The organism is Flavobacterium sp. GCM10022190 (genome assembly GCF_042656445.1).
GTDB lineage: Bacteria > Bacteroidota > Bacteroidia > Flavobacteriales > Flavobacteriaceae > Flavobacterium > Flavobacterium nitratireducens.
On sequence record NZ_JBHSOQ010000003.1, the window covers coordinates 115,344 to 346,029 of the forward strand.

The window sequence follows — 230,686 nt, forward strand, 5'->3', positions numbered from 1 at the left end:
CCTCCCCAATAAGATTGTTCAAAAACACGATAGCCTATTGGTAATTTAGCCTTCAATTCTTCAATATTATCTTCTCTTACTTTTTTTGCTAAAGGTTCTGTTCCTATAAAATTGTATTCAACTGTTAATTGGTATTGCTGGTTTGATTTTGAAATAGCGTTGCCTGTTTTTCTTTTTTCAATAGCTGCCATTTGATCTAACTTGTATTGATTGTTTCCAATATTTATAGGAACATGTTTTAAGTCCCAAACATTCACTTTTTGGTATTGATCAGAGATCAATTTGACTTGTTGTAATTCATTGTTGTTGATAAAAGAAGTTACACCACCTGTATGTGTTTGATTTCTTAAATAGGAATAAAATTCGGTTTGATTCACTGCTGCAAGAGCCATTTTTTCGGCATCAAAATCCAAATAAAATTCATGCGGATTTTTATCCCACCAACCACCACTAGTTATGTCAACCTCTTTAATTCTTGAAGAAGAGTTTGCTATTAATTGTGTTTTCAAAAGTTCAGCATAAGCATATAGTTTATCATAATTATAGCCTTCAAGAATGATTCTGTTGTTTTTATAATCAGATCCTAACGCATTCGAAAAACCTTGTCCTACACCACTTACCGACCAATCCAAACCTCCCAAACTGATGGCTTTAAATTCTAATAGGCTTTTTAGTTTAAAAGGGAAACCGCTAAACTCATTTTCTTTTTTAAAATAAATTGAGATAGTTGAATTCTTATAATTACCTATGCTAGTCTCGAACATTTCAACTTCCTCAAAACTACTGATGTAATTTTCCATCTTCATAATTACCTCATTCAATTGCTCAATCGTACAACCTTCGGGCATACTACCGCTAACTCTTAAGGTAGTTCTTTCTGGATCTGAGTAATGTGAATTCTCATAAACATTTTCGCTAAAAAGCCGCAGTGATCCTCCCAGTATTTTTTCCAATGAAGGTTTTATTTCATCATAAAACCAATCAGTACCAATGGTCTCATTATATGCTTTTTCGAAAAATCCATCTCCTTCCATTTTTTTGGGTAAGAGTTGTATAGGTAAACCAAACCCGAGCAATAAAACCACTATAAACAACCATTTATAACGTGGTCTTTTAAACGCTAAGATTAATTTATAATAGTACTGCGTAAATTTTAAAACCCTTCTTTTTCTTTTTCTGGAAAAAGCTTTCTTTTTATGATTGATGTGTAATCTTTCTAAAAGTGCAGGAACAAATAATAAGGCTATACATAAGGAGACCATTATATTTATAGCAATAACCAAAGTAAAATCTCTTAAATTAGCTTGCAGGGATTCGTCTAATAAAAAAGTGGATAATAGTGCTCCTGCCGTAGTTAAAGTGGTTGCCAGAATGGCTAAAAAAACTTTTTTATCACCTTTGTTTCTTAAATGATCAATCATAATAATACAATTGTCGATCATAATTCCAAAAGAAATAGTGATTCCGGCAAAGGAATACAATTGTAATTCTACTTTGAATAAATAATAAAAGATTATAGCAATGAGAAGGTTGGTAATAATGCTCAAAAACAACACCAATATGTATTTAAGACTTCTGCTTGTCACTAAAATCATAACAAACAAAATCAAGAAGGAAAACAGCATTTTCTCTTTAATTTTTTGTAGTTCTTCAGTAATATATTGAGAAGTATCATTTGTTAATTTTAGATTGTATTCCCCTTTTATTTCTTTTTTAACTTTCTCTATTTCCTCTTTAACCGCCTTAGACACTTCCATGGTATTAGCTCCTTTTTCGCCATAGACCACCATGTTGATGGAATTTTTTCCATTTATCCTAAAATACGATTGCATTGGAGCTTCTTTATATTGAATTTTGGCAATGTCTCTTAGATAAATAATTCTATCTCCTATTTTTTTTATAGGAATGTTCTCCCAATCTATTTCTTTTTCGGATTTATAGCTTAAAACCAAGGCAATTTCCTGACTTTCAGCATTGTTTTTAGACACTAAACTTCCATTCCCTAACTGTTGGGTTTGAAAATACTCACGAATGGCATTCTCAATTTCATTAACTGATATGGAAAGCTGCAAAAGCTGATCTGAATTGTATTTCACAACCCAATCAAAAGGATCAGCACCATATACATATACTTTGTTAACCCCTTTGATTATGGCTAATTTGGGGAGTATCTGGTTTTCGGCATATTTCTTAATCAGATACGGACTTTCGTTGGCATTGATACTATATGTCAGAACTGGAGAGGTATTTTCATTGGCTCCACTAATGGACAATTGGGGATAGCTCACACCTTCAGGAAGTTCCGAATAAGTTTGACGAATCAAGTTAGCCATTTCGAAACGTACCGCATCTAAATCTGTATTTTTTTTAAAATCGATGTTAATTGAACCACCACCTTTACTTGTGGAGGAATTTATCCCTTTAACTCCTTTTACGGTATTGAAAACGCCTTCTAGTCTGGAAGTTACTTCCTGCTCAATTAACTTTGCAGAAGCATTATACCAACTATAACTGATATTTACTGATGGAGTTGATACGGACGGATTCAGTTGTACACTCAACAAAGGTATCATGCTCGCACCAATAATGCATAAGCAAACAAAACAGCTTAATATAGTAAAGGAAGATAATTTTGACTTCATATATTTATCTTAAAGCATTTTGAAAAAGCGATTCCATTGAAATTCATCATCTTTATTAGAATACAAAACACATTGCACTTTGCCAATAATATTGGTTTCCGGAATAAAACCCCAAGTTCGAGAATCCATGGTGCCTTTTCTGTGGTCACCCATCATGAAATAATAATTTTGCTTGAATGTATAGGTTTTTATCTTTTTATTATCTAAATAGTAATCTCCGTCTGAGACTGTGATTTTAGCATTCTCAGAACCATTAATTGTGGCTTGATACAATGAAAAAGTTTCTGAATTTAAAAGTATTTGCATTCCTTTTTTTGGTACTACAAAAGGCCCCATAGTGTCGTAGGTCCATTGTTTATTAGGGACATTACAGAATAATCCATTATTACCATTAAAAGAATCGAGCTGTATGCTAGTAGTGTTAATCAAGTTTGCTTTTTTAAGTTGGTCTAAATCACCTTTCGATAGATTAGCTTCACAAACCTGATTGTCTATTTTTCTTAACGTAACATAATCTAATTCTAAAGAATCCAGAAATTTATAGAAAGCCTCTTTATTTTTGATTCTGAATTTATAATTGTTTCTTTCCGTAATGGTAGGAACAAACAGCTTTCTATTGGTATATACAGCACCCTCTTTAATTCTTAAGGTATCTCCTGCTAACCCCATACATCGCTTGATCAAAATATAGTCTTTACTCCAGGTAGAGTTAAACACAAACACATCTCCTTGCCTTATAACTGCAGTACACGCGAGTCTTTTATAATCCCACCAATCTTCTTTTATTCGCTTCTTAGCCTTTTCATTAAAATAAAAAGCAATGTTCACCCATGGAATTTCAAAAGGAGAACGAGGTAGTCTGGGACCGTATTTCAATTTATTCACTACAACTACATCCTGGGGATATAATAAATTTTCCATAGAAGAACTGGGTATTTTATAAATATCGAAAGCCAAGAGCTTGGTGCAAATTGTTGCAGATAAAAGCAAAAGAAACAAAAAAAATCCCTTCACCATTTTTCTTAAAAAACTATAAAATATTAAAGAAATAAAATGCAATACAATTTTGTAAATCAATACAAACATTATAAGAATAATAGCTAGCCATACAATACCTAGTAATACTAAAATTAGTGCTACGATAATTAGAATGGTATTTCTATATGTTTTTTTCATTATTTATACTACTATTTATCCAATATTTCGTCAAAGTTCTTGCTTATGGTACTTTTAGTTTGAAAATCATAGAGGGTCAATTGTTGCACCTCATAATAAAATCGCCAATAATTATATAAACTCGTGATATAATTTTCAGAGGCTGCTTGCCATGCTTTTCTGGCACTGGTTAGTCTTAACAAATCAATGCTTCCTGATAAAAAACGTTTTTCAGTTATTTCATAAGAAGATCTTGAAATTTCACTGCTTCGTAAAGCCCCTTCTACCAATTGTTTCTGAAGGTTAAAATCAATAATTTTCAAGCTTAATTGCTGGCTAAGTTTGTCACTTTCTTGTTGAACTGCAATTTCACTCACTTCATTATTCATTTTAGCCGTTTTAATATTTCCTTTGCGTTCTCCCCAATCTAAAATGGGGATATTCATTTGAATACTAATCATTTGTTGGTCTAATAATCGGCCATAAGCATCTCTAAATGTATTGGCATTTTGATTCAAACCATAACTTCCTCTCAAAGACAGATCAAAACGGTTTTCCTTAATTACCTTATCCAAATCTCTTTGTGCTTCCACCTTTTTAATTTTCAGATTAAAAATTTCAGGATTATTAGCTTCGGCCAATGCAGTAGCTTCTTTAATATCAATCTGTAAATCCGAAACCAACTCCGGTAATTCCGGTAGTGAATGCAAAGGACTATCATCTCTTAAAAACAGTTTTAATTCTGATTCTGCTTTTTGCAATTCCCGCTCATTTTGAGTCAAATTTGTATTAGCATTGTACGCATCCAATTCTAAATTAAGTACATCATCTTTTTCTATTGAACCCAGATCATACCTCTTTTTTCCTATTGTGAAAAGTTTCCGAGTACTTACTACATTCTCCTGAGCTAATTGTACTCTTTTACTAGCCGATGCCCAATTAAAAAAATAATTAACCGCTTTAAGTTTGATGTCTTGTAGTTCATATAAATATTGTTTTTTAGCACGTTCAAATTGCAGAGGAGAAATAACATGAGCCCATTTAAAACGATTGAAAGCCAAAATTGGTTGTATAATCCCTATTCGGATAGGTGTGGCTGTGAAATCTTTGGAATCAATTAATCCATAGTTAGCCAATCTGTTAAAACTGGAATTAGCATAAATGGTGGCACCTGTAGCTTTAATATTTTGATTGATACTTAGATTTCCATACGAATTCAAATTTTGCTGGAGTCGATACACATCAATATTATTCTCAGAATCATATCGTTTCAAAACCGATTTATTATAAGTTAAGGGTTCCAGTTCTAAATTCATTTTAGGTAACACACTCGCTTTGAAGGATCTAAATTGCCAATAACTCGCTCCATATTGTTGTTTGGCTTTAAAAGCATCTAAGGATTTTTTACTAGCGATGCTAATGATATCCTCCAAGGATATTTTTTGTTTATTATCTTCATTTTTGCTTGTATTTTGTGCTGTAATTTGCAAGGAATACAACCCAAAACTGAAAACTAAAATTAAATGCCTGTTTTTAATAAAATTCATTATTTGTAAAATTGAAAATTCGTAACTCATAACTCAAAACCCTTAACTCATAACTGAGACCTTTTTTCTCTTCGTTCAATTCTTTTAGCAAAATAATAATAACATAAGGGAGTAAAATAAAGGCTAATTATTGTTCCTAATATCATTCCTCCTGTAAGGACTGTTGCTAATGGTGCCTGAAGTTCAGCACCCAAACCTCCTGTAAAAAGAAGCGGTACTACAGCCAGAATAGTTGTCAAACTCGTCATTAAAATAGGTTTTAATCTTCGTTGACCTGCGTACAATAAGGCTTTTAAAATCGAATTTCCATTGCGTTGTAATTGAATGATGGTATCTATTTTTAATATAGAATCATTAATTACAATACCGCTCATCACTACAATTCCAATCATCGACATTAAATTAAGACTCATACCAAAAATCTTTAATAATAAAAATGAACCTGCTAAATCCAATGGAATTTCAATCAAGATAATTAGTGGCAAAACAAGAGATTCAAATTGAGAGGCTAAAATAAAGTAGAGCAATAAGACTGATATTACTAATACAGCTATTAATTCTTTCATCAATTCTTGATTATTGAAAAAACTACCGCTAAAAGTGACTGTGAATAGTTTATTATCTTTAATTACATTTTTGATTGTTGAGATAGTCTCTTTTATATTGACTTCATCTCTATTTAATTCAATAGGATAATATTCTCCTTCAATACCGCCTACAATAGTTTTCATATCTTGCGCGTTAACCACTTTGATAAAATCACTAGCATGGAATACCGCATTGTTCTCAGATTGTACGGTTGTTTCGCTTAAGACTTCTTCTATTGTTTTACTATTGCCTCCCAGAATAACTGGTATCAGATTTTGATTATCTACTATTGACAAAATTTCGCGCTCATTAAAAGCACTTATTAGAGCTTGAAACAAGGCATTAGGAGATACACCATAGGTCATTAATTTTTCCTGATTGGCTATCAGGTTAATATTTTCCTGCCAAGCTATGGGTTTTAACTCTAAATGATCCATACTCTGCTGTACCTGACCCCAAACTTTTTTCAATTGCGTATTTTGAGCGGCTCCTAAATTCTCCACATTACGCAGTCGGGCAACTAAGGGAGCTTCTTTATCCGAAAAAATAACATTAAAAATATTGTCTACATCTCCATAAGAAACGACGGCTCTGTTATACTTTTGTTGAATTGCCATAAGCATCTCTTTCTGAATTTTCCTTAAATTTTCAGGAGTATCACAGCTTATATAAATCGAAGTTTCAGAGCTTAAAGAAGTAGATTCCTTGTCTAAAATAAATTGTTGTGAACCTACTAATGCATTATAATTGAGTATATCGTTTTTTATAGGTTTTAGTAATTCTAATACCCTTTTTTTATTTTCTTCGACATTAATTTGCTGATTCCAATCAATTTTGAATACCATCTCTGTTTTAGTCAAATATGGCATTTGTGTCTTCGGAAGAAATTGAAACAATACAAAACCAACTACTAATAGTAAAATACATATTCCCCAGGATATTTTTTGATTTTTTATTACAAAACGGAATCCCTTTTCATACAACTCAGCATAGTCCAACGTATTTGTTTTTTCAAGAAACCGATCTAAACGCCCCTTTTTGCCTGTATCTTTCTTGTGAAAAAGGTGGTATAATAAAGGAACTAAAGTGACGGAAACCAATAAAGAAACAAACAAACCTATAGTGATTGCCATCGCTTGATCATAAAATAAAGCCCCTGATATTCCACTTAAAAAAGAAAGTGGCAAAAAAACAGAACAGGTTGTAAGTACTGAAGAAAGTAGCGGTTTAATCACTTCATTAGCACCTAAAACACAGGCTTGGATTAAACTGCGTTTTTGTTCTCGATACTGGATGATATTTTCAATTACAATAATTGAGTTATCAATCATCAATCCAATTCCTAAAATCAAACCTGATAATGAAATAATATTGATAGAAATATCAAAAATGTAAAAAAAAGCTAAACTAACGATAAGGGAAACAGGAACCGATACACCAATCAGCAAAGGAGATTTAACATCTTTTAAAAACAAAAACATCACGCCAAAAGCCAATAAAATTCCCCATACTAAATCTTGCTTGATATTACTTATGGCAACATCAAGTAAATTAGTTTGATCTCGTGTTACTGAAAATTCGATGTTTGGATAATCATTTTTAAGTTGCTCTATAAGAGAATTCAAAGAAGTTTTTAAATCTTCCATCTTCGCATCACTTTGTTGAATGATGGCCATAGTTAACGCCTCTTTGTCATCAGCCAAAACTAATCCGGTGCGTTTTTGTGGATGTTCTATTACCTCTGCCAGCTCCTTTAATTGAAAAAGGCGATCGCTTTTTTTAATATAAATATTTTCAATTTCTTTAATGGTCTTTAGGCTAATTCCCAAACGAATATTGTATTGGTATTGATTGTCTTTAATTAACAAACTTCCTACTTCAATATCATAATTCTTAATGTTTGATTCTAATTCATTTAAGCTGATTCCTAATGCATTTAATTTTTCCATATCCGGAATAATGCGGATTTCAGAAAAAACCAATCCACTCACATCCACCATAGCCACTTCCTCAACTTGCTCAATGCGTTTGCGAATCACCTGATTAACAAAACGACTGAAATCAACAAATTGTTGAGAAACAGGATAACGTTCATCATTAAAATGATTAGGTATTTCTTTGGGTTGGTCTTTTAAGGTCAGACTTAAATAAAAAACAGGAACATCCGTAATATTGGCTTTGATTACTTTAGGTCGTTTAACTGTTTTGGGAAGGTTTCCCATGGCTCTGTCAATTTTTTCATTGACTTCAATAAAAGAATAATCGATTTTAGTTCCCTGTTCAAAACTCAAACGAATGATGCCATTGCCATTATTGGATTCCGTTTTAATATCTTTCAAGTGGCTTACTTGCATTAAGTTAGCCCGTAAATTCTTTACGATAACATCTTCGACCTGTCTTGCCGACATATTATCCGCTTCGACCTGTACCGTAATTTCTGGGATATCGATATCCGGCATTAATGCTACAGGAATAAAACCAAACGCATACAGCCCTAAAATAAGCATACAAAGCGTCGTCATTAAAACCGCAATAGGCCTATTGATTAAAAATTTTACCATAAAAGGTGATTAGTATTCAGTGGTTAGTTATTAGTGTTCAGTTGTTAATGGGTAATGTATAAATTGTATTTTTTAGCGAGAATTTGAAAAATTAGTCTAAAATCTGCGTGAAAATTGTAGCACGCTGATTTACGCTGATTTAGCAAATCAGAATATTTTAAAAATTAATCACTAAAAGCGAATTTCCTACTACTGTTTTTTATTTTTGTAACTTAAGTCCACTTCACTATCATGAGCCAGATTCAGGTTTCCAGAAACAATAACCGTATCTCCCGGATTTAAGGTGGCACTGCTTTTATCAGGATGGGCTATAACCGCATAAGAACTACTGTTTTCCAGAGTAGTTTGTACATAGGTCCAATAGGCTTTGCCATTAATTACCTTAAACAATACTTCCTGATTGTCCCGCAACACTACTGCCGATTTGGGAACTACCAATTGCCCTTTTACTTCTTTTTCAATCCGCACTTTTACATTCATGCCTTCAGTAAGTTTTCCATCATTTTTCACCTCTGCTTTTACAAGAATAGTTCCGTTTTTTTCTATTAAAGGATTGATGGAAGAAATATGTCCAGTGTAATTTTTACCCAATGCAAAAGGAATAATCTGTACCTTGCTATTTAGCACTACATCTTTCATTTCGGACTCTATCAAATAAAATTCTACCTCAAATACGCTATCGTCAATTAGGGTCATAAAACTTTTTCCGGCACTTACGTTCTCGTAAACCCTACTTTCTATGTTGGCTACTTTTCCACTAAAAGGAGCTATCAATTTAGTTGATTTCAATTCATATTGAGCTGTTTTTAATTCCAGCAATGCTGCATCATAACCCGTTCTACTGGCTACCATGTCATAGATAGCTTTAGGGATACTATCCTTTTTGGTGGTAAAAATTCCTCTACCTACCAACATGTCTTCAAACTGAAATTTAGCTTTTTTTAGATCGATTTCGGCACGAGCTACTCTTTGTTGGTATTTAAAAGAGGATAAGGAAGCCAGCAGTTGTCCTTTGTGCACATTATCCCCATTTTTTACATACAAATGTTCCAGTTTGTCACTGACTTCAAATTGTACACTATTTTTTTGAGATGCAATGATTTTACCATTACTTACCAACTCTTTTTGGAAAGACTCGTTTTTGAGTACGATAGTTTCCACTTCGTTTTTTTCGGCTACGTAGGTTTTTTTTTTAATAAAAGTTTCATTTGAGGCTTTTGATTTGGCACAGCTATGAAGGAATAAAGAACCTGCTATTAAAAAAGAGACAATGATAATATTGGTGTTTATGATGCGTGGTTTTTTGCTCATTTCTACAGTTATTTTCCTTTTAGTTAATTTTATTAGAGTAAGCGTTTTCTTTTTCTTCAGGATAGGAGACTTCTCCTTTGATAGTTAATACTTGTGGAGAATCTTTACCATTGTAAGATACAGTTATCGTTTTATTAAAAAGGCCAGGATATTTGGCATCATAAACAATTTTAATTTCTCCGTTTTCATTAGGTTCTATAATTTCTTTAGACCATTCTGGCACTGTACAGCCACAGGCTGTTGTTACTTCCTTTATCAGTAAAGGACTTTCTCCTGTATTTGAAAATTTGAATAATGTGCTTACACTTTTTCCCATTGGTGTTTTATTAAAATTATGCAGTAGCTTTTCAAACTTTATGGTGGTATTTTCGCTTTTTGAAGCTTTAGTGTTGCACGAATAAAAGAATGTTGTTAACATAAGCATACATATAATAAAATTAATTTTACTTATTAAATTTGCCTCAAATTTTAAACTCATTGTTTTATTTTTTGATTTTTTAAAGTATTGACTTGTTTTTACCATTTGTTTTTTTTTTTTTGCTAATAATTTCTACCAAACATTCCATATACAATTTTGAAAATACTTTTTTATAGTGAATATTTGCTTTTATTTATTAATCTTGGATATTGTTTCAAAATAAAGTTTCATTATTTTTCTACTATATAATGGATTGCCAACTAAAACTATTTTGTTTTCTTTGTCTACTAAAAAAGTTTGATAATTCTTATCCGATTTAAGCCTATTTACTTCATAAAATTGATTACTTAAATCAGCAATGATTGGATAGGTAAAATCTATTTCGCTTATTAGTTCACTAACTTGTTTTTTTTCATACACTTTGATATAAAACAAAAAACAAACATTCTTTAATTCGGGTGCTTTCATTAACTCTTTCCATTTTTCCAAATTATATAAACAACTCCCACATCCTCCATCAATATATGTAACTATCTTAATTGAATTATCTTGTTGTTTTTTAAAAAAACCTTTTTTTTGAGAGTAATAACTCAAGCTATCTATGAGCTCAATTTTTTTTCCAATAATCTCTGAAAGTTCATTATTTATCTCTTTATTTTCTTTGTTACATGATAATAGGGAGAGAAAAAGAAAAGCTGAAAAAAGCTGTTTGATCATAGTATTTTTATTTTTTTAATTGATACATATTTTTAAATAATTTAAGTTTTTTTATTTTAAAGTAAAAGAATGCACACACTTAAGAATCGTGTTAAGAATTTTCTCGTCTTTAACGCAAGAAGTATACTGGATTTCTATTATGTTTTTACCCTCTTTCCAATGCCAATAAGTGATGTATGATGTGAATTTTTTCCCATTAGGTAATGAATTTTCTCTTTTAAAATTTTTAACAAAAATGGATTTATCTTTAAACTTTTCGATTTTAAATTTGTATTCATCTTCATTTGATAGGTCATGTGATTTTAAAAAAGCGTCAATAGAAATATCTTTTTTTTCAGAATTTGAAATAAGACATACCCAAAAACTTGACCCAAATTTTTCTTTTTCTTCGGGATTAAAGAAAATACTTGTGTTATATAAAAGATTATTAAATTTTGTTAGTTTATTCTTTTCTTTCTCTGGTGTAGAATAACTCCATCCTTTGGGAATATTAATCGTATAAAAATCATTATGTATCTGTTTAAAATTACTTTTTCGGATACTTGTAATATTTGAGCTTTTAGGTAACTTATATTCATAGATTTCATTTGAATTTGAAATAGAAATACCAAAAAGCTTATTGTCTTTTTCTGATACAGTAAAAGAAGTTATAGGTTTGTCTAATTGATATTTTTTTAATAATTTACCTTCCCAATTCCAAATCTCGATTTTAGGTTTGAAAGAGTCGAAGTTTTTTTCTATCTCATTTTTTGGTTGATCAATACGGAGCACGTATATAAAATTTGATGTTGAAATACAACTCCCTCTGAATAATATATTTTTATCCTTATCTTTTGGAGAATATTCGCGATAATTATCTTCAATATTAATCTCCTGCAATAGTTCACCTTTATTACTATAAATTTTCATCTTGTTAAGATATAGATAAAAAATAGCTAACTTATTGTTTATTGGGTTTGAAACAGAATATTTATAATAAGCATTAAACTGTTCAAATTCATTAGTATACTTAATATTGGTATCAGGATATGTACCAAATTCTTTAATTGTTTTTTTACTATTAATATTAACCATTTGGTGTTCATATCCATTCTTTTTTATCCCCATGAGATTATATATGTAAAGAGAATCATTTATCATATTGAGCCCATTAACAGGGGAATTCTCTATGCGTATGGAATTAGAATTACTAACTTTAATTTCTTTATTGTAAATTTTTAATTTTTTAATGGTGTGAAAGTCAAGAAATAAAAGATTGTCATTCATCATCTTCATAGTATTTGCATCAATAAAAGAAAATTCATCAGGTCCTTTTCCTATTTGTCCAAAACTGTATTGATATTCCATTTCAGGTAAATTAAAAACCTTAAACATCCCATTTTTTACTTGATCATAAATTACCAACTTATTATTAGTATTGAATATTCTTGTTGGCATTAGCATATTCGTTGATATTTTAATAGTTTTAGCAACTAATGTTTTGTTAACTGAAATATCTTTTATTGTTTGTTCTTCATTATTATTAGAACCACATCCAAATAGCATAAAAAACAGCATTATGTATGTTATTTTTATCATAATTTAAAAGTATTAATTAGATACTGTTTAAAAGTAATATAGAAACCTTCATAAATTATTCTTAACCCACAACGGTTTATCTTTAATATTGTAAGGTTATAATTTTAATTATTATGTCAATACAATGATTTAGGTTACTTTGTCACTTTTTAAACAGTATCATGTTAGAATTTTATATGTTACAATCTATTGAGCATGACAATTACCTGCAATACCAAAAACATCATCAACACTTACTGTAGTACAAGGATTACCACAAAGATAAGCTGTCCAACAGCCAAAAATATAACAATCATCAACCCTTGAGTAACAAGGCCAATCACTAGTTGAACCACCCTCAGCCTGAGCCTGAGACATTGCAATTACATTTTTCAATAAGAAATCATTTCCTTGATTGTTTGTAACATTTATTGAGTTACCTAGAAACATCGCTCCAGCAATTACTGCAACTCCTAAAATTCCTATTATTTTTTTCATTTTATAAAATTTAATTTGTTAAAATGGGCATATATACCCTTATATACTTATTATTTTTGCAAAGTGGTAAAGGAATGCTACTTTTGCTGAACACTACAACTACCTTTATCTAGGTAGTTCTACGAAATTATAAAGTTTTTTTTTCCATTTATAAATTCTTCCTCTGGGATGGAGGTCTATGTCATAGGCTGTCTTTTTTATAATTAATTAATGTGAGAGTTTATTAGTTTTTAAAACCCAGAGGATTTTTATATTTTATCAGGATCTTTTTCATTTCTCCTCGTATCTCTTTAATGGCCGTAGAGGGAACTTTTATTTCTTTATTCATGAGTTTCTTGGCCATAGCCACTGCTTTATATTCTTGACCGGAATCATCGTATAGTTTTGCCAATAAGTAGTTGGCGTAAAACTTGCTGGGTATCATATTTACCGCCTGCTGGTAGCTGGCTTCTGCTTTGTCATATTGTTTTGCGGCTTTATAACAATCACCTAAGGTAGTGGTAATAATGGTGTTGTTTTGGTAGTATTGCGCTTGTTTTAAAATAGCAATGGCTTTATGAGGTTCTCCTGCCATAGATAATGTTTTTCCATAATTCATCAAAAAATCTCCATGCTTTTTTAAGACAGAATATACTTTTTCATACTCTTGAACAGCTCCGTGATAATCTCCGTATTGATGGCTAGTTAAAGCATTGTTCCAAGTTATAAATCCCCTACTTAAATCTTTTGTGTAGTTACAGGTTTGGGACATACTAACGCAAATGAGCAGAACTAAACTAATTTTATATAGCCACAGTTTTTTTGAACTTTCTGTAATCTTAAATTGAAAACTAGCAACAGTTTTGTTCGATAGCAGGGCAAGTAAAACCACCAATACAAGTTTTATAGGCAGAATTTGCATGGGATACGAAAAACAAGCAAAAACACCAATGCTCAAAAGTGCCGTTTTAGCTACTAAAGAATGGAGTTGATGCCCCTCTTTTACTTTTGTTTGAAACAAAACATGCAGTAGAATTAGTAATACCATCAACCCTAATAGTCCATTTTCAGATATAAACTGCAAACCTTCATTGAAAGCATAGTAGGTATTATCGGCTACCAATGCTTCAGGAGTTTCACCGTTTTTCTCAAAATAATGTGCTTGATAGTTCATATAATATGCATTGAATCGGTCAAAGCCTAATCCAAAAAAAGGATAATCTATAATCATTTCGGTGGTTACTTTCCAGATGAAAGCACGACCTTCTGAGGAGTCTTTTTTAAAGAAATAGACAACAAAAAGTCCTGTACCTAGAATTCCCAGAAAGAAAATACTCAAAATGGTTCTTTTTAATACAGGTGCTTTCTTGAATACATTTTTTAAAACCGAATATCTAATTTCTAATAAAACCATGCTGCTCACTACTGCAGCAATCCAAGATGCCCGAGATTGCAAAGCAGGAAGTATTATGGTAATACTGATAATTCCCAATAAAGGAATGTACTCAAAAATGTATTTTATGGATTCTTTAAGTAATGGAATTTTCCTTTTTATTTGCGATTGTATTTGAGTAGTGATTTTATCTTTAAACAAATACATTCCCGAAGCAACAGCCAAAACACTGACTAAAAAACCTGCGTAGGGACCTGGATTAAAGAAACTACCTGTCATTTTAAATCCGGAATGGTTGGAGGGATAATAGCCCAGTAATTGCAAATTTCCATATACTGCTTGCATAATTCCAGAAATAACAATAGACAATAACAACCAAGAATAATTTTTAAACCCAATAGTTCGTAAAACCACATACAAAAAACACAATCCTAATAATTCGATATAACGAATTGAAAATCCATAATTGGACTGAATCAAATAGCGATTTAAGATAATGTAGAGAACTAATACAAATAGAGCAATATCTATTTTAGAAATGGAAAATGATACATTCTTTGAGCAAATAAGTCTTAAAACATAAACTCCACAAAGTGTGAGAACACCATAGAGAAATAAAACTGTCTTACTTGTGATAGTAGGAAGTACATAATCTTGCATATTGATTTGAGGTATAATCAAAACAATAGTTAAAACCAAGATAAATCCTGTTAATCTAAATAAAAACACTATATTTTCTAAGAAAAATTTCAATACTTCTACTTTTTCTAATATGTAATATTTCACAAAAACACAACAGTCATATTATATCAAAAGTCTTTCTTTAACATTAATTAACATGTAAAAACTATCTTTTTAAAACAACCGTTTGCGCAAATATATATAAAATTTTCTTACACAATAAAATAAATAGTAACTTAAATCAAAAAAAAAGACATAGAATAAAAAAAAAAAAACAAATTACTACCAATTTAATAATTGAAAGTTAAGTTTTATAAATTCATAAAATCCTGATTTAACAAAGGGGCATTAAAGAATTAACAAAAAAATATAGATACTAAAAAAGATCTTCTGTAGCGAATACAATTTAGCACTGAGAGTTTAAATAAGATTGTTCCCAACCCCATTAGACCGAATGAAAAAAAGTATCTTACCAAAAAAACTTTTTAATAACATATGGAGTATCGTGGGTGATAAGGAGTTCGAACCATCATTTTTTATTATTATCTACGCGATTTAAAATTCCTTCATCTAAGTATAAATTCTTCAACTACGTGTATTGTTTGGCTACTTCATTGAACTGAATAATTACATTCCTTACTTTATTTCGAATGTAAAACCTAAAGTATTCATCTGCTTAGTTCTTAGCTAATCTAAATCTAATTTTAGCTGTTTAAATTAAAATTTTCATTCGAAACGGACTAAAAGGGCAGCTAAGATAGTAACGCCCCAATACGCCGTGCGCATAATGAGCGGCGCTACTCTTGCTCACCCTTTGGGACTTATAGCACTCCATATTGGATGCGTCACTGGCATCTTGCTTTCTTTTTTTTCGTTTTTTCTTTTGAAAATTTTTTGTGGAGGTGGAATGGTTTAAGAGAAAGTAAATGTCTAATTCTTAAAATGTATTGTTATGGAAATCACAGGAAGAATCACAGCAGATGCAACTGCTTTTAAAGTAAGCGAAAACAAAGAGGTGGTCAATTTTTCAATTGCTATCAATGACCACTACAAACCCAAAGGGAGTAATGAAGTCAAAGAAATTACTACCTACATTACTTGTGCTTATTGGTTAAATCCCAAAATGGTTAATTGGCTTAAAAAAGGAGCGCTTGTGCAACTCTTTGGGCGTATCGGGCTTAATGTCTATAACAACAGCGAGGGAAAAGTATTGGGAAGTCTCACTTTTCATATCAATAGTTTGAAAATTTTGGTTTTTGCGCCTAAAAAACAACAAAGCACAAATTTTGAAAATACTGCTGCTTCATCAATCGCAAAGGACAAAGAACTCTCTGACGATTTACCTTTTTAATCCTATTTCAATTTTTTCTATACGCCTTAAAACTTAGTATTATGAAAGCCTTTAAAAAATCTGCATATCGTATTTATGAAGTGAGCCACGAATTCAACAAAATAATTCTTAGTCATATCGAGAGTTATGACGGTTCAAAAAAACAACAATTAAAAGCTTTTTTAAAAGACCTCCAACAAGCAGGATGTATCAGCGGAATGATTGGAAAATTTATCTATCACGATGATTGTAAAGCCTTTTACATTGAACACCTAGATGAATTAGAAGCGATAAAAAATGACTTGGAAGCCTCTTTGGGAGAAGCAATCCCAAACCGTTATAATCTTCCTCATTACACTTTTTTGTGTTGGCTTTGCTTCGAAGAATATTGCTATTCTATCTATCTCAACGAATTTGAATAAAAATTCTATCAACTGTAAAATCTAAATTATATCCCTATGAAAACTAATTTCTTCCAAACTATCATCTCCTTACAACTAACAGGAAATTGGTCAATAAACATCGCTAGAGAATCGGCTGAAATTCTCATTGTATCGGTGCTGTTTTTCAATGATGCCATTGGCGATGATGCCCGCAAAAAAGTACCTCCTATCCTACTCAAAGGCACGGCTCAGGAACTTGACAATGGCTTTTTCGAAGCCATAGAAAATCCACTAAAAGAGACTGCTGAACTCTTTAGCAATATGGAACAATTTCTAAAAGCCAAAGAACAGGCAAAAATAAACTCCCAAGTGGAAAAAGACAAGGCTTTACAACAGGATAGAGCCAAATCGGAAAAACAAAAAAAGTACGAAGAGAGTATGAAAAAAGTTGAAGCACTCGAAGCCGAAGGTAAATTTCGAGAGGCTTGGATGAAAGTGCCTCAACCAGATAGCTATCCTGAATACGCAGAAGCCATTCATAAACGGCGAATGGAACTCTCTCAGCAATTTGAACCTGATTTATTTAACGAAACTAAAATCTAATGCTATGTTAGTCACCACCCAACTCAAACGAATCTTTTCTTTTAGAGATAAAGAACAAACTATCGAACTCGCTGACCCATCAGCTCATTTTTCAGCCGAAGCAGTTTTGAATTTTTATGCGCAAAGCTATCCCATTCTCACCACTGCTACCATTGAAGGACCTGCTATTCAAAATGATGCCATTCATTATAAATTCATTACTCAAATCGGAACGAAAGGATAACTCATGAAAACTACTGTAAAAAACACCCCCATAAAACCACCCAAAAATAAAAAGCTATGCCAACTGTATCAACAACTAGCCCTATTCGCCAAAAGTACACAAAGACTTTCGGATGCGCAGGAAGTGCGAAACAACCAACTTCACTCCGCTCCGCTCCCACTACTGCCTATGGTTTTCTAAAACAGCCCTTTCTTCTTCGATATGAAATCGATAAGAAGAAACTTCCCAAGGAAGCGAAAGCAAAAAAGGAATTTTTCACTTCCTTGGCTGTTTTATCTAAAGAATTGTGTTTTGATTTTTCAAATTACAATGACTACTGCTATCCCTTTAACATCCTCTTAGCCAAAAGTGAAATTGAAAAACAGTTGAAAAAAACTGCTAAAAATATAGAATTAACCATCATAAAGGATGATAAGGGAAAAATTTGTCTTGCCACAAATGAGTACTACCCAACAAGCAACACTCTTTATTACATTCCTGTTATTCCATTATACCGACTACTACAAAATAAAAAAGAAAAAAGAACAGCTGAATTACTGCTCTCTGTATTTAGCTATCTCTATCACATCGCCCGAATTCCTTATTACAGGGAAAACCACAGCTATCTCTATTATCATTATGAATGTAATCGGGATATGTTGACAGATGTTTGGGATGACGGAGCACCAGAGGACAATCAAGCAACCATTTCCGAGTTCAACATCGCCTATTATTATGGAGAGGTGATGCTTAGAAAAATGTACAATCCCTGTAATTTGATTTTTTTTCAAAATAGAATTGATTGTTTTAGCCCAAAAACAGCTTTACAGAAGGCTTGTTTACTCCTTGCCCAAAGAACTTTTGAATTAATGATTGCCTTTCCCGACCAACATATATTTCAAAATACAGCTCATTCTACTTTTGAAGAAACTGATGAAATCATCAGCGCAGAACAATACATTTCTTTTGTCGCCGAAACTCACGGGCTGCTCTTTGACGCCATCTCCCAAAGTGTTAATGATGAGTTCAACGAGTGTAGTGATATTGATGAGCCAACAGTATTTAAAATCTATGATAAGAATACTAAAATACTAAAGAATACACTTGACTTCGAAAAACAATTATTTCCGCTCATCATTGATTTATGTACCTTATTAAATGACATCCCATGAAAGATATAACCACTTCATTCGGCGCACTGTATCTGCCTCTAAAAGCCTTTGTCATCTTTGAGAAAGAATCTGATGATAAAGCGATTTACATAGAAAGCTATGATTTTGACAAAAATGGTTTGCCTATCAATGCCCATCCATTAAGTCTGAAAGAAACTACAGCACTTGCTAATGCCTTAGCTACCTCTGAAATGCTAAAACACAGTTTTTTAAAACCAAGAGGATTACTGCCTAAAAATCTGCTTTACCTTAATCCTGAAAAGGATGGCTATGCCATTTGGTACACTGAGGCGCAAAAAGTAGAATTGTATTTTGTGGAAAGTTTAGGGATTCCTAGCGGTCTTGCTAGTATACCTCCACTGATTTGGAAAGCCTCTAAAAAAAAACTATCGGTATATGCCATAAACAGTACAACAAACATCAACGAACAAAGCCAACTCCTCCATGCGCCTTTTTTTAACATCTATAAAAATGGTGAAGTTTGTATGGGAACGGTAGCAGTTAAAATAAAACTTGATTGTTCTTTAGAAGAATTCATCACTCAATGGCAAAACTACTTTTTCAATAGCTATTTTAGTCATTTGATTATGGAAAAAAATCCTGTAAAAGGTAATCTAATTCAACTCTGGCAAAAACTAATAAAAAATCAAAAAGATTTTTCAACAAAATGCCTTATCAAAAACGGTTTAACGCTAAAAGATTTATTATCATGAACACTCCCCAATCCATACATTACGCTGACAATTATTTAATAAATCCCACTAACCCAATAACTGTAAATCTAATCGGAGCAGGAGGTTCGGGAAGTTGTATGCTCACAGCACTTGCCAGAATGAATCATAGTCTTATTACTTTAGGTCATACAGGCATAGAACTTTGTCTCTACGATGATGATGTCATTACCACCGCTAATCTAGGCAGACAACTCTTTGCGGATACTGAATTGGGTTTATACAAATCGGTGGCTCTTATTAACAGATGCAACCGCTTTTTTGGGACGAATTGGAAAGCTATTAGTGAAAAATTCAATTCCAATAATTTAAGTTCTTTTCCGCATAAAGGCAAAGCCAATATATTTATCAGCTGTGTGGATTCCGCCTCAGCTCGATTCGATATAGCTAAAGCTTTAGAAAGTTTTAAGGAGATTAACTATTGGGAGCGCAACCAATGCCTCTATTGGATGGATTTGGGCAATGCACAAAATACGGGACAAGTAATTCTCGCAACAGTTGGAGAGATTCCACAACCTGATTCTAAACGCTATACAACAATTTCCAAATTACCTTTTGTTACCGATGAATTTAAAGAACAACTAGATGCCCAAAAGGACAACAATGAACCAAGTTGCTCCCTTGCCCAGGCTCTTGAAAAACAGGATTTGTATATAAATTCTACCCTTGCCAATATGGGTGCTTCCCTACTCTGGAATTTATTTCGGGACGGTATGACTTCCTATAGAGGCTTCTTTTTGAATCTGGCTGATTTTAAATCACGACCTATTGTGGTTGGCGAATAAAAATCGCCCCGCAATTGCTCTTACGTTATCAGGCAATTGCGGGACGTTCAAAATTCTATATAAAATTTAAAATATAGTCATTTTATCTTTATTAGTATTGATTCCTGTTTTCAAATTTATCTAACACATCTAAAACCAATATGATTAGCTGTTGATTTGATTTCTCCATGCCCTCTTGAACCTACTAAATATCTTGTACAATATTCATCCGTACATAAAAAAGAGCCTCCTCTATGAACTTTAGTCAGGGCATTAGGCTCTGCCGAATAATTACTTCTTTTTGGTCCTTGTGGATTTCTGGCAACTTTTCCACTTGCTGATAATAGTTCATAATAATTCTCACTATACCAATCGTTAATTAACTCCCATACATTTCCAGCCATATCATAAAGTCCATAACCATTCGGCTGGTATTGCGCTACTGGAGCCAATCCTATAAAACCATCTTCAGCATTATCCCCTTTAACCACTGGAAATTCTCCTTGATAAATATTAGCTAGGAATTTACCATCGGGCTTTAATACATTCCCCCAAGTATAGGAAGTACCTGTCTTTCCTCCTCTGGCTGCAAATTCCCATTCTGCTTCCGTAGGCAATCGTTTTCCAGCCCATCTAGCATAAGCTGCTGCATCTTCAAATGCAATTTGCACTACTGGATAGTTGTCTTTTCCTTTTAAATCGCTATCCGGCCCTAAAGGATGTCTCCAATTTGCTCCTCCAACATATTGCCACCATGCTAAAAAATTATTTAAGTCAACTTTACTTTTTGTTGGTGTAAATACTGCAGAGCCTGCAATTAAATCAGACAATGGAACTCCAGGTAATTCTTCAGGAAGTGGTTTTTTCTCTGCAACAGTAACATAGCCTGTAGCTTTTACAAATTCAGCAAATTCCTTATTCGTAACTTCTGTTTTATCCATCCAAAAACCATCAACATATACCCTGTGAATTGGTCGAGCATCATTAGTTACTCCTTTGATACTACAGAGACTTTCATCATCAAAATTACTTCCCATGGAAAACTCCCCTCCAGGTATCCAAACCATTCCTTCATACTCTTTCTTGGGTTTGTTATTTTTATTTTCTATTGTTAATTCAAACTTAGGTTCAATATCTTGGTTTTCACCCTCCTGATTTAATTCTCTTTTTGCAGTAGAATAACTAGTTAATAAATATATTAATCCAATTAATGGTATAACTAAAATAGAACCAATTCTAAATATTTTTCTCCCTTTATCTTTCATCTTATTCATTTAATTAAAATTCTTTTTTTCCAAATTCACTATCGATAAACTTAGACTTATTTTTGGTCTTTGTAAAAGTATACGATAAATTAAGAATCACCATATCTACTTCATAAACATAGTTTGTAGTTGTATAAAAAGCATTAGGACAATAAGTGGTAATTCTTTGTTCATTTGAATTTAATAATCCCATATCAATATTTTTCCATTGTAGAGTAGCAACTAACTGATTATCGAAAAACGTTTTTCTAAGACTCAAATTTGGAGAATAAAAACGGGAATCCTCTCCCTGTGCTGTTATTCGTTCAGACAAATAATTCAGTGTAAATTGCAAAGAAGTTGTTTTAGAAAAATCACAAGTACTGTTAGCATTTATAGAGAATTGAGTGGCTTTTGAATCAACTATACGACCATCAAAAAGACCATCTATTTGCTTATTATAAACGTTCCCTCCTATAAAATTATTCCATTTATCTGTTAATTTTTATTTGCATATCCATAAATTTATTTTATACTTTTTTTGCAAAAACTAAACTGCTTTACCTATAAATCACAAGCGGTTCAATAATTTCACTTTGATAACAAAGCTAAAATCGAACCTAATATATAAATCAATAATTATTTTTTTACAAGTAATTCAATAATTCGTATTAAATAGCTACTCCCCCCTACCTTACTTGATACAAAAGAGATAAATTATACTCAAAAAACTCGCTTTTTACTTGCCAGATAAGTGGTTAAACACATTTTTCTGAACTTAAACCAATAAAAAACCTCGAAACATAAGTCTCGAGGTAACAAACAATTATAACAATCCAAAAACTAATACTTCCATCTTACAAAGGCTTCCATAGCCGCATACGAAGCCATTCCTAATTTTTGATATAACATCGCAGTTTCTCTATTTCGGTCTTCGGCACGTTGCCAAAATTCTCTGGAATCACTTCCTTGAAAGACCACTCCGTCTTTTTGTGATTGGTGTTTAAAAATACCATATCGTTTTGCCAATACTTGCTCCGGACTCATAGGTACCGCCATTTCAATTTCTTCTACTCCCCATTCTTGCCAAGCTCCACGGTATAACCAAACCCAACAATCATTCATATAAGGTTCTGTTTTTAGGTTTTTAACTGCTGCGAAAATGGCGTCCAAACATACTTTATGCGTTCCGTGAGGATCCGCTAAATCACCTGCGGCATAAATTTGATGTGGTTTGATTTTAGCTATCAAATCCATTGTGATTTGAATATCTTCTTGTCCAATTGGTTTTTTCTCAATAGTTCCTGTTTCGTAAAAAGGTAATTCCATAAAATGAATTTGTTCATCTGGCAATCCAACATATCGAGCAGTAGCACGCGCCTCTCCTTTACGAATCAACCCTTTTGTGAAACGAACTTCCGGAATATCAATTTCTGAAGTTTTTTTATTCTTCAAAAACTCCATTGATTTTTTATACAACACATCAGCCTCTTCATTCTTGATTTCAAATTTTTCGTTGTAGTCACAAACAAAGTGAGCAAATCGAAGCGCTTCATCATCAGCTACCGCAATATTTCCAGAGGTTTGATACGCTACATGTACTTCATGACCTTGCTCTTGCAAACGCATAAACGTTCCCCCCATACTGATAATATCGTCATCAGGATGCGGACTAAAAATCAATACACGCTTTTTTGCAGGTTCAGCACGTTCTGGACGATTACTATCATCGGCATTCGGCTTCCCTCCTGGCCAACCAGTAATAGTATGCTGAAGTTTATTAAAAATCTTAATATTAATATCGTAAGCAGGTCCCGAATCAGCTAATAAATCACTCATACCGTTTTCGATATAATCAGCATCAGTCAGTTTTAAAATTGGTTTTTCCAATTGAAGTGCTAATCCTAAAACTGCCTTACGAATTAAATCATCTGTCCAAGTCACTTGCTCCACCAACCAAGGCGTTTGAATTCTCTTTAGTTTAGAAGAAGCTTCTTTATCTAAAACGAAAATCACGTCACGATGTTCTTGCAAAAAAGAAGCAGGAACCAAATTTGTTTCTGGTCCTTCTACGGCTTGTTTTACAATATCCGATTTTCCTTCTCCCCAAGCCAATAAAATCACACGTTTTGCTTCCATGATTTTTTTAACTCCAAGCGTAATTGCCGTACGAGGTGTATTATTTAAACCCGAAAATTCATTGCTAGCCGCCACACGAGTTATATGATCTAAAGCCACCAAACGTGTTTTAGAGTTTTGAAGCGATCCCGATTCGTTAAAACCGATATGACCGTTACCACCAATTCCTAAAACTTGCAAATCGATTCCACCTAAAGCTTCAATTTTTGCTTCGTAATCCAAACAATACTGGAAAATTTCATCTTTACTTAAAGTTCCATCCGGAATAAAAATATTTTCTGAAAGTATATCAACATGATTGAATAATTGTTCTTTCATAAAACGTACGTAACTATGAATAGAATCAGGTTCCATTGGATAATATTCATCCAAATTAAAAGAAACCACATTTTTAAAACTCAATCCTTCTTCTTTGTGTAAACGCACCAATTCTGCATACAAACCCTTAGGCGAAGACCCTGTTGCTAGACCTAATACACAAAGTTCATTTTTTTGTTGTTTTGCCTTAATTACTTGCGCAATTTCCATAGCTACTTCTTTCGAAGCCTCTTTCGAATTTTCAAAAACAATTGTGTTGATGTTTTCAAATCGTTTTTCGAAATCTGTCGCCTTGTCAATATTACTTTTTAACATTACTAGTTATTTTTTATGATTCATATTAAGTAATTCATTTATTTTCTTACCCAGCTCGTATATTTATGTCCTTTATGTGCAAAAAAGAAAATCATTAAATAGGCTGGAAAGAGCATTGAATATGCTAGTTGATTTCCTGTTTTTACCCTTGTCAAAGCAGGAGTAACTCCGTTAGATAAATTGATACTTTCAGCTAAAAATCCATACAATAAAGGAAAAATTGCCCCACCAATAATAGCCATAATCAATATAGCTCCTCCAATTTTTGTATATCCTCCTAAATTTAGCAGTGCCAATGGCCAAATAGCTGGCCAACAAAGTGCATTAACCAAACCGAATAAAGCTACCAAAACTACTACTAAAGGTAAAGCGGGGATAAAAGGGAATTGAACCATAATATTTGGAGGTAGCAATACTATTAGAATAACTAAAAACATACCTAAAACACCTGAAATCTTCAAAGCATTAACCTGTGACAAGTATTTAGGAATTAATGTAATGCCTACAACATAACCAATTAACATGGCTGTCATGGTAAATGAGGTCAACTTAAGATAAAAATCCCCATTTTCTCCATAGACTCCGAGTTGTTTTCCAAAAGTCCCAATTGTATCTCCCGCTATTACCTCAGCAGCAACATATAGCATTAATGTTATTGCTCCTAAAACTAGTTGAGGATATTTAAATGCATTTTTAATTTGCTCAAATATGCTTAAATGTGCGACATGACCTTCTTCATCCAATTCTATTTCAGGCAGGGGAGATAATTTAGCCAAAACTGCTAAAATCAGTATTACAATTCCCATATAGATATAAGGCGTTTGTAATTGAAGAGCCAAAGCGTCTAAGGTCTGTGATTTAGCTACTTCATCAAGCATTGCGATTTTTTCTTTCGTGTACTCTTTCATATTAGACAACACTAAAGCCGTTAATGCTAATGGAGCAATGAAACCTGCCAATTTATTAGCGATTCCTAATACACTAATTCTGGCGGCTGCACTTTCGCGTGGACCAATCACCACAACATAAGGATTTGCAGCTGTTTGCAAAATAGCTAATCCTGTCCCCATCACAAACAAAGCGATTAAAAACAATAGAAAAGTTCTCATTTCTGCTGCCGGATAAAACATAAAAGCTCCAAATGCAATTACAATTAACCCTAAAGATATTCCATTTTTATATCCTACTTTTTCAATAATCCAGGAAGATGGAATAGCCATTACAAAATAAGCAATGTAAAAAGCAAAAGCTACAAAATAAGCTTGAGATCCAGTTAAATCACAGGCAGTTTCAAAAAATGGAATCAAAGGTCCATTTAACCAGGTAACAAACCCCAAAATAAAAAATAACAGGGTCAAAATAGTCATAGGGATTAAAACACTTCCCTGACCTTCATCTAAAACGCTTTTAGTTTGTGCCATTTTGTTTGTATTATAGTAGTTTCTTAATAAAGCTTGAAAACATATACCACTAATTATTCATATTTTGATAATTCCTGATGGTAGAATGCAATTGTTTCTTCTAAAGCTGCATCGATAGAATGACCTGGTTTAAATCCTAAATCATTAAATTTTGTTGGGTTGGCTTTTGAATGCTTGATATCTCCTGAACGTTCTTCTAAAAATTGTATTTGTGATTTAGAATTGGTTATATCGATAATTTTTTCGGCTAATTCTAAAATAGAGGTACTGTGGCCTAATGCTACGTTATATGTTTCAGTACCTACTTGAGATGCTAAAACGTTTGCTTTAACAACATCTTTTACATAGATAAAATCTCTGGTTTGAGAACCATCTCCATAAATGGTTAAAGGTTGATTTTGAAGAGCTTTATTGATAAAAATTGGCACCGCAGCAGCGTAAGCAGATTGAGGATTTTGCCTTGGTCCAAATACATTAAAATAACGTAAAGAAGCTGTAGGAACATTCCATTGATCCTGATACATTTTTAAGTAAAACTCCCCATCTAATTTGGTAATTGCATAAGGAGTCATTGGTTCAGGAATCATCGTTTCTACTTTTGGCAAGACTGGATTATTCCCATAATTTGCTGCAGATGATGACAGCACCACCTTACAACCTTCATTTTTTCTTGCGGCTTCCAAAATATTAATTGTACCAATTGTATTGATATCAATACACTCATCCAAACGCAACAACGATTCGGGAACACTTACCAAAGCTGCCAGGTGAAAAATACCATTAGCTCCCTGAACTAATTCTTCAACAAGTTCCTTATCTCTGATATCTCCTTTTACAAATTCTACCTGTAAGCCCTCTAAGTTTTTCTCAAAACCCGTTCTCAGACTATCCAATACAACTACCTGATGCCCTTCTTCTGATAAATATTCAGCGATATGACTTCCTATAAAACCAGCACCACCTGTAATTACATATTTCTTCATTTGACTTAATTTATCTTAGATTAAAACCGGATTATTCCAATCAAGTACTGGAAAATGTTCTTTCAAATAAGCTTTTACTTCAACAATATCCTCTTTAGCAGTCAAATCAGGAACATGCTCTGAAAAAGGGATACCTAATGCTGTACCCGGAAAATCATGTAATAAATTCAAAAGCACTGTAGGTAATTCTTTTTCATCTCTTTCAGGATGAACTGGACAATTTTTAAGATAGGGGTATAAGGATTCTCCTTTAAATTTAAAGGCATTCATACTTACTCTTATTTTTCCTGAAGCATCTCTAAAAGATTCAACAACTGCTGCTTCTGGTTTTTCAATAATATCAAGAAGACAATTATTGTCATCTAATTTAGCTACTGCAAAACGTGAAATTCGTTCAGCAGGAAACAACATTGCATCTCTGTCATAGCTAATAAAAGCATTAGGACTGTCTGTTTCACGAAGCGCATATAAAGCTTCTGGAGAATACAAATTATCACTATTACAAACGGAGTAGTATTTAGAATTCAATTCTGGGTACTGTTCTACTGCCTGAAACAAGGCATCTGCAGTTCCAAATGGTTTAACTCTTCCTTCCGGGATATACTGAATTGCAAACGAGACATTTAAACCATAAAAATTGTTATCCTTGTCCTTATCCCCATAAAAAGCTTTGAACAATTCTCCTTGTTCACCAATTATGATGTATATATTTTTATAACCTGCTCTTTTAGCGTTCAATAAAAGGTAATCCATTAAAGGTCTTCCATTTGGCCCTACTCCAATCAGTCCTTTGCTTCTTTCATTAGCTTGTGCAATTTCCTCTGCGGTTAAATTCTCCACTACAGCTTCCTTTTTCATTCTTGAGGAAGCTCCTCCAGCTAAAATTATTAAATTGTCATGCATAATCCGTTTTTTTAAATTTTAATTTCTATACAATTCTTGCTCCTGGATCAACATTAACAGCATAAGCCTCAACAGCTCCCGCAGCTAACATCGCCTCTACAACTTCAGATTCTTTACCAGGCTCAGCTATAGCCACTATACTACCTCCTCCGCCAGAACCTACTATTTTTGCACCATAAGCACCTACTTTTAAAGCGGCATCAATCATAGCGTCTATTCTTGGCACGGTAATTTTCAACAAATCTCTTAGAACAGCATGGTGCCCATTCATTAGTTCACCTATTTTCTTTAAATCTAAAACCGGTTTTTGAAATTCAATAAGAGCCATTTTAGTGTAATAGTGATTTTTAACAGCTGCTTCGAAATACGGAACTAAATGATCTGGTAAATAATTAACAAAGTACTGCAGGTCCTCAATTTCCGTCTTACTCAAATCAAAATTTTTGAAATTACTCTTAATCACTTCAATTGCTAATAAAGCATTTTCTTTTAACTCTCCAATTAGTCCAATGGTTTCTTTTGGAACTCCTGACACTCCGGTTACAAGACCATCTAACTCTTTCCCAATGATTTCAACCGAAAAAGGATTTACTGTATTGATATATACCACATTTCCAACACCTATACTGTAATGATCCATCATTCCTCCTGGCTCACCATGTTCTACAACTTCTGATAAATAACCAATTTTAGAAATAAATTCCGGAGTTACTTCTTCATTAACACCAAAAGCAGTCACTAAAAAATTAATCCATGCCAATAACAAAGCCGAAGAGCTTGAAGTCCCCGAATTTATAGGAACATCTCCTGTAATTGTAATATCATACCCCTGATTAGGAATACAACCATACCTTCTAAGCACTCTCAATGCCGAAGCAAAATAATCTCTGGATTCAAGTTTATCAAACTGCTCGTTAACAGCTATAATTCTAAGCTTATCAATATCAACCATATTCAACCTAAATACCTGGTCATTATTTTGTACTGCAGTAAGCTTAATACTTCTGCTAATTGCACAGGCTATAACAGGCAATCCAAGATAATCCTGATGATCTCCAAATAAACATGTTCTCCCTGGCGCTAACGATACTATTTTTTCCATCTATACTTTTATTAAAATACTAACATACAGCAAATTAAAACAACAACCAACAATCAAAACCAACATAAAACTGCGATTTCATAATGCGAAACTATAGATTTAATTTTATTAAAACAAGGAAAAAGAACAAAAATGTGCTCGAACACACATTTTTTTTTGTTATCGAACACAAAAAACTAAAAAATTACTTATTATTGAATTAAATTTGGGCTAATTTTACTTTAAATCTTTGAGCAAACTTTTATTGAAAAAAGATTCTGATTAGAACTGTAAATACTCATCCCAATAATAAATTATTAATTTAAAGTTTTATTTCCTGATTTATTAATTAACAAAAAATATAAAAAATAAACTTTCTTATATTTGTAACCTATGAATAAAAAACTTACAATAAAAGATATCGCTAAATTAGCGGGTGTTTCAAAAGGAACAGTAGACAGAGTTTTGCATAATAGAGGCAAAGTTTCTCAAAAAGCACTTGATAGTATCAATGCCGTTTTAGAGCAAATAGATTATGAACCTAATCTAATAGCCCGAAATCTCAAGAACAATAAAATTTACAATATTTCAGTAGTGCTTCCTAATCCAGTATCCGATTCTTATTGGCTACCATGTATTAAAGGAATTGAAGAAGCAATTAAAGAATTTAAAGCTTTTAGTTTATCCATCAAAACATTCTATTTCGACCCTGAAGACACCGACTCTTTTATTTCAATAAACGAAACTGTATTAAACCAAAAACCAGACGCTGTTTTATTAGCACCAGTTTTCTTAAAAGAAGCGCAGGAAGCAGTTAGAAAATACAACCAACAAAACATTTTAGTAAACATTTTTAATAATCAAGTAGAATCTGATGAAATTAAAAATTTTGTAGGCCAGGATCTTTTTAGAAGCGGAAGAATTGCAGCAAAACTAATGGAAGCTATTTCCCCTAAAGGTCAAATAGCCATTATCCACATAGATGAAAAACTCAAAAATGCCATTTACATGCAGGAAAAAGAGAAGGGTTTTAGAAATTATTTTGAGCAAAAAGAAAGTACGGATTATGAAATCATTACTTTAAAACTAAAAAGAAACAGCTATGAAACAAAATTTGCTGAATTCATCAAGGAGCATCCTGATTTAAAAGGTTTGTTTATTACCACTTCCAAAGCGCACCAAATTGCAGAAGTAATAAATAACTCTAAACAAAATAAAATTGCTATTATTGGTTACGACCTTTTAGACAAGAATATCAGTTACCTCAACAATGGGACTATAGACTTTCTTATCAACCAAAACCCTAAACAACAGGTTTATTTAGGAATTAGCTTTTTAGTTGATCATTTTATCTTTGGAAAACAAATTAGCAGTACAACTCTTTTACCAATTGATATAGTAAACTCAGAAAATGCCAGTTATTATATGGAATAACTTAAAACATTAATTGAAAAATCCCAAAAGAGGATGCTATATGAAAATTAGGCGTTTCTGTTTGAGGGTCCACCCATGAAATCCAAACTGGTTCAAAGTTTATTCCGTCTTTTGATTTGTATTTTGCTCTGTACACTCCTGTTTCAATCTTATTTTCCTTAATAAGACTCAATTTCTTCATAGATTCTATAGTAATTGCACCTTCAACTGTAAAAGACGAATCCTTTTTTGATGATTTTACATCAATATTATTTTCAGGCCATTTCCATTCAAAATTAAAATTTCTTTCAGGGTAAGCTATAAAATCCATTATTCTGGCATCTGTATCCATTTCCAGACAATAATAAGGGTTCAAAGTTGCATCAGGCTTGAAAAACAACTCAACTCTATCAGAATTCCCAATACTATCAACACTATCGTCTTTTTTATCAATATGAATTTCAGTATCATAAACAGTAAAACAGAAAAAGAAATGAATTCCATCCCATAAAGCTCTGAATTCAATTTTAGAAATCGGATTTGAATCCCAGGGCGACACAAACGCTGTTAATACTTCGGATTTATTCCATAAATCACTCTCTCCTTTTCCAGTAATAATTAATTCAGCAGTATCAATCATATTAACTGCAAATATTTTTTTGTCTTTTTCCATACAATTCGTATATCGTTACTGATTTAAATTCATACTCTACTAATAATAAAAGTGTCTTTAAACATTTCTCTTATTTAAAGTAAAGCAAATATAGTGTGCTCGATAACATTTTTCAAATTTTTCCTTGGAAATTTAATCACACATGGGTACTTTTGCATTGTAACAGCACTTAAAACACAACACAACCCCATTATTACCAACATCTTAAGCGTATCAAAATGATTTCATGTATTGAAATTTTCTTTGATAATCAAAAATTCATACAAACTTTTTTTTGAGAAAAGTATCTTAAAAAAAAATCATCCGATTTTAAAAGTAATTTAATCAATTACAATGAATTGATAGTATCAGACTCTATTTCGAATTCGATAAAAAATATTAATTTTTATAAACAATAATTTATGACACTTATAAAGTCAATTTCAGGTATAAGAGGAACTATAGGAGGAAAGGCCGGAAATGCGCTAACGCCAAATGATATTGTATCATTTACAGCCGCCTTTGGTTACTGGTTAAAGTCCAATAACCATACAAATAAAAAAATCGTAATAGGTCGTGATGCCCGAATTTCAGGAGAAATCGTTTCAAAAATAGTTAGCGGCACACTACAATCTATGGGACTAGATGTTGTTGATCTGGGTTTATCAACTACACCTACCGTAGAAATGGCCGTTGTTGCTGAAAAAGCTATAGGAGGAATTATTCTCACTGCAAGTCACAATCCTAAAGAATGGAACGCTTTGAAATTATTAAATGAAAAAGGCGAATTTATTTCTGCACAGGATATTTTGACAATTTTAGAAAGTATTGAAAAAGAAGATTATCAATATACGGAAGTAGACGGCCTTGGAAACTACTCAACTAATAACGATTATTTTAGTTATCACATTGAAGCAATTAAAGCATTGCCTTTAATAAATACAGAAGCAATTAAGAAGAAAAAATTTAAAGTTGCTGTTGATGCCGTAAATTCTACAGGAGGATTTGCTGTACCATTATTACTAAATAGTTTAGGTGTAGACAAGATTGAATTAATCAATTGCGATCCCACTGGACAATTTGCACATAATCCGGAACCACTAACGGAGAATCTAACGGCATTAATAGAAAAAATGAACGAAGGAAAATATGACTTAGGTATTGCCGTAGATCCTGATGTAGACCGATTAGTCGTTATTTGTGAAAACGGATTGCCTTTTAATGAAGAATATACCTTAGTCGCTGTTTCAGATTATATTCTATCCCATCAAAAAGGAAATACTGTTTCCAATTTATCATCCACACGAGCTCTAAAAGATGTGACAGAAGCCAGAGGTGGACAATACTTTTCGGCTGCAGTAGGCGAAGTAAATGTAGTAGAAAAAATGAAAGAAGTAGATGCTATAATTGGTGGTGAAGGAAATGGAGGAATTATCTATCCTGAATTGCATTATGGAAGAGACGCTCTGGTAGGAATCGGATTCTTATTAAGTTACATGGCAGAATCTAATCTTACTTTATCTGCATTAAAAGAAAAATTCCCTCTGTACAGCATGTACAAACATAAAATTGATCTTCCTGACAATTTATCAATGGATAGTATACTTGAAAAAGTAAAGGAAAAATATGCAAACTACCCAATAATTACCATCGATGGAATTAAAATTGAAATGGAAAACAGTTGGGTACATCTTCGAAAATCAAATACTGAAGCTATTTTACGCGTTTATTCAGAAGCTAATTCGTACGAATTGGCAAAAAAAATAGCATTAGAAGTAAGTGGCTTAGTAGTGTAACAATTTAACTAAATCACTCTGCACTGAAAGTGCAGAGGTTTGTTTGACGAGGGACTGAAAGTCCCTCATTTCTTTCATTCGAGAATGAAATTTAAATTATCATCATTATCTTTTTTTCTGTGATGCTCCAAATATTCATTTACCATTTTATCAGTTATATTCCCAGTACTCCAAACTCCATAACCACTTGCCCAAAAATGTTGACCCCAATATCGTTCTTTCAATTCAGGAAATTCCATCTGTAATTTTCGAGACGTTCTTCCTTTAAAACTTTTTAAAATTGAACTGACATTCTGTTTGGGTGCATATTCAATATGCATGTGAACATGATCAGAACTTACAACTCCTTTTAATTTTTCAATCCCTTCTGCTTCACAAATTTGTATCAAAATTTCACGGCAACGCTTTTGAACATCTCCTTTCAATACTTTAAACCTATATTTAGTAACCCAAACAACATGACATGTTAATCTGCTTACTGTATGCGAACCTTTTCTTAAATCTATACCCATAACATAAAGATATAGATTTTTTCGCATTACTAAAGTGCTGCAATAAATTGCAGGGTTTTAGACCCGAAACTGTGACCAATAAAAAAATCCGTTGGGAGTAAAAAAGTAATTACAAACCAACGGATTAGAAAAATAACCAAAAAAGTAAAATTAATAGGTGAAATTTATCCCTAAAAACTAAATTTTTATAAGTATAAAAAATAATACAAACTATAACTTTTTTAAAATAATTTTATTTCTTAGTGAAGATAAATAGATATTGCAGACATGGAAATAAAATTTTATTCTATTTCTACTTTCAAAGGATTCTTTAATTCTTTACAAGAAAGATTCAAATACTCAACCCATTGTGAAGAATTCAAAATTTTTCCAGCTTTATCCCAAGCTGCTCCTGCATAGTAAATTACAGGCTCATTGCTTTTTGTTTCAGAAACAGCTAATAACTGCTCCTTCTCTACTAACATATTTTTGACCGGAGTTGTTAAAATACATCCTACTCCAGTTGTGCCATCATTTCCATGAGTTGGTTCCCAATAAGCCATTATCCCTTCTTGTTCATTTAACGAAATAAAACCGTTTTCAGGACGCTTACTAATACCAACTGCGACCGGTAATAATTTAGTATCTACATAAGTGAAAACATTTTCTATTCGATTAAGTTGGGATCCGGCATCTATCGAAATCGTTTTTACACAAGAAACTTTAATTCCTGCTGCATCCCACTCATCATATTCTAGTTGAAAAGTGGAACGTAAAGGCCCATTATCCAACACTTTCCATTTGTGATAATTACCTGAATAACGTACACTATCTTTGATATAAGGAGCCATACTACCAGCACCTAACGTATAACCAACTTTGTAATAATCTAATCCATCACCGTGATCTGTATGATAATCTCCAACTTTATAACGTTCATTAATAATCATTCTATCGGTACGTTTCACCCATACATCTATACCATATGCATCATCTCTGGTGCCTTCGAGCGCTTTTCCATAAGCTCTAAATGCAATACGGTCATTTTCCCATGCAAAATCATCTAATCTTTCAGGGACATATCGCGCATAGGTTTTAGCTTTAAATTGAACTGGTTTTCCTTTTTGAAGAAAAAGCTGAAGACCTGTATTCGATTTTACATCCACCTGCACCAGTAAATTTTGAATAGTTGGAAGTCCTTTGTGTTCCAACTGATATGGAATCTGTTTTTTAGTCACAGTATTAATCACAACAAAATTAGAAGTATCTATTTTTGGGTATTGTTTTAAAATCTCATCCCATCTAATCGCCACTACAGCTTCCTTTCTTTCTAAATCAGTATTATTTTGAATAACAATAATTCCTTTAGATTGCGATAAAAGTATTAATGGAAATAGAAGAATAATTAAATAAATGTATTTTGCGTGTTTCATAATTAATGGTTAAAGGATGAATAATTTCAAATAAAGAACTTCTACTAATACTATTTTTAAAACAATATTAGTAGAAATTCAAAGTGTTAATTATTCATTTGAAGGTTTTCCAATAGTTGCTAAAATCCCTCCGTCTACATAAAGTATATGTCCGTTGACAAAATCACTTGCTTTAGATGATAAAAAGATGGCTGCTCCTTGTAAATCTTCTGGATCACCCCAACGATTTGCAGGTGTTCTGCTAATAATAAATTCGTTAAACGGATGTCCTCCTACCCTAATTGGAGCTGTCTGACTTGTAGCAAAATATCCCGGTCCAATTCCATTAACCTGAATATTGAACTTTGCCCATTCGGTAGCCATATTTTTAGTCAGCATTTTTAATCCTCCTTTTGCAGCGGCATAAGCACTTACTGAATCCCTTCCTAGTTCACTCATCATGGAACAAATATTGATAATTTTTCCTCCTCCTCGTTCTATCATTCCTTTAGCTATATTTTTAGAAACAATAAAAGGGCTTATTAAATCAACATTAATTACTGCTGCAAAATCTTTAACTTCCATTTCGATAATCGGAGTTCTTTTTATAATACCGGCATTATTAATCAGAATGTCAATTGGAGCAACTTCAGCTTCTATTTTTTTTATACCGGCAATTACAGCTTCTTCATCTGTTACATCAAATACATATCCGTAAGCTTCGATTCCTACTGCTTTATATTCTGCGATTGCTTTATCTATGTTTTCTTGTGAAAGGTCGTTTACTACAATTTTTGCACCTGCAAAACCTAATCCTTTAGCCATAGCCATTCCTAGACCATGAACTCCACCTGTTATAAGAGCTGTTTTTCCTGTTAAATCAAATAAATTCATTTTTCCGTTTTTATTTAGTACTATTTTTTATTACTTATCTATTACAAAACCATCTCCAGTTTCCTTAATCCATTTTTTTAAAGATGCTTGTAATTGCTTAACAATTGGCAAATTTGGATTATAAATATTATTCAATTCGAAAGGATCTGCCTTCAAATCATACAATACATATTCGCTTTTATTTTTTTTCTTTACAAATGCTAATTTGTAATCCGTATTACGGATTCCTCTAAAACCAGTATTCATATTGACATTATTACTGATAATAGCTCCTAAAATATATTGTTCTTTTGGTTGTTTACCTTTACCTTTAAGGTAATATTGCGCATAACTTTTTCCATCTAAATTCTCAGGTGTTTTATCTTTTAAACCCATTAAATCTAACAGAGTAGGATAAATATCTGGTAAACTACCTAAGAAAGTATTATCCATTCTTGGCTTAATGTGTCCTTTCCAATTCACAATAAATGGTATTCTTAAGGACTCTTCGAAAATATTATTTTTAGAAACTTCAGAATGTTTTCCTAAGCAATTTCCGTGATCAGCCATTATCACAACAATGGTATTATCATCTAACTTTTGATTTTTCAGTCCTTGTAATATTCGGCCTATCTGCTCATCAACACCTGTAATATTTGCGTAATAGTAACGTACATCTTTTCTGTACTGATCACCCTGCTCTGTTCCCTCAGCCGGAATATTAGGGTCTTTTACCAAATCTTCAATTGGAACATCTTTATACAAATTGTAATAATTTTGAGGGACTGTCTGATATTCAGAATGAGGCGGATTCATCGAAACTACCAATGAGAAGGGAGCGCCATCTTTACGGATTTTACCATTTTCATTTTTAAAAAAAGCTAAGGCTTTATCTGCTTCATGTATAGGTCCCCATTGGTGAACGTATTTAAAATCATCTCTTTTATCATTCGTATCCCAATACATTGGATTATCATGCTCATCATAGGTACCATAAGCATACCAATAATCAAAACCATGTCTTCTGTCTGGTTCAGTCCATTCGTTCCAGGCTACTTTTCCAATATTATTTGATGTAGGAATATAAGGTTCATAAGGAGAATCCAAATGCCATTTACCAATATAACCGTTAAAATATCCATTTTGTTTCAGAACATCTGACCAACAAACAGCATCTTTTTGCAATTCAATTCCAAAAGGAGCTGAAGAAGAATTTACATTACTGTATACATGATTTTTTATTGGGTATTGTCCTGTCATTAACATAGCTCTCGCTGGCGAACAAACAGGATAATTACTCACCATTTGATTCAATACTAAACTTTCTTTGGCATATTGATCCAAATAGGGCGTCATAACAGGTTCTTTTCCTTCAAAACCTAAGGCCTGTCCTCTCCATTGATCGGCAATAATGATTAATAAATTAGGTTTTTTTTCGGAATTTTTATTTTGAGCAATGACTGTGTTCCAACCAACTAATGCCAGCAAAAAAAGGAACTTTATGTACGAACTGCTTTTAATATTTTCCATAATTATTTTTATCGAATTTTTTTTATCCATTGTGGTAATTTATGTAACCTCAACTTCAACTGTGCTAAATACAAAGAAGCGGGTGCTACCTCTTTCCCTATTGATTCCGAATATCCTAATTGTTCTGTTTTGAACGTTGTTCCTTTACTTACAAAACCAACTACTACTGGATTTGGGATCTTCCAATATTCGAACACTTCAGAAGGAGGCCAAAACTCAAAATCTTTTACAGCTTCATTAGTTTGCTTATAATTCCATAGTACCAACCCCTGCATGTGATTAGGCATATTTTCTAATGCTCCTCCTCCACGACCATTCATCAAACCTCCTTCAACCTCATCTAATAATGTATTTCTAGGCTGACTGGAATGCGACTCAAAACAAGTAGTAGACGGATATTTACATTTCCAGATTACGGTATTCATCGCGCCATGAGAAGAACCAAAAGAATGCCACTGTGAAGCTTCATCAATACAATTTGCAATTAATACATTTGTGGAACCATTAGAATTAATAGCCTGATGACCGGCATTACCATCAATTGTACAATTCAAAACAGTGATATTAGCACTTTGGGCAATTGTTGCAGCTACACTACAATCCGTAAAACGACAATTCTTCATCCATGAATTAGTTGTTCTTCTAATATTTAACATAGTATAACCACTATCGTCTTTCCAGGAACGGTGGTGTACAAACTTTTCTGTCCAATTCCCCACAAAAGCTATATCCTCAATCCCTACTTCCTCACTATTAGCAAATTTGTATACTTCCCAATTATACTCTGGGTCAATACGATAAGAAATTGGTGCAAATAGTGTTAACTGTTTTTTGTCTATTTTTTTTATCTTATAAAAAACTTTTACATCTATACCCTTCTCTACAAGATAGGTCCATGCTGGCTCTACAGCTTTGTTTTTTAACTCCGATGCAATTAAATCTTTATCATTATCTAATAATTTCAAAACAATCCAGTCTCCGGGATTTAAACCTTCAATTGTATTTAGTTCTATTGTAAAATCGCCAACAGCAGCTGCCTGAGTAACTGTTCCAATTTTCTTATCAGCACCATCACTATTAAAAATAAACAAAGGAGGAACAGTCCACATTTTTGTTGGATCGGCTGGAGGCAATGCATTTTTCATAAACAACTCTGTTCCTCCGGGACCGGAACCACTTCCTCTAAAAATGATATTGCTTTTCTTTGACACAATAGAATTAGTCGCATCACCATCTTCATTAACTAAAAATCTTCCTTTAGGGAAGAAAATAATTCCCGAACCATTTTTATTAGCGGCATCTATTGCTTTTTGTATGGCTACTTTATCGGATATCGTATCATCAGGTTTTGCTCCAAAAGAGGTAACATCAAAAATTTTATATTTTGTTATATTCGGTATTTCTTTTTCACCCTGATGGTACCCTACGTATGAAAAATCAGGAAGAACAGTTTTATCCTTTTTATAATCTTCAAATATTCGGGTCTCATTTTGAGCAGAAACAGATAGTATCATCAGCAAATTCAAAACAATAATCCATCGCTCTTTAAGTCCTATTTTATTATAATTAATCATTCACATCCATTTAAATAAGTCGAATACTTTTACTAAAAATTATAAATACCATTTCTTATATCGCAACAGTGCTTCCAGAAAATAATAATCGGCATAAGTTAATGGCACATCAATTTCACTATTATGAGGAATTGAGCCTACACTATGTTTCAAAAGAAATCCTCCATTGGTTCCTAATTGCGCTCTGTACTTAGATCCTGATAACGTCTTTAGAATTATTTTAGCAACATCTACATAATTTTGCTTTTCTTTCCCTGAAGTATATTGCCCTAACTCCAGCAAAGCAGAAGCATATACCGCAGCAGCCGAAGCATCTCTCAATGCATTTGGAATTTCGGGAGCATCAAAATCCCAATAAGGAATTTTGTCTGCAGGTAAATTTGGATTATCCAGAATAAATTTAGCAATCCCCTGCGCTTGTTTTAAATAAGACGGATCTTTTGTAAAACGATACATCATGGTATAACCATACAATGCCCATCCCTGACCACGACTCCACGCACTGGAATCAGAATAACCCTGAGCCGTAACTTTTTTACGAACTTCTCCAGTATTTAAATCATAATCCAAAACATGATAACTACTATAATCCGGTCTGAAATGATTTTTAATAGTACTGTTGGCATGTTCTCTGGCTATATCAGCAAAACTTTTGTCTGAACTATGTTGACTTGCCCATTCTAACATTTCGATATTCATCATGTTGTCAATAATAACAGGCCCTACAAACCCTTTCTGTCTCAAGCCACCATCAGTAATTTCCCAGGATTGAATTACTTTGGCATTAGGACGGTATCGAGTGGCTAACGATTTAGCCGATTGAAGAATTACATCCTTATAGACTTCATCTTTGGTTAACCGATAAGCATTTCCAAAGCTGCAAAACATCATAAAACCTAAATCATGGTTTAAAGTAAAATATTTTACTGTATCTAAAATTGCTAGTCTTTTTTTAGCTTCATCTAGTATTAATTGCTTTTTAGTATACTCATAGATATATAAAAGTGTTCCTGGGTAAAAACCACTACACCACCAATAAACATCCGAATTGATATTACGACTATCTCTATAAGTTCTTGGCATTGAATCCAAGGGTGTAGCTTTCTCTAAATACTGATATTGTTTAGCAGCAAACGCAAAATTATCATGAATCATTTTTTTCATTTCAAGTCGCTCTTTCTTGTTGCTCTTTTGTGCTGAAACTGATAAGCTGTAAAGAAATATCAGTATTAAAAGATGTTTTAAAATTTTCATAAATTAATTAATTTAACCAATTTTCATTTTGGGTTAATGCTTTGTTTGATAATAATTCTAATGAAGGGATAGGAAATAATAGGTGTTTTAAAGTAACATTTTTCCCTCCTCTACCTCCATATTGCTGGTTATTTGCAGTCCCGTTAGGATTTGTGGCTGCAGCCATCTCTGCACCTACAGAATTCATCGTGGTTACAAATTTCCCCCAACGTATTAAATCAGAACGACGTAAACCTTCAAAACACAATTCACGCATACGTTCATCTTCAATATCTTGTTGAGTAAGAGTTACTAAATCAGAAACTGTACTTGGTGTATTAACAGGAAGTCCATAACCTCTTCTACGCACTTGATTAATTGCATTAAGAGCTGCTGGTGTTGGTCCATTTACATTTAACTCAGCTTCTGCAAACATCAATAATACATCAGCATATCTCAAAACAGGAAAATTAAGAGGCGTATAATTTTTATTTTTAGGTTGTAATGTCTCATATTCTCTTCTCCATTTTCCACAGTCTCTACCAAATTTTACCGTATTTACTCCTGTTCCAGTTATATTTGTTTTAGTTACTGTATTAGTACTATTATTTACTGTAAAAGTATAAGTAGTTAATACCCAATCTCGTCGTAAATCTTTACCACTAGTATCATACTTATTAAACAAACGCCCTGTTCCTTTTATGAATCCATAACTATACCCTAAATTTGCTATTAATGGAGAACTACCAGATGATGGAGCCATGGTAATACCATTTGTATTGCCTAAACGCCCAGCCTCACTATAAGAGTCTGTACGATTCCCTTTAAATGATATTTCCCACATACATTCTTTAGAATCTTCAATATCTTCTGATTCGTTAATAAATATTTGACGGTAAGCGTTATTAGTTACTTTACCATTAGTTGGATTAGTAACATTATAATAAGTAGCATTGCCTCCATTTTCTGTTTTAAAAGTTTCATTCAAAGCATAACCGTCACCTGAATTAATGACTTTTGATGACCATAATAATGCATCAGCATATTTTGATGTATCCATTAATGGATAACCAGCCATTTGCAAACAAACTCTTGCAAGAATACCTTGAACTACACCTCTTGATACACGAGTAGAAAATTGTAGTCTTGTTTGGCTTACTTTGCCTTCAGCCTCTTTCATATCTTTCAATATTTGGGCATAGACATCGGCAGTTGTAGATCTAGGTACTTGGACTTCATTAGGAGATGTAGTAGGAGTTAGTTTTAAAGGCACATCACCAAATCTGGTAACTAACATAAAATAATAATATCCTCTTAAAAATAAGGCTTCACCTAAAATTTCCTGCCGCTTAGCTTCATCCATTTTTGGCACATTAATATGTGCAATCAAATCATTGGCTCTGTTAATACCAAGATAGAGTTGTGTCCAAAGATTTGTAACTTCTGCTGAAGTAGGGTCAAAATTATAGACCTGTACCCCTAGAACCTGGGCAGAACGGGCATAATATCCCTCATCTGTACAAGCTTCTAAAGTAGTATACAAATTATTACCGTAAATAGCCTCAGAACCTAATGGGTCATATACTCCTGCCAAAGCTTGAGTAAGTCCTCCTTCATCATTAATATATTGTTCAATAGCAATTTTGTTAATAGGCTCAGTAGTTAAGAAATCCTCACAAGAACTAGTGAAAAGCGCCACCAGTATCAATCCTATATATATATTTTTCATTTTGAAAAGAATTAATATTATTAAAATGTAATGTTTGTTCCAAAAAGGATAGTTCTGGCACGTGGATAAGTTGAAAAATCAAAACCAGGTCTTAAAACGGAATTATAAGCATTTACCTCAGGATCTAAGCCTGAATACTTAGTCCATGTTATTAAATTCTGACCAGAAAGATAAAATCTAAGTGATTTCAGATGCATTTTTTTAACAAATTCCGGATCAAAATTATATCCTAAAGAAACTGTTTTTAATCTTAAGTAAGAACCATCCTCAATAAAATTAGAAGAATAATTATTTCCTGATCCGTTAAATCCTCCTGTACGGAAAATATTTGAATCCGAATTGGTTGGAGACCAACGATCTTCATAGCTTGCAAATTGGTTTAAATAACTTTGACCTTTAGCATTTCCTTCAAACAAAATTCGATTTGCATTTAATATATCATTACCATATGACCATTGGAAAAAGATATTCAAATCCAATTGCTTATATGTAAAATTATTAGAAAATCCTCCAGTATGTTTTGGTAAACCTTGTCCAATTACTGTATAATCAGCTGTATTTACAGTTCCATCACCATTTTGATCTTTATATTTTATATCACCTGGTTTAATAGTTGTATTTGTAAATGTAGAAGTTGTAGGTGCACCATTTCCATTAGAAGGCACACCTTCCTTTAAAGTATAAACACCTGGACTAGGATTATTAAAATCTTCATATTTATAAGTTCCTAACCACTCATATCCATACATTAAACCTAAAGGTTGACCAACCTTAGCAATATAAGCTGGTAAATTTTGCCAAATATTATCCCAAGGAACAGTCGTTTTTAATTCACTTTGTCCTTCTCCTAAAGCCAACAATTTGTTCTTGTTAAAGGAAATATTTGCACTTGAAGTCCAACTAAAATTCTTAGCATTGATATTTTTAGTTGTTAAAGTTAATTCTAATCCCTTATTTTCGACACTTCCAATATTTTTTATTGCTGTATTAAATCCTGAGGAAAGAGGAAGCTGAACATTTAGCAGTAAATCTTTAGTCGTTTTTTGATAAACATCAGCACTTAAAACAATTCTCTGATTCAGAAAACCTAAATCAAGTCCCATATCAAACTGTTCAGTAGATTCCCATTTCAAATCAGAATTTCCAATATTTACAGCCGCAACACCATTAACATACTCATTATTAAAAGAATACGAGCTAAATAAAGGGTTTGAAGAATTAAAATAACTAGTAAGATAATCAAAATCTCCCACCCTATTATTACCTGTTACCCCATAACTCGCACGTAATTTACCTTCAGACAGTACTTTACTGTTTTTAAATATTTTTTCGTTACCAAATACCCAAGATACAGCTGAAGAAGGAAAATACCCCCAATGGTTTTTACTTGGGAATTTTGAAGACCCATCTGCTCTAAAAGAAGCCGTTAACATGTATTTAGAATTATAACTGTAATTTACTCTTCCTAAAAAAGAGGTCATCGTCCAAACAGAAGAAGAGGGATCAAATTGCAACTGAACACCCTGGTCAAACCCATCAAACATTAAATCTTCATTAGGTAATTGAGCTACAGAACGACCATATATCGAAGACTTCTGTTTCTGAATGGTAAATCCTCCTAAAGCATTTAACTTTGACTTTCCTATTTTTTTATCCCAAGTTAGGGTATTTTCATTCAACCAGTTACTATAATTAGAATGAGTTATTCTTCCATTTACTCCATTTGCACTACCCGGACGTCCGGATGACGTTTGAGAATTATTGAATTCTCTTCTTTCAAATCTATTTTCAACAATACCAAAAGTTGTTCTAAATTTCAAATCTTTAGTAAACAAATACTCCAAATAACCATTAGTAGCGAAATTTTTAGTTGTGTTTAAACGGTACGAATTTTCAAGATTTATAATCGGATTAACTCGGTAATCATTAGCAGAATTAATATCTGGATCCTGAAACATATCTATTACATTAAGAGCATCCGAAACTACAGGTCTGGCTCCCCAAACAGAGACCATAACATTAGTAGTAGCACTATTTGTTGACTCAGCAGGATTAACTCCTCCTTGTTTCAATAAACTATAATTACTATTAATTCCTATCTTTAACTTATCGGTAATTTTATAATCAATAACTGCACGTCCTTGATATCTTTTGTAATTTGAGTTTAACAAAACACCATCTTGATCAGTAAGTGATCCTGAAATTGAATATTTAAGTTTTTTAGTTCCGCCACTAACTGATAAATTGTTATTTAACATTAAAGCTGTTCGGGTAACTAAATCTTGCCAATCAATTCCTTTTTGAGTTTTATAATAATCAATTGTTCTTCCATCCGAAAGGTATTCCTGTGTTGGCGTTGCAGGAGAATCTGGAGGAGCGGGATTATTATTAGGATTAGATAATAAATCATACTCTAATTGATATTTTACAAATTCATATGGATTCATTAGATCCATTTTATTGGTAACATCCTGAACCCCAACACTACTAGTAAAACTAAAAACAGGCTTCCCTTCTTTTCCTTTTTTAGTAGTTATTACAACAACCCCATTAGCACCTCTGGCTCCATAAATAGCGGTAGCTGAAGCATCTTTCAAAATATCTATCGATTCAATATCATTTGGATTGACTGCATTATTATTAGGATCTTCAATTAAAAATCCATCAACAACATATAAGGGACTATTAGATTGAGTAACTGAATTATTTCCTCTTATAACAATACTAATACCTGCACCTGGTTGTCCATCCGAAGAAGTCACTTGAACCCCAGCCACACGACCTGCCAAAGCTTCATCAAAAGAACGAACAGGAGCTTTATTTAAATCACTTATTGAAACACTAGAAACTGACCCCGTAAGATCTTTCTTTTTAACGGTTCCATATCCAATCACAACAACTTCATCCAAAGCACTGGTTGTTGATTTCAAAGTAACAACTACACTCGTTTTATTCCCTACACTAACAATTGTGTTCTCGTAACCAATATAGGTAAAAATTAATTGATCTGTAGGTAAAACATTAATTTTAAACTGTCCATTACCATCAGTGGTAGTTGCAACTTTAGCTCCTTTAACTGATATCGTAACACCAGGAAGAGGTTCATTTTGATTATCTATAACTGAACCTGAAATCATCTTACTTTGAGCATGCATGACTACAGAACCAATTATGAAAAAAACACCAACTAATAAATGTTTTAAATTACATTTAAACAATTGATATTCAGACTTTAAATTTCTCATAACACTTGATTTATTTGGTTTAATAAGTTAGTTTACACTACAATATTATGCAAACGTTATGAGATAACCAAGGCAAAACACAAAAAAATGTGCTCGAGCACAAAAATTTAACTAAAATGTAATAAAATAACCCTGATTTTGCGAAATGCAATTTTATTAAAGTTTTAATTTTTAATTTACTAACTATAAAAAATCAATTCAATAGTGTACCTATATACGGACTACAAATATTATTTAGGGAACAAGATAAAAGCATTATATTAAGGCTTAAAAAAGCAAACTTATACTTTAATTGAACAAAAAAAGAATATAAATTATCTAAAAACGTTTTCAGAAATAATAAGGATAAAAAAAAATTGCATTCAGATTCCAATTTTAAACTGGCTCATAAATGCAATTTTATTTTTAAAAATAGTATTATTCAGAAACTATTTCATACGAGTTTGTTCTTCTAATAATTTTGATAGCTCTTTTACTTTTAAAGGAAACTTTTTAGCCAGATTATTAAGCTCGCCTAAGTCTTCATTCAAATCATACAACTGTGGTTCAGCTTCATTTCCTGTTTCTATCCCTACTAATTTATCAAATGATTCACCATTATTTGGAGGAATAAATTTCCAATTATCTTTTACAATAGCCAGAGTTCCTACTTTTCCATCAATATTTGCCCCTGCTCCCTGCTCGATCAATATTGTTCTTCCTTTTTCGGACTTGCCTAAAAAAGCATCTAAAATATTCTCACTGTCAAGCTCATTATGATTGGGAATAAAATGTACTAATAAATTTGAAAATGAATTCAGCAAATCCATTTGACAAACTAAGGCAGTAGAAATCTTTGGATGAACAACTTTTGGCCAGCTTAAAATAAAAGGAATTCTTGTTCCTGCTTCTAAGACACTGTATTTACCTCCTCTTAAAATTCCGTTTGGTGTATGACCATTTAGTTTACTAACTGCTTCATCCTGATAACCGTCATCTAAAACTGGTCCATTATCCGAAGTAAAAACAATCATTGTATTTTGACTTATTCCTAAAACTTCAAGCTCTTTCATAATTTGACCTACTGTCCAATCTAATTGCAAAATAGCGTCTCCACGATAACCAAGACCACTTTTTCCTTTAAACATGGTTGCCGGCATTCTTGGAACATGAGGTTCAGTAAGTGCAAAATAGAGGAAAAACGGATTTTCATAATTTTCATTTATAAACTCCTTCGCTTTTTCTAAAAAAGTAGTCGAAACCTCCTCATCCACCCATCTGGCTTTTTTACCTCCACTCATATAACCTATTCTACCAATACCATTTACAATCGTATTATCATGTCCCTGTCCTAGAGAAGATTTCATTTTCAACAACTCTGGATGGTCTTTACCTGTTGGATCATTGCCTACTTTGTTTTTATAATCAACTTCAATAGGATCATTAGCTTCTAAGGCAACAATCTTATGGTTTTCCATAAATACAGTTGGCACTCTATCGGCAGTTGCAGGGAAAATAAAAGAATAATCAAATCCTACTTCATTAGGACCTGGTTTTATTTCATCATTCCAATTTTTAGCTACTTGCTCACCTAATCCCAAATGCCATTTACCAATATTAGCCGTTTTGTATCCTGCTTGTTTAAACAATTTTGGTAAAGTCATCTTATCCGTTGGAATAATTAAAGCCGCATCGCCTGGCAGAATCCCTGTTCCTGATTTTTTCCAAGGGTATTGGCCTGTCATCAGAGCATATCTGGAAGGTGTACAAGTTGCAGATGCACAATGTGCATTAGTAAAACGAATTCCCTTACTGGCTAATTTGTCAAGATTAGGTGTTTTTAACTTAGTAGCTCCATAACAACTTAAATCTCCGTAACCAAGGTCATCCGCATAAATAAATATTACGTTAGGTCGTACCGAATTATTTTTATTATCTATGTTTTGAGCATAAAACCCAAAAGTAATTAAATATAAACTGGCTGTTAGTATCCTTTTTATCATAGCTTAATTAAATTTATCTGATTTGAAAATCCATGTTGACATTCTAAAGTAATTATTGTATTATTTCCTGAAATCAAAACAGATTTTACATTAGAATCATCTTTAAGATTCCACTTTCCTTCTAAAGTAATACTTAATTCAACAGGCATACTGTAACCACTAATCGATTTATCTTTAACTTCTGAAAAATTAAGATCCGGTTGTACTGCACTTATAGTTATATTTTCGGCCTGATTTTTTATCATTAACAGTGAAGGAACTGAAACACTTTTCAAAATAGAATTATTCAATTCTTTAGTGGAATCAAAAATCACGAATCCGATAGTTGAAGTCTCTTTATCTCTAACAATATGAGCAACTTCATCTGCTCTTAAAATTTCGTAAGAAGTATCATTTTCAGCTTTCACTTTAAAAGAATTAATTGCCTCTTCTTCAAGTCTTGGATAAATAACATATTGATAGGAAGCTGTTTTAGGAGCAACACCATGATCAATCCAGGCTGAAGCAAAATTACCTTCAGTAGCTGAAACTCCTTTATTTTTATCATTTATAACTGCTGTTCTTACTGAATAACTGTTGATGTATGATTTTTGAGCTTGTTTTTGAATCGTGATTTTAACTGGTGACAAGACACAATAACCGTTTTGGTACGCATCAACAAAACACTTTCTACTATTGGTATTTTGTATTTCTGAATGATATGGAAATTCAGCACTATTTTTATTTTCAGGACTATAAACCGACATTTTTACATCTGGTAAAAAATTCTGAAACAAATTCGTTTGAACATGATGTATAGTATCAATACTAGAAATTCCTGTTCCTATACAGATCAATTTATCCCCAAAAGAAAAAACGGATTTATTCGCTTTCAATTTCCCTGGAAATCCAATATTCCTTTCCGGTCCATCAGCGTTTGAGCCTTTAGATTCATTTAGTTTCATTGCAAAAACTCCATTACCATCTAAACTTACTGCACCAGCAAAAGTTTCATCAGATCGAAACATTAATAACGGAGTTTTAGGCTCTAATTCTTCAAAAGGAAGATCAATGACCGTTGTCCCCGGATAACGATTCCAATCCCAGCCTTCCTGTTTAAATCCACTGGCTAAATCTCCTCCAATATTATTTATCTGGATGCTTCCATTGGACGGATATCTACCATATCTGTTCGCATCAACATATATTTCTGAAGCCCAGACATATTTACTATATCCTTTGATAAAAGCCGCCCAATCCTTTCTTCTATGTATAGCTGTTGCCGCATAAGGAAGCACGTGATAACCCGGCAAAACATCTTTAACATCAGAATCTAAACCATTAAACATCGTAGTTTCTCCACCCCATAATCTTAAATAGGCTGCAGCAACTTCTTTATCTATTTCTGAAGTACCCTCGGGATTTCCGGAACGAGCCATCAATAAAAATGCTTTTTTTAATGATTTAATCGAATTTTCTTCCAAAGGATGACGCCCAGCATTTCCAAATCCAAAATCTAGCAACTGACTGTACAATCTTGTAGTCATAAATGCTTTTTTAAAATTTTTATGCCCCGCCTCGTCAATTCTGTAATTAGTCCCTGAAAGTGTAAAAATCACAGGAGGAATACTGGAAAACGCCCCTAAGCCATAAGCGGGATAATGTCCATTATGATGCCATGAAGTACCATCAATTTTAAATACTCCCAATTCGTTTTCCTGCGCTAACGTTTTTGATATATAATTAGAATATGCTGTTAACAATGCAGATTGTTTTTCAATATTATCGGACATAAAAATTAACATTAAATGATAAAAAGACTGCGTATTGAAATAATCAATATTAGCTTCAAATTCATCTTCAGGACCTAAAATTTTTCCCAGATTAAAAATCCATTGCAAACTATCGCCTACTTCATTTAACAATCCCGCCTTTTTAAGAGGTTCTTTCATCATATAAAAAGCATCTGTAAGTTCACGTACATTATACCCTATATGATGTCTTGTTCCCCCTGATGCTCCTTCTTGCCAACCCTGATCTAAAAAATATTTTGAAGCCGTTATAAAAAGTGTTTCAATTTGATTTTTATTTTCATCTGTACTTTGAAGATAATAGGTGGCTATTTTTTTTATCGCTTTACCAAAATCCTGAATTTCATTAAATTCTTTCTGACTTGCATCATCCTTATCAAAGTAAACCTGCTCAATTTTAAACGTTAGCGGAGGTCCTAAAACAGTTTCTTTTTGAACTAAATTCAACTTGTCAAATTCTTTTTGAGCTTTTAGGAGATTATCCCCTTTCTCTGCAGATTTGGTAAAAGTTTCGTCAATTCTTTTTTTTATTACCAAAAGTTCTTCTTTTTGAATTTCTGAAACCGCTCCCATTGGCATATTTTGGATACGTTTCATATCCCTCAATAATGGCATCCAATGATCTTCGCCAACTTGTAAATCTTGCTTAATAAAAGGAACCATTGCATCTGGATACGAATGACGGTCATCCTGAAACTGAGCGAAAACAATATCATCAAAGAATAATTTACCTTTAACTTTGGTAGCTGAACAACTTACTCTAAAAGTGTTATAAGTTACTGCTTCTCCTTTTTTAGGAGCGTTTCCTTTCATTTCATATAAAGGAACCCAAATAGTTCTCCAGCCTTTGAAATTTAAAGGAATAGTAAACCAAATCTCTTCTTTACCGTTATTACCATAAGAAATTTTAATTAGTTCATTCTGAGATTTTTCATTATACAATGACATAATCAAAGTAGGACTTGCCGGAAAATGATCGCCATATTGTAATGGGCTTTCTTTTTTTGTTAAAATTCTAAAATCAGACGTTTCAAAATAACTGTCTCCGGACCACTTCCATTCTAAAGAAGATTGTCCAAATTGATGGTGCTTATTACTTATTGATAAACTACTCGATTTATTCTTTTTAAAATTTACTATTGAGATTTCATTTTCAAACGATTCTTTAGAAGGATTACTATTTTTTGTTTGCGAAAAACACATAAATCCTACCATAACAATAGGAAGAAAAATTTTCTTTTGTATTACTTTAACTATTTTTTTCATCATATTTATTTAGATAAATTTTCAAGAACTAGTGAAACTCATAATTAATACCTAAAAGTTGAAATTAATTATTTAAAAATTTTCAAAATCCAAGTAACACATGAATCTATCCAAAGATCATCAGCTGTTGGATTAAATATACCATATCCGTGTCCTCCTTTAGCATAAAAGAAATGTTCAACAGGAACTCTATTTTTTTGCAATGCAGCAATAAATAAAATTGAATTGTGAATTTTAGCAGTATTATCATCGACAGAATGACTAATAAATGTAGGAGGCGTTTCCAAAGTGACTTGGAGGTCATTTGAAAACACTTTAATCATATCTGAATCTATCGGTACATTTGCTAATTTTTCCCTCGAGGTTGATTTATCCATTAGAATTAAATTTAATTCTTTTTTTGATAATCCCTCTCCAATCAAATTGTACCTTGTAAGAACATCAGTTAAACCATCTTCCATACTTATAACAGGATAATTTAAAATCATAAAATCAGGTCGTAAACTTATTTTTGACGAATTTTCTATATGTTCTTTGTTGAAATTTGTGCCTGCAGTTGAAGCCAAATGACCTCCTGCAGAACTTCCTGCAATTCCTATTTTATTAGGATTAATATTAAATAATTCTGCATTTTTTCTTACTATCTGTATAGCTAGTTGAGCATCTTGCAAAGGAATAAGATGTTTATTTATAAGATAATCTACGGGTAAACGATACTTTAAAACAAAAGCTGCAATACCTTTTTCATTTAATTTTTTTGCAATATCATAACCTTCGTGCTTAATTGCCAAGCCCCAATAAGCGCCACCAGGACATATAATTACTCCTATACCTGTAGCTTTTTTATTATCGGGTAAAAAAACAGTAATACTTGGAACATTAACCCCCGTAATAAATGAAAAGTCATTTTTCCCTGTTGAAAAAATTTCACTGGAATCGAAACCTATAAAATTACTTTCTTTTTGTTCATAAAGAGGAATCTCCTTTTGAACATTACTAATTCTAAATCCAGAGAAGGGGTTCATCAATAACGATTGGTTTTCCATAAAACAAATAATTTTGCCATTGCTAAAAAAGCAACTATTTATGTTTCAACAAATTGCACATCTTGTCTCTAATCTTAACTTATAACCAAAATTGCATCGTATTTTTAAAAATAAAAATCTGAATTTTAAAAAAAATAGCCCCTAATTATTAAATGTTTAATGTCGTTTAAAAATTTAATAATCATAAAAAATTTAAAAATAAATAAATTGATTTCCAACCAAAAAAAAGTAATCGTTTTGATTGAAAATCAATTTTAAGTTATACTATTTTTTAATTATTGTGTATTTGAATACATTAGAACCATTATAAATCACAACGAAATAAGTTCCAATAGCTAAATCACCAACATATAAATTTTGAGTTATATTATTAAATGCTATTTCTCTTACTTTATTTCCGTAAAAATTATACAAACTTATTTTAGAATTTGGTGCTAATTCAGTTGCACTTACATGTAAATAATCCATTACAGGATTCGGATAAATAACAACTGATGCTGATTCATCAACTACACCATTATCAGAACAAGTCCCCAAATGATCACCATGATCCAGATGGGTTTGAACTGCTGATGTTGCTACACAAATGATTTTCCCATTATGACAGATTTGCACTTTATCTGATTTATTACCACATGATACATCCAAAGTAGTAATAGTAATTGAAGCCGTTGTCTGACATGCCCCTGCATAAGTTACCGTTACCGTATAAGTTCCTGGTTCTGTAACTTCTATTGTAGCTGTTTTTGCTCCTGTATTCCAGCTAAATGAATCTGCCTGATAATCTAAAACCAAGGCTGTTAAAGTCAATGATGAAGGACCATAACCTATATAGAGTGTATTTTTCAAATCTACACTCGGATCCATTGCATATACATCCGGAATAAGCAATTGTACCGAAGGGCATGCTACATTTACATAAACAGTTTCTGATGAGCTAACCACATTATCATTATCGGTAGCTTTAGCCGTTATCGAATAATTTCCTGCCAAAACATTATCCCATTCAAAACTGTAGGGAGCTGTTACAGCTTCTCCTAACTTATTTGCTTCATTAAAAAACTCAACTTTCGTAATTGTTCCGTCTGCATCTGATGCATTTGCTGTCAGCGTAATTTTTGCAGGAGCATAAAAATTTTTATTTGACAAAGACGAATCCATCGTTACAGTTGGCGCTACAGGCTGCGTATCAATCACTGTATCAGTTCCCGATGAAATACATCCATCAGCATTTTTTGCATAAACCGTATAATTGCCTGGCGACAGATTCTCAAAAAGACCTGTAGTATTATCAAATGTAATTCCATCCAAACTAAAACTCAAATTTACAATTGTACTTGTCACCTGAATACTTCCTGTTGCTTCAGTATACGTTGGTTGTGTAATATCCAAAGTGGGGGCTTCAGGCGTTCCGTTTAACAGTGCGCATGGATTTTCTAAAGCCAATTTTATTTCTACCGGAAGTCCATCAGAAGTTGTAAATGCAATAGTTGTTGCTGTTTCAGTTGCCGAAACAATATTGACATTAGGATTAGTTTCCAGTAAATTCCATTTATTATTTAATGTTAATGTGATTACTTTTGGAGAAGAAGGCGAAGCACCTAAATCAGGATTGCTTACTGACAAAACAATTTGGGAATAGTTTTGATTTAAGGACTGATACATTACCAAACAAGGGGTATCATTTGCCTTAACAACACCAGCTGTAATGTCTGTATTGGCAGCCGGCAAAGCATAAGCCCATGTTTTAGAAGTTTTGTGCTCAATTATTTGCTGATTGCTATTGTTCTGATAAACCTCATATGGTTTATCCTGAGTAGATTGCATTTGCTGAGCGAAAGTTACCATTTGAGATGAATTTGTCGCTGGTATACAAACAAACTCATAGGAATCATTCTCCGGTGCATTTCCATGATCAAGATAAGCCAGATGGTAATTATTTCCATTATTAGCCTCGATAGTTGCATCCGATGGATTAACTTGATTTTGATAAGGTGTAATTTGGGTAGAATTTCTAATTTTTAATGTCCCTGAATTAGGCAAAATATAATAACCCGTATTATAATTATCAATTATCCAGTTTGGGGAAGTCTCTCCAAATGATTCAGTACTTTGATTGGTTTTTACTTCACCATTTACAAAAACATCGGCTGAATTATTATTGAGTCTTTGGAACAATGTAGTTACAGTAGGATTTACATCGTCGTTATTCTTAATACCATTTGCCAAACAAATAATATAATTATCAATTGCAAAATAGGTTTTGGTAAACTCAAATGTAGCATTATGAGTATTAGAACCATATGAAGTTCCAAATCCTAAATTGTTACGCTCTTTAAATTTCATAGCAAACAAACCTGATTGTCCAATAGTATTAGACAAAACTTCTTTATTTGACTGATTTAGTGCTAATGAACCAGCAAAACCATAGGTATTATATTCGTCTACACGTTCTCTTTCGGCATGTAATTTAGCCCAAGGCAATACAATAGTAGTTGTACCCGGATTGTAATTCCAGTTCCATCCAATGTCACTATATCCATTTCCGGTTGTACTATTCCCCGGATAAATAATTTCTAAAGCTCCATAACTTTGATACCTTCCAAATCTATTTTGACCTGCATAAATTTCAGAACCCCACAATACATCTGACTGTCCTTTCATTGAAGCGACCCAGTTATTTTTTCGATACACACCTAAATTAGCATAGTTAAACTGAATATAACCTTCTTCAAATGGAGTAATCGTACTATTGTTGAACTGACTGTTAACCCCATACTTTCTATTGTAAATTCCTGCCAAAATTGGATCTGCGCCACTTAATCCTAAAATTTTACCTCCAGATATCGCCACATTTGATAATGTTTGTGATGACAAAGTAGTAGTTTTTATTTGCGGATTTCTTCCTGCCATGGCAAAAGGTTTAACTCCTGCATCATTAGAATACATGGTTTGCGCATAAACTGCATCTCTGAATCTCAAATAAGATGGTGTATCGATTTGAAAACTGGTTCCTTCTAAGGATTTCAATGCAACAGAAACTGTATTAAAAGCATACATATAACCGTCATAACCAACCCCATGATGATAAGATAAACCATCTTTTTTCAAACCATCTTCCTGACCATAAGTATATATTAGAAAACGATCTAAAAATCTTTTAACCGTTTTTAAATAACGTATTTTTTCATCATTAGTTTTGAACCAATCGGCATAAGCAAACAAAACATCAATATCCAAGTACATGATATCAGTTGAAATAGCACCATTAGTTTGCGTAGTACTAAAATCATAACTAGTATCAAATAAGTATTTGAACGAATCGGTCTCTATCGAAAGTGCATTTCCAAACAAAGCTTTTACATTATCCGGAAGGTAACTGTTTATGAAAATAGCCGAACGAGCAAATGTAGGAAAATCATAAAAATCAAGAGCGGAATAAGCACTTGTTCCGTTATTACAAAACAAACTCGCTATATACCAAACTGCTTTAACCGCCTTATCACTAATATTAGTATCGTTTGGATTGAACTTTAAGTATCTGGCAAATATTTTCAAGAAAGCAATCTGAGTAGCAGTTGTTACAGCGTTCCCAGTTATAGTACTTCCTGAAACCATAATATTCAACGCATTATAATCACTAATTGCAGTATTTAACTGAGTGGTCGTTGGAGCAGAAGTTCCTAAAATCTGATTAGATAAACTCGCACGGATAGCTGCTAAATCATTTATTTCTGAATTAGTTGCGGTAGTAAGTGGTAAATCGAAATTGAAAACAGGCTTACAAACTGGCAACATATTTACAAATTGCCCATTCACTTTTACATAATCCAAACCTGCCTGACGTACCGGATTCAAGTCATCGGCACGAACAAATCGTATCATAATTTGATCTCCATCACTTGATGCCGTGAAAATATAATTTAATGTAAGCGTTCCCACACTAGTTGACGAAGTGGTAACAGCTGCGGTTTCAGCTAAAATAACATCATCAGTTACATTATAAACTTGCATTTTAAATTTACAGTAGGAAACTGCAGTTTGCCAATATTTAGTCTCAATTGTAATTTGGCCGTTTGCAAAAGGACTTCCTGTTAACAAATATTGAGTTCCCTGTAAAGCAGGGGTATTAGCAGTTCCTTTAATCAGTACAGCGCCATCATTAAGACCATCTCCATTATCTGCATCAGTTTTAACGGTTGAAACAGGTGTTGTGTTTTCAATTTTTGACCAGGCAAAATCACTTACATCAAAGTTAACCTGAGGTGCCTGCATACTAATAAATTGTCCATTTACTTTTAAATAGTCTATACCAGCCTGACGAACAGGATTTAAATCATCTGCACGAACAAATCGAATTATTATTTGGTCACCAACACTTGATGCTGTAAACGCATAAGATAATGGAACTGTTCCAATACCTCCTGTAGTGGTAGTAATTGCTGCTGATTCTGCTAAAACAACACTATCAGTTACATTATAAACCTGTATTTTAAATTTCAAATATGAACTACCTATCTGATAATAATTTACCTCAAGATTAATTTGTTCACCGCCAGCAGGACTCCCACCAAGTTGAAATTGAATCCCTTGTAATGCCGGTGTATTTGCTGAGCTTTTAAGTAGTATTGCCCCATCGTTAAGACCATCGCCATTATCCGCATCTGTATTAACAACAGTTACAGGAGTAGCATCTTCTATTTTAGACCAATTAAAATGAGCAGTGTCAATTGTAATTTGGCTTCGCATAATGCCTGAATATAAAAACAAGCAAATTATTAAAAGAGTAATTCTATTTTTCATTATTTATGCTTTTTAATAAGTTCAATAAAATGTTCATTTATTTTTAAATAATCTAAAGCTAACACACGTACACTATTTAAATCATCAGCTCTTACAAATCGTACAACAATTTTATCACCTAAACTGGAATCCGTAAACTTATAGTCCAGAGTAGTTGTACCTACTGCCCCGGTAGAGGTGGTTATTACATCTGTCTCAGCCAAAACAAGATTCTTCGTTAGATCATAAACCTGCATCTTAAATTTCACATAAGAAGCAGCATTTTGGTAATATTTCGCTTCAAGACTAATCCTTTCCCTATTATGCGGACTTCCCGATAAAGAATATTGTATTCCTTGTAACTCTGGTGTGTTTGCAGTCCCTTTTATAAGAATTGCACCATCATTAAGACCGTCTCCATTATCGGTGTCATTTTTAACAGTAATAACTGGAGTTCCGTTTTCAATTCTCGACCAATTATAGCCGACTTTATCAATAGTAAGTTGTGCTTTAACAAAAGTTGATATCAAAAACAAACAAATTGTGAGATGAGAAATTTTCATTTTTGTGATTTTTGGTTATTTTTTTGTGAATGTTTCAAATCTTTTCAACATCTAAATTCGAGTTCCAAAATGTTGTACAAACCATTTTATCATTTTTATAATCTAATAATTAGAGAACAAAAAAATTTATTCAAATCAAAATGCAGATCAGATTAATTATCAAGGCTTAAGCTATACAATATTATGAAAACCTTTTTATAAGAACAAGAAAAAAACTTAAATGTTCTCGAACACATTTATATGTTCTCGAGCACAAACCAATAAATACAAGGCTTAATGAGCGTTAGAAAAAAATCACTAAAAACAAAAAATAGCTAATTTCTTTCGCTTTTTTTTACTTTTAACTTTATGACAATTTTAGTTGTCATGGTATTTAGGAATTATAACCGCTCCTAACTTAATTACGAAGTTGACTATAAAATTCAGAACTAAAACTATAAATTATTCATTATTCTAAAACATTTTAAGTCAAATTTTAAAACTCATAGGAATTTAATTGGAATAATGAGAAATTCAAGTAAAACCAACTTTGATTATAGTAGGAAATTCTACACTATAGGTTTAATTTATGCCAGAGTTCTGTAGCCTGTTACATCAACAAATTTTTGAAATTCATCATTAGTGACTGCAGTAGCATTCAGTCAAAATCTATCTATATATACTTGATAAATAATAGGTAAAGCGTCTTGAGCTACTCGTTATAATACGACATAAGTATTCCAATTCGCTTTATACCTAATAGAGGATTCCTCGCCAGGTCTCAAAACCATTCCTTGAGGCTTATTTTTGGGGTATTATTAATATTTTCGATTAATGGTTTTGCTGGATTACCATCATTTTCAACGACTTTAGCTAATTCTTAAAAAAACATTTTTTTGATGAAACAAAAAATGATAGTATAAAATACTTATTAAAATGAATTCAAAAAATTTTCAATTTATATATAAATTTAACACCTTAAAAATGACAGAACATAGTGATTACATATAATTTAATTCTCAAAAGCTAATTCATCCCCAACTTATCACTCTAATAAATTAGTTCATTATGATATCATAATTTAGTTTTCCAAAATTTGAATAAGATGTAATAATAGAAAGTAAAATATAATGAGCAACAAAATAATTTTTATTATTTAAAAAAATAATATTTGAAACTTATAATCACTTCGATACAAATATTCTTCTGTTCAAATAATCATTGAAATAATAAATTTATTTAGAAATATGATTTTTCTATATTTTTACTCCTGCAATAAACAAACCAATAGCAAACTTATTTTTGATCTGTATATTTCAGAATTATAATAAAAAAAATCCAGTTTTTTAAATCATACTGAAAATAGGTTGTTATTTGTATCTTAGAATCCATAAAAAAATCCCTTTATTTACTAAATAATCATGTCCAAAATTTTTATGATTTCACTGCTTTTTAAAAGAGTTTGATAGTTGAACTCTTTTTCATTGTTTTTACTTCGTGTTTTTTTATATTTTAGTTTATTTTTTTAAAACTACCTAAACATAACCTAGTAAAAAATTATCCTCTAATACAACCCAAAAAAACAAGTATAAACAACCAACAAACAATGTTTTACAAACCAAAACCAAGCTATTTAAGAAATTTAAAATAGATATAAGTTGTTCGATTGTATTCTCTTCCACTACAATTGAAATCTATTTATTCCATATTAATCCATATTAAATTAAAATGATATATTTTTGTACTAACCATTGGATATGTGTTCTTTAAAATATTTACAAACTCAAACTAAGCACTAAAAACATTAAGTAAATTCAGTTTTTTTTGTTGTTATTTTGTCTTATTCTGTTAAGATTTGTACCTATATTGTACCTCAAAATGTGGATAAGCCCAGTAAACAAGGGATGCTAATTTCTGTATTGGGAAGTAATTTGAGGTTAGAAGTTAGAGGTTAGGACTTATAATTCTTATTTTAATCAAATTTCACAATTTTGAGTTTGCTTTAAATTTGTCACTATTGCCATAATAAGCAACAATTTTGTTTCTCTATAGAAAAGGCTCATAATATTATTATTTCCTTACGCTTTTAAGCAAATAAACAATGCTAAGAAGAAAAAGGATTTATAATTTGTATTGCAAAAGTTATTTAGGTACGACCAAAAACATGTTTAATGTAAACAAAATTGTTTATATTTGTATTATGAATGCTTTAATAGAAAAATACAAAGGGATCCACCCTGGAATAATACTAGAACGCTTACTTAAGAAAAAAGCGATTTCACAACGCCCTTTTGCTCTTTCTATAGGTGAACATCCGCAAACAATTAATGCAATAACAAAAGGCAGAAGAAAACTCAATATAGCGCTGGCTTTAAAAATTGAAGAAAAACTAAACATAGAAGAAGGATCTCTTGCTCTGCTACAAACCTATTTTGATATTAAGGAAGAAAAAAGTAAAACAAAACAAAATACTCCAGACTTAAATCTTTTTAGAAAATCTTTATTTTGGGACACCGATATTTCTAAAATTGATTGGAACATGCAATATAAAGCGATTATCCAGCGTGTTTATGAAAGAGGAAATGAAGCTGAAAAAAAAGAGCTAGAAAATTTTTATGGTTTTTCTAAAATTAGAACAGCACTTAATAGTACCGAAAGAAGTCCTTATACTATCTACAAAAATAAAGCAAACTCATAATGCTATATTATAACACTATCAATGACTTACTAAAAACCAGCTTACTAAAATTAATGAAGTCCGAAACATTCAATAATTTTAGACTTGTTGGCGGTACAGCTTTGAGTTTACAAATCGGTCATAGAGAATCTATTGATATTGATTTATTTAGTGATTCAGAATACGGGACATTAGACTTTATTTCAATTGAAAGCTATTTGAAAGAAAAATTTCCATATGTAGATTATTTAAATACTATTCCCGCTATTGGAAAATCTTATTTCATAGGAGAAAATAAAGAAAACACCATAAAATTAGATGTGTTTTATACAGATACATTTATCCAACCCTATCTAGAAGAAGATGGAATTAAAATGGCGACGATTGAAGAAATAATTGCTATGAAAGTAGATGTTATCCAAAGAGGCGGCAGAAAAAAGGATTTTTGGGATTTACACGATTTACTGGATAAATATAGTATTAACCAAATGATAGCATTACATGAACAAAGGTATCCTTATACACATGATAAAGATTTAATTATTCAAAATTTTACTTCTTTTAATCAAGCCGATGAAGATTTAAATCCAATTTGTTTAAAAGGTAAATATTGGGAATTTATTAAGGATGATTTTGAAGAAATCATTTCTAATCTTTAAAAAGTATAATTGTTTTTAGTTTCCTTTATTTACCACCCTATTTCACCTTATTATGATTAGAATTAGGCTTCAATTCGTCTGGGCTATCTTTAGTATAGGTTTTGAAGATTTCTTTTGATGGACTTACAAAAACATCCTGAATAACTTCTAAAGACAAACTGCTTTTTGGGTTAAAATCAGCAGAATTCATGTATTTCAAAAGCGAGTAATACAACTGTTGCGATGCTGGTTTATTTTGTACTTCCGGACCTAAATCGGCACTGGAAACAATTATTTTTCCTTTACCAACATTAGCTTCATAAACCAAGGCCAATCTTCGGTTCATAAACCAAGTATCAATAGGTTGAATCAAGGGATGGAAATCTACCGGAAAATCTTCTAAGTTCATCACTTGAGCACGATTTTGAATATCCCACCATTGCAAATCACTGTAATAAGAAGTCGGGAAATTATTGAAAGCAGCGCTTTTATCCTGAATCAACATTCCGGTTACATGAGGCGGACGCATTTTAAACCAAGAAGTATTCCAAAAAACAGGAAGGAAATGCATTACCACTTCTTTTCCTTTAATTACTTTACCAGAAGCATTTAAAAACACTTTTCCTCCTTTGTTCAAAATAGCTTTTGCTTTGTCGTCTAATTGCGTGGTGTAATATACGTCAGAGGTAATTGCTGGTTTTTGATTAGGATACACCCAAAAATCCCAATCATTAGCAAAATCAGCATCCTTAACTTTTACCTCTAATTTCAATTTTGTAGGTTCATTAATTTGATTTAATGCAAAACTTAAGTTTCCAACTGGAAGTCCGTTTCCGTTTTCATAGGTCTTGGCATCAAAATTTCCAGAAGCTAGTACCTCATCTTTTTCATTTCTAATTGTCCAACTTAAGATAGCGTCTTTTAATGCTGCTCTTCCAGAATGAAAAAGAGTGATTTCGGCTTGAAACTCCTCATCATTAGTGTACACAAACTTTTCTATTTTGGCCAAAGGCACAGTCGAATTACAAAAACGAGAAAAATCTTTTGCTGTTACATATCCTTTTTCCTGAAAGAATGCATCTAAAACACCCACTAAAGCCGTTCCCTGACCTGGAAAATCCTGTAAACCTAACATTTGGAAACCACCATAATTAGGAGTTCTTAGTATTTTTTCAATCTCGTTTTTATAGCATAAAACCTGTAATTTCCCCGAAGCATCCAAAAAGTCCTTTGCCTGATCCCCCATATGATGATCAGCTAAATCTTGACGAAACATTTCGAAATTTTTAGCGCGGTATACGCCTGTGTATTTTTCTATTTCGGCAAAATTTGGAAACACACAATATTGTCCGATTTCATGCGCCACAAAAGGGACTTTAAACTTCTCGATCTCGTTACCAAAATCAGAAACCGTTTCTAAAGTCTTATCCCATTTTAGGCCTCTAACACCTCCTCGAACCAGATATTCAGCATTTGGAACTACAGGCCAACTACCTCCTACCGACATTCCGGTATAGACCCTTCTATTGTCTTTTGGCTTCCAATAATCAACAAATTCATTCAAATATTTCACCTGATTTCCTGCCGGTTCATTCCCCGCGGATAACATCGTAAACGAAGCATAATTCCCATATTGTTTAGCCATTCTTTCCGTCTCCTCATAAATAAATTGATCTACTGGCTGTCCTAAACCAATTTTAACTCCGTGATTTGGCCAGCTTGGGGCCTCAGGCTGCATGTACAATCCCACCTTATCAGCAGCAATAAAGGCAGCTTCTGGTGGACACCAAGAATGAAAACGTACATGATTCAATCCGTAGGATTTGATTTTTTTGAATATTGTTTCCCATGCCTCAACCGTTGTTGCAGGATAACCCGTTAAAGGAAATTCACAGTTATGAACAGTCCCTCTAAGAACGACTGGTGTTCCATTGATTAAGAAACGATTACCTTGAATAGTAAATTCACGCATCCCGAAAGAAACAGTTTTATTTACTTTTAGGGTATTCGATATTAGTTTTACTTCCAAATTATATAAAGCAGGTTGAAACTCATCCCATGTTAACATTCCATCTCCAAATACTAATTCGACTGAAAGCTCATTTTTCGAATTTTTACTAACTGAAATTTTAGTCGTAATCTCCTTTGTAGCATCAGAAACAATACTGTTAAAACTTTTAGCAAAAAGAGAAATTGTTCCTTTATAATTTTTTGAACCAGTATTATTAATTGCAATTTTAACGATTGCTTTTTTGTTTTTGACATCTGGATACACCTGAATATTATCAAAGTAAATAGGTTCAAAACTTTGCAAAGCAAGATCTCCAATAATTCCGTTCCAATTTCCTTGCGTATGGTCGGTCACACTATGGGAATCAGGCCCGACATTTATTTTCTTCAAACTATTATCAATACGAATACTGATGCGCTGTTTTCCAGGTATTAAAAAATTGGTTAAATCGTAGTCATGTGCTGCAACCAAAGAATTTTGCAATCCTACTTCTTTATCATTCACCCAAACTCTGGTTTCAATATGTGGTCTTTCTAAATGTAACACAATACGCTTTCCTTTCCAGTTTTCAGGAATAGTAACTTCTTTTTGGTACCAAGCCGCACCTACATAATGTCTAGCAGGTGTTAACCAAAAAGGAATATGGATATTCCCAGGTTCGCGGTATTTTTTTAAACTGGGTCTGAAATAAAATGAACTATCATAAATAGAACCTGTCCATTTTGTCTTTAAAGTAATTTCATCACCTTTTAAAAATTCAGCCATAGAACCTGGCAAATGAATCTTATCCCTCAGATTACGATTGTACCATTTTTGATTAATCCCTTCATCATTTCGGTCAATTTCAAAATGCCAATCCCCTTTTAGACTAATCTCCTTTATCTGAGCATAATTACTCAAACTACCTATTAAAAATAATATTAGACTAAACTGAAAATATTTTTTCATCATTTACACTTTTATTTTTTAAACTCTTTGCCTGAAATTGAGACAAAAACTAAATTTATTTTAATTCCACACTCACTTTATATTCCACTGAAATTTGTGGTTGCTTTACTTCCAGAAAACTTTTTTGATGGCTAAAATCTGGGACTACATTTTTATCTAAATAACTCAAATAAGGTGCCTCTTTAAGCATTGGAATAAAATGAAAATACATATCTGAATTTTGTAAAGCTTCTTGATATCTTTTCAAACCTATGATCCAAGGCTTACTGGTATATAGATCATCCGTTTGTAACTCGCCATTCATCATACAAATGCCGCGATCGCCACGATAATCAAAAGTGATAAAAACATCATTTACTTTAGATAAATCAAGACTACCCGCCTTAAGCACAAAATGACTGTTGTCTGCCTGAATCAATTTAATTCCTACATCTATTTTTGGTACATTAATTTGCCAAGAATTACTGTTATTAATTAGCGATTTACTTTTAGTTACTTTTCCATCTATTGAGGTCAAATTACCAATTGCAGGATAAAGCGTAAAATCGATTTTCTCCTGATTATTACTCACCAATTCGATTTTATTATCATTTTCTAAAACTAATGCATTGCTTATCACCAACTTTTGATTATTAGTTTGACCAATCAGAAACGCTTTTTTAGATTCAATATCTGGTAAAACTAAAAATGAAACACCATTTATTTCGAATGCATTGATTTTTTCAGCCTTACATATTACGACAGTATTACCCTGCTTTATTATTGTTTTAATTCCGTTCACCTTCATTTTCCCTTTAAGTACTATTTCAGGAACAATACCATCTACTGAAACCATAACATGGTATTTTTTATTATTGTTCGTAAAACTGCAAAATGGCTGAACGGTTGCCATTTGAATCGATACCCCATCATAATTTACATTAAAAGGAAATATTGCTGAACTGCCTGCTTTGAGCGTAAAAGTTCCTGTTTGTGGAAATTGGATTTTCCCGGTTTTAGTAGTTATATCGATTTTTAAATTTGATAAATCTTTAGTTTCTAAATGATCCTGAAAATTTTGCATAAACAAATAGCCTTTATCGCCATCTCCTCTTACAGCATAACGTAAAGTTGTTGTATTAGTCGCTTTTATGCTATCATTAGTTAACGGCAATATTGGATACAGCGGTGCTAGATCATGACCATAACTTTTCAAAAAATAATTCATCAGTTTTAAAGGATAATAGCCACTACTCACATTGCCGAATTCGCCTATTGGCGCTTGATAATCATAGGATTTATTATGAAGTCCCGCACCTTCAGTAAAAAAATAATTACCAATTGAAGGCGTAGTTCCTCCGTGATACATATAAAATCCCAATCCATTAGTTCCGCTTCCTACGGTTCGAACCATCATAGGGAGAAAACTTTCGCCCGGAACACGCGGACGACGTGAATAAGTAACTGCCATTCCCGTTCCTAATTCGGCTGCCAACGATGGATATAAATTTACATCATAACTCACTGGAGAATAATCGGGCTTTTGATGTATATTTTTAAACAAATAAAATGGTGATGGACTGTTTCCAGCTGTCCAGAACGGAAAAGCATAACCCGCCATAACTGGAATAGTCCCTTTTTCGACAATAGTAGCATAACCCCAGCCTGTAGCCGTATAAATAGGTGCTATTAAACCCGCATCTAAAGCGAGTTTTTTTAATGTTATCATATGGTCACGACCTACATCGGCAAACTCGTTCCCCATGGTATTGATTCCTACTCCATCCTGAATAATTTTTTTATCACGTCCTGCAACTGTACGTTCTTTTGGTGCATCCTGATAAGTAAATCCCCAAGGTGCTGTAGAATGCTGGTATTCATTTTCTAATTGTACACCAATAACAGGACCTCCGTCTTTAAACATAAGTCCTTTTAACTGTTTTCCTATTTTCTGATACAATCGGTTGGTATAAAACAAATAAACCTGATCATTGCTTCTTACATCAATAGGACGACCATACAACCAATCCGGCAAACCGCCATTACGTATTTCGCCATGAGCAAATGGGCCAATTCGCATAATGACTTCTAATCCATTTTTGGCACACAATTCCGTAAAACGTCGAACATTTAAGTCGCCAGACCAATCGAATTTACCTTCTTTAAATTCGTGCATGTTCCAAAAAACATAAGTTGCTACAACGGTAATCCCACCGGCTTTCATTTTTTTTAATTCTTCATCCCAATATTGATGCGGATAACGACTAAAATGAAACTCACCAATAACTGGAATAAACGGTTTTCCATTTCGTTCTAGATAAAAACTGTTTACCTCTATTTTATCACCTTTAGTACTACTTCCTCCCAAATCAAGATGGCCACGTTGCACTTCGGTATTCACTTTTGTAATATCAATAGAATATTGATTTTGAGCGATGAATTTGAACGAACTAAAAAACAATAAAACTAAATATACTTTGATGTTTTTCAACTACTTAAACATTTTAAATTAAACTAAATTTTACACCAAAAAAAATTTCAACAACATCGATATCAATGTTAAATGATACTGTACTCCTTGATGATTACTGTCCTTTTTTTGAGCTTCTCGCAAATGATACTCTGCTAAATTAAATTCATACAAACCTAAATACCCCAGCCCTAGCATATAATGGCAATGAATTTTATTTCGGAAAGTTAAATCATCCTCCCAGATCAATAAATCAGGTAATGATACGGCAAAATAATCCAATTTGATGATTGCATCCAGATGTTTCTCTCCAAAAGCAATTAATTTGTTAAATCTTGAATTTGCTTCTTCCGTTAATCCTAATTTCAAAAGTGCCATTCCTTGATAAAATATTTTATCTGGCTTTTGGTCGTTGTAAAAAATAGCTGCAGCTGGTTCTGTATTTCCATCCTTTGCTAACTCCCAATATTTTTTAGCTTCATCAAGTTGTGCCAAACCTTCATAAGCACAACCTAACCAATAGTAAAAATCATTTTCCTGAGCACCATATAATTTTCCTTCTCCTAGATTGTGTGGATACTCCAAACATTCATTCAATAATTGAATAGCTTCATTGTATTCATTTTTAACCAAATGTTGTTTTGCTAATTTAACTCTTGCCAACTGGTATTGTGCTGGAACTTTTCCTTCACCACCTTCCCAAGGATGGAAAATACGATTATCAATTAATGAAATCGCTTTGGCATAATCCCCTAATTGGTTACACAAAGTAACGTATTCCAAATATACATCATCACGTTGCTCCACCAAACTGTAATATTTTTCCAAAAAGGCTAATCGCTCAGAATGTGGTTTGCAAAGACGCTTGTACAATTGATCCAACTCCATCAGAATACGTGAATCACTTGTATCCAAAGAAAATGCTTTTTCCAGATATTGAAGGGCTTTTTGTTGCTGTTGTAATTTATTAAAATAGGCCAAAGAAAGGTTTCTCAACACCGTAGGGAATGTGCCGTCTATTGCAACCGATTTTTCCCAATTGGCAATAGCTTCCGGATATTGGCGTTTATCATACCACAAGTTGCCTAAATAATAAGGTGCTTTAGAATCTGTTGGATTTACTTTTTGTGCTGTTTCCAATGCTAAAATGGCTTCGAGACAATTAGGAAAACAATATTCTGGTGCATGATATGCTGCTTTTTCGAATGCCGTTTTAGCCTCTTTATTTGCTAATTGTAACGCCCAACCCATATAGTAAAAGGTCATTGGTGTTGTTTGACATACTTTAACTCCTTGTTCCAACAACAAAACAGCTTCATCGTACATTCCTGCTGCGATATAATCCAGTGCTACCACTTCATAATTATGAATTTCACCACGCATCAATCGATTCATTTCTTCCAATGTAGTAGCCGAATTTGAAATAAGATATTCTTCAAAACGACATCCAAAATTGAATAAGTCAATTTTCAAAGAATCTTCAATCAATGCTAAAGCTTCTTTATCTCTTCCTATCTTTCTTAAAATAGCTGTTTTTAAAGTTCGTGCCTTGTGATTGTGCCAATTACGAATTAAAGAATTATTAATTTCATACAGAGCATCCATCCAATTTTCTTGAACCGAAGAAATCTGCGCACAGCCAAAATAACCTGCATCCTGCATAGCTGCATTCCAACAAGACTTATAAAAAGCTGCATAGGCTTCTTTATTTTTTCCTTGATATTGCAAAGCTAGTCCCAGGTTATAGCGCGGTTCTCCATCATACGGATTTGGATTTCGCTGTAATTGGGTATCAATGGCCGCTTGGAAATATTTTTCTGATTCGGCAAATTTCCCACGTCGTAGCAACCAAAGCCCCATAGCATTATTATTTCGAACATCCGAAGGGTCTCTTTTCAAAGCTTCCTGATAATAATCCGTAGCGACATAAGTAGCATGACGGTATTGTTCTAAATGCAATCCTGTAAGATACAATTGCTCACAGCTTGGGGTTTCTTCTGGGGAGAGCGCTGGTTTTGCCGCTTCAGGAGTTTCCTTTGCTTCTTGTTCCTCTGCTTTAATACGTAACAATTCTCTTCCGTTTTCAGCATACACCGTTAATTTTAAATCGATGATAGCTGCATCTCCAATAGCAATTTCTTTTTCAAATACTTTTTCCGGTGATAAGTCTACAATTTCTTCAAAAAATCCTTCAAGTACTACCTTTGCATTTTTCTGTAGTGATGTAGCAAAAACTTTCACGATAGCTTTGTCGTCTATTTTATCTAAATTTAAAAGCAAATCCTGAGAGGCATTTTTGACTACTCCCAGTTCACGATACGGTAAAAAATATTGGGTAAATGTTTTTTCTTCATAAGGTTGCATCCAACTAAAATCGGGCTGATTGTCAGTATAAACCCCCGCCATCAATTCAATATAAGGTCCATCCTCATCGGTTAGATTTCTGTCCCATGCTTTTCCAAAATCTCCATTACCCCAAGTCCATTGTTTTTTTCCTGGTGAAATATGATGATTGGCTACGTGAAGTACACCAGCTTGTGTATCATTCTCATATCCACCCACAAAATTAAAATCCGAATTGATAGCCATGTAGGAAGTTGGAACAGGTATATTTTTATAATTCGAAATATCAACTCCTGCCGAATAATCTATTTTATAATAAGTTCCTGTTGCAATTGGGAATGTTGAAACATCACGTTTTCCATGGTCAAAAACAGCATGTACATCCGGTGGAAAAACAGATTGATAATGTTCGTTCACAGCCACTGCTGGATTTGCCCACCATAGAAAGGTTTGTGGAACTGGAGTTGGATTGTATAATTTACCTTTAATTTCCAAATATGCTTTTCCGGGATGCAAAGTAAAACCTGCCATGCCTTTTTGGTGGAACATTTTCTCGTTTTCGCTTACCCAAACGGTAATACTTCCATCGGCATTGTTTTCAATTGTATGATCTACGGGTAAAAAAGTACTCGGACGGTGATGTTGCGGCCAGTTGAACTCGATTCCGCCCGAAATCCAAGGCCCTGTAAGTCCTACTAAAGCTGGCTTGATCACCTGATTGTAATAAATAAAATGGCGTTGTTTGATTTTGTCATATGCCATTTGCACACGACCACCTAACTCTGGCAAAATCATTACTTTGATATATTCATTTTCTAAATACACCGCCTTATAGCTTTTATCTTTTTTTTCATCGGCTATTTTCTCCACTACGGGATAAGGATACACCACACCACTACTCCCTTGATATACTCGTTTTTCAAGAAATATTGGATTTTTTTCGGCTTTTCCTATTTCGTATGTAGGAATGATTACCTCTTCTTGCCAAGCTTTAACACTCATTACTATACTTTTAAAATTATATTTTACTTGACGAATTATTTAACCAATTCACTTTCAATTTCCTCCAAACTTTTCCCTTTAGTTTCTGGTAGATTCTTACGAATAAAAAAGAAACCGAACAAACAGACCAAAGCATAGACCCAAAAAGTACCTGCAGCGCCAAGTCCCTTATTCAATATTGGAAAAGTGTATGTAAGTATAAAACAGGCTATCCATAAAACAAATGTGGCCAATGCCATTGCTGCACCTCTAATTTGATTTGGAAAAATCTCTGAAAGAATAACCCATGTAATGGGAGCTAAAGACATTGCATATATCCCTATGCCAGAAACAACTAATGATAAAACAGCAATACCTTTTAATTCGAAATAAAAAGCACTACCAATAAAAATATAAACAATTGCGAGACCGATTGCCCCAAATACCATCAGTTTTTTTCTTCCCCATTTATCAACAGTGAACATAGCAATAAGTGTAAAAATTAAATTGACACTTCCGGTAATCACAATATTAAAAAGAGTATCACTCACTCCATATCCGGCAGCAGTAAATATTTCATCAGCATAATTAAAAATGGTATTAATACCACACCATTGTTGAAAAACAGCCAATACTACTCCAATAATCAATACTTTTCGATATTTCGAATGAATTAATAACTTAAAATCAACTTTCTCTGTAACATCATTCAAAGTTGCTTTAATATTTTTCATTTCTTCTTGAGCATAGCACTCTCCTCCTATTTTACTTAAAGTTGGTAACGCTTTTTCAGGTTGACCAGCTTTAATCAGCCAACGTGGACTTTCGGGAAGTGTAAAAACCAACAGGAAAAAAATTGCCGAGGGTATTGCACAAGCATAAAACATCCATCGCCATCCTGTTTGTCCGTTCCATGATTCACGAATAAAAACATCAGTTACTCCGTCAGGAACTTTATCAGCAATTAGCAAATTAATTATTTGAGCGGCGAGTATACCCACAACGATGGTCATTTGATTTAGAGAAACAAAACGCCCCCTAAGGTGAGATGGAGCTACTTCGGCTATATACATAGGCGAAAGTGCTGATGCCAAGCCAATTCCTACTCCCCCTAGTATTCTAAATATAACAAATATCAAATATGAAGAAGCTAAACCTGTACCCAATGAAGCAACAGTGAACAAAAATGCAGACAGAAGCAATGGCCACTTACGGCCAAATTTATCACTTATTACTCCCGATACAACTGCACCAAGAATACAACCTATCAATGCCGAACTCATAGCCCAAGCTTGTAAATTAGCCGATGTAGTGATATCAAAAAAGCGTTCATAAAATGGTTTTGCTCCTCCTATTACCACCCAGTCGTATCCAAAAAGTAAACCACCCATAGCGGAAACCATCGAAATAGCAAACAAATAAGATTTATTAATTACATGCATGTTACTGGTCATAGAATTGTTTTTAAAAAAAATTTATACACTAACAAAAATACATTTCCCTTCTAAATGAGAAATGGATGATTTATTGAATAAAATAGACTATCTTACGACACTATTACATTTTTAAATACAATAATAGCTTTAGAATGAACAATCTGCCGAATCGAAAAATAAAAGAGGGCTTTTTAGGACAAACCATGGCTGTCTTATCTTCTGAAGAGCAAAAGAAAATAACAAATCATCCATTTTATCAAAATCTTTTTACTGATGCAATAGGATATTTCCCAAATGCAGAACATCATAACCGCTCTAGAAAAAACGGAATTGCAGAATATATTTTCCTATACTGTATAAAGGGAGAAGGCTGGATTATCATAAATAAAAAAACGATAAAATTAACTCCAAACACTGCTTTTATAATTCCTAAAAATACTCCCCATAAATATGGTAGTTCAGCAAATAATCCTTGGAGCATCTATTGGATCCATTTTTCAGGAATATATGCTTCTACTTTTTATGAGCGATTTTCACAAAACAAAGAAAACGCTGTTGCAATTGCCTATGACGAAAGTAAACTGAGTGTATTGAAAGAAATAATAACCGTTTTAGAAAATGAATTGACAGAAGAAAGAATTGAAATACTACATTTCAAGCTCATTAATTTTTTAAGCTCAATATCATACTCTAATGTATTAGAAAATTTGGTTACGGATAATATAAGTTTGTCTATAAGCTTTATGAAGACCAACTTAAATCAAACTATGACAATTGAAAAACTAGCTAATCAGGCTTGCTATTCGGTTTCGAGGTATTCAGAACTTTTTAAGAAAAAAACGGGCTATTCACCTATTTTATATTTTATACGATTAAAAATTCAGAAAGCTTGTGAATATCTCTATTTTACGAACCTGAGTATAAAAGAAATATGCAAAGAAGTAGGCTTTGAAGACCCTTATTATTTTTCGAGAATGTTTAAAAAACAAATTGGATTATCACCCATGCAATACAAGAAATCCATTTGTTAATAGAATAGTATAAATCAATATTTGAAATACGTAACTCCAAAAAAAAGGTCGCCTTTTTAGACGACCTTCTTAAATTTATTCTATAATTATACTCCGCTAAAAGCGCTAAAACCTCCGTCAATAGGAATTACAACTCCTGTTACAAATGAAGAAGCATCATCACATAAATAAAGAGTTGAACTTACTAAATCTTCAGGTTCACCAAATCTACCCATTGGAGTTTGACCTATAATTGTATTTCCTCTTGCAGTTAATTCTCCATCAGCAGTTGTCAATAAAGTTCTATTTTGATCTGTTAAAAAGAATCCTGGAGCGATTGCATTAACACGAATTCCAACTTTAGAAAAATGTACTGCTAACCATTGCGTAAAGTTAGAAACCGCTGCTTTTGCACCACTGTAAGCAGGTATTTTTGTTAAAGGAGTAAAAGCATTCATCGAAGAAATATTCAAAATGCTGCATCCTTTTTTACCAATCATATCTTTTGCAAAAATTTGTGTTGGTAATAAAGTTCCAATAAAGTTTAAGTTGAAAACAAATTGAATTCCTTCTGAATCCAAGTCAAAAAAAGTTTTGAAACCTTCTGTTGTATTTTTCAAATCTTCTTCAACTAAAAATGGATTTGTTGTTGTTCCTAATGGATGGTTTCCTCCAGCACCATTAATTAAGATGTCACAACTTCCTAGTTTTTCATTGATTTCTTTTCTAGCTTCTTCCAAAGAATCTTTCACTAATACATTGGCTGCAAATCCTAGGGCTACTCCACCTTCTGCATTAATTTCATCAGCAACTTTATCCGCTGCTTCTTTTTTCAAATCTAAAACGGCAATTTTATGTCCTTGCTTAGCTAATGCTTTTGCTAAAGTACTACATAAAATTCCACCCGCTCCAGTTACTACTACTGTTTTCATTCAACTATTTTTTATATTTGTGGTTATTAATTTCCACAAAAATATAGTTATTTATTGAGCTATATATGTAATTTGATTGTTATTTCTAATCATTTTAAAAAAAATTGTTAGAAAAAAAACTAAATATTCAATAAGAAATTTTGTTGATTAATCTCTATTTAAACATTTTCTGACTTTCTTAAAGATTTAAGAACTACAATAATCAAAAACAGCTACTAATCTTGCTTAATGAAATATAAATTTTGAGAATAATTGGCCATTGAAATTAAGGCATTAAAAATATAATTAGTTACTAGAGCTCCTCCTTCTAAGTTGATTAAATCGATATCATCCTCCGGTGTGTGATATTGTGGATGACCTCCTGTATGAAAACCAACGGCTGAAATTGACGATTTATAAAAAGAAACATGATCCGAACCACCTACTCCTCCAGCGTGTATAACGGGATTTAACCCACTATTTTCAGTAAGTTTCTTCATTAAACTAACCCCCTCAGGAAATGTTCCAGCACCTCCCATATAAAGTTGCTTTTCGGCATTTAATCGACCCACCATATCCATATTGAGCATAACTTTTACCGCTTCTTTAGGAACAGCCAAATGATTAATAAAATATTTTGATCCCAATAATCCTTCTTCTTCTCCACTAAAAGAGACGAAAATAATACTTCGTTTTGGCTTCACTTTCAATTTAGAAACTTTCTCCAAAATACATAATAAAGCCGATACTCCAGAAGCATTATCATCAGCACCATTATGAATCGCCACTGTATCTTTCTTTTTACTACTTGAGCCTATTCCGCCCCATCCCCAATGGTCATAATGTGCTCCAATAACGATAAACTCATTTTTGAGTTGGCTATCCGATCCTTCAATATAACCTATTACATTTTGTGTTTGCACACTATCCGAAGGCATTTTATTAATCCCCTCTTTTACAAAAACTTTAAATGGCTGATAATAATTACCATTGAAACTTTTTAAATCATACTTCTGAAAATACTTCTTGATGTATGCTGCTGCATCGTTGTTTCCTTTTGTTCCTGGAAAGCGTCCTTCCAATTTGTCTGAGGACAAATATTTGTCGTGCTTATAAAATCTTTTCTCCAAACATTTATTTTGAGCATTAATTGTACAACAAAAAAATAGTGTAATAAATAATACTGATTTCCATTCCATTCTTTTCGTTTTAATGATGATAAACATATTTTTTATACGAGGTTTAAAAATTAATAAATAAGAAGAAATTATTTTAACTCGAAAATTTTATCCATTAGCATCCATTTTTCACCAGGTTGAGCTCCTGGAAGGGCTTTTTGAAATTTCCACATTAGCTCTTCCCATTCTTGTACTTTTGGATTGCTGGCATCCAATTTTGATTTTTCTTCAAATGAAAAAGAATCTTCTGCTTCAATAATCATAAAAAGTCGGTCCTGAACAGAATAAATATCAAGATTTTTGATTCCAGAAGAGGTAATACTCTCAATGATTTCGGGCCAAACATTTTGATGAAATTGTTTGTATTCTTGAATTAAGTCGGGATCATTTTTTAAATCCAAAGCAAGACAATATTTTTTCATTATTATATTGATAATTATAATTTTAAACAGTAAATAGTTATTTTTTTAATTTGAAATTCACATAATTAATGTATTTCCTGTTATGGGTATATACAATATGAATTTGAGCATTTTTGGTTTGAATTATGGCAGGATAACTAAATTCTCCTTCCGTTTGATTTTCAAGATCAATTAGTTTTTCCCATTTTAATCCATCACTGGAATATTCTACATCCAAAATATTTCTTCCATAAAACCAGTCTTTTCCTTGAGGTAATGGATTATTAACTAATAAAAATCCTTTAGAGGACAATTGCAATGCGTCAATACCAGAATTAGAATTAACTACATTTATCATTTCTGCATTCGACCACGATTTACCTTTGTCGTAAGACCAACTAGTAATGAGTTTATTATGCTTACTCCTGAATAACAATTGTATTTTATCTTTTGAATGAACTAAAATCGTTGGCTGAATAATATCATATTCTTTATCATTTGGAATTTGAATTTTCGACCAAGTGTCGGTCAATTCGTTATAGATTTCCATATGGGCTCTCCATTTATTGTCGATCACACTCTCTGTGCTGCTTCCACATAAAATAATTCCAGGACTTACCTCAATTGCTTTATTTCTGATGGGGCCTAAAAATCCTTCTGGTAAATAATTGGGAGAAGACCAAGTCGTTCCATTGTCTGTAGAAGTAATCATAGCACCAAACCATTCTCTAGGATTTTTACCCACTTTGTAGAAAAGATATAACTTTTTTGTTTTGTGACTCTTAAACAAAACAGGATTCCAGCACGCTAAAGTATCTCCTTTAATAACCGGAGGTTTAACGGTAATTTGAGGAGTGGACCAAATCCCATCGTTTAATTTCGAAACATATATTGCTACATCCTTAGCCCCTTCATAACTACCTCCAAACCATGCCGCCATGATTTGATTTGGCAAAAATTCAACAAGTGTTGCTGCGTGACTATTGGCCGATACAGCTGGATTTGCGATATATTCAGACTTCAAATTAAAAATACTGGGTTTTCTAAGTACAGAACTACAAGAAAAACACATTGAAATTAGCAAAATAATTGGAAAATATTTTGATTTTAAATGCTTCATAAGATATAAAGTAAAACATTAAATTATTAGCTATAAAAAACTATAATTTATATTTTAAAATTTGTTTACTATTTCTTCAATCCTAGTTTATGTCCTGCAACAGCATAATATAAAATAACCAAATAACAAGGTAATAATATCCAATAACCTTTAGTTGAGGCCATTGCAGTTGCCATTGTATCTGTCATACCTTGAGACAAATAATCTGCCTTATTTGCATCAACTAAATTCCCGTACAAAGGAGGTATAATTGCCCCTCCCGAAATTGCCATAATTAATAATGCTGAAGCTGTCTTTGTAAATTGTCCCAATCCTTTCAAAGTTAATGGCCAAACAGCAGGCCATACTAGCGCATTAGCCATACCTAAAGCAGCAACAAACAAAACAGATGTAAAACCGGAAGAAAACACAATACAAAATGACAAAACAATTCCAATTATTGCACTTGCTTTTAAAGCAAATGTTTGCGAAATGTATTTAGGAATTAGAAATGCTCCTAAAGCATAAGTTGCTACCATCGCTAACAAAGTAAATGTGGTAAAAAATTTAGCATCCGCAACTGGAATTCCAAGTGCAATTCCATAGGCTATAATCGTATCACCTGCAATCACTTCTACTCCAACATACATAAAAAGCGTTAAAACACCTAACCATAAATGTGGAAATTGGAAGATGCTTGTTTTAGTTGTTGCCCCCTCTTCTGTTTCTTGAATTGGTTCAGCTTCTACATCCGGTAGAGGCGCTTTTCTAATTAGCAAACCTAAAACAAATAAAACGCAAGCCATAATCACATAAGGCATCACAACACTATCGGCCATTGTGTTTAATAATTCGGCTTTTTCTTGGGCAGTTACTAGCTCCAATTTTTCTTTAATTTCATCAATTCCAGACAACAATAATGCTCCAAAAATAAGAGAACCTAAAGCACCCGCTACTTTATTGGCTATCCCCATAATAGAAATTCGCTTAGCAGCACTTTCTATTGGTCCCAAAATTGTAATATACGGATTAGAAGCTGTTTGCAATAATGTCATTCCTGCTCCTTGAATAAAAATACCAGTCAAAAACATCCAATACGTTCTGGCCTCAGCGGCTGGAATGAATACTAAAGCACCAACGCCCATAACAAATAATCCTAAAGACATCCCTTTTTTATATCCAATTTTAGATAGAATATAAGAAGCTGGCAATGCCATCACCACGAAAGAAATATAAGAAGCTGAAGCTACTAATAAAGATTGCGCCGAAGTAAGTTCATTGATCGTTTTCATAAACGGAATCAAAGCCCCGTTTATCCAAGTAACAAATCCAAAAATAAAAAATAATCCAGCTATGATTAGTATTGGTATTAATGTCGAGTTCTTAGTTTCCTGAAGTGATGTCGTATTACTCATAATTTATTATTTACATTTTTATATTTTTCATTTTATTCTTTGTTGAAGCATGTTTTTAGACTAACATAAATCAACAATATTTTTTATTTTATTGAAGTCGGAATGGACTATAATATTTTCGTCAAAAAAAGAAACACTATTCATGGAGATAGCTCCAACACCATCAATATATTCAATTGTTGATGCAGAGCAATGAATTTCTTTAAATCCCGCTGCTTTAAACTCCAAAACATTCCCTGAATTAATACCTCCGCCAGGTAAAATGCTTAATTTATTTTTGGCCCCATTTTCTAATTCTTTAAGAAGTTCGATTCCCTGTTGAGCAGTACTACATTTCCCTGATGTTAAAATTCGATCTACTCCCATATTCATTAACAATTCAAGAGCTTCAAACGAATCATCAACCCAGTCAAAAGCCCTATGAAAAGTAAAACTTAAAGGGTGCGATAAAGTTATTAACTCCTTAGTTCTACTACTATCAATTGTTTTATCCTTATTCAGAATACCTGATACGATACCCTTACATCCTAAGGATTTACACATTTCAATGTCTGCTTTCATGATTTCGAACTCTTCCTCAGAGTAGGTGAAATTTCCACTACGTGGGCGAATTAAAACATGAACAGGAATCGTAACATTTTCAATTACCTTTTTAATAAGACCATAAGAAGGTGTAATACCTCCTAAAGCCAATTCAGAACATAATTCAATACGATCTGCACCCGCATTTTGGGCATTAATTGCTGATTGGTATGATGAAGCACAAATTTCTAGGATCATTTTATTTTGCATTATTTTTCAACTTTTGACCTACAATTACACCTGAAACATTCCAATGATTAGTGCTCTGACCTTCATTTGGACCCTGCTCAATTACAACCTCTATAATATGTTTACCAATACTTAATTTAGGTAATGGAATACTATATGGAGGTGTCAAAGTACCAGGACACCAGTTAGAACGACTTAAATCACTTGAAGATAAACCATCGGAAAAATTCCCAGAGGCAGGATTAGATAAACGGTAAGTCCCACAATCGGTACGCCAAGGTACAATTTTAAAAACTTCTTGTCCATCGATAAATACCTTATTCATTCTTGGTACAAACTCATCTCCATTCCCCCAGCCACCATGGCCCGTTGTAGTATACAAAAGCGCTGTATTTTGAAGTTCATCATTAATTTCAAAATTAACTTTCAAAGTATCATTTGCAAAAAGACCCCCATAATTTTGACCAGACATCTCTAATGTATTTACAGTTGAAAATAAAGGGTCGATATATTTTATAATATCTGTTTTAAAATTATTTGAATCTAGTTTAGGGTATATATCTAGCTCTAAACTTATTATATGTCCTCCAAAATCGTAATTACCAATAAAAGTTCCTATCCAAATTTCATCTTCATTAGTAGGTATAACCGAAGTAACTTCTGCTTTATATACAACTTCTTTAGCCCAATTGTAATTATTAATTTTTCTTTTTTCATTAAAAAAATTAACACCAAATGGAGTAAAAAAACGCATAATTTCTATTGCTGGAGTGTATTCTTTCTCTTTGATAAATCCTTGATATTGATTGCCTTTTTTATCAATATAAACCGGCAATTGATTTAATCCTTTTAAATAGGCGTCAAGTAAATTAATTGTCCCTTTTTTTGAAGTTGGAATAACAAAAACCGAACCTGTTCTATCATAAGCGTCACCGTTAGATTTACAGCTTAGTTTTGCAAAAATGGCTTGACTATTTTTTAATTCTTGAGTAATTTTTATTTTTTTTAAAACAACACTCCCATTAGAAAAATGATATACTTTATCTAATACAAGATCCTCTTCTTTGGGAACAATTCTCTTGGGATCAAAATTGATATTTTCATTATCAAATACTGAAAGTTTTTTAAATCGTGAGTTAATAATAATTTCTTCAAATTCAGATTTATCAACAACAATTGAATTATTATTAAAGTTTATAAAGGGTTGATAGTTTTTTTCTTTAGATATTTCTTTAGCAATTAAAGTTTGATTTCCATTATAAACCATTTGCATAACTAAAGCATTTTTGGAAGGTATGTAGGTACTATTTGGTGTCCCCTTAACATTGGATTTTTCAGTATACCAAATATCAATTTTATTTGAGAAATAGGAATAGCTAAGGTGTTTACAATTATATCCTAAAATAACTCGAGTATCCTTTTCTAATTTTGGTATAGGTAAACTATCAAAAGGGATCACTTTTTTGAAAACTTTATCTTCATACAAAATGGAACTAATTGTATTTGAATTATCTAAATCAATGTATTGTTGAACTTTATCTGACTTATTTGTCAAAAACACCATACCTTTTTGATAATAAAACTCAGTAATCCGATCCGTTTTTTTTCCATTAACATACTGATCATAACTTACTCTATAGGTTTCCAATTTATCTTGACTAAATGAAATAAAAGGAATAAAAGCTATTAATAATTTGAAGAATCGGAACATTTTTTTTCTATTTTTTATATTTCTTTAATAGAAGAGATTGATATTAAATAAATAGAGGTAAGCTTTAAAACTTACCCCTATTTACTATTCATCTACTATATATTATGCAATTATTTAGCCCAGAAAAGTTTATTAGTCAAATTATCATTAGCTTTTACAGCTTGGTAATTTGCTGAGTTTCCTGTAATCTCACTAGTAGGATAAATCCATCTATTAGGAGGCAAAGTAAGTGCGTTTGCAGTATCCGGTTTAAACGATAAAGAAGGTAAACCTAATCTTCTAATTTCTGCCCAACTTTCGTGTAACTGAACAACACTAAAGTGTAACCATTTTTGTGTTGCTATTAGAGCTAGTTTTTGTGCTTTAGTCGTTGCATTATCCCAGTTTATGTTAGACTTTTGAAGATAAGTTGTGATTTCATTTTGATTCAAAGGAACTAAAGTTGGGGCTGTACCTGCATCTGCAGACAAAGCTCTAATACTGTAATAATAATTAACAGATTGCGAAATTGCAGCTTCATAACTAGCTTTAGCCATAGCGTCATTACTAGCATTTAAATAAGCTTCTGCTTTTAATAAATTAACTTCTGCTGCATTTATCAAAACACCTGGGAAATATTGGTTACGACTAAAAGTAGCAGTATTATATCTTGAAACCACACCTGAGTTCACTTGTGTTGTTTGAGTTGCACTTAAGCCAAGTGGATCTAAACCTAAATAGGAATTAGGTGCAGCATTTATTCCTGGTTCAAACATCACTCTTAGTCTTGGATCTTCATTAGTTACCATATGATCAATAATAGCTTTACCTGCTAAGTTTCCATTATCATCTTCTAAGCCAGAACGGAATCCTATTGAATTAATTTCAGTACTTAAATCATTAACTTTAATTTGAACATTTTGAGCATTATTAGCAATCAAAGGATATAAAGTTGGATTAGCTAATATAGCAGCAATTTCTGCTTGAGCTCTTGATTGAAAATCGGATGTAGCAGAAACTCTAGTTAAAATTCTCAAACGCAAAGAGTTACAATACATTTTCCACTTACTTACATCTCCGTTATTTACAAAATCTTGCTTTTTAAAAGCTGTTTGTATACCCGTAGGTACTGACATCGTATTTAATTCTTCAGAAATAGATTTTAAATCATCCATCATTTTAGTATAAATACTTTTTGCTGTATCATATTTTGGTAATGAACCTATATAATCACCATTATTTGTACTCAACATACCTGCTTCTGTAAATGGAATATCACCATGCAAATCGACAACTTTTTGCAAATGATCATACAAATAAATTTTACCAGCAATCATAAAAATTTTATAATTTGCCTTCTCAGTATCAGATAAGGTATTGTTAATTTTTTCCATTTCACGATATTGCGTTAAAAATGAATAAAAATTAATCCAACGATCCGTAATTGCAGCCGCTCCCGGAACATACTGATTATCTGAATTTACCCATCCAACTGCTTGAGTGTAATGGTTCAGGGTAGATCTCAAAACTACATAGTAATTCCAATAAGCTGGAAGTACATACTCTCTATTACTATATAAAAGTCCTGCAAATTGCTTATCTAAAGTTGTAGTTGATACTTTTGAAGGATTTGCATAATTTTCACTAAAATCTTCCTTTGTACATGCATTGAACGACATAGCCGCAACCAGTACACCAAGGATTATTGATACTTTTCTCATATAAAATATTTTTAAAATTCTAAATTAATCATGTAATTATAAGCTAGCTCTCAACATTAAACCATAGGTTCTAGAAGATGGGTTAGTACCTGTATTATTTACGTTTTGAAACCATCTTGATCCTGCAGTCGTTTGTTCTGGATCCATATCTTTAATTGTTCTATAGATAAAAAACAAGTTTCTACCGTAAACAGATAAATTAAATTTAGAAAACCCAATTTTCTTCAAAATAGATTGAGGAATATCATAACCAAAAGATAATTCTCTTAACTTAACATAACTATTTTCTTTAACATACAACTCATAACGAGTATTAGGGCTGTATTGTGGACCTCCCCAGTTGTATACAGTATTATAATAAACAGCTTGAGAAACAACTCTATTATTTGGAGTTCCATTTGCTAAAACACCATCTAACAACATACCATCATGATATACTTTTTCACCGTTAGGACCAGCTGTTGCTCCAGATGTTAATTGTACATTGTAAGTTCCATTATTATAATATGTTAAACCACCGCGTTCAGTATCCATATTATTAAGACTTTCTTCTGTAAGTCCACGGCTTGTCATCCAGTTAATACCTGTAGGCATAACTGAACCACCATATCTATAATCGATATTTACATTCAGAGATAAGTTTTTATATGAAAACGTGTTAATGAAACCTCCAATTAATTTAGGCATTACATTACCTGCCTTAACCATTTTATTAGCATCCACTTTATACAATCCATTTGGATCTACAATTTTATTACCATTAGCATCAGTAGCAACTGGGTGAACATATAAATCACCCATTGATTGTCCAACTATAGATTTTAGTACAGCTGCATTACCGTCGTAATCAGCATGAACAATTTCTGTTAAACCTGGTGCTAATCTTTCAACTTTATTTTTGTTTTTAGATACATTCAAAATTGAGTTCCATTCAAAATCATTTGTTTTTATAGGAGTTACATTAATCCCTAACTCAAGACCCGTATTTCTCAATGTTCCTACATTGGCATAAATTGAACGTGATCCAGAAGTAATAGGTAAAGTTAATGGTAAAAGTTGATCAACTACTTGTGCATTGTAGTATGAGAAATCAATACCAAATCTATTATTAAACATTTTAGTTTCTAAACCAAATTCATATTCGTGTTTTTTCTCTGGTCTAATTTTATCATTACCATACTCATTATTATTAACAATAGTATACACTGGCTGTGACAAACCTTGAGAACCCAAGGAATTTTGTATGTAAGCAACATTTGCATCATAAGCTCCAGGATAGTTACCTACTATTCCCCAAGAAGCTCTTAATTTTCCATAATTTAAAAATTCTGGCATTTTAAACGCATCTGTAAATACAAAACTTGAATTTACTGAAGGATAAGAAAATGCATTTTGAGTAGGGTTCATAGTTGAAATTCTATCTCTTCTGAAAGTACCTTCTAGAAATAGATAATTTTTATAATCAAAACCAATTGTAGTTAAAAATGCTTCTTTAGTAACATTCGATCTATTGTTATTAGAATCAGCTTTGTTTACTGATGCTTTTAAGTCAAACCAATTTTCCGAAGTTAAACCTCCACTTGTATTAATTCTAGATTCAGTGGACATTTCCTTTGAACCATTATAACCAACCATTGCAGTAAAATTTAAATCTGAAGTAATTGCTTTGTTGTAGGTCATTAATAAATCACCATACAATATGTTCGCATTATAACTCTCTACACCAAAATAACCTGAATTACCAAAAGCTAAAGGAATCTCAGTTGAATTTTTAGCCTCAGCAGTACGAGTTGTAAAATCATTAGATACTCTAGCTCTTAATTTTAAATCATCCCTGATTTCCCAAGTATTAGTAACAACAGCAATTACTCTATTACTTAATTCTTTATATCTGTTTTCATTTACTCTCCAAACATAATCAAGAATGTCAGCTTTGTATCCATTATAGATTATATTTTCTGAAGGAGTAAAACTTTGATTTGAACCTGTTACAAAACGATAACCTAAAGAAGTTTTATATTTATTTAAATACCAATCTCCATTATCAAAACGCCCCATCATACCAGTAAAATTATTAATCATTCTATCGATTGAATAAGGTCTATTATTCACCGTTTGATTAATATAATTTATAGTGATATCAGTTGTAATCTTATTAGAAGTTTTAAAAGAAGTATTTAAATTAAAAATATTCTTTTTGTTTTCTGAACCAATACTTTGACCTTCGTTGTCTTGATGTGTAAAAGCAAAACGAGTATTTGATTTTTCAGTTACATTCGCAATCGAAATGTGTTGGCTTGAATTATGAGCTGTTTGAAATAAATTTTTATAATTGTCCTTTTGAGCAACATATGGTCTTATAACACCATCCCATGACATAATTGGTTGTCCATCGAACTTAGGACCAAAATTTACAGTGGCTTGAAGTAACCCTCTGATATCTTTTATATTATCACCATTAGTATCATAATAAATAAAACCTTTATCATCCTGTCCATTATTCAAATAATTGATTGGATACCCTCCTCCTCTTACATTTTGATATCTTGGTAAATAAGCCACTTCGTCAATACTTGTTGTTGCAGCAAAATCTACACTTACTCCTCTATCTGACTTTTTACCTTTTTTTGTAGTAACTAAAACCACACCATTTACCGCCTCTGAACCATACAGGGCAGCTGCAGAAGCACCTTTTAATATCGAAATACTTTCAATATCTTCAACATTTAAATCAAGAAGTCCATTCCCTCTCAAACGCTGATCATTCCAATAGTTATTATTTGAAACCTCACCATCTCTAATTGGTACTCCATCCATAACAATAAGTGGCTGACTTTTACCTGTAATCGATTTTACACCTCGAATGGTAATATTGGCAGCACTTGTAGAACCTCCGGCTGTAGATGCAATTTGCACCCCTGTTGCTTTACCATACAAGGCTGTTGCAAAATTGGTTGGAGCCGACTTAACAATATCCTCAGATTTTATGGTATTAGTTGCATACCCCAAAGATCTTTGTTGTTTTTTTATACCCAATGAAGTAACAACAACTTCTCCTAATTGATTAGAATCTTCAGATAAAGAAACATTAATTACACTTTTACCGTTTACTGCAACTTCTTTTGGAGTGTAACCTACATATGTAAATACTAAAATAGCATTGCTATTTGGTACTTTAATAGTATATTTTCCATCAAAATCTGTTGAAATCCCCCCCTTAGCGTCTCCTTTTACCATAACATTTGCACCAGGCAAAGACATCCCTCCTTTTGCATCTGTTACTGTTCCTGTAACTGTCATTTGAGCTTGAACATTATTAAAACTGAACAAGCAAAACACCAACAGTACCTTTAGTACGTTCTGAACCATAAATTAAAATTTTAAGTTAATATTGAATTGTGTTTGAGTTAATCTTAAGTTAAAAGTAAATATCAATACCTTTATTTGATGCATAATTTCGACAAACAGCGTTTCTGAATAGACGTTGGTTAATTTTTACCGAAAATAAATGATTTTCAAGGCTTCAATCAGTTAAAATAATTGCTAAAAAACAGTTTTAAAGATGTATTTCAACTAAAAAATCATCCAAAAAAACACTTGTTAAAATTTTAACATTTTAACATTTTTTTAAGAAAACAACAACAATATAAGCATCAAAAAACTAAAAACAAGAAAAAAAAATCAACAAACAAACAATTTTAACACAAAAAAAGCAATTTATAAAGTGGTAACAAAAAATTAAAGAAAAAAATTTGTGAAAATTTATATCCTATAGAATGAAATCAATAAAAATGTGATAAACAGAAGAGCACAATCCTAGTGCTTTTAATTAGATATTAATCTAAATTTAAAACAGCAAGATTGTGCTCTTAATTATGAAAAACGTAAAATTAGCTTTATAACATTGTTGCTTCTATGAATACAGCTAAATGATCGGAAGGATACCTACAATTTTGAGAATCACTTAAGATTGCAAATTTTTGAACTCGAATATTTTTTTTACTGGTAAAAATATAATCTATACGTTCTGTTACTGGTTTTAAAAAATTAAATCCATTAAAAGTCCCTTCAGGTCCAAATGGTTTATTGATACTTACAGATTTAGAATCGTTAAAAACATTAGAAAGATATTGAATTGGTTCGGATTGAGGCTCTAAATTGAAATCCCCCATTAAAACTACAGGCAATTTCCCTACATTCATTTCATTAATTTTCGATACTATAAGGCTAGCACTTTTTATTCGAGCTTGATTACCTATATGATCAAAATGAGTATTAAAAACAAAGAAACGATTTTTTGTTTTTTTATCAATTAACAATACATATGTGCAAATTCTTTCCATGGAAGCATCCCAACCTACCGATACTTTATTAGGTGTTTCTGATAACCAAAAAGTACCTTGTTTTAAAACATCAAATTTATTTGAATTATAAAAAATGGCACTAAACTCTCCTTTTGATGCTCCATTATCTCTACCAACACCTACAAATTTATAATCAGTAAAAAAAGTATCAATGTAATCTACTTGATGACCTAAGCCTTCCTGGATTCCAAAAATATCTGGATTATAAAATGCTATTTGACTACATAAAAAGTCTTTTCGTTTAGACCATTGATTTTCTCCATCGCCAGTATTATCGTAACGAATATTATACGTCATAATTCGATACGATTGGGATTTAACAAAACTTGGAAAACTAATAAAAGCCAAAAGGATTAAAATGGACTTTTTAAATAATACTAACGCTGAGAAATCTTTAAGACTAATTTTTAACATCGAAATACTAAATTTAATTTACAACTCTAAATTTTGATTTCATTAACTCAAACGAGTTACCTCCTACCATTACTTCAAAATCGCCTGGTTCTACTACTCTTTTCATCTCACGATTCCATAGTGATAATTCTTCTGGAGTCAAGGTGAATTCCACATGTTTTGTTTCTCCTTTTTTGATAAAAATGCGTTTGAAACCTTTCAAAGTTTTTCTGGGAGTAGTTACTGTACTATACACATCGTTAATATACAATTGGGCAACTTCTTCTCCGTCTACATTCCCAGTATTTTTGATATCAACACCTACCTTTATTTCGCCATTGGTTTTAATTTCTGTAGCACTCAATGTCAAATTCGAATACTCAAAAGTCGTATAACTTAATCCATAACCAAAAGTATATAACGGATTTTCGCTTTCACTCACATATCTGTGAATGGCCGATGGTTTTTGGTTATAATAAATAGGCAATTGCCCTACTGATTTTGGGAATGTTATAGGCAATCTTCCAGCTGGATTGTAATCACCGAATAAAACATCGGCTACAGCTTTTCCTCCTGCTTCCCCAGGAAACCAACCTTCAACAATAGCAGGTATATTATCATTAATCCAGTTTACTGATAATGGACGACCGTTTAACAAAACACAAACTACTGGAGTTCCTGTTTTTTGAATGGCTTCGATTAATTCTTGTTGCATTCCATGTAAATCCAATGTAGCAACATCTCTATTCTCTTCTACTAATTCATTTGATTCTCCTAAAACAACCACAGCTACGTCCGCCTTTTTAGCAATATCAATCGCTGGTTGAAAGTTTACTTTTTCCAAATTCCAACGCAGGTGTGCTCTGGCTCCCCAGCCTCCTTCCCACATTTCAATGCGAACTTTATATTTTTTTCCTGCTTCTATATTCTTAGGTGTGGTAACAATACTAGTTGCTCCTTTAGTCCAGTTGTCAATTACTAATTGGTCATCAATCCACATTCTGATTCCGTCATCCGAACTCAAACCCAACCAACCATCAAAAGAACGATCTGATTGGATGTATCCAGTCCAACGAATGGAAAAATCATCATCAGTAACACCATCTCCCGGTGACCATGGCCAATCAAAAGCCAATTGGCTATCAATTCGAGTTAAAGCTGGCTTTCCTTCTACATTTCGGTTGTTGAAATATTCTGCTTTCAATCCGTTTTGAGAACCGTCTGGAGTTAATAAATATTTCGATGGAATGATTTGTCCTTTTACAATCAAAGGTACACCTTCTTCGTAAAGCACATTAGCTTTATCACCAACTAGTTCTTTAATTCCTTCTAAAACTGTTTTACCCACTTTATTTTTTGGCGAATAACCACCTAAACGAGATTCATTTGCATTTGGACCAATCACCGCAATTGTTTTTAAATCTTTATTAAGTGGTAAAAGATTGTTTTGATTTTTTAACAACACAATTGATTTGTGAGCAGCTTCTAGAGCAACTTCTTGATTTTCTTTTGTATGAAAACGGAGTTTAATCAAACTTTTATCGGTATAGGGATTTTCAAATAATCCTAATAAGAATTTCAAACGCAATACACCTCCAGCAGCACGGTCAATTTGAGCCATATTTAATTTATTTTCATTTACCAATTCTATAATGGTTTGTTGCCAAAATTCATTCGTAAAATCATAAAATTGCATATCAACACCAGCCGCAATTGCCTGATGAATACTTTCTTTTGGAGAATCAGTAACATAATGTGTCGTTTGCAAATATTTAATCGCCCCTAAATCGGAAACAACAATTCCTTTAAAGCCCCATTCTTCTCTTAAAACATCAGTTAATAGCCAATGATTTTCAGCACAAGGAACTCCATCCAATTCAGAATAAGCACACATAGTTCCCAATGCTCCCCCTTTTCTGAAGGCTTTTTCAAAAGAAGGTAAATGATCTTCACGAGCTGAACGTTCACCCACTAAAATTGGCGATGAATTACCTCCTGCTTGCGGAATCCCATGAACAGCAAAGTGTTTCGGTTCAGCTATAATAGAACGATCCGATTTCAAATCATCTCCTTGCATCCCTTTTATCATTCCTAAACCAATTTCACTATTCAAATAAGCGTCTTCACCAAAAGTTTCAGCTACTCTCCCCCAACGCGGTTCACGACCTAAGTCTAAATTTGGACCTAAACCAAAATGAACACCATGAGCTCTGGCTTCCGATCCAATTACCTGACCCACTTTTTGCATCAAGTTAGTATCCCAAGTAGCTCCTAAACCAATATTCATCGGGAAAGCGGTACTTCCTTCGTCCAAATAACCATGTAACATTTCACACATAATTAAAGCTGGAATGCCCCAACGGTTATTTTTGATTACTTCAGCCTGTAAATCATTAATCATTTTTGCCGAACGCGGATAAATATCATGAATGGCTCCAATACCTAATTTTCCAATTTTTGCATTTGATTTTGATTTGGAAAATTCCTCTTTGTCTTTGAAAAATTCGCCTTTGTACATATCCATTTGGCGTACTTTTTCTTCCAAAGTCATTCGGCTTAACAAATCTTTTACACGTTCCTCAACTCCTAATTTTGGATCCTGATACGGATATTTTTTTTGGGCAAAAGAAGTGTTAAAAAAACTTATTGTCATTACAAAAACAACAGCTGACTTTTTTAGTTTTAATTCAATCATATTCTAGGGTTTGATTTAATTTTGAATTACTTTAAGAATATTTCCGTTAACAAATTCATCATGCGAAATAAAGTAACTATTTATTTTTTTTCCGTTTAGTTCAATGGCTTTAATTTTACCATCTTGATTTTTTTCTTTCTCGATTACAACAACTTTCTTTTGGTAATAATTAGAGTCTAATGCTATTGTTATTTTATCAAACATAGGAGTTGTAATAGTGTAAACAGGTGCTCCTGGCGCAATAGGATAAATACCCATCATTGAATAAACTAACCAAGCCGACATCGTTCCTGTATCATCATTTCCAGGTAAACCTTTAGGGTGATTGGTAAAATACTGATGTACTAATTTCTTAACCAAATCCTGAGCTTTCCATTCCTCTCCCTTTAAATAATTAAACAAATAAGGATATACAATATCTGGTTCGTTAGCCATGTCAAATTGTTTGGTATCAAAAACTTTTTGTAACTGATTTGAAAAAGATTTTTCACCTCCCATTAGTTTAATTAAGCCTTTTATATCATGAGGAACCATAAAAGCATATTGCCAAGCATTGCCTTCAATAAATCCGACATTTTCTTCAAAATTAGCTCCTGAATTTGGATCAAATGGCTCGTACCATTTTCCATTGGCCAATCGTGGACGTAAAAGTTTTAAATTTTCATCGAATAATTTTCGATAAGACAAAGAGCGATTTTTAAATCGTAAAAAATCTTCCTTTTTTCCAAGTTCCTTAGCCAAAAGGGAAATTGCATAATCAGCAGCATTATATTCTTGCGTAGTTGAAACAGGTCCTTTAGCATTTGTTGTTAAATATCCTTTTTCGATATAGTCTTTTAATCCATTTCGTAAAGGATTAGCTGTCAATTGGTCGGCTCCTTTTAACATGGCTTGATAGGCTTTTTGAACATCAAAATCTCGAATTCCTTTTAGATACGTATCTGCAATTACAATACTAGCAGGATCTCCCACCATCGTAAATGTTTCTGTTGAATTCAACTCCCACTTAGGTAACCAGCCATTTTCATCATACATTTGAAGCATGCTTTTTACCATATCCGATTGTTGTTTTGGATAAACCAAAGACATCAATTGATGCAAGTTACGATAGGTATCCCACAATGAAAATACAGTATATCGGGTTCCATCTGTCTTAGCAATTTTGGTTCTTTTTATTTCTGGATATTCTCCATTTACATCATTCAGTGTATTGGGATGAATTAATGTATGATACAAGGCCGTATAGAAAATAGTTTTATCTTCCTTTGTCCCCCCTTCTACTAAAATTTTAGAAAGTGCTTCGTTCCATTCGTTATAAGTAGCTTTGTAAACAGCGTCAAAAGACTGATTAGCTGTTTCTTTTTCTAAATTTTCTCTTGCATTTGCAATACTTACGTAGGAAACTCCAATTTTGACTTCTACAACTTCATCTTTATCAAAATTATACCTAAAATAAGTACCAATACTATCTCCTACAACCGTTTTGGTCGTATTTTCCATCATTCTGGTTTTACCGTTATAGCCCATCCATTGTGCTTCGGCACCTTCATATTTTGATGGTTTTTTCCAAACACCAAACGTCGTTGCTGGTTTTGAAAATTGGGCTACAAAATACACAGGATAAGCGTCCTCTGGACTGTTATAACAAAAAGATCCTACACTACGCATTCCTTCAATTTCAGTTGGAGACACTACCTTTACCATTGCTCCTTCTTCATTGGTTAAACCAACACCCAAATTGAGTAAAATATTGGACTGCCCTTTCGGGAAAGTAAATTTACTTACTCCCACTCTTTTGGAAGCTGTAAATTCGGCTTTAATATTATATTTGTCTAGAGTTAGTCCATAATAGGCTGTTTTTGCCACTTCGTTCGAATAGGTTGAACCATATTTCAAATGATTGGTTTCAATATTTCCGGTAATTGGCATGAGTAAAATAACCCCTAAATCGGGACAACCCACACCACTTAAATTTACATGACTAAAACCCGTTAGAAATTTATTTTCATTTACATAAGGATTAGACAACCACTGACTATCTTTTTCTAAAGGGCGATTTTGCGGACCAGATACATTAAACGGACTAATACTAGCCATTCCTCTTGGTGCTATGGGTCCCGGAATACAGGCACCAAAATTTGAAGTCCCAATAAAGGGATTTACATAATCAGCCGGTTGTTGAGCCAGTAGAAGTGTGCTAAAAAACAGCATGCTTACACATGCTGTTTGTAGTAGTATCCTTTTGTTTAAAAGCATAATTTAATTTTATCTATTAATCGATTCAATTTTTAACGTCCAAGCTTCTTTGCAAGGCAAATTATTTCTTAAATTTTCAGGAATTGAAACTTTAAATCCTTTGTCTAATTTAGTCCATTTCAATGCAGTTTTTGAACCTAACAGCGTAATTTTCGTTCCTTTTTTAGGACTAATTGATTGCACAACAACTTCAGTTGGAAGTTTATTTTCTCCTTCTTTAGCTAAATAGAATGCAAACACATTACCCACTTTATTTTGTGTAAAACAGATATTTCCTTCTTTATACGGCTCAATTGGTTTCGTATTATAAATTGCTGTACTATTTACCTTCATCCAATCGCCATAAGCTTGTAACAAATCATAAGCTCCCTTATCCCATTCTCCTTCTGGACTTGGAGCAATATTAAGTAATAAGTTTCCACCTTTTGCCACAATATCAATCAACAAGTGAATCCCTTCTTTTCCGGTAAAATATTTTGCATCAGGAGTATAAGACCATCCTCCACCTGCTGGAATACAAGATTCCCATGGGTAAGGCAATGTTTTAGCAGGAACGCGTCCTTCAGGAGTTAAGTAATTTTGATTTTTACCATGAACAGCTCTATCGACAACGATTAATCCTGGTTGTTTTGCACGCGCTTTAACAACTAACTCATCCATTTTTGGATCTTGATCTACTACTCTATGCTTGATGAAACCATTTTTAGCTTCATTTTCAGCAAATTTTTCATCGTAATTTTCTTTGATATTTACTTGGTCTCTTTTTCGAACCCATCCACCATCTAACCATAAAATATCAACTTTACCATAGTTAGTTAAGATTTCTAAAATTTGGTTGTGTGTAAAATCAACAAATTTTTGCCATTTTTCTGGATATAAAGCTGGATCATAGTTTACATTTCTGTCAAATGGAGGAAAATAAGGATCCCAATAATAGGGACTATGCCAATCTGGTTTAGAAAAATAAGCACCAGTAGAAATTCCAACGCCTCTAAATGAATTGAAAACTTCTTTTAAAACATCGGCTTTAGGATTTGTGTGAAAAGGAACGTCTTTGTTTGTTATTTTATAATCAGAATATTTTGTATCATACATATTAAAACCATCATGGTGTTTTGTAGTGAAAACCATGTATTTCATACCAGCATATTTTGCAGCTTTAGCCCATTTTTCTGGATCAAATTTTACAGGATTAAATGTTTTTCTTAATCCCTCATAATCGGCAATGTATTGATTGTAATTAGCTGGATTACTTCCTTTTTTTCTTTCACACCATCCATAATCTTCAGGACAAATTGACCAGGATTCTACAATTCCCCATTGTGAATAAGTCCCCCAATGCATTAACAATCCGAATTTTTTTCCTTGCCATTCATCTAAATTTTTCAGTACTAATGGGTCGGTCTCTGGAACGTATCTTTCATCTTCATAAATGGCTTGTGAAAATAGTTGAACCGAAAACAAAACGGCTAATATGAATAATCCTTTTTTCATCTTATTATATTTAATATTTATTTATTTTAAATAGTTAACCTATTTTTTATTTCAATTTCAGTAAAGAAATTTACTATTTCATTTATAGTTAATTACTTTCAATTACCTGTCCTTTTTCTCTGTATAAATCTACTGGACCGTTCAAATGAATAGCGATTACCGTAACTTCTTTATCCTGCACTTCTTCTGGTAAATCAATATAAAGTAAACCTGGTACCTCACTCCAATATTGTTTTCCTACTACTTTATAATTTAATTTTGCTCCATTTCCAACTACCCATACCCTATTGACAGCATTTTTTAGACCTTTAATCAACAAAGGACCGTTTGGTTTATTATCTACGTACAAATACAATATCGATTTATCTTTAGAAAGAGCTGTATATCCATTAAAATGGCCATGTGGAATACCTGCTCGGGTGCCATAAATTGCAGCTTCATGTTTGGAAGTCCATCTACCCAAATCTTTCAAAATTGTTATTTGTTCATCAGGTATCGTTCCATCCGCTTTAGGCCCAATATCCAACAATAAATTACCTCCCATGCTAATACAATCAACTAAAATTCGAATTACTTGATTAGAAGTTTTGTAATTTTTATCATTGCCTTGGTATCCCCAAGAATTATTTGTTGTCATACATAATTCCCAATATTCATTATCTGGTTTGGTAATTGGAATTCCTTGTTCTGGAGTAGCATAATCACCATAACCTTGTAATCTGGAATTGATAACTGTAGTTGGTGTCATTTCTAATAATAAATCTCTAATTTCTTTAGCTTTCCATTTTTCTGCTGATTGTTCCCAATCGCCATCAAACCAATACAAATCTGGATTAAACTTGGTTAACTCAGACAATTGACCAAAATTAAACTTAGTAAAAGTCTCCCATTTCTTAGCATCATTTTCATAACGTTTTTCAGTTCTAGTGAAATTCGGGTAGTTAGGATTTGACCAATCCAACAAGGAATAATACAAACCTACTTTCAAATTTTCTTTTCTAGCTGCGTTGACAAAAGGTGTAATCAAATCCTTTTTGGCTTTTGATTTTTTCAACACATTTAATTCGCTCAATTTCGTATCCCAAAGCGCTACCCCATCGTGATGTTTAGTAGTAATTACAGTATATTTTGCCCCTGATTCTTTGATTAATTTAGCCCAATTTTCTGGATTGTAATTCTTTGCATTAAAACCATCCAATTGCTTCATGTAATCTGTATAAGAAATATAGTTGTTATAAAACGACCATGATTCGTCTATACCATTTACAGCATAAATTCCCCAATGGATAAAAATACCTAACTTGGCATCTTTAAACCATTCTAAGCGTTGTTCTTTGGTCAACTTTTCATCTTGGGCAAAAGCTGACTGTAAAAACAAACAAGAAACGATTGTAACGATTATTAAATTTTTCATCTATTACTGAACTAAAATTTCATCAAAAAACATAAAGGAACTATCACCTTTAGGACTCGTCTTCAAGTTAGTCGCAATTACTTTTACATATCTCGCTTTTGTAGTATCAAAATTGATTGTAAAATCTTTTATTTCGGCATTTAAGTTAGGTACATAGGGACGAGCTAATTGACCTACTTCTTTAAAATTTACCCCATCATTCGACAGTAAAACTTGAATTTTTATAGGAAAATAAATTCCTGAACCTTGACTTTCTAAAGCACCTAAAGTAAGCTGATGAATAGCTGTATTTTCATCCATATCAATAGTTGCTTCCATATCATTGACCAACCAAGCCTGCCATTGTCCGTCATGAAAATTTTTGGATCCTCGTACTACATCTACTAAGCTCAATGGACTACTTCCCTGATAACTTTTATGATATGAATTTTTAAAAGTAATTTTTTTAGCTACTGCCTTATGAAACTTAATAGAATCTATATATACTTTCCCAACTGGTCTATCATTTTGAAATAATGAAGCTTTTAGAACGGTCGATTCCGTAATTGTAATTACATCTTTGTATGGAATCGCCTGAGTATTAATATCGCCTTTTCCTAAAACGTATCGAATATCTGCATTAGAAAACTCATTTTTAAGGCTAATATTTAATTGCTTGTTTTGGATATTCGCATTAGTAATACTTGATACTAAAAAAGCACTTTTTGCATAATTAATTCCTAAGAAATCATAACGTTCCAATAGAGTAGGTAACCTTTTGGTAAAATCAGTCCAATTTCGTGCTTCTTTTTGACTCCATAAAACTTCTGACATCGCAGCAATTCTAGGGAAAATCATATATTCTGATTGTTGCGTAGTAGGAATATATTCAGACCATAAATTAGCCTGTCCTCCTAAAACATATTTAGCTTGTTCTGGAGACATTTCTTTTACAACGGGATCAAAACCATACACCTTACTAATTGGAGAATAACCTCCAAAAGCAATGGGTTCATCATTTTGAGGGCCTTGATAATGATCAAAATAGCAATGCGATTGTGGAGACATAATTACATCATGTCCGTGTTTAGAGGCTTCGATGCCTCCTTCGTTACCTTGCCAACTCATAACGGTTGCTTCAGGAGCTAGACCACCTTCTAAAATTTCATCCCAACCAATTAACTTTTTCCCTTTAGAAACGATATATTTTTCAATTCTTTTTACAAAATAACTTTGTAATTCATGGGTGTTCTTTAAAGATTCCTCTTGCATTCTTTTTTGACAATGAGGACATTTTTCCCAATTGGTTTTGGTTGCTTCATCCCCACCTATATGAATGTATTTAGATGGAAAAATAGTCATTACTTCGTCTAAAACATTTTGCAAAAACTCAAAAGTCGATTCTTTACCAGCACAATAAATATCTGTTATTGGCCAAACACCTCCAGATGGTACGCCAATACGTTGATTAAAACAAGCTAATTCTGGATAAGCGGCAATAGCGCAACTTACATGAGCAGGCATTTCTATTTCAGGAATGATTTGAATATTTTTCTTTTGAGCATATTTTACAATTTCTTTTAGCTCTTCTTGAGTCAAAAAACCTCCATAAGTGCCTTTTTCATCTGGATCTACTTTTAATCTCGCATTCCAGGCTAAATTTTCCTGATTGACTCTCCAAGCGCCAACATCAGTCAATTTTGGATATTTTTTTATTTCAATTCGCCAACCTTGATCATCTACTAAATGTAAATGCAAGATATTCATTTTCAACATCGCCAAACGATCTATGGTAGCCATAATATATGATTTGTCGAAAAAATGACGCGATAAATCTAACATCAAACCTCTCCATTGAAAACGAGGTTCATCGGTTATGATACCATTTGGAACAGACCAATCTACATTAGCTATTTGTTTTTTACTTTCAATAGCAGTAGGCAATAATTGTCGCACACTTTCTAGACCATAAATAAAACCTGCGTTTTCACTGGCTGAAATGATGATACTTTTGGATGAAATATCCAATATATAGGCTTCTCTATTTAATTTTTTATCAACTTTAAAAGTGATGTAATTCGTTTTAACCTTTTTAGTTGTCAACTGAGGTTTCCATCCAGCTGCCATTTGAAATTTAGCAATCAAAGCATTGGCAATTTCCTTTTGATCCTCTCCTTTTACAACAAACTTGGTATTAGATGAAAATTGAAATTTTCCTTCTTTCACAATAGAGCTAAGTGGTTTGGGAATGATCGTATTCGTTTGATTTTGAGCCACTATTTCTGTAGTTGTTCCATACAGAAATGCTACTAAAATAAATGCAAGTATTTGTTTAAATTTTGTCATAATGACTTATTTTAATTTGGGTTTAATTGTAAATTGGTATTTATAAATAGAATCTAAAAGTCGGTATTTTTCCATAGGCCAAGATTGCCAGCTATCAATACCACCCACACCCATTTGTTTATAATCAATTTTTAAACTGGTCAATTCTCTTTCCTGAAGATCAGCCGCATGACGTTGATCTTTTTGTAAACCATCATCTAAATCTTCATTCAAAAAATGCAAAGCTGTAAAACTTAATAATTCATCTGATGAAATACTTAATTGAATAGTATCATTTGACAAATTCAACCATCGTACTGCAGTTTTATTTCCCGTTTCCTGTGGGCGTATATAAGGATAATATTGCTCAGAAACAGATTGTTTGTACAATCCTACTGCCGGACTGTAATCTCTGTCTATATAATTTTCATGAGGTCCTTTTCCATAGTATTCCAAAGTATTAAAATTCTTTGGTAACACTAATTCCATCCCAAATCTAGGAAGCATCGGAACCTTTTTAGTCTTATCTATGGTTAATAGTTGTTGGACATTAATTTCTCCATTGCTATTAATCTCATATTGTAATTGTAACACCGAAGATACTTCGGCTAAACTATAATTAAATTTAACCACAAAAGTGTGTTTTTTTGTTTCCTGATAGTTCCAATCCAGCAATTTTATATTTTGAATAGCTAATTTCCAAGGTAATAGCTGATCTTGCAATCCAGCTCCAAAATCATTATCATTTGGGGCACGCCAAAAATTAGGACGCATTTGATAACCCTCTTTTAAAATAGATTGATTTTCAAATAGGTAAGAAGAAATAAAGCCTGTTTTTGTATCAAAAGTCATTTGAGTTGTATTTCCTTTGAAAGTAATTGCATTTGCAGTTTTTTCAACCTGCATTTTATGAGCTGATGCTACCGTAATGTCATTTTTCCAATTTCCTTGAAAAGCCAATTGTTCTCTTGCTATTTCAAAATCTCTTGGTAAAAAAGGCTCTTCCTTTTTTAATTGATAACTTACATTAATAAAAGCTTCTTGGAATTTCTTTCCCTTTATTTCAATTGGTAAAATAAAATTTTGTGATTCTTGAGGATTAATATTTAGGTTTTCAATTACTCCTTTACTGTCTACAATTCCATCTAAAACTAATTCCCAATGCAATCGTACGTTCGATAAATCTTTAAAGAAAAACTCATTGAAAACCTTAATGCTTTTCTGTTCTTTATCATTCCAAGATGTCAGTATGTCTTGGTAAACCTTTCTAACTTCAAAAGCATGTGGATGTGGTTGTCTTTCTGGATTAAAAACACCATTGTTTAAAAAATTATTATCGCTAGGTACATCTTTGGGACCAAAATCTCCTCCGTAAGCAAAAAATCGAGTTCCGTCTTCTTTAGTTTTATAAACTGATTGATCAATCATGTCCCAAATAAAACCGCCTTGAAAATTTTTATGAGCTCTTATTACATCCCAATAATCTTTAAAATTTCCCATTGAATTTCCCATCGCATGCGCATATTCACTCAAAATATACGGACGCTCAGGATTAGGATTAGCAAGTATATATTCTTCCATTGCCGTTGGAGCACTATACTGAGGATCAATAATATCCGAATTCCAATCGAATTTCATGTTTTTACCATCCCATGCAGCATAAGAAGCCCTTTCGTACTGTATAGGTCTTGAATTATCACGGTTTCTCAACCATAAATAAGCTCGGTAAAAATTATAGCCGTTTCCGGCTTCATTACCCAAACTCCAAATAATGATAGAAGGATGATTTTTATCTCTTTCAACCATTCTTTGAATCCGCTGCAAATGAGCCAATTCCCAATCTGGTTTATTACCTAGTGTTTTACTAGTTTCGTAACCCATACCATGAGATTCCAAATTAGCTTCGTCCACTACATAAATTCCATATTTATCACACAATTCATAGAAATATTCATCATTTGGATAATGTGACATTCTTAGGGCGTTGATATTATATTGTTTCAATAATTTGATATCTACTTCCATTCGGGCTCTGGAAATAGTTTGCCCAGTGGTTGGATCTGTTTCTTGACGATTTACTCCTTTGATATAAACTGCTTTACCGTTTACTAGAAGTTGGCCACCTTTAATCTCTATTTTTCTAAAGCCAACATGTTGCGGAATCACTTCTACAACTTTCCCTTTTTTATCTTTTAAAGTAAAAATAACTTGGTATAAATTGGGCGTTTCTGCACTCCACTTTCTTGGATTATTTACTGTAAAATCAAAACTAAATCTATCTTTAATCCCTTTTAATTCAATACTTTTTGAAGCTAAAACTGATGCTGCATCCTTTAACTGTACTTCTAGAGAATAATTATTTTTTGTTGTTAGACCTGCCATAACAGCCGTTATATTCAAAGAAGCATTTTGATAAGCTGCATCTAAATCGGATTTAATTTCAATATCTTTGATATGAACACTATTTCTGGAGTATATATAACTTTCTCTTGTAATACCACTCATTCTCCAAAAATCCTGACACTCTAAATAAGAACCATCATTCCATTTCATTACCTTGAGAACGATAAGGTTTTTACCTATTTTGACAAATGGGCTAATATTAAATTCTTGAGGCAACTTTCCATCTTCGCCATAACCCACATATTGACCATTAATCCAAACCGTTAAATTTGATTTCGCCGCGCCAATGTGAAGAAATATTGCTTTTCCTTTCCAATTTTCACCAATAGTAATCTCTCTTCTATAAACCCCTGTAGGATTATAATTTACGGGAACAAAAGGTGAATTGATAGCTATATATTTAGCAAAATCGTAAGTGGTGTTGGTATATACCGGATATCCATAGCCATTTACATCCCAAGTGGCTGGAATTTTAAAAATATCCCAATTTGAATCATCAAAATCACTTTTTTCAAAACCTTTAGGCAAGTCATTTGGACTTGTAACATAGTTAAACTTCCAAGGCCCATTTATATCTAGATAGTTTTTTGAAAGTTTCCAATTATTGTTGGTAAGCTGATGCTCATTTTCATAAACGAAATAATCAGCATGCATTGGTTCTCTATTCTCTTCATTGATCTTCTCATTTAGCCAATAAGGAACTGATTCCTGCGCAATAGTAGGAATAAAAGAGATTAGTAAAAAAGTAACTATGAAAAGTGATTTTGTCATGCAATATTTATTAGTTGTCCCAAGTCATTTTAAACTTAGCATCTTCCATTCGGTTTCCTTTATCCTCATCACAAATAGCATAATTGAAACCAGAACGTAAACTATAGGCTCCATGTTCCCCTTTTTTATTCAAGGCAATGAATCCTACTTGTAAATATTCCATATCTCTATGGTTTTTATGTTTTTCGTAGATACGTTCTGTAATTTCCTTGCAAGCTTCATAAGGTGTTTTTCCCTGACGCATTAATTCAACCACCATGGCGCTTCCTGCTGTTCTTATAACGGCCTCTCCTAATCCTGTCGCAGCAGCAGCTCCTACTTCATTATCCAAAAAAAGACCCGCTCCAATAATAGGTGAATCACCTACACGACCATGCATTTTCCAGGCAGCACCACTTGTGGTACATCCACCTGCCAAATTACCATCGGCATCAATCATTAGCATACTTATGGTGTCGTGATTTTCAAAATTAATAACGGGTTTGTATTTGGATTCTTCTAACCATTTTTTCCAATCTTTTTCAGCTTCAGCTGTCAATAAATTTTCTTCTTTAAATCCTTCTGCTAAAGCAAATTGTAAAGCACCTGCTCCGGATAACATCACGTGAGGAGTGTTCTCCAATACTCTTTTAGCAACCGAAATAGGATGCATAATTCCTTGTAAAAAAGAAACGGAACCACAATTACTATTATGATCCATTATACAAGCATCCAAAGTAACTTTACCTTCACGATCAGGATAACCACCATAACCCACACTTCTTACTTTAGGATCTGCCTCAGGAATTCTCAAACCAGCTTCAAGGGCATCTAACGCTTTTTTTCCGGCTTTAATTTGTTTCCAAGTTTCCTCATTAGCTGGCAAACCATGATTCCAAGTTGAAATAACAACAGGCTTCCTTATCTTTTTAACTTTTATAGATTCTTCTCTTTTTGATGTATTCTGAGCGATTGAGTCCAATCCAAAAACAGAACTAACTGCTAGGGTTCCTAAAGTCGTCTTTTTTAAAAAATCTCTTCTGTTTGACATGCTTCCTTCTATTTTAATTGTATTTTTTTGAGGACAAAGCCATTTGGTTTTCTTTGCCAGTTGGAGTATCCCCCATTGTAAAAACTAAATTGCCTCCCTTCATAATTTCATTATGGGTGATATAATTTCTAGTAATTATGCGACCATTCAAAGTAATAGTTTGTATGTATTTATTTTCAGGTGCTATGTTCTTTGTTTGAATCCTAAATTTTTTATTATTTTCTAAATTAATAGTAGCCGAATCAAACATTGGAAACCCAAACGAATATACACTTTGAGCTGGATTTACAGGATAAAAACCAAGTGAACTCAAAACATACCATGAAGACATTTGTCCACAATCTTCATTACCGCAATGTCCATTGGGTTCATTTTTATATTGAGTTTCTAAAATTTCTTTAACTAACTCCTGTGTTTTCCATGGTTTATTAATGTAATTGTATAAATAAGCAACATGATGACTTGGTTCGTTTCCATGAGCATATTGACCTATCATCCCTGTACTAAAAATAGGTAACTTATCTTCAGGTAGCGGTTTCAAACGGAACATCGAATCCAATTTTCGCTCAAAAACATCGTTTCCTCCAACTTTTTGAATCAATCCTTCAACATTTTGGGGAACCGACCAAAAGTATTGCCATGCATTACTTTCACAGAAATATGGAGTATATTCTTTAGGTACAAATCCTTTTATAAAACTACCATCTTTTAATTTTGGTCGCATAAATGTACTTTCACTATCATACAGGTTTCTCCAATTTTCTGAACGCTTTAAGAAATAGTTATAATCGTCTGTTTTATGTAATGCTTTTGCAAATTGTGCTACACACCAATCGTCATAAGCGTACTCTAAAGTTTTAGAAACTGACCAATTTTCACCACTTTCATCTACTGGAATATAACCCAGTGTTTTATAACTATCTAATTGTCTTGAATCAACCATTGAACTTTGTTTACAAGCATTATACGCTAACTCGATATCGAAATTTTTAATCCCTTTAAAGTAGGCATCAACAATAACAGGAATAGCATGATTAGCAATCATCATATTGGTTTCATTACCCTGCAAAGACCAAACTGGCAATAATCCTGTCTCTTTGTAATGAGCCAAAATAGAATTAATCATATCAGATACTCTTTCTGGATGCATAATCGTATATAAAGGATGCGCAGCACGATAGGTATCCCAAAGTGAAAATGTATCATAACGTTCAAAACCCTTAGCTTTTTCAATTTTTCCGTTAGCTCCTTTGTAGTCACCATCACAATCACTTAATAGTGTAGGAGCCAACATGGATTGGTACAACATAGTATAAAAAATTCTTTTTTTCGTATCGTCCTTTGTTGTTATTTGGATCTTTTGTAATTCCTTCTCCCAAAGATTATTTGCAAGCATTTTATATTTGCCAAAATTAAAATCAGGTGCTTCGACTGCCAAAGACCTATAAGCTCCACTTATACTTGCCGTTGAAAGTCCCGTTTTTAATATAATTTCTTCTTTATCAACGGTTTGATAATTCAAAATTATTTTAGTTTTAACTGCTTCCACTGGACTTGTTGCCAAAGCATCATTCTTAAAAATTGAATAGGATTTAAAAGGCTTTGAAAGTTGAATTACAAAATATACTCGCTGGTCTTTAGCCCAACCTGTAGACATTCTGTAACCTTCAATAGTAGTATTATTTACAACTTTGATAAAGGTTTTTGTAGGAGCATCCCAATTCAAAGCATAACCTAAATCGATATGTATTTTAGAGGCCTCATCCTTAGGAAATGTATATTTGTGGATACCTACCCTAGCAGTTGTTGTCAATTCGGCTTTAATACCAAAATCTAATAAGTCAACAGCATAATAACCGGGAGAAGCTGATTCTTTTTCATGAGAAAAGCTCGAAAAAGGCATAAAATTATTATCCTTAATTCTAGTAACAAATCGACTATTTGTAGGCATTACTAAAATGTCGTACAAATCACCCGCACCGGTACCCGTCAAATGCATATGTGAAAATCCTGTTATAATAGAATCTTTGTAGAAATAACCCGAAATACGATCCCAACCAGGAATTCCAACATCAGGACTTAACTGTACCATTCCAAAAGGAACAGTGGCACCAGGATAGGTATTACCTGGCCCAGCTGTACCAATAAATGGATTTACATAACTTGTTAATTGAACAGGGAGCTGTTGCTTAAAACTACAGTTATATAAAAAAATGGTTAGAAATATATAGATTAGTCGAAATTTCATTTCAAGGTTTTATTTTAAACTTTTTTTAGTTGCAGCAATCACTTTCAAATAAGCTTCTGAAATAGCATTTCCATCAAAAAAAGCGACTCCTTTTGCTCCATTTTTCTTTGCCAATAAAATAGATTGTCTCAATTCTTCTTCCGATTGTATACCAGGAATATAAATTCCAGTATTCAATTGAGTCATTCTTCCCTTAGTATCATTTACTCCTTGTTGCGTTGCAAAACCAATCCAATTGATTCCTTCATTATAAAAATTGTGATAAATCATTGGATATACTTCATCAATATTCCATTTATCCCAACGTTGACGCACCATATGATCCGCCATTTCTGGATATGGAAAAACAGCCGCTGTTAAAGTTTTACCATATTTATGAGCGATTTCATAGGCGTGATTCACCACATTTCGGATTTGATTTAGACGAAATTGTTTCCATTCCATATCAATTTCTGGATGTTCCATTTTTCTGGGGTCTCTACCAAATTCCTTGATAAATGCATTGACACTGGCATCCGAATAATCAAAATCGTAATCTGGTAATTCAGTATTTTGAACCAAATTATATTTTGGTAACAAACCAATTGGTAAAAAAACATCTGGATAACGAATGTAATCTAAGTGGACACTTTCTATTCCTTCTACTTTTGCCAATCCTTCCAATAAATCATAAATATGTTGACGAGCCTTAGGATGACTTGGTGACAACCATTGGTAATAATCTACATAAGGACGGTCATCAAAACAGGATTTACCACTTCGGCTTACCATATACCAATCCGGATGTTGTAAAGCAACTGCATCTCCTGGACGATTCATAGTCATAATCCAAGCATGTACTTTTAACCCTTCTTTTTTTGCCAATGGCACCAATCTTCTTAATAAATCAGGATTCGTATTGGTATTAATTAAAACTTCATCAATTCCGCCTTCTTTGTATTTTTTAAATTCCTTAGTATAGGACTCATCTGTACGATTGGCATCAGCCCCAATCCAAACTCCAAATTCAAAACTAGAATTTGAATTCGTCTCTCCAGCTACAATTGTCTTGTTACTCGAACAAGAAATAATAAATAACCCTACTAATACTAATTGTAAATATCTCATTTTAAACATTTTATTTGTTAATACGCTCAAAAAGCGTATTTAATAATTCTTGTTTATTGTCTAAACTATATTCCCAAAACATAGCTCCTCCTAATTTTTTATCCTTGATGAATTTTGTTTTCAGTTCAATTTCTTTAGGAGTTTCGTAGGAGATAAAAATCTGATCCTGTTTATTCCACAAATAAGAAGCCTTAGCCGATTCATCATAGTATTCTTTGTATTTCCCTGAAGCCATTTCTTCTCTTATTTTCCATAAAGCAATGATTTCAGCGCCACTTTGAGCCGATTGATATAAACCGTTATTTTCAGGATTTACTTTAGTCCATTTTCTTCCGTAAAATGGAATTCCAAGTATTATTTTTTTGGCAGGTATTCCTGTTTTTAAATAAGCCGTAATGGTTTTATTCAAATTATCTCCTCCAAATTTTTCATTTTTGGAAGGAAATAAATTAGCATGATGTCCTGTTTGGTACATCCATCCGTTATAAAAATCATAACACATGATATTGATGTAATCCAAATATTGCTGAGCCGATTTCAAATCGGTATGGTCCAAATAAGATTGATCGGCACCAGAAGCAATACTTAACAAATAATGTATGTTATCCTTTGCCGTTTGTAGCTCTAATTGTTTGCGTAATTCAGCTAATAACAATGTAAAATTCTCTTTGTCAGAAGGTCTAAAAACATTATCCTCAGCGCGTTGTCCTGGGAATTCCCAATCGATATCAATTCCATCAAAATCATATTTTTTCATCAACTGAACTGCGCTTTTAGCAAATTGCACTCTGGAATTTTCATAGGCTGCAATAGTAGAAAATTGGTCAGACCAAACCCAACCACCAATAGAATATAAAATCTTCAAAGTTGGATTTTGTTTTTTTAGTCCCATCAAAGACTTGATTTTAGCCTCATCTGTTGCCAATTCAAATTGGACATTTCCATTAACGATATTGGCAAAAGCATAATTCACATGGGTTAACTTAGAGGCATCAACCTTAGCTGGATCAAAATCTTCATATCCAGCAACGTAACCAATTATTTTAGGGCTTTCCGTTTTGTTCTTTTTTTGAGCATCCATTGAAGCACAGGCCAAAAAACAACTTATAATTACTATGTAAAGACTTATTTTCATTCTTGAGTAGCTTATTATTATTCTATTTCTCTATAAACTGACCATCTTCTTTGATGATAAAGGTCTTTTGTGAAAAAGGACTTTTTACCCAAATAATCCAGCCAAAACTATTGTTCTCTAATTTAGGAGAAATAATCGTTGTGTCAATTTTAATTGGACTTTTTGATAGTTCATTAATCGAAGTTGCCCAATGCTTTTTGGAGGATAAAAATTGTTTTTGTGCACGGTATAATCGGAATAATTCCGATTTGATTTTATCATCCTGAGGTATCGTAAAGTTTACTTTATTTCCAATTTCTTTGGTTGAAAAATACACATAACCCCATTTTTCAGGTTCGTGCATATTAATCACTCCTTGAGGAGACCAAACCCAGTTATACTCTGGTAAAAATTTTCCTGAAACTTCCTTTTTACGTTCATATTTTCCATTAACAAGGGAATGTTGCCAATTGACTCTGGAAAAATTAACTCTCCAAAATTTATCTCTCGGTACATTATCTTCTCCGTAGGATTTTTGATATGCAGCCCAAGGAATAGCTATTTCAAGAACCCAACCTTCATCGGTATCATTTGGGTTATTGATGGTTCCATGCACTTTTACTGCCGATTGTAAGCCAGTTATATCCCAATCATTTAATACCACATTTCTCTCCCTGTAAGGTTTGCTTAAAAATAAATCCCAAACAGTATTAAGTGCATTAATTTCTAGTTCGTAATAGTTGTAAGTATCGCCATCTGGATCAATAAAAACTTCAAAATCATTGTTATAAAAAATAATGGTATCGTGTTGTTTTAAATTGGCCCAAACATGAGGTTCTTGTATTTTGGCAAGGATGTAATAATTCTTTTCATCCCAAAGCATTTTTACCTTAGTTTCATACTTTGGTTTTTCAACTCCTTCAATGTCTATAAAAGCATCAGTCCATTCGGATTTTGACCAAGATGATTCTAAATCTTCTCCATCAATAACTACTTTTTCTGTTGTTTTATAGGCTACATACGATTTAGGTATGATTCCTTTTTGGGCATAACCTATCGTAGAAATGAATCCCAATACAAGCGCTATACTTTTAATTTTACCAACCATTCCTTATTTTTATAAACTATTCTCCTTAGTAAATTGGATTACTTCGCTTAATTTTCCGAAAGCCATTGCTACAACTGTATCGGCTGCTCCGTAATATACGGCTAATTTATCCTCTTCAGTATCGTGTAAAGCAGCACAAGGGAAAACTACATTAGGCACATCACCTACTTGTTCGTAATTTACAGCTGGTCCTAACAAATAAGGTTGCGTTCTGTATTTTACAGTATCGGGTGCCTCTACGTCTAATAAAGCAGAACCCATAGCGTATCTAAAACCATTACAAGTATTAATTACACCATGATAAATCATTAACCAACCTTCATCTGTTAAAATCGGAATAGGACCTGCTCCAATTTTGGTACATTGCCAAGCACTGTCCTCAAAAGGTGTTGGTTTCATCACTAAACGATGCTCTCCCCAATATTTCATATCTGGGCTATAGCTAATCCAAATATCACCAAAAGGGGTATGTCCATTATCACTAGGACGACTTAACATCGCATATTTACCATTTATTTTTTGGGGAAATAAAACTCCATTTCGATTGAAAGGTAAATAAGCATTTTCACATTGAAAAAACTCTTTAAAATCAAAAGTATAACCAATACCAATCGTTGGACCATGGTAACCGTTACACCAAGTTATCCAATAACGATCTTCAATAAATACCACACGTGGATCATATTTATAAGCCGATTCGATCATATCGGTATTTCCTGCTTGCATAACAATGGGTTCGTGATTGATTTCCCAATTGATACCATCTTTACTAAAACCTGCAAAAATATTCATTTGCACAGCCTTATTATCACATCTAAAAACACCTGCAAAACCATCTCCAAATGGAACTACAGCACTATTAAAAACACTGTTTGAAGTAGGAATTGCATATCTATCAATAATGGGATTTTCTGAATATCGCCACATTACATCATTACAGTTTTCAGGTCTCTCTTGCCAAGGAATTGTACTCACTTTTATTCTATTTATTTGTTATACTTATTATTTATAATTTGTAATTAAAAAAATCACTTTCTTAATCAACTATTTTTCGCACTTTATCTAACCAAGTGTATTTTAAAATAATGGTTGTTACCAGAAATACAAGCAAAGAAACTATTGCCTTTGGGTAATCTCTAACTATGAAAAACACAGGTAACGCTATCATGCTGGATTGCCAAACAATTCCAACCACACAATTGAACATGTCTTTTGTAAAATCTTTATTTTTTTCAAAAGTATGATCTTGCTCTTTTAAAGACTGATAAACGGGTTTCCACCATCCCCAAGGTCTTACATTAGTGTAAAATTCTTTTAAGACTTTCATGTCTGTTGGTTCACTAAGGTAGGTTCCTAAAATACACCCTAAGGCAGAAAATACTAATATTACAGGGAATAAATAAATCGCCTGCATATGGGATAAAGTTTCTAATAAACTTCCTGCTGGAAAATTTCCTTTGTTTTGTTCCAATACAAATTCCAAAGAAGCAACGATAAGCCCGGACAACATCCCCCAGAAATATCCCCAACCATTAAAACGCCACCATACCCATTTTAAGAAATTAGCTGCCACATAGCCTCCAAATAAAGCACTGGTAATCCAAAGGGTTAATGAATTAATGGAATCAGCAAAGAATCCCATGAAAATCCCTAAACCTACAACCAAGAAAGAAGCTATTTGACTTATTCTAATATAATGTTCGCTAGTTTCATTTGGCTTAAAATATTTTTTGTACAAGTCATTAACTATGTAAGCTGGACCAGCATTAACAAATGCTGAAAAAGTTGACATAAAGGCGGCAAGTAATCCCGCTAGTAACAAACCTTTTATTCCTACTGGAATATGAGTATTAATTACTTTAGGCATAATAATTTCTAAATCGGCACCAGATAAATTCGGATTTATATTCATTTCGGGAGCCATAGTAACTAAGGCAATAACGGTAATTCCTGCGATTAACAAATACCTAGGAATAAACAAAATTAAGTTTGTAAAACCACTCATATATGCCGCCTCTTTTACTGATTTTGTCGAAAGAATTCGTTGTAAATCATAACTTGGTGTTGGACCTGCAATACTGGCAAAAAATCCTTTAAACAAAGACATGCCCACAAGTGAACCAAACATTTTGTAACCTTCAGTGTCAATTAATTTATTAAACGCTTGGAATTTATCCCCCCAATGTGGCCCAAGTTCTGCAGAAAAGAATACATTTTTCCATTCCTCCGTAATCACCGAACTGATTTGGACATCGGTATATGTTATTAAAGAATAAACAGCTACTAAAATACCCGCAACAACCATTATACCATATTGCAAAACTTCAGTCGCTACCACAGAAAACATTCCCCCTTTGATAGTATAAATCGTTGTTAAGAAAATAACCAATAAAGCATAAGATTGCTCCGAACTCAACAAGATGGAATCACCTGTAGTTAATGCTAAATCCCAAGGCAAAATGATAGTCATAAATTTCCCAATTCCTTCAAAGAAATATGCTATAAATCCAATAGTAGAAACAATGGCGAAAACCGCAACAATGATATGTGAAGCGCTACCCGCTCTATCGTTTCCAAAACGTGTCAAAATCCATTCAGAGCCTGTCATGGTATTGGATTTTCGAATCCAAACTGCCAAAAACATCATTACAAATACCTGATTCCATATTGGCCAAAGCCACATCAAAAAGAAACTTTTAATACCGTATAAAAACAGAACCCCTACCATCCAAGCCGTACCAGAAACATCAAACATTCCAGAACCATTACTCAAACCTAAATAATACCACTTGATAGAGTTTCCACCCAAAAAGTAATCATCTAAACCTTGAGATGCTTTTCTTGAAATCCATATTCCTATCCCAATAGTGATTAAAATATATATAACTATAATTGCGACATCTATACTATTCATTTTTCTTGTATTATTTTGTTATCCCCCAGGTTTTATTTGGCTCAGACCCCATAACAAAATGTAAAGTTCCACCTTGTAATAGTTGTTGATGCGTAATTGTTGTTTGATTAAATGGTTTACCATTTAGAGTTGCAGACTGGATGTAAAAATTCTTATCCGAAACGTTTTGAGCTTCTATTGTAAAGATTTTACCCCCAGGAAGTTTGATTGTTGTTTTTTCAAAAATTGGACTTCCTATTTCATATTCACCCGAAGCCGGATTCATAGGATACAAGCCCATGGAACTAAAAATATACCAAGCCGACATTTGTCCGCAATCTTCATTACCACTTAATCCATTAGGAGTAGTATTGTACTGTGTATCTAAAATATGACGCACCCAATATTGGGTTCTCCAAGGTTGTTTAGCGCGATTAAACATATAAGCAATGTGATGACTTGGTTCGTTACCATGTGCGTACTGTCCAATTAAACCTGAAATATCTGCCGAAACATTATTTCCTGTTATTTCTGAACTTTCCGTAAAAAGTTGTTCTAATCGTTTTGAGAAAATAGTATTTCCTCCATGTAAATCAATAAATTCATCCACATTATGAGGTACAAACCAACTGTGCTGCCAAGCATTTCCTTCTGTATAATCTGTATGCTCTCTATGATTCGAATGTTTAGGATCGAAAGGTTCATTCCATGATTTTCCATCTTCTGATTTTCCTCTCATAAATCCTGTCTTGGCATCAAATAAAAACTGATAGGCTTTTGAACGATTCAAGAAATACTGATAATCAGATTCTTTTCCTAATGCCTTCGCCATTTGAGCCACACACCAATCATCATAAGCATATTCTAAGGTAATTGTAACCGACTCATCTAATAAATTATAAGGTATAAAACCGAATTTCTTATACAAGTCTAATCCGCGCTCGTTTTGCATCATCGTATTCTTCATGGCTTCATACGCTTTTTCTGCATCAAAACCTTTAATACCATTCTTGTAAGCATTGACAATTACAGGAATTGCATGATACCCTGTCATTGTATTCGTTTCATTAGCATACAAAGTCCAAACCGGTAATATTTTTTTGGTTTCGTAATACGCCAGCATCGAGTTTATAATATCTGAAACCTTGTTAGGAGCCAATAAAGTCAACAAAGGATTTTCGGCTCTAAAAGTATCCCAAAGCGACAATGTTGAATAAGCAGTATAGTTTTTTGCTGTAATGATTTGGTCATCTTCTCTTCTAAACTGACCATTTTTATCGCTGTAAGTTACAGGAGCTAATTGTGCATGATACAATGCAGAATAAAAAATGGTTTTGAGTGAATCAACTGGTGTTTCTACTTCGATTGTTGTTAAAGCATCATTCCAAGTATTTTTAGCCGCTGTATTTACCTTTTCGAAATTATAATCTTTAAAGTCTAAATTTTCTTTAGCATTAGCCACACTTACAGATGACAAAGCCACTTTAGCAAACAACTCTTTGGAATCTTTTTTATCAAAAAACAATTGTGCAATTGTTTTTTCACCAGAAGCTTCTTTAGCAGTTACTTTATTTTCGTCGGCTATTAATTCATAGTGAGAAATCGGTTTGGAAAATTGAGCCACAAAAAATACTTTTTGATTTTTAGCCCATCCCGTACTGTATCGATAACCACTTATTGTATACTCGTTTTCAACTGTAAATGCCGTTTTTGTTGCCTTATCCCAATTGATAGCAAAACCCAAATCAACTACTACCGACTGAATATCATTTTCGGCAAAAGTGTACTTATGCAAAGCAGTTCGTTGTGAAGCCGTTAATTCGACATTAATATTAAAATCATTCAAATAAAGCTGATAGTAACCCGGTTTAGACGTTTCCTTTGTATGACTATAAGTCGATTTATAAGCCAATACATCTCTGGAAGTAGCCTTAGTAGACAACGCAATTTTTTTATTAATAGGCATAAAAAGTACATCTGCTAGATCGCCAATTCCTGTACCGCTTAAATGCAAATGACTAAATCCCGCTACAATCGAATCCGAATAATGATAGCCCGAACACCAATCCCAACTTGAAATACCATTATCTGGACTTACTTGAATCATCCCAAAAGGAACTGTTGCACCAGGATACGTATGTCCATGACCTCCTGTTCCAATAAATGGATTTACATATTGAACAAACTCTTTATTATTACTCGTTATTTTTTCACTGGTAGATTTACAATTAATCAGTAAGGCTGATGAAAAAACAAGTAAAGCGATCTTCTTCATACACAATATTCTTAAATTTAACATTAAATTTATATAAATTTGGCTGACGACTAAATAGTTTTTAGACGGACAACAAATAAACATAGCTAAACACCAAAAAAAAGCTTCTTAAATCCTAAAATGCACTCATGATTTTCAATTCGACCAAGTTTCATAAAATACCGCTTCATTATCATATTATTTTCTGGTCCATTTATTTTATTTTTAACACCTTTAGATGGGGAAGCTACTTTAATGATTACCTATATTCCTTAAAATCAAATTTGATAGGTTTTCCTATTCACATGACGCTTTGCTACCTGAATATTCTAGTATTAATGCCTAATTTGGTTTACAAAAAAAAATATACCCTGTATGTTGTGACTTTGTTAGCTGCTATTTTTTGTATGGTTTTGTTAAAATTCAACTTAACCTATTTTCTTATTAGCGAAAATGTATGGCCTGAAGGTCCTGAACCTGTGGAAGAATTGACTCTAAACTATACTATCGACATGATGATTGGTGAATTATATGTAATCACCTTTGTTACAGCAATTAAAATAACCCAAGACTTTATACTTGAACACAAACGAGTAACCGACTTAGAAAAAATTAATCTAGAAACAGAATTATTATTTTTAAAATCACAAGTTTCACCCCATTTCTTCTTTAACACTTTAAATAACATCTATTCTTTATCGGTTGAAAAATCGAACAAAACACCAAAAATCATTTTAAAATTATCCGAGTTAATGCGGTATATGCTTTATGAAACGCAAAACAAAAAGCAAAGTTTAGAAAACGAAATTCTGTGTATACAAAACTATCTTGATCTGGAACGAATACGCCACGATGAACGACTAGAAGTGAATATGTATATTTCTGGAGATATACACGAAAAAGAAATTTCCCCAATGCTATTACTTACTTTCGTAGAAAATTCATTTAAACACGGTGTCAATAAAAACCTAGGTGATGTTAAAATCGACATCAATTTTAGTGTTAAAGATGATTTTCTGTTTTTCTCAATTTCTAATCCAATGCCTACTGTAACTAAACATGTTGACAATTTTAACAAGTCAAGTGGTATAGGAATTGAAAATGTAAAAAAAAGACTTGAATTAGGGTACAACAAAAACGATTATAAGCTTTCAATTAAGAATAAAAAGAATATTTTTGTTGTGAAACTTAAAATTAAAGTTACGTAAAATTAACACTTTATTCAAGCAAGCAACTTTAATTCATTACATTAAATTATATACAAAAAAAATGAAAGTTAAATGTCTAATAATTGATGACGAACCTTTAGCAATTAATGTAATCAAAAATTATATCGAACAAATTGAAGAATTAGAATTAGTAAAAACTTTTAATAACTCAATCGAGGGTTTAAATTTTTTAAAAAACAATAGCGTTGATGTTATCTTTCTAGACATTAATATGCCAGTGTTAGATGGAATTAACTTTATTAAGAGTTTAGAATCACCCCCTTTATTGATTATTACAAGTGCCTATGATGAGTTTGCTATTCAAACTTATGAGTTGGACGTTCTGGATTATTTAGTAAAACCAATAGAATTTCCAAGATTACTCAAGGCTGTCAACAAGGTTTATAAACGTCTAGATAATTCTAATAAAATCAGTCAAGAAAGCACTAAAGAAAACCCATTCATTTTCGTGAAAATCGATAAGAAAAAAATGAAAAAGATTTTCCTTGATGAAATTTTGGTCATTGAAAGTTTAAAAGATTATTTAAAAATCAACACCACCTCTGGTAGATTTATCATTCACAGTACCTTATCTGATTTTACAAATTTATTGCCTGAGAAGGATTTTATTCGAATTCATCGTTCTTATACTGTAGCCATTAATAAAATTGATGCTGTTGAAGGAAACAGTATTGAAATTGAAGGTTTACGTTACGTTATAGGACGATCATACATAGACGATGTAAAACAACGCATTTTAAATTCGGCCATTTAATAACCAAACCTTTTTTATAAATATCAAAGAGTTTTTGTGGAAAACAAAAACTCTTTTTTTTTCTATCAATTATAAACAAAAAATGCAATCAAATTAATGATTGCATTTTTATCAGGGTAACTTAGTAAATAACCAAAAACAAACTAAAATCACTCCATCATAACCAACTTATATTAAAAATAATAACGCTTAAATGCCTCAATTGCAGCATACTCAGCTAAACCTAAATCATTATATTTTTTTGCTGTCGCTCTATTTCTATCTTCGGCTCTAACCCAAAACTCTCTGCTATCATCTCCTTGAAACATAACTCCATCTTTTTGTGATTGATGAAAAAAGATAGCATGACGTTTTTTAAGAACCTGATCAGGGCTCATTGGTACTGCCATCTCAATTTGATACGATTCCCATTCGTGCCAAGCTCCTCGATACAACCAAACCCAACAGTCATCCATATAACTATTGTGTTTTAATTGTTTTAAAGCTTCAAACAAGCTGTCCAAACATACTTTATGTGTACCATGTGGATCGGCTAAATCTCCAGCAGCATAAATTTGATGTGGTTTAACCTCCTCAATAAGATTACACATAATTTTTATATCCGCTTCGGTAAGATTACCTTTTTTTACAGTTCCCGTTTCATAGAAAGGCAAATTCAAAAAGTGAACATTTGAATCTGGAACTCCTAAATAACGCGTAGCAGCTAAAGATTCACTTCTTCGAATTAAACCTTTTAATTTTCTAACTTCGATAGAATCGATATCATTATCTCCTTTAGTTTTCAAAAAATTAATGATACTATTTGACTCTGTAGATTCGGCATTTAATACTGAAGAAACCTCAGCAAATTTTAATGCTTCCTCGTTAGAAACGGCAATGTTTCCCGAAGTTTGATACGCCACATGAACCTCATGCCCTTGTTCAACCAATCGATCAAAAGTTCCACCCATTGAAATCACATCATCATCAGGATGTGGACTAAAAATAATAACTCTTTTTTTAGCTGGATTAGAACGTTCTGGACGGTATGTATCATCTGCAAAAGGCTTTCCGCCTGGCCATCCCGTTATAGTATGTTGCAAATGATTAAACATTTTAATATTCAAATTGTATGCAGTACCTTCTTCAGCTAATAAGCCTGACATTCCATTGTCATTATAATCCTTGTCTGTTAACTTTAAAATAGGCTTACTAGTCAACTCACTTAACCATACAACCGCTTTTAATTTTAATTCATCTGTCCAAACACAAGATTTAACTAACCAAGGTGTTTTTACTCTTGTTAATTCTGAAGAAGCTTCAGTGTCTAAAACAAAAGTAGTGTTGTTATGCTCTTGCAAATAGGTAGCAGGAACTTGAGAAGACATTTCTCCTTCAATAGCTTCTTTTAAAATACCTGCTTTGCTAATTCCCCAACCTAATAAAACAATTCTTTTAGCATTTCTTACGGTACCAATCCCCATAGTGATGGCTTTTCTTGGCACATTGTCAATACCTAAAAAAGCGGGTGCTGCATCTACTCTTGTAATATGATCCAAGGTAATGCTTCTTGTACCAGAATTAATGTGTGAACCTGGTTCATTAAAACCAATATGACCTGTTCTACCAATTCCTAAAAGTTGAAAATCCAATCCTCCATAAGAAATAATTTTCATTTCATAGTCTATACAATATTGCTGTAATTCCTCTGGACTAACGGTTCCATTAGGAATATTAACATTTTCAGGAAGAATATCTACATGGTTAAAAAGATGCTCATGCATAAAATGATGGTAACTCTGAATATTATTTTTATCCATTGGATAATATTCATCTAAGTTAAATGTAACCACATTTTTGAAACTCAAATTTTCCTCTTTGTGCATGCGTACTAGTTCTTCGTATACTTTAATAGGTGAAGATCCTGTAGCTAATCCTAATACACAAGGCTCGTTTAATTCTTCTTTTCTTCGAATTAAATTGGCTATTTCGTGTGCAACTAAAATAGATGCTTCCTTTGAGGATTCGAAAATAACATTGTGAATTTTTTCGAAACGTGTTTCTTCAAACTTTCCAGCTTCTCTATAACTGATACCTTCTTTTAACATAACCATTTTTTTATTTTATAGTATAAAAGTACTACTTGCTTATTTTCTACGAATATAAATTCGACTAATAACAAACCTACTTCGGCAAAAGACATTTTTAGACGAATTATTGCTTCATTTACCGTCCTTTTTAAAAATCAGAATCATTCAATAATACTAATTTCACCAATAGTTATAGCTGTAGAATTATCTACTGCTGATTTTGATACAAAACGTAAATATCTTGCTTTCAAAACATTAAACAGTTTGATTTGCTCTATCGGATTATTCTTGATATTAGAAAACTCACCTTCAGATTGTTTCAACCAATTTTCACCATCCAAACTAGTATAGAATTCATAATTTGAAATTAAACGCAACTTTTCCCCTACTTGTTCAGGCGTATAACTAAATCCTTTTATACTTATTTCACTACCTAAATCAATCACTATTTCTTGTTGCTGATCATTTACATTCGTACCAAAACTCCATGTTGTATTTGGATTTCCATCAATAATTTTATTCGCAGTTTGAATGTCTCCGCTCGAAACCGAAACTATTTTCCAGTTTTCTTTTGATACTCCATACTTTTTATACCTAACAGCACTACTGATATTTTCGTTATTTACAGCGATAGCTTTAATAGTAACGGCTTTATTGTATTTAAAAGGAGCCGAATAAATTGAACTAGTTGCTGTGGGCATAGAACCATCAAGTGTATAATAGATTCCACTGCCTTCTTCGGCTTGCAAAGTAATTATTCCTTCTTTATCTCTTTTTACAGAAGGCATTCTAACATAAGTTGGCGCATTAAATGCCTGAATATTTGATAATACAATACTCGCCTTAGCATCGGTAATATTGATTCGAAGTGCCGATGCGGTAACTCTTGGCGTTCTTAGAATTCTTTTATAACCAATAGTAGTTTCATTAGCAATTGTTTGCCATTTACCGTCAACTTGAGCTTCCACTGTAAAGGCTTTTACACGTTGTCCTAATCGAATATACTCTTGCAATAAAACTCGATTAAAAGAGGTTGGTTTTCTAAATTTAAATTCAATGGAAGCCTTAGTTACCGCATCATCAGTTGCCCAATAACTTTCTTTATTTCCATCATTTGTGTTTTGAGGAGCATATTTTTTACTGTTTCCTCTATAATTATCGGCAGAAGCTTTTGCTTTGGATAAAACCTCCTTTTTAAAATCAGCTTTAATTACAGCTGTATACTCTTTTAATCTTTGAATATCATTTTCATGAAATAATCCTCTACGATCGGCAGGGATATTCAATAAAAAACTTGCATTTCTCCCTACAGAATGATAATAGAAATCAACCATTTCATCTAAGGTATGAACCTCATCATCTTCAGAAGCATGATAAAACCATCCGGGTCTGATAGACACATCAACTTCACCGGGCACCCATTTTTCTCCATCTTCATGCCCTGACATGTATTCGGTATAATGTACTTTACCCGCTAAGTCGTCTTTTTGACGCAACAGACTCCAATTAGTTGGATTAGCATAACCTTCTTCATTACCTATCCATCTCGCTTCGGATGGACCAATTCCCCAAACCAGTGTATTGGGTGATAAACTGTATATTAATTTATACGTTTCGTCCCAGTTGTAATATTCTAAGGTGTTTATTTTTCTTTTCTCATTTGCCCCTCCATAGTAACCATCTCCTCCATTAGCACCATCAAACCACATTTCAAAAACATCTCCATAATTCGTCAGTAACTCTTTCAATTGATTTCTGAAATAAGTGATGTATTCTGGTTTTCCATATCCTGCATGATTGCGATCCCAAGGCGATAAATACAAACCTAATTTTAAACCATACTCCTTACAGGCTTCGGATAATTCTTTGACAACATCCCCTTTTCCGTTTTTCCAAGGTGAATTTTTCACGGAACGCTCCGTATATTCAGAAGGCCACAAGCAAAAACCGTCATGATGTTTTGCGACCAAAATAATTCCTTTCATACCTGTTTCTTTCACAACTTTTGCCCACTGACGTGCGTTCAAAGCTGTTGGAAAAAACAATTCTGGTGATTCATTACCATATCCCCATTCTTTATTGGTAAAAGTGTTTAACGAAAAATGGATAAACGCATAGGATTCCATTTCATGCCATTTCAATTGTTTTTCCGAAGGAAGTGGCCCGAATGGTTTAGGAGGTTCAACCAAATTCTGACTACAAACCGGATGAAAAAAAGATAAAAAACTAAATAGTATAAGTAGATTTTTCATTTCTATTAGGAGTATTAAACATTAGATTCATATGATGTTATAAAAGTAAAGGTTACGAACAATAATCGCACATTTTTTTCGACTAACAACAATTATGACGACGTTTTAGACTTAAAGTATTTTAATAATTATATAAATGAATTAACAATTGTTACTCAAAATACAATTCTAATTAAATATATCTTTGTCTAATTTTAAGCAATACTCAAATACAATTGCATGGTCAAAGAGCATTTTATTTTTTGCCTAGAAGGCGTTCCTGATGTAGATAATTATGTCATAACTGAAGTATTACAAAACTTAGAACACTTAGCATTTGAATACCAAATTAATAGTATTTATAAAAACTGTGATACCATCGAAGGTCTAGAAGAAAGTTTAGGGGCATTACTCTATGATGATCACAATTTCAAAGCCTATCAAATCATTTATTTGGTTATGCCAGGACAAGAAAACAATATTTGTCTTCACGATTATTATTATAGTTTAGAAGAAATCGCCGAATTGTTTGAAGGTAAATTAAAAGGTAAAATCATTCATTTTGCCAATGAAAAAATACTCGATTTAACTTCAGAAGAAGCACAATATTTCCTTGATATTACAGGTGCAAGAGCGATTTCGGGTTATGGGATAAAAAACAAAAAAGTAAGCAGTATTCATCTCGATAAATTTTTTTTTAACTTATGTGATGAATTAGATGATCTTGTCGAAATTGTAGAAGAATTACATGAAAAAAATTATGCCCTTTGCAAATTCCTAGATTTTAGATTGTATTACTAAAATTTCATTTTTTCATTTAAAGCAACTTTTATACCTTCGAAAAGGATAATAAAAAGATTGTTTTCCTTGACTTATTTTACACAAATCTAACAGTAATGAAAAAATATTATTTACATAACGGTATCGAAAGCAGCGGCCCTTTTGATTTAACCGAATTGCAAATGAAACAAATTACAGCAACTACACCGGTGTGGTTTTCAGGTTTAGCCGATTGGAAAACTGCTGGTGAAATTGAAGAACTTCAATCAATATTAAAAGTCATTCCTCCTCCTTTTAAAGCTGAAATTCCAAATCCTGAGCCTGAATCTAAGTCAAAACAAAAAGAGACAAAAACTAAGATTATGGGGTTGTCAAAAAACAACTTTTACTTGGTTTGCCTATTGTTCATTGTAATTATTGGGAGTTTTGCTCTAAGTATTTTTGAAGAAAAAAGAAAAGAGGAATTAGAAGAAATAAACCATAAAACAGAAATAGAAAACAGACAATTTTTATTGAAAGAAAAAGAACTACAGGAACAAAAAAAACAAGCTGAAGAACAAGAAAGAGCCGAAGCAGAACGAATTGCCAAAGAACGAAAAGAAAGCATCTCTAAAAGACTCGATGAAATTCAAATAGAGAAAACACAAAATCAAACGCTTTTGGATGAAGCAAAAAGCAAATTAAACAGAGCCAATGAATTTCAACTCTTTCGATCTGCTGATGAAAAATCAAGAGAGTTAAATGCGCTTCAAACTGAAATTACACATTTAAAAAGCGAACTGGAAATATTGGAAAACGAACAAAATCAGCTAAGTTTAGAACTAGAACGCTTACAGTTAACACATTAAATTCATATACTGAAAAGTTATTAGGCATTTTAAAAGACGAAAGTTAACATAATGAAAGTTATTAGAAAAAAAATAGATTTTACGGTTTTGGGCAATCCAGATTTGATAAATGATACTATTAAATATTTTAAACAGTCAGGATTCAGATATATTGACAATAACACTGAAGAAAAATTAAGATTTGAACGAGGTTCCATTGCTTCAAATATGTGGACTTTCAATCCTTTGAAATGGAAATCTGAAATTGAGATTGAAATTTCTGGACAAAAAATTAAGGCAAATTTCAATATCAATACGGTTGGGCAGATTGCAACTCAAAAAGAAGAAAAACTTTGGGACAGTTTTATTGAAAATTATAGAAAACACCTAATTAACAACAAGTTTGATTTTAAGACTGAAAACAAAAAGACTTTAAAATCAACAAAAAAGAACAGCTTAAAATATATTTGGTGGGCTTTACTTGGTGGACTGATTGGAGGAGTTCCGGCAGGGCTTATTGCATATTGGACAGGAATAAATTCAATTGTTTCCATTGGATCATCAGTTGGAGCCATTGGACTTTTAACAAAGAAAATAAATGACGATAAGAAGAAAAGCATCTTGTAATAGAAAAACAGATTTAAACAATAGTCTAAATGAAATATGATATTGTTTTTAAGATGATTTGGCAAATACTAGAAATAAGCTCAATTTAATCCCAAACCTACTTTAGTAAAGGGACGACATAATTTAAAAGAAATTCCCATACTTTTTTTGGAATATATTTCGAAATAAAATTGAAATAGTGTAAATTTAGTTATGGAAAAACACTTCAACATCATCATTGCAGGAGCAGGTGGCATTGCCGAAGCTGCGGGTTTAATCCTGGCAGAATGGAGTCAGGTTACACCAACCATTTTTATTGGAAACCGAACCCTATCTAAAGCAAAAGCTGTTGCCAAATGGATAGAAGAAGGAACTACTAATACTTGTAAGGTTAACGCTTTTCTATTTTCAGAAAATGAGATTACTTCTGAAATGGAAACTATTTTTAAGCAAGGCGCTATCATTTTAGATTGTCTTCCTGGAGGTCAAGCTCCTAGAATAGCGCAAATTGCCAAAGATTTTCACCTTCATTATGCGAATCTTACCGAATATGTTGCCGAAACGGAAGAAATAATAGCACTGGCCAAAGATGCTGAAACTGGCTTTATTTTACAAACGGGAATAGCTCCAGGATATATCGATGTTTTAGCTAATGCCCTTTTTGAACAATTTTGTGCTGACTTTAATGTCAATTCTGCTGATAAATTAGAATTTAAAGTTGGAGCTTTAACTAAAAATGCCGTTGCTCCCCATTATTATGGTTTTACCTGGAGTCCAATAGGTGTTGCAACCGAATACATCAAAAATGCAATAACAATCCGCAACTTTAGTAAAACTGAAGTTCCTGCACTATCAGAAAGAACCACTCTAATTATCGATGGCGTTACCTATGAAGCCGATTTAACTTCGGGTGGCGCAGCTGATTTGCCTGATGCTTTGGCTGGAAAAGTCCGTGATTTAGATTATAAAACGATACGATTTCCAGGACATTATGATTGGGTTCAACAACAAATTGAACGTATTGGTAAGTCTGAAAATATAATTGAAAAACTGGAAAAAATTATGGAAAAAGAAATTCCATTATTTGAAGAAGACCAAATTATATTATTTGCTGCCATAGAAGGCAAAGATAATAAGGGAACTCTTAGAAGACGTGAAATAGCCAAATGTATACATCCGCTTCAAGTAGGGAAACACAAACTAAGAGCTATTCAAACAACAACCGCTGCACCATTAGTACAATCGGCTCAACTATTATTAGAACAAGATCTTAAAGGAGTAATCCTTCAAAGTCAAATTGATACTCAATCTTTCTTAAACGGAAATTTCATTGTTCCTGTGTATGGCTCATACAACCAATAAATAAGATACGCTAAGTACTATACAAATTGATTGAATTTCACAGTAACTATTCAAACATTGTAATGATAAACATCTCTTTATAAACTATTTAAACAACTTTAATGATTAATCCTACTATCATTTCAAATTTCTATTTGAGGATTGTCTAACGATTAATTCAGGTTCCAGAATAATTCGTTTAATCGAATTTTTATTAGGATTATTCATTCGTTCTAAAAAAACCTCAGCTGCTAATTTTCCAATCTGGTCACTATGCTGATTTACTGTTGAAATCGAAGGCTGTGTCAAGGAAGTAAAAGGTTCATCACTAAAACCTACAAGTGCAATTTCTTCAGGAACTTTAATATTATTTTCTAAAAGCACCTGCAAAGCTCCCAGAGCAGCAATATCACCAGCCACATAAACCGCATCTGGTCGGTCAGGCCCATCGAGTAATTGTTGCATAATTCTTCGGCCATCATCTTTACGCAAATTACTTTCTATAATCCAATCCTCTTGTATATTTAAATTCCATTTTTCAAGCGCATCTTTATAACCACGAATCCTTTCTTTGTAGATTCGGATATGATTGAATCCTGCAATATGCGCTATTTTTTTACAATTTTGTGCCACAAAATGATCAACCACTAGATGACTACTTTTATAGTCATCAATACCTACATAATCTACCTGCAAGGATTCTTCGCCTCTATCAAACAAAACCAACTCAACACCTTTCGATTTTATTTTTTCATAAAATTCCAAATCTATTGTTTGGTTAGCCATAGAAGCAATGATTCCATCTACTTGAATCTTTAACAAGGTATCAATTTCCTTGCACTCTTTGGCATACAATTCATTCGATTGCGTCATAATAATACTGTAACCTTCAGAATTGAGTACCTTTTCTATATTTTCAACCACCGAAGAAAAAAAATGACTATTGACACGAGGAATAATAACACCAACTAAATTACTCTTGCCTTTGCGCAAAGCACTAGATAAATAATTAGGCTGATAATCTAATTCTTGAGCCACTTGCTTCACAGCTATTTTAGTTTTTTCACTAATTCTAGGATGATCATTCAAAGCTTTAGAAACTGCAGAAGGGGTCAAACCTAAGACCGATGCAATATCTTTTATTGTAGATTTTTTTTTGTTTTCCAATTTGTTTTTTATATTTGGTCAAACGATTGAACAAAAATAACATTTTGTACCAAAAACACAATCTATTTTATTGTGTTTTTTTTATTTTTAAAACTGTTCAAACGTTGTAACAAAATAAATAATTTATAAAAAAGAACAAATTAATAACTTTATCACAACATGAAATACATCGTTTGCGAAAAGCCAGGGGAATTTATTTTAAAAGAAAAAGAAGCTCCAATCAGAAAAGAAAACGAAGCATTACTACAAATTAACAAAGTAGGAATTTGTGGAACCGATTTACATGCTTACAGCGGAAATCAAGCTTTTTTTACTTATCCTAGAATTTTAGGTCACGAACTAGCTTCGACAGTACTAGAAATTGGTGAAAACCCAAGAGGTATAAAAGCAGGTGACAATGTAGTTGTGATGCCTTATGTAAGTTGTGGAACTTGCATTGCTTGTAGAAATGGTAAAACAAATTGTTGTACAAACATTAAAGTATTAGGAGTTCACGCTGATGGCGGAATGCAGGAACAAATTACAGTTCCTGCTTCTATCCTATTGCCTGCAAATAATTTGACAAATGACCAAATGGCAATAGTAGAGCCCTTAGCAATTGGGGCTCATGCAATTCGTAGAGCTGCAATTGTACCTGGAGAAACAGTTGCTGTTGTAGGATGTGGACCTATTGGGATTGGAATCATGAAACTTGCTCAAATCGCTGGTGCAAAAGTAATCGCTATCGATATGAACGAACAACGTTTAGCGTATGCCAAAGAAAAAATTGGTGTTGACTTCACTGTCAAAGCGGGAGAAAATACGGTTGAAGAAATTACTCAAATTACCAATGGGGATTTATGTACAGCTGTATTTGACGCCTCTGGACACAAAGGCGCATTAGAAAGCTGTCCGAACTACATGTCTCATGGAGGACGCTTTGTATTAGTGGGCTTATCAAAAGGGGAATTGACTTATAGTCATCCTGCCATTCATGCCAAAGAAATGACATTGATGTGCAGCCGAAATGCCACAACAGAAGATTTTGAACATGTAATTAGCATTCTTGATCAGTTCCCTACTGAATCATATATTAGTCATAATGTGCCTTATACTGAAATGATAGCGAATTTTGATAGTTGGTTAAATCCAGCTACAGGAGTGATAAAAGCAACTGTTGATTTTAATTTAAAATAATCATGATAATAGATTCACATCAGCATTTTTGGATATATGAAACTGAAAAACACGCTTGGATTGATGATGAAATGAAGGCAATCCGAAAGGATTTTTTACCTGAAAATTTAAAATCGATCTACCAAGAAAACGGTATTGATGGTTGCGTTGCTGTAGAAGCCGATCAAACAGAGGCCGAAACCAATTTCCTTTTGGATTTAGCTGATAAAAATGATTTCATAAAAGGAGTTGTGGGATGGTTAGATTTAAGAGCTTCAAACATAGAAAGTGTTTTAGAAAAATATAGTTGTTTTCCTAAACTAAAAGGTCTGAGACATGTGGTACAAGCCGAAGCCGACCACAATTTTATGTTGCGTCCTGCTTTTTTAAATGGAATTGCAGCCTTGGAAAAACACAATTTAACGTATGATATTCTAATTTTTCCACATCAATTAGGAGCAGCTTTAGAATTAGTTCGAAGATTTCCGAATCAAAAATTTGTTATCGACCATATTGCAAAACCATATATAAAAGATGGATTTTATGATGGTTGGGCTACATTAATGAAAGCTATTAGCAGCTATCCAAATGTGTATTGCAAACTTTCGGGAATGATTACTGAAGCCGATTATAACCATTGGAGTCCGGAACAAATTGAACCTTACATGCAATTAGTATTAGATACGTTTGGAGCTGAAAGAATCCTTTTTGGATCCGATTGGCCTGTGTGTTTAGTGGCTGGAAATTATACAAAAACAAAAGAATTAGTAACCAATTTTATTGCAAAATTAAACTTGGAAGACCAAGCTGCCATTATGGGAGGAAATGCAATGCAATTTTATAATTTATAAACAAAATGGATTTAGGATTAAAAGGAAAAGTAGTGGTAATTACTGGAGCTGCAGGAATTAAAGGAAGTATTGGAGAAACCATTTTACAGCATCTAGTTGATGAAGGAGCTATACCTGCCGTAATTGATCGAAATGATAGAGGATTTGCTTATATCGAAGAAATACAAAAAAAAGGAATTGACGGTTTATTTTGCAAAACTGATGTAACTAACCCAATTGAAATAGAAAATGCAATTGCAAAAATTGGAGCAAAATATGGTCGTATCGATGCATTGATTAATAATGTAGGTGTAAACGATGGCGCGGGATTAGATGCTTCATACGAAGAATTTATGGATTCTTTAAAATTAAATATGGTAAGCTATTTTGTTACTGTAAAAAATGCATTACCCTACTTAAAAGCCTCTAAAGGCCCTATTTTAAATATTGGTTCAAAAGTAGGTCTAACAGGACAAGGAGGAACTTCTGGTTATGCTGCTGCTAAAGGAGGTGTTCTTGGATTAACTCGCGAATGGGCTGTAGATTTAATTAAACATTCTATACGCGTAAATGCTATCATTATTGCTGAAAGTTGGACACCAGCATATGATAATTGGATTAAAACTTTGGAAAATGGAGAAGAAAAATTACAATCTATTGTGAAGAAAATTCCTTTAGAAAACCGTATGACTACTCCTGATGAAATTGCTGATACTTGTTTATTTACAATTTCTGAAAGATCATCACATACAACTGGTCAATTTATTTTTTGTGATGGAGGTTACGTTCATTTAGATCGTGCGCTTCTTACTGAATAATATAATAAATACAATAAACAAAAGAACAAGTCATATTATATGGTTTGTTCTTTTTTTAACCCATCAAATCAACCTTTAAAATTTATAAAAATGAATGAATCCCAAAAAAAACCAATAGTTAGTAAAGCACTAACTTTTCAATTTATAATTATCACAACACTTTTTGCACTTTGGGGTATCGCAAATGAGTTAACAGCTCCAATGGTATCAACATTCAAAAAAGTAATGCCTGAACTAACCAATTTACAATCTTCATTTGTACAAATGGCATTTTATTTTGGCTACTTCTTTATGGCGTTTCCTGCTGCTTTATTTATTAGAAAATACAGCTATAAATCGGGAATTATATTAGGATTAATTTTATATGCTACAGGTGCCTTTTTGTTTTATCCTGCTGCACATTATCAAAACTATAATTTTTTCTTAGTTTCTTTATGGGTAATCACTTGTGGTTTAGCATTTCTAGAAACAACATCAAATCCATTAATATTATTTCTTGGTGACAATGAAACGGCTACTCAGCGTTTAAATTTGGCACAAGCTTTTAATCCTATTGGAGCTATTACAGGATTAGTATTAGCACAAGAACTAGTAATTGGAAACATCAAATCAAACACCTATACTCCTGAAACTTTCAAAGCATTATCTTCTACTGAATTAGCGGTTATTAGAGAAAATGATTTAAACATCATTAGTATTCCTTACATCGGACTTGGTGCTTTTGTATTGTTTATTTTAATCATTATCATTTTCACCAAAATGCCTGCAACAAAAGAAGAGGAAAAAATGACTGTTTCTGAATCTTTAAAGAAATTAAAATCGAATAAAAATTACATTCATGGCGTAATTGCACAGGCTTTCTATGTAGGAGCTCAAATTTTATGCTGGACGTTTATGTATCAATATGTAGATAATATCAATCATAGCTTTGGATTACAAATTACAGCTACCAATTATAATATTGGAGCGATGATATTATTCTTAATAGGAAGATGGATTGGTACAGCTATGATGAAAACAATCAACCCTTCTAAAATGCTAATTATCTTTGGTATTGGTGGTATTATTTGTGCTCTAGGGGCTATTGTTTTACAAGGAATCCCTGGCTTAATTTCCCTAATTTCGATATCTATTTTCATGTCAATCATGTTCCCTACTATCTATGGAATTGCACTTAAAGGCATGGGTGATGAAGCTAAAATTGGTTCATCTGGTCTTGTTATGGCTATTGTAGGTGGTGCTTTAATGCCATTACTTCAAGCAAGTATTTTAGACTGGGGAGGACCTGGATTTAGTGACTTAAAAATATTAGGTTATATCCCTGAAGTTAACTTCTCATTTATTTTACCTTTACTTTGTTTAGCAGTAGTTGCTAATTATGGTCGAATGACACTTAAAGATTAATTTAAATCTATAAAAACCAAAAAGTTCTTCGTTTCTTAAATAGTAGAAATGAAGAACTTTTTTTATGACTTATTTTTTAGAACCTTAATCTATAAATTTACAATTTACTTATATAACTTCCGTAAATATCTTTAAATAGATAGCCTTCTGAAATTCTATCTTTACTCAATTTTCGAAATTCAACTAATCCCCAAAGTACAAACTCTTTCATGAAAAGTTTACCTTCTTTTGCCAAATCAGGCTGGTATTCTTTCAATAAAATTTCCAACGGAACAATCGCTCCCAAAATGCGTTGATATTCTTCATCAGAACAATCATCCAATAATTCAAAACCGCTTTCCGCAAAAAACCATTCGATTAAATCTGAATAAGCATTTTTTTCATTCGGTTTTTCTAATTTTTCAATTTTTGGAAAATACAACGGAAATAAAGTTCGAACTGCTGCTGCAATCAAATGTTCTGCAACCACAGCTGCTCCTTCTTGCTCCCCTTCATAAACCAACTCCACTTTTCCAGTAATAGCTGGAATAACCCCCATGAAATCGGATAAACGTACCGAAGTTTTATCAACCCCAGCTTTGAGCGCTCTACGTTCGGCAGTACTCATTAAATTCTCATAAGCCGTAATACTCATACGAGCACTCACTCCACTTTTATGATCGATATATTCACTCGTTCTGGCTTCAAAACCTATTTGTTCCAATAAATCTTTAGCCAAAGAAGGAATATAAACACTTTCGGATTGTTTAGTATCTAATTTTGCTTCTTGTTCTGTAATTGTTCTCGCAATAGCAATTGTTTCTGGATAATGAGTTAAAATTTGAGAACCAATACGGTCTTTTAGTGGTGTTACGATACTTCCTCTGTTGGTATAATCTTCCGGATTTGCAGTAAAAACAAATTGCATATCCAAAGGCATTCGCACCTTAAAGCCACGAATTTGAATATCTCCTTCTTGCAAAATATTAAATAAAGCGACCTGAATGCGCGCTTGTAAATCCGGTAATTCATTAATTACAAAAATACAACGGTTAGCACGAGGAATCATCCCAAAATGAATTACTCGATCATCTGCGTAAGACAATTTCAAATTAGCTGCTTTAATAGGATCTACATCACCTATCAAATCAGCAACAGTTACATCTGGAGTCGCTAATTTTTCATAAAAACGTTCACTACGATGCAACCAAGAAATGGGAGTATCATCACCTTTAGCGGCGATAGTATCTTTAGCGAAACGAGAAATTGGCAGCAATGGATCGTCATTTATTTCAGAGCCAGTCACATAAGGAATATACTCATCCAACAATCCTACCATCAATCTAGCCATTCTGGTTTTGGCCTGACCACGAAGACCCAACAAATTTATATTGTGACGAGATAAAATAGCACGTTCTAACTCAGGTATTACTGTGTTTTCAAAACCATGAATACCATCAAATGTTGCCTCCCCTAATTTAATTTTTTCTCTTAGGTTATCCCTTAATTCGTCTTTAATGCTTTTTGACTGATAACCTGAAGCCTTTAATTCTCCTACTGTTTTTATCTTTTCTATTTTCATACTTTTATTTTTAACCGCAAAGTCCGCAATGCTTTACGCAAAGTTTTTAAAGTCTACTATCTAAATTCTGCTTTCTGGCTTTTAATTTACTTAATTCGTTTTTTCCGATTGGTTTCATAATCTTCAAAAATCATTTCTCCCAAACCTTTTAAACCTGTATAAAATGCTTTCCCCTGATTGGCTTCGGTAAACTTATTTACAAATTTTTGCAAATAGGGATCGCTTGCAATCATAAAAGTAGTGATGGGAATATGTAGTTTTCTGGCTTGTTGCGCCTGAGTATAACATTTATCTACAATGTATTCATCTAAACCATTACTATTCATGTAATACGAACCATCGCGCTCTCTTACACAACTTGGTTTACCATCGGTAATCATAAAAATTTGTTTGTTTGTATTGCGTTTTCTTCGCAACATGTCCATCGCTAATTGCAAACCTGCAACTGTGTTAGTATGATAAGGACCAACTTTTAAATACGGTAAATCTTTAATGGCAATTGGCCAAGCATCATTTCCAAAAACCAAAATGTCTAAGGTATCTTTCGGATAACGAGTAGTTATCAATTCAGCTAAAGCCATAGCTACTTTTTTGGCAGGGGTAATTCGGTCTTCTCCGTACAAAATCATACTGTGACTAATATCAATCATTAGAACAGTACTCATTTGTGCTTTGAATTGAGAATCTTCGACAATCAAATCATTTTCTGTCAACATAAAATGCTCAATACCATTATTGATTTGCGCATTTCGCAGGCTCTCTGTCAATGAAATTCGCTCTAAACTGTCTCCAAAATGAAATTCGCGAAACTCTCCTGTATGCTCATCACCATTACCTGAGAATTTAGTTTTATGATTACCATTTCCAGAACGTTTTAATTTTCCAAAAATCTGATCTAAAGCTTGTTGCCGGATGGCTCTTTCGGTTTTAGCTGTAATACCGATTCCAGAAGTTCCATCATCGTTTAGCTCTTCTTTGATGTAGCCCTTTTTCTTTAGATCTTCAATAAAATCATCAATGGTGTAGTTTTCGTCGGTAAGTTTGTATTCCTTATCCAATTCGCGTAGCCAACTAATCGCCTCATCAAAATCTCCTGAAGTATAGGTTATTAATTCTTTGAAAATATCAAATAATTTATCAAATGGAGATTGATTTGGCGCCTGATATTGCTTGAAATAGAATCCTTTTTTAATGCTTTTTTCCATAATCTTTAAAATTACATCATTTTAAAGAGCACATCAAACAAACAGATATTAATTTTTAGTTAAAAGAAATTCAATTAAAAAGGAAGTCAATTTCGACTGGTAAAAACAAAAATTAAAAAAATATCATTCATAATATTCCCCATCAACATAATACCAAATTCCGTTTTCCTGAACAAAAGTGGAAAATTCATGATGAATATGTTGCTTTTTATTTGAATCCAAATAATACGCTTTGAATTCGACTGTAGTGGCTGTTACTTTTAGAATTTCTAATTTTTGCCACTGATTAGAAGTTGCCCAAAGTAAAATATCTGATTTTGAATGTAAGTTTCTTTGAGAAACATGAGTAGTTTCAATAAGATAATCTGCTTGATGGGTAGCATAAGCGCTGTATCGAGAACGCATTAAGGCTTCTGCAGAAGTCGCTCTTTTTTCACCCTTAATAAAAGGAGCGCAACAATCTTGAAAAGCTTTTTCAGAATTACAATAACATAAATTCATCTTTCACTTTTTAAATATGCCCATTAAGAGCCACTATTTTTTGATGCAATTGATTCAATAAAACCTGGTATTTACTAATTTCTACTAAATCTTCATCTTCATCACTAGTGTCTAATAAATCATCTAACAACTCACTCACATCAACCAATTTATTATTAGCATCTTTAGCGTTTTTAGCAGCAATTAAATCTATTATTTCTTGAACATCCGCTTTTAAAGAAGCGTATTTATCGTTTTCCATTGTTATTAATTTTCTTCGTTCTTATTTTCATTAAACTTCTTGACAATTTCTTTCAGCTTTTCTTTTCTAAGTATTTCGGCTTGTTTCGCCTTTGCTTGAGCCTTATGAAGCTTGTCATTGTGTTTTTTTATATTCTTTTCATTATTTCTTCCCATAATTTTATCCTATTACCAACAATAGTATATTTATTTTATAACTATTCTATGTTTTAAACAACATGCAAAGTTCATCAATTTAAAATTGAATTTTCAATTAAATTATAAAAATAAAAGAAAAAAGATTAAAGAATTTGCGCAAAAAAAACAATTTTAATTATATTTACTTAAAAAATTCTATTTTATAATTCATATAAAACATAAAGAAATAATGTTATTTTGCTAACTTTTTTGAAGGTCTAATACTTAAAACTTGAACTTTACGTTTTATTCAATTTATTATAAAATTTCATATTAAAAAATAAAAATAACGGTAAAAATTAGATTATTCCAGTAAAATGAAAAGATTATCATTAACAAAAATAAAATGGCTAACTATAAAACCAAAACTAACAGGGGTTTTAGTTTGTCTATTTTTTTTCATTATCTTTTCTCTAATCATCATCCAACAATATCAAATATCAAAAAAAACTAAAAATGATACTATGTATGCTAAATTACAAAGTATACATAAAAGTATAGAAGAGTCTTTAGAAAATAATTATGTAGATGCTTTGATGCTTGCACTTTGCATTAACGACGAAGGAAAACCAGAAAATTTTGAAGCTATTGGACAACAAATACTGGCTTCTGATCCTAATATTGATGCGGTTCAATTAGTTCCAAACGGAATTATTAAATACACCTATCCCCAAAAAGGAAATGAAGCGGCTACAGGCATTAATATTTTAAAAAATAAAAAATACCGTTACGAAGCACTAAAAGCTATCCAAACTAGAAAAATGTATTTTGCTGGACCATTCGAACTGAAGCAGGGCGGTTTAGGAATTTTAGGAAGAATTGCTATTTATAAAAACAACAAATTTTGGGGTTTCTCAGCTATTCTTATTCGCTTACAAACGTTATTTGACAATCCTGTCATAAAAAAATTAGATAATTCTAAATATACTTTTGAATTTTCAAAAATCAATCCAATTACTCAAAAAGAAACTTTTTTTACAGATACAAAACAAAATAAAAAAATAGATATAAAAAACGCTATTACTTCCTATATTGACGCTGGGGATTGGAAACTTTATCTCATAGATAACAAACCAAATGAGTTTGTTTTGCCATTTGCAACACATACTATTTTAGCTTTGTTTTTATCCATATTAATAGGTTATTTAACTACTTCATTTTTTAAAAAACCAGCTGAACTAGAAATTTTACTTCAAGAACAAACAGATAAACTTTTAAAAAATGAAATAAAATTTAAAAGTATATTTGACCATGCCGCACTTGGAATTACCTACGTAGATACTTTAACTGGAAAATTTTCAGAAGTAAATAAAAAATTCTGCGAAATGACAGGCTACACTAATGATGAATTAAAAAATTTAGATCTTTCTAAACTAACTCATCCAGATGATATTAACCTATCTTTAGAGTATTTAGAGAAACTAATCAAAGGAAAAATAAAAGAATACACCATTGAAAAACGATATATAAGTAAACTTGGAAAAACAATCTGGGTCAATATAACGGTTTCATCGCTTTGGAAAGAAGGAGAAACACCTACAAACCACATCGTTGTTATTGAAGATATTACTAAAAGAAAAAAAACAGATCGAATCATCAATGAATCTCAAATCAGAATTGAATCTCTAATCAACACCGTTGATGGAATCGTTTGGGAATGTGATGCTAAAACACTAAACTTTAATTTTATCAGTAAAAAAGTAGAAAGTATTTTAGGTTATACTTCTGAAGAATGGATTAACACCCCTAATTTTTGGCCTAACCACATTTATCATAAAGATCGTGAAACAGCCTTAAACTTTTGCATGTCAAAAACCGCTGCAAAATTAAATCATGATTTTGAGTATCGTATGGTTGCAAAAGATGGAAGAATTATTTGGCTTAGAGATATTGTTAATGTCATCGTTCTTAATGACGAAGCTGTAAGTTTGCGAGGGATTATGATTGACATTACAAAAAACAAGGAAATTGAAAAGGATTTAAACAATTCATTCAATTTAGTTAGTGAACAAAATAAAAGATTGTTGAATTTTTCATACATAGTATCACATAATTTAAGATCACACACGAGTAATATATCTTCAATCGTTGATTTGATTGAAACCTCCGATTCAGAAGAAGAAAAAGAAGAGATGGTTCAGTTGTTAAAATCAGTTTCCGATTCTTTAAACGAAACAATGCTGAACTTAAATGAAATTGTTAATATTCAAACCAATGTTGATATTGTAACTGAAAAAGTAAACTTAAAGCAATATATTGATAATACCTTAACCGTTTTGTCTGACCAAATTCAATTAAAAGGTGTAAAAATAATTTCAAATATCGATAAAGAAGTAGAATTCATTTACAATCCTGCCTATTTAGAAAGCATCTTGTATAATTTAATTTCGAATGCCATCAGATACAGTCATCACGAAAGACATCCTATCATTCAAATTGACAGTTATGTAGAAGGTAAAAATACGGTTCTAAAAATTTCTGATAATGGAATTGGGATAGACCTTGACAAAAATGGTCATAAAATTTTTGGAATGTATAAAAAATTCAGCACCCACAAAGATTCTAAAGGAATTGGTTTATTCATTACAAAAAATCAAATTGATGCTATGGGAGGAAATATAACTGTAGAGAGCGAACCCAATTTAGGAACAACTTTTAAAGTATTTATAGCATGATTGGAAAAAAAATTTGGATCATAGATGATGACCCTATCTACCAAATCATCATGAAAAAAGTTGTAATCAAATCTGATTTGTTTACAAATATTCAATCCTATAACAATGGAAAAGAAGCTATTGAATCATTAAAAAAAAATATAAGTAGCAATGAACCATTTCCCGATATCATACTCTTAGATATCGAAATGCCTGTACTGGATGGTTGGGGATTTATGGATGAAATTGCGCATTTAAAAGAACAAATTAACTCAAAACTCAACATCTATATTTCAAGCTCCTCAATTGCAATTGAAGATAGAGAAAGGGCAAAAAACAATCCTAATATTTTAGGTTATATGTGCAAACCAATTAGTCTAGAAGATTTAAAAAAAATCACAACTACTTAATTAGAAAGTTTTTCAGCAACCTCTCGTTTAATACAATCTAAACTTTTATTGCTATTAATTAATTCTTCAATAATTAAAGATCGTAAAAGTATAATATCGTCACATTCAAAATGATTTGCCCAAGAAGTAAGTTCTATAATATTTCGAACTTGCTTAATTCTTTTAGTAGTTTCTTGACTGGTTCTTAACAGCTTTTTTTGATTATAGTTAGGATTTAATTTATGCTGATAACTAACTGTATTTTTCACATAATCCATCTCTAGATAGTATAATTTATCTGTGTTATTGTCCGGATAAAAACAATCCCATTTTGCAAATCCTATTTTAATTTTACTAGCCGTTTCAGGTTCCATAGAAATCAATCGCCACTTGCTATTGGCTAATCGTCCCCAATGATTTGAAACACGATACATGCCTTCCTTTGAATAATAATAACTACTCCCCGATTTACTTTCAAATTGTTTTTTCAATCCATTAATTGCCTCCGGAAGTACTTCATCAAAAATACAGAAGGTATTTTTAAATGAATTGGGATGTGGTTTATAATCTTTTTGCATAATTGCAAATATACTTAGATTGCTTAAAACAGCCTAAAGCCAAGATTAAATGATTAACTTTGCCTAAATTTTAAAAAAATAGCATGACTAAATCTTCAGAAGAAAAAATGTTGCAAAAAGGAATATTTACAGGAGTTATTGAACAAGATGAAAACAACAACTTTTTTTGTGGAGAATACCTACTCGATTATAAAATGGTTCAGACCAAATTTAGCATTGGTGATTGGATTACTATAAAATCGGTTATAGAAAACCCAAGTGATATTAGTTTCAAAAAGTATCCTAAAAAGTCTAAAAACTTCGATAAAGCAAATAACAAACCAGAATAATAAATACTGATAATCTGCATTTTAACTGCTAAAAAACTTTTTTTTGTTTTTTTTTAATCATAAAGTAAAAACTTAAAAAAAAGTGTACCTTTGCAAAAAAATTGTCGATATGGAAAGTAAACACAATTGCTTTCTAACTAATAGACAAGTAGTTACCTAAATTTATGAAAAAAATAGTTGAATACCGTAAGCTTTTAAATGTTGATAAAACTGTACAGCTAAAAGAATTGAAAACCATTTATCGTAATGCGATGAAAGAATCACATCCAGATAAATTTCAAGGAGACGAAGCTGGTTTGAAAGCTGCTGAAGAGAATAGTAAAAAAATCATTGAAGCTTACCACTTTTTAGTAAGTATCAATCCTGAAACTATCAAAGCTAATTTACCTGAATATCAAGAAACAATTGCTACAGCTACAGTTACTGATTACAAGTTTGAAGAAGCAAGATTAATTGTAAATTTCTCTAACGGTAGTGTTTATGAATACATTAGTGTTCCTAAAGCAACTTACATCAAAATGGTAAATGCTGACTCTCCAGCAAGATTTGCAAAAAGACATATTTTTAACGCATTTCCATACAGAAAAGTTACTAATCAAGATTAATTAAATTAATCTTACACCAATAAAAAAGCCAGTAAAAATTAATTTACTGGCTTTTTACTTTGTATAGGTTTACTCTAATATAAAATTAACACTCACATTAGAAATTATAGTAATTTCTCCAGCAGCTAATGTTTCTCTTGGGGCTGCATCGCTTTCCATAGCTCCCATTGTTTTAAATCGAGCATAAACAGGTTGTGGATTATAACTTTGTGTATTATCTGTAATAGACATTGCTTTCCCTACTTTTTGTCCTAAAACTGAAACATAATCTTCAGCTTTATGCTTAGCTTCTTTCATGGCTAATTTTCTAGCTTCTGATTCATATTGTGCTAGTTTAGACGACTGAAATACTACATTATCAATTCGATTTACGCCCTGATTTACCAAACCTTCCATTAATTCATCGTATTTATTTAAATCTCTAACTGTGATTTCAATGGTTTGAGTCGCATTGTAAGTCGTTTTCTTTTTTTCATAATCGTATTGCGGATTTAGATTTACACGTTGTGTTCTAAAATCAGTTGGGACAAAATTCATTTTTTTAATAAGCTTTAAAACCGCTTCAATTTTAGCATCATTTTCCTTTTTAACCTCTTTGGCTACGTTTCCTCTGGTCTCAACTGAAACCGTAATTAAGGCTTCATCAGGAATAACTTTTACTTTTCCTTCACCTGAAACTGCTATTTGAGGAATTTGTTTTATTTCTTGTCCATAAGACAAAGTCATAAACATAACTGCTAGTAATACTATTGTTCTTTTCATTTTAATATCTTTTTAAATTTTCTAAATGATAGTCAAAAGTTGTGCCACTAAAGCTTCTTTAATTTTATTAAAATAAAAAGAATTACAATAGGAATGGCTAACAAACTGACCATCAAAGGATGTAAAACAATTAAATTTGGATAAAATAATAAGGTAATCAAATAGCCACCTATAGCTCCTCCAAAATGAGCCGTATGTCCTATTCCATCATTCTTTGCACGCATTCCATAAATCGAATATAATAAATACAAAATTCCAAATACATAAGCTGGCATTGGAATGATAAAAAAGATACCTAACATCATATCTGGCTCTAATAAAATCGCCGAATACAAAACACCCGTAACTGCTCCAGAAGCTCCAATTGCTCTATAATTGTATTCGTTTTTATGAATAGCCAATGTAAGCAAACTTCCAAAAATTAAACTCGAGAAATAGATAATCACAAACATCAAATTGCCTAAATAAGCACTTACTACTGGAGCAAAAAAGTAAAGCGTTATCATATTAAAGATCAAATGACCTAAATCGGCATGGAGGAATCCTGAAGTTAACATTCGGAGTTGTTCACCTGATCGAATACTTCCTACGTGAAATTCATATTTTCTAAAAAAAGAATAGTCATTAAAACCTTTGTAACTAAAGAGGACATTGGCTAGTATTATGGCAATCAAAAATGTATTCATATTAAATTTTTATTAGTAGGGTAAATATAAGAATTACTATAATCACAAGGTCGAACAAGATACACATTATTATGGTTATTCATTTTTAACTTATATTTGCTGCATAAAAATATCGGCATGCAATTTTTAGCTTTTATATTCGCTTACCCATTTCTTTGGTTCATATCCATATTACCCTTCAGAATTTTTTATTTGATTTCTGACCTTATTTATTTAGTGGTTTATTATGTGATAGGTTATCGTAAAAAAACGGTAAAAGAAAATCTGAAAATGGCTTTCCCAAATCTTACCGATAAAGAGCGATTGCAAATTGAAAAGAAGTTTTACCATCATTTTTGTGATTTATTTATGGAAATGGTCAAAACAATGACCATTTCACCCGAAGAAATGCAGAAAAGATTTAAAATTACTAATCTTGAACTTTTAGAAGAATTTGAAGCTAAAAACCGTAGTATAATGGTTTTAGCTTCACATTATGCAAGTTGGGAATGGTTAATTGCTATAAATCTTAAATCATCTTATCAAGGTGTAGGAGTGTATAAAGAAATTGCTAATCGTTATTTTGACAAACTCGTCAAAGACATACGCTCTGAATACAAAACAGAATTAGTATCTACTGTCAAAACCATACCTTTAATGGCTAATAATCAACGAAAAGGTATCTTGTCTTTGTACGGAATGGTTAGTGACCAATCTCCTAAAACTGCACAAATTGCACATTGGGAAAGTTTCATGGGTATTGAAACTCCAGTACACATTGGTCCTGAATTATTATCAAAAAAATACAATCTAAATGTAGTTTTTGCCAAAGTAAGAAAAGTAAAAAGAGGCTATTATGAAGCTACTTTAATCCCAATAACAGACGAACCTAAATCACTTCCTAATTACGAAATCATTCACCGCTATATCAAGGAAGTAGAAAAACAAATTTACGAAGCTCCTGAATATTATTTCTGGACTCACAAAAGATGGAAACATAAAAAATCATAAAAGAAAAAAGCTTAGTCTAGAAAGATATTTCGACTAAGCTTTTTTTATATGATAGAATGATAGATTGTGGGGGCTTACATATCAAATCCTAAAGAAAACATCCAAACTCTATTTTGAGCTTTTTGTTCATCATATAAATCACCTAAACCAAGATGGTATCGCACCCCTAAACTAATTCCTGAGTCGGTTTTAATTCCAGCACCAAAGTTCATCCCCCAATCAAAACTATCTGGTTGAAACTCTTCAGTACTACTAAATATTCCGTCGTAAACCTCTTTATGAGTAATTGCTACACCTATTTGTGGCCCTACTTCTAAGAAAAAGTTTTGAGAAGGATAGGCTTTAAACATTAATGGCAAATTGATATAATTTAATTTTTGGGTGAACTTGCCTGAACTATTAGTAATTTCATATCCTTGTTGTGAAAATAACAACTCGGGTTGGATAGAGAAACTATCATTTAAAAATGATTCGCCATATACTCCAACATGGAAACCATTACGTTTGTCAGTCTCACCATCGCCATCAAAACTTACCGAAGACAAATTATAGCCGCCTTTTATACCTACGTGCGACTGTTGAGATCCAAACTCCTGAGCTTTTGTAGTTGCTATTAAACCGAATAACAAGCCTATTATATATACTTTTTTCATTTTTTTTAAAATTTACAATTATTTACCTCCATTGGCGCGAAGATCCGCAATACAGTCTCCATCTAGTTGTGGAATAGTACCTCCAAGTAAATTACTCCCTGACTCTGCTTCCCAATACATTAAACAATTTGAGTTAATGCAATGTCTTTTATGATTTGAATCTTCGTGATCCGATTGCAAAGCTGTACCTACATTAGTCAAACCTAAAATATGACCAAATTCGTGTTGTATCACAGTTGATTCTAAAACGGTTGTACTTGGTTTATTAATTCCTGTACTCAACTTTCTTATCGTATTTTCATAAATCACAAAAGAAGTATTTCGATAAGCCGTTCCTAAAACAACTGAAGTGTTGGTATCTTTTGAGGATTTTGCATCTGCAAAAAATGCCCAAACTGCTATTTGACTACCTTCATTGTAGTATACTCTATTAGCATCCTCAATTGCTATAACTTGTGCATCTGTATAACTTTCATTACCAGGAGAAGCAATTGCTCTTTTGTTAACTGTAATTCCTCCGGACTTATACACACGACTATTCAAAAACGAAAGAAAATTATTGATTGAAGCAGCTGTGGGCTCATACCCTTGAACATATACAATCTCTACAACCATGCTATCAAATTTATCTTCTGATAATAAATCATGTGCTGAACTGCCTAAAGCTTTTTTATTATTAGCCTTAGCATTGGAATTATTCTCGTTAGAAGAACAAGAAGTCAGCAACAGGAAAGCGATGATGGCTGTAGCAAAAATTTTCTTCATTGTCGTTGTTTTTGTTTTTTCTATATGAAAATAGAAATATTAAATGAATTTGGGTCTAAATAACTCTTAGATTTGTTTTAATACTAAAGTTATAGCGCTGTTTGTTTTACTTTGTAAAGTAATCGTAGAAGTTGTAAAACTAGTTACTTTCCAATCTTTGTTTAACAAACTAAAGCTAGTACTTCCTGAATAAGCAAAGTTTACGTACACATCAACATCAGAAGTTATGGAATAAGTTCCCGACGCAAAAGTAGTTAATGCATTCATAGATTTAATTTTCCAATCATTAGCAAAATCAATCGTATAATTAACATAATTATTAGCTGATTCAACACCTGCGTTGATAAATGAATTCACTTTGAAAGTTCCATTAACTAAAATAGCCTCTAATTTTTCTTTGTTATCTTCAGCTACTTCCATTTTTGATTTAATATCTAAAGCAGCATTAATTGCAGCCTTAAATTCGGCTTCAGAGTTGATTACTTGACTTGTACTACCTGAAAGCGTAACAGTTATTGGGTACTGTATTGAAAAAAGTTCTGTTGAAGTCATATTCTTCATATACAAATACAATTCTTGTTCTGATTTGATTACCACACTTCCTGTTTGCTGCAAAGTAGAATCAAAAGATAACATTGTAATTGGGAATTTAATGTTTATAGACGAAATCGCATCTTCACTTTCATCTTCAACTTCACTACAATCATCATTAATTGCATCATATTCTGATTGACTATTAACAGTAACTACTGTATAATCACTCATTTTAATTTTAACAGGAAATTGTAATTCCACCGCATCATCATCAATTGCCCCTATAATTGATAATGCGGTCTCCAAACTAGTTTGACTTGAGATACTAACTTGAACACCTTTAATTTTAACATTATATGGAAAAACAAGAGAGGAGCATGAGGAATCATCTAAAAAATCATCAGACGAACCATCAAACATGGATACTCTTTTAAGATTAGTAGCTGCTGTAGAGTTTGCAGTATTTGGGTTATCCCCTTGTACTTCTTCAATTTCGCTTTGGCATGACGTTAAACTAAAAATACTCATCAAAGCAATTCCTGTAATCGATTTTAATGTTTTCATAATTTACAAATTTAATGTTTTTTAATTGTTAACAATGACGAATTATTCGCATTTCTGATAGTAAGACAACCAACAAGAATTCTACCCCACCCCAAAAATTAAAAAAAATTAAAAAAAATCATAAAATACTGTTTTTCAATATTTTAAAATTATAAAAAAATGTCACTTTATTAAAATGAGTTAGGAATAAAAAAAATAATCTAATTTTACAGTATAAAAACAATCCTGAGAATGTCTGAGAAAAAAAATAGCCTTTGTGAAGAATCCTATTTTAGTCAATTTTATATGGAGACGATTCAATCGGCAACTAATTTTGCCTATTACAAATCGGGAGATAGTGATTCTGCTTTGGATTTAGTTCAAGAAGCCTTTGCTAAAATTTGGGAAAACTGTTCTCAAATAGATTATACTAAAGTAAAGACCTATCTATTTACAACTGTCAATAATTTATTTCTTAATTCGATCAAACATCAAAAAGTAGTTATGGCTTACGCCAAAGACACTCCTACTCTAGATAGAACGAATCAAAGTCCTGAATACTTATTAGAGGAAGAAGAATTCAAAACAAAATTACAAAATGCGCTGAGTTCTTTAAGTGATGCTCAAAGAGAAGTATTTTTAATGAACAGAGTAGATGGAAAAAAATACCGAGAAATTGCCGAAATTTTAGGAATAACACAAAAAGCTGTTGAAAAAAGAATGTCGGCCGCTCTAAAAACATTAAAAGAACAAATAGAAAATATTTAATTCATTGAATAGTAGGGTAAAATACCTTTGAGTTGTCTTAACCCTATAGCGAGAACAAATGAAAAAGGAAAAAGAAATATTAAAATGGCTAGATGGCGAACTTTCAAGTAAAGAAATCGTAGATTTAAAACAATCTGAAGATTTTGATACTATTGAGAAAATAGCGCATTATGCTTCACACATCGATACGCCAAAAATAAATGCTGAAGAAGCTTTGGCTGCATTTAAAAACAGAAACCTAACTAAAAAGAAACCTAAAGTACGTCCATTGTATTTTAGTACTGTTTTTAAAATTGCGGCAGTATTTCTGGTATTATTAACATCTGCCTATTTTCTGTTTTTGAATAGCAACCAATCATTTGAAACGGGAATTGCTCAAACCAAATCATTTAAATTACCTGATAATTCAGATGTATTGCTAAATGCGTCCTCCAAAATTACTTTCAACGAGAACAATTGGGACAAACAAAGAAGTTTAACTCTAGAAGGTGAAGCCTATTTTGAAGTTCAAAAAGGAAAAACCTTTAGTGTTCAATCTGCTGATGGAGTGGTTAAAGTATTAGGAACCCATTTTGATGTAAAACAACGTAATAATTACTACGAAGTAAGCTGTTTTGAAGGTTTGGTAAGTGTCACCTACAATAATACCACAGTAAAATTACCTCCTGGTAAAAGTTTTAGAGTAATTAACAATCGTATTGAAAAAACAGATGATTTTGATGCTCAAATACCATCATGGTTACAAAAAGAATCTAGTTTTACCCGCATCCCTTTGAATTTAGTAATTGCCGAATTAGAACGCCAATATGATATCAAAATAGAAACTGAGAATATAGATACAACCAAATTATTTACAGGAAGTTTTACGCATAGCAATCAAAAAGTTGCACTAGAATCCATAACAATTCCGTTACAACTTAGTTATAAAGTAAAAGGTAAAACGATTATATTATACCAATATGAGGTTCAATAAATGGATTTTTTATATATTATTGATAGGAATCAAGAGTATTTGTTCGGCACAAACTAACAGCAACAAAACACCTCTAACAATTGTTATCAAAACCATTGAACAACAGTTTGATGTAAAATTTTCTTATGCCGTAGACGATATCGCTGCCATTACTATCGAAAAACCCAATGCAACACTAAATCTTCAACAAACAATTGATGATTTGAATGCGAAAGTTCCGCTTCAGTTTAAGGCATTAGACAACCGATATATTACCATTTCTAAATTGAATAAAAACATCCGTGCCTGTGGAGTTGTTCTTGCTGCAGATAGTAAAACAATACTTCCAGGAGCATCTATTAGAACTACTAATTCTAACTGGACTGTTGCTGCTAAAAATGGAAATTTCAATTTAGAAAATGTACCCATTGATGCTATTATTTCGATTTCATACATTGGTTATGAAACTAAAGAGTTAAAAGCAAAAGATTTTTTTGCTGCTGCAAAAGAAGGTTTAACCATTTTATTAAAACCTTCTAAAGAAGAACTTAATCCTGTTTTAATACCTGTTTTTCTAACCTCGGGATTACAAAAAACCACCGATGGAAGTACCATTTTATACACTAAGAAATTTGGAATCTTACCGGGTTTAACCGAACCAGATGTTTTACAATCCATACAGACCCTACCCGGAATTGAAAGCACTAATGAAAGCGTAGCAAATATCAATGTTCGAGGCGGTACGAACGATCAAAACTTTATGCTTTGGGATAATATTAAAATGTATCATTCTGGACATTTTTTTGGTTTAATTTCTGCTTATAATCCTAATTTGACTAACAAAATTGTGGTTACAAAAAACGGAACCAGCGCCGAATTTAGTGATGGGGTTTCTAGCATGATTAACATGAGCACTAATAATGAAATCAAAAAATCAATTTCAGGTGGAGCTGGGATAAACCTAATAAGTGGTGACTTTTTTGTACAAATTCCATTGGCAACAAACCTAGAAATTGACCTTTCTGCTCGCCATTCTATAACCGATTTTGTAAACACTCCTACGTATTCTAAATACTACAAAAAGAGTTTTCAAGATAGCGAAATTAATGCTGATAATACCGATAGAAATACCAATTCAGACTTTAATTTCTACGATTATACTGCTAAAATTCTTTATGACTTAAATGATAAGCATCAACTTAGAGCTAATCTAATTGGTATTACCAACGACCTCAACTATTCTGAAAAAAATAATGCAAACGAAAGTTTATCCAAATCCAGTGGGCTTTCGCAAAAAAATATTGGTTTTGGTGGAAGTTGGAATGCAAAGTGGAGTCCTAAAATCAGCACCGAATTCAACAGCTATTATTCCAGATACAATATCGATTCGCGTGATTACCGAATTGCTACAGACCAGCTTTTAACAGAAGCGAATGAAGTAATTGAAACAGGAGCCAAATTCAATTTACATTATTTAATTAATGAAAATTTTAAGCTCTTAACAGGCTATCAAATGAATGAAACAGGGATGCTGAATCAAACACGAGTGAATAATCCGTTGTATTCAAGTACCAAAAAAACCGTTTTGCTTAATCATGCAACTTACGCTGAAACCACTTATCAAAAAAACAATACTTTCTTACGAATGGGACTTCGTTTGAATTATTTCCAAAAATTTCAAAAATTCCTAATAGAACCTCGTATCAATGTTAGACAAAGTATCGCAAAAGGACTAGCACTAAAAGTTGAAGGAGAGTTTAAAAATCAAAGTTCTACGCAAATTATCGATTTTGAAGATGATTTTTTAGGTGTAGAAAAAAGACGTTGGCAGTTAGTTGACAATAATACCATTCCAATTGCTCAAAGTAAACAAGCCTCTTTTGGCATCGATTATAGCCAAAACAATTGGAATATAGACCTAACTTCTTTCTATAAAATAGTAGATGGGATTACAGCTTCCAACCAAGGTTTTTATAATAATTTTCAATATCAAAATGCTCATGGAAGTTATACTAATAAAGGAATTGAATTTCTAATTAATAAAACCACTCAAGATTTTAGTACTTGGATAAGCTATACTTATAGCCAAAACAACTATCATTTTGACAGTTTCATTCCGTCTACTTTTCCTAATAATGTTGATATAAGACATTCGATAACATTCGGATTCAATTATACTGTTTTTGACAATTTAAAAATAGCTATTGGTGGAACTTGGCGTAACGGAGTACCTTATACCAAACCTGTAGAAGGGAACGAAACCGTACAAAATGGAAACCGTTACTTTGTTAATTATGACGCGCCAAACAGCTTAAACTTATATAATTTTTTACGACTAGATACTTCCTTAAGTTATAATTTCAATTTTACTTCTAGTATAAAAGGAGCACTTAGAGCTGGTGTTATTAATGCTACAAATCATGAAAACACAATTAATCGCTACTATAAAGTGGATCCAAATGATAATTCCAAAGCCATACAAGTAAACAATAAATCGTTAGGTATGACTCCCAATATTAGCTTTAGAATGAATTTTTAATATATTCGATTCTGTAATTATTTGTTTACTTTTAAAAAAACTATTTTAATTATAAAAGTTATGAAGAAAAACATTGATTTAGGACTACTTATCATTCGTGTTGCTGTAGGAGGATTAATGCTACTACATGGAATAGCAAAAATTGGGAAAACCTCTTTTATTGCTGGACTACTATCCGAAAAAGGATTACCAGAATTTTTATCTTATGGTGTTTATCTAACAGAGATAATTGCACCTATACTAATTCTTATTGGTTACAGAACTAGACTTTCATCAATTGCCTATGTTTTTGGGGCTTTGTTTGCTTTGTTCTTAGTTCACACTAACGAGATTTTACAACTAAATGAAAATGGGGGCTGGCAACTAGAGTTATTAGGATTGTATATTTCTGGCGGTATTGCTTTAGTATTTACAGGTGGTGGAAAAATAGCTCTTTCGCATTCTAATGAATGGGATTAACAAAACAAAAACCCTTTCAAAATCAAATTTGAAAGGGTTTTAATTTTTTATAAACAATAATTAAATTCCAGCAATCGCTTTGATTTCATCAATGATTCGCAATGCTAAAGCATCCGCTTGTGATTGTGATGGAGCTTCAGTATAAATACGAATAATTGGTTCTGTATTTGATTTTCTTAAATGAACCCATTCGTTAGCAAAATCAATTTTAACTCCGTCAATAGTAGAAATATCTTCATTTTTGTATTTCTCTGTCATAGCCACTAAAATAGCATCTACATCAATTTGAGGTGTCAATTCGATTTTATTTTTACTCATATAATACTCTGGATACGAAGCGCGTAAAGCAGAAACACTACAATTTTTATTTGCTAAATGCGTTAAAAACAACGCCACTCCTACCAAACTATCTCTTCCATAATGAGACTCAGGATAAATAATACCTCCATTACCTTCTCCTCCAATAACAGCATTATTTTTCTTCATTAATTCAACCACATTCACCTCACCTACTGAACTGGCTTCGTAACTTCCGTTGTGTGCATTAGTAACATCGCGTAATGCACGTGACGAAGACATATTAGAAACAGTATTTCCTGGTGTCTTACTCAAAACATAATCAGCTACTGCTACTAAAGTATATTCTTCACCAAACATTTCGCCATCTTCACTAATGAAAGCCAAACGATCCACATCTGGATCAACTACAATACCAAAATCCGCTTTTTCTTCCACCACTAATTCGCATATATCCGTTAAATGCTCTTTTAATGGTTCTGGGTTATGCGGAAAATGTCCATTAGGTTCACAGTATAATTTTACTACTTCTACCCCCATTAATTCCAGTAATTTTGGAATAATAACCCCTCCTGACGAATTCACGCCATCAACAACTACTTTAAATTTAGCTGCTTTTACTGCATCAACATCTACTAAAGGCAAATTCAAAACTTCATCGATATGAATATCCATGTAAGCATCGTTTTCAATTACTTCTCCTAAACTATCCACATCAGCAAATTCAAAAGCTTCTGCCTCAGCAATAGCTAGAATTTTTTCACCTTCAACTCCATTTAAAAACTCTCCCTTTTCATTTAATAATTTTAAGGCATTCCACTGTTTTGGATTATGAGATGCGGTTAAAATAATTCCACCATCGGCACTTTCTAAAGGAACAGCCACTTCAACAGTAGGCGTTGTAGACAATCCTAAATCAATAACATCAATTCCTAAACCTACTAAGGTATTAACTACCAAATTATGAATCATAGGTCCTGAAATACGAGCATCACGACCTACAACAACTTTTAAATTTTTATTGGTATCTCCATTAGCGTTTTTTAACCAAGTTCCATATGCCGATGCAAATTTTACAGCATCTACCGGAGTAAGATTGTCTCCTACCTTACCTCCTATTGTTCCTCGAATTCCTGATATTGATTTAATTAATGTCATTCTTTCTTGTTTAAATTTTAAGTATATTAATGTTAAGTTGGACACAAATATAACAATTGACACCTTATAAAAGTCATTTAGATTTTATATTTTAGGCAAATGAATTTCTTAGCACATATCTATCTTTCTGGCGACGACGAACTTGTAAAAATTGGCAATTTTATGGCTGACGGTATTCGTGGGAAACAATTTGAAAAATATCCTGAAACAATTCAAAAAGGTATCTTGCTACATCGAGCTATTGATACCTACACCGATTCGCATCCTATTTTCAGAAAAAGCACCAAAAGATTACACCAGCGGTATCATCATTATGCTGGAGTTATTGTAGACATTTTTTACGATCATTTTTTGTCAAAAAACTGGACAAGATACGCTGATATTGATTTAAAATTATACGTAGCTGCATTTTACCAATCGATGCATAGCCACTATGAATTATTGAGCGAAAAAGCGCAAAATATTTTACCTTATATGGAAAAACAAAATTGGCTTTTAAATTACCAATCCATCGAGGGTATTCAGCAAATATTAACACAAATGGATCGCCGAACAAACAATAAATCAAATATGCGTTTTGCCACTGAAGAACTTACAAGCTATTATACCGACTTTGAAAATGAATTCACCATTTTCTTTGAAGAAATCAAAAACTATAGTTCGCAACAATTAAATAGTCTATAAAATGTCGTTTATTCTTGAACTTGAAAATCAATTTAAAGAAAAAGCAAATAGTCTTGAAGCCGAGAAGATGGCTAAATACATGAAAAATCATTTTGGTTTTTACGGTATTAAAACCACCGAAAGACGATTAATTTTTAAAACTGTCTGGAAAAAACATCAGGAAAAAATTAATACCAATTTCCAAAGCATTGTTTGGGAACTTTTCAATAAAGAACAAAGAGAACTTCAGTATTGCGCCATTGAAATTGCAATGAAAGAGTTCAAAGGAAAATACAAGAAAGAAACTATTCTATTCATAGAAAAATTAATTATAACCAACTCTTGGTGGGATAGTGTGGATACCATTTCAAAATACATTTTAGGACAATATCTTTTAGAATTTCCAGAAATGATTCCAGAAATTGTTGCAAAATTTTCCAATTCCAATAATATGTGGCTAAATCGAAGTGCTATTTTATTTCAATTAGGCTATAAAGAAAAAACCGATTTTGAATTATTAAAATCTATTTGTATTCAACATCAAAATTCAACAGAATTTTTTATTCAAAAAGCAATTGGTTGGTCTTTACGAGAGTACGCTAAAACAAATCCAAAGGCCATAATTGAATTTGTCACTAAAAGCAATTTAAAACCTTTTAGCAGAAAAGAAGCTACAAAAAACCTTAATCTTGCCCAAAAATAATAGTAAATTTGTACGACTAAAAAACAATCATACATGTTCAAAAAATATTTTTCTAAACTAGAAATTATCATTGATTGGGCACAATCTATCTTAACCCCAAAGCAATTTATTTTTCTGTCGAGTGTTTTAGTGGGAATTTCGGCGGCATTTGCTGTAATTGCATTAAAAACTTTTGCGCACTGGGTTTATTTATTTGCTACCTATGTCAACAGTATTTTAAAGTTAAGTTTCATCAATAGTATTTTACCTATTGCTGGACTCTTGCTTACTATTTTAGTTGTCAAACGTCTTTTAGGAGGAACAATAGAAAAAGGAACACCACAAATTTTATATGCAGTAGCTAAAAAAGCCAGTATAATTCCAAGAAAACAAATGTATGCTCAAATCATGACTTCTTCTTTAACTGTTGGTCTGGGAGGATCCGCAGGTTTAGAAAGCCCTATCGTTGTAACAGGAGCGGCATTTGGATCTAATTTTGCACAAAATTACAAGTTGAGTTATAAAGACAGAACACTACTCATTGGTTGTGGTGTAGCTGCTGGAATTGCTGCGGCCTTCAACGCACCTATCGCAGGAGTTTTATTTGCTATCGAGTTTCTGTTAGTCGATGTTAGTATTTCGGCATTTACGCCTATCATGATTGCTGCTGCTGCTGGTGCATTGGTTTCTGAAATCATTTTAGATGAAACCGTTTTATTGAATTTTAGACAGCAACAAGATTTTGACTACCATAAGATTCCTTTTTATGTTTTATTAGGTATCCTAACAGGATTTTTCTCGGTTTATTATACTAGAAATTTTAGAAGAACAGAACATTTTTTCTCCCATTTAAGAATGAATCCTTACAAAAAGGGACTTTTAGGGGCATCTATTTTAGCGGTTCTCATTTTTGTTTTCCCAACTTTATTTGGAGAAGGTTACGAAAGTATCAAAATCCTTGCCGATAACAATGCAGGTGAATTATTAGAAAACACCTTATTTAGTTCGTACCAAAACAACCGATGGATTATCCTTCTTTTTGTAGGAGCTACGATGATGATGAAAGTTTTTGCAACTTCAATCACCCTGGGGTCAGGAGGTAATGGAGGAAACTTTGCACCATCGCTTTTTGTAGGTTCGTACATAGGATATGTATTTTCAAAAGCAATAAACCTAACAGGAATTGCTCATTTACCTATAAGCAATTTTACAATGGTAGGAATGGCTGGAATTTTAAGCGGATTATTTCATGCACCACTCACCGCAATCTTCTTAATTGCAGAAATTACAGGTGGTTACAGTTTATTATTACCGCTTATGATTGTTGCTTCGATCAGTTTTGCCATTTCAAAACGATTTGAAAAACACTCAATGGATGTAAAAGATTTGGTTAAAAAGGGACATGCTTTTACCAGTAATAAAGACCATAACGTGTTGTCAACATTGAACACCAATTCCATTATTCAAACTGATTTTTTAACCGTTTCACCTAACGATAACCTCGAAAAATTAGTAGATTTAATTTCACATTCTAACCAAACCTATTTTGCAGTAGTTGATCAAGAAAATCACTTATTAGGAATTGTTAATTTCAACAATATCCGTGAAATTATTTTTAATAAATACCGAGTAAAATATACACTCATCAAAGAAATTATGATTGCTCCTCTTGATGTAGTATATCCATTTAACAGTATGGAAGTGGTGATGGATAAATTTGAAAAAACGAAAGCGACTTTCCTTCCCGTTGTGAAAGACGAAAAATACTTTGGTTTCATTTCTAAGGCAGCTGCACTAGAAGCCTATAGAAGTAAGTTAAGATCAATGACTATAGAATAAGCATTTTATTGAAATATAAATTAAAAAACATCCTTAGTGATGTTTTTTTTGGAGTAATTTTAATATCGGATAAGTAAATTAAATAACTTTGCCGATATATATTTGTTATTATGTGGAATATAGACACGACATATAGAACTGAATTTCAGGAAATATTCGATAGATTGTATGAGAAAAAACAACTTTTACAATCTTCTCGACCATTACCCGCTATGGCATTAAATAAAATTCGAGAAAGTCTTTCCATAGAATGGACCTTTAATTCAAATAGTATCGAAGGCAATACACTGAGTCTAAGAGAAACTCAAATGGTTTTACAGGAAGGAATTACTATAAAAGGTAAATCCTTGCGGGAACACTTTGAAACACATAATCATGACAAAGCCATAGATTACTTATTTTCAATAATAAATTACACTTATAAATTAAGAAGTATCGATATCCTTTCAATTCATGGTTTAGTATTACGCTCCATTGAAGATGATTTTGCAGGTAGATTACGAAATGGAGGGGTTCGAATTACTGGAGCAAATTTTATCCCTCCAAATGCTAATAAAGTGCCCGATTTATTAGATGAATTAATTGAATTTATCAATAAAAATCCATTGCAATTAAATGATATTGAGCTTGCTACTATTTTTCATCATAAATTAGTTTGGATTCATCCATTTTTTGATGGCAATGGAAGAACAGTACGATTATCAATGAATTTAATTTTAATGCGTTGTGGTTTCCCTCCGGCCATTATACTTAAAAATGATCGTAAAAAATATTACGAAGCATTAAACCAAGCTAACAATGGCAATTATCAGAAACTAATGCTCCTAATGAGTCAGGCTCTTGAACGTACTTTAAATATATATCTGAATGCAATGCCTGATAACGGCAACGATTATCAAAAAATTTCAGACATAGTTAATGAGCCTAATGCTGCATACGGACAAGAATATATTAGTTTACTTGCTAGAACAGGAAAAATCGATGCCTATAAAGAAGGCAGAAATTGGTACACAAGTAAAGAAGCTATAGATAATTACATAGCAACAAGAAAACGAAAACGCTAATCAAATTCAGCATTTTCGTTTTCCTTTTACTGGTTTTAAGCATCAAAACTTCATTTTTCTTCTGTGAAAGAACAAATCAAAATGGTAACTTTGCTGTCATTGCGATGAAAGAAGCAATAAGCCAAAATTATGTTAGACAAAGATAATACTATTGAAGTTTTAGGTGCTAGGGTTCACAACCTTAAAAATATAGATATTTCGATTCCTCGTGAAAAAATGGTGGTCATTACAGGACTTTCGGGCTCTGGAAAATCATCTTTAGCTTTTGATACTATTTATGCCGAAGGACAGCGACGCTATGTGGAAACTTTTTCGGCTTACGCTCGACAGTTTTTAGGCGGTTTAGAACGACCTGATGTGGATAAAATTGACGGATTGTCACCAGTAATTGCTATAGAACAAAAAACAACTAGTAAAAGTCCGCGTTCTACCGTAGGAACTATTACTGAAATTTATGATTTCCTTCGTTTACTTTATGCTCGAGGTGCCGATGCTTATAGCTACAATACGGGTGAAAAAATGGTTTCTTATTCGGATGAACAAATCAAAGAGTTAATTGTAAATGATTTTGCTAATAAGCGCATCAATATCTTAGCGCCCGTAATTAGAGCGCGTAAAGGACATTATGGTGAATTATTCCAACAAATTGCCAAACAAGGCTTTTTAAAAGTCCGAGTTAACGGAGATATTCTAGATATTACTCCCGGAATGAAACTGGATAGATATAAAACCCACGATATCGAAATTGTGGTAGACAGATTGCTTATCGATAATAGCGAGGACAATCAAAAGCGTCTTTCCGAAAGTATTAATACTGCTATGCACCACGGCGAAAATGTATTGATGATATTAGACCAAGATAGTCAAGAAGTACGTTATTTTAGTCGAAATTTAATGTGTCCTTCCACTGGAATTTCTTATCAAAATCCGGAACCTAATTTATTTTCATTCAATTCGCCAAAAGGAGCTTGCGAACACTGTAATGGCTTAGGAACGGTAAACGAAATCAACGTTAAAAAGATTATTCCTAATCCTAAACTTTCCATAAAAGCAGGTGGTTTTGCACCTTTGGGCGAATATAAATCTTCCTGGATTTTTAAACAATTAGAAATCATTGGACAAAAATATAATTTCAAAATTACGGACCCAATTGAAAACATCCCTGATGAAGCGATGGAAATGATTTTGAATGGTGGAAAAGAAAAATTCACCATCAATTCTAAAGACTTAGGAGTTGCCCGTGATTACAAAATAGATTTTGAAGGAATAGCACATTTCATTAAAAGTCAACATGATGAAAATGGCTCAACCACCATCAAACGTTGGGCAAAAGATTTCATGGACGAATTAGAATGTCCTGTTTGTGAAGGATCTCGTCTAAAAAAAGAAGCCTTGTTTTTCAAAATTGATGAAAAAAATATTGCTGAATTGTGCAATATGGATATTTCAGATTTAACCAAATGGTTCCATAATTTAAATTCGCATTTATCAGATAAACAACTTCTTATTGCTTCTGAAGTAATCAAAGAGATAAAGGATCGATTGGATTTTTTAATGAATGTTGGTCTGGATTATTTGGCTTTAAGCCGAAGTTCGAAATCACTTTCTGGGGGTGAAGCACAACGCATTCGATTAGCAACACAAATTGGTTCCCAGTTAGTGGGAGTTCTTTATATTTTGGACGAACCCAGTATTGGTTTGCACCAAAGAGATAATGAAAAACTCATCCATTCATTAGAACAATTACGTGATATTGGAAACTCGGTCATTGTAGTAGAACACGACAAAGACATGATTGAACGTGCCGATTATGTAATTGATATTGGACCTAAAGCAGGAAAATTTGGTGGTGAAATAATTAGTATTGGGACACCAAAAGAAACCCTGAAATCCAACACCATTACGGCACAGTATCTTAATGGAAAAATGAAATTTGAAATTCCTAAAAAACGTCGTGAAGGCAATGGAAATTTCTTGAAATTAAGTGGCGCTACTGGAAACAATTTAAAAAATGTTTCTATCGAATTGCCTTTAGGTAAAATGATTTGTGTAACTGGAGTGTCAGGAAGTGGAAAATCGACTTTGATTAATGAAACACTCTACCCTATCCTAAACGCTCATTATTTTAATGGTGTAAAAAAACCACAACCCTACAAAAAAATTGAAGGTTTAGAAAATATTGACAAAGTTATTGATATTGATCAAAGTCCAATAGGTAGAACGCCACGCTCTAATCCGGCGACCTATACCGAAGTCTTTACCGAAATCAGAGCCTTATTTACAAAAACCCCTGAAAGTATGATTCGGGGTTACAAAGCGGGTCGTTTTAGTTTCAATGTAGCAGGTGGCCGCTGTGAAACTTGTCAAGGTTCAGGTGTGCGAACTATCGAAATGAACTTCTTACCCGATGTTTATGTAGAATGTGAAACTTGTCAAGGAAAACGCTTTAATAGAGAAACCTTAGAAATTCGCTATAAAGGAAAATCCATTTCGGATGTATTAAATATGACCGTAGATGAAGCGGTTCCTTTCTTTGAAAATATACCTAAAATTCACCGAAAAATTAAAACCATTCAGGATGTTGGCTTAGGATATATTACTTTGGGACAACAAAGTACTACGCTTTCTGGTGGAGAGGCGCAACGCATCAAATTAGCAGGAGAATTATCAAAAAAAGATACAGGAAATACTTTTTATATCTTGGACGAACCTACTACTGGTCTACATTTCGAAGATATTCGAGTGCTAATGGAAGTTATCAATAAATTAGTCGACAAAGGAAATACTATATTGATTATTGAACATAATCTGGATGTAATCAAACTAGCCGATTATATTATCGATATAGGTCCAGAAGGCGGGAAAGGCGGCGGAACAGTCGTTGCAAAAGGAACACCTGAAGAAGTTGCTCAAGTCAAGAAAAGCTATACCGCCAAATTCTTAAAAAAAGAACTAGAACAATCGTAATCACTATATCAAAAAGGAATTCGTTTAATATGAGTTCCTTTTTTGTTTACTAAAACAACACTAATCATTTACTTACCAACGAATTAATCAATTAATCATTTTTTTAGCTAAAATTTAAGAGATTACACTGAAGTATTTATGCAAAAAAAAGCCTAACTTAGTGTGTAAACCAATTTTTAATTAACTTTTTCACCCTAAATTAACCATTAATACTTCATTTTGAAGTCATTAAACAAAAACTTAAAATTATGCTTTTAGAAGATTTTGAAAATGATGAAGAAAAAATCATCCAAGACCGATTAAAACAAAAAACATGGAATGAAATTCGTACCAATGATAGCTGGGCTATTTTCAAAATCATGTCGGAGTTTGTTAATGGTTTTGAAAACATGGGACGTATAGGTCCATGTGTTTCCATTTTTGGTTCTGCCCGAACAAAACCTGATAATAAATACTATCAATTAGCCGAAAAAATTGCTTTCAAAATTAGTAAAGCGGGTTATGGTGTAATAACGGGTGGTGGACCAGGAATTATGGAGGCTGGAAATAAAGGCGCTCATTTAGGTGGAGGGACTTCTGTAGGACTAAATATTGACCTCCCATTTGAACAACATTTCAACCCTTATATCGACCATGATAAAAACCTTAATTTTGACTATTTTTTTGTTAGAAAAGTAATGTTTGTCAAATATTCTCAAGGTTTTGTAGTAATGCCTGGTGGTTTTGGGACCTTAGACGAAATGTTTGAAGCGATAACGCTAATACAAACCAAAAAAATTGCTCGTTTCCCAATTATTCTGGTAGGAAGTAGTTATTGGTCAGGTTTAATCGACTGGATAAAAAAAGTATTATTAGAACAAGAAAATGCCATAAGTCCAGAAGATTTGAATCTATTTAAAATTGTGGACAATGAAGACGAAGTTGTTACAGTTTTAGATAACTTTTATAAAAAATACACCTTGAAACCTAATTTTTAACCATCGTTTAAGGAACTATTATTATTTACATTTCGTATATTAATAAAACTAAAAATGTATACTGAAATAGTAATCAAACCCAAATTTACATTGAAAGCATTTTGCAAAATTTTACTGTCTATTATTGTGATTTTTGCTGGCCAAAAGAAAGTTTTGGCACAGCATAAAAATCAACTATTTGTAGATGTAGATACTGAAACTCATGTTTTACATGTGAATCAAAAAATCACCTATTTCAATACAACAAATGATACCATTTCAAAAATTATATTAAACGACTGGAATCATGCCTATTCTAATGTACAAACTCCTTTAGCATCAAGATTTTCAGATGAATTTTATCGTGGTTTTCACCTTGCAAAAGAGGAAGAAAGAGGCAATACTTCAAAATTAAAAATTACAGGAGAGAAACAATCTTTATTATCTTGGGAACGAACAAAAGAAAATCCTGATTTAGTAATTATAAATCTGCCTCAAAAATTAGCTCCAAATCAAAAAACGGAACTCCAACTTACTTATGATGCCAAAATTCCAAGTAACAAGTTTACTAAATACGGATATGATGATTTTGGTAATATGAACTTAAAAAATTGGTTTTTAACCCCCGCTCGATATGAAAACCACGAATTTGTTAGATACAGCAATGAAAATTTAGATGATATCCCTAATGCGGTTTCAGACTTTGAAGTTGAATTACGAGTAAGTAAAAACTTTGAAATTAGCACCGATTTAGATGAAAATGAAGAAATTATAGCTAATGATGACTATTCAATTCATAAATTAATTGGTAAAAACCGCATCGATTTTAGTTTACATATCGAACCGATAGCAAGTTTTACGAGTTTTAAGAACGATAATTTTGAAGTATTGACTAATTTAAATGGAGAAAAAATTACTCCTTATGCTCAAGCTCAAGCTATAGATTGTGTTGTTCGATTTGTAAAAAAACTAATTGGTGATTATCCTTTTAAAAAGATTATTATTTCACAAACTGACTATGAACGAAATCCTTTTTATGGCTTAAATCAGCTTCCTTCATTCATCAGACCTTTTTCGGACGAGTTTACCTATGAAATTAAGTTTTTAAAAACCTACATTAATGTTTTTTTAAACAATAGCCTTTATATCAATAATCGAAAAGACAGCTGGGTTCACAATGGAATTCAAATCTATATCATGATGAAATACATCGAGGAGAATTACCCAGGAACTAAAATGTTAGGTAGTGCTGCATCCTATAAATTACTTAAAAGTTATAACCTAACCAACTTAGATTTTAACGAGCAATACAGTTATTTTTATATGCTTATGGCTCGAAAAAATTTAGATCAGGCCTTGGGTGAACCTAAAAATAAATTGATCAAATTCAATGAACAAATTGCAAGCAAATACAGAGCAGGACTTAGTTTACGATTCCTAAACAGCTATCTAGAAAATGATGCCGTGAGTAAAAGCATCAATAATTTCTACATTAAAAATAACAAACAACAAACAGACGCATTGGATTTTGAAAATGCTCTAAAAAATCAAACTACTAAAGATATTGATTGGTTCTTTAAAACGATTATCTACTCCAGAGATCTTATCGATTATAAATTTGATAAGGTTACTAAAACAACTGATAGCATCCAATTTTCACTAAAAAACAAAACAGGGATTAATGTTCCTATTCCTATTTATGGAACAAACAAAGGTGAAATTGTATTTAAGGAATGGATAGAACCAGGACCGAAAGACAGTATTTATAGTCTAGCGCGAAATGAAGCGAACAAGATTATTTTAAATTATAAAAACGAAGTTCCTGAATACAATTTAAGAAACAACTGGAGATCACTAAAATCATTTTTTCCTAACAATAGACCCTTAAAATTTGTATTCGCTAAAGATTTAGAAGACCCTTACTATAACCAAATTATATATATGCCTTCTTTTGAATACAACCTATATGATGGGCTAATTGTAGGAATGAGACTCCATAATAAGACAATACTTGAAAAACCTTTTACCTTTACTATTAACCCATCCTACTCCAGCAACTCGAATACTTTTTCAGGATCTGGAGGCTTTTCAATAAATAAAAACTACCGAGACAGCCGATTATTTAATGTAAAATATTCGCTTGCCGGTTCTTATTTTCATTATGCACCTGATGCTACTTATACTAAAATAAATCCTAGCATTTTATTACAAATCAGAGAAAACGATATTAGAGACAATAAAAAACAACTAATCTATTTTAGACACGTAATGGTTGATCGCCAAAAAAGTGAAATTGTAACCAATAACCCAACAAATAATTACTCCGTTTTTAATGCGAGGTATATGAATACGAAAACAGAAGTTACAGAACATTTTAGTTTTGTAAATGATATCCAAGTGGCTAGCAATTTTGGTAAACTTTCAGGAGAAATAGAGTACCGAAAACTTTTCGAGAACAATCATCGGTTTAATATTCGCCTCTATGCAGGTAGTTTTTTATATAACAAAAGTAATAATGACTACTTTAGTTTTGGTGTAGATAGACCTACCGATTATTTATTTGATTATGGTTTGTATGGTCGTTCGGAGAGTAGCGGATTTTTTAGTCAGCAATTTATTTTAGCTGAAGGAGGATTCAAATCTAAACTAAATACCGCCTTTGCTAATCAATGGATTAGCACCGTTAATACTGGTTATAACATTTGGAATTGGATAGAAATATACGGTGATGTAGGCTTGGTAAAAAACAAATACCAAAGTCCAAAATTCATTTTTGATAGTGGTATCCGACTTAATTTAGTTACGGATTACCTTGAGTTATACTTACCTGTATATTCTTCAAATGGATGGGAAATCACTCAAAACAGATACAATGAAAAAATACGTTTTATAATTACCTTTTCGCCAAAAGCACTTTTAAACCTTTTCAATCGAAAATGGTTCTAAACAAATTACTTAAAACATTACGTTGATAAAAAACCAAATATTTGACAAAAAATTTACATTTCAACAAAAAACACCTCTTTTTATTAAACAAAAACATCAAAATATAGCATGTTTTTATTTTGATTGATTATGATTATACCTACTTTTTAAGTAAATTTGCGCCAAAGAATTATAATCTTTCAATTATGATAAAAGAACAAACCAATACTACATTGACATTTGAAGATTTCAAGACTGAAGTATTGAATGATTATAAGATAGCTGTAACTAGTCGCGAATGTAGTCTTTTAGGACGTCGAGAGGTTTTGACTGGTAAAGCAAAATTTGGAATTTTTGGCGATGGAAAAGAAGTGCCTCAAATTGCAATGGCTAAATTCTTTAAGAAAGGAGATTTTCGTTCTGGTTATTATCGCGATCAAACTTTTATGATGGCCATAGGCGAATTAACCCCTTCTAACTTTTTTGCTGGATTATACGGAAACACCGATATTAAACAAGAACCAATGTCGGCGGGAAGACAAATGGGAGGCCATTTTGTTACTCATAGCTTAAATGAAGACGGAAGTTGGAAAAACCTAACCCAGCAATATAATTCTAGCTCCGATATTTCTCCTACAGCTGCTCAAATGCCTCGCCTTTTGGGTTTAGCACAAGCTTCAAAAGTGTATCGAGCACTAGACAACATACCTAATAAAGAAAATTTTTCAATAGACGGTAATGAAGTAGCTTGGGGTACTATTGGTAATGCCAGTACTTCCGAAGGAGTATTTTTTGAAACCATTAATGCAGCAGGAGTATTACAAGTACCAATGGTTATAAGTGTTTGGGATGATGAATACGGAATCTCTGTTCATGCTAAACACCAAACTACAAAAGAGAATATTTCTGAAATTTTATCTGGTTTTCAAAGAGATAAAAACAATAATGGAATTGAAATAATCACTGTAAAAGGCTGGGATTATTCTGATTTAATAACAGCATACGAAAGAGCATCTAAAATAGCTCGTGAACAACATGTACCTGTTTTAGTACACGTTACAGAACTTACACAACCTCAAGGTCATTCAAGTTCAGGGTCACACGAAAGATACAAAAGCACCGAACGACTAAACTGGGAAAGAGAATTTGATTGCATCCGACAAATGCGTTTGTGGATGATCGCAATCAATATCGCTTCGGCAGAAGAATTAAACGAAATAGAGATTGCCATAAAAAAAGAAGTTTTAGAAACAAAAAAAGCTTGTTGGACTTCTTTTATTAACCCAATCATTAATGAAAAAAATGAACTAGTTAGTTTATTAGAAAAAATTGCTCCTGCAAGCAAAAACAAAGATCAAATTCTTAAACTATCTAATAGTCTCAAAGCGATTAAAGATCCTCTAAAAAAGGAAATTTTAGCGACTGCAAGAAAATCATTACGCCTAGTGGTAAATGAAAACGTTCGTTCAGAATTAGCTACTTGGATTCAGAACTACTTTTCAAAAACACAACCTCTTTTTAGTAACAATTTATATTCTGAAACAAAAAACAATGTGTTTTCAGTTCATGAAGTATTGCCAACTTACGAGGAGAATGCTAGAAAAGATACCGATGGCAGAATGATCATCCGTGATAATTTTGATGCCTTATTTGCTAAATATCCGCAAGTTTTAATTTTTGGTGAAGACTCTGGAAACATTGGTGACGTAAATCAAGGCCTAGAGGGGATGCAAGAAAAATACGGAATTACCCGAGTTGCCGACGTAGGAATCAGAGAAGCAACCATCATAGGACAAGGTATTGGACTGGCTTTAAGAGGATTAAGACCCATCGCAGAGATTCAATATTTAGACTATCTATTGTATGCTATACAAATTCTAAGCGATGACTTGGCTTCCTTGTTATATAGAACTGTAGGAAAGCAAAATGCCCCCTTAATCATCCGAACTCGCGGACATCGACTAGAAGGAATTTGGCATTCTGGTTCTCCAATGGGAATGATTATAAATGCGTTAAGAGGAATTAATGTTTTAGTCCCTAGAGATATGACAAAAGCTGCCGGTTTTTACAATTCCCTTTTAGAATGTGATGAACCAGCTCTTGTAATCGAATGCTTAAATGGTTACCGATTAAAAGAAAAAGCACCGACTAATTTTGGTGAATTTAAAACGCCTATTGGAGTTGTTGAAACGATCAAAGCAGGTACAGATATCACTTTGGTATCCTATGGATCTACACTACGATTAGTAGAACAAGCAGCAAAAGAATTAGAGGAAGTTGGTATCAATTGTGAGGTAATTGATATTCAATCTTTAATCCCTTTTGATAAAAATCACGATATCGCTAAGAGTGTACAAAAAACCAATCGTTTGCTTGTGATAGACGAAGATGTTCCAGGAGGAGCTTCTGCTTATATTTTACAAAAGATTATTGAGGAACAAGGTGCATATCAATATTTGGACAGCCAACCTCAAACTTTAGCTGCTCAAGAACACAGACCAGCTTATGGAACAGACGGGGATTATTTTTCTAAACCATCTATTGAAGATATTTTCGAAAAAGTATATTCCATACTATCCGAAAGCAATCCTACAAAATACCCTAAACTTTACTAAAAAGAACAATAACAAAACAGGTACTTTTTAGTTATGTAAGAGTTAACAACAAAAGAACTTGATTTATTCAGGTTCTTTTTTTTATACCTTTATGTTCAAAATTCAACAAAAAAACCTCAAATAACGAAAGGTCATTTGAGGTTTTTCTAAATCTTTAAACTATTATTCTATATAAAAATAGTCAATATATAATAAAATAAAGCAGCTAATAACGCCGAAATTGGAATCGTTAAAATCCAAGCCCAAATCAAGCTTACCGTAACTCCCCAACGAACAGCAGAAACACGTTTAGTCAATCCAACTCCAATTATAGATCCTGTAATTGTATGTGTTGTACTTACTGGAATTTTTAAGTGCTCTGTAAAATATAAAGTCAAAGCTCCAGCTGTTTCTGCCGCTACCCCTTCAAAAGAAGTTACTTTAGTAATTTTAGACCCCATGGTTTTGACAATTTTCCAACCACCACTTAATGTTCCCACTGCAATTGCCGAATAACAAGCTAATGGAATCCAACCTGGCATTTGTCCTTTTATCCCTTTATCTTCATTAGGCAAGACCACATCGAGCCATGAATCCATATGAACTCCAGGATTAGTATGGATATATACCGCAACTGCTGCTGCAATAATACCCATTACTTTTTGAGAATCATTTCCTCCGTGCCCTAAGCTAAATGCAGCAGAAGACAATAATTGCATTTTCTTTAAAGCTGCTTCTGCTTGATGTAAATTTAAACTACTAAATATCAAACAAAAACAACTTACAGTCAATACAATAAAACCAACTAAAAGCCATTTAATATTATGGGAATCAAATGCAACGCTCCAAAAATGAGAATCAAAACGAGGCTTTTCTATTTCCTCATAAGAAACCATTTGGTGGTTTACAAACCAAATCGTAGCAAGCATCAAAGCCACAGTAAAAATCTTAGGACCAATATTTTTTCGAGAAGCATTTAACAACCAAATCGATATCAAATAAGATGCTAAAGCTCCTAACAATGGCGCTAAAACAATAAAAGCAATGATAATAATAACACCTGAAGGCATACCTCCATCTTTACCAGCCTTATACCAACTTACGATTTGATACCAATAATGAGTTTCTCCATCTTCTCCTATATAACCTGAAAAACCGTGAACAGCAATAGCATGAGCAATAGCCGCTCCAGCAAAACCTCCAATTAATGTATGAGAAGAACTCGATGGAATACCTAACCACCAGGTTAGTAAATTCCAACAAATAGCAGCAATAACACCAGCTAAAATTACAACGAGATTAATCTCCATTGTGTGCGCCGTTTTTGCTACTGTATCTGCTACTCCAAAACCAAAAACCCAATAGGCAAGGAAATTAAAAAAAGCAGCCCAAAGAACCGCCTGAAACGGAGTCAATACTTTGGTAGCAACTACTGTTGCAATAGCATTAGCCGCATCATGAAAACCATTAATGTAATCAAAAATTAGTGCTAAAACTATAATTGTGATAAGTAAAGTCATACCTTATTACTTCAAAGAATAAATTAAATTAAGAATGTTTAACCGCAATCGATTCTAAAACACTAGCTACACTTTTACATTTATCAGTAGCCGATTCTAGGATAGACAATACTTCTTTGTATTTAATAATGCTTTTTGCATCTGTTTCATTCTCAAAAATTTCAAATACCGCTTTATTATAAACGTTATCTGATTTGTTTTCTAACTTAGAAATCTTAGCACAGGCCGCTTTAATTTTGTGTGCATTTTTAAAATCTCTCAATTCTTTTACGGCAATTTCAATATTTTGACAAGCCTCAAGATTAATTTCAGTCAATTTACGAATCGATTTTGTAATCTTGTCTACTTGATACAAACGCATAATACTTGAAGCACCGTGCAAACGGTCGGCAACGTTATCAATAGAAGTAACAAGAGAGTGAATATCCTCACGATCAAAAGGAGTGATAAAGTTTTTACTCAACTCTAAATTCGTTTGACGTGTAATATCCTCACCTCTTTGTTCTAATTCGTCAATTTTATGAAAAAGCACTTCTCTTTCTTTCAATGGAAGATTAACTGCTTCATGTAAATTAGAAGCTAATTCAATTAAATTACTAGAAGCCTCTTCAAAAAGTGGAAAGAATTTTTTATCCTTCGGTACTAAAAATTGGAAAATACGGTTTATCGACATTGTTTTACTTAATTTTTTAGACAGCAAAAATACTTTTTTTTATTTGATGATAAAGTTATTTTAAAAATAATGATTCTTTTTTGAGCTATTTTTTATATCAAAAATCCTTTTTCTCAAACCAAAAAACCGCTTTCAATACCTTAACAAAGTATTACAACCAAAAAATAAGAAAATTCCAAACAAAAACAAACCACTCCAAAACCGATTGCTAATAGAATTTCAAAATACATTTTGAATAAACTTCCAGTCGGACAGAACAGAATAAAAATTTCTTCAAAACTTTACAACTAAAAGAAAGAATATCGTAAAAATTTAAGGCAATCATTCGGATTAAAATTAGCAAATAGTCTATATTTGCTCTTTTTTTAATTTTTTCACAAAAACCATCAAAAGCTTTTTGCTTTTTATAAAAAACTGTATTTTTGGGAACTCTTATGAAAAACAACAGAACTACATATTATTCTCTTACAAGCAGTCCTATTTGGGTTGCTATTTCTGTTACAACTACTACTACCCCTTAGGGGTATTCAATTATTACATATAATCAATAACCGTAGATGCTTTTTTCATTAGAAGAAAGTTCTTGGGTGTATATAAAACATTGCTTTTAAAATAAAACATACAAAATGAAAGTATTAAAATTTGGTGGAACTTCGGTAGCCAATGCAAAAAATATAAAACTAGTTCTTGATATTGTTCTTAACAAAGCTAAAAATGACAAACTAGTAGTAGTCGTTTCAGCGCTAAGCAAAGTAACTGATTTGCTGCAACTTGCTGCTTCTAAAGCAGCCTTAAACGATGAAACCTACAAAGATATCGTTGCTGAAATTGAGAAAAAACACTTAGACGCTTTAAAAGAATTAATTCCTGTAAGCGAACAAAGTAGTTCTTTAAGTCACATTAAAAGAATCGTTAACCATCTAGAAACCATATTAGATGGTTGTTTCCTTTTGGGTGAATTATCGGCTAGAACATCAGATACAATTTTAAGTTTTGGAGAATTACTTTCCTCTTATATTATTGCCGAAGCACTAAAACAAAACCTAAAAAACAGTGGCTACAAAGACAGCCGTGAATTAATCAAAACCAATAATAATTATGGTAAGGCGGCAGTAAACTTTGAAGTTACTAATGCTTTAACTACTGCGTTTTTCAATTCAAATGACGCACAAGTAACCATTATGCCTGGTTTTATCGCTTCTTCTTTGGATGATATCAATACCACTTTAGGACGTGGTGGTTCTGATTATACTGCTGCAATTATTGCTGGTGCCTTAGATGCAAGCGAATTAGAAATTTGGACAGACGTTAACGGAATGTTTACAGCTAATCCAAAAATTGTAAAACAAGCCAGACCTATTGCTACTATTTCGTACCAAGAAGCAATGGAGTTATCGCATTTTGGTGCAAAAGTTTTATATCCGCCAACAATCCAACCTGTTTTAAGAAAAAACATTCCTATTCATATCAAAAATACTTTTGAACCAGAGGCCGAAGGAACTTACATTTCTAATGTTTCGGTATCTAATGGTCAACCCGTAAGAGGAATTAGTCATATTGATAATATTACATTGATTACTCTTGAAGGGCCAGGAATGATTGGTGTTTCAGGTTCTTCAAAAAGACTATTCGAAGTATTGTCACAAGAAGGAATCAATGTTATTTTTATCACTCAAGCTTCTTCAGAACATTCTATTTGTATTGGCATCTTGAATAACGATGCTGATGTGGCAGAATCGGCAATTAACAGCGCATTTGAAATCGAAATTGCGCAAAACAAAATCGAGCCTTGCATCGTGGAGAAAAACTTATGCATCATTGCATTAGTAGGTGAAAACATGAAAAACCATCAAGGTCTAAGCGGAAGAATGTTTAGTACTTTGGGAAAAAATAACGTAAACATCCGTGCGATTGCTCAGGGTGCTTCGGAAAGAAATATTTCGGCTGTAATTAACGAAAGAGACGTTAAAAAAGCATTGAACACTTTGCACGAAAATTTCTTTGAAGAAAACACCAAACAGCTGAACTTATTCGTAATGGGTGTGGGTAATGTAGGTGAAAAATTCATCGAGCAAATCCACCAACAAAAGAAATTCTTAAAAGAAAATCTAAAAATCAACGTTCGCGTCATTGCTTTATCCAATTCCAGAAAAATGCATTTTGACGATGACGGAATTGATTTGGATTCTTGGAAAGCCACTCTTGAAAACGGAGAAGCAGCTAACAAAGAATTGTTTATCGAAAAAGTAACTTCATTAAACTTGCGTAATTCTATCTTTGTAGATATTACTGCCAATGCAGATGTTGCGGCGATCTATGAGCGTTTCTTAAAACAAAGTGTGGGTGTGGTAACTTGTAACAAAATTGCTTGTGCTTCGGCATACGATAATTACAAAAACCTGAAAAAACTGTCCAGACAATACAATGCTCCTTTCTTATTTGAAACAAACGTGGGAGCTGGATTACCTATTATTGACACGGTAAAAAACCTAATCGCTTCAGGTGATAAAGTACACAAAATCCAAGCGGTTTTATCAGGAAGCTTGAACTTTATCTTTAACAATTTTGACGAAAACTATTCGTTCCATGATGTGGTTAAAGAAGCGGGAGTACAAGGATTTACAGAGCCTGATCCAAAAATTGACTTAAGCGGAATTGACGTAGCACGCAAAATCCTGATTTTAATTCGCGAAAGCGGTTACAAAATGGAAATCGAAGATATTGAAAACCAATCTTTCTTGCCTGCTGCTTGTATAGCAACAACCAATAACGAAGATTTCTTTAAATCCTTAATTGAATACAACAGTCATTTTGAAGGAATTTTGGCGGAAGCCAAAGCAAAAGACAGCCGCTTAAAATTTGTGGCTCAATTTGAAAATGGAAAAGCCAGCGTAGGATTGCAATTTATCCCAAAAGACCATCCTTTCTATAACCTAGAAGGAAAAGACAATATTGTATTATTCTATACGGATCGTTACGTAGACCAACCGTTATTAATCAAAGGAGCTGGTGCGGGAGCAGCGGTTACCGCTTCGGGAATTTTTGCCGATGTAATTAGAATAGGAAACGTTTAGGACGAGCCACTAAGACGCTAAGTTTTTTTTAGAAACTTTATCGAAAAGTTCTCTGAATCTATTTTCAGAAACTGAAAAGAAAAAATAATCTTAGCCGATTAAAAGATAAAAAATAAAATTTGTGCCTTTGAGCCTTCGTGGCTAAAAACAAAAACATATGAATGAAGTAAAAGTATTTTGCCCTGCAACTATTGCCAACTTGTCCTGCGGATTTGACGTACTAGGATTGTGTTTGGATAATGTAGGTGACGAAATGATTGTTCGCAAATCGGCTGAAAAAGGTGTTCGCATCACTAAAATTGAAGGAGCTAATTTACCTTTGGAAGCAGAGAAAAACGTGGCTGGTGTGGCATTATTAGCGATGCTTGAAGAAGTAGATGCCGAATTTGGATTCGAAATCGAAATTTACAAACACATCAAAGCCGGAAGCGGAATTGGTAGTAGTGCGGCCAGTTCGGCTGGAGCTGTTTTTGGTGCCAATGAATTATTAGGTAATCCATTTACCCGAAAAGAATTGGTAAAGTTTGCCATGCAAGGTGAAAAATTAGCTTCAGGTAATGCCCATGCCGATAATGTGGCTCCTGCCCTTTTGGGTGGATTTACCTTAGTAAGAAGTTCGAATCCTTTGGATATTATCAAAATTGACAGTCCAAACGAATTGTACGCTACCGTAATTCATCCCCAAATTGAATTAAAAACATCAGATGCGCGTTCTGTATTAAAACAAAACGTTTCCTTAAAAAGCGCCATTACGCAATGGGGAAATGTAGGCGGATTAGTCGCTGGATTATACACTCAGGATTACGATTTAATCGGGCGTTCTTTGCACGACGAAATCGTAGAACCTTTGCGTAGCGTATTAATTCCTGGTTTTGATTTAATCAAACAATCAGCTTATGAAAACGGTGCTTTAGGTTCCGGAATTTCAGGTTCAGGACCTTCTATTTTTGCTTTAAGCAGAGGAAAAGACGCAGCCGTAAAAATTGCCAAAGGAATGTGTGCCGTTTACGATGCAATCAATTTGCCTTATGAAATCCACGTGTGTAAAGTCAATGACACGGGAATGAGAGTGATTTAAAGTTAGAAAGTAGAAGTTAGAAGGCAGAAGTTACAAAGCAGAAATTAGAATTTAGAAAATTATTTAAGATTTTAGATTAACTATTTCAGATCTAAAAAATCAAAAATCGTTAGTCTTCAATCAGAAATCAAAAATCATAATGAAGTATTACAGTTTAAACCATAACGCCCCAAAAGTATCTTTTCAGGAAGCCGTAATTCAGGGATTAGCTTCTGATAGAGGTTTGTATTTCCCAGAAAATATTACTCCTCTTCCACAATCTTTTTTTGATAACATCGAAAATTTAAGTCACGAAGAAATTGCTTTCGAAGCTATCCAACAATTTGTAGGCGACGAAATCCCAGCCGAAACTTTAAAACAAATCATAGATGAAACTTTATGCTTTGATTTCCCTGTAGTTCCTGTAGAAAAAGACATCTATTCACTAGAATTATTCCACGGACCTACAATGGCTTTCAAAGACGTGGGAGCGCGTTTTATGTCACGTTGTTTAGGATATTTTAACCGTGAGAGAAAAGACAATACCAATACCGTTTTGGTTGCTACTTCGGGAGATACCGGAGGAGCGGTTGCCAGTGGTTTCCTAGGTGTTCAGGGTGTTGAAGTAGTTATTTTATACCCTTCCGGAAAAGTGAGCGACATTCAGGAAAAACAATTAACGACTCTGGGGCAAAACATCAAAGCCTTAGAAGTAGACGGTGTTTTTGACGACTGTCAGGATATGGTAAAAAAAGCTTTCTTAGACGAAACTTTGGCGCACAAAAACCTAACTTCGGCCAACTCGATTAACATTGCACGTTGGTTACCGCAAATGTTTTATTTCTTTTTTGCTTACAAGGCGTTGAAGTCCCAAAATCGCCCGTTGGTTTTCTCTTGTCCTAGTGGCAACTTCGGAAACATTTGTGCTGGTATTATTGCTAAGAAAATGGGATTAAACATCGACCATTTTGTTGCTGCGACTAACGTAAACGATACCGTACCAAGATTCCTTGTAAACGGAGTGTACGATCCTAAACCTTCTATTGCTACGATTTCCAACGCTATGGACGTAGGAAACCCAAGTAACTTTATTCGTATTCAAGAAATGTATGGCAACGATTTAGAACAGTTCAAAAAAGACTTTTCTTCCTATACTTACACCGACGATGAAACCTTGGCAGCCATGAAAAAAATCTACAACACCGATGGTTACATTGCCGAACCACACGGAGCCGTAGGTTATTTAGGGTTGAAAAAAGAATTGGAAAACTACCCTAACGCAATTGGTGTTTTCTTAGAAACCGCCCACCCTATCAAGTTCCTAGACGTGGTAGAACCAGCCTTAAACGTGACTTTGCCAATCCCAACACAAATTGAAAGCGTACTCAACAAAGAAAAAGTAAGCACAAAAATTAAAACCTACGACGAATTGAAAGCCTTTTTAGGATAAACATTCGCCACAATACTTTTAAAAACGACTAGGATTTATTTCTGGTCGTTTTTTTTTTTTGGGCGTGCCCTCGTTGGACCACTATTGTGCAAAAAAGACACTCAGTGCAGCAACGAGGTCAGGCTGTCCGTTCCCGCTTCCCAATGAAAAATCGGGAGAGCTCCACTTCCATCCTTCACGCGGACGGTGCTTCTTTTAAAATTTGTCATTGAGATTGATATTGATATTACCCTTTTATTCGTTTGTAAGAAAAAAATAATATATTTAAAAAAAAATATTGTGTGCCAGTCATCACATATATCCATCCAAAATTAGGTGGTTTTGTCAAACATATAAACTATTCATAAGCAATTTCTAATCTCGCTTTTTTAAATGAAATACAGCTTTATAATGCCAATATTAATATTTTTTGTGTCGTGCAAAAATACTGAACCGAAAATTGAACCAAAAAAAATAATAGGAAGTTGGAAAATGCAAGATGTTGTTGATCAAACTGGGCAAAACGCAACAGAAAAAACGACATTTTATAAAGATAGTGTGGTATTTGAAATGTTTGCTAATAAAAAGTTAATCGAAAGATTATGCCGAAAATATGAATTTGATACTATTTCAAATGTCGTTCATTATAATTTCGGAACACAAACGGTAGATTTACAAATCCTAAAGCTAACGGAATTAGAAATGGAAGTTCTATTATATACAAATAAGAAACGAATAAGATTTATTAGAACCGAGTAAAAGAACTGCTTATAAGAGCCGTAGCTGTTCAACAACCTCTACTAAAAACATAAAATCAGACCTCTTTTAAAGCGATTTAAAGGAGGTTTATTATTTAGTCATACTCCAAAAATCTAAAATTAGAATGGGTTACAATCGAGTTTTTTAAAATGTAAAACATTTACAAAAGCATCGATAAACCGAACCAGATTATCTACTGTAATTTTATCTTCTAAACTACTAAACTGTAATTGATGGCGAGAAATTCCTTGGATATATTGCATACTTAAATACGATTTTTCTCTCCATTAAAAAAATAAAAAAACTATATTTGTTGCTAGACTGTGAGAATTTTTCACAGTCTGACGTTACCAGCAATATTAAGACACACTACTATGAACTTCAAGTTTTCAGATTTACTAGATTTCGCAAAAATTCCTATTAAGATATTTATTCTTTGTGCGATAGTTTCGGGAATTTTATTGTTTATTACAAGTACATACTTGTCCCAATTAAACCTAACAGAATTCAAGAAGGATTTTGGTAAATATTTCGGTATAATATTCATTGTTAGTACTTCATTTATATTACTTTCCATTTTATATTATTTTGTTGATAAAATTAGACAATTGATTTACAAAAAAGAGTTTATTAAAGAAATAACGGAAGATATTAAGAATCTTGATCCACATGAAAAGTCTGTATTAAGAGAATTTATAATAATGAGAAGAAAAGCTATAGCTATGCCAATTGATAATCCAATAGTCTCGGCATTACTTGGAAAAGGAATTTTAGTTAGTGTTTCAGATATTGGGAGAGGACTTTACTTTTCATTTTCAATTTCTAAAGTAGTAAATAAGCATTTAAAAGATGAGGATTTAGGTTTTAATTCTAATAACAGCTCTAACGAAGAACTGAAGCAGTTTCTTTTAAATAATAGACCATCATTTGCAAGTGATTATTTATATTCTCATTTTAATTAAATACGGCTGCTAATAGCCGTAGCTGTTGCACAACATAACATCCCCATAAAAACTAATTTCGAAAAAACACAAAAAAACCTCATTTAAATCACTTTAAACGAGGTTCTTATATAATTTGAAGTTAAAAATGTGTTAGAATGGGTTTCGAAGCATCGCATTCTTAACGGCCAAAAATATCCTACTACTCATCAATCCACAAAACGGCATTTCCAGTAACCTCAACGTTTAAAGGACTACTTTTAGCTTTCACTTTCACTCGATGCGCTCCTACTGATAAGTTAGATGGTAATTCAATTCGCCATAAATGCGTACTTAAGGTTTCTGGTTTGGGAAAGTTGGCCATCGATTCAGCAGCAAATCTCCCTTTAGATTGTAGATAGTACAGTTTGGAAACAGTAGGGTCAATTCCGTTGTATTTTTTCATTTGAACCCATGGACCATCATCGATACTTATTGATACTGCTGTCGACTCATCTGCCGCAAAAACATTGGCATAAATAAACCCATCATTCAAATCATTCAACAAAGTATCCCATTCTTTTTTATTAGGTACTGTAATATTGATTTGTTTTTCGGGAGCGGCGGCTGAAACCTTATATGTAAAATCATATTGTTGTTGGTCAATGCTAACCGTCCAATAGCCCTTAGGTGTACCGTCATACATCAAAGCAAAAGGAATTTGATCCATATCATGTGGCCCTTGCCACCAAGAGCCACAAACTGCCCCTGCCACTAATTCGTGAATTGCTTTTTGGTTTGTTCTTTCAAAATATCGATGGTATTGGGTATGCGTATGACCTGCTGCCAAAAAAACATTTTCAAACGGTTTTAAACGGCTTATCAGATCTTCTTTGTCTTTCATATCTTCCAGCGGAATATGCATAAAGATTTGGATAGAATGAAACGTTTCTTTTTCCATTTCAATTAATTGAGTTAAGAAATCCAATTGCGTTTTATCTAATCTTCCTTCATAATTGTTATTTCCTATTGGATAAATAGTATTAAGAACAACATTTAGTTGATTGCCGTATTCGAAAGCATAATAAGAAGGTCCAAAAATACTTTTAAAACTTTTGTCCCTTTCGTTAAAAGTAGTATTCCAATTCAAATCGTGATTCCCAATAGTATACAAAACGGGAGCACCAATAAGTCCTAATACTTCCGATAAAGGTTTAAAAATAAATGCATTATCGAAAGACAAATCACCCAGTGGAACAATAAAATCGATGTCTTTATCCATCAATTCCTCGGTTACTAATTTAGCTACATGATGCACATCATCAATAACATCTACCTGGGTATCTCCTAACAAAACCATTTTAATAGGTTTCTTTTCGTTATGAAAAACCAAGGGGAAATCATAATTTTCTATCTGTTCCATTTGGTCATACGGAACATAAAACGGTAGCTTTTTTGAGGCATTCAATTGAAATTGAAATCCACTGGGTTTAATTACAAAAACAGTTTCTCCTGTTATTTTTTCAATCTCATAATACCCCAAGGCATCTGTTTTAACAATAGCTTTTCCGTTTGAAACCAAAACATTAGCAATGCCTTTTTCATTTTTATCGCGTATCTTATTTTGATTTGCATCCAAAAATACCCTACCCGACAATTTAGCAGCGTCTTGGCTATAGCCCAAAATAGAGCAAAGAAATACTACCCAAACTATGATTCTACTATTCATGCTTATTTATTGTATTGTAACACTTCGAGAATTTTATGAAACAATTCATTATTTTCATACACTCCTGTGAATTTATTGGATTGTGGACCATAGGCAAAAAGAGGTACCATTGTTCCTGTATGATCGTGAGTAATAAAATCGCCTTCAATCTCGTGTTTTTTAACATCTCCCTGTGGAATCGCAAATCCAGAAGTTTCATGGTCAGCGGTTATTAAAACCAAAGTTCCATCGTTTTTATCGGCAAAAAGTAAGGCTTCGGTAATTGCTTTGTCAAAATCCAAGGTTTCAGCAACAATTCCGGCTACATTATTGGCATGACCAAAACTATCAATTTGAGCTCCTTCCACCATTAAGAAAAAAGGCTTCTTTTTTTGATTCAAATAGTCCAAACTATTTTTAGTAGCTTCGGCTAATACATTTCCTCTACCATCTAAAACAGAAGACACTCCTTTTTCGCCAATAAAAACACCTATTGGATTTGTTTTTGCCATAGCAATGGCTGCTACCGAAGGAAGGATTGAAAATGTTGACGTAATCTTTTTATCTTTAAAATAGGTTGCCCCTCCTCCTACAAACAAATCGAGTTTCGAGTTTACTAAATCAGTAGCAATTCCCTCTGCATCTGATCGATCCAATCGGTGTGCAAAAAAAGCAGCTGGTGTTGCCCCAACAATTTCGTCAGTGGTAATACATCCCGTTGAAAACCCTTTATGATGCAAAAATTCAAGAATGTTTTCTTTTGGTTTTCCTAAAGTATCCACTCCTATAGCTCTATTATTGGTTTTTATTCCAGTAGCCAAAGCCGTTCCTGCAGCCGCTGAATCGGTAGTAAAATCATCTGCCGATTGGGTTTTTAAAAGTCCCAAACTTTTTAATTGGGTCAACGACAAAACACCATTATTTGCTAAAACTGCCGAAGAAATTTGGGTTAAACCATTTCCATCTCCGATAAGTAAAATAATGTTTTTTACTGTTGATGGTTGTTGGTCTGTTTTAAAACTAGGAGTATAGACTTTAGAAAAATTAGAGGCTGTGACATATCGTTTCGCTAAGGACGCTACATATTGCACACAATCATAAGGCGAATCCGTATTAACAATATCTACACCTAAATCAATTAGTGCTTTCCATGCACTGTTAGAATCTGGTGATGCCCAAAAACGAATGGGTTTTTGAAAAGCCTTTGCTTGTGCGATAGCCGCTGTAACCTGTTTATAATCTTCATGTGTTAATCGTCCTTTGCCATTCCAACTAGAATAGTTCTTAAAATTCAGACTTACCATGGCCACTTTTTTCAAATTTTCTGCAGCAATATCCTTATCTATTTCTTGATAGTCAAAATAAATAAAATCAGGATAGCTTGAATAAGTTGTAGCAGGAGGTCTATTTCCCGAAATAATAATTTTTACCGATGCATTCGAAATAATAGCTGGGTGTTTCTTTAAACTTTTAACCAAATGGTTCAATGTGGTTACCGCTTCTGTCTTACTATCAATCAAGAAAAATAGTGTTTGTTCTTTTTTGAATCCCATCTTTAAAGCATTTTCCAAAGGCTTTAAGTATAACGATTCTAAGGTTCTTGATGTTTGAATTTCTTTGTCGGTATGCGCCACATATAAATGATTGTCTTTTAAGAAAATATCCGCTTCAATTGAAGAAGCTCCGTTAGCAAATGCATCCCAAAAAGGAACCTGTTGATTGTAGTCATTATGCGAATGTATTTTTATGCTGTTTTGAGCATAAAGTTTGTTGTTAATCCCTAAAAGAGATACGATTAGTATTAAAACTAATTTTATGTATTGTTTCATTAAAAATAGAATTACTATTTATTTGTATTACTACTCATTAATTTGTGTTGTACTTATTATTAGGCGTTTTTTTTTCTTAAAAAAAGGAAAAAGTAAAGGCTGGTGATAATATTTACTTACGCAAAAACTAGCCAGCCTTTAACCAAAAAATAAACAAAACAATTCAAATTAATTTTCTAATACCCCTTATTTTGAATTAAATAACCTGGAGTATTTGAGGCACCATCAATGGCCACCTGAGGGATTGGGAACAATCTATGATTAACATCCGTGTCTGATTTTTCAGTCCAAGCATCTTCATAATGTCCAAAACGAATTTGATTCGTTCTTCTTAAACCTTCCCAATAAAATTCAAAGCCTAATTCTCTGTATAGAATATCTAAACTAATAGCAGGTAAAGCAGCAGGAATTGGAGCACGAGCCGTTCTTGAAGTTCTTACTTTGTTCATATCAGCCAAAGCACCTGCATTATCACCATTTCGCAATTTGGCTTCGGCACGCATCAAATAAATTTCTGCAAAACGCATTAAAACAATATCTACACTACTAAAATAATTACCATCTGGAGAAGTATGACTAAACTGATATTTAGAAACTCTATAGCCTGCATGGTGCAATCTTCCTTCGTTACTAAAATCTACTTTTAAAGTCAAATCAACATAACCTACGTTTTTGTCTGGTCCATTTCCTTTAATTTGCTTTACAGGATAAATTCTGTACCCATTATCACATTTAAAGAAAGCTCCATTAGCATCTTTTCTGGCAGCCCATTGAACACCTCTTAAAATACCTCTGTCAATTTCAAAATCCTCTCCTTTTACACAGTAATAATGATTTTGATCATTTAATGGCGATAAACCTGTCAAATCTTTTAAATGATTTGGCACCTTTGCATTATTTTGATAAAATCTAGAATCAGCATCGGCTGGGTCTACACTGCCATAAGCATCAACCCATGTTTGATAAAAATCAGAGGTAATAGCAGGACCATCAGTTCCATCAGCATTGATTTTTTCTGGTCTAGGAAACATCGAACCTGGAATAGACCAATAGGCCCAACGGTTATTTTCATCCTTAAGAACACCTCTTTGATCTAGTGCAAAAATTAATTCTTTATTCGAATTATTATTATCATTAAACAATTCAAAGTACTCAGGTGATAAAGTAAATTTGCCAGAATTAATGATGTTATCAGTATATTTAATAACCTTATTCATGTCTTCTGTAGTGAATTTAGGAGTTCCATAAGGATCTCTGTAAACAGCAGCATTCAAATGTAATCTTGCTAAAAATCCCCAAACTGCAGCCTGCGTCATTCTGCCTGGACCTTTATCTTTATTGATAACATCAACTACCGATAATAATTCACTTTCTATGTAATTAATAGCATCTTGACCTCTTAGAACTTCTGAAAAAGCTGCCGATGATTCTTTTTTAAATACTAATCCCCAGCTATCTAACGTAAGCATATTCAAATAAGCTCTTAAGGCTTTCATTTCATAAAGTGCCCCTTCAGCCTCTTTGTTTCCTCCTTGAGCTAAAGGAGTTAAAACTTCAATAGCAGATAAAGTTCTAGAGATATTTTTAGTTAATTCTTTCCAAGAAGAGGTAACTAAATCATTCGTTGGGGTTATTGTATGAGAATGCACTGCTAAAAATTTTCCTCCATCATACCAATCCGTTCCTCCACGATAAGGCAATATTGCTTCGTCACTAGCTATTAATTGCAATCCATAATAATTAGTGTGTAACCAAGTCGCGGAAATTTGTCCATAAGCCGGAGCAACTGCTCCACTAATTGCTTCTGCCTGTCCACTTCCATTTAAAGATTCATCTAAAACTTCTTCATTTAAACTGGTACAGCTCCAGTTAAATAATAAACTCAATGAAAGAGTTGCTACTATTATTTTATTTTTCATTTTGATTTTTTTTTTAAAATGCTACGTTTAATCCAAACAAAACAGTTCTGTTTTTTGGGTAACTGAAATAATCAATACCAAAAGTTTGGATACCTCCTATTGAACTTCCTGTGTTAATTTCTGGATCAAATCCGCTGTATTTTGTCAATACAAATAAATTTTGTCCTGTTAATGATAGACGTATGTTGTTTAAAACATTATCCAATCCAATTAATTTTGGATTCAAATTAAATCCTAAAGTGGCATTGTTTAATCTTAAATAACTTCCATCTTCTAAATATCTTGTTGAAACAGTATTAGAGTTTGTAGCCGCTTCGTTTGAAAATTCAGAAGCTCTATTTGTTGTATTAAATGAGTTTGCTAAACTTCCTTTGTTAAAAGAAGACATCGCAACGTGATTATATATTTTATTACCACCTACTCCATTGAAATTAAATCCTAAATCAAAGTTTTTGTATTTAAAATTCAAATAAAAAGCGTAGATATAATCTGGAATAGCACTTCCTACTACAATTCGGTCGTTATCTAAAATTTCACCATCATTGTTTGTATCTCTAAACTCATTTAAACCATCATTTCCTATTCCTGTAAAATCCAGAAAATAAAATGTTCCTATAGATTGTCCATTAAGCACTCCGTTGATTGTCGCACCAGATTGTCCAGCTCCTTGTGCTCCTCCTGTCGTTAAAATTTTATAAGGAGAGTTTACAACTTTGTTCTTTGTTATTGAAATATTACCTCCAATGTTATATGAGAAATCAGCTGTTTTGTCACTACTGTAATCTAAAGCTAACTCAATACCGTTATTTTTAATTTCCATGTTTGGAATATTAGTCCAATATTTATCTGTAGGTTGAATTGGATCTACTGGAGCAACTTCTAATAAAATATTATCTGAAATCTTATTAAAATAATCGATAGTACCTGTTATACGATTGTTGAATAAGGCAAAATCTAAACCAAAGTTCGTTTGAGTTGAAACCTCCCATTGAATATTAGGATTGGCTAAACGAGTATAGATTGAACCATATGGATATCCACTCAAATCTGTAGCCGAAGGATCTAAAGGATATGTATCATTTCCACCATTACTTTCAGTATAACTCGCTTTAGTAATTTTAGAAGGAATTTCTTGGCTACCCGTTTTTCCCCAACTGGCTCTTAATTTTAAGTTATTGATAACATCCGAATTTTGTAAAAAACTTTCTTTACTTATATTCCAACCTGCAGCAACCGATGGGAAATAACCATATTTGTTGTTAGTACCAAATTTAGAAGAACCATCGGCTCTCATTGTAGCAGTAAACAAATATTTATTATCGAAAGCATAATTCAATCTACCAAAGTATGACTGTAACTCATTTTTAGTTGCATACGCTGATTGAGTCGTGCGTTCACTTGCTGTTTCAATTTGGTATCTAGGTTCTACCCCATTATTAGGAAATCCTGACAGATTGAAACTTTTTTGACCTACATATGTTTTTTGGAAAGTATGCCCAACTAAAAAGGTAAAATTATGAGCCTCTTTATTTACATTATAAGTCAAAGTATTTTCGAATAATGAGTTGCTATTTGTAGTATAAGTAGAATTCAAAGACCCCAAAGAAGTGTTTGTTTCAGTAGAGTAAGGTATCGTTTGAATATCTCTTTCAGTTATCGAATAATCGACACCTAAATTTAATTTATAAGTTAAACCTTTGATAAATTCATATGAAGGAGAGATGTTAGCTAAAATACGGTTATTATTAGTAAAATCTCCATATAACTTCTCAGCAATCAATGGATTAAATACATCATTACTCAAATTAGTTTTAAGAACTCCGTTTGCATAAGGTGAGTAAGTAGGATTCATTGTCAGCATATTACCCACAATTGATCTAGCATCTGGACGAGTATTATCTAATTTGGTCGCCGTCATATTAAAACTAACATTAAACTTATCATCAAGTGCTTTTTGGTTTAAATTCAAACGACCTGAATAACGTTTTAAGTTACTGTTTCTCAATATACCTTGCTGATCATCATAACCTACAGAAGCCGCATAGCTTGAATTTTCAGTGCCACCACTCATAGAAAAATTAACATTATTAGAAATTCCTGTTTGGCTTAATTCATCTTGCCAATCCGTACTTGAACCCCCATCATCCAAGTTTCCTCCAGCTGCAACCACTTGCTTTCTAAATTCATCTGCACCAAAAACTGCTACTTTATTAGCAATAGTAGAAAATGCAGTAGACATCGATACATTGATTTGAGTATTACCTTTTTTTCCTTTTTTGGTAGTAATCACAATTACACCATTTGCAGCACGAGAACCATAAATAGCAGTTGCAGATGCGTCTTTCAATACTTCAATACTCTCAATATCCTGAGGATTAATAAAGTTCAAAGGGTTTGTTGCCACACCGTTTCCTGAATTATCTAAGGCAAAACCATCTACAACATATAACGGTGTTGTTCCCGAACGCAAGCTTCCTACACCACGGATGATAATATCTTGCGAAGCTCCCGGCTCACCACTTGCAGCAGATACATTTACACCAGCCACTTTACCTTGCAACAATTGTCCTGCATTAGCAACTACTCCTTTATTAAAATTTTCGCTTTTTACAGAAGCAATAGAACCTGTAACATCAGAACGTTTCTGAGAACCGTATCCAATAACTACTACTTCATTCAAAGAACTTGTTTCCTCACTTAAAGCAACTACCAAATCTTGATTACCAGAAAAAGCAATTTCTTTTGTTTGATATCCAATAAAAGAAAAAACTAATACTCCGCTTTTTTCTTTTAATTGGATTTTGAATTTTCCATCAAAATCTGTTGATGTTCCAACAGATGACTGTCCTTTTAAATAAACAGAGACACCAGGAATTGGAGCCTTGTCTGGGTTAGAAACCACATTTCCTGTTACTGTTGCCTGAGAATAGGAAAAGGACACAAAGCCTAAAGCAAGTAGTAACAATAGATAAAATTTTTTCATTTAATTAGTATTTTAGTTTCGCCAAAAGTATTTTATGATTGAGGTTAAAAGGATAATTATTGTTTCTAGAAAGTGGACAAATCGTTCAAATTAGACCAAAAAAAGGGTTAAAAAAGGGGAATTTTGCACACTAACATTAAGCTAACACTAAGCAAATACAGGGGTAATAGCCTTTTTAAACTGTTTGGGCTTTAAATTCTTTAGGACTTTTTCCAAAATACTTCTTAAAGGAGCGTCCAAAGTATTTAGGATCATTATATCCACACTCAAAACTGACCTCTGAAACATTTAAATTTCGAGTTTTTAATAAAATTTCGGCTTTTTGAAGTCGGAGAGACATCAAAACATCTGATGGAGATTGTCGAAGTGTTTCTTTAAATAATCGATAGCATTTTACCCTTGAAATCCCTAACCTATCGGCTAGAATTTCCACATTAAAATTAGGTTCAGAAAGCTCTTCTTTGATAATTTCTAAGGCTTTTTTTAGCAATTTATCATTAGGTGTTGTAATTGAATCTTCATCAGTTATAATTTCGAAAATCTTCTTTTGAATTTTATTTTCTCGAACTTCAAATTGATTTTTTTCAACCAAGGATTTCAATTTTTTATGCACAAAGGATGAACTAGCGGGCAATTGAATTATTGTATCTATACCATATTCTAACAACTGCTCATTCAATTCATAATTTATGTTTTCAGAAATATAGAGCATCGGTATATTGAAATGATTTGTTTCTCTATTGGTATTTAAAAAATGAATCAACTCTTTAGTTATTGTGGTTTCGTACAATACGATAACCGAAATCTTAAGTTGTTTCAAAATAGCATTTAAATTACTTTCTAAATTTTCAAAAATGAAACGATAATCCCCATGCTCCACTACTTGTGATGCGACTGAAAAATTAGATTGGTCTGAAAAAACTAAAATAGAAGTTTCATCCAAAGCGTCATTTTGATTGGGTTCAAAATGTTTCCAAGATATAGTTTCTGTTATTTGCATTTCAGATTGAACCAATTCTAGTGGAATTTGTAGTAGTGTTTCAAACTTTTCTTCAGATTGATTACAAAATTTTGCTTTCAAATCTTGAAGCAAAACTTGTACAGCTTTGAAATAAGGACTGTAATGGAAAATGGTATTCCAGTTGCTCATTAAAATTTCACTATTTGAAACTACTTTTATGTTCAAAAAGCAATCCTCATAACTCATTTTGATATCCAAACTACTTGCCTCATCCGAATATTTACTGATATCATTAAAATAATATTGCAACAATAATTTTAATCGGAGTAAATCAATTTCTACGTAAGTAGGAGTATTAGCAATTTCACAACTAAAATTAACATGATTGAGTTGCAATTCATTTTGTAATTTACTAACACTATTTTTTAATACAGGAAATAAATCAACTACCGATTTTTTAACCTCACCAATATCTTTAACATGATTTAAATAATTCCAACTCGAAATCAAATTAATCAATTGATTGGAATGACTTATAACATCTTGGTATTCGGGACTATTTTTTTTAAAAGTAGCGATGCTTTTAATTATCTTAGAAATAGGTTCTTGGAACTCCGAAAGCATAAAGGTTTTAAATTTTTCTATTTCAAAATTTTCACTTTTTAAATTATTATGAAGTAGTAGGAGTTTTTCTTTTTGGGCGAGAATTTTTTTATTCTTTTTATCTAATTTTTCGTTTATACGCTCTAAATCTTTTTTCTGATTTTCAATAACCTTCGTTCGTTCTTGTATTTGTGCTTCTAGATATTTTTGCAGGGCTACCGATTTCTTATTTTTAAAGTAAATAAAAACAGAACATCCTACTAATATTAGAATAATCATTATGATATAAAACAGAATCGTTTCATAAAAAGCCTTCGTTATATGAACCGAAAAATACGATGGGTGAATCATCCCCTTCTCTCCTTCTTTTACCAAAAAACGATAACTTCCTGAACCCAAACGATTGTATTTGATAGGATGATTTTTATCGAATGCTATCCAGTTTTCATCTTCTCCTTCCAGTTTATAATACAATTTAAGTGTACTTTTTGCTGGAAACTGTATTGGAATCAAGTTTATTTCTAATTCATTTTCAGAAAAACTTTTTTCTATATTTTGGTTGTAATTTTCATTACCATCCACTATCAATTTTATTTTAGTACTAACCTTATTTTCCTGAATGGTATTAGGATTGAAATAATTCAAACCATTAACACCCCCAAAAAATAGTATTCCTTTTTTATCCTGAAAATAGGCTCCCTCCGAAAACTCAGCACCTTGCCAACCTTCATTAGGGTCAAAATTAGAAATACGAAAATTGTATTTGTTGATAGCTGCAATTCCTTTGGTAGTACTTACCCAAAAACGATCATTTTGAAGTAGCAAACCATAAACCATATGACTAGGCAAACCATCCGATTCAGTGATGTTTTTTACGATTTTATTTTTTTGAATATCATAAATACTTACGCCACCTAATGAAGTAATCCATAAATAATTCGTTTTTTCATCTTTGTGAAAGGAGAAAATACTATTACCCAAAATTCCATTAGCAGTAGTTATTCTATTTATTTTTCCAGTAGCTAAATCCATGAGTAACACTCCCTGTTTTTCGGTACCTACAACCAATTGATTTTTGTATGTTTCAACTTTTCGAACATGGATATTATTAAACTTACTCTGATTTATAAAAGGCTCAAAAGTATTTTTCTTCAAATTAAATTTGGCAACACCTCCCCAACAAGCAATCCACAATTGTTGGTTGGCATCTTCAAATAGGGAATAATTTCGAGCGGCTGGAAAAAAATTAGAAATCTCTGGTTTGTACAAAACATATTGCCCGTTCTTAATACGAATTAATCCAGCATAAGTCCCTACCCAAACCGAACCATCCGAAGAGGTAAATAGACTCCTCACTCGATTCCAATCGGGATTACTTTTACTTTCAGAAATTGGATATTTTTTAAATACATTGTTCACACTACAATAAACCCCTTGATTATAATAACCTAACCACATTGTATTAGTTCTTTCAAGAGTAATGGCTCTTATCGTTTCATTAGGAAGATTAGGTTGTTGCTTAGGATGTGGAATAATACTTTTTATTTGTTCCGAACCTTCATAAGCCATACTCAAACCTCCATCTTTGTGACCCAACCAAATATTTCCAAAATCATCTTCATGAATTTTTTCTATCTCATTACTGGAAAAGCTGTATGGTGTGTACAAATCATAGGTGTACTGTTCGATAAAATTGTTGCTAAAATTAGAAGCCGAATTAGGAATACGGTATAATCCATTTCGTCTTGTTGCATACCAAATAGAACCTTCAGAATCTTTGTAAACATCGTTTATTATTACGTCAGGATGTTTGGCCAGCAATACACTTTTCAAACTCTCATTTGTATTGGCTGTGCTTGTTATTTTTTTTGAGGAACAAAATTTACCTTCTTTAAAAACAAAATAGTTTTTTTTAATTCGAACAACAACTTGTCCTTTTTCCGATAAGAATAAATCAGAAGGTGTTGTTTTAAAAAAGAAATTTTTAAAATGCTTATTGCCTTGATACACACTAACTGCTCTATCAGTTAAAGCCCAAATACGGTTATGGGTATCTTTGAGAAGTTTAGATACCATATTCCCTTTCAAAGAATTAGCCTTATTTACTTCTTCCTTAAAAACGGTAAAACTTTGTCCGTCATAAAAATTTAAACCATCCCAAGTGGCAATCCATAATCCACCTGTTTTATCACTAACAATATCCGTAACCGAATTATTAGATAAACCATCAGCTGTTGTTAAGGTCTTGAACTTTATATTTTGACTGGAAACAATAAAGGAGATAAAAAAAACGAGAACGTAAAAAATTCTATACATGTAAACAAAAATTGATAGCAAAATTAGTGGTGAAACATTAAGCCATCGTCAATCCCATATTAGCTTTGTATTAACAAGAGTTTATAAAGAGGATTAATCATATATTGGAAAAAGACGAATTAGAATTCCTGGTTTTCATTTTAAAAAATAATATAGAAGAAATTCAGCTTAACTATTCATTTCCATTTCTTTTAAAGAAACAAACGCTCTATATTTACATAAAAAATAGTGTAAAGAGAGTAAACTAAATCGTTGGATTCTTCTTTTTTATTCTATTTACTTAAAAAGATTGTAATGAACATTAAGACATTAATACTGATTATAATTAATAGTTTAATAGCATTGGTAATTGCTTTATTATCTTTTTCATTTTACATCCAATTTTCCAAGGTTCTGAATGATCGTATTTTATTGCAACTAAACTCGATTAAAACCCTCAAGAAAAACCAAATTGAACATCTATTAAAATCCGAATGGGAACGATTTGAATCTTCTGAACTATACCAACAAAATACAGATAAAAACCAATTAAAGCTACCTGACAGTATTACGAACAAAGTTGGAATCCATGATTTAACCCCTTACCATGTGGACAAAAAAACAACCATTGGTTTTATCTCTAATTCGAAAAACGGGAAAAAAATTAAAATTTTAGACTATACTAAAATTAAAAAAATTCTTCTTGAACGAACCGGAATGGGTGATAGTGGAGAATCCTATCTAGTAGGCGAAGATTTCAGGATGCGCTCTCAATCCCGTTTTTTTCCTACTAAAATTCCTTATTCAATTGTAGTAAATACAAAAGGGGTTCAAAATGCGTTGAAAGGAATTAATAGCAGAGGTGTCTTTAATGATTATAGAGGAGTTGAAGTTTACAGCGTGTACAGCCTCATCAATGTAGGCCAATTAAAGATGGTTATTCTATCGGAAATAGATGTTGAAGAGGTAACTATTCCATTAAAAGAACTAAAACAACGATTGATTGGTTTAACGCTAGCTATTTTTTTACTAGCCGTGATGCTTTCACTATTATTAACCAAAATAATTACCAATCCAATCAAAAACATGCAAAAAAGTCTTCGAATAATGGCTGAAGGCGACTATAATCAAACCAATGAATTCATCAAAAACTCGAAAGAAATAAAAGAAATGTTTGATGCATTAGCCAATTTAAAAGCTTCCTTGCAAGGGGCTGTAAAATTTTCGGATGATATTGGTAAGATGAATTTGCATACTGATTTTAAACCCAAAAGTTCTAATGATCAATTAGGAATAAGTCTATTAGCAATGAGAGACAAACTGATTGAATTTAGAAATAAAGAAGAAAACACTAGAATACTTTCAAAACGTATGCTGGTAAACGGTTTAGAAGACGAAAGACGCCGATTATCTAGAGAACTACATGATGGTGTAGGCCCATATTTAACTTCATTGAAACACTACATCGAAAACAGAGTAAAAAATGAAGAAAAAAAGGCCGAAATGAAGAAAATCGTAGATGAAACCATTTCTGAAATCCGATTAATGTCTAATGCGTTGATGCCGGCTTCGATTGATGATTTTGGAATAGGTGTTACCTTAACAAATTTTATCGAAAGTCTAAAAACAGCAACAACAGTGAACATTGAATATGAGGATTTGACCAAAGCTGACAATTCAAACATTAGCAATCATCAAGCCATCAATTTATTTAGGATAAGCCAAGAATTAATAAATAATTCATTGAAACATGCTGAAGCCAAAAACATTCGAATCACACTTTCAGAATTTGATGAATTCATTTCGTTATACTATTTTGATGATGGTAAAGGTTTTGATTTAGATACTGTAAAACTAGGTTCCGGAATAATCAATATCAAAGAACGAGTAGAAATTTGCAATGGTACAATACTCATAAATGCATCAGCTGGAAATACAATCTTTGAAATAGAATTACCCATAGAATTATGAAATAAGTAGGACCAAAATGGTCATTATTGAAAATCATTAAATAGCTATAAATGAAAGAAATCAAATTAATAATAGCAGATGACCATGAACTTTTTAGAAATGGTCTCGCCGAGTTATTACGAAAGCATGACGAGATAAAAATTGTACAAAGTGTAGCTGATGGAATCGAATTTATGAAACTCATAAATAGTTCATGCGAGGCCGATATTGTATTGCTAGACATTACGATGCCTAATATGGATGGTTTCGAGGTTTTAAAAGAATTAAAAAACATAAATGCCAATATAAAACCTATTGTTATTTCTATGCACAACGATGGTAATTATATTGCAAAATGTGCCAAAATGGGAGCTCACGGATATCTTTTGAAAAACACAGATGAATCTGAATTAATTCTAGCCATAAGAAGCGTTAGCAAAGGGAAGAAATATTTCAGTGCCGAAATCTCTGAAAAAATGATCAACTTTATGTCAAATCAAAGTATCAGTGAAAATATTTTATCCAATAAAGAAAACGAAGTTTTAGGTCTAATTGCTAAAGGCTTAACCACAAAAGAAATAGCCACAAAATTATTTGTAAGTTCACGTACCATTGAAACCCACAGAGCTAATATTTTAAAAAAATTAGAAGTAAAAAATACTGCCGAATTGATTAAAAAAGCAGCAAAAATGAATCTAATCTAAAATAGCTGTTATAAAAATCCGTATAAATACGGATACAAATTGGGTAATTTCACATAATCCTAAAAGCCTATTACTGAATGTAAATTTGTATAAACATTAAAAGTAATAGTCATGAAAAAATTAGTCTTGATTTTAGGATTTTTAGTTATCTCTTTAGGTGCATCTGCTCAAGAGCAAACAGAAGTAAAACGCAATGATTTAAAAGGTCCTGCTTTTAAAAATTATCAATCTTGGTTGCACAATGCTGTTCCAACTAAAATATATACCGTAAATAATAAAAAAACACTACAAGGACCTGAATATAAAAACCAACAAGTAGGTAAAGAAACCTATGCAAAAGAAGATTTGGTTTTAGTAGAAACTAGCGGTTCTAAAAGACAAAAATTAACTGGACCAGCTTACAAAAACTATGGTCCTTGGAGTAAATAAGAATACTTGTTCTTTATTGTAATTGTAAAGGCTGTTTAAAATAATTTTAGACAGCCTTTCTTTTTATAAAAAAATTAAAATTGGGTTATTTAAAAGCTAATTGGATCTCTTAAATCTCCTTCTCCATCACATAATCTTCCATTAAATAGCCCAATCCAATTTCAATATCAATTTCTTGAATGATATTGAAACCCATTTTGTGATAAAAACCTATGGCTTTATTAAATCGGTTGACGTTTAATAGAAGACTTTTAGAACCTTTAGCAATAGCTCTTTTTTTAATATTTTCAATTAACAACTTCCCTATGCCTTTTCCCTGTGATTCAGGAAGCATATAGATTTTATGAATTTTAGTCTTAGCTGTTTTTTGATAGTTATTTTCGAAAGAAGCAAAACCCAAAACGAAATCATCTTCTTTTGCCAAAATAAATTCATGACCACTGGCTAAATTGGTTTTTAAAGCTTCCTCTGAATAAAATGAATTCAACATATACGCCAATTGCGCTTCAGAGAGAATTTCACCATAAGCTATAGGCCACGTCTTACGAGCAATACTTGTAATAGTAGGTAAATCTTCAATAGTTGCTTCAACAATATGTATCATGAATTATTCGTTAGTAAAAACTCTATTTTCTTGTTCGCTAACGCGAATAAAAGTCGTTCGTTTAGTTAATTCTTTGAGTCGGGATGCACCTACATAAGTACAACTACTGCGCAATCCGCCCAAAATATCCCAAATAGTATTCACCACATCACCTTTAAAAGGAATTTTAACCGTCTTACCTTCACTGGCTCGGTATTCGGCAACACCACCCACATGTTTGTTCATTGCCGTTGTCGAACTCATTCCGTAAAACTGCTTGAATTTTTTTCCGTCAATATCCAGAAGTTCACCACCACTTTCAGTATGTCCGGCGAGCATCCCTCCTAGCATTACAAAATCAGAACCTGCACCGAAAGCTTTGGCAATATCGCCTGGTGTGGTACATCCTCCATCACTAATGATATGCCCTCCTAAACCATGAGCAGCATCGGCACATTCGATAATAGCCGATAATTGTGGATAACCCACTCCTGTTTTTATTCGTGTAGTACAAACAGAACCCGGACCAATGCCTACTTTTATAATATCGGCTCCTGCCAAAAGTAATTCTTCGACCATTTCGCCTGTCACCACATTACCAGCAATAATTACTTTATCAGGAAATTGCTTTCGGGTTTGTTTCAAAAAACTAACAAAATGTTCCGAATACCCATTAGCCACATCAATACAAATAAATTTCAACTCGGGATTAGCTGTAATAATTTCAACAACCTTTTTAAAGTCATTTTTACCCGTTCCTGTACTTACAGCAATATAATCATACATTTCGGGAGAAACTGTAGCAAGAAAAGCATTCCATTCCGCTACCGAATAATGTTTGTGAATGGCGGTAAACAATTTGTGTTTGGCTAATTCGGTTGCCATTTCAAAAGTTCCCACAGTATCCATATTAGCGGCCATAATAGGTATACCATTCCATTTTGTAGTACTGTGTAAAAACGTAAATTCTCTTTCTAAAGAAACTTGTGACCTGCTTTTTAACGTAGAACGTTTGGGTCTAATCATTACATCCTTGAAGCCTAATTTGAGATCGGTTTCTATTCGCATAATTATCACTTTTTTACGGGTTATTGGAAAATAACTTTTGTTTTTCTTAAAAGTAATGAATTTTTTACGAGAATTATGCAAAGAAAAAAGAGACTTATCAACGATATATTAACCGTGAATGGTTTCGTTCTTCCCATAATTAGTAATAATGGATTCTTCAAACTCTAACCATTCTCTCCAACGCTTTTCGACATCAATTCCTTCACCATATTTGCGGGCATAAGTAATAAAAGTGGTATAATGCCCAGCTTCACTTTCCATCAATTCTCTGTAAAAAACAGCCAACTCTTCGTCCTGAATATTTTCTGAAAGTACTTTGAAACGTTCGCAACTTCTGGCCTCAATCATTGCCGAAAAAAGTAATCTTTCTACCAAACCAGAAACGCGACTTCCGGTACTACTTCTTTTCATGTATTGGTACAACTCATTTACATAGTCATCTTTGCGTTCACGACCTAATTTTAAGCCTCTTTTGATGATGATATTATGTACCTGATCAAAATGGTCAATTTCTTCTTTGGCTAAAGCCAATAAATCTTTAACCAAATCTTGATGTTCTGAATTATTAACTATAATCGTCATGGCATTAGTTGCCGCTTTTTGCTCACACCAAGCATGATCGGTCAAAATTTCTTCTATATTTTTCTCAACAATATTTACCCATCTTGGGTCAGTTGGTAGTTGCAAACGTAAAACTCCCATTTTTTTTTTGTTTAAGGTTCAAAATTATCTAAAATAAAAAAGTTTAAGGTAAATTCTGTGACCGTAAAATCGCAGAACTTTAAACCTTAAACTTTAAACTTTTAGAAACTAAATAATTAGAAAACGAAAATCGCTCTTTCGCTCATCATTTCGTTAACTTCTTCAGCAACTTCTTCGATAATATCTTCGTTAGTATGATTCATTAATACTTTATCAATCATTGCTACGATAGTTTCCATATCTTCTTCTACCAAACCACGAGTTGTGATTGCAGCAGTTCCTACACGGATACCAGAAGTAACAAAAGGAGATTTGTCATCAAAAGGAACCATGTTTTTATTTACAGTGATTTCTGCTTTTACTAATGCATTTTCAGCATCTTTTCCAGAAATTCCTTTGTTTCTTAAATCAATTAACATCATGTGGTTATCAGTACCTCCAGAGATGATATCGTATCCTCTTTTTACAAAAGCTTCAGCCATAGCCTTAGCATTTTTTTGTAATTGACGAGCATACGTAAAGAACTCATCTTGTAAAGCTTCACCAAAAGCTACCGCTTTAGCAGCGATGATGTGCATCAATGGTCCTCCTTGGTTTCCAGGGAAAACAGCTAAGTCTAATAAAGAAGACATCATTCTGATTTCTCCTTTTGGAGTAGTTAATCCCCATGGGTTTTCAAAATCTTTACCCATTAAGATTAGTCCTCCACGAGGTCCACGTAATGTTTTATGTGTAGTAGTAGTTACAATGTGACAGTGAGGAATAGGGTCACTTAATAAACCTTTAGCAATTAAACCAGCTGGGTGAGAGATATCAGCCATTAAGATTGCACCTACGCTATCAGCAATTTCTCTAAAACGAGCAAAATCCATATCACGAGAATAAGCCGAAGCTCCAGCGATGATTAATTTTGGTTGTTCTTTAGTTGCAATTTCTTGAATTTTATCATAGTTCAAACGACCTGTTTCTTTGTCAACACCATAGAAAACTGGGTTGTAAACACGCCCTGAAAAGTTTACAGGAGAACCGTGAGTCAAGTGACCACCGTGAGATAAATCAAAACCTAAAATTTTATCACCTGGTTTCAAACAAGCATGAAAAACAGATGCGTTAGCCTGAGAACCAGAGTGTGGCTGAACGTTAGCATACGCTGCTCCAAACAATTCTTTAGCTCTATCAATAGCTATTTGCTCAATAACATCTACCACTTCACAACCTCCGTAGTATCTTTTACCAGGATATCCTTCTGCATATTTGTTTGTTAAAACTGAACCAGCAGCTTCGATTACTTCATCACTAACAAAGTTCTCAGATGCAATAAGTTCTAAGCCGTGAATTTGTCTATCTTGTTCCTCAAGAATAAGTTCAAAAATTTGTTTGTCGCGTTGCATTTTTTAAATTTTAAATAATTTAGCGCAAAAATACAAAAAAACGTTTGTTAAACTGTTAGATTATAATATATTTGATATATAATTTTCAACAAAAAATTAACAAAATATGCCATTATCTGCCAACGATACTAAAAGAAAATCATGGATTGAAGTTCCTGCGAATAGTGATTTCCCAATCCAAAATATTCCTTTTGGTGTATTCTTAACCAAAGAAAATGTGGTTACGGTAGGAACTCGCATTGGGGATTCGGCTATAGATTTAGGTGCACTGCAACAATTAGGATATTTTGCAGGAATTGAATTGACTGATGATATGTTTATTCAAGACACTCTTAACGACTTTATTTCTGACGGAAAAAAAACCTGGCGTTTGGTTCGTAATCGAATTGCCGAGATTTTTGACGAAAACAATTCCAAATTGCGCGACAATGCTCAGCATCGTAATATCATCATTTTCAACATCAATGAAGTAGAAATGCAATTACCTGTTCTTATAGGTGATTATACCGATTTTTATTCCAGTAAAATTCATGCTTCCAATGTAGGTAAAATGATTCGCAACGAAGAGAATGCTTTATTGCCTAACTGGCCTCAAATGCCTATTGCCTATCACGGAAGAAGTTCAACTATAATACCTTCGGGAATTCCGGTTCATCGACCTTTAGGACAAACTTTACCCCCTGATGCCACTACGCCTGTTTTTGGAGCTTCACGTTCCGTCGACTTTGAATTAGAAACTGCTTTCATTACTACCGATGCAAATATCATGGGAGAAATGATTCCAATTAGTGAAGCCGAAGATTATATTTTTGGAATGGTCTTATTAAATGACTGGACGGCTCGTGATATTCAAAAATGGGAATACATGCCCTTAGGTCCTTTATTGTCTAAAAACTTTGCCACTTCGATTTCACCTTGGATTGTTACGATGGATGCTTTAGAACCTTTTAGAGTAGCCAGTCCAAAACAAAATCCGAGTCCGTTGCCTTATTTACAACAAAAAGGAAAACATTCCTTTGATATTAACCTTGAAGTGGCAATTCAGCCCGAAAAAGCAGAGCCTACTGTAATTTCAAAATCCAATTTCAAACACATGTATTGGACGATGAACCAACAATTAACACACCATACTTCTAACGGTTGCCGAATCAATTCAGGAGACATGATGGGCTCTGGAGCGATTTCAGGACCAACACCCGATAGCTATGGTTCGATGTTAGAATTAACCTGGGGTGGTGAAAAACCATTAAAACTGAATGATGGTAGCGAACGAAAATTCATCAATGACAATGACACGGTAATTTTCAAAGGATATTGCGAAAACAGTCAGGTTCGCATTGGCTTTGGTGAAGTGACCAGTAAATTACTTCCGCCATTTGTGAGAAAATAAGAACACTTTATAAAACAAAAGTCCCGTCTGAATATTCAAACGGGACTTTTTTATTAAGACAAATAACTGATTATTTGTTTCCTTTTTCGAAATCAGCAATAAATTGTGCTAAACCAATATCAGTTAATGGGTGTTTCAATAAACCAGCAATTGCAGATAATGGTCCAGTCATAACATCAGCACCAATTTTCGCACAGTTAACAATATGCATTGTGTGACGTACAGAAGCCGCAAGAATTTGAGTCTCGTATCCGTAGTTATCGTAGATCTCTCTAATTTCTTGAATCAAGTTTAAACCGTCAGTAGAAACATCATCTAATCTTCCTAAAAATGGAGAAACATAAGTAGCACCTGCTTTAGCAGCTAATAAAGCTTGTCCAGCAGAGAATACTAAGGTTACATTCGTTTTGATTCCTTTGTCAGAAAAATATTTAGCAGCTTGAACACCTTCTTTAGTCATAGGTAATTTTACAACGATTTGCTCGTGTAATTCAGCTAACTCTTCCCCTTCTCTCACCATTCCTTCAAAGTCCAAAGCATTTACCTCAGCACTTACATCACCGTCAACAAGATTACAAATGTCAACATAGTGTTTCAAGATGTTATCTTTTCCAGTGATTCCTTCTTTAGCCATCAAAGACGGATTAGTTGTTACCCCATCTAATACACCTAAAGATTGTGCTTCTTTAATTTGAGCTAAATTAGCCGTGTCAATAAAAAATTTCATAATTTATATATTTAATTGTTTTTAGTTCTTTTGTTAAAAAGTGTTTTTTACACACTTAATTTTAATCAACGTTTGCAAATTTACAATTTAAATTACTTAGTCGAATTATTTTTATTCAATTCTTTCAATTCATCACGAATTTCCTCTAAAACGTTTAATAATTCATTTCGATGCTCTTCAGCATTATTAATTCGATCACTTATCGCCTTTAGTATTCTTCTGATAATTAACCATAAAAGGATAAAGAACACTAATGGAAAAACAATTCCAATAGTATCAAACCAATTCTCCATAGTTATTATAATTTATAATGATTCATCAATATTTTTTCAAAAACTGCATCTGGTAATAATCGCTTAAGAACGATAGAAAACTTTTGCATAAAAGCGCCTACTTTATAATGAATCTTAGGACTTGGTGATTGAATGATGTTATAAACTGCCACTGCCATATCATTAGGATCACTTCCACTATCAACATGTTCGTCCATCATTTTTAAAGTAGTACCATAAGGAACCTCATATGCCGAACCTTTAACCAAAGGAGCGTGAAAACGACCCGACGCAATATTAGTTGCAAAATCACCTGGAGCTACATTGGTGATATGGATTCCAAAAGACTTCACTTCCATTCGCAAGGCTTCAGTAATTAATTCTAACGCGCCTTTGGACGCCGAATAAACACTTCTATACGGCAAGCCCATATAACCGGCAATTGAAGTCACATTGATAATTAAACCCGACTTTTGTTGGCGCATTTGTGGCAACACCGCCTTCATCACTTCAATAGGACCAAAAAAATTAGTTTCGAAATTGTTTTTGATTTCCGAAGTTGGAATTTCTTCCAAAGGGCCTGTAATCCCTACTCCCGCATTATTAATCAACACATCTAATCTTCCCGTTGTAGCAATAACCGTATCGATTGCAGAACGAATAGAATTAACATCTCTAACATCCAAAGCTACTAATGGAAATACAGAGTTCAAAACTGCATCGGGATTTCTGCTGGTTCCATAAACTATAAACCCTTTTTGATGTAAAAATTCACCAATAGATTTTCCTATTCCCGAAGAACCTCCGGTAATCAATACTACTTTATTCATTTTTTATACGGTTTACTGTTTATGGGTTATGGTTTGTCGTTTATGGTTAATCGTTTAAAGATTAAAGTTTAAATCTAATATCTAACTTCTGCTTTCTAACTTTCCAAAGGGCCAAAAATAAAAAAATCCTCCCTAAGGAAGACTACTTTTGTATTAATTCTGAAAAACTAATCCGAAAAAAAAATCAGATTAAATAAAAAATGGCAAGCGACCTACATCGCACCGCTCAACCGCTTACCCTTGCTATGTTCCCATCCTGGGGGAGTCTGCAGGAGCTGGTCGTGTAGGACTTGCCGGTGCAAATATACAATCTTTTTATATTTTTGCAAGCCCTTTTGATAGCTTAAAATAACATTGTATATTAGAACTTTTAAAAAACAAAGCATGAAAAAATATAACTTACTATCTTTCATTTTATTAGGAACAATACTTTCTAATTGTGGAGATACAAAAAATAGAGAAAATACGATATTTAATTTTGATTCTTCGACTATTTCAACACAATACCAACCTCAAGAACGTCTTGATTTAAGTATTTTGAATCCAAAATCGAAAGCGGTTGACAGTATTGTTTACTACATTAATGACACTAAAATAAAAACAGTTAAAGGACTTGAAAAACTTTCTTTTGAATTAAAAAATCAAAAACTAGGTTATCAAAATATAAAAGCTGTAGTTTATTTTGAAGGTGAAAATGCCGAAACCACTACCCGAATTGAAGTAGTATCGAATATAACACCTAAATTATTACAATTTAACATCGTAAACACCTATCCTCACGATACCAACTCTTTTACAGAAGGTTTTGAATTCTATAACGATACTTTATATGAGAGTACAGGATCTGGAACCTCTGGCACTGGAATTAAATGCACTTCGTATTTAAGAAAATACGACTATAGAACAGGTAAAATATTCAAACAAATTGATATGGATACTGCCTACTTTGGAGAAGGAATTACTTTCATAAACGGTAAGCTATTTCAATTAACTTGGCAAGATAAAAAAGGATTCATTTTCAATGCCAATACCTTACAACTGGAAAAAACTTTTACCTATGAAAAAGAAATTGAAGGTTGGGGAATGACTCATGACGACAAATACATTTATCAATCAGATGGGACAGAAAAAATCTGGAAAATGGATCCAAATACTCAAAAAATGGTTGACTATATCAATGTGTATTCAGGAAGTTCTAAAATTAAATCGGTAAATGAATTGGAACTTATCGATGGTAAATTTTATGCTAACATTTGGCAAAAAGATGCGATCGCTGTAATAAATGCAACTAATGGAGCTGTTGAAGGCATTTTAGACTTATCCTCTTTAAGAAAATTAACAAAAGCCACTCCAGATGATGTTTTAAATGGAACAGCTTATAATCCTAAAACGAAGACTGTTTTTGTTACTGGTAAAAACTGGGACAAAACATTTGAAATAAAAATTAATGAATAATTTTTTTCAATACAATGCATAAAAAAAGAGGAGCAAAAACTCCTCTTTTTTTATGTCTCTAAAGTTTATTATTTCAAATTAAAACTTGACTTAGAAACCAATTCTCCTTTGTCAAAAACATTGATAAAATAACTACCTGGTTGGAAATCTTTCCCTGGAAGGTTTTCAGAAACTTGAACTGTTTTGTTCTCATATTTTACAGTACTTGTAAAACTATAAGTCAAATTCATACTATCAAAGTTGATTGTTTTCTTTTCACCTAGGACATTATTTTTACTATCAATCACTTGCACATAATAGGTTTTATCTCCTGATTTAGCAATTTCGTTACCCGCAATAGTAAAACTAATTTTAAGCATATTTGTTCTTCTTGCCTTATCCGTTTCAATTTCTTTACCTGAACTTCTCACTTTATACGCTGAACTTTGAATATTCAAAACAGTTAGCTTAGAACCTTTTTCAACAACTTTAGACAATTCATCATTTTGACCTACTAAAGCTTCATTGTACTTTTTAGACTCATTCAAAACCACAACGGTACTATCACGTTGTGCTTTAACTACTGTATTCTCATTTTTCAAACCTTCGTTTTCAGCCATTAAAGCTTTCAATTTGTTTTGCAAAAGATTCATTTTAGTTTTAAAAGCGGATAAATCTCCTTTAGATTGTTTTACTTCTGCCATCAAACTAACCACTTTATCTCTTTCTTGAATTAATTCATCAGACATTGAGGTGTTTTCGGCAATTGCGGCATCATAAGTAGATTTTAATTCTTCTAAATCTTTTAATACTGATTCTTTTTCACTAACAGTAGTTGTCAAAACTGTTTGTACTTTCTCAGTATCAGAAGACAATTTGAATATATAAACCAAACTTCCTACTAATAAGACTGCTAATACTGCTATGACAGCCTTTAGACTTGTACTACTTTGTTTATTTTCCATTTTTTTAAGCTTTTTTGAATTTTAATATTAATATCAAATTTAACAATATAATTTTAACATATAACGTCTGTAAAGAATTTATATTATTTTTGTAGAAAAAATTTTCTACGCCAATGGACAAATTTCTACCATTCACCATTCACGATCTTGCCAAAGTAACGAACCATAGAAGTGGAGAAATAAAATTTGGAGAGAAAATGCTAACTGTACCAGCAGGAGTTAATCCTCTCAATTTTTTAAAAAATTCTGAAGCAAAATATGTCCTTTTTGGAATTCCAGAAGACATTGGAATTAGAGCAAATTATGGCAGACCTGGTGCAGCATCTGCTTGGAATGAAGCTATTAAAAGTATCGCCAATATTCAACACAATCGCTTTTGTAAAGGGAATCAAATTATTGTCATGGGACAAATTAATGTCGCTGAGGAAATGGCAGAAGTTGAAAATTTAGACTTTAACAAAATTGATGACCGTGTAAAACTGAGCCAATTGGTAAAAAAAATTGATAAAGATGTTTCACACATCATTTTCAATATCGTCAAATTAGGAAAAATCCCAATCATCATTGGCGGTGGACACAATAATTCTTATGGTAATATTAAAGGAACGGCCTTGGCCAAAGGAAAACCCATCAATGCAGTTAACTTTGATGCCCATTCTGATTTTAGAATTTTAGAAGGGCGCCATAGTGGCAACGGTTTTTCTTATGCCTATGAAGAAGGATTTTTAAAAAAATATTTCATTTTTGGTTTACACGAAAATTATACTTCTAAAAACGTACTAGATATCATCAAAAAAATCGATGATAGAGTGCGGTACAATACCTACGATAGTATTAATATTCGAAAAGAGAAAAACTTTTCGCAAGAACTGGCTGTAGCTTTAGAGTTTATAAAAAGTGATTCTTTTGGAATCGAAGTCGACCTAGACGCAATACCAAACATAGCGAGTAGCGCCATGACTTTAAGCGGATTTTCAGTTGAAGAATTGCGCCAATTTGTTTCTTTTTTTGCTAAAAATAAAAATGCGAGTTATTTACACATTTGCGAAGGCGCACCTGACCTAGATGTAGACAAGAACAATCACTTGATAGGAAAATTAATTGGATATTTAGTGACCGACTTTATCAAGTCAAATTCTATTAAGTATAACGTTTAAACTAAACTTCTTTTTACTTTTATTCCTACTGAAAATAAGCTAAAAACAAGCATCCCGAATAATAATACTATCTTTGCACCACTTATTCCTGTAACGCTTACAGGATAATTAATACAAAATATATGTTATTCGAAGAATTATCACTTTCAAAAAGTATCCAAAAAGCCGTATTTGAAGAAGGCTATACAAACCCCACTCCTATCCAAGAACAAGCTATTCCTCTTATTTTAGCAGGAAACGACCTTATTGGTTGTGCACAAACAGGAACAGGAAAGACAGCTGCTTTTGCTATACCAATTATCCATCAACTGCATCGAATTGTTGGTTCTTCTAAAAAACCAAAAAAAATTAGAGCATTAGTAGTTACACCAACTCGTGAACTTGCTGTACAAATAGGGCAAAGTTTTGATACTTATGCAAAATACACCAACCTAACACAATTAACTATTTTTGGTGGTGTTTCTCAAAATCCACAAGTTGATGTGCTTAAAAACGGTGTAGATATCTTAATTGCCACTCCTGGAAGATTATTAGATTTACACAAACAAGGCTTTATCGACTTAGACCATCTACACGCTTTGGTACTAGATGAAGCAGACCAGATGCTGGACATGGGATTTGTAAATGATGTTAAGAAAATTGTAAGACTGACACCTAAAAACCGTCAGACGCTATTATTTTCTGCTACAATGCCAATTGCGATTAGAGAATTGGCCGAAATGTTTTTAACCAATCCTGAAACGGTTACTGTTTCTCCAGTTTCATCAACGGCTGAAAAAGTGGAGCAACGCATTTATTTTGTTGAAAAAGGAGAAAAAAGGAATCTTCTTTACAACTTACTTCAAAACGACAATCTAACAGATGTATTGGTTTTTGCAAGAACCAAACATGGTGCCGACAATATTGTGAAAGCTTTACGCAAAAAAAATGTTCCCGCAGAAGCGATTCACGGAGACAAATCACAAAATGCAAGACAACGTGTTTTAGACGCCTTTAAAAATAAAGAAATAGGCGTACTAATCGCAACTGATATTGCTGCTCGAGGCATTGATATCGATCAATTACCTTATGTAATCAATTTTGATTTACCTAATATTCCCGAAACCTATGTACACCGAATAGGTAGAACAGGTCGTGCTGGAAATGGAGGTATCGCTATCTCTTTTTGTAGCAAAGACGAACATGGTTACTGGAAAGATATTCAGCGATTAATCAAAGTAGATGTAAAAACCATCACGGATCATCCTTATCCTTGGCATTCTGGAAATCCGGGTACTGTAGCAGAAGCTAAACCGAAAACGAATAATAGAAGCGGAAAATCCAATAAATCGAGAAAATCTGATGCCGCTAAGAAAAACAAAAAACGTTGGTATTAATACTAAAAAAACCTATTTGATGATTGATTTTCAAATAGGTTTTTTTATATTTATAAGTCTGCAAATACATTAGTTCAAATGCAGATATTCTTCTTTACCCTCTTCCCATTTTCCTACTACCGACGTAGCTAGAGCATTACCTAACACATTAGTTGCTGTTCTAAACATATCACAAAAATGATCAATCGGTAATATCAAAGCAATTCCTTCAACAGGAATATCAAACATTCCGCAAGTTGCTGCAACAACCACTAAACTGGCTCTTGGAACACCGGCAATTCCTTTGCTTGTAAGCATTAGAACCAAAAGCATCGTCATTTGTGTAGCTAAATCCAAATGAACCCCATAAGCCTGCGCAATAAAAATACTAGCAAAAGTCATATACATCATACTTCCGTCAAGATTAAAAGAATACCCTAAAGGTAACATGAAAGATACAATCTTATCTTTTACACCAAATCGTTCTAATTCTTCAGTTAGTTTAGGAAAAACAGCTTCACTACTTGTAGTCCCAAAAGCAATGATTAAAGGATTTAAAATTCTTTTAAGCAAAACCGACATCCTATTTTTAAGAAAAATATATCCTACCAAAATTAATACTGCCCAAATAGAAGATATACCAATCAAAAATGAACCGAAAAATTTAAAATAAGTTATCGCTAATTCTTGAAAATCTCTAACTGCAAAAACACCTGCAATGGCACCAAAAACACCAATTGGTGCAAACTTCATTACAAAATTGACCATTTTTAAAACAATGTGGGACGTTTTATCCAAAGCCGTAATTACAGGTTTTACATAATCACCTAAAGAAGCAGCTGCCAAACCGAAGAAAATAGAGAAAATTACAATTTGTAAAATTTCATTGGTTGCCATAGCTTCAAAAACACTTTTAGGCACAATATGCTCAATGAAATTATCGAAAGAAATACTCTGAGATTTTGCTGCAAATTCTGCTACCGTATCAGCATTTACTGTAGGCAGGTTAAGTCCTTCACCTGGTTTTAAAACATTAACAAAAAACATCCCTAATAACAACGAAATAAATGATGCGGTAAAAAACCAAGCTAAAGACTTAATACCAATTCGTCCAACAGCCTTAACATCACCCAATTTAGCTATTCCTACGACTAAAGTGGTAAACACTAAAGGCGAAATAATCATTTGAACCAAACGAATAAAAACAGTTGCCAGCATTTTGATTCGGCTACTAAATGTTTCTGCCACTTCAGTAGCAACTGAATTATGAATAATAACACCCAACACAGCTCCTAAAAGCATCGCTATTAAAATTTGCCCAGTCAATCCTGAAATAAATGATTTCTTAGTTGTAGTTTCGTCCGTAGTATGCATCTAACTTATTTTAAATTTTAAATAATTTATGGTATAAAAAAACTCCTCAAGTAAAACTAGAGGAGCTTTTTCTATTTTCTTCAAAACTGTTGTGTTTTTTATTACATCATTATTAGCATTTCGGCTAAATCCAAAAGAATTATGTAATTTTTCACCTCTTGGGGGTAAAAATAATAAAAATTATCTAACTTTTATTTTGAATAGGTTTTATTTATCAAATAAAAATCCGCTAAGACAATCGCAGCCATAGCTTCAACAATAGGCACTGCGCGAGGCACTACACAAGGATCATGACGCCCTTTTCCTGTCATCTCTGTTATTTCACCTTTATTGTTTAAGGAATCTTGTTTTTGCATAATAGTAGCTACAGGTTTAAAAGCTACTCTGAAGTAGATATCCATACCATTGCTTATACCACCTTGAATACCACCAGATAAATTGGTCTTAGTAGTTCCATCAGCATTGTATAAATCGTTATGAGCACTTCCTTTCATTTTTGAACCTTCAAAACCACTACCGAATTCAAAACCTTTTACCGCGTTGATCGAAAGCATCGCTTTTCCTAATTCGGCATGTAATTTATCAAAAACGGGTTCGCCCAATCCTACTGGCACATTTTGAATTACGCAAGTAACTACACCTCCTACAGTATCACCTTCTTTACGAATTTGTTTGATATAATCTTCCATTTTAGCAGCCATTGCTTCATCTGGACAACGCACAGGATTAGATTCAATTTTTGAAAAATCTAAATCTTGATAAGGCTTATCTAATGACAATGAACCCACAGCAGACACATAGGCCTGAATTTTAATATCAGACAACATTTGTTTCGCGATAGCACCCGCTACTACTCTACTTGCTGTTTCACGAGCAGAGCTTCTACCGCCTCCTCGATAATCTCTAAAACCATATTTTTGATCATACACATAATCGGCATGACTTGGTCTATAATTATCTTTTATATGTGAATAATCGTCTGATTTTTGATTGGTATTTGGAATAATAAAACCGATAGGTGTTCCTGTTGTTTTTCCTTCAAAAACACCAGATAAAAACTGTACAGCATCTGGTTCTTTTCTTTGAGTAACGATAGCAGATTGTCCTGGTTTTCTTCTTGACATTTCTAATTCAATTGCATCAAAGTCTAATGCAATTCCCGATGGACAACCATCAATTATTCCTCCTAAAGCTTCTCCGTGCGATTCGCCAAAAGTTGTTATTCTAAATAGTGTTCCGTAGCTATTTCCTGCCATTATAAATAATTTTGAACAAAAGTACTATTTTAGTTTTAGCTTTAAAAATTAAAGATTTAAAGATTTTTAAAATGAGGGATAAATTTGCACTATTTGTTTACATAGAAACCTTTTTTATTAACCTTAAGTTTAAGATGAATTTACATCATCAGCGTTAATTTGCATAACAACAAATTAATTGAATCAATTGAAAAAAAGAAAAGTTGAAGTAGTTGTACTTTCCGATGTTCACCTTGGGACTTACGGAAGCCACGCCAAAGAATTAAACAACTATTTATCGTCCATAAAACCTGATATTTTAGTGTTAAATGGCGATATTATTGATATCTGGCAATTTAGAAAATCCTATTTCCCCAAATCTCATTTAAAAGTTATTCAAAAAATAATAAGCTTTGCTTCTAAAGGAACCAAAGTATATTATATTACGGGTAACCATGACGAAATGCTTCGAAAGTTTACCGAAATGAATATGGGAAACTTTATATTAGCTGATAAAATTGTTTTAGAATTAAACGATAAAAAAGCTTGGATTTTCCACGGAGATGTATTTGACGCTTCTGTTAATCATGCTAAATGGATTGCTAAATTAGGCGGTTTAGGTTATGATTACTTAATTCTTATGAATCGATTTATTAATTGGTGTCTAAAAAAAATAGGTCAGGAACCCTACTCTTTTTCTAAAAAAATCAAAGCTAGTGTAAAAAAAGCGGTGAAACACATTTCAGATTTTGAAGAAACAGCCACAGAACTAGCTATTGAAAACCATTATGACTTTGTAATTTGTGGACATATTCATGAACCTAAGATTTTAAAGAAAAGCAATAAAAATGGCTCCACAATGTATTTAAACTCTGGTGACTGGGTTGAAAACCTAACCGCATTAGAATACAATAGGAAAAAATGGAAATTATTTCGTTATCAAGAATCATTATTTACTGAAAACGAAAGCAGTATAGAAAATGAAGAAATCACAGGAGAACAGCTCATTGCGTCCATAATTTTACCTAAATAATTTTTGTATTCCTATTCCGATTAAAACAAAAATGGAAATTTTATAACATATTAAAATTATATCATAAAATAACAACCTATAATAGTTGTAGATTTGCATGTAACAAAACTTTAATTATGAAAAAAATTATTTTATCAGCTATGATGTTAATGGGATTAGCATTTAGCACTCAAGCACAAGAAATTTCAAAAAACGCTTTAGGTTTACGTTTAGGTGACAATGATGGATTTGGTGGTGAGCTTTCATACCAAAGAGGATTGTCTGACAACAACCGTTTAGAATTAGATTTGGGATGGAGAAACAGCAACAACGTGGACGCATTCAAATTAACAGGTGTTTACCAATGGGTTTGGAACATTGACGGAGGTTTCAACTGGTACGCTGGTGTAGGTGGAGGTGTTGGAAACTGGAACAATAAAAAGGCCGACTATGACAAAACGTTTGCATTTGTAGCTGGTGATTTAGGTATTGAGTACAAATTTGATGAAGTGCCAATCCAACTTTCATTAGATATCCGTCCTGAGTTGTATTTTTCTGACAACTATTATGGTGACAACTTTGGTCCAGACCTTGCTCTAGGAATCAGATTCACATTCTAATACACAATTACTACGACCAAAAATGCCACTAGAAATAGTGGCATTTTTTATTGTACTGTAATAGGTTTTTTCGAGTTAATTTTGACTACCGTATAAGGATAAGTAATATTTTGTGTAACCATAGCTCCTGAATCTGGATTAATTTCTTTGACCTTAATAACAATATTTTTATCGGTTTCAGTAACACTTTCTACTGTTATTGCATAACCACCAGTAGGTTTTTGCCCCATATTAAGAATTACAAAGTTGGACTGTTGCAAATCATCCGTACTGATTTTTCCTTTCAACTTTTTATCATTTTGCAACATTTTAATCTCTTTCGCCTCAGTTAGAATTTCGTAAAAATTAATATTTCCCCCACCATCATTTTGCTGTAGTAAAACTTCATAAAGGACTTTTTTCCCATTAGTATTTGTTGTTGATTTACAAGAAAACAAGAATAACACAGCAACAGATACTAATAAAATACTTTTTTTCATTTTCTAATGGTATTAATCATGCTCTGGTTTAGACAAATGTTTGGATTTTTTTTGATACTTCTTAATCGCCTTTTCATAGATTTCAATATACAATGGCAAAATAAGTTTGATATCGAACTTATTTGCTATCGATAAAGCGTTTTTCTTAAATTGACACAAAACAGTATCCTCTTTTAGGATTTTCAGGGCATTTTGAGCCATTTCGTCAATTTCACCTACATTACTCAAATACCCCGAAACGCCATCAAAATTAACTTCTGGTAACCCTCCTGAATTACTTGAAATTACAGGAACGCCCCACGCCATTGCTTCTAATGCTGCTAATCCAAAACTTTCAGTTTCTGAAGGCAATAAAAATAAATCTGAATTGCTTAAAATCTTATCGATTTCGTTACTGTTTCCAAAGAAAATGACCTTGTCTAATATTCCTAATTCCTGGCACAAATATTCGGCTTTTTCTTTTTCAGGACCATCCCCTACCATTAATAATTTGGCTGGAATTTGTTCTTGGATTTTATGAAATATTCGAATGATATCTGGAATGCGTTTCACCTTTCTAAAATTACTAATATGCGTAATGATACGCTCTTCTTTTTTAGCTATCAAAGAACGCTGACATGGTCCTGTAAATTCTCTGCTTTTATCCAATTCGATAAAATTAGGAATCACATGAATATCTCTCTTGATTTTAAATAACTTATACGTATCGTCTTTCAAACTTTGAGAAACAGAAGTTACCACATCTGATTTATTGATACTAAAACTCACTGCGGGTTTGTAATATGGGTGATTTCCAACCAAAGTAATGTCTGTACCATGCAAAGTAGTTATCATTGGGATTTCGATTCCCTCGTTCTTTAACATTTGCTTTGCCATATAACCCGCATAAGCATGAGGAATTGCATAATGTACATGCAAAACTTCAATTTTGTACAATTTAACCATATCAACTAATTTACTTGATAGAGCTAATTCATAAGGTTGATAATGAAACAAAGGATATTCTGGAACGTTTACTTCATGATAATGCACATTTGGATTCAATAAAGCCAAACGCACTGGCTGACTGTAGGTTATAAAATGAACTTCATGTCCTAAACGAGCTAACTCTAAACCTAATTCTGTAGCGACTACACCACTTCCACCAAAGGTTGGATAACAAACAATTGCTATTTTCATCTGTAATTTTTAATACGCCTAAATTAATAAAAATAAGAGTGTCTTTTCTTAAAAGAAAACTAAAACTAGTTTCCTATTTATTTGCCATCAATAGAAGCATCAATTGCCTCATATATAATCGATTGAATATTTTCTCTTATATTTTCTTTCGATAATTTATTCTCTGCCTCGCTAGGAAAAGTGCGATTGGACAGAAAAACATACACAATTTCCTTTTCAGGATCGGCCCAAGCCATCGTTCCTGTAAAACCAGTATGACCAAAACTAGTCATCGATGCACACCCACAAGTAGGTCCTGAATCACCTAATTGCGGTTTGTCAAAACCAATTCCTCTTCTATTTCCATTCGAACAATAATAACAGTTGTTAAAATCATCAAATGTTTGTTCTGAAAAATACCGTTTTCCACCATAACTTCCTTTTTGCAAATACAGTTGCATCATCTTAGCCACATCCATACTATTTGAAAATAATCCAGCATGTCCTCCTATTCCTCCTTGCATGGCTGCTCCCAGATCATGTACATAACCTTGCACAATCTGATGCCTAAAATAAGTATCTACCTCTGTTGGCACAATACGATTTTTATCGATTTTCTCAATTGGATTGTACATAGAATTATTTAAACCCATTGGCTGAAAGAAATTTTCAGCAGCCAAAATATCCAATCGTTTTCCTGTAACATGTTCCAAATAAGCTTTCAAAATCATAAAGGTAAAGTCGCTGTATTTATAAACTCTTTGTGGCAAAAGTTTACTATCGGCAATAATCTTCATAATAGTATCTTGATAATCGGTACGTAAATACAAACTATCGGCAATTTTGATAGAAAAATTGGCATCACCTACTTTTTGATAATAAGCCTCTTTTGGATTTCCTTTCCTATCTAAAGTATTTTTATAAAAAGGATACCAAGCTTGTAAACGGGCATAATGCGACAACAATTCTTTGAATGTAATATCTTTTTTATTAGTGTTTTTAAAAATAGGCAACATCAAATCCAAAGGCGTTTCCATAGTTAACTTTTCTTGATCGTATTGCTGCATTACATTAGGCAAAGTCGCTATAATTTTAGTCAACGAAGCCAAATCATAAATATCCGAATTAGATACTTTTAAATCTTTTTGATATGTATGAAAACCAAAAGCCTTTTGATAAATAACTTTTCCTTTTCGAGCGACAAGAATTTGCATTCCCGGAGTCATTTTTTTATCCATTGCTTTTTGAGCTATCCCATCAATTTTAGACAAAACCTCCGTTTTCATTCCGACATTTTCAGGAGTAGAAAAACCTAAAACATCTAATATATCGGTCGTTAAACCAAATTTTTCATAAAAATCAGAAGATAAATGAATGGGTAATTTCCCTTGCGAACTAATAGCACCAAATAGTAATTCGGCCGAAACAATTTGGGCTATTTTTGAATTTTGATAAGAAACCACCACGCCATCAATCGAACTAAAATCTTTTAATGAAGTTAAAATAGAAGGCGAAGCAAAAACATCTAAAACAACCACATGATTTTGTGCCAACGTTTTAATGATTTTCAGTTCTTCTGCTGAAAATGAAAGACTACTCGAATTTGCATTAGAAGAATGATAACCTATAATAACTGTTGAAAATGGATTCAATTGTTCATTTAAAAGCTCTAGATTTTCCTCCTTAATCTCAGTAACCGCTGTATACTGCTGTAAAGTGGTTAAAAATATATCATTGGGTGCATCGCCCAATTTTACATAAGCAATTTGCTGTTTTTCTAAATTTCGAATAGGCAAAACCAATTTCTCAGTCTTCAAAACAGTGATTGCTTTTTCAAACAAATGGTATTGTTCTGATTCATTTGAAACAGCATTTAATTGATTGTATAGCTGATTTAATTTGGCAAAAGAAATCTCAGGTTGCGTTTCGTTTAGATTTGTTACAACGGGATTTTTACCCAATACAACAGCCTGCTTATTCTTTTTTGTTGTACTACAAGCTGCTACAAAAAAAAATAAGACATAAAGAAGTATAATCCTGATGTCTCTATTTTTCATAAAAGAATATTTTAATTTGGTTTAAAAGAAACGGCTGTGCCAGCTGTCTATTGCGGGCACTTCCCAAGAATCATTATATTCCTGAATAGTATTAATCAAATTATTGAATACAATTGTATTTTGTGTAACCGCTTTGTCCTTTACCATTTTCTTGAAATCAATCAGAGGCTTATGAGCAATATGTTCACCTAGTTTGAAGGTAACATTCATTTTATCTAACAAATCAACACTGTACTTTTGCTCTAATTTTTGAATAAAAGCAACAGAAGCATCGATTGAACATCCAGTTGCAGCCTGTACTTCTTGATTGACTGCTATGATAATAAAACGATTGTATTTAATTTGATAAGAAGCTTCTAAACTGGTTCCGTGTGCCGCCCATCCATTCAAAAACAATTCTAAATCATTCGTTATTTCTGAAATTTCGGCATCCGAAAACTTTCTATTCGATTGATAAATCCAAATTCTGGAATCTTCTGGTAAATTTTCAAATGGTACGTACATTTTGATTTTGTTTTTAAATTGTTGATTTTAGATTTCAGATGTAATAATTTCAATAGTAAACCTTATAGATATTGACTATAAATCCTGTGCATTAGCGATTAACTCCGCAATATCCATCACTTTCACATCTCCCTCTTTTTCTTTATGCTTAATTCCATCTGTCATCATGGTATTACAAAATGGACATCCTGTTGCAATAATATCAGGAGTGGTTTCTAGTGCATCTTCTGTTCTTTCGATGTTGATTTCTTTATTTCCTTTTTCAGCATCTTTAAACATCTGTGCTCCACCTGCACCGCAGCATAATCCATTCGCTTTAGAACGTTTCATCTCTACCAATTCCACATCTAATTTTTCAATTAAATCACGTGGTGCTTCATAAACTTTATTCGCTCTACCTAAATAACAAGGGTCGTGAAAAGTAATTTTTTTTCCTTTAAACTGACCTCCTTCGATAGTTAATCGTCCATCATTTAATAAGGATTTTAAAAACTCTGTATGATGAACTACTTCGTATTTCCCACCTAATTCAGGGTATTCATTTTTTAATGTATTAAAACAATGTGGGCAAGCCGTAACTATCTTTTTAGCTTCATAAGCATTAAGCACTTCGATATTCATCATTGCCTGCATTTGAAACAAAAATTCGTTACCCGCTCTTTTGGCCGGATCACCCGTACAACTTTCTTCTGTTCCTAAAACTGCAAAAGAAACATTGGCACTATTTAAAATACGTACAAAAGCCTTCGTGATTTTTTTGGCTCTATCGTCAAAACTTCCTGCACAACCTACCCAAAATAAAACTTCAGGTTGTTTTCCTTGGGCCAGCATTTCTGCCATTGTAGGTACTATCAAATTTTCTGACATTCTTTTATATTTATTGTTTGTTGTTAGTAGTTTTTTTATTGTTTGCGAATAATGACATTCCAACTAAAATCTACAAACCAATTATAATTCATTTTTCCAATTCAATCGGTCTTGCTGATTGTATGGCCATGGCGCTCCATTGTTCTCGACATTAGTCATCATTGAATTTAAAGCAGCTGGAGCAGCGCTTTGTTCCATTACTAAATAACGACGCATATCCATAATGATTGATAACGGACTGATACTAACTGGACATTCTTCTACACAAGCATTACATGAAGTACAAGCCCAAAGTTCTTCAGGCGTGATATAATCATTTAGCAAAGACTTATTATCAGGAACAAAAACACCTTTATTAGCATCAATATTTCGACCTACTTCTTCCATTCTGTCGCGAGTATCCATCATAATTTTACGAGGAGATAATTTTTTACCCGTTGTATTTGCTGGACAAACTGAAGAACATCTACCGCATTCGGTACATGTATAAGCATTTAATAATTGAACCCAGTTTAAATCTTGTATATCACTTGCTCCAAATTTTGCTGGAACTTCTGCCCCTTCTGCAGGAGTTGCAAATGGATCAGCATTAGGATCCATCATTAATTTTACCTCTTTAGTTACAGCTTCTAAATTATCAAATTCACCTTGAGGTTTTAAATTAGCAAAATAGGTATTGGGGAAAGCTAAAAGAATATGTAAATGCTTAGAATAATACAAATAGTTTAAAAATGCCATGACCATTAAAAAATGACCCCACCACCCGATTCTTTCTAAAATAGGCAAAGTACCCTCACTCATACCTCCAAAAAAAGCAGGACCTAAAAATTGTGAAATAGCAAAATTAAACGATCCTATCCCTTCAAAATGTGACTTCCCTAATGAATACAAGACTTCGTCAGTACCGTTCATGGTAAAAATGCACAACACTAAAATAATTTCCATAATTAAAATTAAGTTAGCATCTTTTTTAGGCCATCCTAATAACTCTTCCTTATTTAAGCGTGGTAATTTTAAAAGATTCCTTCTTATTAAAAAAAGGACTGTTGCAATTAGGGCTAGTAATGAAAGAATTTCTATAAAACTGATTAGAAACGTATAAAATCCTCCCAAACCTATTTTAAAGAAACGATGTGTTCCAAACAAACCATCAACAATAATTTCTAAAAGTTCAATTTGGGTAATAACAAAAGCAGCATATAACATAAAATGTAACAAAGCTGGAATGGGTCTGGTAAACATCTTTTTTTGACCTAAAGCCACCAATGTCATGTTTCTCCATCTTGCTGCCGAATTATCAGTACGGTCTACATTTTGTCCTAGTCTGATATTTCTAAAGATTTTTTTTACATTTTTAGCAAAATACCCGATACTTACAACTAAAACGATAGCAAATAAAATATTGTCTAAATAACTCATCGAATATTATTTTTTAGCTTTCACAATAGAATCATTTGGTCCTGTGTAAGGCTTGTTTTTCTTACCAAAAAGAGAAACATTGATATAACGAGTAGGATATAAACGTACATCCTGAAGTAGTAATTCTAACTCTTTTGAGGTCTTCGATAAATTGGTGTAAAAAGCATCGTCTTTAAGCATTTTTCCCATACTTCCATTTCCTGCTTCTAAACCTGCCATGATTCCATTTACTTTAGCCAATGTGGTATTTAAACTTTTAATGGTTTTACCTAAATCAGCTTTATTGATGGAATCGGAAATTTTAGAAAAATTACCCGAAACTTTATTAAAGTTAGCAACCATGCCTTTAATCTGTGTTTTATTATCAGCAATCAATGAGTTAACACCCGCAGAAGCTTGATGAAATTGTTCCATTGTTTTACTCAATTCCGCTAGACTTTTCTTGATGTTTTCTTGTGTATTTTTATCCAATATAGTGTTCACGCTAGTCAACATATTATCGGCATTCACTAAGAGTTTTTCAATTTTATCTTGAAGCGGAACTAATTTTTTACTTAAAGATTCTGTCATCCCTAATCGAACATTTCCAACTAACTTGTCGCCTTGTTCTATTGTTGTTTTATCTGAAAAATCAGGTTCAATAGCTATTTGCTTTCCTCCAATAAATCCTGGCTCATATATCGTTGCCAAACTCTTTTTAGAAATTGGAAAATCAGTTTTAATTTGCATCTCCACCAATAATTTACCCGTATTAGGATCAATTGTAATTCGTTCAATCTTACCAATTACTAATCCATTTATGGTGACAGGAGCAGAAGGCGATAAACCTTCAACACTATCGTATTCAGCATACAAAGTTGTATAACTATTAAATAGGTCTCTACCTTTTAAAAAACTATAACCCCAAATAAATAATAATATTGCTGAGATTACTAAAATCGCAGTCTTAATTTCTCTTGTTAATTTCAAAATATATGTATTTAGTGCAAATTTAATATAAATAATTAGAACCCTACGTTATTTAATAGCATCTTGAATATCGATTTTAGTTCCATTTTTATAAGCAATCAAAAATGCTGAAGTATATCCTTTAGACTTTGCTTCCTCTAAAAGTTTTTTGGAATCCTCATAATCAGCAGTTTCTCCATAGGTGTATTTATAACTCTTACCTAGTGGTTCCATAGTTACATTTTTCAAACCTTTAAAATTTTTTGGATGTAACTCCAATTTTCTATTGGAAACAGCTAATTGAACTTTGAATACTACATCAGAATTCGCCTTAGTAGAAACTGATTTTTTAGCTCCTACTGAATCCGAAGATGATTTGATACTATCCGGTCTTGAGGTATTACTATTATGTTCATGCATTCTTTGAGCTGGTTTTACCTCAGGTTCAGATTCACCTGTACCAAAATATTCTTTTTTATAGCTCAAAATCGCATTTGCTATAGCTCTAGCAATTTCGTTCTGCCCTTCTTCAGAATCAAGAATGTTTCCTTCGGTGTAATTTGAGATAAAACCCATCTCTATTAAAACCCTTGGCATGTATGCTTTATGCAAAACCATATATGGAGCCTGTTTTACACCACCTCCTCTGATTTTTTTTCCTATTGCAGCAAATTCTTCTTCTATCTTACTCGCTAACGAAATACTATTATCCAAATATTCTTCCTGCATCAATGTAAAACCAATCATAGTTTCTGGCGAATTAGGATCAAAACCTTCGTATTTTCGTTTATAATCCTTTTCAAGCGTAATTACAGAATTCTCTCTTTTAGCTGCTTCTAAGTTAGACGCCACTTTTGTCATACCCATCACATAGGTTTCTGTTCCATCAGCAACAGTGTTCCTATTTGCATTACAGTGAATGGATACAAAAATATTTGCATTGGCTCTATTCGCTATATTAGCTCTTTCCACTAAATCTATAAACACATCAGTTTTACGAGTATAAATGACATCAATTTTCGGATTTTGTTCTAATAACTTACCTACTTTTAGTGCTACTGCCAAATTGATATTCTTTTCGACATGACCATTATAGGAAGCTCCAAAATCATGCGCTCCATGACCTGCATCAAGAGTCACTTTAAAATTCCCGGACTGACTATAATTAGTAAAAGCGAAAAAAAGAAGAATAAAAGACAGTACAACTTTTGTTTTATTAATTACAAACATAAATTTTAAAGTTAATTTTAATTAAAGACTACGACTATAAATTGATTAATTGACTATTTTTGGCGAAAAATAATCTGTAAGTTTGACACTTCAAAAAACAAGCCATAATTTTACAAAAATAGTATTTATCCCTTTGCACACAAACTTATTTCATATCGTTTTATTATCAATTTTCCTAACTTTTGGAACAGTTGACATATATTCTCAAGATATTTCAAAGAAAAACAAAAACATTGCTGCAAAACAAGCTGTAAAAGTTGATACAAAAACAAAAGATACCCAAGTAACTATAAAAGACACTATAAAAAAGCTAAAAGACAGCACCAAAACTGATAGTATAAAACCGAAAAAAGCATTTTTAGATGGAAAAGTAAAATACAAAGCCACTAATTATGCTAAAATAGACCAAAAACGTAAACTAATTACCCTTTACGACAATGCGGAACTTTACTATCAAGATATTGAATTGAAAGCCGGAAAAATCATTCTGGATTATGAAAAGAATGAAGTTTATGCTGGTCGTATCAAGGATTCTACAGGAAAATTTACCCAATACCCCAATTTCAAACAAGGAGAAAATGTGGTTGAACCCGATTCAATTCGCTTTAACTTTAAAAGCCAAAAAGCATTAATTTGGAATTCCAAAACAGACCAAGGAGAGTTCAATGTAAAAGCAGCCATCACTAAAAAGGAGAATGATTCGGTTTATTTTTTAAAAGGAGCTCGATTTACGACTTCCACTAACAAAGACAATCCGGAATATTATTTTAGAACATCAAAGGTAAAATTCATACCTGGTAAAAAAGTGATAACTGGCCTTACTAATCTGGTCATCGCAGATGTACCAACTCCAATTGCTTTACCCTTTGCTTTTTTTCCTATGAGCAAAGAAACTAGCGTTTCGGGATTGATACTACCTAGTTATAATGATTCAAACACCCGTGGATTCTCTTTACAAAATGGAGGTTACTATTTTGCTTTAAGCGATAATTACGATTTGACTGTCTTAGGAGATTATTACACTAACGGAAGTTATGGGATGCGATTTGAATCTGCCTATGCTAAAAGATATAAATTTAGAGGTAATGTCAACGTTCGTTTTGAAAACCTAATCACTAGCGAAAGAGGCTACCCAGATTATTCCAAACAAAATATTTACAATATACAATGGTCACATTCAAGAGACTCAAAAGCGAATCCAAGTTCTAGCTTTTCAGCTTCTGTAAACCTAGGTAGTAGTAAATATTTCAAACAATCGATCAACCAAACGAACATGGGTTCTCAATTAAATAACACCCTAAGTTCTTCGATATCTTATTCAAAAACATTTAATTCTATACCACAAGCCCGATTATCATTATCGGCTACACACTCACAAAACACCCAAACAGAAAGCATCAATATGACACTTCCTACTTTGCAATTTAGCTTAGACAGGATGTATCCCTTTGTTGGAAAAGATGGTGTAAAAAAAGGATTTATTAAAAACATCAACTTACAATATAACTTAAACGGAAGAAACTATATCAATACAACAGATTCTTTATTTTTCAAACCACAGATGTTTAAAGATGCGAAAGTAGGTTTCCAACATAGCATCCCTTTGAGTACAAACTTTAAAATATTTAAATACTTTAGCGCCACAACAACTGCAAACTACGAAGAAATCTGGTATACTAAAACCATTCGTAAAGAATACAATACAGAACAAAGTGCGGTAATAGACAGGACAGTAAACGGTTTTGATGCCTTTAGAACCTACAACTTATCTGCCAGTTTAGGAACCACAATTTATGGTACTTTTAATTTTGGTGAAAACAAAAAAATTCAAGCCATAAGACATGTCATTCGACCGTCTTTCTCCTACTCCTACACTCCTAGCTTCGAGAAATATTATGATACCTACTCTTCTGACGCAAGTGGTAGAATGGATAAACAATATACGCGCTTTGAAGGCGGAATTTTTGGTGCTCCAGGTTTAAGCAATTCAAATATTTTAGGAATAAGTGTAAGCAATACTTTTGAAGCGAAAGTTACCGATAAAGATACCACTAAGACAGAAGCTAAAAAAGTAATGTTATTAAACAACTTGAACTTTTCTACCAGTTATAATTTAGACGCAGATGGTGTAACTAATTTAGCTTGGTCACCAGTTCGTGTAAGCACAGGAGCTCAATTTTTTGAAAATAAATTAAATGCCAATTTAGCCGCAACCTTAGATCCATACGCTATTGATAATTCAGGTCAAAGAATTAACAAATACAATATTGAAAACGGGGGAAGTTTATTCAGAATGACGAGCGCCAATATTACCCTAAATTATTCGTTATCTAGTAGAGACAAAGACAACAAGAAAGATAAAACCAAAGATACCCAAACCGAAAGAAATGGTGGTCGAGAAGATGACTTATTTGGAACCAGCACGGATTTAAATGACAATCGAAAGAGTATGTTTGATGGCAGTGAAGAAGAAGGAGAAGATACGATTTCTGAATTTTTTAAATCAAAAATTCCTTGGGATATGACTTTTGCCTATGCATTTACTTACAGCAATAACAACCGTGAAAATAAAATATCGGGGAACTCCTTAATGATTTCTGCCAATACTGATTTAACACCTAAATGGAAAGTGGGAATTTCTACAGGTTATGATTTTGTTCAAAAAGGAGTTACTTATACTCAATTCCGTTTTGAAAGAGATTTATCTAGTTGGAGAATGAGTTTCAACTGGACTCCTTTTGGAACTAATGCTAACTGGAATTTCTTTATTGGAATTAAATCAGGGATGTTAAGCGACATCAAATGGGAAAAACGTAATTATCCTAACCGATAATTTTTTTAACCCAACAATAATTGAACCTACTTTTAAACCTAAGACAGTATAGAAATGAAAAAAATAATTTTTACCGAAAAAGCTCCAGCACCAATAGGCCCTTATAACCAAGCTGTACTTGTAGGAAACATGCTTTACACTTCAGGACAAATCGCTATCAATCCTGAAGATGGAACCATCGTAACTTCATCTATTGAAGCCGAAACCAAACAGGTAATGGAAAATGTTAAGGCTATTCTTGAAGCTGCAGGAATGACATTTGAAAACGTAGTTAAATCGACTATTTTTATTATGAACATGAACGATTTTGCTACAATCAATACTATTTATGGTTCTTATTTTAACGAAAAAACCGCTCCAGCTCGTGAAACGGTTCAAGTGGCATGTTTGCCAAAAAATGTAAATATTGAAATTTCTGTAATTGCTACAATCTAGAAGCAATTGCATCTAATAATAATTGTGCCGTAGCTTCATTTGTTGCCAATGGCACATTATGCACATCACAAACACGAACGAGCATGTTAACATCTGGTTCGTGTGGGTGACTCGCAAGAGGATCTTTAAAAAAGAATACCATATTTGTTTTCCCTTCCGCTACCCTAGCTGCAATTTGAGCATCACCTCCTACTGGACCAGAAAGCATTTTCATTACTTTAAATCCAGCAATTTCGGCTCTTCCTCCTGTTGTACCAGTTGCAATAAGCTGAACATTTTCTTTAGATAAAATCTCTTTGTTCTTATTTAAAAATTGAACCATGTCAACTTTTTTTCCATCGTGAGAAATAATAGCAATCTCCATATTTTTTCTATTATTTGTTTGCAATATGATATGAAATTAAACCATCGATAGGTCTTCTCAACACATTTCCTAATTGTAAATCATATTTATCAAAAGCACGTTCTAATTCCTCTTTTAAATAAAAAGCAATAGAACCTACAAAATGCACTGGAACTTCTTTACAATTATCAAATTGCATTACATAATTCTTGATAAAAGATTTCATTCCTTTACGAATGATTTTTTGACAAAATTCAGTGTCTTTATGTTGAATTAAGAATTTAGCAAAAGTCGCTAAATAAGCATTTGGATTTTCTTCCTTATATAATTTATTTTTAATAAAATCAGGATCAACATTGTATTCTTTTTCGAATTCAACCGCTAATTCCTTAGGCATTTTATTAAAATAGTATTTTCTAATTAATTCTTTACCATACACATTACCACTAGAATCATCCATTACGATATACCCTAATGATTGTACTTTTTGGTGTAAAACAGTACCGTCAAAATAGCTACAATTAGAACCTGTACCTAAAATACACACAATTGCTTTTTCGTCTTTTGGTGTAGTAGCATATACTGCAGCATAAGTATCTTCTTCTACTACAATTTGCGCATTTATGAAATAATTTTGAAATACTTCTTTCAAAGCAATTTTCATTCTATCAGTTCCACAACCTGCACCATAGAAATACAAATGAGTGGCTAATTTTTTATTTTGTTGAATGTCAAAACGGTCATCAAGACGTTCAATGATTTGATCTCCTTCTAAAATTTCAGGATTCAATCCTAAGGTTTGGGTTGTAAACAATATTTTTCCGTGATCATCTATCGCAATCCAATCGGCTTTAGTAGAACCACTATCAACTATTAATTTCATTTTTCAGTTTTTTTTTGGATTAATTACATACTATCAATTTAAAAATGTAAAAACTACATTTTAAAGCGGCATTAAAAAAGAAAATCCCGTTCGACGCATCGAACGGGATTTTTAACAAATTTAAATTATTATTTTAATCCAGCGATGTGAACTGATAAATCAATTAATTTGCTTGAGTATCCGTACTCGTTGTCATACCAAGATACTAACTTAAAGAAAGTAGAGTTCAATCCGATACCAGCAGTAGCATCAACGATTGAAGTTCTTTTATCAGAGATGAAATCTTGAGAAACAACTGCATCTTCAGTATATCCTAAGATACCTTTCATGTTAGTTTCAGAAGCTTCTTTTAAAACTTTCATAATTTCTTCGTATGAAGTTTCTTTAGCTAATTTTACAGTTAAATCTACTGTAGAAACGTCAGCAGTAGGAACACGGAAAGCCATACCTGTTAATTTTCCATTCAAAGAAGGGATAACTTTACCAACAGCTTTAGCAGCACCTGTAGAAGATGGGATGATGTTGATAGCAGCAGCACGTCCACCTCTCCAGTCTTTTCTAGAAGGACCGTCAGCAGTCATTTGAGTTGAAGTTGTAGCGTGAACTGTAGTCATTAAACCTTCAACAATTCCGAAGTTGTCATTGATAACTTTAGCTAAAGGAGCTAAACAGTTAGTAGTACAAGATGCATTAGAAACAACTAAATCAGAAGCTTTTGCAGTTTCGTGGTTTACTCCCATTACAAACATTGGAGCATCAGCAGAAGGAGCAGAAATAATTACTTTTTTAGCACCACCTTTTAAGTGCTCACTTGCTGTATCAACAGTTGTGAAAATACCAGTACATTCAGCAACTACATCAACATCAACTTCGTTCCATTTCAAGTCAGCTGGGTTTCTTTCTGCAGTAATACGGATGTTTCTTCCGTTTACATATAATTTTCCTTCTTTTACTTCAACAGTACCATTAAATTGACCGTGTACAGAATCATATTTTAATAAGTAAGCTAAGTGATCTACATCTAATAAGTCGTTGATAGCAACTACCTCTACATTGTCTCTGTTAAAAGACTCTCTAAAAACAATTCTTCCGATTCTCCCGAAACCGTTTATTCCTAATTTTACTTTTGACATTTCTTTTTTATTTATTTATTGTTTATTATTCGATTGAAAATTTCTCCAAATTGAGGATTAACTTTTCTTTACTATTTACTAAGTGGTAATAATATCAGAAACACGTAATAACTCACGATCAATTTCTGATTTTCCTTTAATTGCTAATGATAATGGAGTCAAGTTTACAGTATCATTTTTCAAACCAACCATAAAGTTTGACACTCCTTCTAATAGCGATTCTACTGCTTTAACACCTAAACGGCTTGCTAAAACTCTATCAAAACAAGATGGTGAACCGCCACGTTGCATGTGTCCTAGTACTGATACACGAACATCATATTCTGGTAAATTAGCATCCACATAATCTTTTAATTCGAATACATTTTTACCAATCTTATCTCCTTCTGCAATAACTACAATACTAGACGATTTCCCAGAAGCCTTACTTTTTTGAAGTGATTCTAATAAACGATCTAAACCTAAATCTTCTTCAGGAATTAAAATTTCTTCAGCACCACCAGCTATTCCAGCGTTCAAAGCAATATGACCAGCATCTCTACCCATTACCTCAACAAAGAATAAACGATTGTGTGAACTGGCTGTATCTCTAATTTTATCGATAGCTTCAACAACTGTATTCAAAGCAGTATCATAACCTAAAGTATGACTTGTACCATAAATATCATTATCAATGGTACCAGGAATTCCCATTACTGGGAAATTATATTCAGAGTTAAATATTAAAGCTCCTGTAAAAGTTCCGTCACCTCCAATAACAACTAATGCTTCAATTCCAGCGTTAACTAAATTTTCGTGCGCTTTTTTTCTTCCTTCTGGAGTTCTAAAATCTTTAGAACGAGCCGACTTTAAAATTGTTCCTCCTTTATTAATAATATTATTTACACTTCGAGGTCCCATCTCTTCAAAGTCACCTTCGATCATTCCTTGATAACCTCTGTAAATACCAACACATTCTATATTATGGTAAGCACAGGTACGTACAACTGAGCGTATCGCGGCATTCATTCCTGGCGAATCTCCTCCAGAAGTTAGAACACCTATTTTCTTAATTGTCTTTAGCATAGTTTTAGTTTTGAAGGGTAAAATTAAGAAACATTACTAACTTTAAAAGCCTTACTTTTATAATTTTAACCAATTATTATTAATTCAAACGTTTTCGTTAATAAGTTCCAAATAAAACAAAAAAAAACTTATTTTTTTTGATAGATATCGATTTTTAGATAATTAAAATAAGAATAACCTATTTTTGATATTTAATTAACATTTTATCAGCCAAAAAAACTTCCCATTATTCCCAATACCATTTATTTAAAAGGAAATGAACTTTTTTAATCTTCTTCGTTACTTACCGCTTCAGAATTATTTTTTTCTTTCCCCTTTTTAGGCGCTTTTTTGTTGTTGAAATTTATATATTCAGGAGTTACATTAGAATCTTGAAAATACTCATTCATAGTATCTGTCTTTTGTACACGGTACTTTTTAAAGATCTTGTTAAACAATTCTCTAAAAGTATCAAAATCTACTTCATAAGTCAATCCTAATCCCTGAGTATACCCTATTCCTTGACCGATATAATTTATATCATTTTCACGATTAAACAATCGCAAATTCATCGTCCCATCTTGATTCACCCTGTACTGAACTTCAACGTCACCCACAACCGCCGATTCGTTAATCCCTCCAAAAGGCACACCTACTTTTCCATTTATTGAAATACGTTCATTAATTTTAGAAGAAATAGTGGCCACCACTCTACCATCGGTTTCTCTACCAATTCTCCTATCTCTTGACACATAGTTTAAACCAACTTTAAACTTATCACTATCGGTTTTCAAAATATCTCCTAACAAACTTGAAGCCGTTTCAAATAAGCTTCCCGAAAAATCTGATTGATTTACCCCTTCAGGACTCAAGAAACCTCCTGATGAAAGCAAATACAAAGCTTGTGTTTGTCGCACATCTTTATCATACAACTTATATTGTATTTCTGATTTCAAGACATTACTAACCGTTGGAAACTCGATATTAAAATCAGGATTTGGACTCGCTAAATCTCCTTGAATTCCTATAACCACATCCACGGGCACCTTTCTATTAAATGAAGAGTTTTCTAACAATACAGCAGGATTTGCAATGGTTTTATATACTGCCTGAAGATTTAACTGCGCACGCATTGGATTTCCTTCCCATGTAATAGAACCTCCTTTTCTTACTGCAAACTTTTTATCAATCAACCCACCATATTTAAAATTATAGGTTCCTTCATACGCTTGATAATCTCCCCACATTTGGAATTTACCCAGCGTATTTATCTTGAACAAAAGTGAACCATACCCTTTTCCTCGCATTCCATGTCCCGAATTTCGATCTAATATTACTTCTACTTCGGCATCTGGTGTAATATCTAAATCAAATTCCAATTCCAAACCATTGTACTTATTCGTCTTTTCTACAATTCCATTCTTATTATTGTATTTTTCTTTTTTTGTTATAAAATGAATAAAGGAATTTTCGCCTACACTTTCGGCATAATTGATTGGAATTTTAACATCTGAACCTTTTTCTGATTTAGCAGCAATTTTAATAAATAAGGAGTTCACAGGACCACTAATCGTTGCATTACCATTGATAAAAGCTGTTCCGTAATAAGCGGCATCTTCTGAATCTTTCGTATCTAAAACCAATAGTTTTTTAGAACTGATTCCGAAATCTAATTTCCAATCGGAAAATTTATTATGCTGGATAGTTCCATTTAAGTAGCCTTTGGTATTGAACTTAGAATCGACAATCGTATTATTTCTAAATAAAAATGTCTCATCGACCAAATCAACTATCGAACGATCATTTAACTGATAATCTACATTCAAATAAGGAATAGTCAAACCTGCTTTATCCACAAATAAACGTCCACTTACTTTTGGACTGTTAACATCACCACTAATCACCGAATTCCCCGTAACAAATCCTCTAATATTCGAAAGAACATCGCCACCTAGCGAACTAAAAACCCCTAAATTGAATTTATCGAGGGAGAGTTTTAAATCCAAAATCGTCTTGTTATTTACAATTTCAAAAGAACCATTAGCATTTAGTGATTCTAAATTTTCATTGTTCAAATAGGTATCAATTGTAAATTTCTCTAAAGTTTCATCGCCTTCAATATCAAACTTAAGCACTCCTAGATCGGTCTTGTTAATATTCAAATTATCGACTACTAAAGAAGCAGTTGGTTTGTAAATTTGATTATTTTGCTTAAAATGAACGGTACCATTTAGATTACCATTAAAAACAAAATTACTACTCAATGGCGTAACCTTGTACAAATCGACATTATCAAAATTTAGCTCTAAATCTTTTTTTGAAGGACCACTTAAATCGCCTTTAAGAGTGATGGACTGATTTTCATGAGACAAAATAATATCATCAAAAACAAAATGATGCAACATTTTATCGAAGACAATTTTATTATCGGGACTATCTTTTTGATTCAAATACCAAAAATTCTCCTTAAACTTCATTTCCGATTTACTGATACCCACCACATTGTTATTATCCTTATCAATCGTATGATACAAGTTCAAACTGAAAAAATCTTCGCCTTTATCTCCTCCTTTAAATTCTGAACGGAATAGCAAAGTATCTTTGGTTGTAATATTAATCAAACTAAAATCACGCATTTTATAATAAGGCGTTTTTATACTGTCTAATTCTACATAAGCATTATACAGCGGATTTTTATTATCTACCGATACACGGATATTATCAAAGCTGTTTTTAGCATAAGTAATTTTAGGTGAATTAAAATTCATTTTAAACTCTTGGGTATCTGATTTAATCGAACCTTTTAAAACCGTATTAGTAGCTAAACCAATTTCAGGATATAAAATTTCGATAATTTTATTGTACACCGTAAAATTAAACTTCAAAAACTGACCTTTATTTACTTTCTCAGGTTTGAAATTCGTATACAAACTTCCTAAAGAGTTTCGGGTCAATTTACCCAATTGTTTAAACTGAAAACGTCCTACCACTTCACCTTCTACAATATCAGGTGAGTTAATCGTAAGGGTTCGAATTCCTTGTTTATCAAAAGCAGAATGAACCGTAAAATCATCAAAGGTATAAGTGTCTTTTACATTTTGATAGGATGTTTTTTTGATGTAAACATTCCCTTGTAAGTTTTCAATAGTGTTCCCTGTAAGCTGCACTTCAACATCTCCTTTAAAATTAGAGATTGGTTCATTAACCAACTTCAGCTTACTCAAATTAGCTTCAGCCACTTGAATTCGGAAATCATATTTGTTTTCCTTAGCACTCAAATCTAGCAAACCATCAAAATCCATTTTTAAATTAGGATCTTCAACATTTATTTGCCCTTTGTAGTACGGCAACTTAAAGTTACCATTAAGTGTAATATTATTGTAGGTATAACTATTATAATGCACTTTTCTAATATCCCCTTTAACTTGAGTATTCAAATATTTCTCAGTAAATCCTTTTCCATCAACGTTCACATCCATACTAACCAATCCTAAATCACTACGATTTAAAAAAGCACCAGCATCAAATTCCTCAAAGACTACATTGCCGTTATAGGTTGCTTTGTCAATAAAATCGATATCAGTCATTGAAAAAACCGATTGTACTCTACCTATTTTTGAACGCATATTCAATGCCGCATCTACAGCAGTAGCCGTAAGCTGAATACTACCTTCCACCCAAAAATCACCTAAGGTTTTTAACTCTAAAGGCAATTTCTTTCCTAAAACTTCTGGCATCAATTTAACTAGCTTCACATAACTAGAATTGATTTGACTAAAATCGCCATCCATATAAAAACGCTGATGGGCTTTACCAAAAATATTTTTGAATCGGATGTCGCCTTCCATGAGCGATTGATTAGAATCTACCAATCGAAGATGATTTACATACAAATCATTTAAAGTTCCGCTTAAATTTGTCTTTTTAAGATAAAAAACCTGATTTTTAGCCAACCCATCATAAAAACACCGTACATCATTTGTCCCTACTGAGGCAGAATGAATCTTCAAATCCCATTTTACCCTATCATTAAATTTGGCAAAATCCTGTATCTTGTAATTCAAAGTCAAATCGGCTTTGATTTTTGAATTGGGCGTTTGTAATTCCAATTTTTTAAGTTGGATTCTTTTCTTTGTATAACTAAATACAGTACTTAAATCCTCAACAAATAAACCCCTATCATCTAAAAAAGACAACTTATCAATCAAGATATCTACGTCTGGACCGTAGAGTTTAAAATTGGTCAACTCGGCATTGACTCTCGTAAAATCAACATCTTTAGGAATGGCTCTGTTGTAATCATACAATCTAAAATGAGCATGATTAATAGAAGCCTTATCAGCAATAAAAAGAGTATGCTTACCCGTTGAAGGTTTTCCCGAATCAAAAGACTCTATAAAAACATCCATATTGGTTTTCTTCTCGTTCTTGTAGGTTTTCATATCAAACAAAACCCCATCTAAACGAATCGTTTTAAAAATCAAATCGCCTTCTAAAACCGCATTTAAGTCTAATAAATTGGTATTTACAATTTTCGAATAGATTAAAGTATCTTTATGATGATCTAATATCAGGACATTTTGGATTTTAACCCCACCAAAAACAGAAATTTTTACTTTATCAAGACTAATATTAGTCCCAAAATCCTTATTGATTTCATTCATCAAATATTTACCCACTTGGGTTTGGACAAAAGGCAACGACAAAGCTATAGCAAGCACCAACAAAAGAATGATGAGCCCCAGAATTATATTCGAAGTTATTTTAATCGCTTTTTTGATATAGTTTCGTTTATTATTGATTAAATATTATTTTGCTCGAGGAAAGAGCGAAACCTTTAATAAAAATTCTTTAATTTTGGCTGCGCCGTAAAATTATAAAAAATAAAATCGGTTTCTAAAAAGATAACCCAAAATTTGTGCCTTTTTATGCTAAATCCCGAGGTTTATATTCTAGCTATCGAAAGTTCCTGTGACGATACTGCCGCAGCTGTTTTATGTAACGATAAAGTATTATCGAATGTTGTAGCTAATCAGCTAATTCACAACCAATATGGAGGTGTAGTTCCTGAACTAGCTTCACGTGCACACCAACAAAATATTGTTCCCGTTATAGATGCCGCTTTGAAAAAAGCCAATATTCAAAAAGAACAACTATCAGCTATCGCATTTACCCAAGGTCCTGGACTGATGGGCTCCTTATTAGTAGGAAGTTCCTTTGCCAAATCGATGGCGCTTGCCTTAGATATTCCTTTAATTGCGGTAAACCACATGCAAGCACATATTTTGGCGCATTTTATTGACGAAGAAGGATACGACAAACCCGAATTCCCTTTTATCGCATTGACAATCAGCGGTGGTCATACCCAAATTGTTAGAGTTGACAATTTCTTTGATATGACAATCATTGGCGAAACTACAGATGATGCTGTTGGTGAAGCATTTGACAAAACGGCTAAAATTCTTGGCTTACCCTACCCTGGTGGCCCACTAGTTGACAAAAATGCCCAATTAGGTAATCCAAAAGCTTTTTCGTTTACCAAACCAAAAGTTCCCGGATTAGACTTTAGTTTTTCAGGATTAAAAACAGCTATTTTGTATTTTATCCAAAAAAACAAAGCCGAGAATCCTAATTTTATCGATGAGAATATCAATGATATTTGTGCTTCCATCCAGCATACCATCATTGAAATATTAATGGATAAATTAAAATTAGCAGTAAAAGAAACTGGCATCAAACAAATCGCCATTGGTGGAGGTGTTTCGGCAAATTCTGGAATTAGAAAAACCCTCAAAGAAGCGGAACAAAAATACGGTTGGAAAACCTTTGTCCCAAAATTTGAATACACAACCGACAATGCAGCAATGATAGGAATTGTAGGTTATCAAAAATACTTATCTCAACATTTTGAAAGTGCTTCGGTAGTTTCAAAAGCGCGAATCCAATTTTAATCATGCAATTATTTTATAATCCAACGATTGACGAACAAACGACTTCTTTTTCATTTGATAAAGAAGAAAGCAAACACATCATTAAAGTTTTACGAAAAAAAGATGGTGATATTTTATTTGTAACCAATGGATTGGGCTATTTATTTGAATGCGAAATCATCTTAGCTTCCGATACTAAATGCACCGTTCAAATTAATGCGTTTGAGAAAAAAGAAGCTTCAAAATTCCATTTGCATTTAGCTGTTGCACCTACAAAAATGAACGACCGTTTTGAATGGTTTTTAGAAAAAGCAACCGAAATTGGTATTCAGGAAATCACACCAATCATTTGTGATCGCTCCGAAAGAAAAGTCATCAATAAAGAGCGTTTTGACAAAATTGTTTTGTCGGCCTTGAAACAATGCAACGAATTGTTTTTACCTAGGTTGAATGATGCCCTAACTTTCAAGGAATTCATCAGCAAACAACACAACGGTTTACAACTCATCGCTCACTGTGAAGAAACCAACAAAAAAACACTAAAATCGGTTTTAAAACCCAATGAAGACATTACTTTACTTATAGGCCCAGAAGGTGATTTTTCGACCAAAGAAATCAATTTGGCTCTAGAAAACAATTACATTCCGGTATCTTTAGGCAACACCCGATTGAGAACTGAAACTGCTGCAGTGGTAGCTTGTCATAGTGTGGTGTTTTTTAATGAAGAATAGTCCCTAGCTTTTGAGTCCTTAGTCCATAGTACTGGACGGGATTAATTAACAGAGGACTAAAAAACTAAGGACTAACTACTAAGGACTTAAAAAATGAAAAAATTGTATCTTGTTTTACTATTTATTTCTTTCACTTCTTTTTCCCAAGAAATTGCTTTGGTAAAATACAGTGGTGGTGGCGATTGGTATGCTAATCCAACGGCGTTACCTAATTTGATCCGTTTTTGCAACAGCAATATCAACACGACTATTAACCCCAAACCTAAAACGGTAGAACCAGGAAGTCCTGATATTTTCTCTTATCCTTTCCTCCACATGACAGGACACGGCAATGTCGTTTTTAGTCCTTCGGACGTACATAATCTTCAAAAATATTTAAAAGGCGGTGGCTTTTTACATATCGATGATAATTATGGTATGGACCAATACGTTCGTAAAGAAATCAAAAAAATATTTCCAGATAGAGCCTTGGTAGAAATCCCAAGTACGCATGCGCTTTTTCAAAAACCATTTGTTTTTGCTAATGGCTTACCTAAAATTCACGAACACGAAGGGAAACGTCCGCAGGCTTTTGGCATCTTTATCGACAACCGATTAGTATTACTTTATACTTTCGAATGTGATTTAGGCGATGGTTGGGAAGATACCGAAGTGCACAATGACCCAATTTCGGTTCGTGAAAAAGCTTTGAAAATGGGAGCTAATATCATTCATTATATTTTTAACAATTAATAGCTGTGCAACTAACTCACCAAGAAACAACTTTTGAATCTTCTCAATTCCCGATAACCCTAGTTTGCGACCACATTTATTTTCAGCAAAACATTGGTTCGCTTTTTAGAATTGGAGAAGCTTTTGGTGTAGAAAAGATACTATTTATAGGTAAGGATATCCCACTGAATCCCAGAAAGATAAACAAAACTAGCCGAAGTACTCATTTAAGCGTTCCTTACCAAGTTTTTGAAGAAAACGAGAATTTAATACAACACCTTCAAGAACAAAATTATGAGATTATCGCACTCGAAATTACTTCTAACAGCAAAGCACTCAAAGAAGTACATTTACCTCAAAACAAAAAAATTGCACTGCTTATTGGGAGCGAAATAAACGGCATTAGCGAGCCTCTTTTAGCCGTTTCAAATCAAATTGTACACATCAATATGTACGGTAAAAACAGCAGTATGAATGTGGTACAAGCAGCAAGTATAGCTTTATATGAAATAACCTCTAAATTAATCTGATATTTTTTATCTTTAGGGACTAAATCGCACCCAAATGATAACATCAAGAACTATTTCTAGAGGAATTTTAAAAGCAGTAGGCAGTTTAGCACTGCTAAGTCTTATTCTCTTTTTTATCTACAAAATTCAAACCGTTATTTTATACATCGCCATTTCACTTGTACTCTGTTTGATTGCTAATCCTTTTGCACGTTTCTTAAAGAAAAAATTAAAATTCAGCGACTTACTAACCTCAATAACAGTATTATTAGTGTTCGTATTAATTTTAATTGGATTTGTTTTATTATTTGTTCCTTTAATTATTTCACAGGCACACAACCTATCTTTATTAGATACTAACACACTTCAAAATCAAGTAGGAATTATTGAGTCCAACATAGAAACCTACTTTAATTTACATCAAATAGATGTCGAAAAAATGGTTAAAGAATCCAACCTTTCCTCTAAAATTGATTTCAACTATTTCACCGATTTTTTAAACACAGTGATTAATACTATTGCTAGTTTTGGAGTTGGAATGGCTTCCGTTTTCTTTATCACTTTCTTTTTACTCAAGGACCAACGCCTTTTTAAAGAAAAAGCCAAGATGATACTTCCAGATCAAAACGAGGAAAAAATTCTAAATTCAATTGAGAAAATCAACGAGTTATTAGCCCGTTATCTTACCGGTTTATTGATTCAGTTACTTGTTGTTTTTATTTTGTATTTTATTGTACTGCTGATTTTTGGAAATGAAAATGCATTAATCATCGCTTTTTTATGTGCTTTGCTCAACATTATACCCTACATAGGTCCTATAATCGCGACTGTTTTAGCAGCAATTTTAACTTTAATTAGTAATATTGGAGGACATTTTGGTTCCGAAATGTTACCAACCACGATTTACGTTGTCATTGGTTTTCTAATCGTTCAGGTAATAGACAACAATGTGAGCCAACCGATAATCTTTTCTAAAAGTGTCAATTCTCATCCCTTAGAAATATTTTTAGTAACATTGATAAGCGGAATTACCTTTGGGATTTTTGGAATGGTTGTCGCAATTCCTATTTACACTAGTTTAAAAGTGATTGCAAAAGAGTTTTTTCCAAACAACAAAATTGTTGCTGTGCTAACCGAAAATATTTAACATTGCAAGATTCTATTTTACAAACTGATATTCAAGATTATATCAACAAGCACATTAACGCTTCAGTTACACAGTTAGCGTTGCAAAAAAATCCATTTCCAGCAGTAGATTGGAAACAGATTTTAAACCAAATTGAGGCCAAAGCCAAAGCAAAACACAAATTACCTACTTGGTTTAACACGACCAATATCCTCTATCCAAGTAAAATTTCGGTGGAGCAAACCTCTTCTGAAGCTACTGCGCAATACAAAAGCCAATTGGTTTCTGGAAAAAACTTGATTGATTTAACTGGTGGTTTTGGAGTAGACGATTATTATTTTGCCCAAAAAATAGAAGCAGTGGCGCATTGCGAAATCAATCCTGAACTTTCAGAATTGGTACAACACAATTTCAAGCAACTTAAGGTATCAAACATTCAATGTTATGCTGGCGACAGTGCCGAAACCTTAAAGAATCTCAATCAAAAATGGGATTGGATTTACATTGATCCTTCACGACGTCATGATGCCAAAGGCAAGGTTTTTATGCTCAAAGACTGTTTGCCAAATGTGCCTGAAAATTTGGATTTCTATTTTGAAAAATCGGATGCTATTTTAATCAAAACAGCACCTTTATTAGATATTTCGGCAGGATTGACCGAATTGAAAAACGTCAAAAACATTCATATCATTGCCTTAGAAAACGAGGTAAAAGAACTTTTATGGGAATTGCATCGCGACTATGGTGGTGCTATTACCCTAAAAACGGCCAACATTACTAAGGGAAATCTAGATCGCTTTGACTTTGTCATGCAGCAAGCTTCGGACTCCCCTGCTTATAGCTTGCCCTTGCGCTATTTGTACGAACCCAATAGCGCCATTATGAAATCGGGCGGATTTGACGAAGTTGCCTCGGCCTTCCCCATTCACAAACTACACAAACACTCTCATTTGTATACTTCGGAGGAATTAGTGGATTTTCCTGGGCGTGTTTTTGAAATTCAAACTGCATTTCATTACACCAAAAACGAAATGAAAAATCACATGAGCAGAAAAACTTTTAATATAACCACCCGTAATTTCCCTGAAACGGTAGAAAACATTCGCAAAAAATGGAAAATTAAAGAGGGTGGCAATCATTATTCTTTTTTTACTACTGATGCTAATACTAATAAAATTGTATTAATTTGCGCCAAAATAAAATAACAACTAAAGATTAAAACAAATAAATACCGAATGAAAAAACTATTATTAACTGCCTTATTTCTTATTTCACTCAGTACCCTAGCCCAAACACCATGTGACTATTCGACTAATGTAACCGATTCACTAGGCACTTACAAGCGTACAAAAGAATACCTCATGTCCGAAAAAATCTTTGCAGGAACATCCAGTTACATCTTTTGCGCCTTGTCTATGACCGATGGTTTACCTACACTCAGTGTACAATTAATCCAAAAAAGCAAAGGATTCATGAAAGCCAATTGTTTTGACAAAAATTCAAGACTCTATTTGCAATTAGACAACGGAAAGGTGATCACTCTTTTTCACATTGATAACGAGTTTTGCGGAAGCATGTTGCGCGACGAAAAAGGCTTTGACAACCGTGTTATAGTAGGCACCTTTATGTTTTTAAAAGGCACCATGGAAGACTTAAAAAGTTCCAAAGTATCCTTGATGCGTATCAAATACCTCACCGACACCGAGGATTACATCATCAAGAAAAATATCGTTTCAGAGATGGACGGAAAAACCTATCATCCCGAAACCTACTTTATCGAAAACTTACGTTGCATCGAAAATTAATATCTAAATCCGATTTGTCCACACAAGTCGGATTTTTTTATTCTGAACTTGTTTCAGAATCCCTGAACTTGTTTCAGAATCCCTGAACTTGTTTCAGAATCCCTGAACTTGTTTCAGAATCTCTGAACTTGTTTCAGAATCTCTGAACTTGTTTCAGAATCCCTGAACTTGTTTCAGAATCTTTTTCTTAATTAGGCACAAGCTTTTGTCAGTTCGAGCTAGCCTGCACTGAGCATAGACAAAATGTCGAGAACCACTACAATTACATATTTTTGGGCGTGCCCTCGTTGCACCACTATTGTGAAAAAAAACACTCAGTGTTGCAACGAGGTCAGGCTGTCCGTTCACGCTTCCCGATGAAAAATCGGGAGAGCTCCACTTCCATCCTTCACGCAAGTCGGTGCTTCTTTTAAAATTTATCATTCAAATTGTCATTGTCATTACTATTGAAATTGTTATTGAAATTATTATCTTTAAATTTGAAAATCAACACAATATGAAATGGTCAGCTAAACCTATTGTCCACAAAGGAGAAAAACGAATAGGCGTATATTTCGAAAAAAATACCAATTTAATTGCTCGAATTAAACAAACTGAAGGTGCCCGATGGAGTCAGCAAAAAACAGTGTGGCACATTCCCGATACCGAAGAAAATAGAATACGATTTAAAATTACACCTCTCTCTCAAACTATTCCTTCAGAAGAGGCTCAAGTACAAATAGAAAAATTCAAACAATGGATGCGTTCCAAACGATATAGCGAAAGTACTATTGTAACCTATTGCGAAGCTTTGAAATCTTTTTTACTGTTTTACAGAGAAAAGGCCATTGCAGCAATTACAAACGAAGATGTGATTATCTATAATAACGATTATATTTTGAAAAATAATCTATCTGCCTCCTACCAGAATCAAATTGTCAATGCAATTAAACTTTATTTTAAAACTATTCAAGATACAAAAATTGAGGTTGATAAAATTCCCCGACCTAAACGTGCCAAAGTTTTACCTAATGTTTTGAGCAAGGAAGAAATCAAATTGATTTTGAATGCCCATAGCAACCTCAAACACAAAATGATGCTTTCGATGATTTACAGTTGCGGTTTGCGCTGTGGCGAATTATTGGCTTTACAACCCGTTCATATCGATTCTAAAAGAAATATAGTTTTGCTCAAAAATTCAAAGGGCAAAAAAGACAGAATTGCTCCTTTGAGTCCCAAAATACTCGAAATGTTAAGAGAATATTACACTATTTGTAAACCAACCACTTATTTATTTGAAGGACAAACTAAAGGACAGCCTTATGATTCTAGGAGCCTTCAACTTATTCTAAAGCAAGCCTTGACCAAAGTTAACATTAAGAAACCTGTTACACTACATTGGCTACGTCATAGTTACGCCACACACCTGCTAGAAAGCGGTACCGATTTGCGATACATTCAAGAACTTTTGGGACACAACAGTAGCAAAACAACCGAAATTTACACTCATGTAAGTACGAAAAGTATTCAACAAATAAAAAGTCCTTTTGATGATTTGTAATCTTTTTTCATTACTTTTGAAAAAAAATAAAGCGAAACAAACCTTCGCCAATCTACCCTATTTTGGGTGTATATACGAAGGTTTGTTTCGCATATATACAAGTTATGCGTCAGCTTACGAGAGCATCCCAATAGCTAACGTGTTTATTAATAACAGACCCGCCACCACAACAATTAACATTGTGAACTTGACAACCATTAGGTTTTAACTGTTCATCACATATTGTTTTAACAACAAAAACTTTATCGTCATTAAACCAATCTTTTTGACAAACATTGTGAGTACCACCTGAAAAATCGCCTTCAAGTTCTACTTGGTTTTCTCTAATTCCAACCACTTTAAATGGTTCGTGTCCTTCATAAACACCTTCGATGTAAACAGGGTACATATTTAAAACCTTGTAACCCTTAATTGATTGTTTTTTGTATTTCATTTTATCTGATTTTACGTTTCAAAAAAGCCGAACGCATAACAGCAGTTACACGGGATTTTCGGCATAGTGATTAATTAATAGTTTTTATTGTATTTGTTGTTATTTTTGTTCAGCTGAAACACTAGGGATTGCTTATCCGAAAAACCTCGTGTAGCTGCGAAACGTTAGCCGTCATTAATAAAAGCGGAAGTAACTAAGATAATAAACTAAAAGAATGTCAGAAGATAAAAAGAAAAATCCAAATGAGTTAGCTGTACTATTTGCAGAAAAATATCTACAAGGAAAGTCTTACGATTACATAGTAGCAACCGCAAGACGTTTAATTAGTATTGCTGAATCTAGTTGTATGCTTCCAACCTTAACAAAAGAGAACTAACACTTTCATACGTTTTAAATACAGCAAATGGAATTGTATCTCCTTTTTCATGTAGAGATATTTCAGTTATAGCAGGTTGGTTAAAACCAGGTTCATAAGAAGAAACATTGTAAATAAAATCTACATTTAAGTTTTGTTCCTTATCATTACAGTCGATAATTTTGATTGTTTTCATAGTTATTGAGTGTTAAATTAAGTTCTTTGAAATTGTGTGTTTGTTAAATGAGCAAATATAATGATTAAATACAATCATTAAAATTGATAATTATACTCAATACTATAAATAATTAATATCGTTTTTATTTGATTGTTACTTTAGACTGTGACTATCTTTGTACTGTTGTTTATAGAGATACTGTTAGATATACTCCTATAGATAATAAAAAAGAAACCCAACGATTGTCAGCCGTCAGGTTTCTTAAAGGTTGTCAGCCTTTTACAAGAATACCCATTTTAAAAATTCAAACAAAGCTGTGCAGGCAAAGTTGATAAAATAAGGGTTCTCATAGAATTTAGGTTTGGATTCGTTCTCCATTTCTGTTTTCGTATTAGAAGGTTAATAATGTTTGCCCAGCAACCGAGGCGAGTTCTAACATAAACATTGACTGTTCTCATAGTGTGAATGTTTTAGGTTGAACAATAAGATTAAAAAAGAAAGCCGAAAAGTGCGCCAACACAATCCGACTTTCAGTTTAGTTTTAGCTATATCTTTCGATTAGCAAGGTTATTACAAATTTCACCGCCTCCACAGCAACGAATTTGAAAACCTCCGTATTATACCATACTACTCTCGTAGCTTCAGGTATTTGAGTTGGACTACTCATATATGTTAATTCCTCATAGGCAGTATTTTTCTGTTGATTTGCAAAAGTACTAAGAAATTTTAACATTTACAAGATTTTTTGTAAGTGTTTTCTAAAGCTTTAACTGTCAAATAGTTACTACAAACACACAATTCCGAAGAAAAAACGACGGCTAACAGCGGTTTTGCAAGATTTGGGCAAAAAGCTTAATCAAAAAACTGTTTTGTATTTGTAAAGAAATAAAATAATCAAAAAATTGGGAATGGCTTTCCCCAAACCTCGCAAAGCCACAGGACGTTAGGCGTAATGCTAAGGAATACCGGATGATAAAGAAAATAATTCAAGATACAGAACCGGAGGTTTTAATTTCGAACCTAAGAGCAGAGGTTGGTGACCTGATTGACTCTTGGATACTGTATCGACATTTTAAGGTCCAAAGTAGTCAGCTACAAACGAATGATATTATTGCAGATTCTAATAACAAAGAGTTAAACTTCCTTTATGTGGTTACTTCAAAATTCAAGGACGACATAATTGCAAGACTTGCTGAACTTGGAGATCAGAAGGTTGGACAATTAACCTTTCACTTCGCGTATAGGAAATTTAAAGCACTAGAGGCAGACGTCAATAAATATGAAAATTTCATCAAGACTAATAAGTTCACAGATAATAGAAATAATTTTATAAGTCATAAGAACTTAAAACCAACATGGGAAGAGAAAAAAGCTCCACACAGGATAGACTATAGGACAATAACAGTTGCTTTAGCTATGGCAATTGCATTAATGAAAAAGTTTGACGAGCTCTATTATGGAACTAGAATTAAACAACAATGGAAGCTAATTAGAAAAACTAGGTATGAATTTACCATCTCTAGAAGAGCTGAGTATATGTTAATGCCGCACATTCTTAAACCCTCATAGCAATAAAGGAAAACATGGGACGACTACAAAAAATAGCAATTGCAGTTATTCTCCTTTTGGGTTTTACGGCATTTTGGTACTGGGCAGACGACCAAGATTATTTCCAAGGCGCCTACAATGACCTGACTATAGAACAAAAGCAAACATTTGAAGACCATTTAGACATTGACAATTTAGATATTTACCAAGCTTACAGAAAGCATTTTTTCAATAAAGAATTCGCCTTTCCACGACAACAAGTTTCTAAAATCAAACTTTTCAAAAACACCCCAATTGTTAGCATTTTTACTGGCAAGACATTAAAACAAAGTCAAATTGACAACTTTATATAATTCTGCAATGACACTGCAAATTTTGATTGGGGTGAAACTACTTGGGGGCTTAGTGAAGCTGAATATTTTGTTCGGCTTTACAACACCGAAGACAAAGTTGTGGGTAAAATCTTTTTCTGTCTTGCCGACTGTGGACACATAGATGCAAGACCATTTTCTCCTTCAATGAAATTTGGTATGCTTTCCACAACCGGACTCGACAAAATCAACAATTTGATTAACGACACAGACCAATGGGAATAGACGCGAGAGAATAAGCACATACGCCTAACAGCCGTCTGCCGCAATTGGCGCTAATCTTCAGTGTTTGGATATTTCGTTTACGCAATTTTATTATCTTGCCATGACAGTTAATCGTTCGCAATCGCCAACTGCGGCAGGCGGCAAAACGTTGTGCGTAATGCCTGAGCAGAATCAATAATCTAACGCAATTTTAAGACAAATGGACGGACTAATATTAATTATCGTACTGGCAATTATTATAAATGTAGGTGTAACTGTCGGACTATCCTTTTTAATATTAAGATTTATAAAGAAGAGAAATTACGACAAACGACTAAGATTAATTGCATTAATTCCAATACTGATAAATGGATATTATATTTACACAGCATTTTATCCCACTGACAGTTTTTACAAAGAGGACTTTAAAGAAGTAACTGGACTTTACTTCCCAGAGAATGGAGAGATAATGTATAAAACAGCAACTTATCCAGACCAATTTGGTGATTATGGTTCAACTTCAATTGTAAAGGTGGACAATGAATTTTATGAAAGACTTGTAGGACAACTAAAAACAAAGGGGTTTTCAGACAATATAGCTAAGAAAGAAGATGATATAGGAGGCCCTTTTGACTCAGCAAAAATTGAAATGGAAATTGGAAAAAAAGAAATTGAAAAGGAATTTTCAATGACAGCAGACGGTGGAATATTCTACTATGTAGGTTTCGTATCGGACAAAGAAACTTTAATCATTCAAAGACAAAGTTGGTAAAAAGCACTACGCACAACAGGGGTTTTGTGCAATAGGGGTTTTCCCGGTTCAATTATATTTTTTACTTTTAACAAATTATCAACGGGCAGACAGTTTCGGTTTCCATAAATCCCCTACTGCCACAAAGCCCCAACCCGTTATCAGGAATACTACGATAGTGCTTTTTCAAGAACTTTTTTTGCAATATTCAAATCAATACCTATTCCCGTTGTTCTTCTATCAATATAGTTTACACATTCTTGTAACGCTTCTAATAATTCATTAGATATTTCTTTTTGTTTTTCTAATTTTTCTTTTAAGATTTCAATTTCTATCTGTAATTCGTCCTCATATCCAAACATAATTTTCATTTTTATTTAGCCGTACTCCTGATAACAGCGTGTTGTTTTCAGCTTAGCATTGGGCTTGATTTATAATTTTTTTGTACTTGTTTTTATTGTTTTTCGA

At 32.8% G+C, this 230,686-nt stretch carries 174 protein-coding genes, 1 other RNA gene and 1 pseudogene (1 of these 176 running past the window's edge); 66 read left to right on the forward strand and 110 right to left on the reverse strand.

Translation table 11 applies throughout. The annotated features are described in order from the left end of the window. The 10 genes from ACFPTQ_RS10745 to ACFPTQ_RS10790 all read right to left on the reverse strand — a co-directional run. Positions 1-2,642, reverse strand: the 5' portion of a protein-coding gene (locus ACFPTQ_RS10745) for an efflux RND transporter permease subunit (protein ID WP_379777400.1). The gene continues 532 nt to the left of window position 1, outside the view; the window shows 2,642 of its 3,174 coding nt (coding positions 1-2,642); it begins with the start codon at positions 2,640-2,642; its stop codon lies beyond the left edge, outside the window. A gap of 9 nt (positions 2,643-2,651) precedes the next feature. Beyond that, a complete protein-coding gene (gene lepB / locus ACFPTQ_RS10750; protein ID WP_379777402.1) occupies positions 2,652-3,818 on the reverse strand; it encodes a signal peptidase I in 1,167 nt (388 codons plus the stop codon). An 11-nt stretch (positions 3,819-3,829) separates the two neighbouring features. Further along, positions 3,830-5,344: a TolC family protein gene (locus ACFPTQ_RS10755; protein ID WP_379777404.1), complete on the reverse strand. Its 1,515-nt coding sequence runs from the start codon at positions 5,342-5,344 to the stop codon at positions 3,830-3,832. 47 nt (positions 5,345-5,391) lie between these two features. Next, on the reverse strand, positions 5,392-8,493 hold the full coding sequence (locus ACFPTQ_RS10760; protein ID WP_379777406.1) for an efflux RND transporter permease subunit: 3,102 nt from the start codon (positions 8,491-8,493) through the stop codon (positions 5,392-5,394). A 189-nt stretch (positions 8,494-8,682) separates the two neighbouring features. After that, positions 8,683-9,804: an efflux RND transporter periplasmic adaptor subunit gene (locus tag ACFPTQ_RS10765; protein WP_379777408.1), complete on the reverse strand. Its 1,122-nt coding sequence runs from the start codon at positions 9,802-9,804 to the stop codon at positions 8,683-8,685. A 19-nt stretch (positions 9,805-9,823) separates the two neighbouring features. Further along, entirely contained in the window at positions 9,824-10,327 is a 504-nt protein-coding gene (locus ACFPTQ_RS10770; protein WP_379777410.1) for a DUF1573 domain-containing protein, read from the reverse strand. A gap of 84 nt (positions 10,328-10,411) precedes the next feature. Further along, positions 10,412-10,939: a hypothetical protein gene (locus ACFPTQ_RS10775; protein ID WP_379777412.1), complete on the reverse strand. Its 528-nt coding sequence runs from the start codon at positions 10,937-10,939 to the stop codon at positions 10,412-10,414. Between the two features lie 51 nt (positions 10,940-10,990). Continuing rightward, positions 10,991-12,517 (reverse strand): BF3164 family lipoprotein, encoded by a 1,527-nt coding sequence (locus ACFPTQ_RS10780; protein ID WP_379777414.1) that lies wholly within the window; start codon positions 12,515-12,517, stop codon positions 10,991-10,993. Positions 12,518-12,703: 186 nt separating this feature from the next. After that, on the reverse strand, positions 12,704-12,994 hold the full coding sequence (locus tag ACFPTQ_RS10785; RefSeq protein ID WP_379777416.1) for a hypothetical protein: 291 nt from the start codon (positions 12,992-12,994) through the stop codon (positions 12,704-12,706). Positions 12,995-13,217: 223 nt separating this feature from the next. Continuing rightward, complete coding sequence (locus tag ACFPTQ_RS10790) at positions 13,218-15,119, reverse strand: O-antigen ligase family protein (protein ID WP_379777418.1); 1,902 nt, start codon at positions 15,117-15,119, stop codon at positions 13,218-13,220. A gap of 880 nt (positions 15,120-15,999) precedes the next feature. Between ACFPTQ_RS10790 and ACFPTQ_RS10795 the strand changes: the two genes are divergently transcribed. Genes ACFPTQ_RS10795 through ACFPTQ_RS10825 form a run of 7 tightly spaced genes read left to right on the forward strand, consistent with a single transcriptional unit; the run spans position 16,000 to position 20,253 of the window. After that, positions 16,000-16,398: a single-stranded DNA-binding protein gene (locus tag ACFPTQ_RS10795; protein WP_379777420.1), complete on the forward strand. Its 399-nt coding sequence runs from the start codon at positions 16,000-16,002 to the stop codon at positions 16,396-16,398. 41 nt (positions 16,399-16,439) lie between these two features. Next, a complete protein-coding gene (locus ACFPTQ_RS10800) occupies positions 16,440-16,799 on the forward strand; it encodes a DUF7222 domain-containing protein (RefSeq protein ID WP_379777422.1) in 360 nt (119 codons plus the stop codon). Between the two features lie 36 nt (positions 16,800-16,835). Next, positions 16,836-17,363, forward strand: coding sequence for a prtrc system protein e (locus tag ACFPTQ_RS10805; RefSeq protein ID WP_379777424.1), 528 nt, complete (start codon positions 16,836-16,838; stop codon positions 17,361-17,363). 4 nt (positions 17,364-17,367) lie between these two features. Then, a complete protein-coding gene (locus ACFPTQ_RS10810; protein ID WP_379777426.1) occupies positions 17,368-17,586 on the forward strand; it encodes a PRTRC system protein C in 219 nt (72 codons plus the stop codon). 56 nt (positions 17,587-17,642) lie between these two features. Beyond that, complete coding sequence (locus ACFPTQ_RS10815) at positions 17,643-18,737, forward strand: hypothetical protein (protein ID WP_379777428.1); 1,095 nt, start codon at positions 17,643-17,645, stop codon at positions 18,735-18,737. Beyond that, positions 18,734-19,450: a PRTRC system protein B gene (locus ACFPTQ_RS10820; protein ID WP_379777430.1), complete on the forward strand. Its 717-nt coding sequence runs from the start codon at positions 18,734-18,736 to the stop codon at positions 19,448-19,450. Before ACFPTQ_RS10815 ends, ACFPTQ_RS10820 begins: the two co-directional genes overlap by 4 nt. Next, positions 19,447-20,253, forward strand: a complete 807-nt coding sequence (locus ACFPTQ_RS10825; RefSeq protein ID WP_379777431.1) for a PRTRC system ThiF family protein — start codon at positions 19,447-19,449, stop codon at positions 20,251-20,253. The genes ACFPTQ_RS10820 and ACFPTQ_RS10825 overlap by 4 nt, the downstream gene beginning before the upstream one ends. A 116-nt stretch (positions 20,254-20,369) precedes the next feature. Here ACFPTQ_RS10825 and ACFPTQ_RS10830 read toward each other — a convergent pair whose 3' ends face one another. The 7 genes and pseudogenes from ACFPTQ_RS10830 to ACFPTQ_RS10860 all read right to left on the reverse strand — a co-directional run bounded on the left by ACFPTQ_RS10830 (position 20,370) and on the right by ACFPTQ_RS10860 (position 28,657). Further along, positions 20,370-21,497, reverse strand: coding sequence for a formylglycine-generating enzyme family protein (locus ACFPTQ_RS10830; protein WP_379777433.1), 1,128 nt, complete (start codon positions 21,495-21,497; stop codon positions 20,370-20,372). Between the two features lie 13 nt (positions 21,498-21,510). Continuing rightward, positions 21,511-21,966 (reverse strand): annotated as a pseudogene (locus ACFPTQ_RS10835) (outer membrane beta-barrel protein); the annotation flags it as partial. Between the two features lie 353 nt (positions 21,967-22,319). Next, on the reverse strand, positions 22,320-24,248 hold the full coding sequence (gene nagB, locus ACFPTQ_RS10840) for a glucosamine-6-phosphate deaminase (protein ID WP_379777438.1): 1,929 nt from the start codon (positions 24,246-24,248) through the stop codon (positions 22,320-22,322). A 38-nt stretch (positions 24,249-24,286) separates the two neighbouring features. After that, positions 24,287-25,669, reverse strand: a complete 1,383-nt coding sequence (locus ACFPTQ_RS10845; protein ID WP_379777440.1) for a sugar MFS transporter — start codon at positions 25,667-25,669, stop codon at positions 24,287-24,289. Between the two features lie 53 nt (positions 25,670-25,722). Beyond that, positions 25,723-26,652, reverse strand: a complete 930-nt coding sequence (locus tag ACFPTQ_RS10850; RefSeq protein WP_379777442.1) for an SDR family NAD(P)-dependent oxidoreductase — start codon at positions 26,650-26,652, stop codon at positions 25,723-25,725. 15 nt (positions 26,653-26,667) lie between these two features. Further along, entirely contained in the window at positions 26,668-27,555 is an 888-nt protein-coding gene (locus tag ACFPTQ_RS10855) for a sugar phosphate nucleotidyltransferase (protein WP_379777444.1), read from the reverse strand. 25 nt (positions 27,556-27,580) lie between these two features. Continuing rightward, positions 27,581-28,657 carry a mevalonate kinase gene (locus ACFPTQ_RS10860; protein WP_379777446.1) on the reverse strand — a complete coding sequence of 359 codons (1,077 nt, stop codon included), beginning with the start codon at positions 28,655-28,657 and terminating at the stop codon, positions 27,581-27,583. Between the two features lie 372 nt (positions 28,658-29,029). Between ACFPTQ_RS10860 and ACFPTQ_RS10865 the strand changes: the two genes are divergently transcribed. Further along, positions 29,030-30,070, forward strand: coding sequence for a substrate-binding domain-containing protein (locus tag ACFPTQ_RS10865; RefSeq protein ID WP_379777448.1), 1,041 nt, complete (start codon positions 29,030-29,032; stop codon positions 30,068-30,070). Position 30,071: 1 nt separating this feature from the next. On the opposite strand, the gene ACFPTQ_RS10870 is transcribed toward ACFPTQ_RS10865, so the two are convergent. After that, positions 30,072-30,722 carry a sugar-binding protein gene (locus tag ACFPTQ_RS10870; protein WP_379777450.1) on the reverse strand — a complete coding sequence of 217 codons (651 nt, stop codon included), beginning with the start codon at positions 30,720-30,722 and terminating at the stop codon, positions 30,072-30,074. A 401-nt stretch (positions 30,723-31,123) separates the two neighbouring features. Between ACFPTQ_RS10870 and glmM (ACFPTQ_RS10875) the strand changes: the two genes are divergently transcribed. Beyond that, complete coding sequence (gene glmM / locus ACFPTQ_RS10875) at positions 31,124-32,497, forward strand: phosphoglucosamine mutase (protein ID WP_379777452.1); 1,374 nt, start codon at positions 31,124-31,126, stop codon at positions 32,495-32,497. Positions 32,498-32,571: 74 nt separating this feature from the next. On the opposite strand, the gene tnpA is transcribed toward glmM (ACFPTQ_RS10875), so the two are convergent. The 13 genes from tnpA to ACFPTQ_RS10940 all read right to left on the reverse strand — a co-directional run bounded on the left by tnpA (position 32,572) and on the right by ACFPTQ_RS10940 (position 56,013). Then, on the reverse strand, positions 32,572-33,009 hold the full coding sequence (gene tnpA / locus ACFPTQ_RS10880) for an IS200/IS605 family transposase (RefSeq protein ID WP_379777986.1): 438 nt from the start codon (positions 33,007-33,009) through the stop codon (positions 32,572-32,574). A 281-nt stretch (positions 33,010-33,290) separates the two neighbouring features. Continuing rightward, complete coding sequence (locus tag ACFPTQ_RS10885; RefSeq protein WP_379777454.1) at positions 33,291-34,421, reverse strand: DUF4861 family protein; 1,131 nt, start codon at positions 34,419-34,421, stop codon at positions 33,291-33,293. A 90-nt stretch (positions 34,422-34,511) separates the two neighbouring features. Continuing rightward, the gene (locus ACFPTQ_RS10890; RefSeq protein WP_379777456.1) at positions 34,512-35,294 is read right to left on the reverse strand and encodes a gluconate 5-dehydrogenase; all 783 of its coding nucleotides are present in this window, start codon (positions 35,292-35,294) and stop codon (positions 34,512-34,514) included. A 30-nt stretch (positions 35,295-35,324) separates the two neighbouring features. Then, positions 35,325-36,803, reverse strand: coding sequence for a sulfatase (locus ACFPTQ_RS10895; protein ID WP_379777458.1), 1,479 nt, complete (start codon positions 36,801-36,803; stop codon positions 35,325-35,327). A gap of 8 nt (positions 36,804-36,811) precedes the next feature. Continuing rightward, positions 36,812-38,377, reverse strand: a complete 1,566-nt coding sequence (locus ACFPTQ_RS10900; RefSeq protein WP_379777460.1) for a DUF4955 domain-containing protein — start codon at positions 38,375-38,377, stop codon at positions 36,812-36,814. 39 nt (positions 38,378-38,416) lie between these two features. Then, on the reverse strand, positions 38,417-39,631 hold the full coding sequence (locus ACFPTQ_RS10905; protein WP_379777462.1) for a glycoside hydrolase family 88 protein: 1,215 nt from the start codon (positions 39,629-39,631) through the stop codon (positions 38,417-38,419). 7 nt (positions 39,632-39,638) lie between these two features. Further along, complete coding sequence (locus tag ACFPTQ_RS10910) at positions 39,639-41,339, reverse strand: RagB/SusD family nutrient uptake outer membrane protein (RefSeq protein ID WP_379777464.1); 1,701 nt, start codon at positions 41,337-41,339, stop codon at positions 39,639-39,641. Between the two features lie 20 nt (positions 41,340-41,359). Continuing rightward, positions 41,360-44,584 (reverse strand): SusC/RagA family TonB-linked outer membrane protein, encoded by a 3,225-nt coding sequence (locus ACFPTQ_RS10915; protein WP_379777466.1) that lies wholly within the window; start codon positions 44,582-44,584, stop codon positions 41,360-41,362. Positions 44,585-45,012: 428 nt separating this feature from the next. After that, entirely contained in the window at positions 45,013-46,566 is a 1,554-nt protein-coding gene (locus ACFPTQ_RS10920; protein WP_379777468.1) for a sulfatase family protein, read from the reverse strand. Continuing rightward, on the reverse strand, positions 46,563-49,622 hold the full coding sequence (locus ACFPTQ_RS10925; RefSeq protein ID WP_379777470.1) for a chondroitinase family polysaccharide lyase: 3,060 nt from the start codon (positions 49,620-49,622) through the stop codon (positions 46,563-46,565). The genes ACFPTQ_RS10920 and ACFPTQ_RS10925 overlap by 4 nt, the downstream gene beginning before the upstream one ends. A 68-nt stretch (positions 49,623-49,690) precedes the next feature. Further along, a complete protein-coding gene (locus tag ACFPTQ_RS10930; RefSeq protein ID WP_379777472.1) occupies positions 49,691-50,668 on the reverse strand; it encodes an alpha/beta hydrolase in 978 nt (325 codons plus the stop codon). Between the two features lie 264 nt (positions 50,669-50,932). Continuing rightward, entirely contained in the window at positions 50,933-55,471 is a 4,539-nt protein-coding gene (locus ACFPTQ_RS10935; RefSeq protein ID WP_379777474.1) for a polysaccharide lyase family 8 super-sandwich domain-containing protein, read from the reverse strand. Continuing rightward, positions 55,471-56,013, reverse strand: coding sequence for a hypothetical protein (locus ACFPTQ_RS10940; RefSeq protein ID WP_379777476.1), 543 nt, complete (start codon positions 56,011-56,013; stop codon positions 55,471-55,473). Before ACFPTQ_RS10940 ends, ACFPTQ_RS10935 begins: the two co-directional genes overlap by 1 nt. Before the next feature lie 2,179 nt (positions 56,014-58,192). On the opposite strand from ACFPTQ_RS10940, the gene ACFPTQ_RS10945 reads away from it, so the two are divergent. Continuing rightward, the gene (locus tag ACFPTQ_RS10945) at positions 58,193-58,690 is read left to right on the forward strand and encodes a helix-turn-helix transcriptional regulator (protein ID WP_379777478.1); all 498 of its coding nucleotides are present in this window, start codon (positions 58,193-58,195) and stop codon (positions 58,688-58,690) included. Between the two features lie 53 nt (positions 58,691-58,743). Then, positions 58,744-59,328, forward strand: coding sequence for a nucleotidyl transferase AbiEii/AbiGii toxin family protein (locus tag ACFPTQ_RS10950; RefSeq protein ID WP_379777480.1), 585 nt, complete (start codon positions 58,744-58,746; stop codon positions 59,326-59,328). Between the two features lie 37 nt (positions 59,329-59,365). Here ACFPTQ_RS10950 and ACFPTQ_RS10955 read toward each other — a convergent pair whose 3' ends face one another. From ACFPTQ_RS10955 to ACFPTQ_RS10970, 4 genes are read right to left on the reverse strand one after another with little or no spacing between them, the layout of a single operon-like run. Further along, positions 59,366-62,269 (reverse strand): sugar-binding domain-containing protein, encoded by a 2,904-nt coding sequence (locus ACFPTQ_RS10955; RefSeq protein ID WP_379777482.1) that lies wholly within the window; start codon positions 62,267-62,269, stop codon positions 59,366-59,368. 52 nt (positions 62,270-62,321) lie between these two features. Further along, positions 62,322-64,736, reverse strand: coding sequence for a beta-galactosidase (locus tag ACFPTQ_RS10960; protein WP_379777484.1), 2,415 nt, complete (start codon positions 64,734-64,736; stop codon positions 62,322-62,324). A gap of 30 nt (positions 64,737-64,766) precedes the next feature. Beyond that, on the reverse strand, positions 64,767-68,060 hold the full coding sequence (locus tag ACFPTQ_RS10965; RefSeq protein WP_379777486.1) for a DUF5107 domain-containing protein: 3,294 nt from the start codon (positions 68,058-68,060) through the stop codon (positions 64,767-64,769). 35 nt (positions 68,061-68,095) lie between these two features. Continuing rightward, positions 68,096-69,493: a sugar porter family MFS transporter gene (locus tag ACFPTQ_RS10970; RefSeq protein ID WP_379777488.1), complete on the reverse strand. Its 1,398-nt coding sequence runs from the start codon at positions 69,491-69,493 to the stop codon at positions 68,096-68,098. Positions 69,494-69,627: 134 nt separating this feature from the next. Between ACFPTQ_RS10970 and ACFPTQ_RS10975 the strand changes: the two genes are divergently transcribed. Continuing rightward, positions 69,628-70,506 carry an AraC family transcriptional regulator gene (locus ACFPTQ_RS10975; protein WP_379777490.1) on the forward strand — a complete coding sequence of 293 codons (879 nt, stop codon included), beginning with the start codon at positions 69,628-69,630 and terminating at the stop codon, positions 70,504-70,506. Between the two features lie 86 nt (positions 70,507-70,592). Here the strand turns inward: ACFPTQ_RS10975 and ACFPTQ_RS10980 are convergent, their stop codons facing one another. The 24 genes from ACFPTQ_RS10980 to ACFPTQ_RS11095 all read right to left on the reverse strand — a co-directional run bounded on the left by ACFPTQ_RS10980 (position 70,593) and on the right by ACFPTQ_RS11095 (position 109,540). Next, the gene (locus ACFPTQ_RS10980) at positions 70,593-71,417 is read right to left on the reverse strand and encodes an SDR family oxidoreductase (protein WP_379777492.1); all 825 of its coding nucleotides are present in this window, start codon (positions 71,415-71,417) and stop codon (positions 70,593-70,595) included. Between the two features lie 215 nt (positions 71,418-71,632). Beyond that, a complete protein-coding gene (locus tag ACFPTQ_RS10985) occupies positions 71,633-72,595 on the reverse strand; it encodes a M20/M25/M40 family metallo-hydrolase (RefSeq protein ID WP_379777494.1) in 963 nt (320 codons plus the stop codon). 68 nt (positions 72,596-72,663) lie between these two features. After that, a complete protein-coding gene (locus ACFPTQ_RS10990; protein WP_379777496.1) occupies positions 72,664-72,996 on the reverse strand; it encodes an L-rhamnose mutarotase in 333 nt (110 codons plus the stop codon). A gap of 37 nt (positions 72,997-73,033) precedes the next feature. After that, entirely contained in the window at positions 73,034-74,095 is a 1,062-nt protein-coding gene (locus ACFPTQ_RS10995) for a sialidase family protein (protein WP_379777498.1), read from the reverse strand. 68 nt (positions 74,096-74,163) lie between these two features. Beyond that, positions 74,164-75,489, reverse strand: coding sequence for a sugar MFS transporter (locus ACFPTQ_RS11000; RefSeq protein WP_379777500.1), 1,326 nt, complete (start codon positions 75,487-75,489; stop codon positions 74,164-74,166). Positions 75,490-75,549: 60 nt separating this feature from the next. Further along, positions 75,550-76,281 (reverse strand): copper homeostasis protein CutC, encoded by a 732-nt coding sequence (locus ACFPTQ_RS11005; RefSeq protein ID WP_379777502.1) that lies wholly within the window; start codon positions 76,279-76,281, stop codon positions 75,550-75,552. Continuing rightward, positions 76,271-77,971, reverse strand: a complete 1,701-nt coding sequence (locus ACFPTQ_RS11010; protein WP_379777504.1) for a PNGase F N-terminal domain-containing protein — start codon at positions 77,969-77,971, stop codon at positions 76,271-76,273. The genes ACFPTQ_RS11005 and ACFPTQ_RS11010 overlap by 11 nt, the downstream gene beginning before the upstream one ends. A gap of 110 nt (positions 77,972-78,081) precedes the next feature. Then, the gene (locus ACFPTQ_RS11015) at positions 78,082-79,671 is read right to left on the reverse strand and encodes a SusD/RagB family nutrient-binding outer membrane lipoprotein (protein ID WP_379777506.1); all 1,590 of its coding nucleotides are present in this window, start codon (positions 79,669-79,671) and stop codon (positions 78,082-78,084) included. A 36-nt stretch (positions 79,672-79,707) separates the two neighbouring features. Further along, a complete protein-coding gene (locus ACFPTQ_RS11020; protein ID WP_379777508.1) occupies positions 79,708-83,040 on the reverse strand; it encodes a SusC/RagA family TonB-linked outer membrane protein in 3,333 nt (1,110 codons plus the stop codon). A 527-nt stretch (positions 83,041-83,567) separates the two neighbouring features. Next, positions 83,568-84,449 carry an endonuclease/exonuclease/phosphatase family protein gene (locus ACFPTQ_RS11025; protein ID WP_379777510.1) on the reverse strand — a complete coding sequence of 294 codons (882 nt, stop codon included), beginning with the start codon at positions 84,447-84,449 and terminating at the stop codon, positions 83,568-83,570. A gap of 13 nt (positions 84,450-84,462) precedes the next feature. Continuing rightward, complete coding sequence (locus tag ACFPTQ_RS11030) at positions 84,463-87,123, reverse strand: glycoside hydrolase family 3 protein (RefSeq protein ID WP_379777512.1); 2,661 nt, start codon at positions 87,121-87,123, stop codon at positions 84,463-84,465. A 15-nt stretch (positions 87,124-87,138) separates the two neighbouring features. Beyond that, entirely contained in the window at positions 87,139-89,379 is a 2,241-nt protein-coding gene (locus ACFPTQ_RS11035; protein ID WP_379777514.1) for a GH92 family glycosyl hydrolase, read from the reverse strand. A gap of 9 nt (positions 89,380-89,388) precedes the next feature. Then, complete coding sequence (locus tag ACFPTQ_RS11040) at positions 89,389-90,873, reverse strand: alpha-L-fucosidase (RefSeq protein ID WP_379777516.1); 1,485 nt, start codon at positions 90,871-90,873, stop codon at positions 89,389-89,391. 88 nt (positions 90,874-90,961) lie between these two features. Next, on the reverse strand, positions 90,962-92,287 hold the full coding sequence (locus ACFPTQ_RS11045) for an alpha-L-fucosidase (RefSeq protein WP_379777518.1): 1,326 nt from the start codon (positions 92,285-92,287) through the stop codon (positions 90,962-90,964). 3 nt (positions 92,288-92,290) lie between these two features. Then, a complete protein-coding gene (locus ACFPTQ_RS11050; RefSeq protein ID WP_379777520.1) occupies positions 92,291-94,612 on the reverse strand; it encodes a family 20 glycosylhydrolase in 2,322 nt (773 codons plus the stop codon). A gap of 6 nt (positions 94,613-94,618) precedes the next feature. After that, positions 94,619-97,765, reverse strand: coding sequence for a glycoside hydrolase family 2 TIM barrel-domain containing protein (locus ACFPTQ_RS11055; RefSeq protein WP_379777522.1), 3,147 nt, complete (start codon positions 97,763-97,765; stop codon positions 94,619-94,621). Positions 97,766-97,775: 10 nt separating this feature from the next. Beyond that, complete coding sequence (locus ACFPTQ_RS11060) at positions 97,776-98,795, reverse strand: isoaspartyl peptidase/L-asparaginase family protein (protein ID WP_379777524.1); 1,020 nt, start codon at positions 98,793-98,795, stop codon at positions 97,776-97,778. A gap of 13 nt (positions 98,796-98,808) precedes the next feature. Continuing rightward, complete coding sequence (locus ACFPTQ_RS11065) at positions 98,809-101,043, reverse strand: GH92 family glycosyl hydrolase (protein WP_379777526.1); 2,235 nt, start codon at positions 101,041-101,043, stop codon at positions 98,809-98,811. 9 nt (positions 101,044-101,052) lie between these two features. Further along, positions 101,053-102,159: a family 10 glycosylhydrolase gene (locus ACFPTQ_RS11070; RefSeq protein WP_379777528.1), complete on the reverse strand. Its 1,107-nt coding sequence runs from the start codon at positions 102,157-102,159 to the stop codon at positions 101,053-101,055. 1 nt (position 102,160) lies between these two features. Beyond that, positions 102,161-103,285 (reverse strand): glycoside hydrolase family 18 protein, encoded by a 1,125-nt coding sequence (locus ACFPTQ_RS11075; protein WP_379777530.1) that lies wholly within the window; start codon positions 103,283-103,285, stop codon positions 102,161-102,163. A 22-nt stretch (positions 103,286-103,307) separates the two neighbouring features. Beyond that, a complete protein-coding gene (locus tag ACFPTQ_RS11080; protein ID WP_379777532.1) occupies positions 103,308-104,372 on the reverse strand; it encodes a carbohydrate-binding family 9-like protein in 1,065 nt (354 codons plus the stop codon). A 9-nt stretch (positions 104,373-104,381) separates the two neighbouring features. After that, a complete protein-coding gene (locus tag ACFPTQ_RS11085) occupies positions 104,382-105,347 on the reverse strand; it encodes a glycosidase (RefSeq protein WP_379777534.1) in 966 nt (321 codons plus the stop codon). A gap of 61 nt (positions 105,348-105,408) precedes the next feature. Next, entirely contained in the window at positions 105,409-107,286 is a 1,878-nt protein-coding gene (locus tag ACFPTQ_RS11090) for a sodium:solute symporter family protein (protein WP_379777536.1), read from the reverse strand. A 10-nt stretch (positions 107,287-107,296) separates the two neighbouring features. After that, the gene (locus tag ACFPTQ_RS11095; protein ID WP_379777538.1) at positions 107,297-109,540 is read right to left on the reverse strand and encodes a GH92 family glycosyl hydrolase; all 2,244 of its coding nucleotides are present in this window, start codon (positions 109,538-109,540) and stop codon (positions 107,297-107,299) included. A gap of 128 nt (positions 109,541-109,668) precedes the next feature. Here ACFPTQ_RS11095 and ACFPTQ_RS11100 point away from each other — a divergent pair, with 128 nt between their 5' ends. Both ACFPTQ_RS11100 and ACFPTQ_RS11105 read left to right on the forward strand, forming a co-directional pair. After that, entirely contained in the window at positions 109,669-110,727 is a 1,059-nt protein-coding gene (locus ACFPTQ_RS11100; RefSeq protein ID WP_379777540.1) for a sensor histidine kinase, read from the forward strand. Between the two features lie 61 nt (positions 110,728-110,788). Further along, positions 110,789-111,502: a LytR/AlgR family response regulator transcription factor gene (locus ACFPTQ_RS11105; RefSeq protein WP_379777542.1), complete on the forward strand. Its 714-nt coding sequence runs from the start codon at positions 110,789-110,791 to the stop codon at positions 111,500-111,502. 173 nt (positions 111,503-111,675) lie between these two features. Here ACFPTQ_RS11105 and nagB (ACFPTQ_RS11110) read toward each other — a convergent pair whose 3' ends face one another. Next, positions 111,676-113,589 carry a glucosamine-6-phosphate deaminase gene (nagB, locus tag ACFPTQ_RS11110; protein ID WP_379777544.1) on the reverse strand — a complete coding sequence of 638 codons (1,914 nt, stop codon included), beginning with the start codon at positions 113,587-113,589 and terminating at the stop codon, positions 111,676-111,678. Between the two features lie 143 nt (positions 113,590-113,732). Continuing rightward, positions 113,733-115,823 (reverse strand): alpha-L-fucosidase, encoded by a 2,091-nt coding sequence (locus ACFPTQ_RS11115; protein WP_379777546.1) that lies wholly within the window; start codon positions 115,821-115,823, stop codon positions 113,733-113,735. A gap of 219 nt (positions 115,824-116,042) precedes the next feature. Between ACFPTQ_RS11115 and ACFPTQ_RS11120 the strand changes: the two genes are divergently transcribed. The 4 genes from ACFPTQ_RS11120 to ACFPTQ_RS11135 all read left to right on the forward strand — a co-directional run bounded on the left by ACFPTQ_RS11120 (position 116,043) and on the right by ACFPTQ_RS11135 (position 119,377). Further along, positions 116,043-116,603 (forward strand): DUF6642 family protein, encoded by a 561-nt coding sequence (locus ACFPTQ_RS11120; protein WP_379777548.1) that lies wholly within the window; start codon positions 116,043-116,045, stop codon positions 116,601-116,603. A gap of 95 nt (positions 116,604-116,698) precedes the next feature. Beyond that, on the forward strand, positions 116,699-117,430 hold the full coding sequence (locus ACFPTQ_RS11125) for a DUF4339 domain-containing protein (RefSeq protein WP_379777550.1): 732 nt from the start codon (positions 116,699-116,701) through the stop codon (positions 117,428-117,430). 51 nt (positions 117,431-117,481) lie between these two features. Beyond that, positions 117,482-118,036, forward strand: coding sequence for a hypothetical protein (locus tag ACFPTQ_RS11130; RefSeq protein WP_379777552.1), 555 nt, complete (start codon positions 117,482-117,484; stop codon positions 118,034-118,036). Between the two features lie 192 nt (positions 118,037-118,228). Beyond that, the gene (locus tag ACFPTQ_RS11135; RefSeq protein ID WP_379777554.1) at positions 118,229-119,377 is read left to right on the forward strand and encodes a saccharopine dehydrogenase family protein; all 1,149 of its coding nucleotides are present in this window, start codon (positions 118,229-118,231) and stop codon (positions 119,375-119,377) included. Positions 119,378-119,494: 117 nt separating this feature from the next. On the opposite strand, the gene ACFPTQ_RS11140 is transcribed toward ACFPTQ_RS11135, so the two are convergent. Beyond that, the gene (locus tag ACFPTQ_RS11140) at positions 119,495-120,523 is read right to left on the reverse strand and encodes a LacI family DNA-binding transcriptional regulator (protein WP_379777556.1); all 1,029 of its coding nucleotides are present in this window, start codon (positions 120,521-120,523) and stop codon (positions 119,495-119,497) included. Positions 120,524-120,682: 159 nt separating this feature from the next. Between ACFPTQ_RS11140 and ACFPTQ_RS11145 the strand changes: the two genes are divergently transcribed. The 4 genes from ACFPTQ_RS11145 to fucP all read left to right on the forward strand — a co-directional run bounded on the left by ACFPTQ_RS11145 (position 120,683) and on the right by fucP (position 124,730). Next, positions 120,683-121,699, forward strand: a complete 1,017-nt coding sequence (locus ACFPTQ_RS11145; protein ID WP_379777558.1) for a zinc-binding alcohol dehydrogenase family protein — start codon at positions 120,683-120,685, stop codon at positions 121,697-121,699. A 2-nt stretch (positions 121,700-121,701) separates the two neighbouring features. Continuing rightward, positions 121,702-122,529, forward strand: a complete 828-nt coding sequence (locus ACFPTQ_RS11150) for an amidohydrolase family protein (RefSeq protein WP_379777560.1) — start codon at positions 121,702-121,704, stop codon at positions 122,527-122,529. Between the two features lie 5 nt (positions 122,530-122,534). After that, positions 122,535-123,326 (forward strand): SDR family oxidoreductase, encoded by a 792-nt coding sequence (locus ACFPTQ_RS11155; RefSeq protein ID WP_379777562.1) that lies wholly within the window; start codon positions 122,535-122,537, stop codon positions 123,324-123,326. Positions 123,327-123,416: 90 nt separating this feature from the next. Further along, positions 123,417-124,730 carry an L-fucose:H+ symporter permease gene (gene fucP, locus ACFPTQ_RS11160; protein ID WP_379777564.1) on the forward strand — a complete coding sequence of 438 codons (1,314 nt, stop codon included), beginning with the start codon at positions 123,417-123,419 and terminating at the stop codon, positions 124,728-124,730. 97 nt (positions 124,731-124,827) lie between these two features. On the opposite strand, the gene ACFPTQ_RS11165 is transcribed toward fucP, so the two are convergent. From ACFPTQ_RS11165 to ACFPTQ_RS11185, 5 genes are all read right to left on the reverse strand, one after another. Next, positions 124,828-126,291 carry a magnesium chelatase gene (locus ACFPTQ_RS11165; protein ID WP_379777566.1) on the reverse strand — a complete coding sequence of 488 codons (1,464 nt, stop codon included), beginning with the start codon at positions 126,289-126,291 and terminating at the stop codon, positions 124,828-124,830. An 86-nt stretch (positions 126,292-126,377) separates the two neighbouring features. Continuing rightward, positions 126,378-127,496 carry a vWA domain-containing protein gene (locus ACFPTQ_RS11170; RefSeq protein ID WP_379777568.1) on the reverse strand — a complete coding sequence of 373 codons (1,119 nt, stop codon included), beginning with the start codon at positions 127,494-127,496 and terminating at the stop codon, positions 126,378-126,380. A gap of 123 nt (positions 127,497-127,619) precedes the next feature. Beyond that, complete coding sequence (locus ACFPTQ_RS11175; protein ID WP_379777570.1) at positions 127,620-127,997, reverse strand: YchJ family protein; 378 nt, start codon at positions 127,995-127,997, stop codon at positions 127,620-127,622. Between the two features lie 10 nt (positions 127,998-128,007). Continuing rightward, complete coding sequence (locus ACFPTQ_RS11180; protein ID WP_379777572.1) at positions 128,008-128,238, reverse strand: hypothetical protein; 231 nt, start codon at positions 128,236-128,238, stop codon at positions 128,008-128,010. Between the two features lie 5 nt (positions 128,239-128,243). After that, the gene (locus tag ACFPTQ_RS11185; protein WP_278035772.1) at positions 128,244-128,393 is read right to left on the reverse strand and encodes a hypothetical protein; all 150 of its coding nucleotides are present in this window, start codon (positions 128,391-128,393) and stop codon (positions 128,244-128,246) included. Between the two features lie 485 nt (positions 128,394-128,878). On the opposite strand from ACFPTQ_RS11185, the gene ACFPTQ_RS11190 reads away from it, so the two are divergent. Next, entirely contained in the window at positions 128,879-131,089 is a 2,211-nt protein-coding gene (locus tag ACFPTQ_RS11190; protein WP_379777574.1) for a PAS domain S-box protein, read from the forward strand. Further along, on the forward strand, positions 131,086-131,478 hold the full coding sequence (locus ACFPTQ_RS11195; RefSeq protein ID WP_379777576.1) for a response regulator: 393 nt from the start codon (positions 131,086-131,088) through the stop codon (positions 131,476-131,478). The genes ACFPTQ_RS11190 and ACFPTQ_RS11195 overlap by 4 nt, the downstream gene beginning before the upstream one ends. On the opposite strand, the gene ACFPTQ_RS11200 is transcribed toward ACFPTQ_RS11195, so the two are convergent. Beyond that, complete coding sequence (locus ACFPTQ_RS11200; RefSeq protein ID WP_379777578.1) at positions 131,475-132,035, reverse strand: hypothetical protein; 561 nt, start codon at positions 132,033-132,035, stop codon at positions 131,475-131,477. The two genes, ACFPTQ_RS11195 and ACFPTQ_RS11200, sit on opposite strands and share 4 nt — an antisense overlap. Before the next feature lie 83 nt (positions 132,036-132,118). Between ACFPTQ_RS11200 and ACFPTQ_RS11205 the strand changes: the two genes are divergently transcribed. Both ACFPTQ_RS11205 and ACFPTQ_RS11210 read left to right on the forward strand, forming a co-directional pair. After that, the gene (locus tag ACFPTQ_RS11205; RefSeq protein WP_278035777.1) at positions 132,119-132,364 is read left to right on the forward strand and encodes a hypothetical protein; all 246 of its coding nucleotides are present in this window, start codon (positions 132,119-132,121) and stop codon (positions 132,362-132,364) included. 164 nt (positions 132,365-132,528) lie between these two features. Continuing rightward, positions 132,529-132,969 (forward strand): KTSC domain-containing protein, encoded by a 441-nt coding sequence (locus ACFPTQ_RS11210; RefSeq protein WP_278035778.1) that lies wholly within the window; start codon positions 132,529-132,531, stop codon positions 132,967-132,969. 69 nt (positions 132,970-133,038) lie between these two features. On the opposite strand, the gene ACFPTQ_RS11215 is transcribed toward ACFPTQ_RS11210, so the two are convergent. Together ACFPTQ_RS11215 and ACFPTQ_RS11220 are read right to left on the reverse strand one after the other, a co-directional pair. Beyond that, positions 133,039-133,731 carry an SIMPL domain-containing protein gene (locus ACFPTQ_RS11215; RefSeq protein WP_379777580.1) on the reverse strand — a complete coding sequence of 231 codons (693 nt, stop codon included), beginning with the start codon at positions 133,729-133,731 and terminating at the stop codon, positions 133,039-133,041. A gap of 47 nt (positions 133,732-133,778) precedes the next feature. Next, complete coding sequence (locus ACFPTQ_RS11220; RefSeq protein ID WP_278035780.1) at positions 133,779-134,417, reverse strand: rhomboid family intramembrane serine protease; 639 nt, start codon at positions 134,415-134,417, stop codon at positions 133,779-133,781. A 117-nt stretch (positions 134,418-134,534) separates the two neighbouring features. Here ACFPTQ_RS11220 and ACFPTQ_RS11225 point away from each other — a divergent pair, with 117 nt between their 5' ends. Further along, the gene (locus ACFPTQ_RS11225) at positions 134,535-135,407 is read left to right on the forward strand and encodes a lysophospholipid acyltransferase family protein (RefSeq protein WP_379777582.1); all 873 of its coding nucleotides are present in this window, start codon (positions 134,535-134,537) and stop codon (positions 135,405-135,407) included. A 74-nt stretch (positions 135,408-135,481) separates the two neighbouring features. Here ACFPTQ_RS11225 and ACFPTQ_RS11230 read toward each other — a convergent pair whose 3' ends face one another. The 3 genes from ACFPTQ_RS11230 to ACFPTQ_RS11240 form a co-directional block, all read right to left on the reverse strand. Further along, positions 135,482-136,060, reverse strand: coding sequence for a porin family protein (locus ACFPTQ_RS11230; RefSeq protein WP_278035782.1), 579 nt, complete (start codon positions 136,058-136,060; stop codon positions 135,482-135,484). Between the two features lie 18 nt (positions 136,061-136,078). Further along, positions 136,079-136,825 carry a membrane metalloprotease gene (locus ACFPTQ_RS11235; protein ID WP_379777584.1) on the reverse strand — a complete coding sequence of 249 codons (747 nt, stop codon included), beginning with the start codon at positions 136,823-136,825 and terminating at the stop codon, positions 136,079-136,081. 66 nt (positions 136,826-136,891) lie between these two features. Continuing rightward, a complete protein-coding gene (locus ACFPTQ_RS11240; protein WP_379777586.1) occupies positions 136,892-137,923 on the reverse strand; it encodes a hypothetical protein in 1,032 nt (343 codons plus the stop codon). 231 nt (positions 137,924-138,154) lie between these two features. On the opposite strand from ACFPTQ_RS11240, the gene ACFPTQ_RS11245 reads away from it, so the two are divergent. From ACFPTQ_RS11245 to ACFPTQ_RS11260, 4 genes are read left to right on the forward strand one after another with little or no spacing between them, the layout of a single operon-like run. Beyond that, the gene (locus ACFPTQ_RS11245) at positions 138,155-138,670 is read left to right on the forward strand and encodes an RNA polymerase sigma factor (RefSeq protein WP_278035785.1); all 516 of its coding nucleotides are present in this window, start codon (positions 138,155-138,157) and stop codon (positions 138,668-138,670) included. A gap of 58 nt (positions 138,671-138,728) precedes the next feature. Further along, on the forward strand, positions 138,729-139,643 hold the full coding sequence (locus ACFPTQ_RS11250; protein WP_379777588.1) for a FecR family protein: 915 nt from the start codon (positions 138,729-138,731) through the stop codon (positions 139,641-139,643). Further along, positions 139,630-142,161, forward strand: coding sequence for a TonB-dependent receptor (locus ACFPTQ_RS11255; RefSeq protein WP_379777590.1), 2,532 nt, complete (start codon positions 139,630-139,632; stop codon positions 142,159-142,161). The genes ACFPTQ_RS11250 and ACFPTQ_RS11255 overlap by 14 nt, the downstream gene beginning before the upstream one ends. A gap of 60 nt (positions 142,162-142,221) precedes the next feature. Further along, a complete protein-coding gene (locus ACFPTQ_RS11260; protein WP_379777592.1) occupies positions 142,222-142,620 on the forward strand; it encodes a DoxX family protein in 399 nt (132 codons plus the stop codon). Between the two features lie 60 nt (positions 142,621-142,680). Here the strand turns inward: ACFPTQ_RS11260 and glmM (ACFPTQ_RS11265) are convergent, their stop codons facing one another. Beyond that, positions 142,681-144,075, reverse strand: a complete 1,395-nt coding sequence (glmM, locus tag ACFPTQ_RS11265; RefSeq protein ID WP_379777594.1) for a phosphoglucosamine mutase — start codon at positions 144,073-144,075, stop codon at positions 142,681-142,683. 99 nt (positions 144,076-144,174) lie between these two features. Between glmM (ACFPTQ_RS11265) and ACFPTQ_RS11270 the strand changes: the two genes are divergently transcribed. From ACFPTQ_RS11270 to ACFPTQ_RS11305, 8 genes are all read left to right on the forward strand, one after another. Beyond that, positions 144,175-144,759, forward strand: coding sequence for an ACP phosphodiesterase (locus ACFPTQ_RS11270; RefSeq protein ID WP_379777596.1), 585 nt, complete (start codon positions 144,175-144,177; stop codon positions 144,757-144,759). Position 144,760: 1 nt separating this feature from the next. Beyond that, a complete protein-coding gene (locus tag ACFPTQ_RS11275; RefSeq protein WP_379777598.1) occupies positions 144,761-145,441 on the forward strand; it encodes a DNA alkylation repair protein in 681 nt (226 codons plus the stop codon). 33 nt (positions 145,442-145,474) lie between these two features. Continuing rightward, positions 145,475-147,259, forward strand: a complete 1,785-nt coding sequence (locus ACFPTQ_RS11280; RefSeq protein ID WP_278035792.1) for a chloride channel protein — start codon at positions 145,475-145,477, stop codon at positions 147,257-147,259. Positions 147,260-147,369: 110 nt separating this feature from the next. Continuing rightward, positions 147,370-148,323 carry a Fic family protein gene (locus ACFPTQ_RS11285; protein ID WP_379777600.1) on the forward strand — a complete coding sequence of 318 codons (954 nt, stop codon included), beginning with the start codon at positions 147,370-147,372 and terminating at the stop codon, positions 148,321-148,323. Positions 148,324-148,452: 129 nt separating this feature from the next. Continuing rightward, positions 148,453-151,290: an excinuclease ABC subunit UvrA gene (gene uvrA / locus ACFPTQ_RS11290; RefSeq protein WP_379777603.1), complete on the forward strand. Its 2,838-nt coding sequence runs from the start codon at positions 148,453-148,455 to the stop codon at positions 151,288-151,290. A 248-nt stretch (positions 151,291-151,538) separates the two neighbouring features. Continuing rightward, the gene (locus ACFPTQ_RS11295) at positions 151,539-152,267 is read left to right on the forward strand and encodes a TIGR00730 family Rossman fold protein (protein ID WP_278035795.1); all 729 of its coding nucleotides are present in this window, start codon (positions 151,539-151,541) and stop codon (positions 152,265-152,267) included. Between the two features lie 54 nt (positions 152,268-152,321). Beyond that, a complete protein-coding gene (locus tag ACFPTQ_RS11300; protein ID WP_379777605.1) occupies positions 152,322-155,192 on the forward strand; it encodes an aminopeptidase in 2,871 nt (956 codons plus the stop codon). Between the two features lie 185 nt (positions 155,193-155,377). Continuing rightward, positions 155,378-157,786, forward strand: coding sequence for an alpha-ketoacid dehydrogenase subunit alpha/beta (locus ACFPTQ_RS11305; protein WP_379777607.1), 2,409 nt, complete (start codon positions 155,378-155,380; stop codon positions 157,784-157,786). A gap of 167 nt (positions 157,787-157,953) precedes the next feature. Here the strand turns inward: ACFPTQ_RS11305 and ACFPTQ_RS11310 are convergent, their stop codons facing one another. Both ACFPTQ_RS11310 and ACFPTQ_RS11315 read right to left on the reverse strand, forming a co-directional pair. Then, positions 157,954-159,285: an inorganic phosphate transporter gene (locus ACFPTQ_RS11310; RefSeq protein WP_379777609.1), complete on the reverse strand. Its 1,332-nt coding sequence runs from the start codon at positions 159,283-159,285 to the stop codon at positions 157,954-157,956. 28 nt (positions 159,286-159,313) lie between these two features. Further along, positions 159,314-159,958, reverse strand: a complete 645-nt coding sequence (locus ACFPTQ_RS11315) for a DUF47 domain-containing protein (protein ID WP_278035798.1) — start codon at positions 159,956-159,958, stop codon at positions 159,314-159,316. Between the two features lie 626 nt (positions 159,959-160,584). Here ACFPTQ_RS11315 and thrA point away from each other — a divergent pair. From thrA to ACFPTQ_RS11335, 4 genes are all read left to right on the forward strand, one after another. Then, positions 160,585-163,032 carry a bifunctional aspartate kinase/homoserine dehydrogenase I gene (thrA, locus tag ACFPTQ_RS11320; protein WP_379777611.1) on the forward strand — a complete coding sequence of 816 codons (2,448 nt, stop codon included), beginning with the start codon at positions 160,585-160,587 and terminating at the stop codon, positions 163,030-163,032. A gap of 157 nt (positions 163,033-163,189) precedes the next feature. Next, positions 163,190-164,110 carry a homoserine kinase gene (locus ACFPTQ_RS11325; protein WP_379777613.1) on the forward strand — a complete coding sequence of 307 codons (921 nt, stop codon included), beginning with the start codon at positions 163,190-163,192 and terminating at the stop codon, positions 164,108-164,110. Between the two features lie 139 nt (positions 164,111-164,249). Then, positions 164,250-165,539: a threonine synthase gene (thrC, locus tag ACFPTQ_RS11330; protein WP_379777615.1), complete on the forward strand. Its 1,290-nt coding sequence runs from the start codon at positions 164,250-164,252 to the stop codon at positions 165,537-165,539. 372 nt (positions 165,540-165,911) lie between these two features. Beyond that, complete coding sequence (locus ACFPTQ_RS11335; RefSeq protein ID WP_379777617.1) at positions 165,912-166,277, forward strand: hypothetical protein; 366 nt, start codon at positions 165,912-165,914, stop codon at positions 166,275-166,277. Positions 166,278-166,396: 119 nt separating this feature from the next. Here ACFPTQ_RS11335 and ACFPTQ_RS11340 read toward each other — a convergent pair whose 3' ends face one another. Beyond that, positions 166,397-166,540, reverse strand: coding sequence for a hypothetical protein (locus ACFPTQ_RS11340; RefSeq protein ID WP_379777619.1), 144 nt, complete (start codon positions 166,538-166,540; stop codon positions 166,397-166,399). A gap of 111 nt (positions 166,541-166,651) precedes the next feature. Here ACFPTQ_RS11340 and ACFPTQ_RS11345 point away from each other — a divergent pair, with 111 nt between their 5' ends. Next, the gene (locus tag ACFPTQ_RS11345) at positions 166,652-167,239 is read left to right on the forward strand and encodes a super-infection exclusion protein B (protein ID WP_379777621.1); all 588 of its coding nucleotides are present in this window, start codon (positions 166,652-166,654) and stop codon (positions 167,237-167,239) included. A gap of 181 nt (positions 167,240-167,420) precedes the next feature. Here ACFPTQ_RS11345 and ACFPTQ_RS11350 read toward each other — a convergent pair whose 3' ends face one another. The 5 genes from ACFPTQ_RS11350 to ACFPTQ_RS11370 all read right to left on the reverse strand — a co-directional run bounded on the left by ACFPTQ_RS11350 (position 167,421) and on the right by ACFPTQ_RS11370 (position 179,516). Further along, complete coding sequence (locus ACFPTQ_RS11350; protein ID WP_379777623.1) at positions 167,421-168,926, reverse strand: calcineurin-like phosphoesterase C-terminal domain-containing protein; 1,506 nt, start codon at positions 168,924-168,926, stop codon at positions 167,421-167,423. Positions 168,927-168,928: 2 nt separating this feature from the next. After that, positions 168,929-170,734 carry an alkaline phosphatase gene (locus ACFPTQ_RS11355; RefSeq protein ID WP_379777625.1) on the reverse strand — a complete coding sequence of 602 codons (1,806 nt, stop codon included), beginning with the start codon at positions 170,732-170,734 and terminating at the stop codon, positions 168,929-168,931. A gap of 176 nt (positions 170,735-170,910) precedes the next feature. Further along, positions 170,911-172,653, reverse strand: coding sequence for a RagB/SusD family nutrient uptake outer membrane protein (locus ACFPTQ_RS11360; RefSeq protein WP_379777627.1), 1,743 nt, complete (start codon positions 172,651-172,653; stop codon positions 170,911-170,913). Between the two features lie 13 nt (positions 172,654-172,666). Continuing rightward, on the reverse strand, positions 172,667-175,636 hold the full coding sequence (locus ACFPTQ_RS11365; RefSeq protein ID WP_379777629.1) for a SusC/RagA family TonB-linked outer membrane protein: 2,970 nt from the start codon (positions 175,634-175,636) through the stop codon (positions 172,667-172,669). A 175-nt stretch (positions 175,637-175,811) separates the two neighbouring features. Then, positions 175,812-179,516, reverse strand: coding sequence for a two-component regulator propeller domain-containing protein (locus ACFPTQ_RS11370; RefSeq protein WP_379777631.1), 3,705 nt, complete (start codon positions 179,514-179,516; stop codon positions 175,812-175,814). 294 nt (positions 179,517-179,810) lie between these two features. Here ACFPTQ_RS11370 and ACFPTQ_RS11375 point away from each other — a divergent pair, with 294 nt between their 5' ends. The 3 genes from ACFPTQ_RS11375 (at position 179,811) to ACFPTQ_RS11385 (ending at position 182,578) form a co-directional block, all read left to right on the forward strand. After that, positions 179,811-181,466, forward strand: coding sequence for a sensor histidine kinase (locus tag ACFPTQ_RS11375; protein ID WP_379777633.1), 1,656 nt, complete (start codon positions 179,811-179,813; stop codon positions 181,464-181,466). A 50-nt stretch (positions 181,467-181,516) separates the two neighbouring features. After that, positions 181,517-182,149: a response regulator gene (locus tag ACFPTQ_RS11380; RefSeq protein WP_379777635.1), complete on the forward strand. Its 633-nt coding sequence runs from the start codon at positions 181,517-181,519 to the stop codon at positions 182,147-182,149. Positions 182,150-182,260: 111 nt separating this feature from the next. After that, positions 182,261-182,578, forward strand: a complete 318-nt coding sequence (locus ACFPTQ_RS11385; RefSeq protein WP_379777637.1) for a hypothetical protein — start codon at positions 182,261-182,263, stop codon at positions 182,576-182,578. 109 nt (positions 182,579-182,687) lie between these two features. Here the strand turns inward: ACFPTQ_RS11385 and ACFPTQ_RS11390 are convergent, their stop codons facing one another. The 4 genes from ACFPTQ_RS11390 to glyA form a co-directional block, all read right to left on the reverse strand. Beyond that, on the reverse strand, positions 182,688-183,182 hold the full coding sequence (locus tag ACFPTQ_RS11390) for a GNAT family N-acetyltransferase (RefSeq protein WP_379777639.1): 495 nt from the start codon (positions 183,180-183,182) through the stop codon (positions 182,688-182,690). A 3-nt stretch (positions 183,183-183,185) separates the two neighbouring features. Further along, positions 183,186-184,229: a GMP reductase gene (gene guaC, locus ACFPTQ_RS11395; RefSeq protein WP_379777641.1), complete on the reverse strand. Its 1,044-nt coding sequence runs from the start codon at positions 184,227-184,229 to the stop codon at positions 183,186-183,188. Between the two features lie 108 nt (positions 184,230-184,337). Then, positions 184,338-184,931 carry a tRNA-(ms[2]io[6]A)-hydroxylase gene (locus ACFPTQ_RS11400; RefSeq protein WP_278035819.1) on the reverse strand — a complete coding sequence of 198 codons (594 nt, stop codon included), beginning with the start codon at positions 184,929-184,931 and terminating at the stop codon, positions 184,338-184,340. 116 nt (positions 184,932-185,047) lie between these two features. Continuing rightward, positions 185,048-186,322 (reverse strand): serine hydroxymethyltransferase, encoded by a 1,275-nt coding sequence (gene glyA / locus ACFPTQ_RS11405; RefSeq protein WP_278035820.1) that lies wholly within the window; start codon positions 186,320-186,322, stop codon positions 185,048-185,050. A 106-nt stretch (positions 186,323-186,428) separates the two neighbouring features. Between glyA and fahA the strand changes: the two genes are divergently transcribed. Next, positions 186,429-187,712 carry a fumarylacetoacetase gene (gene fahA / locus ACFPTQ_RS11410; protein WP_379777643.1) on the forward strand — a complete coding sequence of 428 codons (1,284 nt, stop codon included), beginning with the start codon at positions 186,429-186,431 and terminating at the stop codon, positions 187,710-187,712. Between the two features lie 70 nt (positions 187,713-187,782). Here the strand turns inward: fahA and fsa are convergent, their stop codons facing one another. From fsa to ffs, 4 genes are all read right to left on the reverse strand, one after another. Beyond that, positions 187,783-188,439 carry a fructose-6-phosphate aldolase gene (gene fsa / locus ACFPTQ_RS11415; RefSeq protein WP_055091173.1) on the reverse strand — a complete coding sequence of 219 codons (657 nt, stop codon included), beginning with the start codon at positions 188,437-188,439 and terminating at the stop codon, positions 187,783-187,785. Between the two features lie 92 nt (positions 188,440-188,531). Then, a complete protein-coding gene (locus tag ACFPTQ_RS11420) occupies positions 188,532-188,732 on the reverse strand; it encodes a hypothetical protein (protein WP_379777646.1) in 201 nt (66 codons plus the stop codon). 5 nt (positions 188,733-188,737) lie between these two features. After that, positions 188,738-189,541, reverse strand: a complete 804-nt coding sequence (locus tag ACFPTQ_RS11425; RefSeq protein WP_379777648.1) for an SDR family oxidoreductase — start codon at positions 189,539-189,541, stop codon at positions 188,738-188,740. Between the two features lie 198 nt (positions 189,542-189,739). Beyond that, an RNA gene (ffs, locus tag ACFPTQ_RS11430) (signal recognition particle sRNA small type) lies at positions 189,740-189,837 on the reverse strand. 88 nt (positions 189,838-189,925) lie between these two features. Between ffs and ACFPTQ_RS11435 the strand changes: the two genes are divergently transcribed. Beyond that, the gene (locus ACFPTQ_RS11435; protein WP_379777650.1) at positions 189,926-190,996 is read left to right on the forward strand and encodes a glutaminyl-peptide cyclotransferase; all 1,071 of its coding nucleotides are present in this window, start codon (positions 189,926-189,928) and stop codon (positions 190,994-190,996) included. 68 nt (positions 190,997-191,064) lie between these two features. Here ACFPTQ_RS11435 and ACFPTQ_RS11440 read toward each other — a convergent pair whose 3' ends face one another. Next, entirely contained in the window at positions 191,065-191,940 is an 876-nt protein-coding gene (locus ACFPTQ_RS11440; protein WP_379777652.1) for a hypothetical protein, read from the reverse strand. Between the two features lie 113 nt (positions 191,941-192,053). Between ACFPTQ_RS11440 and ACFPTQ_RS11445 the strand changes: the two genes are divergently transcribed. Both ACFPTQ_RS11445 and ACFPTQ_RS11450 read left to right on the forward strand, forming a co-directional pair. Then, on the forward strand, positions 192,054-193,097 hold the full coding sequence (locus ACFPTQ_RS11445) for a formimidoylglutamase (protein WP_379777654.1): 1,044 nt from the start codon (positions 192,054-192,056) through the stop codon (positions 193,095-193,097). Positions 193,098-193,219: 122 nt separating this feature from the next. Then, the gene (locus ACFPTQ_RS11450; RefSeq protein ID WP_379777656.1) at positions 193,220-194,473 is read left to right on the forward strand and encodes a DEAD/DEAH box helicase; all 1,254 of its coding nucleotides are present in this window, start codon (positions 193,220-193,222) and stop codon (positions 194,471-194,473) included. A 69-nt stretch (positions 194,474-194,542) separates the two neighbouring features. Here ACFPTQ_RS11450 and ACFPTQ_RS11455 read toward each other — a convergent pair whose 3' ends face one another. Further along, the gene (locus ACFPTQ_RS11455; protein ID WP_379777658.1) at positions 194,543-195,826 is read right to left on the reverse strand and encodes a dicarboxylate/amino acid:cation symporter; all 1,284 of its coding nucleotides are present in this window, start codon (positions 195,824-195,826) and stop codon (positions 194,543-194,545) included. 191 nt (positions 195,827-196,017) lie between these two features. Next, entirely contained in the window at positions 196,018-197,082 is a 1,065-nt protein-coding gene (gene aroC, locus ACFPTQ_RS11460; RefSeq protein WP_379777660.1) for a chorismate synthase, read from the reverse strand. 187 nt (positions 197,083-197,269) lie between these two features. Here aroC and ACFPTQ_RS11465 point away from each other — a divergent pair, with 187 nt between their 5' ends. After that, a complete protein-coding gene (locus ACFPTQ_RS11465) occupies positions 197,270-198,094 on the forward strand; it encodes a UDP-2,3-diacylglucosamine diphosphatase (RefSeq protein WP_379777662.1) in 825 nt (274 codons plus the stop codon). 116 nt (positions 198,095-198,210) lie between these two features. Then, positions 198,211-198,693, forward strand: coding sequence for a hypothetical protein (locus tag ACFPTQ_RS11470; RefSeq protein ID WP_379777664.1), 483 nt, complete (start codon positions 198,211-198,213; stop codon positions 198,691-198,693). A 47-nt stretch (positions 198,694-198,740) separates the two neighbouring features. Here the strand turns inward: ACFPTQ_RS11470 and ACFPTQ_RS11475 are convergent, their stop codons facing one another. The 8 genes from ACFPTQ_RS11475 to ACFPTQ_RS11510 all read right to left on the reverse strand — a co-directional run bounded on the left by ACFPTQ_RS11475 (position 198,741) and on the right by ACFPTQ_RS11510 (position 207,355). Beyond that, positions 198,741-199,172, reverse strand: a complete 432-nt coding sequence (locus ACFPTQ_RS11475; protein ID WP_379777666.1) for a protease complex subunit PrcB family protein — start codon at positions 199,170-199,172, stop codon at positions 198,741-198,743. 12 nt (positions 199,173-199,184) lie between these two features. Continuing rightward, positions 199,185-200,351 carry an N-acetyl-alpha-D-glucosaminyl L-malate synthase BshA gene (gene bshA / locus ACFPTQ_RS11480; protein ID WP_379777668.1) on the reverse strand — a complete coding sequence of 389 codons (1,167 nt, stop codon included), beginning with the start codon at positions 200,349-200,351 and terminating at the stop codon, positions 199,185-199,187. Positions 200,352-200,428: 77 nt separating this feature from the next. After that, positions 200,429-202,387, reverse strand: coding sequence for a serine hydrolase domain-containing protein (locus ACFPTQ_RS11485; RefSeq protein ID WP_379777670.1), 1,959 nt, complete (start codon positions 202,385-202,387; stop codon positions 200,429-200,431). A gap of 21 nt (positions 202,388-202,408) precedes the next feature. Beyond that, positions 202,409-202,891 carry an ABC transporter ATPase gene (locus ACFPTQ_RS11490; RefSeq protein ID WP_278035834.1) on the reverse strand — a complete coding sequence of 161 codons (483 nt, stop codon included), beginning with the start codon at positions 202,889-202,891 and terminating at the stop codon, positions 202,409-202,411. 75 nt (positions 202,892-202,966) lie between these two features. Continuing rightward, positions 202,967-203,758 (reverse strand): (Fe-S)-binding protein, encoded by a 792-nt coding sequence (locus ACFPTQ_RS11495; protein WP_379777672.1) that lies wholly within the window; start codon positions 203,756-203,758, stop codon positions 202,967-202,969. Positions 203,759-203,839: 81 nt separating this feature from the next. Further along, positions 203,840-205,177, reverse strand: coding sequence for a 4Fe-4S dicluster domain-containing protein (locus ACFPTQ_RS11500; protein WP_379777674.1), 1,338 nt, complete (start codon positions 205,175-205,177; stop codon positions 203,840-203,842). Between the two features lie 6 nt (positions 205,178-205,183). Then, entirely contained in the window at positions 205,184-206,146 is a 963-nt protein-coding gene (locus ACFPTQ_RS11505) for an MlaD family protein (RefSeq protein ID WP_379777676.1), read from the reverse strand. Between the two features lie 48 nt (positions 206,147-206,194). Beyond that, positions 206,195-207,355, reverse strand: a complete 1,161-nt coding sequence (locus ACFPTQ_RS11510) for an N-acetylmuramoyl-L-alanine amidase family protein (RefSeq protein ID WP_379777677.1) — start codon at positions 207,353-207,355, stop codon at positions 206,195-206,197. Positions 207,356-207,437: 82 nt separating this feature from the next. Here ACFPTQ_RS11510 and ACFPTQ_RS11515 point away from each other — a divergent pair, with 82 nt between their 5' ends. Further along, entirely contained in the window at positions 207,438-210,188 is a 2,751-nt protein-coding gene (locus ACFPTQ_RS11515) for a putative LPS assembly protein LptD (protein WP_379777678.1), read from the forward strand. Between the two features lie 54 nt (positions 210,189-210,242). Further along, positions 210,243-210,623 carry a RidA family protein gene (locus tag ACFPTQ_RS11520; RefSeq protein ID WP_379777680.1) on the forward strand — a complete coding sequence of 127 codons (381 nt, stop codon included), beginning with the start codon at positions 210,243-210,245 and terminating at the stop codon, positions 210,621-210,623. Here ACFPTQ_RS11520 and ACFPTQ_RS11525 read toward each other — a convergent pair. From ACFPTQ_RS11525 to ACFPTQ_RS11545, 5 genes are all read right to left on the reverse strand, one after another. After that, positions 210,613-210,987, reverse strand: coding sequence for a methylglyoxal synthase (locus ACFPTQ_RS11525; protein ID WP_278035841.1), 375 nt, complete (start codon positions 210,985-210,987; stop codon positions 210,613-210,615). The two genes, ACFPTQ_RS11520 and ACFPTQ_RS11525, sit on opposite strands and share 11 nt — an antisense overlap. Before the next feature lie 10 nt (positions 210,988-210,997). Continuing rightward, positions 210,998-211,849 carry an N-acetylglucosamine kinase gene (locus tag ACFPTQ_RS11530; protein WP_379777682.1) on the reverse strand — a complete coding sequence of 284 codons (852 nt, stop codon included), beginning with the start codon at positions 211,847-211,849 and terminating at the stop codon, positions 210,998-211,000. A 128-nt stretch (positions 211,850-211,977) separates the two neighbouring features. Next, positions 211,978-212,982: a type I glyceraldehyde-3-phosphate dehydrogenase gene (gene gap / locus ACFPTQ_RS11535; RefSeq protein ID WP_278035843.1), complete on the reverse strand. Its 1,005-nt coding sequence runs from the start codon at positions 212,980-212,982 to the stop codon at positions 211,978-211,980. Positions 212,983-213,060: 78 nt separating this feature from the next. Continuing rightward, positions 213,061-214,047, reverse strand: coding sequence for a 6-phosphofructokinase (gene pfkA, locus ACFPTQ_RS11540; RefSeq protein ID WP_379777685.1), 987 nt, complete (start codon positions 214,045-214,047; stop codon positions 213,061-213,063). A gap of 266 nt (positions 214,048-214,313) precedes the next feature. Next, positions 214,314-218,690 (reverse strand): translocation/assembly module TamB domain-containing protein, encoded by a 4,377-nt coding sequence (locus tag ACFPTQ_RS11545; RefSeq protein WP_379777686.1) that lies wholly within the window; start codon positions 218,688-218,690, stop codon positions 214,314-214,316. 264 nt (positions 218,691-218,954) lie between these two features. On the opposite strand from ACFPTQ_RS11545, the gene tsaD reads away from it, so the two are divergent. The 8 genes from tsaD (at position 218,955) to ACFPTQ_RS11585 (ending at position 226,378) form a co-directional block, all read left to right on the forward strand. Then, complete coding sequence (gene tsaD / locus ACFPTQ_RS11550; RefSeq protein WP_379777687.1) at positions 218,955-219,977, forward strand: tRNA (adenosine(37)-N6)-threonylcarbamoyltransferase complex transferase subunit TsaD; 1,023 nt, start codon at positions 218,955-218,957, stop codon at positions 219,975-219,977. Positions 219,978-219,979: 2 nt separating this feature from the next. Beyond that, positions 219,980-220,687: a 16S rRNA (uracil(1498)-N(3))-methyltransferase gene (locus ACFPTQ_RS11555; protein ID WP_379777688.1), complete on the forward strand. Its 708-nt coding sequence runs from the start codon at positions 219,980-219,982 to the stop codon at positions 220,685-220,687. A 93-nt stretch (positions 220,688-220,780) separates the two neighbouring features. After that, complete coding sequence (locus ACFPTQ_RS11560) at positions 220,781-221,419, forward strand: DUF4159 domain-containing protein (protein WP_379777689.1); 639 nt, start codon at positions 220,781-220,783, stop codon at positions 221,417-221,419. Between the two features lie 5 nt (positions 221,420-221,424). Continuing rightward, entirely contained in the window at positions 221,425-221,928 is a 504-nt protein-coding gene (locus tag ACFPTQ_RS11565; protein ID WP_379777690.1) for a TrmH family RNA methyltransferase, read from the forward strand. Between the two features lie 34 nt (positions 221,929-221,962). Continuing rightward, positions 221,963-223,054 carry an AI-2E family transporter gene (locus tag ACFPTQ_RS11570; RefSeq protein WP_379777691.1) on the forward strand — a complete coding sequence of 364 codons (1,092 nt, stop codon included), beginning with the start codon at positions 221,963-221,965 and terminating at the stop codon, positions 223,052-223,054. A gap of 2 nt (positions 223,055-223,056) precedes the next feature. Beyond that, positions 223,057-224,238, forward strand: coding sequence for a THUMP-like domain-containing protein (locus ACFPTQ_RS11575; protein ID WP_379777692.1), 1,182 nt, complete (start codon positions 223,057-223,059; stop codon positions 224,236-224,238). Positions 224,239-224,268: 30 nt separating this feature from the next. Further along, positions 224,269-224,838: a hypothetical protein gene (locus ACFPTQ_RS11580; RefSeq protein ID WP_379777693.1), complete on the forward strand. Its 570-nt coding sequence runs from the start codon at positions 224,269-224,271 to the stop codon at positions 224,836-224,838. Positions 224,839-225,334: 496 nt separating this feature from the next. Next, positions 225,335-226,378, forward strand: coding sequence for a tyrosine-type recombinase/integrase (locus ACFPTQ_RS11585; RefSeq protein WP_379777694.1), 1,044 nt, complete (start codon positions 225,335-225,337; stop codon positions 226,376-226,378). A 109-nt stretch (positions 226,379-226,487) separates the two neighbouring features. Here ACFPTQ_RS11585 and ACFPTQ_RS11590 read toward each other — a convergent pair whose 3' ends face one another. The 3 genes from ACFPTQ_RS11590 to ACFPTQ_RS11600 all read right to left on the reverse strand — a co-directional run bounded on the left by ACFPTQ_RS11590 (position 226,488) and on the right by ACFPTQ_RS11600 (position 228,077). Next, complete coding sequence (locus ACFPTQ_RS11590) at positions 226,488-226,811, reverse strand: hypothetical protein (RefSeq protein WP_379777695.1); 324 nt, start codon at positions 226,809-226,811, stop codon at positions 226,488-226,490. 338 nt (positions 226,812-227,149) lie between these two features. Continuing rightward, the gene (locus tag ACFPTQ_RS11595; protein WP_379777696.1) at positions 227,150-227,362 is read right to left on the reverse strand and encodes a hypothetical protein; all 213 of its coding nucleotides are present in this window, start codon (positions 227,360-227,362) and stop codon (positions 227,150-227,152) included. A gap of 523 nt (positions 227,363-227,885) precedes the next feature. Then, positions 227,886-228,077, reverse strand: coding sequence for a hypothetical protein (locus tag ACFPTQ_RS11600; RefSeq protein ID WP_379777697.1), 192 nt, complete (start codon positions 228,075-228,077; stop codon positions 227,886-227,888). Between the two features lie 236 nt (positions 228,078-228,313). On the opposite strand from ACFPTQ_RS11600, the gene ACFPTQ_RS11605 reads away from it, so the two are divergent. From ACFPTQ_RS11605 to ACFPTQ_RS11615, 3 genes are all read left to right on the forward strand, one after another. Then, entirely contained in the window at positions 228,314-228,913 is a 600-nt protein-coding gene (locus ACFPTQ_RS11605; protein ID WP_379777698.1) for a hypothetical protein, read from the forward strand. A gap of 14 nt (positions 228,914-228,927) precedes the next feature. Further along, complete coding sequence (locus ACFPTQ_RS11610; RefSeq protein ID WP_379777699.1) at positions 228,928-229,245, forward strand: hypothetical protein; 318 nt, start codon at positions 228,928-228,930, stop codon at positions 229,243-229,245. Between the two features lie 442 nt (positions 229,246-229,687). After that, complete coding sequence (locus tag ACFPTQ_RS11615) at positions 229,688-230,239, forward strand: hypothetical protein (protein WP_379777700.1); 552 nt, start codon at positions 229,688-229,690, stop codon at positions 230,237-230,239. Between the two features lie 149 nt (positions 230,240-230,388). Here ACFPTQ_RS11615 and ACFPTQ_RS11620 read toward each other — a convergent pair whose 3' ends face one another. Next, positions 230,389-230,589: a hypothetical protein gene (locus tag ACFPTQ_RS11620; protein WP_379777701.1), complete on the reverse strand. Its 201-nt coding sequence runs from the start codon at positions 230,587-230,589 to the stop codon at positions 230,389-230,391. Between the last annotated feature and the right edge of the window lie 97 nt (positions 230,590-230,686).

Bases quoted from the DNA above. Each gene is read 5' to 3' on its own strand.
- ACFPTQ_RS11325 (WP_379777613.1), top strand. From the start codon at position 163,190: ATGAATGAAGTAAAAGTATTTTGCCCTGCAACTATTGCCAACTTGTCC.
- ACFPTQ_RS11050 (WP_379777520.1), bottom strand. From the start codon at position 94,612: ATGACAAAATTTAAACAAATACTTGCATTTATTTTAGTAGCATTTCTG.
- glyA (WP_278035820.1), bottom strand. From the start codon at position 186,322: ATGCAACGCGACAAACAAATTTTTGAACTTATTCTTGAGGAACAAGAT.
- ACFPTQ_RS10865 (WP_379777448.1), top strand. From the start codon at position 29,030: ATGAATAAAAAACTTACAATAAAAGATATCGCTAAATTAGCGGGTGTT.
- nagB (WP_379777544.1), bottom strand. From the start codon at position 113,589: ATGTTAAAAGAAGGTATCAGTTATAGAGAAGCTGGAAAGTTTGAAGAA.
- ACFPTQ_RS10770 (WP_379777410.1), bottom strand. From the start codon at position 10,327: ATGGTAAAAACAAGTCAATACTTTAAAAAATCAAAAAATAAAACAATG.
- fahA (WP_379777643.1), top strand. From the start codon at position 186,429: ATGCCATTATCTGCCAACGATACTAAAAGAAAATCATGGATTGAAGTT.
- tsaD (WP_379777687.1), top strand. From the start codon at position 218,955: ATGCTAAATCCCGAGGTTTATATTCTAGCTATCGAAAGTTCCTGTGAC.
- ACFPTQ_RS11420 (WP_379777646.1), bottom strand. From the start codon at position 188,732: ATGGAGAATTGGTTTGATACTATTGGAATTGTTTTTCCATTAGTGTTC.
- ACFPTQ_RS11080 (WP_379777532.1), bottom strand. From the start codon at position 104,372: ATGGTTGGTAAAATTAAAAGTATAGCGCTTGTATTGGGATTCATTTCT.
- gap (WP_278035843.1), bottom strand. From the start codon at position 212,982: ATGTCAAAAGTAAAATTAGGAATAAACGGTTTCGGGAGAATCGGAAGA.
- ACFPTQ_RS11230 (WP_278035782.1), bottom strand. From the start codon at position 136,060: ATGAAAAAAGTATATATAATAGGCTTGTTATTCGGTTTAATAGCAACT.
- ACFPTQ_RS11040 (WP_379777516.1), bottom strand. From the start codon at position 90,873: ATGAAAAAAGGATTATTCATATTAGCCGTTTTGTTTTCGGTTCAACTA.
- ACFPTQ_RS10925 (WP_379777470.1), bottom strand. From the start codon at position 49,622: ATGAAAAAAATAGTTAAAGTAATACAAAAGAAAATTTTTCTTCCTATT.
- pfkA (WP_379777685.1), bottom strand. From the start codon at position 214,047: ATGCTAAAGACAATTAAGAAAATAGGTGTTCTAACTTCTGGAGGAGAT.
- uvrA (WP_379777603.1), top strand. From the start codon at position 148,453: ATGTTAGACAAAGATAATACTATTGAAGTTTTAGGTGCTAGGGTTCAC.
- ACFPTQ_RS11300 (WP_379777605.1), top strand. From the start codon at position 152,322: ATGTATACTGAAATAGTAATCAAACCCAAATTTACATTGAAAGCATTT.
- ACFPTQ_RS10955 (WP_379777482.1), bottom strand. From the start codon at position 62,269: ATGATGAAAAAATATTTTCAGTTTAGTCTAATATTATTTTTAATAGGT.
- ACFPTQ_RS11180 (WP_379777572.1), bottom strand. From the start codon at position 128,238: ATGGAAAACGATAAATACGCTTCTTTAAAAGCGGATGTTCAAGAAATA.
- ACFPTQ_RS10815 (WP_379777428.1), top strand. From the start codon at position 17,643: ATGCCAACTGTATCAACAACTAGCCCTATTCGCCAAAAGTACACAAAG.
- ACFPTQ_RS11615 (WP_379777700.1), top strand. From the start codon at position 229,688: ATGGACGGACTAATATTAATTATCGTACTGGCAATTATTATAAATGTA.
- ACFPTQ_RS10830 (WP_379777433.1), bottom strand. From the start codon at position 21,497: ATGAAAGATAAAGGGAGAAAAATATTTAGAATTGGTTCTATTTTAGTT.
- ACFPTQ_RS10915 (WP_379777466.1), bottom strand. From the start codon at position 44,584: ATGAGAAATTTAAAGTCTGAATATCAATTGTTTAAATGTAATTTAAAA.
- ACFPTQ_RS10860 (WP_379777446.1), bottom strand. From the start codon at position 28,657: ATGGAAAAAATAGTATCGTTAGCGCCAGGGAGAACATGTTTATTTGGA.
- ACFPTQ_RS11060 (WP_379777524.1), bottom strand. From the start codon at position 98,795: ATGTCAAACAGAAGAGATTTTTTAAAAAAGACGACTTTAGGAACCCTA.
- ACFPTQ_RS10895 (WP_379777458.1), bottom strand. From the start codon at position 36,803: ATGGAAAATATTAAAAGCAGTTCGTACATAAAGTTCCTTTTTTTGCTG.
- ACFPTQ_RS10905 (WP_379777462.1), bottom strand. From the start codon at position 39,631: ATGAAAATTTTAAAACATCTTTTAATACTGATATTTCTTTACAGCTTA.
- ACFPTQ_RS11560 (WP_379777689.1), top strand. From the start codon at position 220,781: ATGAAAAAATTGTATCTTGTTTTACTATTTATTTCTTTCACTTCTTTT.
- ACFPTQ_RS11010 (WP_379777504.1), bottom strand. From the start codon at position 77,971: ATGTTCCGATTCTTCAAATTATTAATAGCTTTTATTCCTTTTATTTCA.
- ACFPTQ_RS10780 (WP_379777414.1), bottom strand. From the start codon at position 12,517: ATGATAAAAATAACATACATAATGCTGTTTTTTATGCTATTTGGATGT.
- guaC (WP_379777641.1), bottom strand. From the start codon at position 184,229: ATGCGAATAGAAACCGATCTCAAATTAGGCTTCAAGGATGTAATGATT.
- ACFPTQ_RS10885 (WP_379777454.1), bottom strand. From the start codon at position 34,421: ATGAAACACGCAAAATACATTTATTTAATTATTCTTCTATTTCCATTA.
- tnpA (WP_379777986.1), bottom strand. From the start codon at position 33,009: ATGGGTATAGATTTAAGAAAAGGTTCGCATACAGTAAGCAGATTAACA.
- ACFPTQ_RS11385 (WP_379777637.1), top strand. From the start codon at position 182,261: ATGAAAAAATTAGTCTTGATTTTAGGATTTTTAGTTATCTCTTTAGGT.
- ACFPTQ_RS10890 (WP_379777456.1), bottom strand. From the start codon at position 35,294: ATGAATTTATTTGATTTAACAGGAAAAACAGCTCTTATAACAGGTGGA.
- ACFPTQ_RS10975 (WP_379777490.1), top strand. From the start codon at position 69,628: ATGAACAATCTGCCGAATCGAAAAATAAAAGAGGGCTTTTTAGGACAA.
- ACFPTQ_RS11590 (WP_379777695.1), bottom strand. From the start codon at position 226,811: ATGAAATACAAAAAACAATCAATTAAGGGTTACAAGGTTTTAAATATG.
- ACFPTQ_RS11245 (WP_278035785.1), top strand. From the start codon at position 138,155: ATGTCTGAGAAAAAAAATAGCCTTTGTGAAGAATCCTATTTTAGTCAA.
- ACFPTQ_RS11000 (WP_379777500.1), bottom strand. From the start codon at position 75,489: ATGAGTAATACGACATCACTTCAGGAAACTAAGAACTCGACATTAATA.
- ACFPTQ_RS11250 (WP_379777588.1), top strand. From the start codon at position 138,729: ATGAAAAAGGAAAAAGAAATATTAAAATGGCTAGATGGCGAACTTTCA.
- ACFPTQ_RS11470 (WP_379777664.1), top strand. From the start codon at position 198,211: ATGAAAAAAATTATTTTATCAGCTATGATGTTAATGGGATTAGCATTT.
- ACFPTQ_RS10985 (WP_379777494.1), bottom strand. From the start codon at position 72,595: ATGGAATGGAAATCAGTATTATTTATTACACTATTTTTTTGTTGTACA.
- ACFPTQ_RS11530 (WP_379777682.1), bottom strand. From the start codon at position 211,849: ATGAAATTAATAGTTGATAGTGGTTCTACTAAAGCCGATTGGATTGCG.
- ACFPTQ_RS11525 (WP_278035841.1), bottom strand. From the start codon at position 210,987: ATGGAGATTGCTATTATTTCTCACGATGGAAAAAAAGTTGACATGGTT.
- ACFPTQ_RS10855 (WP_379777444.1), bottom strand. From the start codon at position 27,555: ATGCATGACAATTTAATAATTTTAGCTGGAGGAGCTTCCTCAAGAATG.
- thrC (WP_379777615.1), top strand. From the start codon at position 164,250: ATGAAGTATTACAGTTTAAACCATAACGCCCCAAAAGTATCTTTTCAG.
- ACFPTQ_RS11195 (WP_379777576.1), top strand. From the start codon at position 131,086: ATGATTGGAAAAAAAATTTGGATCATAGATGATGACCCTATCTACCAA.
- ACFPTQ_RS11310 (WP_379777609.1), bottom strand. From the start codon at position 159,285: ATGACTTTACTTATCACAATTATAGTTTTAGCACTAATTTTTGATTAC.
- ACFPTQ_RS11365 (WP_379777629.1), bottom strand. From the start codon at position 175,636: ATGAAAAAATTTTATCTATTGTTACTACTTGCTTTAGGCTTTGTGTCC.
- ACFPTQ_RS11210 (WP_278035778.1), top strand. From the start codon at position 132,529: ATGAAAAAAATAGTTGAATACCGTAAGCTTTTAAATGTTGATAAAACT.
- ACFPTQ_RS11450 (WP_379777656.1), top strand. From the start codon at position 193,220: ATGTTATTCGAAGAATTATCACTTTCAAAAAGTATCCAAAAAGCCGTA.
- ACFPTQ_RS11495 (WP_379777672.1), bottom strand. From the start codon at position 203,758: ATGTCAGAAAATTTGATAGTACCTACAATGGCAGAAATGCTGGCCCAA.
- ACFPTQ_RS10965 (WP_379777486.1), bottom strand. From the start codon at position 68,060: ATGAGTGTTAAAGCTTGGCAAGAAGAGGTAATCATTCCTACATACGAA.
- ACFPTQ_RS10795 (WP_379777420.1), top strand. From the start codon at position 16,000: ATGGAAATCACAGGAAGAATCACAGCAGATGCAACTGCTTTTAAAGTA.
- ACFPTQ_RS11105 (WP_379777542.1), top strand. From the start codon at position 110,789: ATGAAAGTTAAATGTCTAATAATTGATGACGAACCTTTAGCAATTAAT.
- ACFPTQ_RS11345 (WP_379777621.1), top strand. From the start codon at position 166,652: ATGAACTTCAAGTTTTCAGATTTACTAGATTTCGCAAAAATTCCTATT.
- ACFPTQ_RS11605 (WP_379777698.1), top strand. From the start codon at position 228,314: ATGATAAAGAAAATAATTCAAGATACAGAACCGGAGGTTTTAATTTCG.
- ACFPTQ_RS11185 (WP_278035772.1), bottom strand. From the start codon at position 128,393: ATGGGAAGAAATAATGAAAAGAATATAAAAAAACACAATGACAAGCTT.
- ACFPTQ_RS11520 (WP_379777680.1), top strand. From the start codon at position 210,243: ATGAAAAAAATAATTTTTACCGAAAAAGCTCCAGCACCAATAGGCCCT.
- glmM (WP_379777594.1), bottom strand. From the start codon at position 144,075: ATGACATTAATTAAATCAATATCAGGAATTCGAGGAACAATAGGAGGT.
- ACFPTQ_RS11070 (WP_379777528.1), bottom strand. From the start codon at position 102,159: ATGTTTAAAATGAGATATTTACAATTAGTATTAGTAGGGTTATTTATT.
- ACFPTQ_RS11240 (WP_379777586.1), bottom strand. From the start codon at position 137,923: ATGAAAACATTAAAATCGATTACAGGAATTGCTTTGATGAGTATTTTT.
- ACFPTQ_RS11100 (WP_379777540.1), top strand. From the start codon at position 109,669: ATGATTTTCAATTCGACCAAGTTTCATAAAATACCGCTTCATTATCAT.
- ACFPTQ_RS10870 (WP_379777450.1), bottom strand. From the start codon at position 30,722: ATGGAAAAAGACAAAAAAATATTTGCAGTTAATATGATTGATACTGCT.
- ACFPTQ_RS11360 (WP_379777627.1), bottom strand. From the start codon at position 172,653: ATGAAAAATAAAATAATAGTAGCAACTCTTTCATTGAGTTTATTATTT.
- ACFPTQ_RS11205 (WP_278035777.1), top strand. From the start codon at position 132,119: ATGACTAAATCTTCAGAAGAAAAAATGTTGCAAAAAGGAATATTTACA.
- ACFPTQ_RS11030 (WP_379777512.1), bottom strand. From the start codon at position 87,123: ATGATTGAATTAAAACTAAAAAAGTCAGCTGTTGTTTTTGTAATGACA.
- ACFPTQ_RS11015 (WP_379777506.1), bottom strand. From the start codon at position 79,671: ATGAGAAAAGTATCAATAATCCTTGGTGTACTGGTTGCGGCTATGTCG.
- ACFPTQ_RS10935 (WP_379777474.1), bottom strand. From the start codon at position 55,471: ATGAAAAATAGAATTACTCTTTTAATAATTTGCTTGTTTTTATATTCA.
- ACFPTQ_RS11335 (WP_379777617.1), top strand. From the start codon at position 165,912: ATGAAATACAGCTTTATAATGCCAATATTAATATTTTTTGTGTCGTGC.
- ACFPTQ_RS11155 (WP_379777562.1), top strand. From the start codon at position 122,535: ATGGATTTAGGATTAAAAGGAAAAGTAGTGGTAATTACTGGAGCTGCA.
- ACFPTQ_RS11075 (WP_379777530.1), bottom strand. From the start codon at position 103,285: ATGAAAATAAGTCTTTACATAGTAATTATAAGTTGTTTTTTGGCCTGT.
- ACFPTQ_RS11490 (WP_278035834.1), bottom strand. From the start codon at position 202,891: ATGTACGTACCATTTGAAAATTTACCAGAAGATTCCAGAATTTGGATT.
- ACFPTQ_RS11545 (WP_379777686.1), bottom strand. From the start codon at position 218,690: ATGAATGAAATCAATAAGGATTTTGGGACTAATATTAGTCTTGATAAA.
- ACFPTQ_RS10990 (WP_379777496.1), bottom strand. From the start codon at position 72,996: ATGAAAAAATATTGTCTTGCTTTGGATTTAAAAAATGATCCCGACTTA.
- ACFPTQ_RS11125 (WP_379777550.1), top strand. From the start codon at position 116,699: ATGAAAAAATATTATTTACATAACGGTATCGAAAGCAGCGGCCCTTTT.
- ACFPTQ_RS11350 (WP_379777623.1), bottom strand. From the start codon at position 168,926: ATGAATAGTAGAATCATAGTTTGGGTAGTATTTCTTTGCTCTATTTTG.
- ACFPTQ_RS11295 (WP_278035795.1), top strand. From the start codon at position 151,539: ATGCTTTTAGAAGATTTTGAAAATGATGAAGAAAAAATCATCCAAGAC.
- ACFPTQ_RS11315 (WP_278035798.1), bottom strand. From the start codon at position 159,958: ATGTCGATAAACCGTATTTTCCAATTTTTAGTACCGAAGGATAAAAAA.
- ACFPTQ_RS11150 (WP_379777560.1), top strand. From the start codon at position 121,702: ATGATAATAGATTCACATCAGCATTTTTGGATATATGAAACTGAAAAA.
- ACFPTQ_RS10970 (WP_379777488.1), bottom strand. From the start codon at position 69,493: ATGACCAGTAACATGCATGTAATTAATAAATCTTATTTGTTTGCTATT.
- ACFPTQ_RS10805 (WP_379777424.1), top strand. From the start codon at position 16,836: ATGAAAACTAATTTCTTCCAAACTATCATCTCCTTACAACTAACAGGA.
- nagB (WP_379777438.1), bottom strand. From the start codon at position 24,248: ATGTTAAAAAGTAATATTGACAAGGCGACAGATTTCGAAAAACGATTT.
- ACFPTQ_RS11375 (WP_379777633.1), top strand. From the start codon at position 179,811: ATGAACATTAAGACATTAATACTGATTATAATTAATAGTTTAATAGCA.
- ACFPTQ_RS11380 (WP_379777635.1), top strand. From the start codon at position 181,517: ATGAAAGAAATCAAATTAATAATAGCAGATGACCATGAACTTTTTAGA.
- lepB (WP_379777402.1), bottom strand. From the start codon at position 3,818: ATGAAAAAAACATATAGAAATACCATTCTAATTATCGTAGCACTAATT.
- ACFPTQ_RS10775 (WP_379777412.1), bottom strand. From the start codon at position 10,939: ATGATCAAACAGCTTTTTTCAGCTTTTCTTTTTCTCTCCCTATTATCA.
- ACFPTQ_RS11090 (WP_379777536.1), bottom strand. From the start codon at position 107,286: ATGAATAGTATAGATGTCGCAATTATAGTTATATATATTTTAATCACT.
- ACFPTQ_RS11400 (WP_278035819.1), bottom strand. From the start codon at position 184,931: ATGGGAGTTTTACGTTTGCAACTACCAACTGACCCAAGATGGGTAAAT.
- ACFPTQ_RS11440 (WP_379777652.1), bottom strand. From the start codon at position 191,940: ATGGAAAATAAACAAAGTAGTACAAGTCTAAAGGCTGTCATAGCAGTA.
- ACFPTQ_RS10825 (WP_379777431.1), top strand. From the start codon at position 19,447: ATGAACACTCCCCAATCCATACATTACGCTGACAATTATTTAATAAAT.
- glmM (WP_379777452.1), top strand. From the start codon at position 31,124: ATGACACTTATAAAGTCAATTTCAGGTATAAGAGGAACTATAGGAGGA.
- bshA (WP_379777668.1), bottom strand. From the start codon at position 200,351: ATGAAAATAGCAATTGTTTGTTATCCAACCTTTGGTGGAAGTGGTGTA.
- ACFPTQ_RS11045 (WP_379777518.1), bottom strand. From the start codon at position 92,287: ATGAAAAATTTAATAATCGTTACAATCGTTTCTTGTTTGTTTTTACAG.
- aroC (WP_379777660.1), bottom strand. From the start codon at position 197,082: ATGGCAGGAAATAGCTACGGAACACTATTTAGAATAACAACTTTTGGC.
- ACFPTQ_RS11020 (WP_379777508.1), bottom strand. From the start codon at position 83,040: ATGGTTCAGAACGTACTAAAGGTACTGTTGGTGTTTTGCTTGTTCAGT.
- ACFPTQ_RS11435 (WP_379777650.1), top strand. From the start codon at position 189,926: ATGAAAAAATATAACTTACTATCTTTCATTTTATTAGGAACAATACTT.
- ACFPTQ_RS11425 (WP_379777648.1), bottom strand. From the start codon at position 189,541: ATGAATAAAGTAGTATTGATTACCGGAGGTTCTTCGGGAATAGGAAAA.
- ACFPTQ_RS10820 (WP_379777430.1), top strand. From the start codon at position 18,734: ATGAAAGATATAACCACTTCATTCGGCGCACTGTATCTGCCTCTAAAA.
- ACFPTQ_RS11600 (WP_379777697.1), bottom strand. From the start codon at position 228,077: ATGTTAAAATTTCTTAGTACTTTTGCAAATCAACAGAAAAATACTGCC.
- ACFPTQ_RS11455 (WP_379777658.1), bottom strand. From the start codon at position 195,826: ATGCATACTACGGACGAAACTACAACTAAGAAATCATTTATTTCAGGA.
- ACFPTQ_RS11200 (WP_379777578.1), bottom strand. From the start codon at position 132,035: ATGCAAAAAGATTATAAACCACATCCCAATTCATTTAAAAATACCTTC.
- ACFPTQ_RS10765 (WP_379777408.1), bottom strand. From the start codon at position 9,804: ATGAGCAAAAAACCACGCATCATAAACACCAATATTATCATTGTCTCT.
- ACFPTQ_RS11055 (WP_379777522.1), bottom strand. From the start codon at position 97,765: ATGACAAAATCACTTTTCATAGTTACTTTTTTACTAATCTCTTTTATT.
- ACFPTQ_RS10785 (WP_379777416.1), bottom strand. From the start codon at position 12,994: ATGAAAAAAATAATAGGAATTTTAGGAGTTGCAGTAATTGCTGGAGCG.
- ACFPTQ_RS11280 (WP_278035792.1), top strand. From the start codon at position 145,475: ATGTTCAAAAAATATTTTTCTAAACTAGAAATTATCATTGATTGGGCA.
- ACFPTQ_RS11235 (WP_379777584.1), bottom strand. From the start codon at position 136,825: ATGAAGAAAATTTTTGCTACAGCCATCATCGCTTTCCTGTTGCTGACT.
- ACFPTQ_RS10945 (WP_379777478.1), top strand. From the start codon at position 58,193: ATGAATGCTTTAATAGAAAAATACAAAGGGATCCACCCTGGAATAATA.
- ACFPTQ_RS10950 (WP_379777480.1), top strand. From the start codon at position 58,744: ATGAAGTCCGAAACATTCAATAATTTTAGACTTGTTGGCGGTACAGCT.
- ACFPTQ_RS11255 (WP_379777590.1), top strand. From the start codon at position 139,630: ATGAGGTTCAATAAATGGATTTTTTATATATTATTGATAGGAATCAAG.
- ACFPTQ_RS10800 (WP_379777422.1), top strand. From the start codon at position 16,440: ATGAAAGCCTTTAAAAAATCTGCATATCGTATTTATGAAGTGAGCCAC.
- ACFPTQ_RS11340 (WP_379777619.1), bottom strand. From the start codon at position 166,540: ATGCAATATATCCAAGGAATTTCTCGCCATCAATTACAGTTTAGTAGT.
- ACFPTQ_RS11270 (WP_379777596.1), top strand. From the start codon at position 144,175: ATGAATTTCTTAGCACATATCTATCTTTCTGGCGACGACGAACTTGTA.
- fucP (WP_379777564.1), top strand. From the start codon at position 123,417: ATGAATGAATCCCAAAAAAAACCAATAGTTAGTAAAGCACTAACTTTT.
- ACFPTQ_RS11225 (WP_379777582.1), top strand. From the start codon at position 134,535: ATGCAATTTTTAGCTTTTATATTCGCTTACCCATTTCTTTGGTTCATA.
- ACFPTQ_RS11005 (WP_379777502.1), bottom strand. From the start codon at position 76,281: ATGCAAAATAAAATGATCCTAGAAATTTGTGCTTCATCATACCAATCA.
- ACFPTQ_RS11120 (WP_379777548.1), top strand. From the start codon at position 116,043: ATGGTCAAAGAGCATTTTATTTTTTGCCTAGAAGGCGTTCCTGATGTA.
- ACFPTQ_RS10755 (WP_379777404.1), bottom strand. From the start codon at position 5,344: ATGAATTTTATTAAAAACAGGCATTTAATTTTAGTTTTCAGTTTTGGG.
- ACFPTQ_RS11445 (WP_379777654.1), top strand. From the start codon at position 192,054: ATGGACAAATTTCTACCATTCACCATTCACGATCTTGCCAAAGTAACG.
- ACFPTQ_RS10845 (WP_379777440.1), bottom strand. From the start codon at position 25,669: ATGGCACAAACTAAAAGCGTTTTAGATGAAGGTCAGGGAAGTGTTTTA.
- ACFPTQ_RS11170 (WP_379777568.1), bottom strand. From the start codon at position 127,496: ATGGAAAAAAGCATTAAAAAAGGATTCTATTTCAAGCAATATCAGGCG.
- ACFPTQ_RS10910 (WP_379777464.1), bottom strand. From the start codon at position 41,339: ATGAAAAATATATATATAGGATTGATACTGGTGGCGCTTTTCACTAGT.
- ACFPTQ_RS11500 (WP_379777674.1), bottom strand. From the start codon at position 205,177: ATGAGTTATTTAGACAATATTTTATTTGCTATCGTTTTAGTTGTAAGT.
- ACFPTQ_RS11510 (WP_379777677.1), bottom strand. From the start codon at position 207,355: ATGTTTGTAATTAATAAAACAAAAGTTGTACTGTCTTTTATTCTTCTT.
- ACFPTQ_RS11610 (WP_379777699.1), top strand. From the start codon at position 228,928: ATGGGACGACTACAAAAAATAGCAATTGCAGTTATTCTCCTTTTGGGT.
- ACFPTQ_RS11595 (WP_379777696.1), bottom strand. From the start codon at position 227,362: ATGAAAACAATCAAAATTATCGACTGTAATGATAAGGAACAAAACTTA.
- ACFPTQ_RS11555 (WP_379777688.1), top strand. From the start codon at position 219,980: ATGCAATTATTTTATAATCCAACGATTGACGAACAAACGACTTCTTTT.
- ACFPTQ_RS11095 (WP_379777538.1), bottom strand. From the start codon at position 109,540: ATGAAGAAGATCGCTTTACTTGTTTTTTCATCAGCCTTACTGATTAAT.
- ACFPTQ_RS11620 (WP_379777701.1), bottom strand. From the start codon at position 230,589: ATGAAAATTATGTTTGGATATGAGGACGAATTACAGATAGAAATTGAA.
- ACFPTQ_RS11190 (WP_379777574.1), top strand. From the start codon at position 128,879: ATGTATGCTAAATTACAAAGTATACATAAAAGTATAGAAGAGTCTTTA.
- ACFPTQ_RS10900 (WP_379777460.1), bottom strand. From the start codon at position 38,377: ATGATTAATTATAATAAAATAGGACTTAAAGAGCGATGGATTATTGTT.
- ACFPTQ_RS11115 (WP_379777546.1), bottom strand. From the start codon at position 115,823: ATGAAAAATCTACTTATACTATTTAGTTTTTTATCTTTTTTTCATCCG.
- thrA (WP_379777611.1), top strand. From the start codon at position 160,585: ATGAAAGTATTAAAATTTGGTGGAACTTCGGTAGCCAATGCAAAAAAT.
- ACFPTQ_RS10810 (WP_379777426.1), top strand. From the start codon at position 17,368: ATGTTAGTCACCACCCAACTCAAACGAATCTTTTCTTTTAGAGATAAA.
- ACFPTQ_RS11175 (WP_379777570.1), bottom strand. From the start codon at position 127,997: ATGAATTTATGTTATTGTAATTCTGAAAAAGCTTTTCAAGATTGTTGC.
- ACFPTQ_RS11135 (WP_379777554.1), top strand. From the start codon at position 118,229: ATGGAAAAACACTTCAACATCATCATTGCAGGAGCAGGTGGCATTGCC.
- fsa (WP_055091173.1), bottom strand. From the start codon at position 188,439: ATGAAATTTTTTATTGACACGGCTAATTTAGCTCAAATTAAAGAAGCA.
- ACFPTQ_RS10920 (WP_379777468.1), bottom strand. From the start codon at position 46,566: ATGATAAAAAGGATACTAACAGCCAGTTTATATTTAATTACTTTTGGG.
- ACFPTQ_RS11355 (WP_379777625.1), bottom strand. From the start codon at position 170,734: ATGAAACAATACATAAAATTAGTTTTAATACTAATCGTATCTCTTTTA.
- ACFPTQ_RS11475 (WP_379777666.1), bottom strand. From the start codon at position 199,172: ATGAAAAAAAGTATTTTATTAGTATCTGTTGCTGTGTTATTCTTGTTT.
- ACFPTQ_RS11130 (WP_379777552.1), top strand. From the start codon at position 117,482: ATGAAAGTTATTAGAAAAAAAATAGATTTTACGGTTTTGGGCAATCCA.
- ACFPTQ_RS10850 (WP_379777442.1), bottom strand. From the start codon at position 26,652: ATGAAGAAATATGTAATTACAGGTGGTGCTGGTTTTATAGGAAGTCAT.
- ACFPTQ_RS11215 (WP_379777580.1), bottom strand. From the start codon at position 133,731: ATGAAAAGAACAATAGTATTACTAGCAGTTATGTTTATGACTTTGTCT.
- ACFPTQ_RS11165 (WP_379777566.1), bottom strand. From the start codon at position 126,291: ATGAAAATAGAAAAGATAAAAACAGTAGGAGAATTAAAGGCTTCAGGT.
- ACFPTQ_RS11485 (WP_379777670.1), bottom strand. From the start codon at position 202,387: ATGAAAAATAGAGACATCAGGATTATACTTCTTTATGTCTTATTTTTT.
- ACFPTQ_RS10980 (WP_379777492.1), bottom strand. From the start codon at position 71,417: ATGAAAACAGTAGTAGTAACTGGAGCGGGTGGAATTTTATGTAGTACT.
- ACFPTQ_RS11220 (WP_278035780.1), bottom strand. From the start codon at position 134,417: ATGAATACATTTTTGATTGCCATAATACTAGCCAATGTCCTCTTTAGT.
- ACFPTQ_RS10995 (WP_379777498.1), bottom strand. From the start codon at position 74,095: ATGAAGCATTTAAAATCAAAATATTTTCCAATTATTTTGCTAATTTCA.
- ACFPTQ_RS11260 (WP_379777592.1), top strand. From the start codon at position 142,222: ATGAAGAAAAACATTGATTTAGGACTACTTATCATTCGTGTTGCTGTA.
- ACFPTQ_RS11025 (WP_379777510.1), bottom strand. From the start codon at position 84,449: ATGTTAAAAATTAGTCTTAAAGATTTCTCAGCGTTAGTATTATTTAAA.
- ACFPTQ_RS11390 (WP_379777639.1), bottom strand. From the start codon at position 183,182: ATGATACATATTGTTGAAGCAACTATTGAAGATTTACCTACTATTACA.
- ACFPTQ_RS11570 (WP_379777691.1), top strand. From the start codon at position 221,963: ATGATAACATCAAGAACTATTTCTAGAGGAATTTTAAAAGCAGTAGGC.
- ACFPTQ_RS10940 (WP_379777476.1), bottom strand. From the start codon at position 56,013: ATGAAAATTTCTCATCTCACAATTTGTTTGTTTTTGATATCAACTTTT.
- ACFPTQ_RS11370 (WP_379777631.1), bottom strand. From the start codon at position 179,516: ATGTATAGAATTTTTTACGTTCTCGTTTTTTTTATCTCCTTTATTGTT.
- ACFPTQ_RS11035 (WP_379777514.1), bottom strand. From the start codon at position 89,379: ATGCTTTTAAACAAAAGGATACTACTACAAACAGCATGTGTAAGCATG.
- ACFPTQ_RS11285 (WP_379777600.1), top strand. From the start codon at position 147,370: ATGTGGAATATAGACACGACATATAGAACTGAATTTCAGGAAATATTC.
- ACFPTQ_RS11580 (WP_379777693.1), top strand. From the start codon at position 224,269: ATGAAAAAACTATTATTAACTGCCTTATTTCTTATTTCACTCAGTACC.
- ACFPTQ_RS11585 (WP_379777694.1), top strand. From the start codon at position 225,335: ATGAAATGGTCAGCTAAACCTATTGTCCACAAAGGAGAAAAACGAATA.
- ACFPTQ_RS11145 (WP_379777558.1), top strand. From the start codon at position 120,683: ATGAAATACATCGTTTGCGAAAAGCCAGGGGAATTTATTTTAAAAGAA.
- ACFPTQ_RS11065 (WP_379777526.1), bottom strand. From the start codon at position 101,043: ATGAAATTTCGACTAATCTATATATTTCTAACCATTTTTTTATATAAC.
- ACFPTQ_RS10760 (WP_379777406.1), bottom strand. From the start codon at position 8,493: ATGGTAAAATTTTTAATCAATAGGCCTATTGCGGTTTTAATGACGACG.
- ACFPTQ_RS11305 (WP_379777607.1), top strand. From the start codon at position 155,378: ATGATAAAAGAACAAACCAATACTACATTGACATTTGAAGATTTCAAG.
- ACFPTQ_RS11275 (WP_379777598.1), top strand. From the start codon at position 144,761: ATGTCGTTTATTCTTGAACTTGAAAATCAATTTAAAGAAAAAGCAAAT.
- ACFPTQ_RS10930 (WP_379777472.1), bottom strand. From the start codon at position 50,668: ATGGAAAACCAATCGTTATTGATGAACCCCTTCTCTGGATTTAGAATT.